This is a genomic window from Streptosporangium sp. NPDC004631 (genome assembly GCF_053601935.1).
In genome coordinates this window covers 57672-288357 of sequence record NZ_JBSGCR010000001.1, presented here as the reverse complement: position 1 = coordinate 288357, position 230686 = coordinate 57672, and the positions used below count along the sequence as shown (strand labels likewise).

Here is a 230686-nt window from a genome sequence, read left to right as displayed (position 1 = left end):
CGGCAATGCCGGCGAAGTCCGCGGGGACGCCGTTACGGCCGGTCATGGAGCGGGCCGCGAGGGCCTCGACGCGGCCGGGGACCGCCTGGGCGGGTTCGGTGAGGGGGGTCAGCACGAAGCCGGGGACGACGGTGTTGCAGCAGACACCCCGGGCGGACCAGGCTTCGGCCTGGGAGCGGGACAGGCCGGTGACGCCGGCCTTGGAGATGCCGTAGGCGCCGCTGTCACCGAAGGCGCTGATGGACTGCTGGGAGCCGACGTTGATGATGCGGCCCCAGCCGCGCCGGGCCATGCGGGGGCCGAAGTGCTGGCCCAGGAGGTAGGGGGCGGTGAGGTTGACGGCGATGGTCTGCGCGTAGTCGCCGGGGGTGAGGTCGGCCATGGGGCGGCGGATGTTGTTGGCGGCGCTGTTGACGAGGATGTCGATGTCGCCGAAGAAGGTGGGGGCCCGGCGGCAGACGCGGGTGACGTCGGCGGGGTCGGCGAGGTCGGCGCTGATGGAGTCGGCGCGTATGCCGTGGGCTCGTAGCAGCCGGACGGTGTCGGCGAGTTCGGGACGGCGGCGGGCGACGACGACCACCGCGGCTCCGGCGCGGCCGAGGGCCTCGGCCATGGCCTGGCCGATGCCGGAGCTGCCGCCGGTGACGAGGGCGACGCGGTCGTTGAGGCCGAAGAGATCCTCAAGGTATGCGGACGGCATGTCGGTGAACCTATCATCCCACCTTTTTGGGGGACGGTGCCGTCGGGTGGAGGGTGGCGGCGGCTACCTGGATCTTGCCGAGGACGGCGGAGAGGTCGCGGAGCGTGGGGGTGTCGAGGAGGCCGAGAAGCCGGCGGAAGCCGTCGAGGCCGGCGTCGGCGATGCGTTCGGTGAGGGCGTGCCCGGCGGGGGTGAGTTCGACGCGGCGGATACGGCGGTCGTTGGGGTCCTCGCGGCGGGTGACGAGACCGTGGCCGACAAGACGGTCGACGATGCCGGTGACCGTGCCGAGGCCGACGCCGAGGTGGTGGGAGAGGTCCTGGCCGGAGGCGGAGTCCTGGGAGGACAGGATCATGACGACCTTGAGCTGGCGCAGGGTGAGGTTGGAGTCGAAGAGCGGAGACGGGGGGTGATGCTGGGCGAGGAATCGCCCGAGGTCCCGCTGCGTCTCACCGATCCGGTCGATCAGCCGGTCACGTTCGTCGTCCACGCTCACCTCTCGCTTCCTGAGAAGGTTATCAGGAAGGTTCGATGACGTTAAATATTCGTATAAGGCGAAGTGTTAGTCTAAGCGAAACTTATCGTGACATCCCCCTAGGAGTCCGCCCCCATGACCGCCCTGGCCAGGTTGAGCCTTGCCAACCGCAGCCTTGTCATAATGATCGCGGTCGTGTTGAGCGCCTTCGGCGCCTTCACGATCCCCTCGCTGAAACAACAGTTGCTGCCCTCGCTCTCGTTCCCGGGGGCGTTCGTGGTCGCCCCCTATCCGGGAGCCTCCCCTGAGATCGTCGAGGATCAGGTCACCAAGCCGATCGAGGACAGCTTCCAGGGCATCGAAGGGGTCAACGAGGTGACCTCCACCTCCACGGAGGGGATGTCACAGGTCCGGGTCGCGTTCGAGTACGGCACGGACATCGACGCCGCGGTCGGCAAGATGCAGCAGGCGGTGTCGCGGATCGGCACCCGGTTGCCCGACGGGGTGGACCCGCAGGTTCTGGCCGGCGGCACCGACGACATCCCGGTGCTGGTGCTGGCGGTGGGCGCCGGTGACGACGAGCGGGCCGTGGCCGACAGGCTTGAGCGGGTCATGGTGCCGGAGCTGCAGGGAATCTCCGGCGTGCGCGAGGCCAAGGTGACCGGTGCGCGGGACGAGACCGTGGTGATCACCCCGGACCTGAAGAAGCTCGCGGCCCGGGGGCTGGCGCCGACGGCGGTGGCGGACGCGCTGCGCGCCAACGGCCGGCCGATCCCGGTGGGCGGCCTGACCGAGGACAAGACGTCGCTGACCGTGCAGGTCGGCAACCGGATCACCTCGCTGGAGGATCTCAGGAACATCTACCTGCCGCCCGCCGCGGCCCAGGCGCCGCAGCAGGCCCAGCAGCAGGCGCCGTCGCAGCCGGGCCGTACGGCCGGGGCCGCGCAGAGCCCGCAGGCACAGCAGGGGCAGGCGGCCCCGCAACCGGTCAAGCCTCCTAAGCCGGTCAAGCTCGGCGATGTCGCCAAGGTCAAGCGGTCCTTGGCCGAGAGCACCTCGCTGACCCGCACCAACGGCCGGCCGAGCCTGGGGGTGTCGGTCACCATGACCCCCGACGGCAACGCGGTGGCGATCTCCCACGCGGTACGCGAGAAGCTGCCGGAGCTGGGCCGGGCGATCGGCGACGCCTCCGAGGTGACGGTGGTCTTCGACCAGGCGCCGTATGTGGAACGTTCGATCGAGGACCTGACCACCGAGGGCCTGCTGGGCCTCGTCTTCGCGGTGCTGGTCATCCTGGTCTTCCTGCTGTCGGTCCGCTCCACCCTCGTCACGGCGGTGTCCATCCCGCTGTCGGTGGTCATCGCGTTGATCGCGCTGTGGCTGGGCGACTACTCGCTCAACATGCTGACCCTGGGGGCGCTGACGATCGCGGTCGGCCGTGTGGTGGACGACTCGATCGTGGTCCTGGAGAACATCAAGCGGCACCTGGGATACGGCGAGGCCAAGCGCGAGGCCGTGCTGGCCGGGGTGCGCGAGGTGAGCGGCGCGGTGACGGCCTCGACGCTGACGACGGTGGCGGTGTTCCTGCCGATCGCGGTGGTCGGCGGCATGGTCGGGCAGCTGTTCGCCCCGTTCGCCGTCACGGTGACGGTGGCGCTGCTGGCCTCGCTGCTGGTGTCGCTGACGGTCATCCCGGTGCTGGCCTACTGGTTCCTGAAGGCGCCGGTCCTGACCGAGGAGCAGGCGCTCCGGGTACGGGAGGAGGCCGAGGCCAAGGAGTTGCGCAGCCCGTTGCAGCGCGCCTACCTGCCGGTGCTGCGGTTCGCGACCAGGCGGCGGCTGATCACCGTGCTGATCGGCATAGTGATCTTCGTCGGGACGATGGGCCTGGCCGGGCGGCTGGAGACCAACTTCCTCGACTCCTCCGGGCAGAACACCATTTCCCTCAGCCAGAGGATGCCTCCCGGCACCGACCTGGCGACGACGGACGCGGCGGCCAAGAAGGTCGAGGAGGTGCTGGGCTCCCTGAAGGACGTGGAGTCCTACCAGGTGAACCTGGGCTCAGCCGGCGGGTTCATGGGAGCCATGGGCGGTGGCGGCGACCGGGCCTCCTACTCGGTCACGGTCGCCGAGGGGACGGACACCCCCGCGCTGGAGAACGCGCTGCGCGAGCGGCTCAAGGCGCTGCCGGACGCCGGTGAGATCACCGTCGGCGGCTCGCAGGGCGGCCCCGGCGGCGGCTCGACCAACCAGCTCCAGGTCGTCGTGCAGGCGTCGGACGCCGCGACGCTGCGGAGCGCGGCCGAGACGGTGCGCGAGGCGATGTCCGGCCTGACCGGCCTGCGGGACGTCTCCTCCAACCTGGAGGCCGGCGCCGAGCGGGTCGAGATCCAGGTGGACCGGGAGAAGGCCGCGGCCAAGGGGCTGACCGAGGCGCAGATCGGGCAGTTCGTGGCGCAGGTGTTCCGCGGCGCCACGCTGGGTCAGATCACCCTGGACGGACGTGCCGACGACCTCATCCTGCGCACCGGCGACGCGCCGGAGGATCTCGCGGAGGTCCGCAAGCTGAAGCTGCCGGCCGGGGCCAAGACGGTCGCACTGTCGGATGTGGCGAAGGTCGTCAAGGTGGACGGGCCGACGCAGGTCACCCGGATCGACGGGGAGCGCAGCGCGACGGTGTCGGGTACGGCGGTCGCGAGCGACCTGGGCGCCGTCACCGCGGAGCTGACCGCCAAGCTGGACGGCCTGTCGCTGCCGGCGGGGGCGAGCTTCACCGTCGGAGGCGTCAGCGCCGACCAGGCTGAGGCGTTCGGTCAGCTGGGACTGGCGATGCTGGCGGCCATCGCGATCGTCTTCATGATCATGGTGGCGACGTTCCGCAGCTTCGCCCAGCCCCTGGTGCTGCTGGTCTCGGTGCCGTTCGCCGCCACCGGCGCCATCGGGCTGCTGCTGGCCACCGGCACCCCGCTGGGTGTGCCGGCCCTGATCGGCATGCTGATGCTGATCGGCATCGTGGTGACCAACGCGATCGTGCTGATCGACCTGATCAACCAGTACCGGCAGCAGGGGATGGGCATCGTGGAGGCGGTGATCGAGGGGGGCCGCCGCAGGCTGCGGCCGATCCTGATGACCGCGGTGGCGACGATCTTCGCGCTGGTCCCGATGGCTCTGGGCCTGACCGGTTCCGGCGGGTTCATCTCCCAGCCGCTGGCGATCGTGGTCATCGGCGGACTGCTGTCGTCGACGCTGCTGACGCTGGTGCTGGTGCCCACGCTGTACGTGACGCTGGAGCGGGTCAAGGAGCGGTTCCGCCGCACGCCCCGTACCGGTGGGCACGAGGCGGGGGCGGCCTCCCTCGACGGCGGGAGGCCGGCTCCGGTCCGCTGACCCCGGGTGAGCCGGGGACCCGTACCGGGTCCGCCACGGCCGGCCGCCGTACCCCGTCGCCCCGCGGCGCGGTACGGCGGCCGGCCGTTCCGCCGGACGGGGGTTTCGCGGCGCGGCGGGAGGGACGGCCCGAGGGAGCCGGAGAGAGGGGCGCCGGCGGGGGAGTGGCGGCACCCCCGGCCGGTCGTGTCCGCCGGCCGCAATAGACTGAGGCAACGTGACTGCCAAGCCGCGTATCCCCAATGTCCTGGCCGCCCGCTATGCCTCGGCGGAGCTGGCCCGTCTGTGGTCTCCCGAGTACAAGGTGGTGGCCGAGCGCCGCCTGTGGCTGGCGGTGCTGGCCGCGCAGGCGCAGCTGGGCGTCGCGGTGCCGGACGGGGCCGTGGCCGACTACGAGAAGGTCGTCGAGCGGGTGGACCTGGCCTCCATCGCCGAACGCGAGCGTGTCACCCGCCACGACGTCAAGGCCCGTATCGAGGAGTTCAACGCCCTGGCCGGGCACGAGCACGTGCACAAGGGCATGACGTCGCGGGACCTGACCGAGAACGTCGAGCAGCTGCAGATCCGCGACAGCCTCCTGGTGGTCCGCGACCGGTGCGTGGCGCTGCTGGCGAGGCTGGGAGAGCTGGCCGCCGAGCATTCGGGCACCGTGATGGCCGGCCGCTCGCACAACGTGGCCGCCCAGTCGACCACCCTGGGGAAGCGGTTCGCGTCCGTGGCGGACGAGCTGCTGGTGGCCTTCGCCCGGCTGGAGGAGCTCATCGCCCGCTACCCGCTGCGGGGGGTGAAGGGGCCGGTCGGCACCGCCCAGGACATGCTGGACCTGCTGGGCGGCGACCGGGCCAAGCTGGCGCTGCTGGAGGATCGGATCGCCGGGCACCTGGGGTTCACCCACCGGCTGACCAGCGTCGGGCAGGTCTACCCCCGCTCGCTGGACTACGAGGTGGTCACCGCGCTGGTGCAGCTGGCCGCCGCCCCCTCCTCCCTGGCCAAGACCATCCGGCTGATGGCCGGGCACGAGCTGGTGACCGAGGGCTTCGCCCCGGGGCAGGTCGGCTCCTCGGCCATGCCGCACAAGATGAACACCCGCTCCTGCGAGCGCGTCAACGGCCTGACGGTGGTCCTGCGGGGATACGCCTCCATGGTGGGGGAGCTGGCCGGAGACCAGTGGAACGAGGGTGACGTGTCCTGCTCGGTGGTGCGGCGGGTGGCGCTGCCGGACGCGTTCTTCGCCTTCGACGGGCTGGTGGAGACGGTGCTGACGGTGCTGGGCGAGTTCGGCGCCTTCCCCGCGGTCATCGCCGCCGAGCTGGACCGTTACCTGCCGTTCCTGGCGACCACCAAGATGCTGATGGCCGCGGTGCGGGCCGGAATGGGCAGGGAGGGCGCCCACGAGCTGATCAAGGAGTACGCGGTCTCCTCGGCGCTGGCGATGCGCGAGCGGGGAGCCGGCAACGAGCTGGTCGCGCTGCTGGCGGCCGACCGGCGGTTCCCGCTGGACCACGCCGCGCTGCGGGAACTGCTGGACGAGCGGATCTCCTTCACCGGTGCGGCGGCCGAGCAGGTGGAGGCGGTCGTGGCGCGGATCGGCGAGGTCGTCGCCCGCCATCCGGCGGCCGCGGCGTACGCTCCCGGTGCGATTCTCTGAGCGGCGCGTGGAACTGACCTCGGCCGCGGATGTGGCCGCCGCCTGTGGTGACGACACGCTGATCATGTGGGCCGCGCAGGGGATGCGCGACGGGGTGCGGGCGTGGGCGCTGGGCGAGGCGGTGGCGGTGGCCAGCCCGGAGCTGAACCGCCGCGACCGCCTGGTGGTCCGCGGGCCCGCCGGCCAGGTGGCCGCCGTGCTCCGGCGGGCGCTGCCCGAGATCGGCCCGTCGTACCGGTTGCTGGGCGACCGGGCGCTCATCGCCGAGCTGGCCGTACAGGTGCCCGGAGCGGAGCGGGTGGGGGCGTTCGAGTGGATGGACACGGCCCGCCCGCCCGCGCCGGAGGCGCCCGGCAGGCGGAGCGCGCCCGGCGAGGTGAGCTGGCTGCGCGACGCCGACGAGGAGGTGTCCGACCTGCTGGCCGAGGCGTCCCCGTCGGCCTGGGCGGTGCCGGGCCTGCCGGGGATCCACCGGTGGGCCGGGGTCCGGGCGGCCGATGGGAGGTTGGTGGCGACGGCCGCCGACGCCTGGTCCTGCCCGCAGGTCGGGTTCGTCGCCGGGGTGGCCACCTCTCCCGGCCACCGTGGCCGGGGATACGGGGAACGGGTGTGCAGGTTCGTCTTCGGCACGCTGTCGGCCGGGCACGGCAGGGTCGCCCTGATGGTCGACACCGACAACCACCCGGCGATCGGTGTCTACGAACGGCTGGGCATGCGGGGCCGCCCGATGGCGGTCTTGACCCCGCCGTCCCACCCCTGGCCGCACTGACCACGCCGGGGCTTCCCGCCAGGGGCTCCGTCCGGAGGCCGCGCGGGCGTGTCAGTAGCCGCCGAACCAGCCCGGCACGTCGAGCCGGAAGAGGTCCGCCGGCGTCACCGCGCGCAGGTCGGCCTCCAGCGCGCGCAGGCGCTCCTCCCCCAGGGCGCGCGCCCACCGGCCCCGCAGGTCGTCGAGGACGCGGGCCGAACGCGCCAGGCTGTCGACGCCGCGCCCGGTGAGCCGTACGACCTTGCGCCTGGCGTCATAGGGGTCGGAGCCGCGTTCCACGTAGCCCAGGCGCTCCAGGGTGTCGACCGTCTTGCCGGCCGCCTGCTTGGAGACGCCCAGCCGCCGGCCGAGCTCGACGGCGGTCGTGCCGTCGGAGCCGATCGCCTGCAGCACGAAGCCGTGCATCGGCCGTAGGTCGGGGTGCCCCTGGCGGGCGAGCTCGGCGTGGAGGTCGTCGATGAGAACCCGGAAACCGAGGAAGAGCAGGAGCGGAAGCTCGAAGCCCGGAGGGTCACCCGGCACGGCCGGCCCCTTGCCCCGCTGTTTCGACAACCATGTTGCCCATCATAGGGAGAGCCGTCCCGGCTGTCATTCGCCGGGGTGAACGCCGCGGTGTGGACGCGGCGGGGGACGTCAGGGCAGGCCGATACGTTTTCTGTACTCGTTCCACGCGGTGACGCAGTAGGCGTAGCGCCAGTCGTCCGGCCGAAGGTGCCTGCAGGCGTAGGTGGCGCTGAGCCGTTCGTCGAGGGTGACGGCGGAGCCGGTGCCCGGCGGGGTGCCGCCCCCACCCGCGGTGGTGGACGGCCCGGCGCCTCCGGTGTTCCGCTCCTCCTGCGCCTCCGGCGCGGGATCGCGGTCCGCGCCGTCGGCCCTCCCCCGGGGAACGGGGACGGGACGGGGGCGCTCCGTCCTTCCGGGCCGGCCGGATCCGGCGTTTCGACGGGCTCCGCCTCCACCCCGGGATACCCGCGACCGGGGCTCGGCGGTCTCCGGCCTCCGCGACGGGGAGGACCCGGCACCCTCGGCCCCCGGCCTCCTCACGCGCTCCGGCATGGTCTCCGGCACGGCATCCGGCGTGCCGCGCCCGGCGTGCCGCTGATCGTCCCGCCCCCTGTGGGGGGCGGTCGCGGAGCGGGTACGGGGCCGCTCGGGCGCCGGGGACGGCCTCGCCGCCGGGTTGTGCGCGGGCTTCTCCGAGGGGACGGCCTTCTCCGAGGGGGCGGGCGGGACGGTGGAGGCGGCGACCGGCCCGCCCGTCGCCGGGGGAGGCGTCCCGTCGCGGTCGTCCGTCCGCGACGGTGTGGCGGGCGCCGCGGCGCCCACCCCGGACGGCCCGGACATCGGCGTCCAGCCGGACGTCCAGACGCCGACGCCGGCGGCCGCGAGGAACCCGAGGATCAACGCGGACCGCAGCAGGCGGTCGCGGGGCATCTCCGGCCACGACCACTGCGGCGGTTCCGGCGCCGGGTGCCGGGGCGGCGGTCCTGGCGGCCGGACCTCGACGTTGATCCAGGACCCGTAGGCGAAAGGGTCGTCGGCGGTGCCGTAGGCCGGATCCGAGGCGGGTGCCGGTGGCGGAGCCGGGTGACGTCCCACGGAGCCGGGGGCCCGCTCCGCCGGTTCACCGTACGGCCGCCGGCCCCGGCGGGGTGTCCCTGTGCGCCGGTCGTGAGTGGGGTCGTGCTCACCGTACATCTCGCCTCCCGCATCGCATCTAACCTGATCAGCGTGCCCGAGATCACGTAGCGTATGTTGCTCGTGACAAGACTGTCCTACTGACCTGTTATCAGAAACAGCGTCTAAATCATCGGAAACGCGCTTAAGCCGACCCGGTGTCTTCCGTGTGCCGGCGGCCGTCGCGCCATTCCGGCGACCAACCGGCGCGGCCGTGGGGCGGGGCGTGTCTCAGGTGGGGCGTACCTCCAGGCCCAGCACGGTGGCGATCACGACGGCCTGCTGAAGGTCGATGACCGCGCCCTTCAGCGTGGCGGTGAGCGGGTCAAGCGAGGACAGGTCGCTGCCGCGCAGATCGCAGCGGGACAGGTCGGCGTTGTGCAGCCAGGCGCCTGACAGGTCGATCTCGCGAAGCGTCGCCCCCGCGCAGCGGGCCCCGCTGAGGTCCGCCTCGCGCATCCGCACCCCGCGGAAGGAGGCGCGGCGCAGGTCGGCCCCGGCCAGTCCGGTGAACGACCAGTCCCCGCCGTCGACCTTCAGCAGGTCGAAGGTGCAGTCGTGGAACGCGCTGCCGACGAACTTGCACCCGGTGAGTGTGGCGTCGAAGAACGCGCACCTGGTGAAGACACAGTTCACGAACGCGGTGTCGGAGTGCGCCGACGCGTTGAACCGGACCTCGCGGAAGGTGCACTCGGAGAAGACCGCGCCCCGGCTCGACGCCTCGGTCATGTCCACGTCGACGAAGGCGACCCCGCTGTGCTCCTGCCCTGAGAGATCCTCGCTGTCCCAGTCCTCGGATCGGACGGTCGTGCGGGTCTCGGGCGCGGGCAGGCCGCGCCTGCGCTCAGCCACGGGACGTCCACGGTCCGCCCCGCGGACGCCGGTCACCCGGCGTCTCCGGTGCGCGGACGGGGCAGGGCTTGCGGCCGACTCCGGCCAGCACCCACATCTTCTCCGGGTTGATCTTCCTGGCGATACCGGGACGCCACTCGGGCGCGGTGACCAGGCCGGGGTCGACCAGGTCGAACCCGGTGAAGAACTCCATGACCTCGGCGTGGGAGCGGGCCACCCAGGGGGCGCCCGCCCGGGTGGAGACCTCGACGAGCTCGGCCGTCTCCTCGGGACGCGGGTCCGGGGTCACGTGGGAGATCGCCAGATGGCTGCCCGGCGCCATGATCTCCCGTAGCCGCGACACCGTGCCGTGCGGGCCCTCGGCGTCGGGGACGAAGTGCAGGACGGCGACCAGCAGCACGGCCACCGGCCGGTCGAAGTCGATGAGCCGCCGCAGGTCGGGATGGCCGAGGACGTCGTCGATCTCGCGGAGGTCGCCGCGGATGAAGGCCACGTTGTCCGTCGTGGCCACGAGCGCGTCACCGTGGGCGACGACGCTGGGATCGTAGTCGACGTAGACGACCCTGGCCTCCGGAGCCGCCTCCATGGCGACCTGGTGGACGTTCCGCTGGGTGGGCAGCCCGGAGCCGATGTCGAGGAACTGGCGGATGCCGGCCTCCGCGGCGAGATAGCGTACGGCGCGGCCGAGGAACTCCCGGTTCCGCCGGGCCATCACCGGCATCTCCGGGGCGAGGGCGAAGACCTTCTCCGCGACGGCACGATCGACTGCGTAGTTGTCCTTGCCGCCCAGCGCGTAGTCGTAGATGCGCGCGGAGCTGGGAACGTTCGGGTCGACTCCCGCCGGCGCCGGTTGCTGACCTGACATCGTCCCTCCTCCGCCGCGACCACCGGCTACCGGGCCGGCAGGCCGGTACGCGGGCCGATCGCCCTCTTTGGAACGATCATAGCCGCGGTTTTACCCCGTACCCGGATGCGGCGGGAGAGCGCCGGGGGCTCACTTCGACAGCATCAGGTACAGCCCCGCGCCGACCCCCGCGGCGACGATCAGGAAACACGTTCCCGCGAGGAGCAGCCCGGGCAGCCTGCGGCCGCCGGGCCGCCTCCCGGCGGCGGCCGACAGTCCCGCGAGGCCGAGCGCGTACACCGCGACCAGCCCGGCGCCGCCGGCCAGTCCGGTCACCAGGACCTTCCACAGGATGTCCAGATCGAGGTAGTCGTTCACGACGCCGGCCCCTCGGTGAAGGTCGCCTCCGTGTCGTCCGGGGAGGGCTCCGGCTCGCTCCTCCACACGGCGTTGACGTTGGAGGCGTTGACCGGTTTCAGGTCCGCGGCCACGTAGAGCTCAAGGGCGATGATCAGCGCCATCACGAACACCACCGCGACGCCCTGCACCCCGCCGATGAGCCGGGCGCCCAGCCACGCGGCCGCTCCCACCAGGGCGGCCGCCGGCAGGGTGATCAGCCATAGCGCCACCAGCCGGGCCACCATGCCCCACCTGACCCCGGCGGGCCGCCTGCCCGTCCCCGCGCCCACGATGGAGCCGCAGCACACCTGGGTGGTCGACAGCGGAAACCCGTGGTGTGAGGCGGCCAGGATCAGGGCGGCCGAGGCGCTCTCCGCGCTGAACCCCTGCGGGTTCCTGATCTCGGTCAGCCCCTTTCCCACGGTCCGGATGATCCGCCACCCGCCGACATAGGTACCCAGGGCGAGCGCGGCCGCGCTGCTCATCACGACCCAGGTCGGCGTGGAGGCCGTCTCGCCGATCGTGTGGTCGACGATCAGCGCCAGCGTGACGACCCCCATGGTCGTCTGGGCGTCGTTGGTGCCGTGGGCCAGCGACACCAGCGACGCCGAGCCGATCTGCCCGACCCGGAACCCCCGGTCACGGATGCGTCCGGGCACGTTCCTGGTGATCAGGTAGACGAGGGAGGTGCCGACGACCGCCACGAGCCCGGCCGCCAGCGGCGACAGGAGCGCCGGGATGAGGACCTTCGTCAGCAGCCCGTGCCCCTTGACGGCCGAGGCGCCCGCCGCGATGAAGGCCGCTCCCACCACCCCCCCGATGAGGGCGTGGGAGGAACTCGTGGGCATACCGAGATACCAGGTCACCAGGTTCCACACCATGCCGCCCACCAGGCCCGCGAAGATCACTGTCAGGGTGATCGCGCCGGCGTCCACGATGCCCTGGGCGATCGTGGCGGCCACCTGCAGGGACAGGAAGGCGCCCAGGAAGTTCAGAGTCGCCGCCAGTGCCACGGCCGAGTGCGGCCGCAGCGCGCCCGTCACGATGGACGTGGCCATCGCGTTGGCGGTGTCGTGAAAGCCGTTGGTGAAGGCGAAGGCGAGCGCCGTCGTGACCACGACGGACAGCAACAGCGAGCCTGTATACATACCCGTGCCAATGGTCACCTTTAGTGATACTTAATCCGTTTCACGGGTAAAATCCAGAATCAAGAACGATTCCGCCGTCCCTCTCATGTCGGCATGAGAGGGACGGCGGGACCTTCCGGATCCGGGACCGGTCCCGCCGTGATCCGGGGGCGGACGTCCGGCGCACATCCCCGGCCGTCACGGAACCCGCCGGGGCAATCCGGTCCGCCGGATCGGCCACCGCTACCTGAAGCGGCGCAGCCGCAGGCTGTTGCTGACCACGAAGACCGAGGAGAACGCCATGGCGGCGCCCGCGATCATCGGGTTGAGCAGGCCGAGCGCCGCCAGCGGCAGGGCGGCCACGTTGTAGGCGAAGGCCCAGAACAGATTGCCCTTGATGGTGCGCAGGGTACGGCGGGACAGGCGGATGGCGTCGGCGGCCACACGCAGGTCGCCACGGACCAAGGTGAGATCGGCGGCCTCGATGGCCGCGTCGGTGCCGGTCCCCATGGCCAGTCCGAGGTCGGCCTGGGCGAGGGCGGCGGCGTCGTTGACCCCGTCGCCGACCATCGCCACCGACCTGCCCTCCGACTGCAGTCGTTTGACGACGTCGACCTTGCCCGCGGGCAGCACCTCGGCGACGACCTCGTCGATACCCACCTCGGCCGCGACCGACCGGGCGACGGCCTCGTTGTCGCCGGTGAGCAGCACCGGGGTCAGCCCCAGCGCGCGCAGCTCGCGGATGGCCTGGGCGCTGGTGGGCTTGACGGTGTCGGCCACCACCAGGATCGCGCGGGCCCGGCCGTCCCAGCCGACCGCGACGGCCGTACGGCCCGCGGCCTGCGCCGTCTCCAGCGCCCGCTTCAGCTCGGACGGCAGGTGCTGGGACCACTCGGCCAGCAGCCGGGGACGGCCGACGAGCACGGCGTGCCCGTCCACGACACCCTGGACACCGAGCCCCTCGACGTTGCCGAAGTCCTCCGGCGCCGGCAACTCGCCCACACGGTCGGCCGCGCCCCGGGCGACGGCCCGGGCGATGGGGTGCTCGGAGGCGTGTTCCAGGGCGCCCGCCAGCCGCAGCACCTCCAGCTCGTCCTCGCCGCCGGCGGTGACGACCTCCACCAGGGTCATTCTGCCCTCGGTGACGGTGCCGGTCTTGTCGAGCACGACGGTGTCGACGGCCCGGGTGGACTCCAGCACCTCGGGCCCCCTGATCAGGATGCCGAGCTGGGCGCCGCGGCCGGTGCCGACCAGCAGCGCCGTCGGGGTGGCCAGGCCCAGGGCGCAGGGGCAGGCGATGATGAGCACCGACACGGCGGCGGTGAAGGCCGCCTCGGTCCCGTTGCCGGTGCCCAGCCAGAAACCGAGCGTGCCGACGGCCAGCGCGATCACAATCGGGACGAAGACGCCCGAGATCCGGTCGGCCAGCCGCTGCACCCGGGCCTTGCCGGTCTGGGCCTCCTCCACCAGGGCGGCCATCTGGGCCAGCTGGGTGTCGGAGCCGACCCGGGTCGCGCGGACGACCAGTCTGCCGCCCGCGTTCACGGTCGCGCCGACCACGGTGTCGCCGGGCCGTACCTCCACGGGCACCGACTCGCCGGTCAGCATCGAGGCGTCCACGGCCGAGGAACCCTCCTCGACCACGCCGTCGGTGGCGATCTTCTCGCCCGGGCGCACCACGAACCGCATCCCCACCGCGAGCTCGCCGGACGGGACGCGGACCTCGCGGCCGTCGCGCAGTACGGCGACGTCCTTGGCGCCCAGCTCCAGCAGGGCGCGCAGGGCGGCGCCCGCCCGGCGCTTGGAACGGACCTCGAAGTAGCGGCCGGCCAGGATGAACGCCGTCACCCCGGCCGCGGCCTCCAGGTAGATGTTGCCCGAGCCATGGGTGCGCTCGATGGTGAACGCGAACGGGTGGGTCATGCCGGGGGTGCCCGCGGTGCCGAAGAACAGCGCCCACAGCGACCAGCCCAGCGCGGCGAGGGTGCCGATGGAGACCAGGGTGTCCATCGTGGCCGTGCCGTGGCGCAGGTTGATCCACGCCGCCCGGTGGAACGGCCAGCCCGCGTAGACCACGACCGGTGCGGCCAGGGTGAGCGACAGCCACTGCCAGTTGGTGAACTGCAGCGCCGGGATCATCGCCATGGCGATGACCGGGACGGAGAGGACGAGGGCGGTGATCAGGCGCTGCCGGAGCGGGGTCAGCTCGTCTCGCGGCTCCCGGCCGTCCGTGCCCTCCGGCCCGCCGGACCGTGGCGGGGCGGGCAGGGTGGCGGTGTAGCCGGACTTCTCCACCTCGGCGATCAGGTCCCGCGGATCGACCCCCGCGCCGAAGGCGACCTTCGCCTTCTCGGTGGCGTAGTTGACCGTCGCGGTCACACCGTCGAGCCTGTTCAGCTTGCGCTCGATCCGGCTGGCGCAGGACGCGCAGGTCATGCCGCCGATCGAGAGTTCGACCTCGCCGCCGGAGGTCGGCGGCCTGTCATCGGTGAGGGGGGACATCGCCTCTCCTTTCTCGCGCCGTACCGGCGTCAGTGAGTGTGCTCGTCGTGCTGTCCCGCCCCGTGGGCGGGGGTCGCGGGAGAGGTCGGCGCGGGGGGCTCGTGCTGTCCCGCGGAGACGGTGAGGTCCGCGGTGCGTACGGTCCCGGCGTGCCGGAAGTCCAGGTAGAGCCGGTAGTCACCGCGGCTGGGCACCTCGACCTGGAAGGTGACGCCGGGGCCCGGCGCGGTCCTGCCGTCGCCCGGTCCCCCCTCGGGGTGCACGTGCAGGTAGGCGAGGTCTCCGGCGCGCAGGGCGACCAGGTGACCATAGGCGCCGAGGTGGGGCTGCAGGTCGGTGACGGGCCTGCCGTCCCGGCTGACCGTCAGGGTCAGTTTACTGGACCTGCCGGGGACCAGGTCGCCGTCGAGGGTGACGGTGTATCCGTCCACGGTCGCGGTACGGCTCGCCGGGGGCAGCGCCCTGGGCGTGTAGTCGCCCGCGGCGTACAGGTCCGTGCCCAGCGTCATCCCGCCGCCCCCCTCGGGGGTGAAGTCGGCGAAGGCCCGGTAGGCGCCCGCCTCCGGCAGCGTCAGCCGTACCGACCACTCGCCGTCCCCGGCCTCTTCCGGGTGCAGGTGCTGGAAGCCGCTCAGGTCGCGTGAGACCACCATGAAGTGCAGTCTCCTGTCGTGCTGAACCTGGTAGCCGGTGACCGGCCGGCCGTCGGGACCCGTCACGGTGAAGCGGAGGTCCGTCGCCTCACCGGGCCGGAGGGTCGTGCTCCGCGGGGTGAGCGTGTAGCCGTCCTGAGACACCTGGAGCCCTCCTGGAGCGGGGATCCCGGCCGTGGTCAGGCCGGGGGGCGATGTCGACGCCGGGGCCGTCGCCGCGGGGGTCGTGTGGGTGCCGTGCCCGCCGGCGGCGGGGAGGGGCGGGCCGGTCGGCCCGACCGCCCTGCCGGCTCCGATGGCTCCGCCGAAGAGTACGGCGACGCCGAGGAGGTAGGCCCCGAGTTTGGTGGGGGTGTTCACAACGGGTTCACCACTTCGTATCCCGCGGTCTCGACGGCGGCCCTGACCCGGTCGTCGTCGACCGGGCCGTCACCGCTCACCGTCACCAGGCCGGTGGCCAGGTCGGCCTCGACCCCGGTGACCCCCGGAACCTCGCCGACCTCTTTGGTGATCGAGCTGACGCAGTGGCCGCAGGTCATGCCCCGGACGGTGTATGCGATGGTGATCATGAAGATCGTTCCCTCCGTATTCCTTTACGTCGTTCCTGTATGTCGTTTCCGCAGGTCGAACCGCGCGCCGGCGCCGGTCGGGAAAGGGGTGGCCGACGGTGCCCGGCTGCTCCCCGACCCCGGTCTCGGCCCGCCCCTGGTGGTGGCGGCGTGTCAGGTGCCCTCCTGGGTAACATCATACCCCCCTACCGTATTCCGCTCGATTTCGGGGCTACCGCACGGCTTCCGGAATCGCCCGGAATCCGGCGGTAAGTCCAGGTGGACCACAGGGCCGGGACGGTTTCCCGGGGGGTGACGTAGATGTTCGGGCCGTCGCCTCCCGTCTGGGCTCCGGGGGCGTCCCCGGCGCCGCGCGCACCCGCCGTGCGCATGAGGTTCTCCCCTCTCCAAGTACCCTGGTGGGGTATCGAGTGTGACCGTAACATACCCCTAGGGGGTCGTCCTCTCAAGAGGGCGGCGGATCCGGTATGACGCCGCCGCGCCCCGTTCTATCGCGCCCCGTTCCGGTGCGGGCCGTCCCCGCCGTGGAATGGAACTCGTTTTCGGCGAGTCTTTGATTCCGATGTATTTCGCGCGCCAAATAGTCGGGCGCCTCCGGGATGCGTGAAAACGTAATGAGAAATTCAGGTGCTCGCCGGATCTGCCTGACCCTTGTCAAGTGGTGGGCCGATCGTCCGTGACGGCCTGGGGGAGCGCGGCATTCCGCGTCGACAATGCCCTGGTAGCAGGGTTTTATGTAGCGGAGAGTAGTGGTTCATTCTCTTTTAGTTACCGACGGGTTTGGGAGGGTAATCAGACAGGATTGAGGCTTTTGCCTCTCTGGGGTGACCTATTCAAGGTCTTTCTCACTAGCGTGGAGTTTGAGTTCCACATCATCTCGACGTCTTTTCGAGGCGCCGATTCGATGATCCGGTGGCCCAGGCACCGCCCAGGGCGCAACCATCACGACATGGAGTGATCTCATGATCAAGCAGATTCTCGCTGCCGGTGCAATGGTGGCCTCCGCCCTCATCGCCCCTGTGACGATGCCGGCCGAGTCCGCCAGCGCTTCCAGCGCACCCCAGACCGTCACCACGGCCGGCTCCACATCCTTCCTCGTGAGCTCGGGACCCTGTCGTCACAACCGGAACTGTCGGCATAGGACCGGAGGCGGCGGCGGTGGCGGCGGTGGCGGCGGCGGTGGAGGTGGCGGTGGCGGCGGTGGCGGCGGTGGCGGCGGCGGTGGTGGAGGCGGCGGTGGAGGCGGCGGTGGAGGTGGCGGTGGCGGCGGCAGCCGCTGAGCCGACCGAAACCCGCTGAGCAACCGCACCGTTCTCCCGGCCGGTTGAGAGCCGTACGGCCCTCAACCGGCGGTCCGGGAGACCTCGACCACCTCGCCGTCCGTCCCGCCGGCTGCCGGGCCTTCCGCCTCGGCCCAAGCCCCGGCGGGAGGAGACAGCCGTCGTCTTCGGAGAGGGGTGAGAAGTAAGGCGCACCTCTCACCGAAGGCGGAACGGTTCAGCCGAGGCCGCCCCTTCACGGAGGGGCGCCACAACCGGATCCCCGGGCGACCCGCCCGGGGATCCGTCCGCGTCCTGGCACGTCCCGCGGCTTGAGAGCCCGCCGGTCGCAGGACGGTGCGCCGTGGTCGGCGGGGACGCTCAGGCGCGCCCGGGCCCCGTCTCCCCGCCGGCGCCCACACCCCGGACACCGGTCTCGGGGTCGTTGGTGAGGACGTCGATCAGCCGGCCGCCCGTCTCCGGCACATGACGGCTACGGGGCCAGGGCCTCGGCGAGCACGGGGGCGAAACCCGCGGGCCGGTCCAGGACCGGCAGCGGATCGACGTAGAAGGTGCGGATGCCCACGGCCTCCGCGCCTCCGTCGGCCGAACGGTCGTCGCCGACCATAAGGGTGTGCCGGGGATGAACGGCCAGCCGCGCGCAGGCGGTGGTGAACAACACGGGATCGGGCTTGAGGCGTCCCTCCTCGTAGGAGAGCAGGACCTCCTCCAGGTGACCGGACAGTCCGTGGGCGGCCAGCACCGGGCGCGGATCCCAGCCGATGTTGCTGATCACGGCGGTGTGGACTCCCCGCTCGGCCAGGGTGGTCAGGGTGCGCGACGCGTCCGGGTAGGGGGCCCACGCCTGTGGCAGGGTCGACCGCAGGTAGAGGGCGCCGGTCAGGTCGGGCCACGGCCACCCGGCATGCGTGATCAATCCGGTGTAGGCGGCCCTGTGGGCCTCGGGATCCAGGTCTCTCCGCTCCCAGACGGCCCGGAGCCGGTCGGGGACCCGCCGGGGGGCGCGCCCCCCGGGCAGGCCGCCCGCGTCCTCCAGACGGAGCGCCCAGTCGCGGACCTGTTTCCCGGGAGGCGCGATCCCCGCCTCGGCCAGTACGGCGGCCACCCAGCGTTCGGCGGGTTCGGCCCGCATCAACGTCCCGGAGAAGTCGAACAACACCGCGTGCACTGGTTCCGGCATGACCGCGGATCCTATCGTCGGCGACGTCCGCCGGGGAGCCGCCCTCGATCCGGGGCGCGTCCGGCTCCGGTGAGGGATGCGCGGGCGCGTGGCCGGTCCGGTGTACCCGCCGGTGGCGGAGGGTGGGTAAGCGCAGGTCGGAGGCGTGGCGGAATGGGGGCGGAAGTCCCACGCCCAGGGGACCTTCCGCTCTGCCGTGCCGGGCCGCCCTCGGCCCACCATGGCGGGAGAGGGGAAGCCGGGGCCGCGCATTCCGGTACGGGCGACCCCGCGGGCCGATCAGAGCGGCATCGCGAGAAAGACAGGGGGCCGGCTATGACGCTGCAGGTGAAGGATGTCATGGGGCTGGTGGCCATCGCGGTTCACCCGGCGGCGACGTTCGCCGAACTCGTGACCACCATGCGCCGCTTCAAGGTGGGCGCCGTCGCGGTGATCGACGCGCAGGGGCGCCCGATCGGGGTGGTGTCGGAGGACGATCTCCTTCTGAAGGAGACCGGTGCCTCGTTCGGCGCGGGCGTCTTCGAGGGACGCGGGGAGCACGACAGGGCCAGGGGGACGACCGCGGGGGAGATCATGACCAGTCCGGCGCTGGTCGTCACCCGGGTGACCCCGGTACGGGAGGCGGCCCGGCTGATGCACGTGAACAGGATCAAGCAGTTGCCGGTGGTCGACCAGGTCAGCGGGAGGATCGCGGGTACCGTGCATCAGGCCGATCTGCTGAAGGTCTTCACCAGGAGGCCCTCCGACCTCCTGGCGGACGTGGCGGCGGCCATCGCGGGGCTGGGGCTGGATCCGGACATGTTCACCGTCACCGTGTACGACGGGGTGGTCCGCGTCACGGGGAGGCTGGCCGGACGCTCGCAGGCAGCCCAGATCATCGAGGCGGGGCGCCGGGTGGAGGGCGTGGTCGATCTGGAGGTCGAGGCCGCCTACGGGCACGACGATCCGGCGAGGACGCACACCGGCAGCCGGTGACCCGTCCGGCGGCGCCCATGGAGACGGGACTTTCGCCCCTGCTCGAACATGTGACGGCCTGATACGCATGATCTTCAGGAGACCTTCGGGAGAGAGGTGGAAACCGTGAGTGCTCACGCCACGGAAGAGATCACCCAGGCGGTTCACGCGGCGGTGGAGGCCGCGCTGTGGGCGCCGTCGCCGCACAACACCCAGCCGTGGTCCTTCGCCGTCTCCGGCGACGAGATCAGCGTCCGGGCCGACAGTGACAGGCAGTTGCGCACGGCCGACCCGGAGGGCCGGCAGATGCTGATCAGTTGCGGGGCGGCCCTGTTCAACGTGCGGCTCGCGCTGCGCGTGCTCGGCTACCGGCCCCGGGTGCTCGTCCTGCCGGACCCCGACCGCCCCGCGCTGCTGGCCACGGTACGGCTGGCGCCGGGATCCGGCGCCGACGAGCACAGCCGGCTGTTGCACGGGGAGATCGAGCGCAGAAGGACCCACCGGGCCGGGTTCACCGCTCTGCCCGTGCCCGAGCGACTGCTTGAGGAACTGGCCGACCAGGCGGCCACCGAGGGCGCCCGGCTGACCCCGGTCCGGTCCGAGGCCGCGGTCCGCGTCCTCTCGGCGCTCACCGGCGCGGCCCAGGACGTCCAGTCCCAGGACCGCGCATTCGGGCTGGAGGTCCTCCGCTGGGCGCGTCCGCCCGGCAGCCCGCGCCGCGACGGTGTGCCGGCCGACGGCTATCCGCGGACCGCCCGGCTCACCGACCCCCCCTTCGCCCAGCGCGACTACACCGGGGGCCGTCCGTGGGGCGCCGACGGGAGCCCGGACGGCAGCACCGGCGTGGTGGCGGTGCTCACCACGCGGGGCGACCTCCGCGACGACTGGATCATCGCCGGCCAGGCGCTGCAGCGTGTCCTGCTGCACGCCTCCGCCTACGACGTCAGCGCCGCATTCCACACCCAGGCGCTGGAGATGTATCACCTGAGGGAGTTCCTGCGGCTGGAGATGTGCTCGGGGGAGTACCCCCAGATGATCATGAGGCTGGGGTTCACCTCCGACGACAGGCCGGGAACCCGCCGCCCGCTGCCCGAGGTGCTCGACGAGCGGCCCTGAGGGGCGAAGGTCCCGGCGGAGTGGGGACCTTCGGGGCGGGCGCCGCGAGCCGTACGGCACTGCCGGAAAGTTCTGCGAAACGGTGTGATTAACCCATCACAGCCGCAGGTCGGCAGTACCGAAGGAGACAGTCATGGCGATCACCGAAGGCCGGCACCAGGGCCACCGCACAGACTCCGCGCCCGTCATGGACACCCTCCCCGCCGAGGGCTCGGCCCGGCCGGTCGACTACGTCTGGGCGATCGCCCGGATCTCGCTGGGCTGGATCTTCCTCTGGGCCTTCCTCGACAAGACCTTCGGCTGGGGCTTCGCCACCCCCGCGGAGCGCGCCTGGACCGCGGGCGGCAGCCCGACCACCGGCTTCCTCAAGGGCACCGGTGAGAACGCCCTCGGCGGCCTCTTCAGCGGCCTGGCCGGTCAGGGATGGGTCGACTGGCTGTTCATGCTCGGCCTGCTCGGCATCGGCGCCGCGCTCATCCTGGGGGCCGGCATGCGGATCGCGGCCGTCACCGGCGGCCTGCTGCTGATCCTGATGTGGGCCGCCGAGCTGCCGCTGACCACCAACCCGTTCATGGACGACCACGTCGTCTACGCCGTCGTGCTCGCCGGGCTGGCGCTGGCGGGTGCCGGTGACACCCTCGGTGTCGGCGCCTGGTGGGGGCGGACGGCCCTGGTCCGGCGCCTGCCGATCCTGAAGTAGCCCTCCCCCCGGACGTCTGAGAGCCCACCTCGCATCACGGGGTGGGCTCTCAGGCGTCCGGGTGCGAAACTTCGGTGTATGGGAAAGATCGAGCCTGGTGCGTTGATGCCGCACATGCGGCTGGACGAACTGCTGTCGGAACTGCACGTGCGGCTGGAGGCGGTGCTGGCCACCCGGGACCGGGTGCACGCGCTGCTGAGCGCGGTCGTGTCCGTCGGCAGCGACCTGGACCTGGAGACGGTACTGCGGCGGATTGTGGAGACCGCGACCACGCTGGTCGACGCCACCTACGGGGCGCTGGGGGCGATCGGCGCCGAGAACACGCTGGTCCAGTTCATTCCGGTGGGGCTGAGCGAGGAGGAGATCGCCCGCATCGAGCACTGGCCGCACGGCCTGGGTCTGCTGGGCCTGCTCATCAAGGAGCCGCGGTCGTTGCGGCTGGCGCACATCTCCGACCATCCGGAGTCCTACGGCTTCCCGCCCGGGCATCCGCCGATGGGGTCGTTCCTGGGCGTGCCGATCCGGGTCCGTGAGGCGGTGTTCGGCAACCTCTACCTCACCGAGAAGCGCGGGGGAGGGGAGTTCGACGAGGAGGACGAGGCGATCGTCACGGCGCTGGCCACCGCCGCGGGCGTGGCGATCGAGAACGCCCGGCTGTACGAGGAGAGCCGGCGGCGTGAGATGTGGCTGCAGGCGTCCTCCGACGTCACCACCAGCCTGCTGTCCGGAGCCGAGCCACAGGAGGTGCTCACGCTGATAGCGCGGCAGGCGCGGGAGATGGCCCGCGCCGACGTCGTGGCGGTCCTGCTGCCCGACCAGACCGGGTGCGTCCTTCAGGCGATCATCGCGGACGGGCCCGCCTGTGACCAGGTGGCCGACGCCGAGGCCCCGATCACCGGCTCCTTCGAGGGCAGGGCGTTCGTCAGCGGCGAACCGCTCATGGTCACCGATCCGGCCGAGACCGAGATCCCCGTCGTGATCGCCGAGTACGGGTCGCTGGGCCCCGTCGCCGCCGTGCCCATCGGTACGGCGGGGGCCGTACGCGGTGTGCTGTCACTGGGCAAGCGCTCGGGCCGCATCCCGTTCAACCAGGCCGAGCTGCGCACCCTGCACTCCTTCGCCGGCCAGGCCGCGATCGCCCTGAAACTGGCCGAGAGCCGGATGGACGCCGAGCGGCTGGGGCTGCTGGAGGACCGCGACCGGATCGCCAGGGACCTGCACGACGTGGTGATCCAGCGGCTGTTCGCCGTCGCCATGACGCTGATGAGCACGGTGCGGCTCGTCGACCGGCCGGAGACCTCCTCCCGGCTGCAGAACGCGATCGACGAGCTGGACAACACGATCCGCCAGATCCGCTCGACCATCTTCGCGCTGCAGACCCCCCACCAGGGCGGCGACTCCGGCCTGCGCGCGCAGATCGTGGGATTGGTGGAGGACGTGCGCGGTCACCTGGGATTCATGCCGGGCCTGGAGCTGGAGGGGCAACTGGACAACAGGGTGCCGCCGGAGGCCGCCCAGCATCTGCTGGCCGTTCTCCGCGAGGCGCTGTCCAACGTCGTACGGCACGCCAGGGCCTCCAAGGCCGAGGTGCGGGCCGTGGTGGAGGGCGAGCGGCTCACCCTCGTCGTGCGGGACAACGGGACGGGGCTGCCCGAGGACGGCAGGCGCAGCGGACTGCGCAACCTCCAGGAGCGGGCCCTGCAACTCGGCGGCTCCTTCGAGATCGAGTCGCCCCCCGAGGGAGGCACCCGGCTGATATGGAGCGTCCCGCTCGACTAGCCGGGGACGGCGGGGGCGGAGCGGTCCACGGCAAACCGGGAGCGGAGCGGGAACGGAGCGGGAACAGGCCGGGAACCGGGCCTAACGCCGGATGCGGCGGCCGGAGATCTGCTCGGCCCGCATCACGATGAAGTGGTCCCGGTCGCCGGGCGCCCACGCGGTCAACGGCAGCATCGACAGCCGGGCGATCTCCGTGACGTCGGAGACCGCCCGCGCGTGTCCCACCGCGGTGACCGACCAGCCGGTGCGCGCCTCGGCGTCGAAGTCGTCGATCTCGAAGGCCACCACCGTGTGGCGGGTGGCGGCGGCCAGCTTGGAGCCCGCGCCGGTGCGGATGACGATGTCCTCACCGTCCAGGTAGAAGTTGACCGGTTGCACCGCGGGAAGGGCTCGGTCGGTGAAGACGATCCGCCCGATCGGTGTCGAGGACAGCAGATCGATGCACTCCTGGCGGGAGAGTACGTGCAGCCCGGCTGAATCGACGTTCATGCCTTCATAGCCTGCCGACTGCCTGTGCCCCGGATAAGGGTCGAAGGTCCCGTCAATCAGGGCGATCGGCCTTCAAACGGGCAGCCAGGGCGGCGGCCTGGGTGCGCCGCTGCATGCTGAGTTTGGCCAGGAGGTTCGAGACGTAGTTCTTGACGGTCTTCTCGGCGAGATAGAGCCGCTCGCCGATCTGCCGGTTGGTCATGCCCTCGCCGATCAGCTCCAGGATGTGGCGCTCCTGGTCCGACAGGGCGGCGAGCGGATCCCTCCTGGTGGCCTGCTCGCGCAGGCGCGTCAGCATGGAGGCGGTGGTCTGCGGGTCCAGCAGCGACTGGCCGGCGGCCACCGTCCGCACCGCCCCGACCAGGTCCGAGCCGTGGATCTGCTTGAGCACGTATCCCGCGGCGCCCGCCATCACCGCGTTGAACAGGGCCTCGTCGTCGGCGAACGAGGTCAGCATCAGGCAGGCCAGCTCCGGCATCTTGGACCGGACCTCGCGGCACACGTCCACACCGCTGCCGTCGGGCAGTCGCACGTCCAGGACCGCCACGTCCGGCCGGAGCGCCGGAATGCGGGCCACCGCCGACTCCACGGACCCGGCCTCACCGATGATCTCGATGTCCCCCTCGGACTCCAGCAGGGCGGCGACCCCCCGGCGCACCACTTCGTGGTCGTCCACGAGGAACACGCGAATCATGCCATGAACGTTAACTCTCCCCCGCGTCTGCGGGTAGGGACCAAGGTCCCGATGGGCCACGCCCAAAGACTCTGACGCGCCATGTGGGTAGGACAGACGGTGGAGGTGTATGCGCAGTAGGAGGTGATCCGATGCGTTCTCTTGGTCAGTGGGTGATGCGTTGTCTGTGCCTTCACCGTTTTGACGGCAACCCGTTGCGCAGGCGCTCGGACCGGATTGAGACGGCGGTGGTTCTGGCAGGCCTGATGATATTCATCGCCGCGCTCTGGCCGGCGGTCACACTCGGGCGGCAGGCCTACCAGAACGGGCTGCGTGCCGAGCTCACCGGTCCCGGACACCGGCAGGCGGTGGTCGCCGAGGTCGTGGACCCGGCGCGCGGTGCGGGGTGGCAGGCGCGGACGGTGCGATGGATCACCCCGGGGGGAGGTCCCGGGACGGGCAAGGTGGTACTTCCGCCGAGTGCGCCCGCCGGTTCGCACACCGGCGTCTGGGTCGATGCGGCCGGTAGGCTCACGACCTCTCCGCAGAACCACGCGAAGACGGCCGTGGACGCGGGGCTCGCCCTGGTAGCGGTGATGAGCGGGGTCGCGATGGCGCTGCTGCTCTGCCTGACCGGTCTGCGCGGGCTGCTGAACCGGTGCCGGGACGCCGAGTGGGACAGGGCGTGGGCCCTGGCCGACGAGCGGTGGCGCCGGCCGAGGCAGCCCTGATCCCGCGGGGCCGGCCGCGGGGCCGGCCCCACGGGCGGCCGGCCGGGCACTAGCCGAACTCGCGGGCCGAGCCCGCCAGCTGGGCGACGTCCTCGGCGCCGTCCTGGATCAACTGGGCGGCCAGAACGGAGAGCGCGCGTCCGACCGCCAGCTCGTCTCCGATCTCCGGGACGGGCTGGTCGCTCGGGTTGCGCCGGGCGTGGGCGACCCCCTCGTGCCTTCTGCCGCGATCGGTGAACAGCACGGCCCTGGCGGTGGTGACGTCGTCGTTGTCGTCCTCGCTGATGAAGATCTGCACATTCCACTGCTTGGCTTCCATCGTGAACACCTCCCCCCGCAGCGTCTCTCTCCGGTACGGGCCGGTGAAAGGGTCCTTGGACCCTATTGCGCCAGGTCGTTGCGCCCTGTCCGTCCGGTGTGACGCTAACGACCAAAGTCCCGATCGAACGGGCATAACGGCTCTAAACCGGTAAGAGAGTAAAGCCGATCGTGGAACCATGAGGCCGAGTCTGCGTCTGGGAACCGTCGCGGGGATCCCCATAGGAGTGCACTGGTCCACGCTCCTCGTCGTCGCGCTGATCATGGCCGTGCTGGGAACGGCGGTGCTGCCGGTCCAGGGGGCCGGTATGTCGCGGGGGGTGTACTGGACGGTCGCCGCGGTGACCGCGCTCGCGTTCCTCGCGTCGCTGCTGGCCCACGAGCTCGCCCACGCCCTGGTCGCCCGTCACCGGGGGGTCCGGGTGGGATCCATCACCCTGTGGCTGCTGGGCGGGATCACCGAGCTCGACGACGAGGCCGGTACGCCGAGGACGGAGGCGGAGATCAGCGCGGCCGGCCCCCTGATGAGCCTGGCCCTCGCGGTGGCGGCCTACCTCGTGCTGATCGTCACCCACGGGCCGCCGCTCATCTCGTCGGCGCTGGCCTGGTTCGCCCTCGTCAACGCGGTACTCGGCGTGTTCAACCTGCTTCCCGGCGCACCCCTGGACGGCGGGAGGGTCCTGCACGCGTTCCTGTGGTGGCGCTACCGCGACCGTTCCCGCGCCGACCGGGCGGCCGTGCGGGCCGGGCAGTCGCTCGGCATGCTCCTGGTGGCCGCCGGTGTCCTGCAGACCGCCCTGTGGTCACCGGTCGGCGGGCTGTGGACGGTGCTCATCGGCTGGTTCCTGGCCGGTGCCGCCCGCAGTGAGGCGTTCGCCCACGCGGCGCGGGAGGGACTGGCCGGGCTGCGGATGCGTGACATCATGACGTCCGGCCCGGACCTCGCCCCCGCTTGGCTCACCGTCGACGATTTCGTGGCCACCGTGGCGCTCCGGTCGCGGCAGAGCGTCTTTCCCGTCGTGGACTTCTCCGGAGCGCCCGTCGGCTCCGTCTCGCTTGAGGCGCTCTCCGCCCTCACCCCCGAGCAGCGAACCGCCACCCATGTCACCCAGCTGGCCCGCCGGCTGCCCCCGGACCATCTCGCGGCCCCCGACGAACCCGCGACGCGGATCCTGAGACGGTCCGCGGAGCCGGCCACCCTGGTGGTCGAGAACGGTCACGTGACGGGCATGGTCACCTCCGCCGACCTGACCAGGATCCTGCTGCAGGCCACCCTGCGCGGCGGGCCGTGCGGCGACGCGACGTGATCCACGTCCGGGGCGCCCCCGCCCGGACGGGCGCATGGTCAGCCGATCACGCCGGCTGACCATGCCGGCCATCCCGGGTGCCATGACACCGGAACGTCCCCGGCCCCGGTGACGGCCGTGGCCTCGGAGGCCGGTGTCCCCGCCCCGCCGTGCCGTCGCCCAGGGCTCCCGCTACCTCGACCTGCCGTGGTGCGCCTCGACCGGGATGCGCTTGCTCTTCTCCTCGGGCCTGGCCAGCTTCATGCTGACTTCGAGGATGCCCTGGTCGTAGCCGGCCTTGACGTCCTTCTCGTCCACCGTCGGGGGCAGGGTGATGGACCGGGTGAACGAGCCGTAGCGGAACTCCGTCCGCTGCTGGTCCTTCTCCTCCTCCTGACGTTCGGCGTGGATCGTGAGAATGCCGTTGTTCAGGTCGATCTCGATGTTCTCGGGGTTGACGCCCGGCAACTCGGCCCGTAGAACGTACCGGCCCCCCTTGACGTAGTCCTCGAACCTCATGGCCTGCTGGCCCTGCGATCTCATGGTGGCGAAAGGAGCGTCGAGCAGGTCGAGCAGCTCGGGGAAGAGCCCCCTCTGCTCACGACGTGTCAGCATGCTCATGTATGTCCTCCCTGTCGGATCGGGACCCTGCCCACTGTCGTCCCACCGCTCCCGCGGTGCCGGCACGGCGGCCGGAGGTCCCCACTGAACAGGTCTTTCGCCCGGCGACCGCTGCGAAAAACCCTTGGAAAGGGCTGATTTCCCCATAGAGGTGTCGTTCCACGCACCGGCGCCTCGACGGCGAGGGCCGGAGACCCGGGGTTCAGGCCCGGGTGAGGACGACTTTGAGCGCGCCGGTCTCGGCGGGATGGGAGAAGACCTCGTAGGCCTCGGCGAAGTCGTCGAGCGGGAACCGGTGTGTGATCATGCTGTCGGTGTCGAACCGCCCGCTGCCGAGCATGCCGAGCAGGGTAGGGGTGGAGAAGGTGTCGACCAGGCCGGTGGTGATGGTCAGGTCGCGGATCCACAGGTCCTCCAGGTGCAGCGTGGCGGGCCGGCCGTGGACGCCGACGTTGGCCACCCTGCCGCAGGGCCGTACCAGGGTGGTGCACATCTCGAAGGTCTCCGGCAGACCGACGGCCTCGATCGCCACATCGGCCCCCAGCCCGTCGGTCACCGAGCGGATCACCTCCAGCGGATCGTCGTCGGGCCTGAGGGCGATGTCGGCGCCGAACTGCTTGGCGGCCTGCAGGCGGCTCTGCGCCGTGTCGATCGCGATGATGTGCGACGGAGAGTACAGCCGCGCGGTGAGGATCGCGGCCAGCCCGATCGGGCCCGCCCCGACGACGACCACCGTGTCACCCGGCCGGACCCGGCCGTTCAGTATCCCGACCTCGTAGGAGGTGGGCAGGATGTCGGCGAGCATGACGGCCGCCTCGTCGCCGATGCGGGCGGTGAGCCTGTGGGTGGACAGGTCGGCGAAGGGAAGCCGGGCGTACTGGGCCTGGACGCCGTCGACGAGATGGCCGAGGATCCAGCCGCCCCCGCCCAGGCACTGGCCGTATCTGCTCCGCCGGCAGTAGTGGCACATGCCGCAGGCGGAGATGCACGACGCCAGGACCCGTTCACCCGGCCGCAGTGTGCTGACGGCGTCGCCCACGTCGACCACGGTGCCCACCGCCTCGTGGCCCAGGATCCGCCCCGGCCGCACCTCGGGTACGTCTCCGCCGAGGATGTGCAGATCCGTGCCGCAGATGGTCACCGTGTCGATCTGGATGATCGCGTCGCGCGGATCGACGATCCTCGGGTCGGGCACCTCGGTCCAGCTCTTCTGCCCGGGACCGCCGTACACCAGAGCCTTCATCGCAACTCCTTGAGGTTGGAATCCCCCGGCCTCAGCCGTGGGGAGAAGGTCAGGACCGCCTCCCAAGGCCCGGCCGAAGGCCGGCGTTCCGGAAGGCGCGGGCGGAGGGTCTCGCGGCCGCGGCGGGTCGCCGGCCCCCTTTCGCGGAGGGGAGGTCAGCGCCCTCTCCAGGCGGGGAGGTCGTCCACGTTCCACTCCAGCCTGTCGATCACGTCGACGACCCCGTGCACCCGGTGGGTCATCCGCGCCGCCAGCTGGGCCTCACTCCGCCGGTGCATGCGGCCGGTCAGCGTTACGATACCGTGTGTGACGGTGACGGCTGTGTCGTGCGGCTCCGCCCAGAGGGAGTGCTCAAGGATCTCCTCGCACACCTCCTCGGCGATGCCGGAATCGCTGCGGACGAAGACTCTCAGCAGGTCATGACGGCTGATGATGCCTTCGAGCACCCCCTCGTCGTCCACCACGGGCAGCCGCTTGACCCCGTGCTCCTCCATGAGCCGCATGGCGGCCACGATCGAGGCGTTCGGCCGGGTCGTCACCGCCGGAGCGGTCATCAGCTCGGCGGCGGTGTCCCCCCGGGACTTGCTCCTGCCGTCGCCGCCCTCCTGGCTCAGGCGGTGGCGCAGCCGGGCGCGCAGCGGCGGCCGGTATCCCTCGCGGTAGTACTGCTCCTTGAACTCCTCCTTGTGCAGCAGGTCGGCTTCGGAGACGACGCCGATGACGTGTCCGTCCCCGTCCACGACGGGGACCGCGCTCACCCCGTGGGCGATGAGCACCTCGGCGACGTCCTTGAACGAGCTGCTGCCGTTGACCGACGCCACCTGTGTGCTCATGACGTCCTTGACCTTCACCCGCATCGCTGAACCCCCTTCGTGCGCGTGCGGGCCCGATCCGGCCGGGCGACTCCGCACGTCTTCGTCTTCTCCCCGGGCACGGCCTCGACGAGGACGATCTCTGCCCGGCTCCCCACATCTCCATCTCACCGCCGGAGGGGCCGGTGAGGCAGAGGCCGGAGGTCCTCAATGCCGGGGTCTTTCGGCCGCCCCGCGGCGGGCCCGGAGGGCGGTCGCGCGCAGTCCGCGCGGACCGGGTGGCCGGCCGGGTCCGGTGTTCCGTTCCGTCCGGGGCGCCGGATCGGACCGGTTCCATGAGATATCCCCGGATCGGCTCGCTTCCATCCGGAGGCGCCGGATCAGCCCGGTTCCATCCGGGGGCGCCGGAACCGCCGGGCGGCGGTGCCCGGGGGCGGATGGATCGCCGCCAGCGCCCGTTCGAGCGACTGTTCGGGGGAGGTGCCGGTGTCGATCTCGACCGCGTCGGGCCAGGGGGCCGCCCGCTCCGCCATGGTCGCGGCGATCGCCTGGTCGGCGTCCGAGATCCCGCCGGTACGGAAGGCGAGACGTTCGGCGACGACCCGAGGGGAAGCCGTACAGCGCAGGGCCACGAGATCGCTGGAGGTGTTCCGGGCGACCTCCTCCGCCGCCGCCCGGTGCCCGGCGTCGATCCAGGAGGCGTCGAGGACGACCGGCTCGCCGTGCCGTAGCAGCCTCCCGGCTCGGGACAGCAGTTCGCCGTAGGTGCGCTCGGTGTGCTCCCGGTGGTAGACGCCCTCGCCGAAGGGGGCGGGCGCGGGTTGCCCGGGTGCGATGCCGGCAAGCTCCTTGCGGACCCGGTCGCTGCTCAGCAGGGTGTGGCCGAGCCGGTCGGCGACGGCTGCGGCCAGGGTCGACTTGCCGGTCCCCGGCGTCCCGCCGACGAGGATCAGATGGACCGCGCCCGCCCGCAGATGGCGTACCGTGAGCTTGGCCAGCTCGCGGGCCTCCCACACCGCGTCGGAGTCCCCCTGGCAGTGCCGGAGGCAGGCGACCTTGGCGCGGACGAACGCCCGGTAGGCGACATAGTGATGCCACAGTGAGGGCGGGGAGGGATCGCCGGAGAACTCGGCGTACCAGTTCAGGAACATCTCGCCCGGCTGGGGCGCGCCCAGCCGTTCCAGGTCCATGGCCAGGAAGGCCGCGTCGTCCAGGCCGTCGAGGAAGCGCAGCCGTTCGTCGAACTCCAGGCAGTCCAGAATCCGCGGTCCGTCGTCCAGGCAGAAGATGTCCTCGGCGAGGAGGTCGCCGTGGCCGTCCACGATACGGCCCTCCTCGACACGGGCGGCGAACAGGTGCTCCCGGCCGTCGAGGAAGCGCAGGGTGAGCCGCTCGATCTCCTGAAGCACCTCGACGCCGAGGATCACGTCGGGAAGCGCGCGGACCTGATTGAGGCTCGCGGTCCAGCGGGACCACAGCGCCTCCCTCCCGCCCTGCTCGTCGATCTGCGGGCCGTGGCGGGCTCGGCTGTGCATGCTCGCGACCATCCGGGCGACCTGGCGCAGGTGCGCCTCCACCGGCTGCCCCGAACGGACCAGCACGGAGAGCCGTCGTTCCTCCGGCATCCGCCGCATCACCACCAGGTGCTCGCAGAGCTCTCCATCCGGGCCGAGCACGTCGGCGACCCCCTCGTAGACGTCCGGTGCCAGCCGCCGGTTGAGCTCCACCTCCTCCAGGCAGACGGCCCGCCGGGCCTCCCGCGTGGTGAAGTCCAGAAAGCCGAGGTCCACCGGTTTCTTGAGTTTGAAGGCGTGATCCCCGAGGAGGACCACGACGCCGGAGTGTGTTTCCCTGATCTGCGCCCACGGTCTCATCGCCGATGCCTCCGCGCTCGGGTCTGCCGCCCGGGTGATCCGGGAACCGGCTGAGGCGGGGGAGCCCGTGCCTCCCCGGAACGATCTCGTACGGGTGGGGCGGACGCCCCTGTCCCTGACTCTTCCCACAGCCGCGGTGTTCGACGCCGGTCGCGTGCGGAGTCGGTGTTGGAGGGCGGTGACGGGCGGGTGTGACCGGTGAGGTGCGGCCGAGGCGGAGGCCCCGGGGCCGCGCAGGGCCGTCCGTCCTGCTCTTCGGGTCTTTCGGCCCTGCCCCGCCCCCGCCGGGTGACTGAAAACTGGCGGCAGAGGCAGGGAGCCGGCAGGGAGGTCAGCTGATGATCACACGGTTTCGGCTGCGCGGCCGGCACATGACGGGTACGGCGAAGCCGGGGCCGCCGAACGAGCCCCCGCCCCCACCTGCGCCCCCGCGGCCTCCGGGCTGGCGGCACTGGCTGCTGCCGCTGGGAATGGCGATCGTCGCGCTCTGGCTGCTGCTCCCCCTCCTGTTCACCGGGACGGCGGCCAAGCCGTACTCCTACAGCGACTTCCTGGCCAAGGTGGGCGCCGGGCAGGTGAAGGAGGTGACGATCGACGACCAGGGCGCGGTGACCGGCGGCCTGAACGACGGCACGACGTTCACCACCCAGATCCCCACGGCACCCAACGCCGATCAGGTGGAGGCCCGGCTCCTGTCCCACCACGTGCGGATCAGCGCGACCCGGTCGGGCGGTTCCCTGCTGTCGATCCTGGCCGGCTTCCTGCCGCTGGCCCTGCTCATCGGCCTGTTCATGTGGACGGGACGGAAGGCGCAGCAGTCCATGGGCGGCGTCGGCGGCATCGGGGGCTTCGGCCGTTCGAAGGCGAAGATCATCGAGGCGGAGCGGCCGACCACCCGGTTCGGCGACGTCGCCGGTTACGACACCGTCAAGCAGGAGATCGGCGAGGTGATCGGCTTTCTGCGGGACCCCGGCCGATACGCGGCCGCGGGCGCGAAACCGCCCCGGGGCGTGATCATGGTCGGTCCGCCGGGGACGGGCAAGACGCTTCTCGCCCGGGCGGTGGCCGGTGAGGCGGCCGTGCCGTTCCTGTCGGTCACCGGCTCGGCGTTCGTGGAGATGTTCGTCGGAGTGGGTGCCTCACGGGTCCGTGACCTCTTCGACGAGGCACGCAAACGCGCCCCCTCGATCGTCTTCATCGACGAGATAGACGCCATCGGCGGGCGGCGGGGCGGCCCGATCTCCGGTGGCAACGACGAACGCGAGCAGACGCTCAACCAGCTGCTGGCCGAGATGGACGGCTTCGACCAGAGCAGCGGCATCGTCGTCCTGGCCGCGACGAACCGGCCGGAGACCCTCGACCCGGCTCTGCTCCGTCCCGGCCGGTTCGACCGGCAGGTCACCGTGCCCCTGCCCAACCAGGCCGAACGCGCGGCGATCCTGGCCGTTCACACAGCGGGCAAGCACCTGACCCCTGAGGCCGATCTCGGGGTGATCGCCCGGGCCACGCCGGGATTCTCCGGCGCCGACCTGGCCAACCTGGTCAACGAGGCCGCCATCAACGCGGTCCGGGCCGACCGGACGACGATCAACGCCCAGGACCTCGACGAGGCCCGTGACCGGGTGCTGCTGGGCCGCCGGGAGACCTCCAACGCCCTGCTTCCGCAGGAGCGCCACGCGGTGGCCGTCCACGAGTCCGGGCACGCCCTGCTCGCCACGCTCTGTGAGCACGCCGACCCGGTCGCGAAGGTGACCATCCTGCCCGCAGGTCTGACGCTCGGTGTCACCGAGCAGCTTCCCGAGGCCGAGAGGCACCTCTACAGCGAGAGCTACCTGGCCGACCTGCTCGCCGTACGGCTCGGCGGCCGGGCCGCCGAGCTGGTCGTCTTCGGCGAGGGTTCCACCGGTGCCGCCAACGACCTCGCGGCCGCCACCCAGATGGCCACCCGGATGGTGCGCGACTTCGGCCTGTCGCCCGCGCTCGGCCCGGTCGGCTACTCCTCCGCGGCCCCCCGGTATCTCGGTGAGCAGGCCGAGGACCTCCAGCGCAGGCCGTACTCCGAGCGGACCCAGCAGATCATCGACGAGGAGGTCGCCCGTCTGCTCGGCGAGGCCGAGAAGCGCGCGGTCGATCTGCTCCGCGCCCACCGGACCGCGCTCGACCGGCTCGCCGCGATCCTGATCGAACGCGAGACCGTCGACGGTGACGTGGTCGGCGGCGTGCTCCGGCGGCCGGCGGCCCGGCCCTTTCCGGGAGTCTTGTGCCGGGACGACGTCGCGATGAAACCCCGATGAAACCATGACGAGGCCGTGACGGGGGCCGTGACGGAGCGGGTCGAAGGCGTTTCCGCGTGGTCCTGAGCGCCCCGGCGGAGGCCGGCCCCCGCCGGCGCCCCGGCGTGTTTTGGGACCGCCCGATAACCGCCTTACCGAAACATGAAATCCGGGTTAGGTCATTGACTCTCTGTTCGGCGGTACCTACTGTTCTGCTTACGCGAACGCTGTATCGCTGATCGGAACGATTGGTGTGCAGTCGAGCCTGTCGTGTTCACCTCCCTGCGAGGCGTGAAGGGGGATCGATGACAACGTCGGGCGTGGAGGGACTTCTCTCACCCGTCACGGTGGGACCGCTGTCACTGCGCAACCGGGTGTTCGTCCCCGGCCACACCACCAACTTCGGCCTGGACAACCGCCCGACCGACCGCCACACGGCCTACCACGTGGAACGTGCCAAGGGCGGTGTCGGCCTGATCATCACCGAGGCGGTGCGGGTCCACCCGACCAGCGCGGGACGGCACATCAGTCTCGGCAGCTTCGACGACTCCTCCATCCCCGCCTACGCCGAGGTGGCCCGGGCCGTGCAGGCGGAAGGCGCGCGGATCTTCGCCCAGATCATGCACGCGGGGCGCCAGGCCGCCGGGGACGCCACCCGAACCGCCGCCTGGTCGGCGGCCGACGTGCCGTGGGCCGCCGGAGCGCACGTCCCGCACGCCATGGGACGGGGTGACATCGCCGTCGTCGTCGACGCCTTCGGCGGCGCCGCCCGGCGGATGGCCGCCGCGGGCTACGACGGCGTCGAGGTCCACCTCGGCCACGGGCACCTGCTGCAGCAGTTCCTGTCACCGGTCACCAACACCCGGGCCGACGACTACGGCGGCGACCTGAACGGCCGCCTCAGGCTCATCCGCGAGGTGCTCGAATCGGTGACGCGACAGGCGCCGGGGCTGCCGGTCGGCCTGCGGGTCAGCGCCGACGAGTTCCTGCCGGGCGGCCTCACCCCACCCGACGTGGTGGAGGTCGTCGCGCTCCTGCGGGAGGAGTTCCCCCTCGTCTACGTGCACGTCAGCCACTCGGCCTATCACGGGAGCTACTCGCTGGCGACCCAGATGGCCGACATGAGCTTCGGGCACGCCCCGTTCCGCCACCACGCCGCGCTGTTCAAGAGGGAGTTCCCCGACCTGGCCGTGCTCGCGGTCTGCCGGCTCGACAGCCTCCCCGAGGCCGCCGAACTGGTCACCGGGGGAGAGGCCGACCTGGTCGGGCTGGCCCGCCCCCACATCGCCGACCCCCACCTGGTCCGCAAGGCGATCCAGGGCCGCTCCCACGAGGCACGCTCCTGCCTGGCCTGCAACCAGGGATGCGTCGGACGGCTGGAGAACAGCCTGCCGATCTCCTGCGTGGTCAACCCGGAGGTCGGATCCGAGCGGCAGTGGGCGCGGCTCCGGTCGGCTCCGCCGCCCGCCGCCGCCCGCCGGCGCCGGGTCATGGTCGTCGGAGGCGGCCCGGCGGGCATGGAGGCGGCACTGTCGGCACACCGCGCCGGCCACGACGTGACGCTCGCCGAGGCTGGCTCCGAGCTCGGCGGCCAGGTGGCCGTCGCCGCCCGGGTGCCGGGTCGCGAGCGCCTCGGCCTGCTCACCGCCGAGCTCGCCGCCGACCTGGCCGCCTCGGGGGTCGAGATCCTGCTGGGACGGCACGTCCAGGCCGCCGACCTGCTGACCGGCGGCCGGCACGAGGGCTTCGACGACGTCGTGGTGGCGACCGGTTCACGGCCGGGGCGGCGGGAGCTGCCGGGCGGTCCCCCGGTGCTCGACCTCTGGGAGGCCGTCGCGGCCCTGGACGATCCGGCCTCCCCGCTGCGCGGCACCGTCGTCGTCCGCGACGACGAGGGCGCGTGGCCGGCGGCCTCGATCGCCGAGCACCTCGCCCGGCTGGGTACGAAGGTGCACCTGGTGTCGCCCACGGCCTCGCTCTCGGCCCGGATCACCACCTACTCCAAGCTCGCGCTCACCCACCGGCTGGGCGAGCTGGGCGTCAAGGCCCACCTGCTCCGCGTCCCGCAGGGCGCGAGCGGGCATGAGGTCGTTCTCCGCGACACCCTCTGCGGCGACGTCGAGTCGCTCCCCGGGGTGACCGCGATCGTCGACGCGGGCACGCCCGTCGCGGTGGACGAGCTCTACCGCGCGCTCGACGGGGCGGCCGGAGCCCCCCGGGTGCACGTCGTGGGCGACGCCAACGCGCCGCGGACCGCGCTGGAGGCGGTCTACGAGGGGCGGCTCGCCGGCACGTTCCTGACCGACGCCGCCGGTGGCGCGACCGCCCTGGCCGGCGACGGCTGACCCCGCCCCCTCCGGCCAGCCCCGGCCTCACAGACCCCCGCCCGTCTCCCCCGCCGAGAAGGAGAGCCATGATCGACATTGAGGACAGACTGACCTTCGACGAACGCTCAAACGTGGACTACATCCTCGCCCTGCGCAAGCGGTGGGCCGACACCGTCTACCCCGCGCTCGCGGAGGAGTACCGGACGAGCGGCGCCCCGGCCCGGACCGTTGAGGAGGCGGCCGGACGCCTGCGCGAGCTGAGCCTCTACCCCTGGTACAGCCACCTGGAGCGCGTGCAGCAGAAGATGCTCTGGAGGAGCGCGGGCGACGCGGTCGTCAGCCGCAGGGCCGACCTGATCGACCAGCTGAACGCCTCCGAGGGGGCCGGGGGCACGCTGACCCTCGACCCGGAGCTCGACCTGCCCGGCTGGTACACCGACTTCGACATCCACCTCCAGCCCGGAAGCTTCTTCTCCGACGACCTGTCCGCCTACGTCTACGAGTTCGGCGCGCGGATCGTCATGCTGCGCGACAACGACGGCTACAAGTTCCACCGGCTGTTCGCCGAGACCGCGCTGCCCGACCTGCCGTCGGCGGCCCGCGTGGTCGACATCGGCTGCGGCTTCGGCAAGAGCACCCGGCCGCTCGCGGCCCGCTACCCGGACGCCGAGATCATCGGGGTGGACCTCGCCGCGCCGGGGCTGCGCCTGGCGCACGCGGAGGCCGAGGCGGAGGGCGCGGCCATCTCCTACGTCCAGGGGGACGGCAGGGCCACCGGCCTTCAGGACGGCTCCTGCGACGTGGTCACCGGCACCATGGTGCTGCACGAGATGCCCGCGCAGGCCGTACGGGAGACCATCCGTGAGGCCGCTCGCCTGCTCAGGCCGGGCGGCGCACTGCGGTTCCTCGAATTCCAGCCGACCGGCGAACCGTTCAGGGACGCGACGATCTTCGAGCACGCCGAGCGGAACAACGAACCCTTCTTCCACGACCTGTTCGCCTCCGACCTGCTGGAGTTCTGCCGCGAGGCCGGCCTCGCCGAGCCGTCCTGGTCCCCGTTCGACGAACGGAACCACGGCGTCAGCCCCGACGGCTGGGGCGAACGACGCGAGTGGCACTTCCCGTGGGCGGTTCTGGCCGCGACCAAGCCGGAGAACTGATGAGCGACGAATTCGACTACTTCCGCGACCGTAACGTCGGCAGGCTGTTCGACCTGATCCTGCAGCTCAGCACCGACCTGCACGTCGCCGACCAGCGACTGCACGGCCTGGAGGCGCTGCTGGTGCGCCGCGGCGTCCTCGCCCCCGGCGAACTCGACTCCCTGGTGCCCGACGAGGCCGAGCGCCGGGTCCTGGACGGCAGGCGCGACGCCATGGTGGGCCGCCTGATGAGGATCATCACCGAGTCCGGCCCCGCCGAGCACCCGCTCCGCGACCAGTGGGAGGCCGTGCTGGCGAGCGGGAACGGCCGATGACCGGGGAGACCGGAGCCGAACTCGTCGACCGCTACCTGCAGTTGTGCGAGGACCGCGACCTGGAGGAGGCCGCCCGGCTGCTCGCGCCGGATGTGCGGATGGTCTTCCCCGGCGGCCGGGTCTTCGCCTCGCTGCCGGAGATGGTCGCCGGGGCCGGCGGGCGCTACCGGTGGGTCCGCAAGCGCCGCGAGCGCTACTTCGAGGGCGCCGCCGGCGACGCGACCGTCGTCACCTCCCTCGGGACCCTGTACGGCGAGGACCTGACCGGCGACCCCTTCTCCGGCGTCCGCTACGTCGACGTGTTCGTCATCCACGACGGTCTCATCACCGAGCAGAACGTCTACAACGACCTCACCGAGGCCGGGATCCCCTTCCGGCCCGCCGACGCCTCCCAACCCCCCAGCTGACAGAGGTTCGAACATGAAGCAGTTCCTGCGAATGGGCGCCGCCGCCCTCGCCGTCGCGACGCTGAGCGCCCTCACCGCGTGCGGCGGAGACGGAGACGAGGGTACGGCCGCGAGCCCGGCCGCCGACGGCGGCAAGCCCGCCCGAGGGAAGATCACCTTCGCGATCGCCTCGGCCGTCATCGGGCCGAAGGAGGAGGTCGCCACCTACGCGGTGGCCAAGGACCAGGGCTTCTACGAGGAGCAGAACCTGGAGGTGGAGACCATCAACACCGACGGATCCGTGGCCGCCATCCAGGCGGTCGCCTCCGGCAGCGCGGACATCACCGCGGCCGACGCCGGCTCGATCCTGGCCGCCGTCGAGAAGGGCGTCCCGGTCAAGGCCGTCGGCGGCCTGGTCCAGAACTGGCCGTGGGTCATGGCGGTCAAACCGGGCAGCGGGATCAAGAGCGGCGCCGACCTCAAGGGCAAGAAGATCGGCGTCATCAGCCTGGCGTCGGGCTCGGCCCCCTACGCCAGGGCCTACGTCCACGAGGCCGGGCTCGACCCGGAGAAGGACGTCGAACTGCTGCCCGTCGGCGTGGGAGCCCAGGCCGCCGGCGCGTTCAACAGCGGCGAGGTGGACGCGCTCGCGCTCTACACCCAGGCGTACACCACGATCGAGCTCTCCGGCACCGGCTTCGAGTACCTCCCCAACCCGGACATGTTCCAGGGGATCCGCTCCATCACCTTCGCGGTGCGCAAGGACACCCTCGACCAGAAGAAGGACGAGCTGACCCGCTACCTGCGGGCCGGCTACCAGGGCATGCTCTTCGCCTCGGTCAACCCCGAGGCCGCCACCCGGATCGGCTACAAGGTCTTCCCGCAGATCCTGGCCGGCAAGTCCGCGGAGGAGCGGGTCGCCAACGACACCAAGGTCCTGGGCGCGTGGATGAAGACCGCCACCCCCAAGAGCGGCGAGCCGGAGACCTTCGCCGACTGGGGAGCGATCAGCGAGCAGGAGTGGGACAAGACCGCCGCCTACACCATAGGCGCCGGTCAGATCACCAAGAAGCCCGTGATGGCCGACGTCTGGGAGCCCGGGCTGCTGCCCGGGGCCAACACGTTCGACTCCGCGGCCGTGGTCGCCAAGGCCAAGGCGTACGCCCCGAAGTGACCTGGCCGGTGACGCCCGCACCCCGGTGACCCGGTCCGACCGTCCCCCGCACGACCCGCCCGATTATCGAAGAGGAGAACCGATGGCCATCAGGACTCCCGGCCGCCGCCGGGCCGGCGCCGTCCCGGCGGCGGCGGACGAAGCCTCCTGGATCGAGGTGAACGGCCTGCGGAAGGTGTACCAGCCGCGCAGGTCGGAACCGACCCACGCGCTGGCCGACATCGACTTCACCGTCAGGCGCGGGGAGTTCATCTCGATCGTCGGTCCCTCCGGGTGCGGCAAGACCACCATGCTGAAGATCCTCGCCGGGCTGATCCCCAGGACCGAGGGGGTCGTCCGCGTCGCGGGCCGCGACGTGGACGGCCCGCTCCCGCAGGTGGGCATGGTCTTCCAGGCGGCGACCCTGCTGCCGTGGCGGACCATCCTGCAGAACGTGATGGTGCCGGTGGAGGTGCAGAGACTCGACGCCTCCGCCTACCGGAAGCGGGCCGTGGAACTGCTGGAGATGGTCGGACTGGGGGGCTTCGAGGGCAAGTACCCCCATGAGCTGAGCGGGGGCATGCAGCAGCGCGCCGGGATCTGCCGGGCCCTCGTGCACGACCCGGCCGTGCTGCTCATGGACGAGCCGTTCGGCGCCCTGGACGCCATGACCAGGGAGTACATGAACGTCGAGCTGCTGCGGATCTGGAAGGAGAGCGGTAAGACGATCGTGCTCGTCACCCACTCCATACCGGAGGCGGTCTTCCTCTCCGACCGGGTCGTCGTGCTCAGCTCCCGGCCGGGACGGATCGCGGAGATCGTCCCGGTCGAGCTGGAGCGCCCCCGCGACCTGAGCGTCATGTCCTCCGACCGCGCCGGGGTCTACGTGACGCGGATCCGCAACCACTTCAACGCCGCCGGCGTCATCGACTGACGAGGTCCGCAATGACATCGAGCAAGACCATGGACGAGTCGCAGGCCACCCCCAGGCCTCCGGCCCGTACCACGAAGAGCCGCTTCGACCTGCGGGAACGTCCGGAACTTGTCCTGGTGCCCGCGGTCTTCGTGGTTGTCGTGCTCCTGTGGGAGTTCGCGGTCCAGCCCCTGGGCATCGACGACTACGTGCTTCCCCGGCCCACCCAGATCGTCTCGGCGCTGGCCACCCAGCTCACCGGCGAGCAGTTCTGGTCGCACCTGTGGGTGACACTCCAGGAGTCGCTGCTCGGCTTCGTGATCGGCGTCGTCGCGGCGATGGTGCTGGGCACGCTGATCTCCCAGGTCCGGCTGGCCGACCGCACGCTCATGCCGTACATCGTCGCCTTCCAGACCGTGCCGAAGGTCGCGCTGGCGCCGCTGTTCGTCGTCTGGTTCGGCTTCGGGACGGCCAGCAAGATCGTCATGGCGGCGGTCATCTCGTTCTTCCCGATGCTGGTCAACGTCATCGAGGGGCTGCGCTCCGCCGACGCCGACAGGATCCAGATGCTGACCGTGTTCGGCGCCGGGAGGTTCCAGGTGTTCCGCATGGTCCGGCTGCCCAGCGCGCTGCCCTTCATCTTCGCCGGCCTCGACATCGGCATCGTGTTCGCCATCCTCGGCGCCGTCGTCGGCGAGTTCATCGGGGCCAAGGAGGGGCTCGGCTACCTGCTCCTGCAGGCCAACTACAACTTCGACATCGCGAGCATGTTCGCGGTCTTGGTGGTGCTGTCGGTGATGGGCCTCGTCGCGCACTCCCTGATCCGCTTCGCCCAGCGGCGCTTCGCCTTCTGGGCCGAGGACAACCAGGTGATCGGGGCATGATGAGCGATCCGAACCGGTTCGACGGCAAGGTGGCCCTGGTCACCGGCGCCGGGCGGGGCATCGGCGCCGTGATCGCCGCGACGCTGGCGGCCCGGGGCGCCCGGGTGGCGCGGGCCGACGTCGATCCCGTCGGCGCCTGGCAGACGCCGCTCCCGGCCGCCGGCGGCCACACCGGCCATCGGGTCGACGTCCGTTCGGCCGGCTCCTGCCGGGAACTGGTCGCCGAGGTGCTCGCCGCGCACGGCCGCCTGGACCACCTGGTGAACAACGCCGGCGTCGTACGGCGGGGCCCCGCGGCCACGATGAGCGAGCGCGACTTCGTCGACGTCCTCGACGTCAACCTCACCGGAACCTTCCGCATGTCCCAGGCCGCCTATCCCGTGCTGCGTGAGGCGGGCGCCGCGAGCGTGGTGAACATCGGCTCGACCAACGGTCACATCGCGGTCCTCGACACCCTCGGATACTGCGTCAGCAAGGCCGGGGTCATGCACATGGCCAGGGTGCTGGCCCTGGAGTGGGCCCCCGACGGCATCCGGGTGAACGCCGTCGGCCCCACCATCGTGCCCACCGACATGACCGCGGACGTGCGCGCCGACCGGGCGTACATGGCGGACAAGCTGGCCACCATCCCGCTCGGCCGGATGGCCGGAGCCGACGACGTCGCCAACGCGGTCGCCTTCCTGCTCAGTCCCGCCGCCGCCATGACGACGGGCCAGACGATCTACATCGACGGGGGCGTCACCATCTGGTGACACCCGACCGAGTGCGAGGAGTTCCCATGTCACACCCCGACGTCGCCGCGGCGCTGGCCGCCGTCGACACCCACTTCGACACCTTCGTCGAGGAGCTTCAGCAGCTGTGCCGCATCCGCAGTCTCCGCGAGGAGGCCGACCAGATGACGGCCACCGCAGAGTTCCTCGCCGGTTCGCTCGAACGCTGGGGCGGCAGCGCCGAGATCGTTCCGTGGGCCGACTCCCACCCCTACGTGCTGGGCGAGATCGGCGGCGGCCAGCGCGCCCTGCTGCACTTCAACCACTACGACGTCGCGGTGGAGCCGACCGGCGACGACGACCAGTGGGTCAGCCCGCCGTACGCGGCGGAGATCCGTGACGGGCGGCTGTACGCGCGGGGTGTCGCCGACGACAAGGGCGCCATGCTCTCCCGGGTCCACGCCGCGGCGGCCTGGCGGCTGGCCGGGCTGGAGCCGCCCGTCACCAGCCGCTACATCATGGAGGGCAAGAAGTGGCTGCACAGCCCGGGGCTCGGCTCGTTCGTCCAGGCCCACGCCGACCGGCTGGCCGCCGACGCCGCGCTCTGGGAGAACTCGTGGACGGACACGGACGGCCGCCCGCTGCTCAAGCTCAGTGAGAAGGGCGTGCTGTACCTCAAACTGACCGCCCGCACGCTGACCCGCGATCTCACCAGCCAGAACACCGTCCTGCTGCCGGCGGCGACCATCCGCCTGGCCGCCGCGCTCACCAGCCTGCAGCGCTCCGACGGCACCGTCACCGTGGCGGGCTTCGCTGACGACGCGCGGCCCCCGACGGCCGAGGAGCGCGACCTGCTGGCCCGGCTCCGGTTCGACGGCGAGTTCCTGCGCGCCAGGGCCGGGGTGGACGGCTTCATCGGCGGCCTCGACGACGTCCAGGCCGCGATCGAGATCCGGACCCGGCCCACCCTGACCGTCGCGGGCATCTCCGGCGGGGACAACCGCGACGAGGTCACCCTCGGCATCCCCTCCACCGCCAGTGCGAAGCTGGAGATCCGGCTGGTCGCGGGTCAGGACCACGAGCGCGTCCTGCGCGCCGTCCGCAAGCACCTCGACGACGCGGGCTTCGGCGACCTCACGATCGAGGTCATGGCCACCAGCAGCCCCAACCTGACCGACCACCGCCACCCGTTCGTGGCGCTGGTCGCCGACGCGGCCCGCCGCGCCTACGGCGCCGAGCCCGTCATCGAGCCCTACACGCAGTGGATCGGCAACCAGGGCGTCATGGGCGACCTCCCGATCGTCGGCGTCGGGGTCTCCCGCGCCGACGCCTGCATCGACGGACCCAACGAGCACATCCGCCTGGAGGACTACCGCATGGGCGTCAAGCACGTCGTCGAGGTCATGGCGGCGATGGCCGTGACAGGATGAACACCGGCATGCGCGGCGCCTCCGAGCGCGGCTACCTCAACCTGCCCTGGGGCCAGGTCCACTTCCGGCGGGCGGGCGACCCCGCCGGGGTGCCGCTGGTCGTCCTGCACCAGTCGCCGCTGTCGTCGGCGACCTACGAGCCCGCCCTCGCCGCGATCGCCGCGTACGGCGTGCACGTCGTCGCCCTCGACACCCCCGGCTTCGGGATGTCCGACGCCCCGGCCCGGCAGTGGTCCGTCCCGGACTACGCGGCGGCCGTCTGGTCGGCCGTCGACGCGCTCGGCCTGGGCAGGGTGCACCTGCTCGGGCAGCACACCGGCGCGGTGGTCGCCGCCGAGGCCGCGCTCACCGCCCGGGACCGGGTGAGCGGCCTGATCTTCCAGGGGCTTCCCCTGTACGGCGAGGCCGAGCGGGCCGAGAAGAAGGCGTCCTACGCGCCGGGCTACGAACCCGCCTCCGACGGCGGTCACCTGCGGACGATCTGGGAACGCGTCCACCGGCTCTACCCGAGGATCTCGGCGGAGTCGGCCAGCCGGCAGGTCGCCGAGTATCTCAGCGTCGGCCCCGACTACGCGGTCGCCTACCGCGCGGTGTTCGACCACCGCCTGGACACCTCCGCGCTCGGGGGCATCCCCACACTGCTGCTCCACGGTGACGAGGACGTGGTGAACCGGATGAACGACACCGTGCTCGCCGCCCTGCCGGGGACGCCGCTGGTCGTCATCGCCGGCGGCACCGACTTCGTCGCCGAGGAGCAGCCGGAGGTCTTCGCCAAGGCGGTGGCCGAGGAGGTCCTGCGGCACGGCGCCGCCGGGCCGCGGCCGGGGTTCACCCCCGTCTACACCGCGACGGTCGAGGTCCGGGGGGGCCGGGGCGGCGGCGCGCGTTCGCGCACCGGCCCGCTGGAGCTCGCGCTCACCCGGCCGGGCGACAGGAGGCCCGGCGACACCGGCACCGATCCGGAGGAGCTCTTCGCGGCCGGCTACGGCGCCTGCTTCGACAGCGCCCTGGCGGTGGCGGCCCGGCGCGAGCGGATCGTCACCGGCCCGGTGACCGTGACCGTGTCGGTGACCCTGGGCACCGTACCCGGCGGGAGCTACGCCATCGCCGCCGGTCTGGAGGTCGCCGCGCCGGAGTGCCACCAGGCCGACCTGGAACGGCTGGTGGAGATCGCGGACGGGCTCTGCCCCTACTCCAACGCGGTCCGGGGCAACGCCGACGTCACGATCGACGTGCGCGGAGGTGCCTGACGACGCCCCGTTCCACGACGTCCACGCAATCTCCGATCCCGCGCCGCCCGCGGCGTGCGCCGCACCAACCGAGGAAGCCATGACCACCGATGAGGCCGGAGGCGAGCAGGGGCGTCCGCGTTCCGGCATCGCCCGGGCCCTGGCCGTGATCGAGGTCATCGGCATGTCGCCGCGGAGCCTGGGCGTCTCCACGATCGCGCGGGAGACCGGGCTGCCCAAGGCCGTGACCCACCGCATCCTGCGGGAACTGGTGGGCGGCCGGTTCCTGGGCTTCGACGAGGACAGCAAGCTGTACCGCCTCGGCCCCGGCGCCCTGAACATCGGGCTGGCCGCGATGCGTGAACTCGACGTCCCCGCGCTCGCCCACCGCCACCTGGTGGCGCTGGCCGAGCGGACCGGGGAGACGGCGACGCTCTCGCTCCGGCAGGGCTGGTCGCGGATCTACGTCGACCAGGTGCTGTCCGCCCAGGAGATCCGGATGTCGGTCGCCCTCGGCACCGGCCACCCCCTGCACGCCGGGTCGTCGTCCAAGGCGATCCTCGCCGCCCTGCCCGACGCCGAGGTGGAGGACTACGTGGTCCACCACCGCCTCGACGGCCTCACCGACGCCACCATCACCTCCGCGGCCGCCCTGCGCGAGGAGATCGCCCGGATCCGGGGGCTGGGCTACGCGGTCAGCTCCGGAGAGCGGCAGTCCGGCGCGGCGAGTGTGGCGGCGGCGTTCCACGGCGCCACCGGGCAGGTCACCGGGTCGGTCTCCGTCTGCGGCCCCCTGGACATGTTCACCCTGGGCCGGACGGAGTCACTGGGCGCCTGGGTGGCCGCCGCGGCCGCGGACATCTCGGCCGACCTCGGCCACCGCGGCACCGCCCCGGCACGCGGGCCGTGAGACGGCACGTGACACGGGCGGCGTGAGGCCGCGTGAGACGGCGGGAGGACCGGCCTCCCGCCCGGCGGATACGACGTTGAACCTTTTTCTCATCTGGGGGTAAGCATGCGAGACGGGCCACTCGAAGGTCTTCGGGTCGTCGACGCCTCAACGATCCTGGCGGGGCCGCTCTGCGCCCAGATCCTCGGCGACTTCGGCGCGGACGTGGTGAAGATCGAGCATCCCACCGCCGGGGACGGCATGCGCGGCCACGGCAGGTCCAAGGACGGACACCCGCTGTGGTGGAAGGAGATCTCCCGCAACAAGCGGACGGTCGGACTGAGCCTGTCGGCCCCGGAGGGAGCCGAGATCTTCCTGCGGCTGGTGGAGGGCGCCGACGTCCTCATCGAGAACTTCCGTCCCGGAACCCTGGAGCGCTGGGGGCTGGGCCCCGACCGGCTCCACGAGGTCAACCCCGCACTGGTCGTCGTCAGGATCACCGGCTTCGGGCAGCGCGGGCCGTACGCGGCCAGGGCGGGCTTCGGAACCCTCGCCGAGGCGATGAGCGGGTTCGCCCACCTGACCGGCGAGGCGGACGCGCCGCCCACGCTCCCCGCGTTCGGGCTGGCCGACAGCATCTGCGGCATCGCGGCCTCGTCCGCGGCGATGATGGCGCTGTGGGAGCGTGAACGCCACCCCGACCGGCGCGGCCAGATCGTCGACATGAGCCTCCTGGAGCCCATCATGACGGCCGTCGGCCCGTCGCCCACCGTCTACCAGCAGCTCGGGATCGTCGAGGAGCGCCACGGCAACCGCTCGACCAACAACGCGCCGCGCAACACCTACCGCACCTCCGACGGTCACTGGGTGGCGGTGTCCACCAGCGCGCAGACGATCGCCGAACGCGTCATGCGCCTGGTCGGGCACCCCGAGGTGATCGGCGAGCCCTGGTTCGCGAGCGGCGCGGGACGCGCCGCCCACGCCGGCCCGCTGGACGGGATGGTCGGCGAGTGGATCGCCGGCCGCACCCGGGAGGAGGTCGTCGCGGAGTTCACCGCCGCGGGCGCCGCGGTCGCCCCCGTCTACAGCTCCCGGGACCTCGTCGAGGACCGGCACGTCCGCGAGACCGAGATGCTCACCGTCGCCGACGACGCCGATCTCGGCCCCCTGCTGATGCACAACGTCATGTGGCGCATGTCGCGGACGCCGGGCCGGATCCGGTTCACCGGCCGGGCGCTCGGGGCGGACACCGAGCAGGTGCTCGTCGGGGAGCTGGGCTGCGACCCGCAGGAGCTGACCGACCTGCGCGCGCGCGAGATCGTCGCCTGAACTGCGGTGATCGAGGAGACAAGCGGACATCGGGAGAGACGAGTGACCACTTATACGACCTCCGCCGCTTCCCGCGGAGAGGTAGAACACGATCCCCTGCTGAGCGCGGTGCGTGACGGCGTGACCGTCTACGACCTGGGCCGCCCCCTTTTCGCGGGGATGCCGCAGTCGCCCAACCACCCCGCCTACACCCACACCCTGCCGCGCCGCCACGGCGACCGGGTGCGTCCCGACGGCGGCTCGGCCGCCAACGACATGCTCGTCATGGGCACCCACGTGGGCACCCACATCGACGCGCTGGCGCACGTGTCCCAGGACGGCAGGCTGTACGGCGGAGCCGACGCGGACGAGGCCTGCGTCGGAGGGCTCTACCCCGACCACGGCGTGCACACCGTCGCGCCGATGGTCTGCCGCGGCGTGCTGCTGGACGTGCCCGCCACGCTCGGCGCGGACTCCTGCGAGCCCGGCTACGAGATCACCCCCGCCGACCTCGACGCGACCGTGCGGCGCCAGGGCACGGAGGTCGGCGCCGGTGACGTCGTCCTGATCCGCAGCGGCTGGGGCCGCCGCTTCACCGACCCCGACCGCGCGGTCTACATCGGCGGCGAGTCCGGTGTTCCCGGAGTGGGCGAGGCGGGGGCGCGCTGGCTGGCCGGGCGCGGCGTGCGCGCCGCGGGCGCCGACACCATCGCCTTCGAGTGCCTGGCCCCCGGGCAGGGCCACAGCGTGCTGCCCGCGCACCGGGTGCTGCTGGTGGAGTCGGGTGTCTACATCATCGAGGCGATGGCGCTGGACGAACCGGCCCGCGACGGGGTTCACGAGTTCACCTTCGTGCTGTCGCCTCTGCCGCTCTTCGGGGCCACCGGGTCACCGGTGCGCCCGCTGGCACTGGTGGGCCGCAGGCCGTCGGCCGGCGACGCGGAGGAGGGGGGCCGTCGTGGCTGAGCCGACCCTCGGCCGGCTGCTGGCCGACTTCGCGGCGGACACCTCCTGGGCCACGCTCCCCGGCGAGGTGGTCGGCAGCGTCCGCAGCCGTGTGCTCGACGTGATCGGCCTCTGCGTCGCCGCGCACCGGCTGCCGACGAGCACGGCGATCGTGGAGCACGTCCGCGACCAGGGCGGACGCCCGCAGGCGCACGTCGTCGGCGGCGGTCCGGCGGTGCCCGCCCCGCTGGCCGCCCTCGCCAACGGGGTGCTCGCGCACTCCCTCGACTACGACGACACCCACCTGCCCTCGGTGCTGCATCCGAGCGCCCCGGTCATCCCCGCGGCGCTCGCCGCCGCCGAGCTGGCCGGCGCGTCGGGCCGGGAGACGATCCACGCGATCGCCGTCGGCCTGGAGGTGTGCGTACGGCTGGGCATGGCGGGCTACGACCCGGAGAGCGGCAACTCGACCTTCTTCGAGCACGGCCAGCACGCCACGTCCATCTGCGGCACCATGGGCGGCGCCGTCGCGGCGGCCGTGCTGTTCGGCCTGTCCCGCGAGGGCGTGCTCGACGCCCTCGGCGTGGCCGCCTCCACGGCGTCGGGCATCATCGAGGCCAACCGGACCGGCGGCACGGTGAAGCGGCTGCACTGCGGGTGGGCCGCGCAGTCCGCGGTGACCGCCGCCGAGCTGGTCCGGCGGGGGTTCACCGGGCCGCCGACCGTCCTGGAGGGCCGGTTCGGCTTCTTCGAGGCGTTCCTGCACGGACGGTACGCCCCCGAGGAGATCACCGCGGGTCTCGGCACCGACTGGGCCGTCCCGGGGATCTTCTTCAAGCCCTATCCGGCGAACCACTTCACCCACGCGGCGGTGGACGCCGCGATCGGACTGCGCGAGCAGGGCCTGGACCCCTCCCGGGTGGAGAGCCTGACGCTGGGCGTCCCCGCCCCCGTCATCCGGACCATCGGGCAGCCGATCGAGGGCAAACGCGCCCCGGAGACCGGCTACCAGGCACAGTTCAGCGGGCCGTACGCGGTCGTGGCCGGTCTGCTGGGCGGCGGCGGCCTCGGGGTGGGACTGGCCGACTTCACCGACGAGCTGGCCCGCGACCCGCTCCGCCGTGCGCTCATGGCCAAGGTGGACGTGGTGCCGGACGACCGGATGACGGAGATCTTCCCCCATCAGTTCCCCGCGGTGCTGCGCGCCCGCGACCTCGACGGCCGCGAGTGGAGCCACGAGGTGCTCGCCAACCGGGGCGGACCGGCGCGCCCGCTGTCGGTGGCGGAACTGGCGCTGAAGTTCCGCGACAACACCGAGGGCCGGCTGTCCGCGACCACCGCGGGCGTGGTGACCGACAGGGTGAACCGCCTGGACGAGCTGGACCACATCGGCGACCTTCTCCGCCTGGTGGCGGAGTTCGAGGTGGAGTCCGAGACGGCAACAGGAGACAGGAGATGACCGTGGCCGAGTTTGACCTGCTGGTAAAGAACATCCGCGTCGTCACGCACGATCGCGATGAACCGGTTGAGGCGGACATCGCCGTGCGGGACGGCCGGATCGTCCAGGTGGCGCCCGGCCTGGCGGCCGAGCCGGCCCGCACGGTGGTCGACGGCGGAGGCCGTCTCGCCTTTCCCGGTGTCGTCGACGCCCACCAGCACTGGGGCATCTACAACCCGCTGGAGGAGGACACCGCCTCGGAGAGCAGGGCGAGCGCCCAGGGGGGTGTCACCACCGCGCTCACCTACATGCGGACCGGGCAGTACTACCTCAACCGCGGCGGTGACTACGCCGACTTCTTCCCGCGGGTGCTGGCCGCCTCCGCCGGCCGCTCCCACATCGACTACGGCTTCCATCTCGCCCCGATGTCGCGTGGCCACATCGGGGAGATCCCCGAGCTGGTCGAGCGGTTCGGCGTCACCTCCTTCAAGATCTTCATGTTCTACGGCGGTCACGGTCTGCACGGCCGCTCCTCCGACCAGAACTCCTTCCTGATGATTCCGGAGGGGGAGCGCTACGACTACGCGCACTTCGAGTTCGTCATGCGCGGCGTGCAGGAGGCCAGGGAGCGCTTCCCCGAGCTGGCCGACGAGATCTCCCTGTCGCTGCACTGCGAGACGGCCGAGATCATGAGCGCCTACACCAGGATGGTCGAGGAGGCCGGAGACCTCAGCGGCCTGGCCGCCTACCACGCCTCCCGGCCGCCGCACTCCGAGGGGCTCGCGGTCTCCATCGCCTCCTATCTGGCCCACGAGACGGGCCTGCCCACCGTCAACCTGCTCCACCTGTCGTCCAGGAAGGCCGTGGACGCGGCCGTGCGGATGGCCGGGGCCTTCCCGCACATCGACTTCCGGCGCGAGGTCACCGTCGGTCACCTGCTGGCCGACATCACCACCGCGCACGGCCTGGGCGGCAAGGTGAACCCGCCGCTCCGCCCCCGCGAGGATGTGGAGGCCCTCTGGGAGTACGTGCTGGACGGCACGGTCGACTGGGTGGTCAGCGACCACGCCTGCTGCCGGGAGGAGATGAAGTTCGGCGAACCCCGCGACGACGTCTTCGTGGCCAGGTCCGGGTTCGGCGGGGCCGAGTACCTGCTCCCCGGCATGATCACCGAGGGGCGCCGGCGCGGCCTGTCCTACGGCCGCATCGCGACGCTGACCGCGTGGAACCCCGCCAGGAGGTACGGCCTGCGCGCGAAGGGCGTCATCGCCGCCGGCTTCGACGCCGACTTCTGCCTGGTGGACCCCGGCGCCACCTGGACCGTGCGCGCCGAGGAGTCCGAGTCCACCCAGCAGTACACCCCCTTCGAGGGGTTCGAGCTGACCGCGCGGGTCACCGACACCTTCGTCCGGGGGCACCGGGTGCTCGAAGACGGGAAGGTCGTCGGCGGTCCGGTCGGCCGTTACGTCCACCGCCCGGCCGGCACCGACTGAGGGAAACGACACACGGTGAGATCGGCACTCTACGTCCCGGGCGACAGCCCGGAAAAGCTGGCCAAGGCGCTCGGACGGGGGGCCGACGCGCTTATCGTGGATCTTGAGGACGCGGTCCCGCCCGGGGCGAAGGCCACGGCCCGCGCGGCCGTGGCGGGATGGCTCGGCACCCTTCCGCCCCGCGCGGGCCGGGCCGGGGCCGGTCGGGCTCCCGGGGGGCGGCCCCCGGAGATCTGGATCCGGGTGAACCCCGGACCGCTCGGTCACGAGGACCTGCGCGCGGTGGCGCTGCCCGCCGTGACCGGGGTCTGCGTGGCCAAGACCGAGTCGGCCGCCGAGCTCGTCGCCGTCGACGGGCTCCTCTCGGACGCCCCGTGGATCGCGGTCTGCCCGCTGCTGGAGAGCGGTGCCGCCGTACTGGCCGCCGCCGACCTCGCCCGCGCCCCCCGGGTGGTGAGGCTCCAGCTCGGCGAGGCGGACCTCCGCGCCGACCTCGGCGTCGAGCCGGGACCCGACGAGCGGGAGATGCTCTGGGTCAGGTCCCAGATCGTGCTCGCGTCGGCGGCGGCCCGGATCGGCCCGCCTCTCGGCCCGGTCAGCACCGACTTCCGAGACCTCGGCGCCCTCCGGAACTCCACCCACGCCCTCAGACGGCTGGGGTTCCGGGGCCGGGCCTGCATCCACCCCGCCCAGATCGAGGTGGTCAACGAGGTGTTCACGCCGTCGGCGGAGGAGGTCGGTCGGGCCCGGACGCTGATCGAGCGCTTCGAGTCGTCCGGTTCCGGCGTCGTCCTCGACGACACGGGCCGGATGGTCGACGAGGCCGTCATCCGCCAGGCCCGCCGGACCCTGGACCGGGACCGGCCGGCGGGGTGAGCCATGCGGGCGTCGGCGGAGGCGGGTGCGGCGACTGCGCCCCGCCGCCCCCGGGCCCCTGCTCGGGGAGGTGGATCGGGCCGTCCGACGGCGGAGTGCTTGATCCAGGTCAATTGACGCCGGTTATTGACTTAAACATCCCCTATATATCTACTTGAGACATAAAAGATTGTTTTGCCACTAAATCTCGCCGGAAGCCCGCCGGAAGGACCGCCCTCGGTGAACCGGGCGAGGTGTCCGTCGTGCCGGTGAGGTCTCGTGTCTCCGAGCCCCGAAGTCGGCCGGGAGCCCCATATCCGGGAGTGACGGGCCGGGGAGTCCGGTGAACGGACCGATCCCCTCGCAGGCAGACCGTATCGGTGCCACAGTCCACGAAATCCGCCGGCCCGCGAGAGCGAGACCCATCGCCGGTGGGACGGCCGGAGCCACACCAGGGAGGAACGTTGACCAACCGGGTTCGCCGGCGCGGGCCACGGCTCCGCGATCTCCCGAGGTGTCCCGGTGACGCCGGGGGAGAGGTGACGGCGGCGACCGTTTCGCACGGCCGTGACCACGGTGTTCCGCTGAGGAGAAGATCCCGATCATGAAGGAAGGTCGAGGCGAGACAGTGAACGACTCCCACGAGCAGGCCGGTCACGAGAGCGCCGGCGAGGTCCCGCTGCTGGGGCTCTCCGCGGACGAACTGCTCATGACGACCCGGACGGTGCGGCGGAGACTGGACCTCACCCGGCCGGTGCCCCGGGCGGTCATCCGCAGAGCCGTCGAGATCGCCGTGCAGGCCCCGACCGGAGGCAACCGGGCGGGATGGCGGTGGATCGTCGTCGACGATCCCGCGCTACGGGCCGAGGTGGGACGGGTCTGGTCCGAGTGCGCGGAGGGCTACCTGCGCCACGTCCCGGCCGACGACAGGATGCTGCCCGGCGCGCGTCACCTGCAGCGGATCATCGGGAGTGTGCCGGCGCTGGTCATCCCCGTGATCGAGGGGCGGCCGCCGGAACGGGACCTCAGCTGGACCGCCAGCTTCTGGGGCTCGATCCTCCCCGCCATGTGGAGCTTCATGCTGGCGCTCAGGGCGCGCGGGCTGGGCGGGGCCTGGACCCAGGTTCACCTGCGGCGTGAACAGGAGATGGCCGAGCTTCTCGGCATCCCCTACGGAGAGGTGACGCAGGCCGGGCTCGTCCCCGTCGCCTGGACCGTCGGAACGACGTTCAAACCCGCTCGGCGGGAACCGGTTGAGGAGATCCTGCATTGGAACGAATGGTGACGGCGGCGGACCCCGGAACGGCCGTCCTGCTCCGCGAGGAGCCCTCGGAGGGCGTGGCGCTGCTCACACTCCACCGGCCCGAGGCGCGCAACGCCCTGAGCGTGGCGCTCAGGGAGCGGCTCCGGGTGGAGTGGGAGGCATTGGCTGGCGACGACTCGGTACGGGTGGTCGTCCTCACCGGATCCGGCCCGGCGTTCTGCGCCGGGCTGGATCTGCGCGAGATCACCACCGACGGCGGGGTTCTCGCCGGGGAGCGCCGGACGCTCCACGCGGAGCCGTTGATTCCCCCGCTGACGGTTCCCGTCATCGGAGCGGTCAACGGCCCCGCCGTCACCGGAGGATGGGAACTCGCCCTCGCGTGCACCTTCTTGGTGGCCTCGGAGCGGGCCTGGTTCAGCGACACCCACGCCCGGCTGGGCCTGCTGCCCGGCGCGGGGCTGGCGGTCTCGCTCTCCCGCAGGGTCGGGCACCGGCTCGGGGTCGAGCTCAGCCTCACGGGCCGCAGGCTTGACGCCGCCGAGGCCGCCCGCCTCGGGCTGGTGAACAGGGTGGTGCCCCACGAGCGGCTGCTGCCCACCGCCCTGGAGATGGCGTCGGACATCGCGCGCCTCGACCCGGTCCTGGTGCCGCGGCTCCTTGAGCTCTACCGGCAGCTCGCCGAGGCGGGGGGACACGCCGCGTGGGCCGTCGAGCACGCCGAGTCACGCCGGTGGCTGGCGGAGCGTGGTCCGGTGGTGAGGCGGCCGTGAAGGAGACGTCTTCCGGGCGGCTCCGCTTCGACGGTCGCGTCGCCGTCGTGACGGGCGCCGGGGCCGGACTGGGCCGGGCCCATGCTCTCGCCCTCGCCGCGCGCGGCGCACGGGTGATCGTCAACGATCTCGGTCCGGGCACGGGAGAGACCGACCGGGCGGGCGGCGTGGTCGAGGAGGTTCGCGCGCTCGGCGGCACGGCCACCGCCCACCGGGAGTCGATCGCCACCGCGGAAGGATGCCGTTCCCTGGTCGAGGCCGCGGTGGCGGCCTACGGCCGGCTCGACATCGTTGTGAACAATGCCGGAATCATTCAGGATAGAACGATCCAAAATCTCAGCCCGGAGACGCTGGAGCCCGTCCTCGCCGTACACCTGCACGGCACGGCGTATCTGATGGCGGCCGCCTGGCCGCTGTTCAAGGCGCAGTCCTACGGCCGCCTGGTGAACACCACCTCGGCGAGCGGGTTGTTCGGCAACTTCGGCCAGGCGGCCTACGCCGCGGCCAAGGCGGGGATAGTCGGCCTCACCAGGGTCGCCGCGCTTGAGGGCGCCCGCCACGGCATCAGGGCGAACGCCGTGGCACCGGTCGCGCGGACCGACATGACCGCCGGGATGCTCGGAGAACTGGCGGCGTCCGCGGACCCGGCGCTGGTCTCGCCCGCGGTGGTCTACCTGTCGCACGAACGGTGCTCCCTGAACGGCGAGGTCCTCGCCGTCGGCGCCGGGCGGGTGGCGCGGACCTTCGTCGCCGAGACCCGGGGGGTCGTCCGGGCGGACCTGACTCCGGAGACGGTCGAAGCCGATCTCCAGCGGATCTGCTCCGAGGAGGGCTACGCGACGCCGTCGAACCTCCAGGAGGAGTCCAGGCTCATCCTCTCCCTGCTGAACGGGGCGAGCGGTGCCGACCACAGGTGACGAAAGGACCGGTGCCATGGCCGAATTCGAGGCCAACCTCGCCGTCGTCCACGAGGCGATCGCGGCCACCAGACCGGCGCGCGAGTGCCTGACCCACCGCGATCGGCGTGTGACCTGGGAGGAACTGACCGACCGTACCCGCCGGCTCGCGAGCTTCCTGCTCGCGAACGGCCTGAAGGAGCCCGAGCGTCTTCCCGAGGCGGGCTGGGAGAGCACCCAGGATCATCTGGCGATCTTCCTGACCAACTGCGTGGAGTATCTGGAAAGCATGGTCGCCGCGTTCAAGGCACGGGTCGTGCCGTTCAACGTCAACCATCGTTACGTCGAGCGCGAGCTCGCCGCCGTCTTCAAGGAGGCGCGGCCGAGGGCGATCGTGGTCCACACGCGTTTCGCGGCCGTCGCCGCGTCCCTGGCCGGCTCGCTCGGCTCACGCCCGCTCGTCCTGCAGGTGGACGACGGCTCGGGCGGACCCCTCGCCGACGGGGCCGTCTGGTACGAGGAGGCGATCCGGCGGGGGGCGCCGGACCCCCTGGGGGTCGGCTACACGCCGGACGACCGCTACATGATCTACACCGGTGGGACCACCGGCGTTCCGAAGGGCGTGCTGTGGCGGCAGGCCGACATCTTCGCGGGCGCGATGGGAGGCCGGCGGGCGGACTTCCGGGAGTTCGAGTCGCTTGAGCACCTGGTGGGCGCCGCCGCGGACGGCCGGGAGGTCTACCTGCCGGCGCCGCCGTTCATGCACGCGGGCGGCCAGTGGCTGGCGTTCTACGCCTTTCACGGCGGCCACCGCATCGTCCTGCCCGACGTCACGGAGCAGTTCGACGCGGACTCGATCCTGGACACCGTCGAACGTGAGCGTGTGACCATGATGCCGATCGTCGGCAACGCCATGGGACGCCCGATCGTGGAGGCCCTGGAGAGAAGGCCACGTGACCTGTCGTCGCTGCGCATGATCCACACCGGAGGCGGGATTCTCACGCCCGACCTGAAGGACCGGCTGCTGGAGTTCCTGCCCGCCGGGCTCACGCTGGTCGATGTCTACGGCTCCAGCGAGACCGGCGGCCACATGGAGAACAGATGGTCGGCGGGCTCGGCCACACACGGCCTGTTCTCCCCGGCGGCCGGGACGCTGCTGGTGAGCGACGACCGGTCGAGAGCGCTGCCGAGGTCGTCGCGGGAGGAGGGATGGCTGGCCCGCTCCGGCCGGATACCGGCCGGCTATCTCGGTGACCGGCACAGGACGGAGGACACCTTCCGGGTGGTCGGCGGCGTCCGGGTCGGGATTCCGGGTGACAGGGCCAGGTGGGAGGAGGGCGGCCTGATCCGCCTGATCGGCAGGGCGTCCACGACCATCAACACCGGCGGGGAGAAGGTCTTCGCCGAAGAGGTGGAACAGGTGCTGGTGTCGCTGCCCGAGGTGGTCGACGCGGTCGTCGTCGGTCTCCCCGACGACCGCTGGGGGCAGCGGGTCGTCGCGGTGGTGCAGGCCGCGGCCGGAACGGTTCCGGACGCGGCCGATCTGCGGCGGCGCTGCGCCGGACAGCTCGCCCGGTACAAGGTGCCCAAGGAACTGGTCTTCGTCCCCAGGGTTCTGCGCGGCCCCCAGGGCAAGGCGGACTACCGCTGGGCGAGGGAGACGGCCCGGGGCGCGCCGGAGGGTCCGGCCGTTCAGCGGTCCGGCGGGGAGGGCGGCCCGCTTCTCCGGGTGAGTGGTCTGAGTCTCGCCTTCGGCGGGGTGCGCGCCCTCGACGAGGTGAGCCTCACCGTCGAGCGCGGCACCGTCTGCGGCCTGATCGGCCCGAACGGGGCCGGGAAGACCACCTTGTTCAACTGCGTCAGTGGAATGCACCGGCCGCAGAGCGGGGAGATGCTCTTCGACGGCGAGAACCTCGCCCACCGCCGCGCGCGGGACACCGCGGGGATCGGCATCGCGAGAACGTTCCAGAACGTCGTGCTCTTCGAGCACCTCTCGGTCGTGCAGAACGTCATGGTGGGGGGCCACGCCCGAAGCCGTGGTGGTTACCTCGCCGCCGGGCTGGGGCTTCCCTCCTCGCGCAGGGAGGAGCGCGCTCTCCGGGCGGAGGCGGGCGCGCTGCTGGCCGAGCTCGGTCTCGGTCACCTGGCGGAGGCCGAGGTCGGAACCCTGCCGTACGGCTCCCGCAAGCGGGTCGAGATCGCCCGCGCCCTGATGGCGAGACCGAAGCTGATGATGCTCGACGAGCCCGCCGCGGGCCTTCCACAGGGTGAGGTGGCCGATCTGGCGTCGGAGATCACCCGCATCCGGGACGCGTTCGGCGTCACGGTTCTCCTGGTGGAACACCACATGGGCCTGGTGATGTCGACCTGCGAGAAGGTTGTCGTGCTTGAGTCCGGGCGGGTCATCGCCGAGGGAACCGCCGACGAGGTCCGGCGGGACCGGGCGGTCGTCTCGGCCTATCTGGGGACGTGACCGATGCTTACCTGCTGTCGTCTCGGCGCCTCCTACGGCAGGGCCGAGGTGCTGCGCGGAATCGACCTCACCGTGAAACCGGGCCAGGTGACCGTGGTCCTCGGCGCGAACGGCGCGGGCAAGACCACGCTGCTGCGGGCGCTGTCCGGCATGATCCCGGTGTCGGGCGCCATCCGTTTCGCCGGGGAGGACGTCACCCGGTTGACGGCCCCGGCGATGACCCGGCGCGGGATGGCCCACGTGCCCCAGGGGCGGGGCACCTTCAGCGAGTTCACCGTGCACGAGAATCTGCTCCTGGGGGCGGCCACCCGGCGCAGGAGACGCGCCGAGGTCGCCGAGGACCTCGACCGGATGTACGCCACCTTCCCCCCGCTGCTCGAACGGCGGGAGCAGACCGCGTCGACGCTGAGCGGCGGGGAGCAGCAGATGCTCGCCGTCTGCCGCGCGCTGATGAGCCGTCCCCGGCTCCTGCTGCTCGACGAGCCCTCGCTGGGACTCGCCCCGCAGGTCACGGCCAAGCTCTTCGAAACCCTCGGCGGGCTGAACCGGGATCTCGGAATGGCGCTGCTCGTCGTCGAGCAGAACGCCGCGCTCGCCCTTGAAATCGCCCACTACGCCGTCGTGCTGGAGACCGGCCGGATCGTCCTGGAGGGCGAGGCGGACGTCGTGGCCCGTGACGACGGGCTGAGGGCCGCCTATCTCGGAGGAGGAGGATAACAGTGCTGTTCCTCCAGCAGATCACCGACGGCATCGCCACCGGCGCCATCTACGCCTCCATCGGCCTGGCGCTGGTCCTGATCTTCCGCTCCACCGGGATCGCCAACTTCGCGCAGGGCGAGATGGCGATGTTCTCCACCTTCGTCGCCTGGCAGCTGATCGCCTGGGGGCTTCCGGTACCGGTCGCGGCCCTGGTCGCCGTCGTGTTCGCGTTCGTCGTCGGAGCCGCGACCGAGCGTTTCGTGGTCCGTCCCGCCGAAGGCGGCAGTCATCTGAACACGGTGATCCTCACGTTCGGCCTGTATCTCGTCTTCAACGAGTTCGCCGCGCTGATCTGGCACTCCACCCCGCTGTCGTTTCCCACACTCGCGCCCGAGCGCGTCTGGTCCGTCGGCGGCTGGCGGATGACGTCCTCCATGGTGGTGATGGTGGGGGCGCTGGCCGTGGAGTCGCTCGCCGTCTACCTGCTGCTGCGCCGTACCACGCTGGGCCTGTGGATGCGCGCGTCCGCGGCCAACCCGGAGTCCAGCGCGCTGGTCGGGATCGACGTCAAGCGCATGCTGATGCTCGGGTGGGGGCTGGCGGGGGTGTTCGGGGCGATCGCCGGAATTCTCATCGCCCCCCGGGTCTTCCTCGAACCGAACATGATGTCCGGCATCCTGCTGTACGCCTTCGCCGCGGTGATCCTCGGTGGGCTGGACAGCGTGCTGGGCGCCGTCGTCGGCGGCGTACTGATCGGCGTGATCGAGAATCTGGTCGGCACCTACGTGACGGTGATCGGGCCGGATCTCAAGGTGGTGGTTCCCCTGGTGGTCATCGTGCTGGTGCTCATGCTCAGACCGGCCGGTCTGTTCGGCGCCGTGGAGAGGGTGCGGGTATGAACAGGATCTCCGCGGTTCTGTCGGGCCCGGTGGCCGGTAGGTCGGCGAGGTTCGCCTTCGTGGTGCTGCTTTTCGTGCTGCCGTTCGTGCAACCGCCCGACCGCAACTTCCAGCTGACCATGGTGTTCGTCTACTCCGTGGCGATCCTTGGCCTGACCGTGCTCACCGGCGCCTCCGGCCAGATCTCCCTGGCGCAGGCGACGTTCCTCGGCATCGGCGCGTACTGCGCGGGAGTGACGACCGTTGTGTGGAAATGGCCGCTCTGGGCGGGGCTCATCGCCGCGGCCGTGGTCCCGTTCGTCGTCGGCTATCTCGTCGGTGTGCTGGCGGCCAGGCTCAACGGCCTCTACCTCGCCCTGGTCACGGTCACGATCGCGATTGTGTTCATCCCGCTGGTCAAGCGGTTCGACGGCCTGACCGGGGGAGCGAACGGCCTGGTGGTGCCGCAGCCTCAACCCCCCGCCGGCCTCGGGCTCGCCACCGACCAGTGGCACTACCTGATCGTCCTGGTGCTCACGCTGGCCTGCTGGCGGATCGGCAGGGGGATCCTGGGCGGCCGGGTCGGCCGGGCGCTGTACGCCTCCCAGGACAACGCGCTCGTGGCCGTCGCCATGGGGGTCGACGTGCCGTTCGTGAAGGCCACCGCCTTCGCCTGGTGTGGCGGTCTGGCCGGTGTCGCGGGCGGCATGTACGTCATCGCGGTCGGCTTTCTCTCGCCGGAGTCGTTCAGCCTGCTGCTCTCCGTGGGCCTGCTCGCCGGAATGGCGGTCGGCGGGGTGGGGCGCGCGGCCGGCGCGGTGCTGGGCGCCGTCTACATCCAGTTCGTGCCGGTGTACACGCAGGAGATCAGCAGTTCCCTGGCGGGCATCATCTACGGCGCCTCGCTGATCCTGGTCATCCTGCTGCTCCCCGGCGGGCTCGCGAGCGTCCCCCGGCTCCTGCGGAGGGATGTCCGGGCGAGCCGCCCGGACATCCACCCGCCGGCCGGGGAACGGCCGAGGGAGGCCGCCGATGTGTGACCCGGCCCGCGGGGCACCGCGGCCCCCCACCCATCGTCCGCCGGGCGCCGCCCTTCCGGAAACCCGCCCCGAGTCCCGCCGAGAGAGGAACCCCATGCCCGAACCGGTGATCGTCGCCGCCACCCGCAGCCCGATCGGACGTGCCCGAAAGGGGTCGCTGGCCTCGGTCCGCCCGGACGACCTGGCCGCGGCCGTCGTCCGGGCGGTCGTGGAGCGGGTCCCGGAGCTCGATCCGGCCGAGGTCGCCGACGTCGTCATCGGCTGTGGACGGCCCGAGGGGGCGCACGGCAACAACATCGCCCGGGTCGTCGCGGTCCTGGCCGGCCTTGAGCACAGCCCGGGGGTGACCGTCAACCGATACTGCTCGTCGAGTCTGCAGACCATCCGCATGGCGGAGCACGCGATCCGCGCGGGAGACGGCGACGTCTATGTCGCAGGCGGTGTCGAATGCGTGTCCTGGTACGGCGTCGCCTCCTTCGACGCGCCCGACGAGCCGAACCCGAGGTTCGACACGGCCCGCGCCCGTACCGCCCGGCGGTCCGGTGGCGGCGAGCCGGCCTGGAGGGAACCGGAGGGCCTGCCCGACATGTACATCGGCATGGGGCAGACGGCGGAGAACGTCCGCGAGCTTGAGGGGATCACCCGGGAGGAACTGGACGGCTTCTCGCTCCGCAGTCATCGGCGGGCCGTCGCCGCCCAGCGGAACGGGTTCTTCGACCGGGAGATCACTCCGATCGAGCTCCCCGACGGAACGGTCGTCCGTACGGACGACGGCCCGCGCGCGGACACCACGCTTGAGAGGCTGGCGGACCTGGCCCCGGTGTTCCGGGTGGGGGGCGCCGTCACGGCCGGTAACTCCTGCGCGCTCAACGACGGCGCGGCGGCGGTCGTGGTGATGAGCGAGCGGCGCGCCTCGGAGCTCGGGATCACGCCGCTGGCCAGGATCGTGTCGTCGGCCGTGAGCGCCCTGCATCCGGAGATCATGGGTCTCGGCCCGGTCGAGGCGTCACGGAGCGCGCTCAGGAAGGCGGGGCTGTCGATCGACGAGATCGACCTGGTGGAGATCAATGAGGCGTTCGCCGCCCAGGTGATCCCCTCGGCGCGTCGTCTGGGGGTCGCCGACGAGCGGCTCAACGCGTACGGGGGGGCGATCGCACTCGGGCATCCGTTCGGCATGACCGGCGCGCGCATCATGACCACCATGATCAACGGGCTTTCCGGTTCCGGGGGCCGGTACGGGCTCGAAACGATGTGCGTCGGCGGCGGACAGGGGATGGCGATGGTCGTGGAGCGTCTCTCCTGAGCGCCCCCGTCCGTCCTGTCGGCGTTCCCCCCGTTCTCCCCGATCGGCCTGGAGCGCGGGCCGGGGCCGGTCGCGTCCCGCGGCGCCGGGGCCGAATAATCCGTCAAAAGCCGCAAAGTATTTTTTTGAGATCATATAGATATAAATCAGGCGTTAAATCCGGCTTATCATGATGTGCCGTTGGCGCCGCCGGTGCAGTGGCCGCCGGAGGTCGCGGGTCGATCGGAGGCTGCTGACATGACCGTCCACACTCCAGCCGGTACCGCGTCCGCTCATCCACTGACCGCCAGGCCGGACGCGGCGGCGATGAACTCCGTGCTGGGCAAGGTGCGCCTGATCATCGAGGCGTTCACCGTCGAGGACGACAGGCTGTCCCTCACCGAGCTGGTGGAGCGGACCGGTATCGCCAAGGCGACCGTGCACAGGCTGGCACAGGAACTGCTCGGCTGGGGAGTCCTGGAGCGGGCGGGGACCAGCTACCGGCTCGGCCTGCGCATGTTCGAGATCGGCCAGCGGGTGCCACGGCAGCGGATCCTGCGTGAGGCCGTCCTGCCGTTCATGGAGGACCTCCTGGTCACGACCCAGGAGACGATCCACTTCGCCGTGCACGACAATCTCGACGTCCTCTACGTCGAGAAGATCATCATGCACCGGGGGCTGAGCAAGCAGTCGCGTGTGGCGGGCCGGCTCCCGCTGTACTGCACGGCGACCGGCAAGGTGATTCTGGCCTTCTCCGGGGCCGACCTGCTGACCGAGGTGGTGCGGGCGGGGCTGGTGCCGCTGACCCGTCACACGGTCACCTCACCGGCCATCCTGGTGACCCAGCTGGACCGGGTGCGGGCCGGCCAGATCGCCACCGAGTACGAGGAGACCCGGCTGGGCTATGCGAGCGTGGCCGTTCCCGTCTTCAGCGGCGACGGAGCCCTGGTGGGGGCGCTGTCGGTTACCGCGCCGACGGCCCGGATGAACGTCAACCGCTTCTCCGGCAACCTGCGGGCCGCGGCCCTCGGCGTCAGGCGCAGGCTCAGAACGGCGGGGTGAACCCGGTCACCGGTCCGCTCGGCGGACCCGCCCCGTTGCCCCGTCGTCCGTGATCCCGCAGAGTCCTGGTGAGCGGGTACCGGGCCGTCACATCCGCCGGACCGGCGGACAACCCCCGCGGGACTCCGCGCCCGCGCGGGCCGGCCGGCGCGTTCCCGGACACGGCCCCGGACCCGCTCAGCCGATCCTCGGCTTCCGAGGCCCGAACCGAACCCTGTTGAGGTCGTAAAATATGGGGCACGAACTGGATCCGCTCTTCGCACCGCGCAGCGTCGCGGTGTACGGGGCCTCCGCCACCGATCCGGGCAGGCTGGGCAACACCCTCCTGGCCAACGTCACGACCGACGTCGATTCGGTCGTGTGCGTGCATCCGCGCGCGGCGACCGTCGACGGGACCCCGGCGGTGCCGAGTCTGGACCGTACGGTCGACCTCGCGCTCGTCTCCGTACCGGCCCGCGCCGCGGAGCAGGCGGTGCGGGACGCGGCGGCCGGGGGGGCCAAGGTCGTGATCGTGCTCTCGTCGGGGTTCGGCGAGGCGGGTCCCGGCGGGCAGGCGCTTCAGGACCGCCTCGTCACGGTCGCCCGCGCGCACGGCGCACGGCTCGTCGGCCCCAACTGCATGGGCGTGGTGAGCCATCTGGGAGAGGACCGCTGGTTCAACGGATCCTACTTCTGGTCGGTGCCGCGGCACCCGGGACCCCTGAGTTTCATCAGCCAGAGCGGCGCGTTCGGCGGCATGTTCCTCTCCGAGGTCCGCCGGCGCGGGATCGGCTTCGCCCGGTTCGTCAGCCTCGGCAACTCGCCCGACGTGGACGTCACCGAGGCGCTGGGCTGGCTGGCCGCCGACCCGCGGACCACGGTGATCGGGGTGTTCACCGAGGGGCTGCGCGACGGCCGCGCGTTCGTGGAGGCGGCCCGCGGGATCACCGCGGTGAAGCCGGTCGTCGTCCTCAAGGGAGGGCGCGGCACCGCCGGAGCGCGGGCCGCGGCCGGGCACACGGGGTCGCTGGCGGGAAGCGCCCGGGCGTACCGGGCGGGGTTCGACCGGGCCGGGGTCACCGCGGTGGAGGAGTCCGCGGAGTTCTTCGACGCGCTCACCGCGCTCGCCTCGGGGACCTCCACCCGGCAGGGCGGCCGGATAGCGGTGCTGACCGTCTCCGGCGGCCCCGGTGTCCTGGCCGCGGACGCCGCCGAACGCTGCGGCCTGAGCCTGCCGCCCCTGTCGGCCGACCGGCTGGCGGCCATCCGGAAGGTGGCGCCGGCGTTCGCCGCCATCGCCAACCCGGTCGACCTGACCCCGCAGTGCCCGCCGTCCGGCTTCGCCCCCGCCGTCGCGGAGGTCTACGCCGACGACGGTGTCGACGGGGTGGTGGTCGTCAACTGCGGGCTGGACGTACCCGAGTTCGGGGCCGCGGTCGCCGAGGCGTACGCGGCGACGGGAAAGGCCACGACCGCCTTCCTGCTGGACGTGCCCCGGGTGCGGGAGTCCGTGGAACGGGCGGGAATTCCGTGTTTCGACTCACCCGAGGCCGCGGTGCGCGGGTTCGCGGCGAAGGTGGTGCGATGACGGCCGGGGAGAGCCCGCGGGCGCTGTCGGAGTGGGCCAGTAAGCGACTGCTGGGCGCCGGCCTGCCGACCCCCCGTGAGCTGAGGACCGGCTCACCCGAGCAGGCGGTACGGTTCGCCGGGACGATCGACGGCCCCGTCGTCGCGAAGGCGTCCGGCATCGCCCACAAGTCGGACGCCGGACTGGTACGGCTCGGGCTGGACGCCGCAGGGCTGTCGCGCTGCTGGGCCGAGCTGGCCGGGGCCGGGGACGGCACGGTCGTGGTGGCCGAGCAGCTGAGCGGTGAGCTGGAACTGATCGTGGGCGGCAGCCGGGACCCCGGATTCGGCGAGTTGATCACCGTGGGGCTCGGAGGTGTCGCGGCCGAGGTGTTCGACGACGTGGCCGTGCTCCTGGCGCCGCCGGAACCCGGGGAACTGGAGCGGGCGCTCTCCCGGCTGCGTGCGGCGCCGCTGCTCAACGGCTATCGGGGGCTGCCCGTACTCGATGTCGGGAGGCTGGCTCTGATCGTCGACGTGGTGGCACGCCTGCTCCGCGACGATCCGGACGTCGTGGAGATCGACTGTAACCCCGTGCTCGTTCGCCGGGGACGCCCGATCGTGCTGGACGCGCTGGTGGTGAAAAGGTGATCGGCGGTGAGGCCCGTGATCGGGCCTCACCGCCGATCCCGGCGGGGGAGGCGCGCCCGGGTCGGCGCGCCTCCCCGCTATCTCTCGCCGACCGGCGTCCTGCCCTCCAGGGAGATCGGCTCCGCGCCGATGAACTCGTACTTGCCACCGTCGAAACGCTGGAGCCAGAGCGTTTCCAGCGGGAACCCGTCCGTCGGCGAGGTACGGCTCTCAAGTTTCGGAAGCAGCGCCGACGAGGTCTGACCGTTCAGGCCGTGCACCGCGTCCATGAGCGAGGACCGAGTCGGATCGACGTCTTTGAGCACGTTCGTGAAGACCTCGGCGAGTGCCCATCCGGCCACGGCGAAGGAGTCCTTCGGATTGGCCCGCGGTTCGTACTTCTGCACGCTCCGCTGGAGCGTGCTCATCGTCTCGTCGGCCGCCCACTGCGGGTCGGTGGGATCCTTGAACCATCCGACCGTGACGATGTCCTTGGCGTTCTCAAGCCCGGCCGGCTTGAGAACCGCCTCCGGCGAGCTTCCCTGGGAGGCCACCAGCTGGAGGGGCTTCCATCCCAGCTCGGCCGCCCCCTTGATCGCGAGAGCGGTGAACTTCGGCGTGGCGAAGTTCGCGAACACGTCCGCTCCGCTCGACGCCATGATCGACATCTGTGAGTCGATGGACGCGTCCGTGTTCGCATAGGTCTGCTCGGACACGATCGTCATGTCCGTCCCCTTGAGCGCCTCCTTGAATCCGTTGAGGAAGCCGGCCCCGTTGTCGTCGCCCAGGGTGAGGATCGCCACCTTCGCCTTGGGCCGTTCCCGCTGGACGTACTGGGCGAACACCGCGGCCTCGGTCGCCGCCGACGGCGATCCGGAGAGTGAGAACGGATACTTCTTGAATTCGGCACCCCATTTGGGGGAGTTTGACTGGATGAAAACCTGTGGAACGCCCTTCTGGTTCAGGTAGTCGCGCACCGCCAGGTTCGTCGCCGTGCCGAAACCCCCCGCGAGCGCGAACACCTTGTCCTTCTCGACGAGGCGTTTGACCACCTCCACGGTCTTGGCCGGCTGATAGCCGTCGTCGTAGTAGATGTAACGGACCTTTCGCTTCTTTCCATCGGCCATTGTCACACCGCCCTCGGTCTCGTTGAGATGGCCGAAGAAGGCGGAGGCGCCGTAAACGACGTTGGCGAATCCGGAACCGGGCCCGGTGAGCGGCGCGTTCGCCCCGACCACGATCTCGCCGTCCGTGATACCCGGGTCCGGATAGGAGCCCGAACCCGTGTCGCCGTCTCCACGCCCGCACGCGGCGGCGAGGGAGACAAGTGCCACCGCTGTCGCCAGACATCGCAGCACCGGTCGATTCTTCAAAGCTCCTCCTGCGGGTAATCCGGGTTTTCGGCGGCTCGGGTGGCGGCCGTTCCCGCCTCACGTCGCCGTAACTGTTCGGTCAGCCGGGTTCTCGCTCCTCTGATCGCCGGCTGAAATCGATGTCGATTCGAATGTGCGGAGACATTCGACTTTCGGTACGGGAACTGTGGCATTGATACACGGATCGGGTTAGAACACGGGTCCGCTCACCGAACCTCGTGGCCGGAGGCGTGCCGAGGGCCTCCCGGCGCCGATTTTCGTCAGGGCCGCACCGGAGCGCCGGCGGAGAGAAAGCCGAGCACGACGCGGGAGAACTCCCCGGCCGTGTGTTCCAGCGGGATCGCCCCGCCGGCGATCACCTCCGTCCGGGCGCCGGGAATGAGCTCGGCCAGACGCGACAGGCCGGGAAAGGCGAAGGGGTCGGCGTCGTGCCCCACGCACAGCGTGGGCTGCCGAATCGAGCCGATCCGATCCTCCATCCGATAGCGCTCCACGGCCCGATGCCCCTCCTCGGGGTCCTCGGTCGCCAGGGCGTCGTGGAGGTAACGGGCCAGCAGTTCCGGTTCGCCCGGCGGATAGTATCTCCGCCGTCGTTGCCACAGCTCGGTGAGGTGTGTCCCGTCAGGACGAGGCTCGACCTCGTCGATGCCGCGCCGTCCCGCCCTGTCGGCCCGTGCCGCCTCGTCGACGTACGGCGTCGAGGAGAGCACCAGCCGGTCCACGCGCTCGGGTGCCCGGGCGGCCACCTCAACGGCGATCACCCCGCCGGTGTGGTGGCCGACGAGATGGCAGCTGCCGATGCCAAGCGCGTCAAGCATGTCCAGCACCGCGCCGGCGTAGGCCACGACGCTGTGGCCCAGGGGAGAGACGTCCGACGCCCCCATGCCCGGGGTGTCGACGGCGATGGCCCGGAACCGCCGGCCGAGCATCGGCAGCACCTCTCGATACTCGTCCCAGCTTCGCGGTGTCTGGTGCAGGAGGACGACAGGCTCTCCCGAACCCGCCGTCGCGATGTGCAGCTGGCCCCAGCTCGTATCCACGTAGTCACGGCGGACGGGCACTGTCACGGGTGGCTCCTTGACGGTAGGGAACGGCCGATCCGGTCGGCCGGACGGGATGGGCGCCCTCGGCCCCGGGGAGCGCGGGCCGGATCAACCGGCCGGCCGGGGCTCCTTGGGCAGCCCGAGCACCCGCTCTCCGAGGATGTTCCTCATCACCTCGGAGCTGCCGCCCCCGATGGAGTCGCCGCGGGCGAACAGGTACCTGCGCTGGATCTCGAAGTCGTCGGGAACGTGATCTTCCGGATGGTGCATGTCGTAGCTTCCGAAGAGCATGCCCCGAGGGCCTTTCAGGTCCAGGCACAGCTCGTAGACCTGCTGCTTGAGCTGCGCGTAGACGAGCTTGGCGATCGACCCCTCGGGGCCGGGAACGTTGGTGTCGTAGTTGCGCGCCGCGCGGAGGTTGAGCAGCCGGGCCGACTCCGCCTGGATCCAGAGCCTGACCAGCCGATCTCGCATCACGTCGTCCCGGACGGCGGCGCGGTGCCACAGCTCGATCGCCTCGGCGATGGCCCCACCCCCCTCGTCGGCGACGCCGCCGCCGATCGACACGCGCTCGTTCATCAAAATGGTGAGGGCCACCTGCCAGCCCTCCCCCTCACCACCGACCCGGTCCGCGTCCGGGACGCGCAGATCGGTGAAGAAGACCTCGTTCAGATGGGCCGATCCGTCGATCTGCCGCAGCGGCCGGACCTCCACGCCGGGCGCGCCCATGTCGACGACGAACGCCGTCAGGCCGCGGTGCCTGGGCGCCTCCGGATCGGTCCGGGCCAGCAGCAGTCCGCGCCGGGCCCGATGCGCGGCGGTGGTCCAGATCTTCTGCCCGTTCACCACCCATTCCCCGCCCTCACGTACGGCCCGCGTGGTCAGGGCGGCGATGTCCGAGCCCGCCCCCGGCTCGCTGAACAGCTGGCACCAGATCTCGGCCCCGGTGAAAAGCGGTCTGAGCCATCGGTTCCACTGCTCGCGGTGGCCGTGTTCGACCAGCGCGGGTGCGATCATCCCGACGCCGAGGGCGTTACGCAGATACTCATCCTGGGTGGGGGCGCCGGCCTGTGTGAGGACGCGCCGGACGACCGCCTGCAGGGATCGGCTCGCCCCCAGGCCGCCCGATCCGACGGGGAACTGCACCCAGGCGAGCCCCAGATCGAACTGTCTCTCCAGGAAAACCGTCTCGTCGGTGGACGCGGGAGGCGTGGCCGTCAGCAGGCGCCGCAGCAGGCCGGTCACCGTCGCCTCCGTGGGAGGTCCTTCACCGCTGCCTGGTTCCGCTGGCATGGGATGTCTCCGTTCGGTGGTTCTGGGAATGGTGGCTGAGGGGACGGGCGATCGTGATCGGCGGGTGTTCAGAGCCCGAGAAGCCCGGCCAGACGCCGCCGATGACAGGCCGCCGAACCGAGCAGCAGCTCCGAGGACTTGGCCCTCTTGAGGTACAGGTGCGCGGAGAACTCCCAGGAGAACCCCATGGCACCGTGGATCTGGATGTTCTCGGCCGCCGCGCGGACGTAGGCGTCCGAGCAGTAGGACCCGGCCATGGCGGCCAGGACGGGCAGGTCGTCACCCGGCTCCGACGCCGCCCACAACGCCCGCTGGACGATCGACTGCGCCGACTCCACCTCGACCAGGACATCCGCGCACTTGTGCTTGACCGCCTGGAACGAGCCGATCGGCCGCCCGAACTGGACACGTTCCCCGGCGTGGGCGACGGACATCTCCAGGCACCTGCGGGCTCCGCCCACCTGCTCGGCGGCGAGGGCCACCGCCGCGAGGTCGAGCACGACGGGCAGCACCTCCGCCGCCGCCCCCTCGGCGCCGATCAGTCGTGCGGGAGCGTCGCGGAAGTCCAGCCGCGCCTGCTTTCGGGTCTGGTCCATGGTGGACAGCGGCTCACGGCCGACCCCGCCCGCCCGGGTGTCCACCGCGAAAAGACCGACGCCGGACGCCGTGCGCGCCGCGACCAGAACGAGATCGGCGACGTGGCCGTCCAGCACGAAGTCCTTCGTGCCGTTGAGCCTCCAGCGGCCGTTCCCGCGCACCGCCCGTGTCTCGACGCCCTCCGGATCCCAGCGGCCGGACTCCTCGGCGACCGCCAGGGTGGCGACCGTTTCCCCGGAGGCGATACCGGGAAGGTAGTCGGCCCTGGCGGAGTCGTCGTCGCATCGGAGCAGGACGCCGGTCGCCAGCACGGAGGTGGACAGATAGGGGGCGGTCAGCAGCGCGGCCCCCATCTGCTCAAGGACCACGCCCAGCTCACGGAAGGAGGCTCCGGATCCGCCGTACTCCTCGGGGATGATCAGCCCCTGCAGGCCGAGATCGGTGGCCATCCGGTGCCAGACCGTACGGTCGAACCCCTCGTCGGTCTCCATCAGCCGCCGGACCTCGGACTCGGGGGAGACCTTGGACAGGAAGTCCCTGACCACGTCCCGGAACTGCTCCTGTTCCTCGCTGTAGGCCAGAACGATCGGGTCGTTCATCGAAACTCCTTCGCTGGAGACCTCGGGCTTTAGCCTCCCGGCCGATTCCGGCTGGACCGAAACCTCTATATGCGACATTTAGTGATAATCCCCCCCATGGATGGCCGGAGCAACGGGGCAAGTCCACCCAGCGAACCGGGGGTCGCCCCTCCCGCCCCTCCCGCCCCTCCATCACCGTCCCGAGCCGTACGCCCGCCCCGTGAAACCCGCCGCGGAGCTCTCGGCCAGGAAGGCCAGGCTGAGTGCGTTGTAGCGTTCGGCCTGCTCGTGCTGAGGCCAGTGACCGCACTCCTCGAAGAGCTCCAGCCGCGAGCCGGGGATGGCCCTGTGCATCGCGGACGCCTCCGGCACCTCCCCGAACGGGTTCTGCCGTCCCCAGACGATCAGCGTCGGATGGGAGATCCTCGCCAGGTCGTCCGGACGGAGCAGGTTGCGCTGCCGTACCTCCATGTTCTGCAGGGAGAGCAGGTTGTCGATACCGGACACGAAATCGGGCCGGTGGTAGATGGTGTGCCGTATCCGCACCAGTTCCTCGGTGGCGTCGGCGGGATCCGCCATGAGCAGCCGCAGCCGCCGCCGGGTCGGTTCGACGTCGTCACAGGCCACCGCCTGCCGGGTGCTGGTGCGGATCCGGTCCATGACCTCGGGGTTGGCCACGGTGCCCCCGGCGCAGAGCAACTGCAGGCTGGCGATCCGGTCCGGGTGGTCGATCGCCGCGCGCCCCCCGACCCAGCCGCCGAGAGACTCTCCCACCACGTGGGCCCGCTCGATTCCGACCGCGTCGAAATACGCCAGCAGATGGTCGACGTAGTGGGGGATCTCGTACGGATGGTCGGGCTTTCCGGTGTAGCCGTGCCCCAGCATGTCGATGGCGTGACACGCGTACCCCGCGGCGTGCGCGGCGAGGTTGCGGCTGAACGCCTCAAGGTGACCGCTCGTCCCGTGCAGGAACACCACCGGCTCCCCGGATCCGGCGCGCAGAGTACGCGTCGGCACCCCACCCGCGTTGACGTGGGAAACGCTCAGGGCCAGCGGACTCATCTCGGTCCAGATACTCATGTCGTCACCTTTGCCGATCGGCCGGGCCGGGCTTGTTCTGATTGATCCGATGGACCTGGGTGCCGCTGCGGGCGGCGAGGGCGCGAACCGCGATCACCGTGATCACCACCAGTACGACGGCCGCCGCGGCCGCCGGTTTTCCCGTCATGGACGCGTTCCCCCATTCCCCCTGTCCGCGGCGTCCACCGTGGAGGCCGACGTGTGGTCGACGTCCACCGAGTTCAGGAATCCGGTGACGACGGCGTGGAACGCCGAAGGCCGCTCCTCCTGAAGGTGGTGGGAGACGTGATCCATCACGTGCAGATTTCCGCGCGGGACCATGCGCGCCAGCATGAGCGGATAGTCGGGCGTGAGGAAGGCGTCGTGCATTCCCCAGACGAACAGGACCGGGGCGCTGATCCGCCCGAGCTCCTCGGTCAGGTCCTGCCACTCGCCACGCGGCGAGTCCGACATCGCGGCGAGCCGCCGCTCCTCCGGATCGAGGCTCTGCCGGTAGCGCAGGTCGAGTGTGGCCTCGGGGAGGCGGTCGCCGTCGTACCACTCCAGCCGGGTGATGAGGTCGCGCATCTTCTCGCGGGTGGGTCCCGAACCGCCGTAGTAGACGTCACGGGCGTTGCGACCCCGGCGGGCGCCCTCCGGCAGTGGCGCCAGCGGTCCGTAGAAGACCGGCATGCTGCCGGTGACGACCAGCGAGCGCACCCTTTCCGGATGGCGGGCGGCCAGGCAGAGCGCGATCGTGCCCCCCCAGGAGTTGCAGACGAAGTCCGCGCGCTCGACGCCCAGCCTGTCCATCAGGGCGACGGTCTTGGCGGCGTGGAAGTCCCACATCGGCCCGCTGATCAGGCACTTCTCCGACCCGCCGTACTGCAGGAGGTCGACGATCAGGCAGCGGCGGTCCCCGGCGAACAGCGGCGCCACCGGCCCGAAGTCGCTCCACCCGGTACAGCCGGGACCGCCTCCGTGCAGGAACAGGGTGTCGCTGCCCACCCCCATGTCGAGGTAGTGATAGGTAACACCGTCCGCGTCGGCATACGACCCGATCGGTGGCTCCATGCTCGTCTCCTTGTCCGTCGTTCATGATGCGATGTCATCCGGAGGCCGGAGATCCGTCGATCCCGGCGCGGATCCTCGTGGTCGAGTCGACCGTCACACGCAGCAGCACCTCGCAGAGCCGGCGCATGGCGCGCACGTCGACCGTGTTCATCCCGCGCTCGAAGTCGACCTCGAAATCCGGCGACACGACCTTGGGCATGCCGACTCGGGCGGTCGGAACTCCGCGTGCTCTCAGGATGTTGGCGTCCGTCGCGCCGCTGTTGTCGGCGATCGGCTCGTGCGGCCGTCCGGAGACACGCCCCCAGGCCCGGATCGCGCTGCCCACGATCCAGCTCTCCGGCGGGGTGCGGGTGCCGGGAACGGCGAGGGTCATCTCGACCGCCGGCTCCGCGCCCAGCTCCCCGGACAGCCCGGTGACGAAGGCCGAGACCTCGCGCTTGACCTCCATCGGCGTGACTCCGGGGGCGATCCGCACGTCCAGCCGGATACGGCAGACCGCGGGGGTGACCGCGGGCATGCGCTCCCAGCCGCCGGTGATCGATCCGATCACCCCCTGTGGAGCGGCCGTCGCGGTACGGTGCCGCTCCGGATAGGCCGCCAGCCACCGTTCCAGCCGGGTGACGACCTCCGCGGCGGTCACGATGGGGTTGCCGTACGGCAGCCTGTGCCGGCTGCCGGCGTAGGTGTGAACGCCGGGAACGGTGATGTCGAACCAGCAGAGCCCCACCTCCTCGTACGCGACGAAGTCTCCGGGTTTGGCGATCACCGCGTGGTCGGCGTGCCAGCCGCGTTCGAGCAGGAACGAGCAGCCGACACCGTGACCGGTGTTGGACCTGCCCGAGGCGCCGCCGTCGATGGCGTCGGTCGGCATTCCGCCCGCTCCGAACGCCACCAGCAGGTCACCGGCCAGCCGGGGACGCAGCGCGGCCAGCGCCTCGGCCACCACGAGGACACACGCCGCGTGCCCCTTGGGGTTGCCCGCCCCCAGGCCGCTGACGAAAGGTCCGTCGCATCGCGCCTCGGCCCGCATGTCGGGGCGGAGCTCCGGTCCGATCCAGGGAAGGTCCTGGCCGGGATCCCCGGTCGTCAGGGTGTCGATCGGCGCGTAGAGCATCAGATCGGCGCCCGTTCCGTCCCCCCTCAGCCGTCCGGCCGCGCTGGCCTGGCCGTCGTCGATTCGCTGCACCCGGCCCTCGACGCCGGCCGCGGTCAGACGACCGGCCAGCCAGGAGGCCAGCCGGCTCTCTCCGCCGGTCGGGCTGGCGATGGAGACGACGGACACGGCCGCGTCCCGCAGGCGGTCCTCGGTGATCGACGCCATGGCCTCGGTCACGAGCCGCTCGCGCTCGACGTCGGAGTTCACCGCGCGGTCACCGGCTCGATGACCGCGACGCCCATTCCGGTCAGCCATTCGGGCATCGGCGCGTAGGCCAGTGTCCGGCCCGGACGGAAGTCCAGCGCGGCCGCCATCATCAGCCAGTTGCGCAACTCCTGCCCTCCGTTGCCGGCGGCCGCCTCGATGTCCTCGGTGGACATCTCCGCGTACCGCTGGAGGTCGCCTCTCTCCAGTGCCGCGAGGAATCCTCTGTCGAAGTCCGGGGAGAGAGCCGGCCGGGCCGCGGTGGTGATCTCCCGCCGTCGCGCGTCGTACCGCTCCCAGTCGCCCCGGCCGTTGAGCCAGGACTGGACCAGGAACCTCTCGTCCTCGTTTCCGGGCTCCTGCCAGCGGCTGGGCCAGGGCAGCCGGTGCGACAGGCCGCCCGAGGCGATGACCGCGACCCTCAGGCCGCCGGGCAGCGCGGCCACCGCGGCGGCGAGGTTGCGGCCCACCTCGACGCAGCGCGACATGAGCGGAAGCGGCGCGGCGAACGCGTTCACCACCAGCGGCACCACGGGCAGGTCGAGGTCGCGGAGGACGTACTGGACCGCGTGGCTCTGACCGTGATCGATCTGCAGCCTGGCGGAGATCGCCACCTCGGTGCCCCCCTCCACCAGGAACCGGGCGACGGACTGGGCGAAGGCCGGATCCGTCGGCTGCGGGCCCGAGGGGGTTCCCGCCTCGCCTGAGGAGATCACCTCGCCGACGCCGAGCGTGAACGAGGGGATCAGATCAAGCCAGAGTCCGCGGAAGTGGTTCGACCCGATGACGATCGCGACGTCGGGCCGGGACGCCGCGACCGCGTCACGCGCGCTCCGCAGCCCGTCGCGGAAGCGCTCCGCGCGATCCCGGTGGATCACCTGCTCCCAGTGGGTGTTCATGAGCGTCGAGTGGGAGGCGCCCACACCAAGAACGATCTCAGCCATCGGCGGGACCGGTCTCCGTCGCCGGCCGGGCCTCCGCCACGGTCAGGCCCGACTCCCGCAGCCGCGCGACCCGCTCCTCGGCGGTGTCCTCCGCCAGTCTGCGCCACTGCAGCAACGAGTCGTCGGGGCGGTAGAGGCGCTCCGGCGGGGCGTCGGTCGCCTCGACCATCCACCTGTCCTGTCCGGAGAACTGGCCGTGGAAGAGCCAGCGGATCGCGCCGAGATACTTGACGTAGAACGGCAGGGATCTGAGACCTCTCCGGAAGTCGGCCATGACGCCCACGTAGAGATGGTTCTCCGCGTCGACGGGCACGTAGAACTCGTAGTGGATGAAGGTCGGATAGGCGATCCGCAGCACACCGGGCATGCTCACCGACGCGAACCCGGGAAACTCCTGGGCGGCGATCGCCGGGTGGACCTCACGGTGCCCGCCCGTGTTGCCGATGTTCGTGACCTTGGACGGCGGTCTGAGTTTGAACCAGGCCTGGTTGTTCCACCTGCCCAGGCCGGGGAAGTCCGCGTCCCAGTGCTGGGCGTCCTGCACGCGGTAGATCCAGCGGCCCCGCCGTACGATCCGGGTCTCGTTCCACACCGGCATGGCCTTGAACAGGCGCCACAGTGAGGTGCGGTGCAGGTATTTCGCATGTCCCTCGTCGTAGCCGTTCTCGCACGCGAAGCGCCAGTTTCCCGCGCGCCTCTGGATGCGCGCGCCGATGACCGCGGGGTTGTCGCGCAGTTCCTCCGGCAACTGGTCGTCGATCGGCGTGGCCTCCTCCCCGTCTCCCACGAAGATCCACACCATCCCCAGGCGCTCCGCCACGTCGTAGGTCGGCTGGGTCACCTTGCCGCAGATGGGGGACCGCGGCCCGTCCGTGATCGCGGCCCTGAGATCGCCGGTCTCCAGGTCGAAGGTCCACCCGTGGTAGACGCAGGAGATCGTGCCGGGAAACTGCTGGCTTCCGTAGCTCAGCGGAACCCCACGGTGCGGGCACCGATCCTTGAGCGCGTACACCCTGCCCGCGTCCCGGATGACGACCATCCGTTCACCCAGCAGGGTGATCGCCTTCGGCCTGCGGGTGACGTGGGAGGAGAACGCGACCGGATACCAGTAGCCCCGGAATCCGCTGACGGCGTGCTGGTAGTGCGGCCAGGTCGACCAGGTCTGCCGTCCCGGCAGCCTTCCCCGCCGGGACGGCCGGTGTCCGGTGGTGCTTCCCGGCCTGTCGCGAGCGTCCGCCCCTGCACTCATTCGCCGCTCCATCTCCTTCACAGCGCCCGCCATGGCGCCCGACCAGGCAAGGGCAGTCCATCACCGGGACGGCCGCCCGCCCAGCGGAGCATCCCGCTCAGCGAACCGGGTCCGGCCGGGCGGCGGTCCGGTGAGCGGTCCACGGCCGGATCGAAGGAGGCGATGGATGTCGCCCGGGCGTGTGTTCCGCTCGGCCGCGGCGGAGGGGGACGGTCCGCCGCCGGGGCTCAGCGGTCGGGGAGCGGTTCGGGGCGTGCCCCCACCCGGCGGCTCAGCTCGTGCGCGGTCTGGGCGGCCTGATCGGCGATCCGCCCACGTTGCGCCGGGCCGACGTCGGAGGCGGGGAAGGTGACGGTCACCGCCGCGATCGGATGGGCCCCGTGATCCAGCACGGCGACCGCGACGGAGGAGAAGCCCGCGGTGATCTCCCCGTCCTCCGCCGCGTACCCGCGGCGCCGTACCTCGGTGAGCAGGTGCCGGAGCGCCGACGGCGAACGCGGCCCGGCGTCGTTGCGCGGGACGAGGGCCGAGGAGTCGGGGAACAGCGCCCGGACCTGGGCCCGTGACAGACGCGCCAGCATGGCCCGGCCGCTGGCGGTCAGGTGCGCGGGCAACCGCACCCCCACCTCGGTGATCAGCGGCGCGCGCCCGGGGGCCCGTTCCTCGATGACGTAGACGACCTCGCGGCCGTGGAGCACGGCCAGGTGCGCGTTGTGGCCGGTGCGGTCGACCAGCCTCGCCAGGGGAACCCGGGCCAGCCGCTGGAACGGGGCCTGCCTGCTGTAGCCGGAGGCGAGTTCGAAGGCGCTCACCCCCAGGCCGTAGCGCCGCTCCTCGGGCAGGTGTACGACGAAACCCTCGCGGATCAGCGTGTCGAGCAGGTGATAGGTCGTCGAGCGGGGCAACCGGACGTCACGGCTGATGGCCGCGGCGGCCACCGGGCCGGCCTGTCCGGCGAGATAGCGCAGGATGGCCAGCACCTGGGCCGCGGCCGGCACTGTGGACATCCGTCGACAATACCCTCGAATGTCTGGGATACCAGACAGATGACAGGTGCCCGCCCTGGTGCCGGATCTCTGGCCTGGCGTTACATGGATCCATGCCGGGTAACCGGACTGTTGTACCCACCACCCTCGACCCTAGGCAGGGAGACGCTATGGAAGGCGCACGCCCCGTCCGCGCATCTCGTGGTCCGGATCTCACCACGCAGGGCTGGCAGCAGGAGGCCGCGCTGCGAATGCTGCAGAACAACCTCGATCCGGAGGTCGCCGAACACCCCGACAAGCTCGTGGTCTACGGCGGCACGGGCAAGGCCGCCCGCGACTGGCGCTCCTACGACGCCATGGTCCGCACGCTCAAGACGCTCAAGCAGGACGAGACGATGCTGGTCCAGTCCGGCCGCCCGGTCGGCGTGATGACCACTCACGAGTGGGCCCCGCGCGTGCTCATCGCCAACTCCAACCTGGTGGGGGACTGGGCGAACTGGGAGGAGTTCCGGCGCCTGGAGCAGCTCGGCCTCACGATGTACGGGCAGATGACGGCCGGATCCTGGATCTACATCGGCACACAGGGCATCCTGCAGGGCACCTACGAGACCTTCGCCGCCGTCGCCGAGAAGAGGTTCGGCGGCTCCCTGGCCGGGACGATCACGCTCACCGCCGGACTCGGCGGCATGGGCGGCGCCCAGCCGCTCGCCGTCACCATGAACGGCGGCGTCGCCATCTGCGTCGACTGTGACCCGCGCGCCATCGACCGCCGCATCGAGCACCGCTACCTGGACGTACGCGCCGACTCCGTCGAGCACGCCCTCCAGCTCGCCGTCACGGCGCGTGACGCCCGCCGGCCGCTCTCCATCGGCCTGCTCGGCAACGCCGCCGAACTGCTGCCGCTCCTGCTCGCCGGCGGCGCGCCGATCGACGTGGTGACCGACCAGACCTCGGCCCACGACCCGCTGGCCTACCTCCCGATCGGCGTCGACTTCCACGACATGGCCTCCTACGCGGCCGAGAAACCGGCCGACTTCACCAGCCGGGCCCGCGAGTCCATGGCCCGGCATGTGGAGGCCATGGTCGGCTTCATGGACGCGGGCGCCGAGGTCTTCGACTACGGCAACTCGATCCGGGGGGAGGCGCAGCTCGCCGGCTACGAGCGGGCGTTCGCCTTCCCCGGCTTCGTCCCCGCCTACATCCGCCCCCTGTTCTGCGAGGGCAGGGGCCCGTTCCGCTGGGCGGCCCTGTCCGGGGATCCGAAGGACATCGCGGCCACCGACCGCGCGATCCTCGACCTGTTCCCGGAGAACGAGTCGCTCGCCCGCTGGATCAAGCTGGCCGGGGAGAAGGTCCACTTCCAGGGCCTGCCGGCGCGCATCTGCTGGCTGGGTTACGGCGAACGCGACAGGGCCGGTGAGCGGTTCAACGACATGGTGGCCGCCGGCGAGCTGAGCGCGCCCGTCGTCATCGGCCGCGACCATCTCGACTGCGGATCCGTCGCCTCCCCGTACCGCGAGACCGAGTCGATGCTCGACGGCTCGGACGCCATCGCCGACTGGCCGCTGCTCAACGCCATGGTCAACGTCGCCTCGGGCGCGTCCTGGGTCTCCATCCACCACGGCGGCGGCGTCGGCATCGGCCGCTCCATCCACGCCGGCCAGGTCACCGTCGCCGACGGTACGGCCCTGGCGGGTGAGAAGATCCGCCGGGTGCTCACCAACGACCCGGGCATGGGCGTCATCCGCCACGTCGACGCGGGCTACGAACGCGCCGACGAGGTCGCGAGCGAGCTCGGGGTCCGCGTGCCGATGCGGGAGAGCTGATGCCCTCCACGTTCCACCAGATGTGGGCCGAACTGCTGCCGATCGGCCGCGACCCCGGCTCGGGCGGCTACCGCCGCTTCGCCTGGACGGCGGCCGACGCGGACTGCCGCGCCTGGTTCCGCGCCCGGGCGAAGGAGCGCGGGCTCGCCTACGAGGTCGACCGGAACGGCAACCAGTGGGCCTGGCTCGGAGACCCCGCGGCCGGCGACGCGGTGGTGACCGGCTCGCACCTGGACTCGGTGCCGGACGGCGGCGCGTTCGACGGCCCGCTCGGCGTCGTGTCCTCGTTCGCCGCCCTCGACGAGCTGCGCTCGCGCGGTGTCACCCCGAGCAGGCCGCTCGCGGTCGTCAACTTCGGCGACGAGGAGGGCGCCCGCTTCGGCCTCGCCTGCGTCGGCTCGCGTCTCACCACCGGGCAGCTCACGCCCGGCAGGGCACGGGAGCTGCGGGACGGCGACGGAGTGACGCTCGCCCAGGCGATGGAGCGCGCGGGCCACGACCCCGACGCCATCGGCCCGGACACCGAACGGCTCTCCCGCGTCGGCGTGTTCGTCGAGCTCCACGTCGAGCAGGGCCGATATCTCGTGGACACCCCCTCGCCGATCGGCGTCGCCTCCGCGATCTGGCCACACGGACGCTGGCGGTTCGACTTCCGCGGCGAGGCGAACCACGCCGGCACCACCCGGATCGAGGACCGGCGCGACCCGATGCCGGTCTATGCCGGCACCGTCATCGCCGCCCGCGCGAAGGCCGGTCCGGCAGGGGCGCTGGCCACCTTCGGCAAGATGTCCGTCGAGCCCAACGGCGTCAACGCCGTCCCCGGCCTCGTCCGCGCCTGGCTCGACTCGCGCGCCCCGGACGAGCGGACCCTGGCCACCCTCGTCGCCGAGATCGAGCGCGTGGCCCTGGAACAGGGGGAACGGGACGGGATCGAGGTGGCGGTCACCCGCGAGTCGTTCACCCCCGTCGTGGAGTTCGCGCACGGGCTGCGGGACGAGGTCGTCGGGCTGCTGGCCGGCGCCCGGCCGTACGAGATACCGGTTCTGCCCACGGGCGCGGGACACGACGCGGGGATCCTGTCCGCGTCCGTCCCCACCGCCATGCTGTTCGTGCGCAACCCCACCGGTGTCTCCCACTCTCCGGCGGAGACGGCGGCGGAGGACGACTGCGTGGCCGGGGTCACCGCGCTCGCCGACGTCCTGGAAGGTCTGGCATGCGGATGATCTACTTCGCCGAGCACGCCTGGGTGGACGCCGCCGTCAGGTCCGGCGTCGTCATCGAGGTCGCCGACGGCCGGATCACCGCCGTGCGCGAGGGTGCCGCCGTGCCGCCGCCGGGCGCGGAGGTACTGCGCGGCCTGACCGTCCCCGGCCTCGCCAACGCCCACTCGCACGCGTTCCACCGCGCCCTGCGCGGCACCACGCAGGAGGGTTCCGGCACGTTCTGGACCTGGCGCGACATCATGTACGGCGTGGCGGGCCGTCTCGACCCGGACGGATATCTCGCCCTGGCCCGCGCGGTCTACGCCGAGATGGCGCTCGCCGGCATCACCTGCGTGGGGGAGTTCCACTATCTCCACCACGCACCCGGCGGCGCCCCGTACCACGACCCCAACGCGATGGGCGAGGCGCTGATCACAGCCGCTGAGCAGGCCGGCATCAGGATCACGCTCCTCGACACGTGCTATCTGTCCTCGGGCTTCGGCGCCGCGCCGGACGAGCACCAGCTCCGCTTCAGCGACGGCGACGCCGACGCCTGGGCGGCGCGCGCGTCCGCGCTCGGGGAGCGCGGGCACGCCCGCGTCGGCGCGGCGATCCACTCGGTGCGCGCCGTGCCCGCCGACCAGCTGGCCACGGTCGCCGGCTGGGCCGGTGAGCGTGGAGCCCCGCTCCACGTCCATCTCAGCGAGCAGACCGCCGAGAACGACGCCTGCCTCGAAGCCCACGGCCGCACGCCGACCCGGCTTCTGGCGGAGCACGGGGTGCTCGGTCCCCGCACCTCGGCGGTTCACGCCACGCACCTCACCGGCGAGGACATCCGCCTGCTCGGCGGATCCTCCACCACCATCTGCATGTGCCCGACCACGGAACGGGATCTCGCGGACGGAATCGGACCGGCCGCCGACCTCGCCCGAGCCGGCTCGCCGCTCAGCCTGGGCAGTGACAGCCACGCCGTCATCGACCTGTTCGAGGAGGCGCGGGCGATGGAGCTGAACGAGCGGCTGCGCACCCGCCGCCGCGGCCACTGGACCGCCGCACAGCTGCTGCGTGCCGCCACCGAGGACGGTCACGCCTCCCTCGGGTGGCACGAGGCGGGCCGCCTCGAAGCGGGCGCGCTCGCCGACTTCACCACCGTCGCCCTCGACTCGGTACGCACCGCGGGCCCGCCCCCCGGGCTCGGCGCGGAGACCGCGGTCTACGCCGCGACCGGCGCCGACGTGCGTCACGTCGTGGTCGGCGGGCGCGCCGTCGTCCGCGACGGCGTCCATCAGCTCGTCGAGGACGTCCCCGCCGCCCTGGCCGACGCGATCGCCCGGGTAACCCGCGTCTGAACGGAGATCTCGCCCATATGGCCACCGCCATCGTCAACATCGGCAGCCTGCTCACCAACGACCCCTCGCTGGGCACGATCGAGAACGCCGCGATCGTCGTCGACGGCGAGCGTATCGCCTGGGTCGGGCCGGCGGCCGCGGTCCCGGCCGTCGACGACCGGGTGGACGCCGGGGGACGGGCCGCCGTTCCCGGGTTCGTCGACTCGCACGCGCACCTCGTCTTCGCGGGTGACCGCACGTCCGAGTTCAACGCCCGCATGTCCGGCCGTCCCTACACCGCGGGCGGCATCCAGGTCACCGTCGCCGCGACGCGCGCCGCCACCGACGCCGAGCTGGACGCCAACGTCGCCCGTTACGTCGCCGAGGCCCTCCGTCAGGGCACGACGACCATCGAGTGCAAGTCCGGTTACGGCCTCACCGTCGAGGACGAGGCCCGCGCCCTGCGCATCGCCGCCTCCCACACCGAGGAGGTCACCTATCTCGGCGCGCACGTCGTCCCCCCCGAGTACGCCGCCGACCCGGACGCCTACGTGGACCTGGTGACCGGCCCGATGCTCGACGCCTGCGCCCCGCACGCCCGCTGGATCGACGTCTTCTGCGAGCGGGGGGCCTTCGACGGCGATCAGGCCCGTGCCGTTCTCACCGCGGGAGCCGGACGGGGCCTCGTCCCCCGGGTGCACGCCAACCAGCTGCGGCACGGGCCCGGCGTGCTGCTCGCCGTCGAGCTGGGCGCCGCCTCGGCCGACCACTGCACCCACCTCGACGCCGCCGACGTGGACGCCCTCGCCGGCGGTACGACCGTCGCCACCCTGCTCCCCGGCGCGGAGTTCTCCACCCGCGCCGAGTATCCCAGCGCCCGCCGCCTGCTGGACGCGGGCGCGAGGGTCGCGCTGTCCACCGACTGCAACCCCGGTTCGAGCTTCACCAGCTCGATGCCGTTCTGTATCGCCGTCGCCGTCCGCGAGATGGGCATGACCCCGGACGAGGCGGTCACGGCGGCCACCCTGGGCGGGGCGCAGGCCCTGCGCCGCGACGACATCGGCCGGATCACCCCCGGTGCCCTCGCCGACCTCGTCGTCCTCGACGCCCCGAGCCACGTCCACCTCGCCTACCGGCCGGGCGTCCCGCTGGTCTCCGCCGTCTGGCGGCGGGGCGTGCGGCACCGGGGCCGGTGACCCCGGCGGGGAGCCGTCCTCGCCTCCGGGGGCCGATGATCCCGGCTCCTCCACAGCGGGCGGGCCCTCGCCTCCAGCGGCCGAACCACGTGAAACACAACGTCACCGAAGGAGTCCCCATGTCCCACGAGGTCCTTGCCGTCGTGGCCCGCGCCAAGGGCGCGCCGGTCTCGGTCGAGACCGTCGTCGTCCCCGACCCCGGGCCCGGCGAGGTGCTGGTGAAGGTGCAGGCCTGCGGGGTCTGCCACACCGACCTGCACTATCGCGAAGGTGCGATCAACGACGAGTTCCCGTTCCTGCTCGGCCACGAGGCGGCGGGCGTCGTCGAGACCGTCGGCGAAGGCGTCACCGAGGTCGCGCCCGGAGACTTCGTGATCCTCAACTGGCGCGCGGTCTGCGGCCTGTGCCGGGCCTGCCGGCGGGGGCGCCCGTGGTACTGCTTCGCCACCCACAACGCCACCCGGAAGATGACGCTCACCGACGGCACCGCGCTCTCCGCCGCACTCGGCATCGGCGCGTTCGCCGAGAAGACACTGGTCGCGGCCGGGCAGTGCACGAAGGTGCCGCCGGCCAGGCCGGAGGCGGTCGGCCTGCTGGGCTGCGGAGTGATGGCCGGCCTCGGTGCGGTGATCAACACCGCCCAGGTGACGCGCGGCGACTCGGTCGCGGTCATCGGCTGCGGCGGAGTCGGGGACGCGGCGATCGCGGGGGCGCGGCTGGCCGGCGCCGTGAAGATCATCGCCGTCGACCTGGACGACCGGAAACTCGAATGGGCCCGCGGCTTCGGCGCGACCGACACGGTCAACGCGGGGCGCCGCGACCCGGTCGAGGCGATCCGCGAGCTCACCGGCGGCTTCGGCGCCGACGTCGTCGTCGACGCGGTCGGCCGCCCCGAGACCTGGAGGCAGGCGTTCTACGCGCGTGATCTCGCCGGCACCGCCGTGCTGGTCGGCGTGCCCACCCCGGACATGACGCTGGAGCTGCCGATGCTGGACCTCTTCGGCCGGGGCGGGTCGCTGAAGTCGTCGTGGTACGGCGACTGCCTGCCCTCCAGGGACTTCCCGATGCTGGTCGACCTCTACCGGCAGGGCCGCCTCGACCTGGACGCGTTCGTGTCGGAGACCATTCGCCTGGACGAGGTGGAGAAGGCGTTCGAGCGAATGCGCCAGGGTGAGGTGCTGCGCTCGGTGGTGGTGTTCTGACGGGGTGCCCGGATCGGGCGGCCCGCCTCCGAGCTCTCGGCCTCGAAGGCGGCTCGCGGGGCGTGGACGGCGCCGGTGACGACACGCGGCCCGTCGTGACGGCGCGGAGGCGCCTGTCGTCGACGGGCCGCGTCGCCGTGCGCGCGGCGGGGACGCCGGGGCCGGGGAGGCGCCGCACCCGGACAGCGGGTGACGGCGGCGTCGACGCAGGTCGGACGGTGTCAGGCGCGCGATCGACCGCGTCATCCCCCCGCTCGGAGCCGGGCATGGCGATGCTGGGCGGGTGACCAGAACCGACCATCCGTGTTGTGGCAGCCGCCCATCGAAAGCATCCGGCCGGGGTGCATAGTCTTCGTGCACTGGCTGCCCCTCTTCGCTAAGGCTGGTCCCCCGTGAGACGTTTCCGCCCCATCTCTCAGCCTCAGCGCGCGCTGGTCGCCTCCCTGGCCGGCGGCGCCCTCCTGGCCTCCGCCGCCTGCGGCGCCGTCAACACCACGCGAGTCGCCGACCCGGCCGCCCCCACCGGCTCGGCCGCCGCCGTGAGCGGGCCCGCCGCACTGGTCCCCGCCGACATCAGGGCCAAGGGGGAGATCGTCATGGCCACCGATCCGACGTACCCGCCGTTCGAGAAGCTTGACGCCGACCAGAAGACGATCATCGGTCTCGACCCCGACATCGCCACCGCGATCGGGGGGAAGCTGGGCCTGAAGATCACATTTGTCAAGGCGGGCTTCGAGAGCATCATCCCCGGCCTGGCCGCGAACCGTTACGACGCCGCGATCTCCGGCATGAGCGACACGCCCAAGCGCCGGGAGAAGGTCGACTTCGTCGACTACTTCGTCTTCGGCGGCGTGATCATGGTCCGTAAGGACGGGGACCTGACCGGCGCGCCGGACCTGGCAGCCCTGTGCGGGCGCAAGGTCGCCATGCAGAAGGGCACCGTGCAGGTCGACTACGCCAAGGAGGCCTCGAAGAAGTGCCTGGCCGACGGTAAGCCGGAGATGGAGGTCAACATCTTCGCGACGATCCCGGCCTCGGCGCTCGCGCTGGACACCCGGCGGGTGGAGGCCGTCCTCACCGACAACACCTCGGCCGGGGAAACGGTCAAGGCCGGCAAGGACAAGTTCGTCACCACTCCGGCGCTCTACGGCAAGGGCCCCGCCGGGATCATCCTGCCCAAGGGCAAGGAGGGGCTACGTGACGCGATCAAGGCCGGCCTGCAGGCGATCATCGACGACGGCTCCTACCTTCAGATCCTGAAAAAGTACCAACTGGAGCAGGGCGCGGTGACGTCGGCCGAGATCAACACCGGCACCTGATGCCGGTCCTTGTCATCTGACCAGGGCATTGACATCATGGCTGGTCATTCGCATAGTTCCCTTATGCCGCTGTACGTCGCCGACCTTCTCCAGGTCCAGGATCTCGGGCTTGTCCCGCTGACCAGCGCCTGCCGTACGACCGGCCGCCAGATCAGCTGGGTGTCGACCACGGAGCTGGAGGATCCGCGCCAGTTCCTGCGCGGCGACGAGGTCGTGCTGACCACCGGTCTGCACAACCAGAGCCCGGAACAGCAGCGGGCGTTCGTCGTCAACCTCGTGGCCGTGCCGGTCGCGGCCCTCGGGTTCGCGACCGGCCTGGTGAACGAGCGGGTGCCGGCGGCGGTGATCGAGGAGGCGGAGAGGGCCGGCCTGGCGCTCTTCGAGATCCCGATCACCACTCCGTTCATCGCGATCAGCCACTGGGTCGCCGAGCGGCTGTTCGCGGAGAAGTACGAGTGGGTCCGCCAGGTGACCCTTGCCCAGGACGCGCTGACCAGGGCGCTGCTCGACGGGCTCGGGCTGGGGTCGCTGGTCCGCAAGCTGCGCGGTCTGCTCGGTGTCCCTGTGGCCGTCATCGACCGTCAGGGGCGGGTGCTCGACAGCCGGCCGGCCCGGGCCGGCTGGCCCGCCCTGGCCGAGCTGCGCGTGCTGGCGGCCGGTGAGGCCGGACCCGTGACCGTCTCCTCGGTCGACATCGAGGGCGTGACGGTCGGCTACCTGTGCGCGGCCCAACCGCCGGGGAGCACCCCGATCATCCCGTTCGCGGTCGGCCTCATCGGTCTGGAGCTGGCCCGCCGGCAGGCCATTCTCACCGGCCGCCGCGAGTTGCTGGGCCAGGTCATCCAGGATCTCGTGTTTGAGCACGTGGCGGTGGAGGAGGCCACCCGGCGGCTGGCGGTGCACGGTTTCAAGGACGGTGATCGGCATCGGCTGCTGCTCGGTCAGGTCACCTGCTCCCCGGAGCGCCTGCGCCGGGTGCCGTGGAACGTCCTTGAGCTGGTTTCGGACGCGGGCGACGGCGCGGACGCCGTACTGACCGGGCTGGTGGAGGACCTGGTGGTCCTGGTGGCGCCCGATGGGCGGGATCACGCCGCGCTGGCGGCGGAGCTGCTGGCGATGCTCGCCCGGCTGGGCGCCGACGCGTCGGTCGGCGTCAGCGGTGTCCACCAGGGGGTACGCGGGCTGCGGATCGGCTTCTTCGAGGCCAGGCAGGCGGTCGGCCAGGGCCCCGGGCTGCAGGACATCGCGCCGCTCAGTCTGGCCGGGCTGCTGCTGAACAACTCCGACGCGCCGGTGCGCGACATGGCGCTGATCAGCCTGCAGCCGATCCTCGATCACGACGCGAACCGCAAGGGCGACCTGCTGGAGACGTTACGGGTCTTTCTCGACAGCGGCTGCTCGCCGGGCGAGTCGGCCAGGCGGCTCGTGATCCACCGCAACGGCCTGCAGTATCGCCTGCAGCGGATCGAGAAGCTCACCGGCCGTGACCTGTCGAGCTTCGACGACCGCATCCACCTGTGGCTGGCCCTGCGCGCGCTGGAGATGTCGTGACCTTACGCCGCCACGAGGCGGTGAGCGCAGGGGATATAAAGGCGTGTATGTGGTGGAATCTGATGATTTGCGCCATGGTTCACTGTGTATCCGCCCAGAGCCTGCCCCATATCGGTGGTTGGTCGCCCATCAGAGCGTGAGGCGGCGCGGACCTACGCTGAACCAAATCGGACACCTGGTCCGCCCAGGCCGCACGTACCCCCGCGAAGGAGTGCCCACATGACCAATCCGCTCGCCGTGACCGGTGGCAATCTCACCATCGAGGACGTGGTCGGTGTCGCGCGAGGCGGACTCGCGCTCGCACCCCTTGACGACGCCGTCCGGAAGCGGATGGACCGGCGTCGCGGTTGGCTCGACGCCGTCCTCGCCGAGGGCAGGCACACGATCTACGGCATCAACACCGGCTTCGGCGGACTCGCGCACACCCCGGTCGGCTCCGACCAGATGCGCCGCCTCTCCCGCAACTGCGTCACCTCGTGCACGGCCGGAGTCGGCGCCCCCCTGCCCGAGGAGGTCGTCCGGGCCATGATGGTGATCCGCACCAACGTCATCGCCCAGGCGGTGTCGGCCGCGCGCCCCCTGGTGGCCGAGACGTTGATCGAGATGCTCAACAGGGGCGTCGTTCCCGTCGTCCCCCGCAAGGGCTCGCTCGGCGCCAGCGGTGACCTCGCCCCCATGTCCCACATCGCGCTGGTCCTCTCGCGTGGCGTCGAGGAGCACGACACCCACTGCGGCGAGGCCTGGTACGAGGGGGAGCGCCTGCCGGGCGACCTGGCCATGGAACGTGCCGGGATCGGGCGGGTGCTGCTGGAGCCGAAGGAGGGGGTCTCCCTCACCAACGGCACGGACTTCATGGTCGGCCAGGGCGCGCTGCTGGTGCACGACGCGCGAGCCGTGCACCAGCACGCGATGATCGCCGCGGCGATGAGCATCGAGGCCGTGCGGGCCCGCGTGCAGTCGATCCACCCCGCCTACCACGCGGCCGCCGGCCAGCCCGGCCAGATGCGGGTGGCCGCCCGCATGACCCGGCTGCTCAGGGGCAGCGGCCTGGCCGGCGGCGACCCGTCCAGGGTTCAGGACGCCTACAGCCTGCGCTGCGTCCCCCAGGTGCTCGGCCCCGGGCTCGACGCGGTGGAGTACATCGCCGGAGGCGTCACCCGCGCGATCAACGCGGTCACCGACAACCCGCTCGTCGTCCCGGCCGACGACGACGCCGACGACTGGCAGATCCTCTCCGGCGGCAACTTCCACGGTGAGGGCCCGGCCTTCTGGCTCGACTACCTGGCCATCGTGATGACCTCCGTCGCCAACATCTCCGACCGGCGAATCTTCCGCCTGCTCGACCCCAAGCTCAACGAGGGACTGCCGGCCATGCTCGTCCACGGCAGCGGCGTCGACACCGGCCTGATGGTCGCGCAGTACACCTCGGCCGCGCTGGTCTCCGACTGCAAGACCCTGGCCCACCCCGACAGCGTCGACTCGATCCCGACCAGCGCCGACCAGGAGGACTACGTGAGCATGGGCGCCAACGGCGCCCGGCACGCCGCCGAGGTCCTGGAGAACGTCCGCAAGGTCGTGGCCATCGAGCTGCTGGTCGCCGCCCAGGCGATCGACATGCGGGAGGGCGGTGTGGAACGGATGGCCCCGGCCACCCGGGCGGCGTACGACCTGATCCGCGAGCGTGTCCCCGTGCAGGAGCACGACCGCCCGCTCTCACCGGGCATGGACACCGTCGACGAACTGGTCCGCTCCGGTGAGCTGCTCACCGCCGTCGAACGTGCCCTCGCCGGCTGATGTCCCCGGCCTCGCACGCTCCCATTGAAGGAACACCCATGGCAACTCACGACACGCCCGCGGGGGTCGCGCTGGGCGGCCCCCCGCCCGAACCGCCCGGCACCGAGCCGATCAAGGCGGTGCCGCTCCGCCGCCCCGGCCGGTGGGCGTCCACCGCGATCTGCCTCGTGCTCGGCGCGATGCTGGTCAACACGCTGCTCACCAACGACAGGTTCGAGTGGGGCACCGTCGGCACGTATCTCATGGCCACGCCGATCCTGGAGGGCATCCTCGTCACCCTCCAGCTCACGGTGATCTCGATGCTGCTCGGCATCGTGCTCGGCATCGTGTTCGCGGTGATGCGCCTGTCCGGCAACCCGGTCGCGCGGACCGTCGCCTGGCTCTACATCGGTTTTTTCCGGGGCACCCCGGTGCTGGTCCAGCTCATCTTCTGGTTCAACCTCTCCGCGCTGTTCCCCGAGCTGTCGATCGGCGTCCCGTTCGGGCCGGAGTTCCTGTTCCTCGACGTCAACATGCTGATCACCCCGTTCGTCGCGGCGGTCCTCGGCCTGGGCCTCAACGAGGGCGCCTACATGGCGGAGATCGTGCGGTCCGGCATCGCGTCGATCGACGAGGGCCAGAGCATGGCCTCCTCGGCGCTGGGGCTGTCGCGGATGCAGACCATGCGCCGCATCGTGCTGCCGCAGGCGATGCGGGTGATCATCCCGCCGACGGGTAACGAGACGATCGGGATGCTCAAGACCACCTCGATCGTCTCCGTCATCTCACTGGCCGAGCTGACCTACTCCGCACAGGTCATCTACACCTCGACCTACGAGACCATCCCGCTGCTCATCGTGATCAGCCTCTGGTATCTCGCGTTCACCACACTGCTCACGATCGTGCAGTACTTCATCGAGAAGCACTTCTCCCGCGGGTCCTCGCGCTCGCAGCCCACGCCGTTCCTGGATCGGCTGCGCACCAACCTGTTCCACTCCCGCCCCGCCAGGAGGCAGTCATGACCGCCACGGCGCCGCTCGATCCGGGAGCGCAGACCCGGCGGCCCATGGTCCGGGCCGAGAACGTGCACAAGTCCTTCGGCAGGCTCGACGTCCTGCGGGGCGTGTCACTGGAGGTCCAGGCCGGTGAGGTGAGCTGCCTGATCGGGCCGTCGGGTTCGGGCAAGTCGACCTTCCTGCGCTGCATCAACCACCTCGACAGGATCAACGCCGGGCGCATCTACGTCGACGGCGACCTCATGGGCTACCGCCAGAAGGGCGACAGGCTCCACGAGCTGCACGAAAGAGAGGTGCTGCGCCAGCGCTCCGAGATCGGCATGGTCTTCCAGCACTTCTATCTCTTCCCGCACAAGACGGTGCTGGAGAACATCATCGAGGCGCCGGTCCTGCTCGGGCGGAAGAAGAGGAGGGACGCCGTCGCCCACGCGGAGCAGCTGTTGCACAGGGTCGGCCTGGGGGAGAAGGCCGCGGCCTATCCCTCGCAGCTCTCCGGGGGGCAGCAGCAGCGGGTCGCGATCGCCCGCGCGCTCGCGATGGAGCCCAAGCTCATGCTCTTCGACGAGCCCACCTCGGCCCTGGACCCCGAACTGGTGGGCGAGGTGCTTGAGGTGATGAAGGAGCTGGCGCGCTCGGGCATGACCATGATCGTGGTCACTCACGAGATCGGCTTCGCCCGGGAGGTCGGCGACAGCCTGGTCTTCATGGACGGCGGGGTCGTCGTCGAACAGGGCAACCCCCGTGAGGTCGTCGCCGACCCCAGGCACCCGCGCACCAGGGCGTTCCTCTCCCAGGTGCTCTGACCCGGGTACGGCACGACGGACGGTCCCGCCCCCGGTGTGGGGAGCGGGACCGTCCGTCGTCCGCGCCTGCCGTCCAGGCGCGGACCGCGTTCAGCGCGCCTGGGCCCTGCGCAGGTTGACCAGGCGGGGGAAGCCGTGGTGCTCCAGCGCGCGGCGGAAGTTGACGCCGAGGGCGTCGAAGCGCATCTGCAGCTCCGCGGTCAGGTCCAGGGGGAGCCATTCGGGGCGCTGGCCCTCCACGATGAACCGGTCCGGGCTGAACACGGCGTTCTCGCGGGCCTCGACCTCCTCGGGCGTCGCGGCCAGGGACCTCGGTGTGCCGAACGTCCAGAACACCGTCGTTTCGGTGGTGGTTCTGGGGGAGGCGGAGATGTAGAGCATGTAGTCCTCGCCGGCGGTGAGGCCGCCGATCCACGCCGTGAACGGCAGGTCGCAGTGGTAGGCGTAGTCGGTCTGGACCGTCGCGGCCCTCTCACCGGGCGCGGGCTCGGCCCACGGGTCGCGGGCCAGGTAGGGAACCTTGGCGTCGATGCGCAGCCGGTCGGCCGAGACGGTGACCTCGTAGGGCTCGACGATCTCCACATCGGGGTTGCCGAAGGTGTCGGCGTGGACGATGCCGAAGTGCGCGACGTCGAGGAAGTTCTCCACCATGCGGGCGGTCTGGCACTCCCACTCGCTCGGGGTGCCGGTGTGGAAGAACCACTCGGGGTCGTCGTAGAACGGGCACTCGGGCACGTCGGCCTTGGCGCCCTCGGCCCCGGCCAGACAGGTCCAGATCAGGCCGGCGTGCTCTCTGGCCGGGTATGCCTGGATACGGGCGTTGCTCGGGACCGGCGTCTGCGCCGGGCGCTGGGGGATGCGGGTGCAGGCGCCGTCGGCGTCGTACTCCCAGCCGTGATAGGGGCAGGTGATGCAGCCGTTCTCGCTGACCTTGCCCGTGGAGAGCATGGTGCCGCGGTGGGCGCACAGGTTGTCCGCCACGGCCACGCGGCCGCGGGGCGTGCGCCAGACGACGAGGTCCTCCCCGAGGAGCTCGACGGCCTGAAGATCACCCGAGGTGACGTCGGCCGACCGGGCGATCGGATACCAGAACGGACGGGCCGCGTCGTAGAACGCCACTTCGTCCTGCCACGTGGCGGGGGCGATCCGCATCGTGTTTCCTCGCAATCAGCAGGGAAGGGATGAAAGGTATATAGCGCAACAGTAAGCCAGCTCAGGCCCGCACATGGGGTGTGCAACTGCCTGGAACGACCGCCCCGGCCCAGTGAAGCGCCCAGTGAAGCGACGCACGCGGACTTCTAGCCTTGTCGGAGACCCCGATGGAAGAAGGACGGATGTTCATCAAGAATGCGTGGTATGTCGCGGGCTGGGCCGCCGAGGTCGGCGGGGACGCCCCGCTGCAGCGGCTTATCTGTGGCGACTCGATCGTGCTCTTCCGTTCCGGTGGCGAAGTGGTCGCGCTGTCCGACGCGTGCGCCCACCGGCAGTACCCGCTCTCCTCGGGGCAGGTCGTCGACGGCCGGCTGCGCTGCGGCTACCACGGGTTCGAATACGACAGCGCCGGTGTGTGCCGGCGGGTGCCCGGCCAGGATGTCGTCCCCAGGCTCGCCAAGGTCCGCCGATACCCGGTTGTCGTCAAGGACGGCTGGATCTGGATCTGGCCGGGTGACACCGAGGCCGACGGCGCCGCGGACCCGGCGCGGATCCCGGACACCCACTGGCTCTCGGACGAGAACTGGGACGGGGTCACCTTCACCCACCTCTACGACTGCCGCTCCTCCCTGCTGCACGACAACCTGCTCGACCTGACCCATGAGGCGTTCATCCACCAGGCCTCGATCGGTGACGACTCGGTCTACGAGAACGGCATCACGGTCGAGGTCGCTCCCGGCTCGGTCGTCGTCGACCGGTTCATGCCCGAGTGCGACCCCTCACAGCTGTACGTGACCGCCATGGGCGTCGAGCCGCCGATGGACCGCTGGCACACGACAGACTTCAGGCTGCCCTCGCTGCATGTCATTCACTGCGGGGTGGGCGTCCCCGGCGCGCCCCGCGAGGAGGGCTTCCACCTTGAGGTGCTCAACGCGATCACGCCGGCGACGGAGAACACCACCTGGTACTTCTACGCCAACGTCCGCGACTTCGCCGTCGGCGACGAGAAGATCAACGACCTGATGCGGACCGCTCTCGGACAGGTGCTGTCCGAGGACGCCGAGGCCCTGGCCAAGCAGGAGCGAATGTTCGCCGAGGGCCGCGCCAACCCGCACGACGTCCTCGTCGCCCAGGACGCCGGCGTCGCCCGGGCTCGCCGGATGCTCCAGCAGATGCTCGCGGCCGAGACGCCCGCCGAGAGCGGGGGGTGAACCGTGCGACTGCTGTTGCGCCAGGAGGTCCACCGCCCGTGCGCGGCCGGCCATGAGATCGCGGCCGGCCCCGACAGTCCGCGCCGGGAGCGCTGGCTGTGGGATGTGCGCCTGTACACCGCGCGGCCCGGCACCGAGGAGGGGGTGAGCACGTCCGTGCGCGAGATCCCGTCCCCGGCCCTGTCCGGCCTGGAGGCCGTGCGCTACGTCGGCGTACGGCACAGAACCGGGGTGATCGAGGCCGCGGTGGAGTCCCTGAAGATCTCGGGAGACCACCGGTTCGAGCGCGCGGGACGTGAGCTGTGGGTTCTGCTCTGCCAGGCGGGGATCCTCACCGAGGGCCGCCGCACCGTCGGTCCCGGCGACGCCCTGGTCCTGGAGGGTGATGATCCGTTGACGGTGAGGGTCTCCTCAGCCGGCGGCCGTCCGGCGAGCGTGGTGCTGGTCCGGCTGAGCCGCGCGGACGGTTCGAACCTGAGGTGGGTGCCGTGAGGAACGGCGGCGAGGTGAATCTGAGCCTGAGGGTCCGGCAGGTGCGCTGGGAGGCCGAGGGCGTCGTCACGGTGCTGTTCGAGCCCGCCGACGGCGGATCCCTGCCGATGTGGTCGCCCGGTGCCCACATCGACGTTCACCTGCCCGGCGGCCCGGTACGGCAGTACTCCCTGTGCGGCGAGCCCGGCGGCGGGGCCCCCTGGCGGATCGGGGTCCTCCGCGAGCCGAACAGCCGTGGTGGCTCCGCGGCCGTGCACGAGCGGCTGCGCCCGGGAGAGATCATCGCCGCGCGCGGTCCGCGCAACAACTTCGAACTGCGCGAGGCCACCTGCTACATCCTCGTCGCCGGGGGCATCGGCATCACGCCGATCCTGACGATGGCCCGCGAGATCCAGCGCCGTGGTATCCCGTGGACCCTGCTCTACGGCGGGCGCAGAAGAGCCGGTATGGCCTTCCTGTCCGAGCTCGACTCGCTCGCCGGGTCCGCGGCCGGCCGCGGGAGCGTGGTGATCCACCCGCAGGACGAGGCCGGGTACCTGCCGCTCGCGGACGCGCTGAGGGAGCCGGCGCCGGGCACGCTGATCTACTGTTGCGGTCCCGCCCCGCTGCTCTCCGCGATCCAGGAGGCCTCGGCGCACTGGCCCGCCGGCAGTCTTGTGATGGAACGCTTCACACCGGCGCCACCGGCGGTCCCCGCCGGCGACGACTCCTTCGAGGTCGAGGCCCGGCGGTCCGGCGTCACGGTGACGGTGCCGGCCGGGACGACGATCGTCGAGGCGCTTGAGGAGGCCGGCGTCTCCGCCATGACCTCGTGCCTTGAGGGGATCTGCGGCACATGTGAGACCAAGGTGATCGACGGTGTCCCCGAGCACCGGGACTCCCTGCTGTCCGAGGCCGAGCGGGAGTCCAACAAGACCATGATGATCTGTGTGGGCCGGACGAGGTGCGCCAAACTCGTCCTGGACATCTGAGCAGGAGGTGCCATGAACGCGGAATCGACCCCCCGGAACGAGGGTACGGGGGCCGACTGGGCCGAGGACGCGGTGGGACTGTGTTCGGAGCTGATCCGGCTGGACACCCGGCTCGGCTCCGCCGACGAGCGCGCCGCGGCCGAGTTCGTCGCGGGCCTGCTCTCCGACGTCGGGATCGAGCCGACCCTCGTCGAATCGAGGCCCCGCCGCTCCAGCGTCATCGCCCGGGTGCCCGGCGCCGATCCGAGCCTGGACCCGCTGCTCATCCACACCCACCTGGACGTGGTACCCGCCGACGCCTCCGAGTGGAGCGTGCATCCGCTCTCGGGTGAGGTGAGGGACGGCTTCGTCTGGGGCCGGGGCGCCGTCGACATGAAGAACATGGTCGCGAGCGTGCTGACCGTGGTGCGGCACCGCGTGGCCGGCGGTGACCTGCCGAGGCGCCCTCTCGTTCTGGCGTTCCTCGCCGACGAGGAGAACGCCGGGGTGCTGGGCGCGGAGTGGCTCGTGCGCGAGCGGCCGGAGCTTTTCGAGGGCTGCCGTACCGCGATCGGCGAGGGCGGAGGCTGGAGCTCGTGGATCACCGACGACGTCCGCGTCTATCCCGTGCACACGGCGGAGAAGGGGTGGGCGGCCGTCCGGGTGACGGCGCACGGAACCCCCGGGCACGCCTCCCGCATCGACGACGCCAACCCCGTGCGCCTGCTCGGCGAGGCGATCGGCCGGCTCACCTCCGACCGCTTCCCGATCCACCTCACCTCCGAGGTCGAGACGCTGCTGCGAACCGCCTGTGAGGTTCACGGCCTGGTGTTCGACCCGGCCGACCCCGAGGCCGCGCTGCCGCTGCTGGGCTCTGACGCGCACACCCTGTCCTCCGGGCTGCGGAACACCGCCCACCCGACGATGCTCTCGGCCGGTTACCAGAGCAACGTCATCCCGGGCTCGGCCGGTGCCGAGCTGGACTGCCGCTATCTGCCGGGCCGCTGGGAGGAGTTCCTGGGCGAGCTGTCCGCCGCGCTCGGCGACCGCGTCGAGATCTCGGTTCTCAACCGGACCCTGGGGCTGACATCGTCACCGACCTCGGCGGAGAGCGGGGTGTGGGCGGCGGCGCGCTCGGCGCTGCGGGCTGAGGACCCCGCGGCCAGGATCACCCCGTTCATGACGTCCGGCGGCACCGACGCGACCCATCTGCAGCGTCTCGGAATCGAGTGTTTCGGGTTCAACCCCGTTCTGCTCCCCAGAGGGCTGGACTTCTGGGCGCTTTTCCACGGCATCGACGAGCGGGTGCCGGTGGAGTCGCTGAGGTTCTCCGCCCGGGTGATGGACCGTTTCCTGGGCGCCTTCTGACCTGGAGCGCGCTCACGCCGTCCGGCGTGGGCGCCGGTGAGTCGCGGAGCACCTCCGGCGGACGGGCCCCGACCCGGGTGATCACCCGGGTGTGAGAGACCGGCGGGCGCCGCCGTCCCCGGGGGCCCTGGGGAGACGACGCCCCCGGAGACGGCGCGGCTCTGACGGCTGGATCCCCGCCCTCCGTCGGCGCGACCCGGCCTATTGATCAAATTAGGGTAGCCTACCCTTATCTTTCACCGCATCCGCCGCCCTGTCAAGGTTGATCGAATCGTGATTTTTGGTCAAAAGTGACCGCTTGACATCTGTTGGCGATCCGTGGATCTTAGGTAAGGCTTGCCTAAAATTATATCGGTTCGGTAAGTCACACGATGTTCAATCACGCCCCCGGGACCGGGGGTTGCTCCGCCGTGCCCGAAAAGCCGTGCCCGAAGAGAGGAAGCGGTGTGTCATCACTGCCCGAGGAACCCCAGGATCTGATCGGGATCGGTTTCGGTCCCGCGAACCTGGCCCTGGCGATCGCCCTTCGTGACCACAACGCCCGGGGCTCCACCCAGGTCGGTCTCAGCGCCTCGTTCGTCGAGCGGCAGACGGGTTTCGGCTGGCACCGGGGGATGCTCATCGAGGGTGCCACCATGCAGGTCTCCTTCCTCAAGGACCTGGCCACGATGCGCGACCCCGTCAGCAGGTACGGCTTCCTGTCCTACCTGCACGCCCACGGCCGCCTGGCCGACTTCATCAACCACAAGACGATGTTCCCGACCCGGATCGAGTTCCACGACTACCTCGAATGGGCCGCCGCCCACTTCGCGGCCCAGGTCGCCTACGGCACCCACGTCACCGAGCTGCGGCCGGTCAAGGACGATCGCGGGGACATCGTCGCGGTGGAGGTGCTCACCGGCGACGGGAACGTCGTCGGCACCGCCCGCAGCGTCGTGCTCGGCGTCGGCCTCCAGCCCCACCTGCCGGAGAACGTGCGGGTCTCCGAGCGCGTCTGGCACAATCACGACCTGCTGACACGCCTGCGAGACCTGCCGGAGCCCGTCCACCACAGGTTCGTCGTGGTCGGCGCAGGGCAGAGCGCCGCCGAGGTCGTCGAGCACCTGCACACCTCCTACCCGCGAGCCGAGGTCTGCGCCGTCTTCGGCCGCTACGGCTACAGCCCGGCCGACGACAGCGCCTTCGCCAACCGCATCTTCGACCCCTCGGCCGTCGACGACTTCCACCGCGCCCCGGAGCCGGTGAAGAAGGCGCTGCTGGCCTACCACCGCAACACCAACTACTCCGTCGTCGACGCCGATCTCATCGAGGAGCTCTACCGGCGTTCCTACCAGGAGAAGACCCAGGGCCGGGAGCGGCTGCGCATCCTCAACGCCTCGCGGATGGCCGGGTTCGACCCGCGGCGGGACGGGGTCCGGGTCCAGGTCGAGCACCTGGTCGCCGGCGAGCGCAGCACGCTCGACTGCGACGCGCTGATCTTCGCCACCGGCTACCGGCCGCCGGACCCGGCCTCGATGCTGCACGGGCTGACCGGGTTCTGCGAGACCGACGAGCAGGGACGCCTGCGGGTCGGACGGGACTACCGCGTCGCCACCGACCCGTCCCTGCGCTGCGGGATCTACCTCCAGGGCGGCACCGAGCACACCCACGGGCTGTCGTCGTCGCTGCTGTCCAACGCGGCGATCCGGGCCGGGGAGATCGTCCGCTCCGTCGCCGCCCACCGGGAGGCCGCCTACCGGGAGAGGGTGAACGCCTGACGCCGGCGGCGCCGCGGACACCCGCGACGTGGACGTCCCGCGCGGCGAGACGCCCTCGCCGCGCGGTCCGGCCGTGATCGGCGCCATCGCCGGTCGCGCGCCGTACGAGCCGCCGGACGGCTCGCCGACCGAGGAGAACCTCGGATGACCGCCGGCGACCCCTTCGAGGACACGACGGCGCGCTGTCTGATGCCGGCCGACACCGAGGGCCGGCGCTCGCTCCGGCCGGTCTTCGCCGTGCCCCGGCGGTTAGCCGAGGAACAGGTAGTCGGACCGGTAGGGGACCTTCACGATCGGCTGCCTGGCGGGGTCACAGGCGCCGGTGGGAGCGACGCCGCCGACGGTGTTGAGGCGCAGGATCTGGGTGGCGTGGGAGAGCAACCCGGTGGGGCGGCCGGTCTGGACGGCGTCCAGGACGAGTTCGGGGATGTTCCCGTCCCCGTTGGGGATCCTGGTGACCAGCCTGCCGGTCACCGAGCTGCCGTCGGGAGCGATCCACTGGGGCGGGCCCGCGACGGGCTGGACGAAGGAGTGGGCGACGCCCCTCTCCAGTACGGCGGACACGTTGTGCTGGGTGAACGCGAAGCCGCCGAGGGGCTGCCTGCTGCAGGCGTAGATCTGGGCTCCGCCGAGCACCGGGGCGGTCACCGCACGCGGGTGGACGGCGCCGTCGCTGAGCCGGCCGCGCACGGCGCCGCCGTCGAACTCGACGGTGCGCAGGTTGGTGTAGTGGCGGCCGGGGTTCTCGGTGATCCTCTTCACGGTGTCGCGCCTGACCGGGGCCTCGCCGGCCACGCCGGTCAGGTTGGCGGGCAGGCCCGTGGCGTCGAGGAACAGGTCGGCGACCACGTCGCCGTTCCCTCCCTTGACGCCACGGTGGATGTGGCCGTTGGTCGGCCTGTCCAGGCCGGTCCAGGTGGCGGTGTAGGCCAGGCCCACCCCGCTGGGGCGGATCCACCAGGTGGCGGCGCCGTCGGCGTCGCCACGTCTCCTGCCGTCGTCGGCCTGGACCTCCTGGCTCCCGTCGGCCAGGGAGCCGATGGTGGCCCGGTTACTGCCGTGGAGGACACCGTTCAGGTCGATGGGCCTGTTGAGCCTGTGGAACTGGCCCCGCACGGCGCCCTTGGGGAACACGCCGTTGTGCAGATTGGCGTAGAAGCCGGTGGGGTTCTCGCGCAGCGCGGTGAGCAGCGCGGCGTCGTTCACGGTCACGGTGCCGGTGATGCCCAGCACGGTTCTCGGCAGCGCCTTGGCGAGGAGGTCGACCTTCACGTCGCCGTTGGTTCCCCTGCCGCCCAGATGGATGTGGGCCGCGGTCGGGGGGTCGACCCTGTTCCACCTCAGCGCGAACGTCACCTGGCTGCCCTTGATCCGGATGGCGGCGGTGGCGCGGCCGTCCCCGTCGCCCGGGACACCCACCTCGTTGGCGCCGCGCAGCCCGGCGGCGAGGTAGACCTCGTCGTCCGAGACGGCGGGCCGATCGGATCCGGCCTGGGCGGTCGCGGGCGGGAGAACCGCGACGCCGAGCAGTCCGGTGGCGAGGGCGAGACCGGGGAGAGCGATTTTACGAATGGACATGATTTAACCCTTCATGGGGGCATAGAGGGTGTTTGCCCAGTCGTACGCGAGCGGATAGTCGCCGGGTTCAACTTATGAATGTGAAAAAATACATATTTATCGGAATGTGTGAGGTGGGATGCGCGTGGCCCTTCAATCGTGACAAATCTCGAAGCCCGCCGCACCTCTGAACCGGGGTGTCCGGCTGGGAGAGCCGGCCGGCGGAAAGAGGAGCGGCCGGAAGGGCTCCGTGGAGAAGGGCTACACGGGGATCGTCAGCAGGGTCCCGCCGCCGTTGACCTTCACCTCGAACCGGGCGACCTCGGCCCGGGGGAGGGCGGTCCCGCCGTGGACGTAGAGCGGGGCGGGCGAACCGGGCACGCCGTATCCCGTGACGGGGACCGCCCAGCCGGTCACCACCCGCCGCTCACCCGAGGTGGAGACGGCGATCAGCTCGCACTCCAGCGGCCCGCGCACCCCCCTGAGCTGCAGAGCCGCGTGTGTGCCCCAGCCCTTGCCCTCCAGCGCCACGACTCCCGAGACGCCCATGGCGCCGGTTGCCCCGTGCTTCTCGCCCCGCTCGAACATCTCCTGGGCGGGGCCGTGGCCGGGATGGTCCGCCACCACCGCGGAACCGGTGTCGTTGAACGAGGCGCCCACGGTGATCCCACCGGCGACCAGGACGGCCGCGGCCACGGTGGCGATCACGTAGGTGCCCCTGCGAGCGCGGCGTTCGGCGCGCCTCCTGCGGTGCACCAGATCGATCAAGCCGACCGGCGTCGCGCCGTCCCTGTCCAGATCCGGCGTGACGCCGGCCATGCCCGGGTCCGGTACGGTGCCGGCCTCGTCCTCGACGGGCCCGACACCTGTCAGCATCCCGACGATGCCCGACATTCCGGTGAGCTCCGCCGTACAGGACGGGCAGTCCGCGAGGTGGGCCTCGAACGCCGCGTGGTCCCGCCCCTCCAGCAGGCCCAGGGCGTAGGCACCGACGTCGGTGTGCTCAACCCGATGGTTCACGCCGTCACCCCTCTCTCCTCAAGTGCCACACGCAACGCCCGGACGGCGTAGTAGACCCGGGACTTCACGGTGCCCACCGGAATGCCGAGTCGCTCGGCGGCGTCGTTCACCGACTGGTCTCGCAGGATCGTCTCGTTGAGAATTTCCCGGTGCGCGGGGGAGAGCGACTTGAGCGCCTCGGACACGATCACCTGGCGCAGGAGATCCTCCATCTCATCGGGCATCGGCACGTTCTCCAGCGGTCCCTCGCCCGCCTCCTGAGGCCGCGCCTCCTTACGTCGCCGATCGTCGATCACGATACGTCTGGCCACCGTCGCCAGCCAAGGCATCAGGGAGGTGACACCGGGGTCCAGCCGATCCGCGCTGCGCCAGGCACGGATCATGGTCTCCTGGACCACGTCCTCGGCCCACTGCCGGTCGCCGAAGGTGAGCCGCACGACGAAGGTGAGCAGCGGGCGGTGATACTCGCGGTACAGCTCGGCGACGACCAGTTCGTCGTCAAGTTCGGTCACGGGTCGCAGGCGGCGGATCCAGTGCCGCAGCCCGCCTCTCGTCGCCATGGTCGGACGTCTCCGGGGGGTCGGTTCGGTGCCGGGATGATCAATCGGCGATGGTACCGCCGTCACAACGTGTCCTGTCGTATCGCTGAGATCCTCCGAGTTCCGGATCCAGCAGGCGGTACGCGGCCGGCGGGGCGTCTGGTTCAACGGGGCCCGGTTTTTCTGCGGACCGGCGTCCGGGGAGGATCCCGTACTCGGCACACTTATTAATCTACATTGTAAAGGCGCCTGGTCGAGTTCAAGATCATCTACAGCGGACTGAAGACTCGGCCCCCAAAAACAAAGAGAAGAGCGGGCGCCTCCGTTCCGAGGGACTCCAGGGTTGACACGCGGGCCCCGGGTCGCACCGAACTCCGGTGGAGCCTCGTCCGTCCGATCCGGATGGGTCGTCGATGTGCCGCACATCGACGACAACGGCTTGCCAAATGGGTAGGTACCCCTTGCGGATTCTGGCGAAAGGAGCCGACCGTGCCTGACGACACCGTACTGATCATTCGATTTCACCTGGTGGGCGGTGAGGACGTCTCCGTGGTGAGCAGGGATTTCTCCGGGAAGACCGAGGCGTTGGAGGCGGCGGCTCGTGCTCTGGACGAACGGCGCAGCCTGGTGCTGACCCGGGCGAGATACAACCGTGAGACCGACATGGACGGCCTGGTGATCAATCTGGCCAATGTGGTGTCGGTGCGCGTGTCGAGGACCGACAGCGCCGAGGCGGGTCAGTATCTGTAATGGATCGCCGGCCCGGGGGCCGGTCGGTCGCGCCGGTGGCGTGGAGGGTGCGCGTCATGATCGCGAGGATTCGCGCTTACCGTCTGTGTCCTGGGAGTCGCGATGAGTTCGCCCGTGTGGCGCGTCCGCGGGTTTCGGCGAAAGTCGCTGAAGGCGGTTCTGGATCGTGACAGGGGCGGTGATCTCACCCGCAAGGGGGCGTTCTTGCCGGTGGAGAGGCCTGTCCCGGCGACGAGATCCGGGTGGTGTTACCGGGCGGCCCGCGCTGGCCGCTTGAGCGGGTCCGACCGTGGGATCTGCCGGCCGGCGAGTGCCGGCCGTGTCCGTCGCCTGTGTGGCGATTGGCGCCGAGGGGTGTCCGGTTGCCGTCGTGGGCGCCGAACGGCGGGCGGAGACGCCGGGGACGGTTGTCGAGTGCGGTGGGGACCGTGTCCGGGGTGTGGATCGCTCCGTTGAGGGCGCACGTTTTCCGCCGGGCTGTCTTGACGCCGAGAGGTGAGGAGGACCCCGGCCCGCGTTCCGCGTCTTCGCCGCGGTGGAGAGGTGTGGCCGTCCATCGAGGACGTCCGGGGTTTCCGTTGACCACTCCGGCCGTGGTCAGTCGAAGAACTGCTCGGCTCTGAACCTGCGTATCCGGAGCGGTGCGGAATCCCGGCCGATGACCTGGATCCTCCTGAGGCGGGTTTCCTGGTCGATCGTGACTTTCACGCACTTCATGCAGACCTGGTGGAACCCCAGGAGCGCGTAGTAGGAGATGGAGGCGCTCCGGGTTCCGAGTCCCCTGTCGGAAAGACCCAGGCCAACCTCCCGGTACAGCCTCCTCGATCCTTTGAGGGTGAAGGCGGTGGAGCCGATAATCGCGTGATTCGCCTTCTTGGGGCAGTGCGCGAATATCCGAACAATGTTCCGCTGGCGTGGCGAACGGGGCAGCACTCGGAGCGATGTGCGGGTTTTCCACTCGGAGGGGATGTGGTCGCCACCGGTCTTTCGGGTGCTCACGGACGGCGTGGTGGAGGGTGCGCGGGAAGCCTCGGCTGAGACGTTCGGACCCATCATGAGAGCGGCGGCCACTCCCATCCCTATGACAGGACGCATGTATTCCTCCTGGTGGGCGGGTGCCCGGGTGTCGGCGATCCACTCTTGCCGGGGGTGAGAGGGCGGGGCCGGTGCTGTGGAACGGTCTGGGAGGTCGTCCGGGTGACCGTGCCGACCTGGCTGCCCGTCTGATTGTGCCGACCGGATTAGGGGAAAGACGGGTGCCACGCTGGTGTGGAGCCCGGTTGTGCCCGTCGGCGATGTGCCGAAGTGTGCGGAGCGTGTTCCGTTGCGGCCAGGGTGTCGCCGGCCTGTGATCGGTGCCCGCGGCCACTGGCCTTTATGTTTGCCGGCGCCCCTTACGTTCGCTCGCCGAACGCTAACCATGTTCAAGCTTTCCTCTGGCCCGCTCCTCATCGGCCACTCATTACGGTGCGGAGAAACCCGGACCAAGGAGGCTTTCTTGGACAGCTTACTGATGAACGCGCGCACGTTCTGGCGTCGTGCCGTCGACCAGGGACAGGAGTATCGGCAGTTGGCCAACGGTCAGTGGCCGCAGGCGCTGGTCATCTCCTGCTCGGATTCGCGGGTGATTCCGGCGCTGATCACCTCGGCGCGACCGGGTGACCTGTTCGAGTTGCAGAACGCGGGCAACATCGTGCCGCCGCACGACAGGTCGGTGGCGTCGGGGGAGGTGGCGACGATCGAGTACGCGGTCGGGGTGCTGGAGGTCCGCAACATCGTGGTCTGCGGGCACTCGCACTGCGGGGCGGTGGGGGCGGTGGCGCGGGGCGAGGACCTGTCGGCGCTTCCGGGGGTGAACGGCTGGCTGGACCTGGCGCGGCCGGGCCTGGAGGGGGTGCCGGGGCCGCCGCGGGACCGGGCGCTGCTGGAGTTCGTGCAGCCGCACGTGGTCGCGCAGCTGCGGACCCTCAGCGCCTACCCGATGGTCAAGCGCGAGGTGGAGGCCGGGCGGCTGAAGCTGCACGGCTGGGTCTACCAGGTCGACACCGGCGAGCTGAAGGAGCTCGACGAACACGGCGAGTTCCGCTCGCGGAACGTGTGGTCGACTCCGGGCGAGGAGTGAGGAGTACTTGATGGCACCAGGTCGGACGTACGGCCCGCGTCACTCAAAGCGTGCGCGTCCCAAACAGGACACCTCTCTTTCCTCGTCGATCGGCCCTGACCTTCTCGCCTCGCTCGTCGTCTTCCTGGTCGCCGTTCCGCTGTGTATCGGTATCGGCGCGGCCTCCGGCGTACCGGTCGAGCTCGCCATCATCTCCGGCATCATCGGGGGGATCGTCGTCGGGCTCATGCCGGGGAGCACCATGCAGGTGAGCGGGCCGGCCGCGGGGCTGGCCACTCTGGTGCTGGAGGCCGTCGGCGCTCACGGTGTGGCGGTGCTCGGCCCGGTGGTGTTCGCCGCGGGGGTCATCCAGATCGTGCTGGGCATTCTGCGGATGGGTCGCCTGTTCCAGGCCATCTCCCTGGCCGTGGTCCAGGGCATGCTCGCCGGCATCGGTCTTCCGCTGGTGCTCAGCCAGAGTTATGCGCTGGTCGACGCCAAGCAGCTCGGCTCGGCGCTGAAGAACATCGCCGGGCTCCCGCATCTGCTCTCCTCGACTCTGGCCAATCCGCACGCGGTCGTCGCGCTTCTCCTGGGGGTCTCCACGGTCTGCCTGTGCGCACTGTGGAAGAAGCTGCCCGCGCCGGTGAGCAAGGTTCCCGCTCCGCTGGTGGCGGTCGTGCTGGGTTCTGTGATCGCGGCGCTGCCGGGTGTCGAGGTCAAGCGGGTCGTGATCGGTGACCTGCTGGGGGCCGTGCACTTCACTCCGTTGACCAGTCTGCTGGAGCTCGCGGACCCCGAGCTGATCACTCTGGCGGTCACCTTCGCGGTCATCGCCTCGGCGGAGACCCTGTTCAGCGCCGCCGCGGTGGACCGCATGCACGACGGTCAGCGGACGCAGTACAACGCGGAGCTGTTCGCCCAGGGCGTCGGCAACACCCTCTGCGGTTTCCTGGGGGCGTTGCCGATGACCGCGGTGATCGCCCGTAGTTCGGTCAACGTGCAGGCGGGCGCGAAGACGAAGGTGTCCCGCGTGATGCACGGTGTCTGGCTGCTGGCGTTCTGCCTGCTGTTCACCAAGCTGCTGGCGCTGATTCCCACGTCGGTACTGGCCGGTATCCTGCTGCACAGCGGCTGGAAGCTGTTCAGCCCGGGGCAGTTCCCGCAGATGTGGAAGCGCGACCGTGGCGAGGGTGTGGTCATGGTCATCAGCACCCTGGCGATCGTCGCCACGAACCTGCTGGAGGGTGTGCTGGCCGGACTGGCCGCGGCGATCATCCTGGCGGCGCTCCGCATGTCCCGGCTGCACATCCACACCTCTTACAAGGGGAGCGCCGGAGGGGACACCGCCCACGTCGTCATCGAGGGCAACGCGACGTTCCTGCGGCTGCCGAAGCTGAACGAGACACTGGACTCGATCGCCGGCAGGAAGCGGATCCACGTCGACATGCAGGGCGTCTCGCACCTGGACCTCGCCTTCCGCAGCCAGGTCGAGGATTGGGCGGAACAGCAACGGCGGGGCGGTAGCGAACAGGTGGTGCTGCTGCTTCCGCCGGCCGAGGTGTCCGATCCCGATCCCGATCCCGACCCTCCGGAGCCCGGCCCCATGGACGACACAAACCCTGACGTGTGGTTCGCGGAGTATCCACAGGTTCCCGGTGGCCGGGACGAGAGCCGACTCGAAAGCCACGCCGGCCGGTCCCGGTTCTAGCCCAGATCGTTTTCGGCCGGGCCGCCGCAGTGGAGGAGCGGGTACGGAAATGAAACCCGCCCGGGACGGAGTTCCGGGCGGACGCCGGGGCCCGGTGCGATCAATATGATCAGAAGAAATGCAGACGTGCGAAATACTGTAAACACAGTACACCTGGAAATATAGCCGATCCTCTCCAGGAACGAATTCCTGACATATGTTTCCCAGTGGATGGAAGCACGGATGCAGGTGCTACTCATCGAGGACAACGACATGATCACCGAACCTCTGATCGACGGGCTTACCCGGTACGGGTTCACCGTCGAACGGGTCACGACGGGCGCCGACGCGCTGCGGGCCACGCCCGGTGAAATGGTCCTCCTGGATCTCGGACTGCCCGACATGGACGGCATCGACGTGTGCCGGCAGCTCAGGCAGTCCTCGGAGGTCCCGATCATCATGCTGACCGCCCGCGGTGAGGAGGTGGACCGCATCGTCGGACTGGAGATGGGCGCGGACGACTATCTGACGAAGCCGTTCAGCCTGCGCGAGCTCGTGGCGCGGATGCGGGCGGTGGCTCGCCGTACCCGCTCGGCCCTGGTCCACTCCACGCCCGCGCCTCAGGGGCTCTCCCTGGGGGCCGCGAAGTCGGTGAACGAGCTGGTGCTGGATCGGCGGGCCCGTCAGGTTCAGGTGAACTCCCAGCTTGTCACGCTCACCCCGAAGGAGTTCGACCTGCTGGCTCTGCTCTGTCAGGATCCGGGGGCCGTGTACTCCCGGAGTCAGATTCTCCGCAGTGTGTGGGGGAGCGACTTCTTCGGGTCGACGAAGACCCTGGACTTCCACGTGGCGACTCTCCGGCGTAAGCTCGGCGACCCGACGATGATCGAAACGGTGCGTGGTGTGGGTTACCGGCTGAGCGTGTACGCCTCCGTCCCCTTTTCTTCTCCTTGAGCCCGCCTTATGGTTCTCCGCCTCGTGCTGAGCCATCTCGCCCTCATGGTCGTGGTGCTGTCCTGCCTGGAGATTCCGCTGGGATACCTCTATGTGCAGGCGGGACGGGAGCGGGGCACCGGTGTCGTCAAGCACGAGGCTCATCTGCTCGCCGGTTCCGCCAACCAGATCCTCAAGGCGGGACGGCCGGACCAGCTCCCCAGGCTCGCCTACGTGGAGAGCCAGAAAATCCGCGGCAACGTGGCCATCGTGGATCAGGCCGGTCAGCTGCTGGTCGGCTCCCGCTGGATGCTGGGTGAGGACTGGCACGACCTCCATCATCAACAGGAGATCAAGACCGCTCTCCAGGCTCGGCGATCCACCGCGATGCGCCGCTCCCGTATCGAAGGCATCGAGGTTCTCCACATCGCGGTCCCCATCGACGCGGGTGGCGCGGTGCGCATCACCATTCCCCGGGCCGCGCTTGAGACCGGTGCGGATGCGGTGTGGCTGCTTCTGGCCGCCGTGGCGCTCATGGTGATGTTCACCGTGGTCGTGGTCGTGCTCGCGCTCAGCCGGTGGATCACCAGGCCGATCCGCCGGTTGGAGAACGCGATGAATCTCCTCGCCACCGGGCATCTGCTCAAGCTGGCCTCGGCCATCTCCGGTCCCCGGGAGGTGCGGAGGCTGGCGGAGACGTTCAACGAGACGGCGCTGCGTCTGCAGCGGATGCTCGCCTCACAGGGGTCCTTCGCGGCGAACGCCTCGCATGAGCTCCGGACTCCGCTTACCGCGCTCCGGCTGCGGCTGGAGAACCTCGAACCCGATATCGCCTACCACGCTCATGGGAATCTGCATGCCGCCCTCGCCGAGACCGATCGGCTTGCGCGCATGGTCGAAAGGCTGTTGACCATGGCCAAGCTCGCCGAGCACACGACGGCGCGTGAGCCGACGCACCTGGCTCCGGTGATTCAGGAGAGAGCGCGTACCTGGGGTCCGCTGGCCGAAAACCGTGGGGTCCGGCTGCTGGTGGAGGGGGAGGGGGCGGGCAGGGTGTGGGCCGTGCCGGGTGCGGTTGAGCAGATCATCGACAATCTGCTCTCCAACGCGCTGCGGGTCTCCCCCCCGGGGGGCACCCTGACGGTCGAATGCCGTCTTCCCCGTACCGGGCGGTCGGGTGAGAACCCGACGACGGTGGCGCTTCACGTCATCGACCAGGGGCCGGGGATGAGTGAGATGCATCGGCAGCGGGCGTTCGACAGGTTTTGGCGGGCTCCCGGGGCGCCCAATGACGGTACGGGGCTGGGGTTGTCCCTGGTCCGTCAGCTCGCCCACGCCTGTGGGGGAGAGGTGACGCTGGCGGCCGCGCCCGGAGGCGGGACGGACGCCGTCGTGGTTCTCCAGTCGGCGGAGCAGCCGGCCGTTGAGCATGACAGCCGGCCGTGGTGGCCGCTGAGCCGGCTGTGGAAGGGGAGGTCCTTGTCGCGTCACAGGTCGGCGTAGGTTTTCGGGCGAGATGTCCGGCTGTTCGGCAGGGGGCGGGTCTCAGAGGCGTTTCATATTGTTGAGCGCGTCGATGACCATCCGGGTGCCGCCGTTGAACAGCAGCGTCACGGCGATGGCCACCAGCAGGATGCCGGCGATCCGTTCGAGGAGCATGCGGTTCTGCGGGGAGACGCGGCGTTCCAGGTGGCCGGCGGCGTAGAGGGTGACGCCGGTCAGGGCGGCGTAGGCGAGTCCGGCGACGGACAGGCCGATCACGGCGCCGGTGCTCGCCGCGGAGGCGCGGAAGGCGACGAGGATTCCGAAGGTGGTGCCGCCGACGGTCAGCGGAAAGGTGACGGGTGTGAGCAGCACCGATCGCCAGGAGGCGCCCTCGGCGGCCGGGGTGTCCGCGCCGTCCGAGGAGCCGGCGGGTTGCGGGGCGGGCTCCTCGACGCCGCGCATCATGGGAATCGCGGCGTACAGCAGCGCGATGCCGCCGGTGACCGTCAGCGCGGCGGTGGTGATGCCGAGCAGTTCCAGGAGCGGCTCGCCGATCCAGATGGCGGTCAGGGCGAAGACGGCGACGTAGCAGAAGAGTCCCAGGGCGAGGCGGCGCCGATCTCCCGGGGGAAGGCGGCCTACGATCGGCAGGTAGGACGACAGGGCGGCAAGTGGGCTGTACAGGGCGAACAGCGTCAGGAACAGCAGGACCGCCTCGTCGATGGACGGTGTCACGTGGCCTCCTCCGCAGAGGGGGTGAGATTCCCGCCCCTCTTTACTTACTTAAAGTATGTGATCGGTTACTTTAAGGTGAGGCTATCAAGCCGGTGAGGGCGGTGTGCTCCCGGGGACGGCGCCACCGGTTTCGGCGCGTCCGCCGGTGAGGGGCGGCCGGGGGAGGGGAGGGTGCGCCCGGGGCGCCCGGGACACGTGGGCAGCACCACATCTACGACGGAGGCATGAAATGACCACTCATCCCCTTGGCGTCCACTCCGAGGTCGGCAGGCTGCACACGGTGATCGTCCACCGGCCCGACCTGAGCCTGAAACGGCTCACTCCCACCAACAACGACGAGTTGCTCTTCGACGACATCCTGTGGGTGGAGCACGCCCAGAGGGAGCACGACGCGTTCGTCGGCATGATGCGCGGGCGCGGCATCGAGGTCCTTTACCACCAGGAGTTGCTCGCCCAGGCGCTGGATTCGGGTTTGGACGCCAAGCGGCAGGCCGTGGAGCAGGCCGTCACCCACCTGACCGTCGGGCCGGCCCTGGTGGACGCGGTCCGGGAGAAGCTGTCCACCTGGAGCGGCACGGACCTGGCCACGCACCTGATCGGCGGCTTGACCAAGGAGGAGTTCGGCGTCGCCGGCTTCGACGCCCACTCCCTGGTGGCGGCCTCGGTCGATGCGCAGGAGTTCATCCTGCCGCCGCTGCCCAACTCCCTCTACCAGCGCGATCCCGCGGCGTGGCTGTACGGCGGGGTCGCGCTGAATCCGATGTTCTGGCACGCCCGGCTGCTGGAGACCATGCACCAGAGCACGATCTACCATCATCATCCGATGTTCGCCGGGGAGGACTTCGCCTACTGGTATCCCCGGGGCGGGGACGACGCCGAGTTCAACGAGGAGGACTACGGCAAGGCGGCCGTGGAGGGTGGCGACATGATGCCCATCGGTAACAAGACCGTGGTCATCGGCCTCAGCGAGCGCAGCACCGCGCGCACGATCGAGCACATCGCGCTGGCGATGTTCGCCGCCGGTGCCGCAGAGCGCGTCATCGCGGTGAACGTGCCCAAGCGCCGCTCCTACATGCACCTGGACACCGTGTTCACCTTCCTGGATGTCGACAAGGCGACCACCTACCTGCCTTTTCTGGACACCGCCACCACCTACTCGCTGCGCCCGGGTGACAAGGAGGGCACGCTGGACGTCCACGTCGAGCGGAGTTTCATCGGCGCGGTCGAGGACGCCCTGGGCATTGCCCGGCTCGACATCATCTCCACCGGCGGGGACGACAACCAGCAGGCTCGCGAGCAGTGGGACTCCGGCAGCAACTTCTTCGCCCTGGAGCCGGGGGTCGTGGTCGGTTACCACAAGAACCAGTTCACCAACCGTAAGCTGCGCGAGCACGGCGTCGAGGTGGTTGAGATCGAGGGTTTCGAGCTGGGCAAGGGCCGGGGTGGCGCCCACTGCATGACCTGCCCCGTCTCGCGTGACGGCATCTGAGGCGGTGACCGCGGTGCCGTACCGGTCTACCGCGGTGTCGTCCGGCCGGGTGTCCGGTCGGTGGCCGATGCTGTGACCAGCCCTGTTTCGTAGGCGACGATGACGAGATGGGCGCGGTCGTGGACGGCCAGCTTTCCGAGGAGGCGCCGTATGTGCGTCTTGACGGTGGAGACGCTGAGCCGCAGATGTTGGGCGATCTCCGGGTTGGTCAGGCCACGCGCGACGAGCAGCAGCACCTCACGTTCCCGGCAGGTCACGTGGGACAGTTCACGGGCGAGTGGCGGGGTGGGGGCGGACCGCCGGGCGAACTCGGCGATGAGGCGACGTGTGACGGTGGGGGCGAGCAGTGCCTCGCCGGAGGCGATCACGCGGATCGCGGCGAGCAGTTCGGCCGGGGGGATGTCCTTGAGAAGGAAGCCGCTGGCTCCGGCGTGTAGCGCGGCGTAGACGTACTCGTCCAGGTCGAACGTGGTCAGGATGATTATCCGCGCCGCGGTTCCGCCGCATGCGGCGCGGACGCGCCGGGTGGCCTCCAGACCGTCCGTCTCGGGCATGCGCACGTCCATCAGCATCACGTCGGGTCGCAGCCGACCGGCCAGCTCCACGGCCTGCTCGCCGGTGGCCGCCTCACCGACCACGACCATGTCGGATGTGGTCTCCACCAGCATGCGGAGACCGGCGCGCAGCAGTGCCTGGTCGTCGGCGATGACCACCGTGGTCGGTTCGGTCATCGTGACTCCCCGTGTTCGAAGGGCAGGCGGGCGTGTACTCTGAAGCCGCCTTCGGAGCGCGGGCCCGCGGTGAAGGAACCGCCGTATACCATGACCCGTTCCGCCATCCCGGTGAGTCCGTGCCCTCGGGGGATGCGACCTCCTCCGGGCGTGCCCGGCCCGTCATCGGTCACCTCGACGTCGACCACTCCCGGTTCCGGTGAGGTGACCGCCACCGAGCAGCGGGCTGATCTCGCGTGTTTGACCACGTTCGTCAGTGCCTCCTGGACGATCCGGTAGACCGTCAGCTCCACGCCGTCGGGCAGCACCGCGTCCACGCCGACGTTCAGGTCGACCTGGACGCCCGCGCGGGCGCCGAGTGCCGACAGGTCCTCCAGCCGGGGAACGGGTTCCAGGGTCGGCCGGTCGGTGTCGGAGCGCAAGATGCCGAGCATGTGGCGTATCTCCGTCAGCGCCGACCTGCCGGTGGTCTCGATGAGCCGCAGCGCGGCGCGGGCCTCCTGCGGCCGTGTCTCGGCGACCAGGCCGGCGACCCCCGCCCTGAGTGTGATCAGGCTCATGCTGTGCGCGACGACGTCGTGCAGATCCCGGGCGATCCGCAGACGCTCGTCGGCCACCGCGCGGATGGCCGACTGCTCCGCCATGTGTACGGCGAGTGCCCGCTGCTCCCGTACGGCGGAGCCGACCGTCCACGACAGGCCCATCAGCAGCCAGCTGAACACGGTGGCCGACAGCGCCCGCGTCCACGACGACGGCTCCGTGGTCAGGCACAGGGCCGGCGCGATCACTGCCAGGGAGACGGCGAGGGCGGTGGCCGCCCGCCGTCGCGGCTCCAGCAGGGCGACGGTGTACAGGACGACGGCGACCACGAGGTAGGGCTCCTCCCAGCCGGTGAGCAGCGCCGCCGTCGCCGAGGCCAGTACCGCCCACAGCGTCGGCAGAGGCCACAGCCGGCGCACCGCGACGGGAAGGCAGACCGCGGCCGCCGGCACGGGTGACAGGCCCGTCACCAGGAGGGCGGCGCCGAAGCCGGTGGTGAGCAGGATCGCGGCGACGACGTCCACGGCGACCCAGCGGCCGTGGCGCGGCCGCCGCGGCACCGGGGGGCGCGGGTCGTGATCGTTCATGTTTCAACGGTATCCACACAGGTCATCGCGGGGATCCACCGAAAGGACGTCGTCCTGTGGGGTGACTCCTCCAGGGGGAGGAGCCCTTCCGTAGCGTCCTGGGCCGACCCGGGGTCCCTACTGTGGCCCGATGACGCGGCCCAGGTGGTGCGGAACCGTGGAGGACATGATCAGAACAAGAGTCATGGCCTGCGCCGCGGCGCTGCTGGCCGTCACCGCGACCACCACTGTCACCACGACCACGGGAGCCACCGCGGCGGCCGATCCCGGACCGGTGCGGCTGATCCTGCCGGAGCCGTCCGGCCCCCACCGGATCGGCACGGTCTCGCTGCATCTGGTCGACGAGTCCAGGAAGGACCCGTGGGTGGCGTCCGTACCGAAGCGGGAGCTCATGGTCGGCCTGTGGTACCCGGCGCGGGAGGTGGGCCGGTACCCGGTGGCGCCGTGGATGCCCGGCGCCGCCGCCACCCGGTATCTGCGCGACATCGGGGTGCCGCCGGGCAAGGTGCTGCTGGGGGATACCCACGCCCACGAGGGGGCGCCCGTCGACCGGCGTGCGGGCCGGCTGCCGGTCGTGCTGTACTCCCCCGGCGCCAACGCCTCGCGCTCCTTCGGTACCGGCGTGGTGGAGGAGCTGGCCAGCCGCGGGTATCTGGTGGTCACGATCGACCACACCTATGACGCGGCCGTGGTGCAGTTCCCCGGCGACAGGGTCGCGGTGAACCCGGACGGGGAGATCACCGACTTCGGCGGAGCGGTCAAGGTGCGCGTCGACGACACCCGGTTCGTGCTCGACCGGCTTGCCGCCCTCCAGGCGGGCCGCAACCCCGACGCCGGGCACAGGGCGCTGCCCAGGGGCCTGTCCGGCGGCCTGGACCTCAAGCGGATCGGCATGTTCGGTCACTCCCTCGGCGGAGCGGCCACCGCCTCGGCCATGTTCGCCGACAGGCGGATCAGGGCGGGGATGGGCCTGGACGGCGCCGCGTCCGGACCTGTCGTGGAGGCCGGGCTGGACCGGCCCTACATGGTGGTGGACACCCCGGGTAAGGGCGGGATGGCGGCCAACCCCGTCCTGCGGAGGTTCTGGTTGCATCTGCGCGGGTGGCGGCTCAACCTGACCCTGAAAGGCGCGGCGCACAACTCCTTCGGTGACGACGCGCGGCTCATACCGCTGGTCGCGCCGTTGCTGGGACTGTCGCCGAAGCAGCTTGAGGAGATGGTCGGCACCATTCCGGCCGCGCGGGCGCTGGCGTTCCAGCGCGCCTACCCCCGGGCCTTCTTCGACCTGCACCTGCGCGGCCGCGGTCACCTGCTGGACAGGTCCTCACCCCGTTTCCCCGAGGTGACCTACACCCGCTGAAGTGCCGGGTCCTGGCCGCGGGGGGGGGTGGGCCGGGCCGGAGCCCGCCCGCGGCGACCGCCCGGGCGAGGTCGGCTAGGGTGCGTTGTGAAGGCGGTGTGAAGGCGCCGCCCACGCAGTACGGCTGCTTCGCACAGGAGATTCCGCACGTTGCCCGAAAGACCCGAACACGCGGGGCCCGCCGCCGGGGGAGATCGCCGTGGCCTGCGGGCCGACTGCGAGAACTGCTTCGCGCTGTGCTGTGTCGCGCCGGCCTTCTCCGCCTCGGTGGACTTCGCGATCGACAAGCACGCCGGGCAGGCCTGTCCCAATCTGGGATCGGACTTCCGCTGCGGTATTCACGCCCGCCTCAGGCCGCGGGGCTTTCGGGGGTGCACCGTCTACGACTGCTTCGGGGCGGGGCAGAAGGTCTCCCAGGTCACCTTCGGCGGGCAGGACTGGCGGCGGGCCCCGCGCACCGCGAAACAGATGTTCGCGGTGTTCCCGATCATGCGGGACCTCCACGAGCTGCTCTGGTATCTGACCGAGGCGTTGACGCTGCGACCGGCCCGCCCGCTCCACGGCGAGCTCGGCCTCGCGCTGGAGGAGGTCGAGCGCCTCACTCGCGGCGCCCCCGGAGATCTGGGGCGCGTCGATGTGGCGGCATGCCGGCGAGAGGTCAACGCCCTGCTGCTGCGCGTGAGTGAGCTCGTGCGAGCCGAGGTCCGGCACAGGAGGAGGGACCACAGGGGGGCCGACCTCATCGGGGCCAGGCTCAGGGGCGCTGACCTCAGGGGCGCCAACCTGAGAGGGGCGTACCTCATCGGCGCCGATCTGAGGGGTGCCGATCTGAGAACGGCCGACCTCATCGGGGCCGACCTCAGGGATGCCGACCTCGGCGGCGCCGACCTCACCGGGAGCATCTTTCTCATCCAGTCCCAGCTGGACGCGGCGAGGGGTGATGCCGAGACCAGGTTGCCGCCGTCACTCACCCGCCCGGCACACTGGTAGCCCCCGCCCGCGCCGGCGCCTCTCAACCGGGCGGGCGGATCCGAGTCTCCGGCCGGCAACCGTGCCGGACGGATGTTCGTCCCCGGTGCCGCCGGACTGAACGAGACCTGCGAACAACCACGAGAAAGGCAGAGTATGCACATCGTGACCGCGGATCTGTACGACGAGCGCGGCGAGGAGCTCGACTCCTGCGACCTGCAACTACGCCGTTACGGCGGGCGGCGCGCCTTCCACGGCCTGATCGCCACCGTGCGCTGCCACCAGGACAACGTGCTGCTCAGGGCCGCCCTGTCCGAACCCGGGAAGGGGCGCGTCCTCGTCGTCGACGGCGGCGGATCGCTGCACACCGCGCTGATGGGCGACGTCATCGCGGGTATCGCCCTCGCCAACGCATGGTCGGGGGTGGTGATCAACGGCGCCGTCCGCGACGTCGCCGCGTTGTGCGACCTCGACCTCGGCATCAAGGCCCTCGGCTCCAACCCTCGTAAAAGCCGCAAGGACGGCGTCGGTGAACGCGACGTCCCCGTCACCTTCGGCGGCGCCACCTTCCACCCGGGCGCCGAACTGTTCAGCGACGACGACGGCATCCTCATCACCAGGAAACACGGTGGCCCGGGAAACTGACCACGTGCCGGCCGGTCCGTCGTCTCCCCTCCGCCAGGCCGTGCGCCGCCGAGAAACGCCGACGGTATCCATGCTCTCAACGCGGAACCGCTTCGGTTCACGGTCGGCGGTCCTCCGGTGTCCGGATCGGCGGGGATCGTTCATCCGCCGCCCCGTCACGCTGGCCCCGATCCGCTGGAAGGTGTGCCGGATGATGTCGTCGTCGGATCCGGCGGCCGGTCACGGCCGGGCGGCTGGCGTCAGGCGGGCAGCAGGCTCGCCGTCAGGGTGTCGCGCAGCCACTCCTGGTACCGTTCCCGCGACCACCCCCAGGTGTCGCGCAGCATGAGGTGGACCTCCGGCGAGGTGAGTGTCCAGACGATCGCCGCGGCGTCCTCCTGGGCGAGTTCGTCACGGAGCGGTCCGTGGGCGGCGATCCAGGCCACGACCGCCCGCACCGCCTCGCGGCGTTGCCGGACCTGCAGGTCGGTGCGCAGCTCCGCCGCCGCGGCGTCGACGGCCGCGGCGCCGCGCAGTATGTCGTCCATGGGGCGGACGCGTTCGAGCTGGCCGGTCATCCCCGCGGAGAACAGGGCGATCTGGCGCCGCTGGTCGGGTTCGGCGCGTACGGCCTGCGGGCCGGCCCGCTCCAGCAGCGCGACGTCCTCGTCGTCCCCGCCGATGACGACGTCGAGGACCTCCTTGAGGAGCGCGCTCTTCGACCCGAAGGCGTTGTAGATCGTGTCGGCGGAGACACCCGCCCGGCGTGCCACGGCGGCGATCGTCGTCGCGGGATAGCCCAGCTCAAGGAAGAGCTCCCGGGCGCTCGCCACGATGCGGCGACGGGTTTCGCGAGCCTGTGTTTCCCGCAGCGTGGAGCGGTAGGTGCGTGGAGTCTTGACGGCCGTCTCCTTTGATCCTAGTTTTACTGTATTGAATCGAGCATCACTCGACTCAATTGGGGCCTACCGGACGGCCGACGTCCCGCCCCTGCCAGGAGAGGATGCCATGAACACCGTCACCGACTCACCTCCCGCCGGCCACGGCCGATCCGAGGCCTTCACCGTGATGCGGCGCATCTTCGAGGAGGGCTTCGCCACCGGGGATGGCGGCGTGGCCGACCGGCTCTGCTCACCGGACCTGGTGGAGCACCAGTTCGGTCTGTCCGGCACCGGCGCCGAGGCGATCCAGCACGTCAAGGACGCGATCCGCGACGTCCACGGCGCCGTGCCGGACATCTCCTTCACCATTGAGGACTCCGTCGAGTGGGGGGACACCATCTGGGTGCGGGTGCGTGCCCGGGGGACGGCGACCGGCCCGTTCTTCGGGCCGCCGAGCGGTCGCGCCGTCGACTTCACCGTGCTCGACGTCGCCCGCGTCGTCGACGGCCGCATCGTGGAGCACTGGGGGGTGCCCGACCGCTTCGCCATGCTGGCCCAGACCGGCGTCCTGGACCGCCTGGCGTGAGTCGGTCGTCCGGTCGTATTCGGCGACGCGACGCGACGCGGTCCGGCCAGGTCGGCGGGCTCGGTGTGGTGGGCGTCCGGCCGGGACCGATCGACCGGATCGTGGGATCCTTGGCGGGACTCCCGGTGGATCGCCCGAGTCCGGGCGGTGCCGCCGCTGACGGGATGGGGCTTCCGCGCCGCGGCGAACTTCTCGGTCTCGAAGCCGGGAGCGGAACCGGTGACGAACATCTTTTGCGAACCGGGTTCTCCGCCCGCGTCCCCTCATGGAACAGGGTCACCCCGGATGGGGTGGCCCTGTTATAGGTAAGGCGGGTTACCGGGGTCCCGTCGACCGTTTTCCGAGACGGCCTGGCGTGGCGCTATGACGCGCCTCTGCTTGGACCCGCCGGTTTAGAGGAAGAAGTAGACGTCGATTCTTCCGTCGGAGCGATTGGAGAAGACGGCCTCTCCCGCTCCCTGGGCCGGAGCCCTGTTGACGAACGCGGTGGCGGCCGCCTGGTTGGGCTGGACGATGTGCCTCCAGATCTTGGGGGCTGCAGCGAGGCCTTCCTTGCCGATGTCCTGGATCTCGCTCACCGGGTCGCTCCTTTCCGTTGATTGGCATTCGCTAAATGCGACTCCATCCATATATTGCATGCGGCAAAAGAAATACATATGACCCCTGGGTTACATTGGACTTCGACTTCGGGTGGCCCGCCCGCTTCATTGTGAAGCAGTAAAATACTGGATATGTATTTTGTGGTGACATATTCATTTCGGGTAATTATTGCTATTTGTCCTATATATGTGTTTTATCCTGCTTTGTGCTTTCAAGGGGCCCGGACCGCCCGCCGGCGTCGCCGACGCCGCGCGGCGGGAATGTCGTGGCCGCCGGTTAGTGTCCTGTGGTGAGGTGCCGCACATGATCCCGGGGAGCGTACGGTGACCGTGCTCGCGAAGCCGCCGCCGACGGACGTGGAAGCCTCCGTCGAGCAGCTGGTGTACGTTCGCGACGACGAATACACGGTCGCGCGGATGAGTGCCGAGGGCCCGGCCGGGTTCGTCGCCTCGGGCCGGGCGCTGGCCGGGGTGCAGCCCGGGGAGAGAGTGCGGCTGGCGGGGGAGTGGGACGAGCACCCGCGCCACGGCACCCGCCTGATGGTCGGGCGGTGCGAGCGGGTGGCCCCCTCCACCGTACGCGCCATCACGCTGTACCTCGGCTCGGGCCTGATCCGCGGGATCGGGCCGAGGCTCGCCCACGCCATCGTCAGCCACTTCGGCCGGCGGACCCTCACGGTCATCGACACCGAGCCGGAGCGCCTCAGGGAGGTCGTCAACATCGGCGCGGCGCGGCAGGCGCAGATCGTTCAGGCATGGGCGGAGCAGAAGGCGGTCGCCGAGCTGATGGTCGTCCTGCAGGGCTTCGGGATCAGCCCGCTGCTCGCGGCCAAGATCTACCAGGTGTACGGCAACGACTCCCACGACGTCCTCACCCGCGATCCGTACCGGCTGATCGGCCAGGTCGGGGGGATCGCCTTCCGTACCGCCGACCGGATCGCGCTGCGATCGGGGGTGCCGGAGCACAGCCCGCAGCGGATCAAGGCGGCGGTCCTGGACAGGCTGGAGGCGGCGGCGGCCCGCGACGGGCACTGCTTCCTGCCGCTGCCCGCCCTCCTGGCCGCGGCGGCGGCCCTGGTCGAGCAGGAGGAGGATCTGATCCGCCGGGCGGTCGACGCGCTGGTCACCGAGCGCCGGGTGGTCGCCGAGGCGTCCCCGGCCGGCCCCGGTCAGGTGGTGTACGCCAAGGAGCGGCACAGCCGCGAGGTCGCGCTGGCGGCGCACCTGGCCAGACTCTGCCGGGCCCGCTCCACGCTGCCGCTGCGCGCCTTCGCCGAGGACGAGGGGCTGGACGAGGACCAGCGGGCGGCGGTGAACCTGGCGCTGACCAGCACCGTGTCCGTCCTGACCGGCGGCCCCGGCTGCGGCAAGAGCCACACGGTGAAGACGATAGCGGCAACCGTGCGGGCGATGGGCGGCACGGTGACCCTGACCGCACCGACGGGTAAAGCGGCCAAGCGGCTGTCGGAGCTCACCGGCCTGCCCGCGACGACCGTGCACCGGATGCTCGCCCAGCAGCCGGAGCCGCAGGAGGGCACGCTGTTTCAGCAGTCCCCCGCCGAGGCGGACCTGATCGTGGTGGACGAGGCGTCGATGCTGGACCTGCGGCTGGCCACCCGGCTGACGGCCGCGATTCCGGCGGGCAGCCACCTGCTGCTGGTCGGCGACAGCGATCAGCTGCCCAGCATCGGACCCGGCGGCGTGCTGGCCGACCTGCTGCGCGTGGAGGAGATCCCGCGCATCCGGCTGACCCACGTCTTCCGGCAGGCGCAAGACAGCGGAATCGTGCGGGCCGCCCACCGGATCCGGGCGGGTGAGCTGCCCGCGCTGCCCGGCGGGGGTGGCTTCTGGTTCGAGGAGCTGGACGATCCAGCCCAGGTGGCCGAGCGGGTGATCCACCTGGCGACGGAGGCGATCCCCCGAAAGCAGAACGTCGGCCGGGAGCAGGTCCAGGTGCTGTGCCCGACGCGCGGGGGCGTCACGGGGACGGTGGAGCTCGGCCGCAGACTGCAGGAGCGGCTGAACCCGGCGCGTGAGGGCACGGCCGAGCACTGGTCGGGCCCGTCGGTCTTCAGGGTGGGCGACCGCGTCATGCCGATCCGCAACAACTACGACAAGGGCGTGTTCAACGGGGAGACCGCCACGGTCACGGCGGTGAACCCGCAGGAGCGCCTGGTGGAGATCCGTACCGGCGACGGGGAGATCGTGGAGTACGCCTTCGGTGAGCTGGAGGAGCTGATCCACTCCTACGCGATCAGCGTGCACCGCTCTCAGGGCAGCGAGTACCCGTTCGTGGTGGCGCCGATCGTGGCCGAGGCCGGCGGGGTGATGCTGAGCCGCAGACTGCTGTACACACTGGTCACCAGGGCGAAGTCGTGGGTGGTGCTGGTCGGCCGGCGCGAGGCGCTGGAGCTGGCCGCACGCCGGCTCGGCCATCGGAGGAACACCGGCCTGGCCCTACGGCTCACCCTGAGCCTGGAGGGCTGACACCCTCCCGCGAGGGGATATCGGGCGACCGAACCGAACCCACGTCAAGAGAGGCGCCGGAAGCCGGACACGACCTGGTCGGCGCGGCACGCAGCCCTCAAGGTCGTCTCAACGCGGGTTTCCGGGCTTGTGGGGGCCGCCCCCCGAAGACCCGCCGAGCACCGTCGGGGCACGTCCGGCACCAGAGCGGGCACATCTGCCCTCTTTGTCGCTGCCTGACAAATGGATCACCCTCGCCCGCGGCCGGTCCGGGCGGGCCCCCGAGTCCACGAGCCGCTGCGCGGCCAAGACCACACCAGCCGCGTGTCACCTCGCCCCGACAGGCGCTTTTGTACGATCCCCACAACTCCAGCCGCGAAACACGCTTACTCCCCGCCATTCCCGTATCCGGGGGACAGCCGAGAGTATGTACCCCGGTTGGGGCGGGGACGGCCGCCGTGTTCACGGTCTTCGAAAGGCCCGCTTAGTGTTCAGTCGTGTCGCCATCGTCAACCGCGGTGAAGCCGCCATGCGGCTCATCCACGCCGTTCGGGACCTAGCCGCGGAGACGGGGACACGGATCGAGACCGTCGCCCTGTACACGGACTCCGACCGGACGGCCACCTTCGTCCGCGAGGCGGACATCGCCTACGACCTGGGGCCCGCCGCGAACCGGCCCTATCTGGACCACGCGGTCCTCAGGAAGGCCCTGGTCGAGACCGGTGCGGACGCGGCCTGGGTCGGCTGGGGCTTCGTGGCGGAGGACCCGGCGTTCGCCGACCTGTGCGCCGAGATCGGCGTGACGTTCGTCGGCCCGAGCGCCGAGGCGATGCGCAGGCTGGGCGACAAGATCGGCTCGAAGCTGATCGCAGAAGAGGTCGGGGTGCCCGTCGCGCCGTGGAGCCGCGGTCCGGTGGAGACCCTGGAGGACGCGAAGGCGGCGGCGGGCCGGATCGGCTACCCGTTGATGCTGAAGGCGACCGCGGGCGGCGGTGGCCGGGGTATCCGGATGGTCTCCAACGCCGACGAGCTGACCCGGGCCTACGAGCTGACGCGCCAGGAGGCCGCGCGCGCGTTCGGCAGTGGCGTCGTGTTCCTGGAGCGCCTGCTGACGGGCGCCCGGCACGTCGAGGTGCAGGTCATCGCGGACGGGCAGGGCAACGCGTGGGCGCTGGGCGTGCGCGACTGCTCCGTGCAGCGGCGCAACCAGAAGATCATCGAGGAGTCCGCCTCCCCGGTCCTCAACGCCAAGCAGGTCGCCGAGCTGAAGGCGTCGGCCGAGCGGCTCGTGCTCGCGGTCGACTACCAGGGCGCGGGCACCGTCGAGTTCCTCTACCACCCCGGTGAGCGGCTGTTCGCGTTCCTGGAGGTCAACACGCGCCTGCAGGTCGAGCACCCGATCACCGAGATCACCACCGGCGTCGACCTGGTGAAGGCCCAGTTGCACGTCGCGGCGGGCGGCAAGCTTGAGGGTGACGCGCCCGAGGAGTGGGGGCACGCCGTTGAGGCGCGCCTCAACGCCGAGGACCCCGACCGCGACTTCGCGCCCTCACCCGGCCGGATCGCCCGGCTGGCGCTGCCCAGCGGCCCCGGCATCCGGGTGGACACCGGGTTCGGCGAGGGCGACGTGATCCCCGCCGACTTCGACTCGATGATCGCCAAGATCATCGCGCACGGCCGTGACCGCGCGGAGGCGTTGGCCCGCCTGCGCCGCGCGATGACGCGGACGACCGTCATCATCGAGGGCGGCGTGACGAACAAGAGCTTCGTCCGCATGCTGCTCGACGAGCCCGCGGTGATCGACGGGTCCGCCGACACCGGCTGGATCGACCGCGTGCGCGCCCAGGGCGCCCTCGTGTCGCACCGGCACTCCGCGATCGCGCTGATCGCCGCCGCCATCGAGGCCTACGAGGACGAGGAGGCCGTGACACGGCAGCGCTTCCTGTCCGCCGCGCACGGCGGCCGCCCGCAGTCGCAGCACGAGAGCGGCCACGCGCTGGAGCTCAAGCTCCGCGACGTCGGCTATCGCGTCCAGGTCGCCCGCACCGGCGGCCACCGGTTCCGCATCGGCATCTCGGCGGGCGGTCCCGAGCACGCGGCCGACGTCGACATCGAGCGCTTCGACGAGCACAGCGGCCAGATCACCGTGAACGGCGTCCGCTTCAAGGTCGTCACGAGCACTCACGGCCCGATCCACCTGGTCGAGGTCGACGGCATCACGCACCGGATCAGCCGCGACGAGGGCGGCATCGTGCGCTCGCCCGTGCCCGCGCTCGTGGTGGCCACGCCGCTGCAGGCGGGCGACGAGGTCGAGGCCGGTGCGCCGCTGCTCGTGGTCGAGAGCATGAAGATGGAGACCGTGCTGCGCGCGCCGTTCCGCGGCCGCGTGCGGGAGCTCGCGGTGTCGGTCGGCACCCAGGTGGAGGCGGGCGCCCGCCTGCTCCGCCTGGAGCCGCTGGGTGACGGCGACGAGGCGGCCGGTCCCGCGGCCGCGGCGAGGAAGGTCGAGCTGGACCTGCCGTCCGAGCCGGTGGACGTGCCCGCGGCCGAGCGGGCCGCGCGTGGTCTGCAGGACCTGCGCAGCCTCCTGCTGGGCTTCGACGTCGACCCGCAGGACGAGAAGCGCCTGCTCGCCGACTACCTGGCCGCGCGCGCCGAGCTCGTCGCGGAGGGCGGGCACGAGCCGGCCGGCGAGGTCGAGCTGCTGCGCCTGTTCGCCGACCTGAGCGAACTGAGCCGCAACCGGCCCGCCGGCGAGGAGTCGAAGTCCGCCTCCTCGGTGCACAGCCCCCGCGAGTACTTCCACACCTACCTGCAGTACCTCGACTCGGAGCGGTCCGGGCTGTCGGAGAGCTTCCGGCAGCGGCTCACGCACGTGCTGTCCCGCTACGGCGTCGAGGGCCTGGACCGCACGCCGGAGCTGGAGGACGCGGTCTTCCGGATCTTCCTGGCCCAGCGGCGCGCCTCCGCCGACGTCGCCGTGGTGACGACCCTGCTGCGCCAGTGGATGAACGAGGCCCCGCCCGCCGAGGCGGACCGTGTCACCGTCGGCCTGGCGCTGGAGCACCTGGTCGCCGCCACCCAGGTCCGTTTCCCGGCCGTCGCGGACCTGGCGCGCGGTGTCGTGTTCGCCTGGTTCGCCCAGCCGCTGCTGCGCCGCACCCGCGCCAAGGTCTACACGGCCGTGCGCAAGCACCTGCGCCACCTCGACCAGTACCCGGACGCGCCCGATCGCGCCGAGCGGATCTCCGCGATGGTCGCCAGCGCCGAGCCGCTCGTCCGGCTGGTCGGCCGGCGGATCGGCCGCGAAGGCGCGGACCCCGTGCCGCTGCTGGAGGTGCTGAGCCGCCGCTACTACGGCAACCGCGCGCTTGGCGACATCCGGGTGAGCAAGGTGGCGGGCTGCACGTTCGTCGTCGCCGACCACCGCACCGCGACCGGCGACGGCCGCGTCGTGACCACCGCGGTCGACTTCCAGTCGCTGGCCGAGGCGGTCAAGGCGGTCGACGAGTTCGCCGCCGACGGCGAGCTGGTGGCGGACGTCTACCTGACCTGGCCGGACGGTCCGAGCGACCCCGACGAGATGGCCGCGCGCCTGCGCGAGGTCCTGGTCGCGCAGCAGCCGTCGAACCGGGTCGGCCGCATCGTCACGACCGTCGCGGGCAACAGCGGCGCCGTGATGCACCACCACTTCACCTTCCGGCCGTCCGCGGACGGCTTCGTGGAGGAACGGCTGCTGCGCGGCCTGCACCCGCGCATCGCCGAGCGCATGCAGCTGGAGCGGTTGCGCGACTTCGACCTCACCCGGCTGCCCTCGCCCGACGAGGAGGTCTACCTCTTCCGGGCCACGGCACGGCGGAACCCGTCCGACGAGCGCCTCGTCGCCCTGGGGCAGGTCCGCGACCTGACCCCGTTGCGCGACGACGAGGGCAGGCTCGTCGCGCTGCCCGCGGCCGAGAACATCCTGGCCACGTGTCTCGACGCGATCCGCCGGGCCAGGAAGCCCGGCGCGAAGACGTCCGCCACGAACCGGATCGTCATCTACGTCTGGCCGCCGACCGACCTCTCGCCGGAAGACCTGAACACCGTGGCGAGGCGCGTGTTGCCGACGACGGCGGGTGCGGGCCTGGAGGAGGTGCTGTTCCTCGGCAGGCGCCGCGACAGCGCCACCGGCGAGCTCGTCGACATCGCCGTCCGGATCGGCTACGACGTGGGCTCCGGCGTGCTGCTGTCCGTCGTGCCGCCGCCGACCGAGCCCATCGAGCCGCTGGACGACTACCGTCAGGAGGTGCTGCGCGCGCACAGCCGCGGCACGCACCACCCGTACGAGCTGACCGGCATGCTCGCCGGGCCGCTCGGCTCGTTCACCGAGTACGACCTGGACGAGCACTCGGAGCTGGTGCCGGTGAACCGGCCCAAGGGGCGCAACACCGCCGCGCTCGTCGCGGGTGTCGTCAGCACGCCCACGCCGCGCCACCCGGAGGGCATGACCCGCGTCGTGCTGTTGGGCGATCCGACGAAGGCGCTCGGCGCGCTGTCCGAGCCCGAGTGCGCGCGGGTGATCGCCGCGCTCGATCTGGCCGAGCGGATGCGGGTGCCGCTGGAGTGGTTCGCGCTCTCCGCGGGCGCCCGGATCTCGATGTCGTCCGGCACCGAGAACATGGACTGGGTGGCGGCCGCGCTGAAGCGGATCGTGAACTTCACCCAGGACGGCGGCGAGATCAACATCGTGGTCGCGGGCATCAACGTCGGCGCCCAGCCGTACTGGAACGCCGAGGCCACGATGCTCATGCACACCAAGGGCATCCTGGTGATGACGCCGGACTCCGCGATGGTGCTGACGGGCAAGCAGTCGCTCGACTTCTCCGGCGGTGTGTCGGCCGAGGACAACCACGGCATCGGCGGATACGACCGGATCATGGGCCCGAACGGCCAGGCCCAGTACTGGGCGCCGGACATCCGCGGTGCGCGGGAGGTCCTGATGTCGCACTACGACCACAGTTACATCGCGCCGGGGGAGAGCCGGCCGCGCAAGACGGTCACCGGCGACCCGGTGGACCGCGACGTGTCGACGTTCCCGCACGCCGCGCCGGACAGCGACTTCACGACAGTGGGCCAGATCTTCTCCGCCGAGTCCAACCCGGACCGCAAGAAGCCGTTCGACATCCGCACGGTCATGCGCGCGCTGTCCGACCAGGACCACCCGGTGCTGGAACGGTGGGCGGGCATGGCCGACGCGGACACCGCCGCGGTCCAGGACGTCCACCTCGGTGGTCGACCGGTGTGCCTGCTGGGCATCGAGTCCCGTTCCGTGCCGCGTCGCGGATTCCCTCCCACCGACGGCCCGGACACCTACACCGCGGGCACCCTGTTCCCGCGGTCGTCCAAGAAGGCCGCTCGGGCCATCAACGCCGCCAGCGGGAACCGTCCGCTGGTCGTGCTGGCCAACCTGTCGGGGTTCGACGGGTCGCCCGAGTCGATGCGCAAGCTGCAGCTGGAGTACGGCGCGGAGATCGGCCGCGCGGTGGTGAACTTCAAGGGCCCCATCGTGTTCTGCGTGATCTCGCGGTACCACGGCGGCGCGTTCGTGGTGTTCTCCAAGGCGCTCAACCCGAACATGACCGTGCTCGCGGTCGAGGGTTCGTTCGCCTCGGTGCTCGGCGGTGCTCCGGCCGCCGCGGTGGTCTTCGCCCGCGACGTCGACAAGCGGACCGGCAACGACCCCCGCGTGCTCGCGCTCGCCGCCCGTGTCGCGGAGGCGCCGGCTGCCACGCGGGCCGCGCTGGCAGCCGAGCTGGCCGAGTTGCGATCGTCCGTGCGGGCCGAGAAGCTCACCGAGGTGGCCACCGAGTTCGACCGCGTGCACAGCATCCAGCGGGCGGTCGGCGTCGGCTCGGTGGACGCGATCATCAGCTGCGCCGAGCTGCGGCCACAGATCATCGAGGCGGTCGAGAAGGGCCTCGCCCGGCAGGTCTGACCTGGCCCTGAATATCTGGACGCCCACGCCTTTTCGGTGCGGGCGTCCGGCTTTTCGTATTCCCAACGCCCGCACCGGGTTATTGCGCGGTATGCCCCACTCGCGACGGCGGCATCACACTCCGGACACCCACCCTCAGCGCCTGAATCTCAGCCGCCACGGCATCAGCGCCGACTCCAGTTGCACCCGCAGGTTCATCTTCGAGCTGCCTGCCCGGCGATCGGAGAAGTGGATGGGAATCTCAATGATCGTCATCCCCGCCCGGGTCGCCCGGTAATGCATCTCCACCTGGAAGCTGTAGCCCCCCGAGGAGATCCCGCGGAGGTCCAGCGCGGTGAGGCTTTCGGCCCGCCAGATCTTGAATCCGGCGGTCACATCCCGCAACCTGACGCGCAGGACGGTGCGGACGTAGAAGTTCGCCCACGCCGACAGGGCCCGCCGCCGCCGGCTCCACTCGGCGGCCAGCGTCCCGCCCGGCACATACCGGCTGCCGATCACGCACGCCGCCCCTGTCGCCTGCGCCGTGCCGAGCAGGCGCGGAACGGCGTCGACGGGATGTGAGAAGTCGGCGTCCATCTGCACCACGAACTCCGCTCCGGCCGAGAGCGCGGCCTCCATGCCCTCAACGTAGGCGCGCCCGAGTCCTTCCCTGCCCGGCCGATGCACCACGCCGACCCGCCCGGGATGCGCGGCGGCCAGCTCGTCGGCCACCTTCCCCGTGCCGTCCGGGGAGTCGTCGTCGACGACCAGGAGCCGCAGGTCGTCAAGGGGCAGCGCGAGCAGAGCCTCCGCGATCAGCGGAAGGTTGTCGACCTCGTTGAACGTCGGGATCACGACGGTGACGGTGGCCATGTTCGGGGTCAGGGCCTTCCGGGCTCGATGGTCGGATGTTCGTATCGCAGGACTGCGCGGCACTCCCGTCCGGTTGATCTCGAACACCGGAGGCGGCGAAGAACACCTCATGGTAGCGGCCGGTAGACCACCGGCGCCGTTGCCGGCCGCCTCGGATGTCCCCCGCCGGTATCGCCCGGCCCGGTGCCGCCCGGCGCGTCGTAATCCTCCAGCATGATGATCTCTCCGGGGAGATTCCCCGGTATCACGATCAGTTCCTCCCGGGGAAGGAGCAACACGCCAGGGGCCGTTGGAAGACTTCTCCCAGGATGTGAACCCCCTAGAAGGAGATGATCGATGTCCAGGTCCCAGGCGTGCCTCGCCGGATTGGCGGCCGCCGCCGCCGCCGTGCCCCTGATCGCCGCACCGGCGGAGGCGACCGGCCGGTTGAACCCACCGGCCATCACGATGACACTGTCGCCACCCACCGGAGGGCGGCCGATCGGCACGGTCTCCCTGCACCTGGTGGACCGGTCGCGCCCGGACCCCTGGGTGACCTCCCAGCGGCACCGCGAGCTCATGGTGAGCCTCTGGTATCCAGCCGGGAGATCGGCGAACCATCTCCTGGCGCCGCAGATGACGCCGCTCGCCGCGGCCGACTTCGACCGGACCCTGGCACCCGCGCTCTTCGGTCTCAAGCCCGGCACGGTGGACTGGGCCGCGACGGAGACCCACGCCCGTGCGGGTGCTCCGGTGAACCGGGCGGCGGGGAAACTCCCGGTCGTCCTGTTCTCGGCCGGGTTCGGCGCACCGCGGACGATCGGCGCCACCGTGGTGGAGGATCTGGCCAGCCGAGGCTATGTCGTCGTCAACGTCGACCACACCTACGAGGCGGCGCAGGTGGAGTTCCCCGGCGGCCGGGTCGAGCGAGGAAGAGTCCCGCCGAAGCCCACGCAGGACGACATGAGGAAGGCGCAGGACGTCCGGGTCGAGGACATGACGTTCGTTCTCGACCAGCTGGCCCGCCTCGGCCGCGGGCGGAACCCCGACGCCGAACGCAGGTCGCTCCCCGCCGGGCTGCGCGGTGGCCTGGACCTGTCGCGTATCGGGACGCTGGGTCACTCCATGGGGGGAGCCACGGCCGCTCAGCTCGTGCACAAGGACCGGCGCGTCGACGCGGGCGTCAACCTCGACGGCGGTTTCCGCGGATCGGTCGCGCAGACCGGGGTCGCCAAGCCGTTCCTCCAGGTGGCGGCGGAGTCGCACACCAGGGCGAGCGACCCGACCTGGAGGTCGTTCTGGGACGAGTCGAGCGGCTGGAAGCGCGAGCTGCGGTTCACCGGCGCCCAGCACTACACCTTCACCGACGCGGAGGTGATGGTCCCCCAGTTGAAGGTGCCGGCGGCCGCGCTCATCGGGACCATCGACCCCGGCCGTGCCGTCGCGGCGCAGCGCGCCTACATAGCCGCCTTCTTCGACCTGCACCTGAAGGGCGGGAACACGTCTCTTTTCGACGGCCCCAGCAGGCGCTTCCCCGAGGTGAAGCTCATCTGTAATTCGCGGCGGCTGCATTCCGTCCCGGGCCGTAGATCGCCGTCCGAAGTTCTCGACGAATGGTTCGAAAATCAGCGGGCTACATAATAAGGATAATCGTATAATCTGTTTTAGGCGTGGCCGGAAAATGCCGAGATCTTCACCTTCTGGCATACTGTGGCAACAGGTTGGTTTTCTTTGATTTACACGGAATCGTTGCAGGCGTGATCCTGGGGCGTCCAGTCCGGCTGTCGTCCAGGTCGTCCCGTCGCAGCCATGGTCGATTTTGACGTTTTAGGGGACTGTGAGGTGCGCTCCGTTGGCCGTGTCACTGGGGGAGTGGATCGAGTCGGAGGTGCGGCCGGTCTACGACAAGCCGCTGTCCTGGCTCTCGGAGACATACTTCTTCCGCGACCCGGCACGTCCGTGCTACGCCGATCCGGCGTACTTCTTCTCACCCGCCGACGGGGTCATCCTGTATCAGGAGCAGGCGCACCCACGGGACGGGCTGTTCGACATCAAGGGCAGGGGTTACTCGCTCCGTGACGCCCTGGGCGACCCCTCCTACGACAAGCCGAGTCTGGTGATCGGCATCTTCATGACGTTCTTCGACGTCCATGTCAACCGGGTGCCGTACTCCGGCCGGCTCTCCTATCAGAGGCTGGAGCCGCTGGCCACGCACAACCACCCGATGTTGGAGATGGAGGAGAACCTGCTGAGGGATCTGCGGATCGACCTGTGGTCGGCGGAGTACCTGCGGCACAACCAGCGCATGGTCAACCACGTGTACGTATCCGAGCTCGGGCAGGAGTATTACATACTCCAGGTGGCCGACTACGACGTAGACAAGATCACCCCGTTTGAGCTGCGGCAGAATTGGCCCGCCCGGCAGGGGGCGCGGTTCTCGCAGATCCGTTACGGTTCGCAGGTCGACCTGATCATCCCGCTGTCCGACCGGTTCGAGTTCGAGCCAACCCAGCCTGTGGGCCACCACGTCCAGGCCGCTGTGGACCCCCTTGTCCGGATAGGTGACAAATAAGCCGCAGGCGCGACACGTGAGGAGAGCTCAGTCAATGACGTCCCTCGCAACCCCCGGCCAGGCCGCCGTGCCCGAGCCGAGTGCGGACCCCATCAGTAAACAGGACAATCCTACTCGTTTACACCGGCCAGTATTCCTGATGAATGCCCCGTTCTCCTACGACACGGGCAACGCCAACAACGCCTGGATGTCGGATATCAAGGACTCCGAACGTGTTCCGGACGCCCAGCGGGCGATGGTGCAGTTTCTCGGGCTGTATCGATACCTGGCCGCCGAGGCGCTGGTTTACGTGCTGCCGACTCCCAGGGTGCACGGGCTGCAGGACCTGCCCTTCACGGCGAACCTCGGAATCGTGCTGGAACACCTTCCCGACAAGAACACCGTGGTCGTCTCCAACTACACGTCCGAGCCCAGGCGGGGGGAGACCCCGGTCGGGGTGCGGTTCTTCGAGTCCATGGGGTACCGGGCCGTGGTGCCGCAGTCGAGATTCGAGGGAGAGGCGGAGCTCAAGCACCTCCACGACAACGTGTACGTCGGCGGGTACGGTCTCCGGTCCGAACGGCGGACGTACGAGTGGATGGAGCGCACCTTCGACATGAAGGTGGTCATGCTTGAGCAGAGTGATCCATACATGTATCACCTGGACTGCACCATCTTCCCGCTCACCCGGAAGCAGACGCTCGTCTGCACCGAGCTCTACCGCAGAGACGAGATCAAGGAGCTCGAACGGCACACCGAGATCATCGACGTACCCGTGTCGGTGTGCTACGCGGGGATCTGCAACTCGGTGCGCCTGAACAACATCATTCTCAACGCCTCGCACCTGCACGACCTGCGGCGAGGTTCGTCGGAGTACGCCGAGGAGATCGCCAAGAACCGGTTGCTGGAGGACATCGCGAGCCTGCTGGCGTTCGAGGTGAGCTACTTCAACCTCAGCGAGTATCACAAGGCCGGCGCGCTCCTGTCCTGCATGATCATGCACCTCAACCGGTTTTCGTACTGCTTTCAGATGATCTGAACCTGGACGGCGCAGTCGGTGAGTGAGGAGACAGAGGCGACGAGGGTGAACGGCCGACGTGACGGCGCCGGTGCCGTGCGCGCGCTGTGGTCCTACACCCGTGGGATGCGCGGCACACTGACGGGGTTGTTGCTCCTGGAACTCGTGTCCAACGGCGCGGCGCTTGCCCAGCCGCTGGTGGTCCGTGCGGCGGTGGACGGCCTGGGGACGCGGGAGAGCCTGGCCGGACCGGTGATCCTGCTCGTCGGGATCTCGGTAACCGGACTGGCGCTCACCTGGCTATCCACCTACCTGCTGGAGCGTTTCGGCCAGCGGATCGTGTTGAACGTGCGGCACCGGCTGGTCCGGCGGATCCTCGGCGCCCCGGTGTCCGTCGTGGAGCACCGGCCGGTCGGAGACTTCCTGTCGAGGGTCGGCAGCGACACGACGGTGCTACGGCACACCGTCACCGGCATGTTGGTGCATGGTGCGGCCGCACCGCTGACCATCATGGCCGCGGTGCTGGTGATGGCCGGCATCGACCTGGTCCTCCTGGCGACCGTGGCCACACTGTTCGGCCTGTCGGCGGTGGCCGCGACGTGGGCGCTGGGCCGGGTCGGCGAGGCCAGCGAGGAGGCCCAGAGCCACCTCGGTGGTCTCACCAGCGTGTTGCAGCGGGCACTGGTCGCCTTCCGCACCGTCAAGGCGTCCGGTACGGAGGAGCACGAGCGGCGGCTGGCCCGCGAGGCGGCGGAATCGTCCTACCGGGCCGCGATCCGTGCCGGGCGGGCCGAGGCCACGGTCGAGGTCATCGCGGTCACGGGCATCGAGCTCTCCTTCATCGTGGTCCTGCTGGTCGGTACGGCACGTACGACCGCGGGCGCCCTGACGTTGAGCGACCTGATCGCGTTCCTGCTCTACGTGGTGTATCTGCGGGGACCGGTGGAGACGCTGGCCATGGTCGGCTCCTCGTTCGCCGAGGGGCTGGCGGCGGTACGCCGGGTGCGGGAGCTGGAGCTCCTGCCCCCCGAGGCCGGCGACCGTCCGGCGGCCACCGGCGTCCGGAACGGCCTGGACGGCCGTCGCCGGGGGGGCGTGCTCCAGTTGGAGGATGTGTGGTTCGGCTACGACGGCCGGCCGATCCTGCGGGGCGTCACCATGGACGTGCACCGTGGACTCACCGTGCTGGTCGGCCCATCGGGTACCGGGAAGACGACGGTGCTCAGTCTGGTCGAACGCTTCGCCGACGTGGAGCGCGGGCGCATCTCGCTCGACGGGGTCGACCTCCGCGAGCTTGACCGGGACGACCTGCGGCGCAGGCTCGGCTATGTCCAGCAGGACGCCCCGCTCCTCGGCGGCACCATCGGGGAGGCGGTGCGCTACGGCGTTCCCGATCCGGGCCGGGCGGACGTGGCCGGCGCGTTGCGGACCGTCGGCCTGTGGTCCTGGGTCGACGCCCTGCCGTTCGGTCTGGACACCCCGGTCGGCGAGCGCGGGGTGGCGATCTCCGGCGGTCAACGGCAACGACTCGCCGTCGCCCGCGCCCTGCTCCGCGGCCCCGAGGTGTTGTTGCTGGACGAGGCCACCAGCCAGCTCGACGCCCGGAGCGAACGGATCCTGCTGGGCGCCGTCGTCGAACAGGCCGCGCACCGGGCGGTGCTGGCGGTCACCCACCGCGTGGCGGTCGCGAGTCTGGCCGACCAGGTCGCGTTGCTCGACGAGGGGCGGATCCGTGCTCTCGGAAAACATGACGAGTTGCTGTCCTCCGACGCCATGTACCAGGAACTGCTGGCCGTTCCCCCGTCCGCCTCGGCCCACGATCGTCGGAGGTAGAAATGACCCATCGTCACCCCGGCGGATTCGCACGCCTGTACGACCCCGTACACGGCCCGGGCGCGCAGCCGTCCTGGCACGAGCCGACCGTCTCCTACAGAGAGCTGGTGAAGGGCGGGCGGCTGCTGTCCGCCTATCCGCCCGGGTGCTGGCGGGCGCTGGGCATCAGCCGGCAGGACATGTACCGGGTTCAACCCCTGCTGCTGTATTTCGCCGCGCTCGTCTACAAGGGCGACCTGGCCTACGAGGAGGCGCAGCGACGGGGATCGTGCGAGGTTTCCACCGCCCTGTTCAAAGGGGAACTGGAACGGTTGTTCCGTGGTCACGGGCTGTATGACGACACGATCAAGGAGGGGCTGGACGATCTGGAGCGCTACGGCGTGCTGGAGAGCCGTATCGTGCTGCGTCAGGTCCCCCTGACGCCTGACCTTCTGCGGACGGCCTGTCGGCTGCGATCCTCCGACGCCGTCGTGTTGATCCGCGTCCTGGCCAAGCTGGCCGAGACGGACTGCGAGGGGCTGCTCACACTGCTGCGGCCCTGGCTGGTGCTGTGGGAACTCGACGATGACCTGGTCTCCTACACGTCGGATGTCGCCGAGGGGACTTTCAACATCCTCGACCTGCACGTTCGCCTGCACGGCCCGGAGCTGGCCTCGCAACGGCTGCAGGAGCTCCAGACCAGCCTGCTGGCCGAGATGTTCGACGCGATGGACCAGGCGAGGCGGGGCGACCTGCTGCGCATGTCGATCCTGACCTCAAGGCGCGCGGCGCTCGTAACCCACCTGCTGCGGGCGTTGCCGCGGCGTGTACTGCTTCCGGCGGCCAAGCGGCTGCAACTGTGGGAGGGCAGGTTGTGCCCGGAGATCCCCGAGATCCGTGGCACGCGGTGACCGCCGGAGGGTCGTGACCGGGCACCGTTACCGGCCGGAACAACCGAGACACGATGGGAGCGACGGCGTTGGGCGGTCGGATACGGCGAATGTGGTCCCGGCTCAAGGGTGCCGGCCCTCCAACCGCGTCACCGCCGGGGGACGCGGAACCGCCGGCGGCGCCCAGGGATCGGCCACTGCCGCTGTCCATCCGGCAGGAGGCGGAATGGGTGTTCCACTGGGAGGCCGAGGGCAGCACCGGTAATCTGCCGCTCCTGCCACGGCTTACCGGCCCGCTGCGCCCCGTCGCCCTGCTCTTCGCGGTACGCGACGTGATCGCGCGACACGAGAGCCTCCGCACCCGGTTCCCGTTTGAGGCGGGGGAGCCGGTCCAGGTCTTCGAGCCACCCGGCGTCGCCGTTCCACCACTCGTCGACCTCGGTGGTCTGGATCCGGAGGCGCGGCGGGCGGAGGTGCTGCGGATCGAGGCCGAGGCGGTCGGCCACAGATTCGACCCGGCCGGCGCGCCGCCGGTGCGGGTGGCCCTGCTCCGGCTGGACCCGGCCGACCACGGGCTGCTGCTCTGCATCTCGCACTTGGCGGCCGACCTGTGGTCGATGTCCCTTCTCACCGGCGACCTGCGTACGTGCTACGAGGCGTCGTCCACGGGACGGCCGGCGAAACCGTCTCCGGCCCGGTCTCAGCAGGCCGACCACGGCGTGCAGGAGCGCGCCTACTGGACCGCGGACCGGACGTCGTCGGAGCTGCGGCGCTGGCGGCGCCGGCTGGCGGGGGTCGTCCCCGTGCCGTTGCCGGCCGACCATCCTCGCCCGGACGGGCACGACCTGGCCTGCTTCTACGTGATGACCAGGCTGGACTCCGGGCTCGGCGACCGGTTGCGGGAGTTCAGCCGCCGCCGGGGGGTGACCCTGTTCGTCACGATGCTCGCGGCCTTCCACGCCCTGCTCGCGCGCTACTGTTCGGTTGAACGCCCGGTGACCTACTCGTCGTCGGCCGCCCGCAGGTCACCCGCCGCGCAACGCGTGGTCGGCTGCTTCTCCGACTACCTTGTCGTGGTCGGGGACTGCTCCGGTGACCCCACCTTCCAGGATCTCCTGGCCAGGACGCGCGACGAGTGCTTCCGCGCCCACGACCATCAACGCCTGCCGTTCCCCTACCTGGTGGCGGGGGTGGATCCGGAGCGGGCACTGCGCCCCCATCCCCTCAAACAGGTCGGGTTCAGCATGCACAACACGCCACCGGCCGTGCTCGAACTGTCGCCCGAGATCACGGTGGGAGGCTTCGGGATAGAGGTCCCGGAGCTCGACGAGAGTGTGCTGTGGACCGCGGACCTCTTCTTCGAAGCCTATGACTACGGCTCGGGAGCGATTCAGCTTGATCTGACGCTCAGCAGCCGCCTGTTCGAGACGGCCGCCGGGCAGCGGTGGGCGGAACGGTACCGGCGGGTGCTCGAACAGGTTGTCCGTGATCCCGGCATCCGCCTCTCCCGGCTCGACATCCTGATCGACGGGGAGAGGGCGCCGGCGCGGGCGGAGGTGGAACCTCGTGCCTTTGAGGAGGGAACCGTCGCCGGGCTGCTGTCGCGGCGGCTCGCCCGCACGCCCGACGCCGTCGCGATCAGCCACGCCGGCCGTCAGCTGTCGTTCGACGGTCTGGCCCGCCGGGCCCGAGCGGTGGCGGCCCTGCTGAGCACGCGGTCACGACCGCCGGGGCGGCCGGTGCTGGTGCTGCTCGACGACTGGCAGGATCGGATTGTGGCGACGACCGCCGTGCTTCTGGCCGGTGGGGTCCCGGTCGACGGCGCCGGTCCGCGGTGGAGCCCTGGACGCTTCCAGCGGCTGGTCTCCGCGCTCGGCACGCCCACCGCGATCACCGGAGGAACGTCCGCCGGCACGTGGGGCGTCTCCGCGCGGAACACGGTTGACCTCGCGGCCGGAGCCGCGATGTCGCCGGCGACGGTCAGGGCGACGACGCACCCGGAGCTGGCCGCGGCCGTGGAACCCTCCGAAGTGGATGACCAGTGGGTTGTTCTGCCCCATCGCGCGCTGGTGGCCGAGGCCGTCGCCTTCACGGACGCGGCCCGCCTCGGGCCGGGGAGCCGGGTCGCCCTGCTGGACGATCGGGGCGGGACGGCCTCGGCCGTCGCCTTGGCGCTCCTTTCGGGCGCCACCCTGGTGTTCCCCCACGACAGGCCAGGCGATACCGGCACATGGAACACATCAGAGCAGATCACTGTGATCCAGGCCGAACCGGGGCGGTGGCGGCAGCTGCTGGCAGCCGGCATCCGTACCGAGGCCGGCATCGACGTGTGGTGCGGCCCGGCGCCGGTGCCGGCGCGTCCGGTCGCCGAGCTCGCCGCGGCCGGTTTCCGGGTGTGGGGAAAACACGGCTGGCCGGAGGTCGGCGAGACGCTGACCGTCGCCCGGCTCGACGCGGAGGCGGGGGTGGAGCGCGGGGTGGGAAATCTGGGCGTGCCCGCCGCCGGACGCGCGGTGTCCATCGTCGATCGGGCAGGCCTCCCGGTACCCACCGGCGTCGGCGGCGCGCTTACCGCACCCGTGGCCGGGCTCGGCTACCTGGGCGGTCCGAGGGCGACCGCGGAGCGGTTCGGCCCGGACCCGGCCGGGAGGGGGACCCGGCGTCATCGGAGCACCCATCGCGGGCTCCGCACGACCCAGGGTGCTCTTGAGCTTTCCGGCCCCATCGCCGGATACGTGTCTCTGGGCGGCCGCCTACTGGAGACGGAGGCGCTTGAGCGGGCGCTGGCCGAGTTGCCCGGCGTCTCGGCGGCGGTCGTCACCGCCGGATTCTGGCCCAACTCCTTCGGTATGGCGGCGCCGACGCTCGTCGCCTGGATGGCAGGGAGCCGGATGCCGACGGAGGAGGAGGTCCGGGAGCATATGAGAGACGGGCTTCCCCGCGGCCATGTGCCGCAGGTTCTGGTCTGGGTGCCGCCGGATCGGCTCGCACGGGTACGCGCCTCCCGTGACGCGGGCGGGGATCCGCCGGCATCGCTCCCCGGACCGGACGACGCCGTGCTCCTGCCTGCGGGCTCGGCTCCGCCTCACACGGCGACCGAGCGGCGGCTGGCCGCGTTGTGGGCCGGGGTGCTTGAGGTCGAGGAGGTCCATCGCGCCGACCACTTCTTCCGGGCCGGCGGCACTCCCGGGCGCGCCGTTCGGTTGCTGCACGCCGTCGCCGGGGAGTGGGGGGTAACGGTGCCGCTTGGCGACTTCCTGGCCGCGCCGCGGCTGATCGAATTGGCCGAGTTGATTGACCTGTTTAGCCGCGGGCTTTCGCGGTGAATTGCAGTACGCCATTCTGGTCCTGCCCGAAAATGTTTGGATCCCGACCTATAATGCGGGAGGCCGGGGACGGCCCGATGTCCGGGTCCGTGAGATCGCCGGTACGTTCAACCTGGGCGGTCGGCCCAAAATACGCGTTCTCGTTGGTGAGGAACGCCCCCGCTCCGGCGTGTAACCGCGCTTCACCGGTGCGGACGAGCACCGCTTTACCTGTTTCGTCCCCAAAACTCCCGGTGGGCAATCGGCCGCTCCGGCCTGCGGGATTCCGGCCTGAATGTAGATTCTTCAACTATCACATGAAGGTCACGAAATATTGAGGATGGCCGTAGTATTTTCTGGAGATCTGTTGATATGATTCTGTTGCCAATGTGAGGTTCCCGTGCCGTCAGTGCAACCTGGCGTGGGAGGAAGTTGCTATTTGAGGCGATAGTCGATCCTATCGGGGGGCGACAGCTATTCAAAGCAGCAGCCGGTTCTTACGCAAGGGTGACGGCCATTCCGGGGTGGCGGCCGTTCTTCCGGCCGGGCCTGGGCAGGAGAGCGGTTCACGGCCGCCCCGCGACCGTCCTGCAGTCGCCGACATCGCTCGACACCATTGAATCGACAAATTCTGTAGAACATCACAAAAGGGTCCTGGCGGACCACTGTGCTGGGGAGGCAGACAGTGTCTGAAATGGCGAATGCCGGGTATCGGGTCTCCCCGCTGCAGCGCCATCGATGGGCGCGTCGGCTTGATGGCCGCGAGCAGCGGTACGCGCAGCTCGGGATCCGCGTGGAAGGGCGGGTCGACGTCGCACGGCTCGCCGCCGCGGTGCGAGCCGTTGTGGCCCGGCACGAGTCTCTGCGCACCGGCTTCGTCGGTCTGGCCGGACGCGCGGCCCCGCTGCAGGTGATCAACGAGCCCGGGCCCTCGCCGTTGCGTGTCGCGGAGTCACCCGGCGTCTCCCTCGACGCGCTCTGCCACGACGAGCGCACCGGCCTCGACCCCGTCGAAGGACCGGCCTTCCGGGCCGCGATGGCGAGCGTCGCCCCGGACCGGTCGTTCCTTGTCCTCAGCGCCCACGCCCTGGTCGGTGACCGTCGCTCCCTGCGGTCGGTGCTGGCGGAGATCGCCTCCGCCTACCGGGCGGGCGACGCGGTGGACGCGGTGCCGGAGCGGGAACCCCCGATGCAGTACGCGGACTTCGCCGCCTGGCACGACGATTTGCTGAGCGCCGAGGACGGTGCGGCGGAGCGAGCGGCCTGGGCGGCGCACCTCACCCCTGAGCTGTTCGATCCGGTGCCCGGTGTGGTGGAGACGGGAACCGGCGCCGGGAGGTGGCGGTCGCACCGGGACACGGTGGACCCGGAGCTGCCGACACGGCTCACGGAGTGCGCGGCCGCCTGGTCCAGTACCCCGCAGGCCGTGCTCGCCGCCCTGTTCGAGGTCCTCACCTGGCGGTTCTGCGGGGAGCGCGACGTGCTGGTCGCCGGCGTCGCCTCCGGGCGCTCCTACCCCAGCCTGTGTGACGCGGTCGGGGCGTTCGAGCGGGAGGTTCCCGTCGCCTGCCGGTTCACCCCCGGCACCCCGTTCCGGGAGCTGCTGGCGGAGAGCGGGCGCCGGCGCGCCGAATGGACGGAGCGGATCGACCACCTCGATCCGGGGAGGCCGGTCGACCGCGCCGGGAAGCCGGCGGCTCCGTTCTTCGCGTTCGACTCCGTGGACTCACCGGAGCCGCTCGAATCCGGCGGGGTCACCTTCGTTCCGGTGCTCGAAGCCGCGACCGCCGACGCCGCGCTCCGCTTGACCTGCGTTCTCGGTGAGAACCGGCTCACCCTCGACGTCGGCTACGACGATGGGCGGGTGCACCGGGCACACGCCGCGCGCATCGCGGCGTGCTTCGTCATCCTGTTGCGGAACGTACTGACGGACCCGGACACTCCGATCGGCGAAATCGGCATGCTGTCCGGCGATGAGCGCAAGCGCGTGCTCGCGTCCGGACGGGGACCGGCCGTCGACCATCCGGAAACCCCGGTGCACCAGGCATTCGCGGCGCAGGCACGGCGGACCCCGGACGCGGTGGCCGTGGTCGCCGACGGCACCGGCACCACCTACTCGGAGCTCGACGCCCGCGCCGACCGGCTCGCGCACCGGCTGGCCGGGCTCGGGGTGCGCCCGGGGGACCGGGTCGTCGTCTCCCTCGGGCGGTCGGCGGAGCTGCTCGTCGGCATCCTCGGTGTGCTCAAGGCGGGCGCCGCGTTCGTGCCCGTGGACATCGCCTATCCGGTGCGACGGCTGAAGTTCGTACTGGAGGAGACGGCGGCCCCGGTGCTTCTCACCAGCCGTGAGTCGCGCGGCCGGTTGGGGGCGTGCGAGGCGGCCGTCCTTGCCCTTGACGAGGAGGAGGCCGGCACCGGGCGGGACGCCCCACCGGCGGTGGAGGCGGGTCCGTCCGATCTGGCTTACGTCATGTACACCTCCGGCACCACCGGGGTCCCCAACGGCGTCCGGGTGACACACCGGGGCCTGGCCAACTACCTGCGCTGGTGCGCCGAGGCCTATCGGTTGCGGGAGGGGACCGGGGCGGTGGTGCACTCCTCCATCAGCTTCGACCTCACGCTGACCGCGTTGCTGGGGCCGCTGCTGGTCGGGCAGCGGGTGATCCTGTTGCCCGAGGAGACCGGCGTGGTCGGGCTGGTGGCGGCGGTGCGCTCGTGTCGCGACCTCACCCTGGTCAAGCTGACTCCCACCCACCTGGACGTGGTCAACCAGTTGCTGGAGCCCGCCGAGATCGCGGGCGCCGTCCGCACCCTCGTCGTCGGCGGCGAGGCGCTCCGCGCCGAGAGTGTCGAGCCGTTCCGCGCGGCCGGCACACGGGTGGTGAACGAGTACGGCCCCACCGAGACGGTGGTCGGCAGCGTCGCCCATGTCGTCGACGAGAGCACCCCGCGCTCGGGGCCGGTCCCCATCGGCACTCCGATCGCCAACACTCAGGCGTACCTGCTCGACCCGAGGCGGCAGCCGGTGGCCGACGGCGTGGTCGGTGAGGTCTACCTCGGCGGGGCCGGTGTCGCCCTCGGCTACCTCGACCGCCCGGAGCCGACCGAGAGCCGTTTCCTGCCGAGCCCCTTCGGGGACGGGACGCTGTACCGCACCGGCGACCTCGCCCGCCGGCGGCCGGACGGCGCCCTCGAATACCTGGGCCGGGCCGACGACCAGGTGAAGATCCGTGGCGTCCGCATCGAGCCCGCCGAGGTCGAGAGCGTGCTGAGGCGGCACGTGACGGTGGGCAAGGCGGTGGTGGTGGCCCACCGGGACGAGGATCCGGGCCGCTCCTCGCCGCTGGCCGGCGAGCTGATGCTGGTCGCCTACGTCGTACCCGCGGACGGGGCGGCGGCGGCCGGCTCCGCCGAGTTCGCCGAGCACTGCCGGAGGCACCTGCCCGACCACCTGGTTCCGGCCGCGTTCGTGGTACTCGACGAGCTGCCGGTGACCGCCAACGGCAAGCTCGATCGTGCCGCGCTCCCCAAACCGGCCGGTCACACCGCCGTCACCGCCGACTATGTGCCGCCGCGAACCGCCACCGAGGAGATCCTGGCCGCCGCCGCGGCGACCGTGCTCGGCCTGGACCGCGTCGGCATCGACGACAACTACTTCGCGGTCGGCGGCGACTCCATCCGCAGCGTCATGATCGCCAGCCGGGCACAGGCCAGCGGCGTCGACGTCACCGTCGCCGACCTGCACCGGCTGCCCACCGTGCGACAGTGCGCGGCGTACCTGGACGCGCGGGAGGAACCCGATGCGCCGCCCCGCACCGAGCCCTTCGCGCTGGTGCGCGAGGAGGACCGGACGCGGATGCCGGCCGAGGTGGAGGACGCCTTCCCGTTGAACCTGTTACAGGAGGGCATGATCTTCCACCGCGACTTCGCGGCGAAGTCGGCGGTGTACCACGCGATCGCGTCGGTGCGGCTGCGTGCCCCGTTCGACCTGGACGTGATGCGCGTGGTGGTTCGCCAGCTCCTGGAGCGGCACCCCATGCTGCGCACCTCGTTTGACATGTCCACCTTCAGCCGCCCGCTTCAGCTCGTGCACGGCGTCTTCGAGACTCCGCTGCACCACGAGGACCTGCGCGAGATGGCGCCCGAGGAGCAGGACGCCCGTATCGGCCGGTGGATCGAGTGGGAGAAGGAGCGCGGCTTCGACCTGGACGAGTACCCGCTGATCCGGTTCACGGTGCACCGGGTCGCCGACGACGTCTTCCAGTTCACCTACGGCTTCCACCACGAGATCGTGGACGGCTGGAGCGAGGCGTTGATGATCGCCGAGCTGTTCAGCCACTACTTCTCGATCGTCTTTGACGAGCCGGTCGCGATCCGGCCGCCCACGTCGACGATGCGGGACGCGGTCGCGCTGGAGCTGGCCGCTCTGGAGGACCGGCGAAACCACGAGTTCTGGGACTCCTACCTGGCCGACGCGACGTTGATGCGGCTGCCCCGGATGGACGCGGGCCCCCGGGCGGACAAGGGCGACCGGCAGATCGTGCGGATCGAGATCCCCGTCCCGGTCGAGCTCTCGGACCGGCTCAAGGAGCTGGCCCTCGCCAACGCCGTCCCGCTCAAGACCGCTCTCATGGCCGCCCACATGGCCGTCATGTCCACCTACGGCGGCCACACCGACACGTTGACCTACACCGTCACCAACGGCCGGCCCGAGACCGCGGACGGAAGCACCGCGATCGGGCTGTTCGTCAACAGCCTGGCGTTGCGGGTGCGGATGGCCGGCGGGAGCTGGCGCGACCTCATCCTCGCCACCCTGGAGTCCGAGCGGGCCTCCCTGCCCTATCGGCGGCTGCCCATGGCCGAGCTGAAACGCCACCAGGGCAACGAACCGCTGGCCGAGGCGTTGTTCTTCTTCACCAACTACCACGTGTTCGCCGTACTGGACCGGTGGAAGGACCGCGGCGTCGAGCACGTGGCCGACGAGCTGTACGGCGAGTCGACCTTCCCGTTCTGCGGGATCTTCCGGCTGAACCGGGAGACCGGCCACCTGGAGGTCCGCATCGAGTACGACAGCCTGCAGTTCTCCGCCGAGCTGATGGACGGCGTCCGCGACTGCTACGTGCGGGTCATGGAGGCGATGGTCACCGACCCCGGCGCCCGCTACGACGCGCAGGCGCTGCTGTCGGACCGCGACCGGGAGTCGCTCGCCTCGTTCGTGTCCGGCCCCGTCGCGCGGGTCGCCGACCGCTGCCTGCACGAGCTGATCGAGGAGCAGGCCGCCACACGCCCGGACGCCGTGGCGGTGCAGCTCGACACGGCGATGCTCACCTACCGGGAGCTGAACCGGCGGGCCAACCGGCTGGCGCACATGCTCCGACGGCGCGGCGTCCGCCCGGAGACGACTGTCGGGGTGCTCGCCGAGCGCTCCGTCGAGCAGATCGTGTCCCTGCTCGCGGTGCTCAAGGCTGGCGGCGCCTACCTGCCGCTGGATCCCGGCCAACCGGACGAGCGGATCAACGCGCTCGTGACGGCCGGCGGTGTCGGGCTGGTGCTCGTCCAGCGGCGTCTGGCATCCCGTGTCCCGGACGGGCCCGGCGCGATCGTCGTGGACCCGGGGATCGGGGTCGCCGGAGACCAGCCGGACAGCGACCCGGTCAGCGGTGCCGCGCCCGCGAACCCGGCCTACGTCATGTTCACCTCGGGCTCCACGGGACAGCCGAAGGGAGTCGTGGTCGAGCACCGCAACGTCGTCGCCTCGCTCGCCGCCCGCGCCGTGGCCTACGGCGGCGAGGCCGAGCGGTTCCTGCTGCTGTCCTCCTTCGCCTTCGACAGCTCGGTCGCCGGCATCTTCTGGCCCCTCACCCGGGGCGGGACCCTGGTGCTGCCCCGGGAGGGTCTGCAGACGGAGCCCGCCGGACTCGTGGAGACCATCGCCCGGAACCGGCCCACGCACACGCTGGGCATCCCGTCGCTGCTCGCGCCCGTCATGGAACAGGCCGGCGCGGGAGAACTCTCCTCGCTGCGCGTGCTGATCGCGGCTGGAGAGCCGTGTCCCACCACTCTGCTGCGGGCCTGCGCGGCGGCGCTGCCCGACGGTGTCCTCGCCAACGAGTACGGGCCCACCGAGGCGACCGTGTGGACCACGATGTGGTCCGGCGCCCAGGCGCCGGACCGCCCGCAGCTGCCCATAGGCTCGCCGGTGGCCAACACCCGGGTCGACGTGGTCGACCCGCACGGCCGGCCGGTGCCGATCGGGGTGTCCGGAGAGCTGTACCTCGGCGGTGCCGGGGTCGCCCGCGGCTACCTGGCCCGCCCGGCCGACACCGCGGCCGGCTTCCGGCCGGACCCGAGCTCACCGGGCGCGCGCCGGTACGTCAGCGGTGACCTTGGCCGGTACCTGCCCAACGGGCAGCTGGAGTTTCTCGGCCGGGCCGACCACCAGGTCAAGGTGCGCGGGTTCCGGGTCGAACCGGGCGAGATCGAGGCGGTGCTGGAGACCCACCCCGCCCTCCGGCGCGCCGTCGTCATGGCACGCGGGGAGAACGCCTCGGACAAGGCGCTCGTGGCGTACGTGCTTCCCACACCGGGGCAACGGCCGGAGCCGGCCGAGCTCCAGCAGTACGTCCGCGACCGGTTGCCGAAGTACATGGTGCCCTCCGCATGCGTCGTGCTCGACGCCGTCCCGCTCACCGCGACGGGCAAGGTGGACCGGGCCTCGCTGCCGGAGCCGACCCACGCCGAGCTGACGGGGGTCCGCGACTACCGGCCCCCGCGCACCGAGACCGAGCACGCGCTCGCCGCCATCTGGGCCAACGTGCTCAAGCTGGACCGCGTCGGCATCGCCGACCGGTTCTTCGACCTCGGCGGTGAGTCGCTGCGCGCCATGCAGGTCACCGCGGCGACCAATCGAATGTTCGGCATCAAGCTGTCGGTGCGATGCCTGTTCCAGACACCCACCATCGCGGAGTTCGCCCCCGAGGTGGACCGGGCGCGGCTGGCCGGGGCCGGGGCCGGCCGCGCATGACGACGACGGTGAGCGGCGAGGCCGGAGACAGGGGCAGGGGAACGCCCCTGACCTCGGCTCAGCGAAGGCTGTGGTTCCTGAACCACCTTGTGCCGGGCGGCGCGGCGTACAACATCTGCACGGCCATCGAGATGACAGGACCTCTGGACGTGACCGCGCTGCGGGCTGCGGCCCTTCGCGTCGGCCGGCGGCACGAGGCCCTGCGCGCCACCTTCGACGTGGTGGACGACCAACCACGGCAGTGGTTCGACGCCCCGGCCCCACCGCTGCGCCTCGTCGACCTGTCCGGGCTCGGCGGCGCCGGCCGTTCCGAGGTTGAGCGCCGGCTGCGGGACACCGCCGCGCGGCCGTTCGAGCCGGCGGCCGGACCGCCCGTCGCGTGGCTCCTGTTCCGCCTTACGGCCGACCACCACGTCCTGGTGTTCTCCGCGCACCACATCGTGTTCGACGGGGGGTCGCTCGCGGTGGTCCGCGGCGAGCTGGAGGCCGCCTACCGGGCGGCCCGGCGGGGACGTCCGGACGGGCTGCCGGATCCCGCGCCGGGCTACGGCGAGGTGGCCGGCCGTGAGCGTGAGCTCCTCGGCGAGGACGACCTGGAGTTCTGGCGTTCCGCGTTGCGGGACGCACCGGCCCACACCGCGGTGTTCGGAACCCCCGCGCCCCCTGGAGACGGCAGGCCGGCGCTGGTCGTCGACCGGCTGGCGGTCCCCGAGCTGGACGTCGTCGACCGGCTGTGCCGGCGGGAGGGCGCGACCCACTACATGACGCTGCTGGCCGCGTTGGCCTGCCTGGTGTCCCGATACTCGGGGCAACGGGACGTCGTTCTCGGCTCACCGGTCGCGCTGCGCGGGCATGAGGCGCTGTCCGGTGTGGTCGGGATGCTCGTCAACACCCTGCCGCTACGGCTACGGCTCGACGGCGATCCCACGTTTCGCGAGGTGCTGGCACGGACCCGGGACACGCTGCTGGACACGTTGGAGCATCAGCTGACACCGTTGGAGGAGATCGTCGACGCACTCGCCGTGACGCGCGATCCCCAGGTCAGCCCGTTGTTTCAGATACTGTTCGCCTACCAGCGGCGGCCGGAGCCCCCAACCTTGCCCCTGGTGACGAGCCGGATCGTGCCGGTCCCGGCGGCCGCGGCCAAGTACGAGCTGACCGTCACCGCCACCGAGTCCGCCACAGGGCTCGAACTGGCCTTCGAGGCCGACCCGGGGTACTGCGGGGAACCGGAGCTGCGCGCGTTCGCCCGGCACTTCCGTACGCTGGCCGATGCGGCCGTGCGGCGACCGGAGACCCGGCTCAGCGGGTTGCCACTGCTGCCCGGCGCCGAACGCCGTCGCCTGACCCGGTTCACCCGGCCTTCGGGGGACGGGGCGACCGAGCCGGTCCACCGCCTGGTCGAGCGCGTGGCCGCCGAGCGGCCCGACCGGCTGGCCGTGGTGTGCGGACAGGAGCACATCAGTTACCGTTCGCTGAACTGCCGGGCCAACCGGCTGGCGCGGGAACTGCGTCGCCGCGGATGCGGTCTGGACGACGTCGTGGCCATCCGGATGCGTCGGCGGATCGACCTCGTCGTTGCGATGCTCGCGGTGCTGAAGGCGGGCGCCGCCTACCTTCCCGTCGACGTCGCGCATCCGCCCGAGCGCGTACGCGGGATGCTCGCCGACTCCGGAGCCCGCCTCGCGATCACCGAGCCGGAGTTCCGGGACGGCGTCGACCTGCCGTGGATCGCGCCGGACGACCCGGTCCCGGCCGGGCACGCCGTAACCGACCTGGGCCTCCCCGGCCACCCGGCCGCCCTGGCATACGTGCTCTACACCTCCGGCTCGACGGGACGGCCGAAGGGCGTGGCCATCCAGCACGACAGCGTCGCCGCCTTCCTGGGCTGGGCCGGTGAGACCTTCACCGCCGACGAGCTCGCCGCGGTCCTGGCCACCACCTCCGTCGGCTTCGACCTCTCGGTGTTCGAGGTGTTCTGCCCGCTCACCACCGGCGGGACCGTGGTGCTGGCCGAGAACGCCCTGCGGGTACCGGAACTTCCCTGGGCGCGCCACGCGACGCTGCTCAACACCGTCCCCTCGGCCGCCGAGGCCCTGCTCGACGCCGACGCCCTTCCTGCGTCGCTGCGCGCGGTCAACCTCGCCGGGGAGCCGCTCCCGCGCGACCTGGTCCGCGGGATCCACGGACGCCTGCCGATGGTGGTCGTCCGCAACCTCTACGGCCCCTCGGAGGCCACGACCTACGCCACGGCCACGGTGGTGTCGGCCAAGGACGAGGAGCGACCCACCATCGGCACGGCGATCGGCCCCGCCGCCGTGTGGGTTGCGGGGGAGAACGGCGAGCCCGCGCCCGCCGGCGTCGTCGGCGAACTGGTCATCGGCGGCCCCACGGTCGCGCGCGGGTACCTGCGGCGGCCGGGGCCGTCCGCCGAGGGCTTCCGGCCCGACCCGTACGGCCCCCGGCGGCTCTACCGCACCGGCGACCTCGCGCGACGCGGGAACGACGGCCGGCTGGTGTTCCTGGGCCGCACGGACGACCAGGTCAAGATGCGCGGTGTCCGCGTCGAGCCCGGCGAGGTGGAGGCCGCGCTGCGCGAGACCGGCCGGGTGCGGGCGGCCGCGGTCGTCCCGACCGGCCGGAGCGCGGCCGACCGCCGGCTCGTCGGCTTCGTGACCCCGCTCCCGGGGGTCACGGCGGTGCCCGAGGAGTTGCTGGCCGCGCTCCGGTCGCGGCTGCCCGCGGTGATGGTGCCCGCGCGGCTGGTCGTGCGGGACTCGCTGCCGTACAGCGACAACGGCAAGATCGACCGTGGTGCGCTCGCCCGGATCGCCGGTGTGGAACGGCCGTCCCCGGGCCCCGGAGTCGCGCCCCGCACCCCCCTCGAACGCGTCATCGCCGACGCCTGGTGCGAGGTCCTGGGCCTGGACGGGGTGGGCGTGCACGACGGCGTCTTCGAGATCGGCGGGACCTCGCTGGCGCTGCTGCGGCTGCATCGCACGTTGTCCACGAGGGTCCGGCCGGCACCGGCACTCGTGGACCTGTTCCGGTTCCCCACGATCGCGTCGCTCGCGGCGTTCCTCACCGGCCAGGACACCGGCCGGGGGAGGTCCGAGACCGAGGACACCGTCCGGGCGCGGTCGCGTGGCGCGCGCCGCCGCGCCGCCGCCCGCCGGACGGCACGGGGGGCGGAGGCGTGACCGGCCCAGTGACCGACCCGATCGCCGTGATCTCCCTGGCCGGTCGTTTCCCCGGCGCGGACGATGTGGCCGTCTTCTGGGAGAACCTCCGCGCCGGGCGGGAGGGCATCACCCGGTTCAGCCGCGAGGAACTGCTGGCGCGGGGCCGGGATCCGGCTCAGGTCGACGACCCCCGTTTCGTCGGCGCGGAAGGGGTGCTCAGCGACATCGCCGGGTTCGACGCCGCCTTCTTCGGCTACTCCCCGCGTGAGGCCGAGATCATGGACCCCCAGCACCGGCTCTGCCTGGAGGCGGCCTGGGCCGCGTTCGACTCGGCGGGGTACGACCCGGCGACGCTCGTCGAGCCGGTGGGCGTGTTTCTCGCCGCAGGCCTCAGCTCCTACCTGGTGCGGAACCTGTTGCCCAACACCGGCCTCACCCGGCTGGTCGGCGGCTTTCCACTGTTGATCCACAACGACAAGGACTTCGCCGCCACCACGGTCTCGCACAAGCTGGGCCTGACAGGACCGAGCTACGCGGTCGGCTCGGCCTGCTCGTCCTCGCTTGTCGCCGTCCACCTGGCCTGCCACAGCCTCCAGTCCTTCGAGTGCGACATGGCGTTGGCCGGTGGGGTCTCGCTCCAGGTGCCGCAGGGCCAGGGCTACGTCTACGCCGAGGACGGTATCTACTCGCCCGACGGCCGTTGCGCGGCCTTCGATGCCTCGGCCGGTGGCACGGTGGGCGGCAGCGGCGTCGGAGTGGTGCTGCTGAAGCGGCTGTCCGACGCGGTGCGCGAGCGGGACCGGGTGCACGCCCTCATTCTCGGTACGGCGGTCAACAACGACGGCGCGAACAAGGTCGGCTACACCGCTCCGGGCCTCGACGGACAGGCCGCCGTGATCGTCGAGGCGCACGCCGTGTCGGGGGTCGGCGCGGACAGCATCGGCTACGTCGAGGCGCACGGAACCGGCACCAGCCTCGGTGACCCCATCGAGGTGGCCGCGCTGACGAGGGCGTTTCGCGCCGGCACCGAGCGGACCGGGTTCTGCGCGCTCGGCTCGGTGAAGACCAACATCGGGCACCTGGACGCGGCCGCCGGGGTGACGGGACTGATCAAGGCCGTCCTCGCCGTCCGGGACGGGATCATCCCCGCCAGCCTGAACTATCGCACGCCCAACCCGCGGATCGACTTCGCCGCCACCCCGTTCCACGTCGCCGGTACCACGCGCCCGTGGCAGCCGGGAGACCTGCCCCGGCGGGCCGGCGTCAGCTCCTTCGGGATCGGCGGCACCAACGCCCATGTGGTGCTCGAACAGCCGCCGCCACCACCGCGTGCGGGACGTCCCCGGCCGGTTCAGCCGCTGGTGCTGTCCGCCCGTACGGAGGAGGCACTGGCCGACTCCGCCCGGAACCTCGCCGGGCACCTGCGCCGCGAGCCGGACGCGGACCTGGCCGACGTGGCGGCCACCCTTGCCGGCCGGCGGCCGTTCCCGCATCGGCGGGTGGTCGTGTGCCGGGACGTGACCGCCGCGATCGACGCCCTGGACCGGCCGGCCACGGCCGGGCCGGCGTCCCCGGACCGTGCCGTGGTGTTCCTGTTCCCCGGCCAGGGCGCCGCCTACCCCGGAATGGCGGAGGAGCTGGCCGCCGGGGACACCACGTTCCGCCGTCACCTCGACGAGTGCGCCGGACCGCTCGCCGGCCTGGGCGTCGACCTGGCGGAGGCCCTGCGGTGTCCGCCGGGTACCGCGACCGCCACCCGCCTCGGCCAGCCCGCCCTGTTCGCGGTCGAGTACGCCCTGGCCCGCACGCTCCAGGACTGGGGCCTGACCCCGGCCGCGATGCTCGGGCACAGCCTGGGGGAGTACACGGCCGCGACCCTGGCCGGTGTCTTCTCGTTGCCGGACGCGCTGCGCCTGGTGACAGTGCGCGGGCGGTTGCAGGCCGAGCTGCCGCCGGGCCGGATGCTCGTCGTGCCACTGCCCGGGGAACGTCTCCGTCCCCTGCTTTCCGGTGGGCTGTCCGTGGCCGCGGTGAACGCGCCGGATCAGTGTGTCGTCGCGGGCGAGCCGGCCGCCGTGACGGAGCTGGCGCGGACGTTGCGCGGCCGGGGGGTGTCCACCCGGATACTCGCCACCGCGCACGCCTTCCACTCCCCGGCCGTGGAACCGGTGCTGGCCCGGTTCCGCGCGGTCCTGTCCGAGATCAGGCTCAGCCCGCCGGTCCTGCGTTACGCGTCGAACCTGACGGGGGACTGGGCGCGCCCCGAGGAGGTGTGCGAACCGGACTACTGGCTGGCCCACATGCGCCGGCCGGTCCGGTTCGGCGACGGGCTCGCCCGCTGTCTCGGCCTGGGGCCGGTCGCGACGGTCGAGGTCGGGCCGTCCGCCGGCCTTACCGGCCTGGTCCGCCGGCATCCGCCGGTGGACGGCACCCACCACACCGTGCGCTGCCTTCCGCGGCCGTCCGCCGGACAGGAGTCGTCCGAGGTGGGCAGCGTGGTGGCGGCCGTGGCGGACCTGTGGGCCGTGGGGTGCCCGGTGCGGTGGGACGCCTTCCACCGCGCACAGGAGCCACGCCGGGTGAGCGTTCCGGCGTACCCGTTCCAGCGTCGGCGGCACTGGGTCGAGCCACCCGCCGCGCCCACCGGCCGCCCCGGTTTCGCCGAGCTGTCCGCGGCGCTGCGGACAGCCCTGTCCCAACCGGAACCGGACGGGACGCGTGGGGTGGACGACCACCCCGGGCTCCGGGCCGACCTGGAACTGCTGTGTGTCGTTCTCGCGGACCGCTACCTCCGGTCAGCCGGGGTGCCAGGACGTCCGGGCGACCGGTGTTCGGTGCCGGAGCTGCGCGATCGGCTGGGTCTGCTGCCCGCGTTCACCCGGTTCCTGGACTTCCTGCTCGCGGTCGCGGCATCCGGCGGCGTGCTCCGCAGGATCGGTGACGAGGTGGTGTTCCGGGACCGGGTGGAACCACCCGCCGTGCCGGAGCTGGTCTCCCGCGTCACCCGCGAGCACCCGGGTTTCACCGGCCTGGTCGAGCTGCTCGTGCACTGCGCCGAGGCCTACCCGAGTGCCCTCTCCACTCCTGGTGCGGCGCTCGGCGTGCTCTACCCGGGCGGGAGCGGCGAGCTGCTGCGCCGGATGCTGGGCGAGCGCACCGTGGAACACCGCGCCGTGACCAGGATGACGGTGCTCCTCGGGGACCTTCTGGACCGGCTGGCGGAGAACGGGACGGTCCGTGTGCTGGAGGTCGGCGCGGGCGAGGGCAACCTCACCCGGCATCTGGTGACCCGTGCCGGTGGCCGGCTCCGCTACCACGCCACCGACATCTCCCGGCTGTTTGCGGATCGGCTCGCCGCGGAGGCGGCCCGTCGCGGGTTCGACTCCGTCACCACCGGGATCCTCGACATCGGGACGGACCCGGCCGCGCAGGGCTTCGCCGGCCGTGAGTACGACCTGGTGTGTGCCCTGGACGTCGTCCACGCGACGCAGGACGTCCGGGCCGGCCTGAGGAACCTGCGCTCCCTGCTGGCGCCGGGCGGCCTGCTCGCGCTCGTCGAGACCGTCGGCGGCGACCCCTGGCTCTCGATGATCTGGGGTCTGTCGGACGGATGGTGGAGTCACCGCGACGGTCTCCGTGGGCTCGGTCCTCTGCTGGACCCGCCCCGATGGCGGGAGGCCGTCGCCGGGTGCGACTTCGCCGCCACCGAGGTGTTCACGGCCCGGACCGGCCCGCGGGACGCGGCGCTCATCCTCGCCCAGGCACCCGCCGTCACCGCCTCCGACGTCCCGGCGGCCGTTCCCGCCGACCCCGGCCGGCCGGCGAAGCGCCCGGACATCGCGGAGTGGGGCTACCGCCCAGGGTGGCGGCACGCGCCACCGGCGGCCCCGGACCCGGCGGCCGTTACCGGAAGCTGCCTCGTGTTCTCCTCGGGGCCGCTCGGTCACGCCGTCGAACGCCGGCTGGCCGCGCTTGGCGTAGACGTGGTCCGGGTCGGCGCCGGGGGCCCGGACCCGTTCGACCCCGAACGTCCCGAGCACTACCGATCCCTGGTCGAGCGGCTCTCCGCACGAGGCCGTGCCCCCCGGCTCGCGGTGCACCTGTGGGCGTTGGAGGACGCGCTCGCCCGGGGGCGTGCGGCGACCCCCGGGAACATGCCGGCCGCCCAGCGGCGGGGCCTGCACAGCCTGCTGCACCTGGCCCGCGCGCTCGGCGCCCAGGACGACCGGGAACGGGTCCGGCTCGTCGCCGTCACCGGGGGCTGCCAGGACGTGCTCGGCGACGACCTGACCCATCCCGAGCACGCCACCGTGCTCGCGGCCGTGAAGGTCGTCCCCCGGGAGTATCCGCGGATCGCCTGCGCCGCGGTGGACGTCGACCCCCGGCAGGTGGACACCCATCCGGACCGGCTGGCGGCACAGGTGGTCGACGAGCTCCTCGCCGCGCGGGAGTCCACCGTGGCCGCCTATCGCGGCCGGCGCCGCTTCCAGCCCGACCACACCCCGTGCCCGTTGCGGCCGGAGGGAGTCGGCGCGGGACCTCGGCCGGGCGGGGTGTACCTCGTCTGCGGGGGGCTCGGGGGGATCGGGCTCAGCCTGGCGGAGGACCTCGGCGCGCTCCCGGCGAAGGTGGTCCTCACCCGGCGGCGCCCGTTCCCGGCGCGTGAGGACTGGCCGGAATACCTCGCCGGCCACCCGCCCGAGGACCCGGCAGGCGTTCTCATCAAGCGGTTGCAGGGGATCGCCGCGGCCGGCGGTGAGGTCCTCGTGCTGCCGGCCGACCTCACCGACCCGGCCGCGCTCCGCGCCGCGGTCGCCGAGGCGGAGCGGCGCTTCGGTCCGCTCACCGGCGTGGTGCACGCCGCCGGCGTGCCCGACACGGAGGGCGTGATCCAGCGCCGGGCGACCGAGGACACCGACGCGGCCATGGCGGCCAAGGTGTACGGCACGGCCGTGCTCGACGAGGTGCTCGGGGACCGCGAACTCGACTTCTTCGTGCTGTGCTCGTCGATCGGCACCGTGCTGCACAAGCTGAAGTTCGGCGAGGTGGGCTACGTCGCCGGAAACGAGTACCTCAACGCGTTCGCGGCCTACCGGGCGGCCCGCCGTCCGGGCGTCACGGTCGCGATCGCCTGGACGGACTGGCTGGAGTCCGGGATGTGGGCCGCCGCGCAGGAACGCCTCGCCAGCCGCTACGACGTGGGCCGCGGCGCCGGCCCCGAGGGGAACGGCACCGCCGTGCTGCCGACCGACGACCTGCTCGGCGGTCTCACCCCCGGGGAGGGCGCCGAGGTGTTCCGGCGCGTGCTGCGCAACAACGTCGCCCCCCAGGTGGTGGTGTCCACCCAGGACCTTGACGCCCTGCTGGCCCGGCACGCCGCGTACACCACGGGGGACCACCTGGCCGTGGTGAGCCGGCTGAGCGCGGCCGGCGGACGCTCCCGCGCGGGGCTGAGCACCCGCTACACGGCGCCCGGAACCGACCTGGAGCACGCGCTCGCCACCTGGTACGCCGAGCTCCTCGGGTACGACCGGGTGGGCCGTGACGACGACTTCTTCGAACTGGGCGGTGACTCGCTGCTGGCGCTCCGGCTGTTGTCGATGGTCCGTTCCGGACATGGCGTCGAGGTGTCGGTGGCGCAGCTCTTCGACACGCCCACCGTCGCCGGCCTGGCCGCGCTCGTGGGGCGGCCGGCCGGCGGCGCCGACCGGCGGGAGGTGGTGCTGTGAACGTCGACGCGTTCCTCGCGGACCTGCGTGACCGCCGGGTCCTGGTGACCGTCGCCGGTGAGCAGATGCGGTGCAGCGCGCCGGACGGCGTCCTCACCGACGAGCTGCTCGCCGTGCTCAGGAGCCACAAGGCCGAGATCGTGGCCCACCTGCGCCGGCTGTCCGCCATCTCCCGGCACGAGGGGACGCCGCCGCTCTCCTACGCCCAGGAGCGGTTCTGGCTGCTGCACCAGTTCCACCCCGGCGACACCGCCTACAACATCCCCCTGGAGATCCGGCTGTGTGGCCCGCTCGACCCGGCGGCGTTGCGCCAGGCGATCGGCCAGGTGACGCGCCGCCATGACGTGCTGCGGACCCGGTACGTGATCCGCCGAGGTCGTCCGGAACCCGTTGTCGCCCCTTTCGCCACGCCCGATCTGCCCCTGGTCGACCTCACCGGGCTACCGGACGCGGCCCGGGACGCGGCACGGCACGAGCTCGCGTCCGCCGAGGCCCGACGCCCCTTCGATCTCGCCTCCGGGCCGGTGCTGCGCGCATGGCTGCTGCGGGAGCGCCGGGACGAGCACACGCTTCTGCTGACGCGGCACCACATCGCCAGCGACGGCTGGTCGCTCGGCGTTCTCCTCACCGAGCTGAGCACGCTGTACGGAACACACGCCGGGGGCCTGCCCTGCCCGTTGCCGGAGCCCCGGGTTCGCTATGGGGACTTCGCCGCCTGGCAGCGCGCCGGGGGCGACGCGAACGACCTCACCCGGTGGCGGCGGCTGGTGGCCGCGCCACCCACCCTGGACCTCCTGACGGACGCCGATCCCGAAGCGCCACGTGTGCCCGCCGAGGTGGTGCGCGCGACCCTGGAGGCCGCACTGGTCACCGGGGTGCGAGCGTGGGCGGCCCGCGAGCGCGTGACACTGTTCTCGGTGCTCCTGGCCGCCTACGGGCTGGTGCTGTCCAGCCTCTCGGGCCAGCACGACCTGGTGGTCGGCAGCCCGGTCGCCGGTCGCACCCGGCCCGAACTGGACCGGCTGATCGGCTGCTTCGTCAACATGCTCCCGCTCCGGCTGGACCTTTCCGGCCCGTGCACCATGAGTGAGCTGGTGCGGCGGACCCACGGCGTGGTGCAGGACGGGCTCGCCGGCCAGGATCTGCCCTTCGAACGGCTCGTGGAGATGCTGCGCCCGGAGCGCAGCCTGACCGAGAACCCGTTGTTCCAGACCGCCTTCGCCTTCCAGAACACCCCCGCCGGCGAGACACGGCTGGCGGGTATCGCGGCGTCCGTCGAGCCGCCCCCCACCGTCGCACCGAAGTTCCCGCTCACCCTCACGGCCACCGAACGGGCCGGTGGGATCGACCTGGAGCTGGAGTTCGACCCTCTCCGCCTGGTGCCCGGCCTCGCCGGGGAGATCCTGCGCCGGATGCGGGAGGTACTCCTGGCGGGGCCGGTGGATCCGAGGGCGACGACGCTGGAGCTCCAGCGTCGGCTCCCTGCGGGCGGCGCGGCCGACCCCGGGGCGACCGTCGAGGAGAGCACCCTCCCCCGGCTCGTCGCGGAGGTCACCGCCACGACGCCGGACGCGGTGGCGGTGACCCACGCCGGGCACCATCTCACCTACCGCGCCCTTCAGGAGCGGGCGGACCGGGTGGCCGCGGTGCTGCGCTCCCACGGGGTGGGCCCGGACACGCCGGTCGGCCTGTGCGTCGGTCCCACCGTCGATCTCGTGGTGGGCGCGCTGGGCATCCTCCGCGCGGGCGGGGCCTACCTCCCGCTGGACCCGGCGGACCCGCCGGAGCGGATGCGCGCGGTGGCCGAGCCCGCCGGTCTGCGTCTTGTCGTGACGCGCAGCGACGTGACCGCCCCGCCCGTCGAGCGGGTCGACCTGGACCGGCTGGACGGGACGGCGCGCCCCGGCGGGGCCCCACCACCCGTCCCGGCCAACCTCGCCTACGTCATCCCCACGTCGGGGTCAACGGGCAGGCCCAAGGGGGTCGCGGTCAGCCACGGCAACGTCACCGGCCTCCTGGCCGCCTGCCGGCGAGCCCTGCCCGCCACCCGGGAGCCGCAGGTGTGGGCGTTGGCCCACTCCGCAGCCTTCGACTTCTCCGTCTGGGAGATGTGGGGCGCGCTCACCTCGGGCGGCCGGCTGGTGATCGTGTCCCCGGACGTTCTGCGCGACCCGGGCGAGCTGTGGGAGTCGCTGCGCGCCGAGCGGGTCACCGTGCTCGCCCAGACCCCGAGCGCCTGCCGGCACCTCCTGCCCGCGGCGCTCGCCGCCGGCCCGCGCCGTGCCGCGCTCGCGCTGGTGGTGCTGGGCGGCGAGTCCTGCGAGGCCGCCACGCTCGCGCCCTGGTTCGGCGCCATGGGGGACGACGGGCCCGAGCTGGTGAACATGTACGGGATCACCGAGACCACCGTGCACGTGACCGTACGGCCGCTGCGGGCCTCCGACGTCGACGGCCGCGCGCGCAGTCCGATCGGCGGGCCACTCCCCGGACAGCGGGTGACGGCCGTCGACCAGAACGGCGACCCCGTCCCCGCCGGTGGTCAAGGCGAGCTGTTCGTCGGCGGGGTCGGGGTCGCGCGCGGCTATCTCCGCCGGCCGGGGTTGACCGCGGATCGGTTCCGGCCCGATCCGAGCCGCCCCGGCGCCCGCCGCTACCGGTCCGGCGACCTGGCCCGGGTGTTACCCGGCGGCGACCTGGACTACCTGGGACGGCTGGATAAACAGGTCAAACTGCGCGGCTACCGTATCGAGCCCGGCGAGGTGGAGGCGGCCGCGCTGGCCCACCCGGAGGTGCGGGACTGCGTCGTCGTGCTGCGGAACGACCACGGCCGGTCGTACCTGGCCGCCTACCTCGTCCGCGCCGACGGCGTACGGGACCGGCACCCGGCCGCCGCGGACGCGCGTTCCCGGCTGCGCGCGTTCTTCGCCGACCGGCTTCCACGGCACATGGTCCCGTCCGCCCTGGTGTTCCTCGACCGGATCCCGTTGACGCGTAACGGAAAGCTCGACGAGGACGCGCTGCCGGAGCCGGTCGCGAGTCACCGCCCGGAGAGCAGGCGGCCCCGCACCCCCACGGAGTGGCGGATCGCCCGGATCCTGGCCGACACGCTCGGACTCGGCTCCGGGGAGAACGTCGGCGCGCACGACAACTTCTTCGACCTGGGCGGTGACTCGCTGCTGCTCATCCGGTTCCACTCGCGCGTGGTCGAGGCGTTCGACGTCGACCTTCCCGTGCGCCGGGTCTACCAGGCCCTCGACGTCGCCACCCTCGCCGGCACCGTGGACGCCTTCCGGGCCCGCGCCGAGGAGGACGCCGTCCGTGACGCGCTGCGCGAGGTGGAGGCCATGACGGAGACGACGTTCGCGGAGGGGGACCAGTGTCACCGGCCCGAGTGAGCTCCGCGCGCACCATCGTGGACGTGGCCCGGCACCACGCCGAGACCACGCCGGACCGGCCCGCCTACGTGTTCCTCCCGGACGGCGAGACCGAGTCCGGGCGGTTCGACTTCGCGCGCGCCGACCTCCGGGCCCGCGCGATCGCCGCCGCCCTGACGGAGCGCGGGCTGGCCGGCGAACGCGTCCTGATCGCCTACCCGTCGGGTGCCGCCTACGTCCAGGCGATCCTCGGCTGCCTGTACGCGGGGGCGGTCGCGGTCCCGTGCGACGCCCCCGAGCGCGCGGCCGGCGTGGAACGGCTGACGGCCGTCGCCGAGGACGCCGACCCCGCCCTCACCCTGGCCGCCGCCGACGGGCCCCTGACGGGCCGGACGGCGCTGCTCGACGTCGACGCGGTGCCCGACGAGGCGGCCGAGCGCTGGAGCGCGCCCGCGCTCAACCCCGGCACCCCGGCCTTCCTGCAGTACACCTCGGGCTCCACCCGCGCCCCGCGCGGCGTCGTGGTCAGCCACGCCAACCTCCTGAGCAACGAGAAGGCCATCGAACGGGCCTGCGGGCACAGCCGCGACTCCACCTTCGTGGGATGGCTTCCGCTCTTCCACGACATGGGCCTGGTGGCCAACGTGTTGCAGCCGCTGTTCCTCGGCTCCCGGTCGGTGCTCATGCCGCCGGCCGCCTTCCTGCGCCACCCGGTCCGCTGGCTGCGCGCGATCAGCAGGTACCGCGCGCACACCAGCGGCGGGCCGAACTTCGGCTATGAGCTGTGTGTGGAACGCGTCCGTCCCGAGGATCGTGCCGGCCTTGACCTCTCCTCGTGGCTCGTGGCCTACAACGGCGCGGAACCGGTGCGGGCGGCCACCATGCGGCGGTTCACCCGGGCCTTCGCGGAGCACGGTTTCGCGTCCACCTCCCATTTTCCCTGCTACGGCCTGGCCGAGGCCACCCTCCTGGTGGCCGCCACCCCGAAGGGCGAGCCGCCGGCCGTGCTGACCGCCGACCGGCCGGAGCTGCGGCGGGGACGGGTGCGACCGGCGGCGGAGTCCGCGCCGGGTACGGAACTGGTGAGCTGCGGGCAGGTCGCGCTGGACACCAGGGTCCGCATCGTCGATCCGGAGACCGCGCGGCCGGTGGCCGACGGTCACGTGGGGGAGGTGTGGGTCGGCGGTCCCGGGGTGTCGGGCGGCTACTGGCGCGACCCGGACGGGTCCGCCGCGGTGATGCGCGCGCGGCTCGACGGCGAGGGCCCCTACCTGCGGACCGGGGACCTCGGATGCCTGCTGGACGGCCGGCTCTACCTCACCGGACGGCGCAAGGACCTGCTCGTGGTCCGAGGGCAGAACCACTACCCGCACGACCTGGAGTGGACCGCCGAGCAGGCCCACCCGGCGCTCCGGCCGAGCTGTGGAGCCGCCTTCGCCGTCGACGACGGCGACCGGGAACGGCTGGTGCTCTGCTACGAGCTGCGCGGACCGGCACCGGATCTCACCGCCGTGGCCGAGGCGGTGCGCCGGGAGATCTCCCGGCGCCACGGGCTTGAGCCGCATGAGCTTGTCTTCGTGGAACGCGGCGGGATCCCCAAGACCACGAGTGGGAAGGTGCGCCGGCAGACGTGCCGCCAGTCCTATGCGGACGGACGACTGCCGGTCACCGGGACGGTGACGCTCACCGGCGGGGCGGGCCGCTCCGCCACGGTCGCGCTGCCGTCACCGGCGGCCCTGGCGGAGCTGGAGCCGCCGGGCCGCGTGTCGGCCCTGGCGGCCGCGCTGCGCGACGCCGTGGTCGCCCGCGTCGGGGTCACGGGTGAGCGGCCACCTCCGCTCGGCGGGCCGCTCTCCGCGCTCGGCGCGGACTCCCTGACGCTGATGGAGCTGGGCCACCGCGTCGAGGCGCGCTACGGCGTCACCCTCGGCCCCGCCGTTCTGCTGGGGGACACCGACGTCCGCGAGGTGGCGCGACGGATCCTTTCGGCCGCACAGGGCGCTGCGGGGCGCGCCGGGCCGGCGCGGCCGGCGGCCGGGCCGGAGTGGCTTCCGCTCACCGGCGGCCAGCGCGCGTTGTGGTTCGAACAGCAGCTGGCCCCGGAATCCGCCGCCTACCACCTCGCCCGGGCCATGCGGATCGAGGGACGGCTGGACGCCGGCGCGCTCGTCCGCGCCTTCGACCGCCTCGTCCACCGGCATCCGGCGCTGCGGACGCGGTTCGCGCTCCGGGACGGCGAGCCCCTCTGCCGGGCCGATCCCGACGGGCGGCGCCTGGTCGTCACCGACGCTCCAGCGATCGGGGACGCGGAGCAGGCCGACCACCTCACCGCACTGGCCGACCGGCCGTTCGACCTGCTGGCCGGGCCGCCGGTGCGCGCCGTGCTGCTGCGCCACGGCGCCGAACGGCACGTCCTGCTCCTGGTGGTGCACCACCTCCTCGCCGACTTCTGGTCGTTCGTCGTCGTGATGCGCGAGCTGACCGCGTTGTACGGTGAGGAGACGACCGGAGTCGCCGCCGGCCTCCCGCCGCCGGGCGCCGAGCACGCCGACCTCGTCCGCGCCGAGCGGCGGCTCGCGGGCACACCCGGGGAAGACCGGATGATCCGGTTCTGGCGGGACAGCCTCGACGGAGTCCCGGCCGCGCTCGATCTCCCGGCGGACCGGCCGGGACCGGCGCATCGCACCTTCGACGGCGCCACCCACACGTTCCGCCTGCCCGCGGCGCTGACCGGTGGGCTGCGAGATCTCGCCCGCGCCGAACGATGCACGCTCTTCACCGTCCTGCTGACCGGCTACCAGCTCCTGCTGCACCGTTACAGCGCCCAGCGAGACCTCGTGGTGGGCACACCGCTGGCCCGCCGGGACCGGGCGGACCTGGCCAACCTGGTCGGCTACCTGGTGAACCCGCTGCCGATCCGGTCCCTGCTCGACGACGCCGAACCGTTCCGGGCCCTGCTGCACAGGACCCGCCGGCGGGTGCTCGACGCCGTCGGTCACGGGGAGATCCCCTTCGACCGGTTGATCGGCGAGCTGGCCCCGGCCCGCCTCGCCGACCGCCCTCCCCTGGTGCAGAGCCTCTTCGTGATGCACCGCGAATACGGGCCCGCCGACGACGGCCTCCGCGCGCTCGCGCTCGGCGTGCCCGGGCGCCTGGCGTTCGGGGACCTGTCCCTGGAGGCGGTGCCGATCCGGCGGCGCTGGTCGCAGCTGGACCTCACGCTGTCCACGGCGGAGGTCGGCGACGAGCTGGCCGGCGTCTGGGAGTACCGCACCGGCCTGTTCACGGAGGCGGCCGTCACCGCGATGACCGGCCACTTCGCCCGGCTGCTGGAGACGGCCGTCGCCGACCCCGGCCGTCCGGCCGGTGACATCGACCTGCTGACCCCGAAGGAGCGGCGTCATGTCCGCCGGGCGGCTGCGGGACCGCGCCGGCCGCGTCCGGCCCGGGCCTCCCTGCACCGCCTCGTGGCACAGGTCGCGCGTGATCGTCCCGACGCGGTCGCGGTGATCGCCGACAACGCGGACGGACGGACGAGCCTGCTCAGTTACGGCGCCCTGCAGCGTGCCGCGACCCGGATCGCCGCCCGGCTGGCGGGCCGGGGCGCAGGCCCCGCGGATCCGGTGGCCCTGCTGCTGGAACGGGGCGCCGCCCTTCCGCTCGGTTATCTCGCGGTGCTGAACGCGGGCGCCGCGGTCCTTCCGCTCAACCCGGACGACCCCGACCGGCGCCTGGCCGCCGTGCTCGCGGACAGCGGCGCCCGGACCGTGCTCACGCAGCGTCCGCTGCTCGGCCGCGCGGGCCGGCTCGGCGTGACCGCGCTGGCCGTGGAGGACCTGCTGTCGGCCCCCGGCCGCACTCGCGACGTTCACCCGGAGCAGGCCGCCTATCTCCTCTACACCTCCGGCTCGACGGGGACCCCGAAGGGTGTCCTGGTGCCGCAGCGCGGCATCGTCAACCGGATTCTGTGGATGCAGGAGGAATACCGGCTCATGCCGGGGGAACGGGTCCTGCACAAGACGCCGGTCACCTTCGACGTGTCACTGTGGGAACTGTTCTGGCCCCTGGCGGCCGGTGGCTGCCTGGTGATCGCGCGCCCCGGGGGGCACCGCGACCCCGCGTACCTCCACACGCTCATCGCACGCCACCAGGTGTCCACCGCCCACTTCGTGCCGTCGATGCTGGCGCCGTTCCTCGCCGAGCGGTCGCGCGGTCGCGCGTTGCCGTCCCTCCGCCGCGTGGTGTGCAGCGGTGAGGTGCTCCCTCCCGAACTGTGCAGGCGGTTCGCCGCACTGTTCGACGCCGAGCTGCACAACCTCTACGGGCCGACGGAGGCGTCCGTGGACGTGACCGCGTGGCACTGTGCCGCGACGGAATCCGGGACCGTGCCCATCGGCCGCCCCATCGCGAACACGACCTGCGTGGTGCTCGGCGAACGCGGGCGGGTGCTGCCGAGCCAGCTCGTGGGCGAGCTCCACGCCGGTGGGTCCGGCCTGGCCCTCGGCTATCTGAACCGGCCCGGGCCGACCGCCGCGAACTTCGTGCCGGACCCGGAGGGAACGGGGGACCGGCTCTACCGCACCGGGGACCTGGCCCGCCGCCGTCCGGACGGGGTGCTGGAGTACCGGGGCCGCCGGGACGACCAGGTCAAGATCGCCGGGAACCGGGTCGAACCGGGCGAGGTGGCGGAGGCGCTGCGCCGCCAGCCCGAGGTCGCCGACGCCGCGGTGGTGGCCCGGGACCAGCGCCTCCACGGCTACGTCGTGACGGACCGGCCGGTGTCGGCGGAGGCGCTGCGCGCCAGGCTCCGGGAACTGCTGCCCGGCTTCATGGTCCCTTCCGGCATCGTTCTTCTCGACCGGCTCCCGCTGACCGGCAGCGGCAAGCTCGACACACGCGCCCTGCCCGTACCGCCCGCCGAGCGCGGGGGCGACGCCGAACCACCCCACGGCGATACGGAGCACCGCCTGGCCGCGATCTGGCGGGAGCACCTCGGGCTGCCCGCGGCCGGCGTCACCGACGACTACTTCACGCTGGGCGGTGACTCCATCCGCGCCATCCGCGTGGTCACCGCGGCCCGGGACGCGGGACTGGAACTGACCGTCACCGACCTGCTCCGGCATCGGACCATCCGCGATCTCGCCCGCCACCTCGACCAGGGCCCCGGCCCCCGGCCGGGCGCGGCGGACACACGGGACGTGGTTCAGCCGTTCGAGCTCTGCCCGGCGGCCGCCGGGCGGGCCGGGATCGAGGACGCCTACCCGGTCTCGACGGCCCAGCGGGCGCTGCTGTTCCACCAGGAGAACACCCCGTCGTACGAGGTCTACGTCACCAGCCTCACCGTGCACGGGGCACTCGACGGAGAGCGGCTCGCCGAGGCCGTCGCCGGAGTGATGCGCCGTCACGCCTACCTGCGCTCGTTCTTCGACCTGACCGGCTACGACGAGCCGATGCAGCTCGTACGGGCCGACGTCCCCACGCCGCTGCGGATCGTCGACCTCCGCGCGATGCCGGACGACCGGCGGCGGGAGGTGTTCCAGCGCTGGCTCCACACCGAGCGCGGGCGCCGTTTCGACGTCGGCCTCGGGCCGCTGGTGCGGTTCACCGCCCACGACGCCGGCGAGGGGTTCCGGCTTACGGTCGGCAGCTTCGGGCTCGACGGCTGGTGCGTGGCGATCGTGCTCACCGAGCTGTTGCAGCGCTACCGAGCCCCCGGCGGCGACGCCCGGGGGGACGGCGGGACGCCGCACGTCGGGTACGCCGACTTCGTGGCGCTGGAACGCCGGGCGATGGCCTCCGACGAGCACCGGAGGTTCTGGGCGGCCGAACTGGCCGGGGCGGACAGGTGCGCACTGCCACGCTGGCCGGGCTTTCCCCGCGAGCGCGCCGAGGCCGGCCGTCAGCGCCGGCGTGTCGTGGAGGTGGACACCGGCGTGCACACCGGGCTCACCGAGCTGGCCGCGTCGCTGGGGGTCGGGCTGAAGCACGTCCTGCTCGGTGTCCACCTGCGCGTGGTGCGGACGCTGACCGGGCGGGCGGACACCGTCACGGGCCTGGAATGCCACGGCCGGCCGGAGCGGCGGGACGGAGACCGCGCCGTCGGGGTGTTCAACAACATCGTTCCGCTGCGGGCGGACCTGGACGGCCTGCCCAGCTGGGCGGCGCTGGCCCGCGCGGCATACGCCGCCGAGGTCCGCCTCTCGCCGTTCCGCCGCTACCCACTCGCCCGGCTCCACCGCGAGCACGGCGCCGGCCGGCTCTTCGACACCCTGTTCGTGTTCACCCACTTCCACCTCTACCAGGAGCTGGCCGGGCTGGGGGTGTCCGACCTCCAGGCTCCCGACCAGACCTACATACCGCTCACCGCGCACTTCAACCTGGACGCCTGGACCGGCCGGTTGCGCCTGCTGCTGGACTTCGATCCGGCGGAACTGGCCGAGGAGCAGGTCGAGCTCGCCGCCGGCTGCTACTCGCGCGCGCTGGCGGCGTGCGCGGCCGATCCGCACCGCCGTCCCGCCGCGACGCCGTTGCCCGCCCTCACCGCCCTCACCGGCCACGCCGACGGCGGTCCCGGCCACGACCGGCCCGAGACCGTCTCCGACCTCGTTCACCAGGTGGTCCGCCACATGCCGGATCACCTGGCGGTGGCCGAGGGCGACCGGCAGCTGAGCTACGCGGGGCTGTGGGGTCGCTCCGGGGCGCTGGCGGCCGTACTTCAGGCCGCCCGGGCCGGACCGGAGTCGGTGGTCGGGTTGCTCGCGCCACGCCGGCTCGACACCGTCGTGGCGCTGCTGGCGATCCTGCGGGCCGGTGCCGCCTACCTGCCGCTGGACCCCGGCCTCCCGCCGCGCCGGCTGCGCCGGCTACTCGTCGAGTCCGGCGCGTCCGTACTGGTGCTGCCGCCCGCCGTCGCCGAGCCGGAGTGGGCGCGCGGGCTCACCGTCGTCCGCGCCGACGCGAGCGCGGGGACACGGCCGCACGGGGTCGCCGCGCACCGGGACTCTCTGGCCTGCGTCATGCCGACCTCGGGGTCCACGGGGGCGCCGAAGCTCGTCGGGGTGCCGCACCGGGGGCTGGTCAACTACCTGCGCTGGTCCGTGGACCACTACGGGATCACCGCGCAGACCCTGGCGCCGGTGGCCTCCTCGCTCGCCTTCGATCTCACGGTGACCGCGTTGATCTCCCCGCTCGCGGGCGGAGGCGCCGTGGACCTGCTACCCGCCGAGGAACCCACGGCCCTCGGCGACGCCCTCGCGCGGGGGCGCCACACCCTGGTGAAGCTCACCCCGGCCCACCTGGCCGCCGTGGCCGAGCAACTCGCCCCGTACGGTGGCCGGTCCGGCCTCCGGACAGTGGTCGTCGGTGGCGAGCAACTGCACGCGAGCCATGTCCGCGCGTTGCGGGCGGTCGCCCCGGACGCGGCCGTGGTGAACGAGTACGGCCCGACGGAAACCGTCGTGGGCTGCTGCGCGCACAGCGTCACCACCGTCCCGGGAGAAGGGCCGATCCCCATCGGCCGCGCGATCGCGGGCGCCGCCGTCCGAGTGGTCGATGACGGCGCGGAGGCGCCGCCCGGGGTCCTCGGTGAGCTGTACGTGAGCGGATTCGGGGTCACACGCGGCTACCTGGGCCGTCCGGCCGACACCGCCGCCGCGTTCCGGCCGGACCCGCACACGTACGGCGGGCGGCGGTACCGGACCGGAGACCGTGCGCGCCGTCTCCCCGGCGGCGACCTGATGTTCGCCGGCCGGGCGGACCGCCAGGTGAAGATCCGCGGACACCGGGCCGAGCTCGGCGAGGTGGAGCATGTGCTCGCCGCGCATCCGGCCGTGCGCCAGGCCGCGGCGGAGGCGCACCCCCTGCCGGGCGGGCGGCTCCGGCTGACCGTCTACTGGGTGGCCGCGGGCGGGCAGGCCGCCACCGCGGCCGACCTCACCGCGTGGCTGGCCCGCAGGCTGCCCGGCCACCTCGTCCCGGACGCGCTGGTGCGGCTGCCCGGCCTGCCCATGACGGCCAACGGCAAGGTCGACCGCGCCCGGCTGCCGGACGGCGCGACCCGGCTGGCCGTGGTCCTGGACCGGATCGAGGATCTGTCCGATGCCGAGGTGGCGCGGCTGCTGGAGCGGGCTCGCTCCGCCGCCGGCCCGCCCATGACCGAGGGAGGCCCCCGTGGCTGACGAGCGAGCCGAGGACCGCATCGGCCGGCTTTCCGCCGCCCGCCGGGAGCTGTTGTCGTTGTGGCTGGCGGAGGAGTGGCCGGACACCCCCGCCAGCGTGCCGTACGCCGCGCCGGACACGGCGCGGGAGCACGTGCTCGCGCGGCTGTGGCAGGACGTGCTGGAAGTCGGGCGGGTCGGCGTCGACGACGACTACTTCGCGCTCGGCGGGGACTCCATCCACGCGATCGTGATCGTGGCGCGGGCGCGGGAGGCCGGGCTGCACCTCTCGGCCCAGGACCTGTTCGAGCAGCGGACGGTCCGTGCGATCGCCCGGCTGGCCGTGCCCGTCGAGGAGACGTCCCGGCACGCCGGCGAGGTGACCGACGAGTCGGAGCTTCCGCTGGGGCCGATGCAGCAGGGAATGCTCTACCACTCCGTCGGCGGCAGCTCGCCGGGGGCCTACGTGGTCCAGGTGACCTGCCGGCTGGCCGGCGAGCTCGACCGGGACGCGTTCCGCGCGGCGTGGCAGGAGGTGACGACGGCCACCCCCGCGCTGCGGACCTGCTTCCGGTTCGCTCAGGGCAACCGGCCACAGCAGGTCGTCCGGCGGGCCGCGGTGGTGCCGGTCGAGTTCGCCGACTGGAGGTCCGTGCCGGCGGAGGAGCGGGCGACCCGGCTGGCACGTCACCTGGAGGCCGACCGCGTCCGGGGGTTCACGCTCTCCGAGGCACCGCTGCTCCGGCTCGCGGTGTTCCAGGAGACCGACGACAGCCATCGGTGCGTGTGGACGCACCACCATCTGGTGCTCGACGGCTGGTCGCAGCAGCTCGTGCTGCGCGACGTACTCGACTGCTACCACGCGCTGCTCCGCGGCGAGCGGCCGGACGTGCCGGTAAGGCCGTCGTTCCCCGGCTACCTGGAGTGGATCTCCGGCCGGGATTCGGCCGCCGACGAGAGGTACTGGCGGCGGCGGCTCACCGGTCTCGGCGTCCCCACCCGGATCGCCGGTCCCGGCTGCGTCGACGGCCGGGCGGTCGCGGCGCGCCGCCGGGAGACGACGCTGCGGATACCCGCCTCGACCACGGAGCGGCTGGGCGCGTTCTGCCGGGAGCAGGGGCTCACGCTGGGCACGGTGCTCATCGGCGGCTGGGGACTGCTGCTGGCCGCCCACCACGCCGTCGAGGACGTGGTGTTCGGTGTCACCGTGTCCGGACGGCCGGCGGAACTGCCCGGCGCGACTCAGATGGTCGGCCTGTTCATCAACACCCTGCCGCTGCGCCTGCGCTGCCCCGGAGACACCCGGCTGCTGCGATGGCTGGGGGAGACCCAGCACGCCATGACCGAGCTCCGGGAGCACCAGCACCTCCCGCTGAGCCATATCGAGCGCGGTGCCGGTCGAGGGCGGGCCGGCGGCCTTTTCGACAGCATCGTCGTGGTCGAGAACTTCCCGGCCCGGGTCGGCGACGGCTACGGCTCGCCACAGCTGAGCATCGCCGAACCGGTGGTCCTCATCGACGAGGGCTACCCCCTGGTCCTGGAGATCACGCCGGGACCGGCTGTGCTGCTCAGGGCCCGCCACGACCCGAACCGGCTGGACCACGTCCGGGTGCGGGCGGCCTTGGCGGCGATCGAGACCTATGCCGAGGCCCTGCCGACCGGCCCGGAGGACACGCTCACCGAGGTGCTGGAACGGATGGCCGAACGGTCGCGGCGGCACGTCGACGAGGGGCGCAGGGCCGGCCGGGAACGCGGGGAACAGCGGCTGCGCGCCACACGGCGGAAACGGGCGACCCCGCTGGAGACCGAGGCGCCGCAGGGAGGGGATCGGTGATGCGGACCGTGGTCACCGGGGCCGGCGGGTTCATCGGCTCCCACCTGGTGCGCCTGCTCAGGCGCCGGGGATGTCACGTGCGCGGGGTGGACGTGCGCCCCCCCGAGTTCGCCGAGTCCCAGGCCGACGAGTTCGTGCTGTCGGACCTGCGCGATCCGGCCGCCGCCGAATCCGCGGTCTCCCGCGCCGACCTGGTGTTCGCCCTGGCGGCGAACATGGGCGGTATCGGGTGGACGCACGCCGCGCCCGCCGAGATCCTGCGGGACAACCTGCTGATCTCCACGAACACGGTGGAGGCGTGCCGGCGCGCCGGGGTGGGGACGACGGTGTACACGTCCTCGGCGTGCGTGTATCCCGGTTATCTGCAGCGGAGTCCGGACGACCCGCCCTTGCGGGAGGACCGGGTGTTCCCGGCTGAACCCGACATGGAGTACGGCTGGGAGAAGCTGACCACGGAGATCCTCTGCGCCAGCTACCGCAAGGTCTACGGAATGGACATCAAGATCGCCCGCCTGCACGCGATCTACGGGCCGTGGGGGGGTTACGAGGGGCTGCGCGCCAAGTCACTGGCCATGCTCTGCGGCAAGGTCGCCCGCATTCCGGGCAAGGTCGGCGAAATCGAAGTGTGGGGGGACGGCACCCAGAGCCGCTCCTACTGCTACGTCGACGACTGCGTCGAGGGACTCTGGCGGCTCGCCCGGTCCGACGCGGACACTCCGCTCAACCTCGGCTCGGAGGAACGGGTCACCATCGGCGAACTTGTGGACCGCATCGCCGCGGTGGCGGGGAAAACCGTGATCCCGCGTTACGCGGCGGACAGACCGGTCGGCCCACGCGGCCGGAGCTCGGACAACACGTTGTGCCGGCGGACGCTGGGCTGGGCGCCGGGCACGCTCCTGGACGAGGGCCTGCGCCGCACCTACGCGTGGATCGAGCAGCGGGCGGCCGCGCACGTTCCGGAGACCGGCCTCCCGAGGAGTGCCGATGGCTGATCGACGGCTGGTGAGTGCGGCGGGGGACCTGGCGAGGCTGCTTCTCGGCCACGTCTCCCGCTACCGCGACGGCGAGCTCCAGGACGTGGCCACCAGGGCGTTGCGGGACGACACCGAGGACCGCGGCTGGGTGGTCCGCGCGGTCAACACGAGCCTGCGGGTCCGGCAGCGGCTCGACTACACGCTGCGGCTGGAGCCGCGCCGAGTGCTCTCCAGCCTCCGATATCCCTTCCGCAGCCACGCGATCAGCGGTGAGCCACCGCGATCACTCTCCCTGCTCTGCCCCACCCGCGGCCGGGTGCGGAACGTGCGGGACTTCCTCAACAGCGTGCGGCGCACCGCGGTCGCCCCCGGACGGATCGAGGCGCTGTTCTACGTGGACACCGACGACCCGGACCTCAAGGAGTACCGGGACCTCTTCGGGCGCGCGCGGTGGCTGTTCGGGGAGATCGGCTCCTGCGAGCTGCACGTGGGAGAGCCGATCGGCGTACCGGCGGCGTGGAACCGGCTGGCGGAGGCGGCGACCGGCGACCTGCTGCTGATGGCCAACGACGACCAGCTCTACGTCGACCACGGCTGGGACGTGGCCGTGGACTCCCGCGTGGGCGAGCTGACGCGGCTGTACCCCGACGGCGTGCTGTGCCTGTACTTCGACGCCGGACAGTACCCCGAGGGCGGCTGTGACTTCCCCATCCTGAGCCGCACGTGGTACGAGACGGTCGGCTACTTCACGCCGACGATCTTCCAGCAGTGGGAGGTCGAGCGATGGTTGTTCGACATCGCCGACCGGCTGGGCCGGCTCTACCCGGTCCCCGGCGTCCTGGTCGAACACCGCCACTACCAGGACTACAAGGCACCGTTCGACGCCACCTACCAGCGGCACCGGACGACACGGGAGAAGTCCTTCGCCGACCACGCCCTGTTCCTGCGGACCCAGAAACTGCGTGACGCCGAGGTCCGCAAACTGCGGGCCGTCATCGACCGCGGCGCCCCCCGGCCATCGGGGCCGAAGGCCGACCCCGGGTTACCCGCCGGCGTGCGGCCGGCGGTCCGGCGGCACTACGCGGAACTCATCGACGACCTGCACGCCGCCGGACTGGCCGGACAGGCCCTCGCCTCCGCCGAACTGGCGGTACGGCAGGGCGTCTGGGCGCACCCGTTGCAGCGTCCGGTCGACTACCGGCCCGACCTGCCGCTGCGCGAGGAGTACGACCCCGCGGCCTTCTGGTTCAGCGCCTACCTCACCGAGAACCACGCCAAGCTCCTGGCGGAGCTGGACCGGTTCCTGGACGCCGACCGGCTCCGGGACGACGCCGCGCCGAGCCACGACTGGGACCGGCTCCCGCTCTTCACCGACGGCGCGTGGACCCCGGAGGCGGACCGGTCGTTCCCGGTCACCGTCAGCGTGCTGTCGGCGATCCCCGAGGCCACGCTCCCACCGCACAGCACGGTGGAGCTCGGCCTGCTCCGGTCGCACACCAGGGTTCCGGCACGGTGTGGCCGGAGCAACGCGGCCCTGCGCGTCGAGTTCGGCCTCCTGATCGGAGAGGGTGCCGGAGCCCGGCTCGGGGACAGAAGGGTCGCCTGGCCGCGGGGAGGCTGCCTGGTCTTCGATGACGGCCTGGAACGCGAGGCGTGGAACGACGGCGTGCCGCCGCATGTCGTGCTCTCCTTCCACATCCCGCATCCGGATCTCGACCCCGCGGTACGGCCGCCGGACGGAGCGTCCACTTCGGACAGCGGTCCGGCACTGCCCGGGCGGGGGGCGTAGCGTCGTGTGCGGCATCGTTGCGATCCACTCGCCGCACGGCGGCCTCGCCGAGGCGGACGCCGAGAAGGGCATGACGGCCCTTCTGGCCCGAGGCCCGGACGGAACCGGTGTCTGGTGTTCGCCGACCGGGCGCGCCGTGCTGGGACACACCAGGCTCGCGGTGATCGACCCGCGCACCGGCGGCCAGCCGATCGCCGACGAGGAGGGGCGCCGCCACCTGGTCGCCAACGGCGAGTTCTACGGCTTCCGGGAGATCCGGCGGGAACTCGCCGACGCCGGGCACCGGTTCCGGACACAGAGCGACAGCGAGATCGCGTTGCACCTCTACCGCGGGCAAGGCCCCCGGGCCCTGGAGCGGCTCCGCGGCGAGTTCGCCTTCGTCATCTGGGACGAGCGGTCGGGGGAGCTGTTCGCCGCCCGTGACCGCTTCGGCGTCAAGCCCCTGTACTACACCCGGCACGAGGGCCGGCTCCTGCTGGCCTCGGAGATCAAGGCGCTGCTGGCCTGCGGGGTGCCCGCGCGCTGGGACACGGCGGCGTTCGCCGCGCACCTCCAGGTCGCGCTGCCCACCGACCGCACGCTCTTCGCCGGCATCTTCCAGCTGCCCCCCGGCAGCTACCTCGTCGCGGGACCGGACGGCGTCACCGTGCACCGATACTGGGACCTCGACTACCCGCCGGCGGCCGAACTGGAGAGCGGGGACGGGCGCTGGGACGACCACGTGGACGAGATCCGCGCCGCCGTCGAGGACGCGGTGCGGGTCCGGATGATCGCCGACGCGCCGGTCGCCTACCACCTCAGCGGCGGCCTGGACTCGACCAGCGTGGTCGCCACCGCCGCCCGGTACGGCACGGTCACCGCCTTCACCGTCCGGTTCGACGACCCCGCCTTCGACGAGAGCGGGGTGGCCGGTCGCACCGCCCGCCACCTGGGCATCCACCACCACAAGATCGACTCCCGCCGCGCGGACTTCGGCCGGCACATACGGAAAACCGTCCGGGCGGGGGAGACCGTCCAGGAGAACGCGCACGGCATCGCCCGCTACCTGCACAGCCGGGCGATCCGGGGACACGGCTTCAAGGTCGTGCTGGGCGGGGAGGGCGGCGACGAGCTGTTCGCCGGATACCCGCAGTTCCAGAAGGACCTGGCGCTCGGCCTGTCCCCGGAGCTGCTCGCCGAGACCCGGCGCGGCTACCGCAGGCTCGCCGAGGCCGGAGCACCCGCCCACCTGCGAACCCTGCTGGACGAGCTGGGTTTCGTGCCGAGCTGGGTGCTCGACCGGTATCTGTCGGTGACATCACCGGTCGTGCCCCTCCTCCGGCCGGAGTTCGCCGAGGAACTGGCGGCCACCGACGCCTGTACCCCGCTGCTCGGCGCGGCCGGCGACCGGCTCACCGGCCGGGCACCGCTCCACCAGTCCACCTACCTCTTCGCCAAGAGCTGGCTGCCCAACTACATCCTGGCCGCCGAGCGCCTCGACGCCGCCCAGGCCGTCGAGGCGAGGCTGCCGTTCCTCGATCACCACCTGTTCGCCGTGGCCCGACGTACCCCGCTGCGTCGCTATACCCATGACGGCGCGACGAAGTACCCCCTGCGTGCCGCGATGGCCGACCGGCTGCCGCCCGAGGTGAGCGCCGGGCGCAAACGCGGGTTCTTCGCGCCGCCGGTGGTGAGCGACAACCGGATGCTCGCCGTGGTGCGGGAGCTGGCCGGCGGATCGGCCATGCGGGACAACCCGTTCTTCCGGCCGGAGGCGATCACCCGGTTGGTCCAGCGGCTCGCCGTACGGCCGTCGCACCAGCGGGCGGCGGGGGAGCGCCTGGTACAGCTCGTCGGCACGGTCGCCGTGCTGGCCGAGGAGTTCGGGCTGGCGGGAAGCCGGCGGGAAGGGGAGACGTGACCGGGACGCAGCACGGGTCCGACGAGCTCGCCCGCAGGGTCGCGGCGTTGCCCGCGGATCGCCGGGCGTTGTTCGAGGAGACACTCCGCCGCCGAGCCGGCTCCCGCGGCGGGGTGCGCCGCCTCGATCCCGGCGAGCCGGCCCCGCTGTCGTACGGGCAGCAGCGGATGTGGGTCCTGCACGGACTGGCGCCGTCGGCCTGCAACTACGCGACCGCCGTCCGGCTGCGCGGTCCGCTCAACGTCACCGCCCTGCGTGCCGCGCTGCGCCAAGTGGTCCAACGACACGAGGTGCTGCGCACCGGCTTCCGGTGGGACGGCGACGACATCACGACCACCGTGCACCCGCGGGCCGATCCGCCGTTCCGGCTTGTGGACCTGAGCGCGTCGGCCAGGCCGGAGGAGACCGCCAAGGCTCTGCTGCGGCAGGAGTCCCGCAGGCCGTTCGACCTGTCGGCCCCCCCGGTGCTGCGGGTTACCGTCTTCCGGCTCGCACCGCGCGACCACCTGGTGTTGCTCGTCCTCCACCACATCGCCACCGACGGCTGGTCCAACGGCATCCTGATCGAGGAGCTCTCCGCCCTCTACCGCGACCTCCTCCACGGCGGGCCCACCACCCTGCCCGTCCTCGGTGTCCAGTACCGCGACTACGCGGCCTGGCAACGCCGGCGGCTGCGGGGAGAGGAACTGGACGCCCTGACGGCGTTCTGGAACGACCAGGTCCACGACCTGCCCCACCTCGACCTCCCCGCCGACCTGCCGCGGCGGGCCGAACCCCGCGGCGAGGGCGCGAACCACGGCTTCGTCCTGTCCCCCTCGGTCACCCGGCGGCTGTCCGAGCTGCGCCGGCGCGAGGGCGGCTCGTTGTTCATGCTGGTGCTGGCCGCCCTCGTGGCGGTGCTGCGAACCGTGACCGGTCAGCGCGACCTCGTCGTCGGCACCCTCGTCGCGGGCCGGAACCGCCCGGAGCTGGAGAGGCTGATCGGTTATTTCGTCAACGTGGTGATGCTCCGGTTCGCGGTGGACGACCGGTCCGGCTTCCGGGAACTCTGGCGCCACGTGCGAGAGCGCGTGCTCGCCGCGCAGGCCCACCAGGAACTGCCGTACGAGCGGCTGATCCAGCTGCTGCGGACGAACGGCCGCACCGACGCCGAACCACCGATCCGCCTGGTGTGCGTGGCGCACCAGGCTCCGCCGGGGCTCGACCTGACAGGGCTCACCGCCGAGGTCGAGGACGTGGACCTCGGCGGCACGCAGTTCGACCTGACGGTCGAGGTACGGCAGGAACCGCACGGCCTGCAGGTCGCGTTCCAGTACGACCTCGACCTCTTCACCCCCGCCACGGTGCGGCTCCTCGCCGATCACCTGCGCGCCGCGCTGGAACGCGTCGCCGACGCCCCCGGCCTGCCCTGCGCCCGGCTCCTCCCCGTGACGCCCGCGCCACACCGTGAGACGGCGGTCGAAGACGGCGCCCGCCTGCACGGGTTGTTCGAGGAGCGCGCCGCGCGCGCACCGGACGCGGTGGCGGTCCTCGCGGCCGGCCGGCAGATCACCTGTCGGCGGCTCAACGCGCACGCCAACCAACTCGCCCGCCGGCTGCGCGCGATGGGGGTGCGCCCGGAGGACCGGGTGGCCCTGCTCCTGCCCCGCTCCCCGGACTCGGTGACCGCGATGCTCGGCGTGCTCAAAGCCGGCGCCGCCTACGTGCCACTCGACCCCGGCCACCCCGCCGTGCGGCTGTCGGAGATCCTCGACGACGCCGCCCCGGCCTGCCTCGTCACCATGACGGCGCTGCGAGGCCGCTGCCCCGGATACCGGGGACCTGTGCTGTGCCTGGACGGCCAGGCCGGCGATCTGGGCGCCGAGGCCACCACCGACCTTCGCCTGCCGATCCGCGCCGACGGCCTCGCGTACCTGCTGCACACCTCGGGCTCCACCGGAAGGCCCAAGGGCGTGCTCGGTCTCCACCGGGGGGCGGTCAACCGGGTGCGCTGGCTGGAGCGAACCCACCCGTTCCAGCCCGGCGAGGTCTGCGCGGCACGCACCGCCCTCGGCTTCGTCGACTCGGTGTGGGAGACGTTCGGCCCGCTGGCCGCCGGCGTGCCGCTGCTCGTGCTCTCTCCCGACGAGGCCGCCGACCCGGCCCGGTTGGTCGGCCTGCTCGCGAGGCACCGGGTCACAAGACTGGTCGGCGTACCCTCACTGGCCGGCATGCTGCTGGACGAGATACCGGACCTCGGCGACCGGCTGCCGGCGCTGCGGTTCTGGATCCTCAGCGGTGAGACCCTCACCGCCGGCCTGGCCCGGCGCCTCCACGACCGGCTGCCCGGCCGGACCCTGCTGAACCTCTACGGCTCCTCCGAGGCCTCCGCCGACGCGACCGCCGCCGAGGTTCCCGCCGGCTCACCGGGCTCCCGGGTGCCGATCGGACGATCGATCGGCGGCGTGACCGCGCAGGTGCGAGACCCCGTGCTCCGTGCGCTGCCCCCACTCGCGCGCGGCGAGCTGTACGTGGGCGGGGAGTGCCTGGCACGCGGATACCACCGGCGTCCGGCCGACACCGCCGCGGTGTTCCTGCCCGCCCCGGACGGGCCGCCCGGGGCCCGGACGTTCCGAACGGGAGACGCCGCACGCCGGCGTTCCGACGGTCAGCTCGACCACCTCGGCCGCCTTGACGGGCAGGTCCAGGTCCGCGGCCACCGCGTGGAGCCGGAAGAGGTGGAACGGGCGCTGCTGAGCCATCCCGGCGTCCGCGCGGCCGCGGTCACGGCACGTCCCGACGCCACCGGGTCGACGGCGCTCGCCGCATACGTGGTGGCGGACGGCCCGCTCGACCCCGTCGCGCTACGCGACCTCCTGCGCCGGCGGCTCCCGGACCACATGGTGCCCGGCCTGTTCACCGAGGTCCCCGCCCTGCCGTTGACCCCGAGTGGCAAAATCGACCGGCCGGCACTGCCGGACCCCGCCACCCCGGCCGCCGCCGTCGAAGCCCGGCGGGCCGCCCCGCCCCGCACCCGCCTGGAGGCCGCGGTGGCGGAGGTGTTCGCCGAGCTGCTCCCGGGGCGGCCGCGGCCCGGCCCCCACGACGACTTCTTCGTCCTCGGCGGGCATTCCGTACTGGCGGCCCGGGTGGCGGCGCGACTACGGGAGAGGTGCGGCGTCGACATCGGGCTGCGCGACCTGTTCGCCGCCCCCACCGTGGCCGCCCTGGCCGCCCGGATCGAGGGACGGGAACGAGACCTGGGCCGTCTCCCGCGCCCGCTCCGGATCGTGCCCGCACCCGAGGCGCTCACCGAGCCGTTCCCCCTGACCGATGTGCAACAGGCCTACTACGTCGGGCGGGACGACAGCCTCGACCTCGGCGAGGTCTCCACCCACGCCTATCTGGAGCTGTCCGTCGCCGACCTGGACGTCGGCCGGTTCCAGGCCGCCCTGCGCGGGGTGATCGCCCGCCACCCGATGTTGCGTGCGGTGGTGCGCTCCGACGGCCGTCAGCAGGTGCTCGCGACCGTTCCGCCGTACCAGGTCGCCGTCCAGGACCTGCGCCACGTGTCGGAGGCGGCCGAGCGGCGGCGCCTGACTGCGGTGCGGGAGGAGATGTCGCATCAGGTGCTGCCGGCCGACAGGTGGCCGCTGTTCGAGGTCCGTGTGGCGTTGCTCCGCGACGGAGGCGCGCGCGTCCAGGTCAGCGTCGACGCTCTGATCTGCGACGCCTACAGCTTCGGGCTTGTCATGGCCGAACTGGGGGCCCGCTACCGGGAGCCCGGCCGTGAGCCGCCACCGCTGGAGGTGAGCTTCCGCGACTACGTGCTCGCCGAGCGGGGGCGCCGGAAGTCCGCCGAATACGCCGCCGCGCTGGACTACTGGCGGAAACGGGTGGCCGAACTTCCCGCCGGCCCGGACCTGCCGCTGGCGAGGGCCCCGGAGACCCTGGGTAAACCCCGGTTCGAGCGGCGGTCCGGCCGGGTCGGCGCACCGGAGTGGGCGGCGCTGAAGACCCGCGCCGCGTCGGCCGGCCTCACCCCCTCCGGGCTGCTGCTGGCGGCCTTCGCCGAGACGCTGACGACCTGGAGCCGGCGCCCGCGTTACTCGTTGATGCTCACGGTGTTCCACCGGGAGCCGGCGCACCCCCGGGTCGGGGAGATCGTCGGCGACTTCACCTCGCTGACCCTGCTTGAGGTCGACCACACCGGCCCCGGCGGCTTCGTCGACCGCGCCCGCGCCCTGCAGCAACGGTTGTGGGCCGACCTCGACAGGTCGGCGGTCAGCGGCGTCACCGTGATGCGGGAGTGGACGGCACGACACGGCGGACGCCCCCGGCTGGTCACACCCGTGGTGTTCACATCCGACCTGCCGCTCGCCGGCGGCGACGAACCCGCCGGGGCCGGGGCGTGGACGCTCGGCGAGCCCGCCTACGGCATCACCCAGACGCCGCAGGTCCACCTGGACCACCAGGTCGGCGAGGAGCGGGGCGAGCTGGTGTTCAACTGGGACGCGGTCGACGAGCTGTTCGCCCCCGGTGTCCTGGACGGCATGTTCGACGCCTACCGGCGTCTGCTGTCACAACTCGCCACGGAGGCCGGCGCCTGGCGGCGGCCCCCCCGGACCCCGCTGCCGGCACCCCAGCGGGACCGGCGCGCCGCGGTCAACGCCACCGCGGCCCCGCCACCGGACCGCTGCCTCCACGACGCCGTGTTCGCGGCGGCCGACCGTCTCCCGGAACAGGTCGCCGTCGTCGACGGCGAACTCCGCATGACCTACCGCGAACTGGCCGCGCGGTCCCACCGGATCGCACGCACGCTCCGCGGACTCGGCGCCGGGCCCGGCGAGCTCGTCGCCGTCGCCGGGCGCAAGGGGTGGCAGCAGGTGGTGGCCGCGCTCGGCGTCCTGGAGTCCGGAGCGGCGTTCGTTCCGGTTGACCCGGACCTGCCCGCGGCCCGGCTCACCCACCTCATCCGGCGCGCCGAGGCGCGCATCGTGCTCACCCACCTGGCCGTCGGTGAGCTGCCGCTCCCGGACGGCGTGCGATCGCTGGCCGTCGACGACGAGAACGCCGTCGACGCCGCCGACGAGCCACTGGGGTCCGTCCAGGGGCTCGACGACCTCGCCTACGTCATCTTCACCTCCGGCTCCACGGGGGAGCCGAAGGGCGTGATGATCGACCACCGCGGCGCGGCGAACACGGTCGACTGCGTCAACCGCCACTTCGGCATCGGCCCGCGCGACCGGGTGCTCGCGGTGTCCTCACTCAGCTTCGACCTGGCCGTCTACGACCTGTTCGGCGTGCTCGCGGCCGGTGGGACCGTCGTGCTGCCGAGCCACTTCCGCCACCGTGAGCCCGCGCACTGGGCGGAGCTCGTCGCGCGCGAGCGGATCACCGTGTGGAACTCGGTTCCCGCGCTGGCCGAGGTCCTCGCGGGGTACGCCGAGGCGCTGGCGCCCCGGGCACTCCGCACCCTGCGCGTGGTCCTTCTCAGCGGCGACTGGATCCCGGTCGCGTTGCCGGACCGGATCCGGCGGCTCGCCGCCGACGCCTGCGTGACCAGCCTCGGCGGCGCCACCGAGGGCTCGATCTGGTCGGTCTGGTACCGGGTCGGCGAGGTCGGCCCGGACTGGCGCAGCATCCCCTACGGCGTGCCCATGGACAACCAGACCATGCACGTCCTGGACCACGCCCTGGCCCCGCGGCCGGACTGGGTCGCGGGCGAGCTGTACATCGGCGGCGCCGGCGTCGCCCTCGGCTACTGGCGTGACCCCGCACGGACCGCACAGAGCTTCCTGACCCATCCCCGGACAGGGGAGCGCCTCTACCGCACCGGAGACGTCGCCCGCTACCTGCCCGACGGCACGCTGGAGTTCCTCGGCAGGGAGGACAACCAGGTCAAGATCAGCGGGTTCCGGGTGGAGATCGGTGAGATCGAGGCGACCCTGGAACGGCTCCCCGCCGTACGCTCCGCCGCCGTCGTGGCCGACGGCGACCCACGCGGCGAGAAGCGGCTGGTGGGCTACGTGGCGGCCGAACCCGGGGAGCGGCTCGACCCGGCCGCGCTGCGACGGCGGCTCACCGAGCTGCTGCCGGGCTACCTCGTGCCCTCGACGCTGCACCTCGTCGACAGGCTTCCACTGACCGGCAACGGAAAGGTCGACCGGGAGGAACTCCGCCGCCACGCCGGGCGGCACCGGACGCGGGCGGAACCGCGTGTCCGGGACACCGGCCGGCTGCGCTCGCTGGTGACCGAGATGGCGGCGCTGTGGCGCGAGGTGCTGGACGTCGAGGAGGTCGGACCGGACGACGGTTTCTTCGCGCTGGGCGGCACCTCACTGCAGGCCATCCGGCTGCTCACCCTCGTCCAGCAGTCCAAGGGCGTCCGGATCCCGCTGGCCCGGCTGCTCAACGCGCCGACCGCCGTCGCACTGGCCGAAGCCGTCGCGGAGGCCGAGGACACCCCGCACGCCGACCCGGACGGGCTACCGGTCCTGCGCCCGGACCCGGACCGGCGTCACGAGCCCTTCCCGCTCACCGACATCCAGCAGGCCTACTGGCTCGGCAGGTGGACCGCCACCGGACTGGGCGGGGTGGCCACCCACAGCTACCTCGAACTCGACGTCGACGACCTGGACCCGGCGCGGCTGGAACTCGCGGTACGCCGGCTCGTCGATCGGCACGAGGCGTTGCGCACGATCGTCCGCGCGGACGGCTACCAGCAGGTGCTCCCCGAGGTGCCGCCCTACCGGGTGGCCCACGAGGACCTGCGCGGGACGCGTCCGGAGCAGGCGCTCGACCGGCTCGCCGCGGTCCGCGACGAGATGTCCCACGAGGTGCGCGACGCCGGGCGGTGGCCGCTGTTCGAACTGCGCACCCACCGGATCGACGAGGCGCGCACCCGCCTCCACCTGAGCCTGGATCTGCTGATCGCCGACGCCCACAGCACGCGTGTCCTCACCGGCGAGCTGCTGACCCTCTACCACGACCCCGCCGCGGACCTGCCCGAGCTGACCTGCTCGTTCCGCGACTACCTGCTCGCGATGGTGGAGTTCCGCGGCGGCCCCGCGCACCGGAGGGCCCACCGGTACTGGGAGCGCCGGCTGCCGGAGCTGCCGCCCGCCCCGGCGCTGCCCCTCACCGCGCGCCCGGAGGAACTGGTCCAGCCCCGGTTCGAGCGGCTGGTGACCGAGCTGGAACCAGCCGACTGGTCGGCACTGCGGACCTGGGCGGCCACCACCGGCCTCACCCCGTCGGCCGTCGTCTGCGCCGCCTTCGCCCACGTGCTCGGCGCCTGGAGCAGCTCGCCGCGGTTCACCCTCAACCTCACGACGTTCAACCGCCTCCCGCTGCATCCGCAGGTTCACGCCCTCGTCGGCGACTTCACCGCCACGACGTTGCTGGCCGTGGACTCGGCGGCGCCGTCCGTCCCGGAACTGGCCCGCCGGATACAGGCGCAGATCTGGCGGGACCTGGAACACAGGACCGTCAGCGGCGTCGAGGTGCTGCGGGCGCTGCGCCGCGATCCGGACCGGCGCGGTGACGCGCTGATGCCGGTCGTCTTCACCAGCACCCTGCTGCCCGACGGCGTGTCGCCGCCCGCACCACCCGCCCACTGGCGCGCCCGGCCGGTCTTCGCGATCAGCCAGACCCCTCAGGTGCTGCTGGACCACCAGGTCGGCGAGGCGGCCAACCGGCTGGTGTGCACGTGGGACCACGTACCGGCGGCGTTCCCCCCGGGCCTGGTCCAGGCCATGTTCGGTGCCTTCGGGCACACGCTCGCCGCCCTCGTGGCGGAGGCCAGACAGACGGAAGGTGGTCAGCCTTGATGACGGCCAGGCCCACGGCGTCGCTGCTCCCTGCGGACCAGCAGGAGCTGCTGCGCGAGATCAACGACCGGCGGGCACCGATCCCGGCCGGCACGCTCGACGAGCTGGTGGCGGCCGCCGGTGCGGGGCCGGAGGCACCGGCTGTCATCGCCCCCCGCCGCACCCTCGGCCACGCCGAGCTGATCGCCCGCGCGGACGCGGTCGCGGCCCGGCTGCACGCGCTGGACGTCGCCCCCGGCGACCGCGTGGCGTGCTCGATCGAACCCGGCTGGGAGCAGGTCGTCGCGGTGCTCGGCGTGCTGCGGGCCGGCGGCGTCCACCTCCCGGTCGCGCCCGCGCTCGGTCAAGTCGCCCGCCGGCAGCGGGTCGCCCACTCCGGGGCGAGCGCCGTTCTCACCCAGTCCTGGCTCGCCGAACGGATGACCTGGCCGGACACGGTCACCACCGTCGCCGTGGACGAGCTCGAACCGGGCCCGGCGCGAAAGGCCGTCCACCGCCCGCCCGAGGCGGCGGCATGCCTCCTTCCGGGAAGGGACGACCGGCGGCCCGCGGTCCCGGTGAGCCACCGGGCGATCGCGACGATGGCCACCGAGCTGAACCGGCGGTTCCACGTGGGGCCCGAGGACCGCATGCTCGCGCTGTCGCCACCGGAGTCGGGGCTTGGCCTGTACGAGGTCTTCGGCGCCCTTCTCGCCCGCGCGACCCTCGTGTTCGGCCAGGATCTCGACGCCCGCAGCCCCTCGGCGTGGGCGGAGTCGCTCCGGCGCGAGCAGATCAGTGTCTGGCATTCCCCGCCCACCCTGCTCGGCATGCTCGTCGACCACCTGGAGACCCTCGACGAGCGACTCCCCCACCGGCTCCGGCTGGTCCTGGTCGGCGGAGAGCGCCTCCCCCCGGACCTGGTCCGCCGCCTCCGGAGGCGGGCCGACCCCCATCTCGTGGTGGCCTCCCTCGGCGCCGCCACGGTCCCCGGACTGTGGGCGACCTGCGCCGAGCTCGACGACCCGCGCGACGAGTGGCGTTCGGTGCCGATCGGGAGGCCGCTGCCGAACCAGCGGATCTTCGTGCTGTCGGAGTCGATGACCCAGTGCCCCGTCTGGGTGACCGGACGGCTGTACTTCGGCGGCGTGGTCGCCGAACCCTGCTCCGGCCCGGAGGCGGATGAGCGGACAGGGCACCCCGAGACCGGGGAACCGCTGCTGCGCACCGGACAGTTCGGCCGGTTGCTCCCCGACGGCGTTGTCGAGGTCGTCGGCGACGAGACGGCCCAGGTGACGGTCCACGGCCGCGCGTTGAACATGCACGACACCGAGGTGGCCCTGGCCGGACACGAGGCGGTGCGGGACGCGGTCGTGGTGCCCACCGCCGCCGGCGGTTCGGAGTCGCTGGCCTACGTCCGGCTCGCGCCGGGAGAACGGATCGACGGCTCCCATCTGCTGGACCACCTCCGCCGCAAGGTGTCGCCCTATCTGCTGCCCGGGCGCGTCGATGTCGTGACCGAGTTCCCCCTCACCCCGGACGGCAGGGTGGACCGGCGCGCGCTGGCGGAGGCCCCCCGGCAGGGCGCCGGGGACGACGTGGTGGCCGAGGCGCCCACCACCACCGCCGGCGGCGGCGAGCTCATCGAGCAGGTGACGCGGATCGCACGCCGGGTACTGGGCGTCGGCGACATCGAGCCGAACATGAGCCTGCTTGACGTCGGCGCCACCTCCATCGAGCTCGTCCGGCTGGCCACGGCCGTCGAGGAGGAACTGGGCGTCACCGTGGACGTCGAGGAACTGCTGCGCTTCCCGTCGATCGGGGTGCTGGTCGGCAAGCATCTCGGCGAGTCGGAGCCCGCGTCGGCCGCTCCGGCCGCGGCACCGGCGGACCGGCCGCGGGAGCCCGCGCCGGCCCCGGTGAGCCCCCGGCCGCTCGGCGGCCTCCTGGAGCGGCAGGCGTTCAAGGACGCCGCGCACGGGATCCGGCACGAGTTCGACGAGACGGAGGGCATCGCCCTGGCGGGAGCCGGAGCCGACCGCCTCGTCGCCCGTCGCACGCACCGCAGCTTCGGGACGCGCCCGGTGGACTTCGCCGCGGTCGCCGAACTCCTCGGCGCGGTGCGGCAGATCCGGCACGGCGGGGAGCCCAAACGCCGATACCCCTCGGCCGGCGGCGCGTACCCTCTCCAGGTCTACCTGGTCGCCGAGCCGGGCCGGGTCCGGGAACTGCCGGCCGGCAGCTACTACCACCACCCGGAGCGCAACCTCCTGGTACCCGTCGCGCCAGGCGCTCTGGTCGACGTCACCGCCCACGCCGAGATCAACCGGCGGAGCTTCCGGGAGTCGGCCTTCTCGCTCTACCTGGTCGCGCGGATGGACGCGATCACCCCGCTCTACGGCGACCTCGCCGCGGACTTCGCGATGTTCGAGGCGGGCGCGGTGACACAGCTGCTGATGGAGATCGCCGCCGAACAGGGGCTGGGGCTGTGCCCGGTCGGGACGATGGAGACCGCCCCGCTCCGCGATGTCCTGCGGCTCGGCGCCGGCGACCGCCTCCTGCACGCGCTGCTCGGCGGTCACCCCGGGGAGGAGCGGTGAACCCGCGCCGGGGACCGGTCCCCCATCAGCGACACGCCGTCGCGCCGGTCACCGCGGACCGGGTCCGTCCCGACGGTACGCCCCCCGGGCTGCGGCTCCCCCTCCTGCTGCGGCCCGCTCATGACGGCGTCGACCTCGCAGAGTGGGCGGACGCGTATCAAGACCGCGTACGCGGCTGGCTGTCTCGGTACGGGGCACTGCTCTTCCGCGGCTTCGGCGTGACGCGGGAGGACCTCGGCGCCGTCGTGCGCGCGCTCGCGGGCGAACCCCAGGCCTACATGGAGCGCTCGTCACCCCGCACCGAGGTGGGCGATCGCATCTACACCGCCACCGATCACCCGGCCGACCAGCCCATCGCGCTGCACAACGAGAACTCCTACCAGCGCGACTGCGTGGCCACCCTGGTGTTCTGCTGCCTGACCGCGCCCGGGCGCGGCGGCGCGACCACGGTGGCGGACACGCGGCGGATCCTGGCACGTCTCGATCCCGGGGTGGTGCGCGCCTTCGCCCGGCACGGAGTGCGCTACGTACGCAACTACGGCGACGGCGTGGGCCTGCCCTGGCCCGAGGTGTTCCAGACCGGCAGCCGGGACGGCGTGGCCGCCTACTGCCGGGAACGGGGGATCGACCTGGAGTGGAAGCCCGGCGGAGGGCTGCGGACCAGCCAGGTGCGGCCCGCGCTCGCCGAGCACCCGGTGACCGGGGAGCGGGTCTGGTTCAACCACGCCGTCTTCTTCCACGTCACGAGCCTGCCACCGGAGGTGCGGGACGCCCTGCTCCGCCAGTTCGCCGAGGAGGACCTGCCGAACAACACCTACTACGGCGACGGCCGGCCGATCGAGCCGGCCGTACTGAGGCACCTTCGCGACGCCTACCGGGCCGAGCAGGCCGCCGTCCCCTGGCAGGAGGGCGACGTACTGCTCGTGGACAACCTTCTGGCGGCGCACGGCCGGGAGCCGTTCTCCGGGCCGCGCCGGGTGCTGGTCGGCATGGCCGGATCGGTGTGCTGGGACGACGTGCGGGCCGGGGAGGAGCCGTCATGACGGGAACCCCCCAGCGGCGCGGCCCGCGCAGGGCCTCGTTCCTCCAGCGCGGCCAGTGGCCGTGGTTGCGGGACGCCCCGCCCTCGGCCGCCTTCGCCGCCCGCGGCCTCCTCGGCAGCGGGACGGTCGACGACGACCGGCTGGCGCGGGCGGTCACCGACGTGGCCGACGCCGTTCCCCTGCTGCGCACCACCTTCGTGGAGGACGACGCCGGGCTGTGGCTTCGGGCGGACGGCGACGGCGCGGCACTGATCCGGACCGACCTGCGCGGCGATGACGAGCCACACGCCCGCTGCGTCGCGCTGCTGCGGGCCGACCGGGGCCGCCACACGGACCCCGAGCGCGGCCCGCTGGTCCGCTTCCACCTGGTGCGGCTGACCGGCCACGACGTGGTGCTGGGCGTCGTCGCCCACCGGTTGCTGCTCGACGCCCGCTCCCTCTACATGGTGCTGGGCGCGGTGTGGCAGGCCTACTTCGGCCGGTTCCGGGCCGCCCGGTACCGCGACTTCGCCGAGGTGGTGGACTTCCACCCGCTCGACAGGGAGAACGTGGTCGCGGCGCGGCGCCGCTGGTGGTCTCGCCGGCTGCCTCCGCTGCGCGACCACCCGGCCGCCGAGGCGCCGGCTCGGGAGAGCCGGACCTCACGACTGCGGATCTCCGGGGCTCGCTGGCACGCCCTCACCGAACTCGGCGGTCCCGTGGGAGGCAACGGATCGCTCGCCCTGGCGGCGCTGACCGCCTGGTGGCTTCACGCCCACGGCGCGCGGGGCGACAGGCCGCACCTCAGCACCGAGCTCGACCTGCGCGACCACCTTGAGCTGGGGCCGGTGATCGGCCCGCTGACGGATCGTCTCGTATTCGGCGTGGACCTGGCCGGCCTGCGCGATCCCTCGTTCCGCGACGTGATGCTGCGCACCCAGACCGGCTTTCTCGACGCGGTCGTGCACTACCTCCCCTATCACGATGTGGTCGACCTCGCCGTCGAGCTCGGCGTGGCGGTGCCGCCCCGGGTCGCCGCGCGATGGGACACGGCCGTCCATTTCTGCCGCAACGCGCCGAGCAGCTCGCTCACCCGAGGTGAACGCTCACTGGCCGAACTCGGGGTCTCCATCGAGCTGTTCCGGGAGGCCGACCTGCTCGGCGCCGGCAACGCCGCGCGTGCCGACGGATGGGACGGCACCAACCTCGACCTGAGCGTCGGCGAGCTGGGCGAGGACAAGGTGATCGTGTTCGACCACAGCGGGCTCCAGCCCGATCGGCCCGCGACCTCCGGCCTGCTCCCCGGGCTCGACGCCGCCGTCGAACGGGCCGTCACCGACCCGGCGGCCCCGCTGACCACGGAGGTCATCAGGACCGGGGCCGGCGGGGACGGGGAGATCACAGGCGGAGAAATCACAGACAGGGAAATCGTTCGGAGGAATGACCGGTGACTGAGACGACCCACGCGCCCGAGCCCACCTACCACGTGGTGATCAACGACGAGGAGCAGTACTCGATCTGGACGACCGAACAGGAGATCCCCGCCGGCTGGAGAGCCGTTGGCCAGAGCGGCGACAAGGAGAAGTGCCTCTCCTACATCGAGGAGGTGTGGACGGACATGCGGCCGCGCAGCCTGCGCGAGCACATGGCCGCCACCTCCGGCGCCGAGCCGGAAGAGGTGCCCGAGGACCCGACCCCGCCCCTGGTCGATCGCCTCTGCGCCGCCGAGCACCCGGTGGAGGCGAGCCTGCGGCCGGAACGCACCGTTGAGGCGCTGGGCGCGGCCATCGGCGAGGGCTACGTGTTCGTCCGGTTCACCGAGACCCGCGGCGGAACCGAACTGGGTGTCCAGCTGGACCCGGACGCGACCGACCTGACGGACGCGGACTTCGCCGCCGGCAACGGCGAGGTGCGCCTCGCCGGCACCCTCACGCTCGACTTCGAGCCGGTGCGCTGCGTCGTCCGCCTCGACCTGGAGACCCTGACCGGCAGAGGCAGGCTGGAACGGCCGGCCTAGAGCACCGCCGCGGGCGGAGGAGAGGAGGGTGTCATGACCGGCGTCCCGGGGACGGCCGACCGGATCGCGGTGTTCGCGCGGCTGCGCGGCCCGGGTCTGGGTGACCTCGTGCAGCGGAACATCCTGCTGTCGTTGCTGCGTCGCGCCCACCCGGGCGCCGAGGTCAGCCTCGTGGCCGGGACAGGGCTGGTCGACCACTTCTCCGAGCTGCTGACCGCGCACAGCTACGCCACCGATGTGATGCGCTGCCCCGACATCGGCGACTCCGATCCCCGGCGGTGGCGGGAGTTCCGGCAGACGCTGGCCGGCCGGGCCTTCCAGATGTGCGTGGTCGACCCGGACAGCAGGGACCTCGACGCGCGGGACGCCCGTGCCGCGGGGATCCCGGTCCGGGTGGCCCTGGCAACCGGCGGCCCGGCGGACGCGGCGATCACCCACCCGATCCGGCTGCCACCACCCCTGCTGGGACGGCCGGACCTCTACGACTATGCCAGGGCGGTGGCCGCCGCGATCGGGCCGGCGCCGACCCTCCGGCCGGGCGAGGTCGTCCCCCCGCTGCCGACGCGCCCGGAGCGGATACCGGAGCTGGACTCCCCGGCGCCCAGGGTCGCGGTGCACCCCGGTGGCGCGCGGCACTGGAATCGGCGCTGGCCACCGGCCCACTACGCCACGCTGTGCGTCCGGCTGGCCGACGAGCTCGGTGCGAGCATCTACCTGCTGGGCACCGACGAGGAGAAGCCGGAGCTGATGTCGTTGCGCCGGGAGGTGCTCGGCCGGCGGCCGGGCACACGCGTCCATCTCGCGGCGGGCGAGACCCTCAACCGGACGGCCACCCTCCTCGCCGGTGTCGATCTGCTGGTCGGCAACGACTCGGCGCCCGCCCACCTGGCCGCCGCGCTGCGCACACCGACGGTGGTGGTCTACGGGCCGACCGGAACAGAGTTCCTGTGGACGCGGGTCTATCCCCGGCACCGCGGGGTGTCACTGCGCTATCCGTGCCAGGACCTGCTGCACGCGGCCGAAGACGTCGCGTCCCGGCGGTGCGGGCACGGCTGCCCCGTGGCGTACCTGTCCATGGAGGGGCCGTATCCGAAATGTCTGACCGACCTTCCCGTGGACGAGGTGTGGCGAGCGGTGGCGGGCCAGCTCTCCGCCGTCTGCGGACGACCAGGCGGGAGCCCGAGATGAGTACGGAAAGCGTCCGCAACATCCTGTCCGTCAACTTCAACCACGACGGCTCCGCGGTGGTGCTGTCGGAGGGCCGGATCCGGGGCTACGTCAACACCGAACGCTTCTCCCGTGTCAAGAAACATCCCGGCCTGCGGGCCGCCGACCTCGCCGAACTGCTCGACCAGGCGGGATTGGAACTGGCCGACCTCGACCATGTCATGCTCTGCAACCTGCACAACATGGACTCGCCGGACATTGTCCGCCTGCACGGCTCCGACCTGAAGGAGTCGTGGTTCGAGTTCTGGGTCAACCAGCGCAACACCGTCGTGAACATCGACGGTCACCGCATCCCGTGCACCGTCAACCCCGAACACCATCTGATCCACGCGGCCACGGCCTACTTCACCTCGCCGTTCGAGAGCTCGGTCGCGCTGGCCGTCGACCCCACGGGGTGCAGGGCGTTTCTCGGGCGGGACAACAAGCTCTACCCGCTCCGCCGCGACTACGACAAGTGGTTCAACGCCAACATCGGCTACTGCTCGGTCTCCGAGCTGCTTTTCGGGTCGAGCATCGTCGGCGCCGGCAAGGTCATGGGCCTGGCGCCCTACGGCCGACCCGCCGCGGACGTCGAGCCACCCGACAACCTCGTCGACTTCGAACAGCTCGTCAGGTTCGCCGAGCGCGCCCCCGTCCACGTCCAGGCCGGTGGCCGATCCCTCAACGCCACCCTGGCCTACTACATCCAGCTCGGCCTGGAACGCCAGATGGCGGCCGTGTTCGCCGATCTCGCCCCGATCTGCGGCCGCAACGGGATCAACCTTGACATCTGCCTCTCCGGTGGCACGGTGCTCAACGCGATCGCCACGCAGCTCGCCTTCGCCGGATCGGACTTCGAGCGCATCCACTTCCACCCGGCCTGCGGAGACGACGGCACGGCGATCGGCGCCGCCCTGTGGTACTGGCACCACGTCCTCGGCAACCCGCGCCTCCCCCACGACAACGCCGGCCTGATGTATTCGGTCCGCACCTACGACCAGCGGGCCGTCGAACGGGCCCTGGCCGCCCACGCCGACCGGCTGGTGATCGAGTCGGTGCCCGGCTACATCGGCAAGACCGCTGAGCTGCTGGCCGGCGGCGCGGTGGTCGGATGGTGGGACGGCGCCAGCGAGGTCGGCCCGCGCGCGCTGGGCCGCCGCAGCATTCTGGCCGACCCCCGGGATCCGGCCATGCGGGACCGGCTCAACGCGCGGGTGAAGTTCCGCGAGCACTTCCGCCCGTTCGCCCCGTCGGTGCTCAACGAGCGGGCCACCGAATGGTTCGGCCTGCGAGACAGCCCCTTCATGCTCCGAGCGGTCCCCGTCCGGCGCCCGGCGCAGGTGCCGGCGATCAACCACGTGGACGGCACCGCCCGCCTCCAGACCGTGTCCCGCCAGGACAACCCGGCGTTCCACCACCTCATCGCCGCCTTCGAGGACCGTACCGGAGTACCGATGGTGCTGAACACCAGCCTCAACACCAAGGGCGAGCCGATCGTGGAGACTCCACAGGACGCGGTGCGCACCCTGCTCACCTGCGAGCTGGACTACCTCGTGCTGCCGCACACTCTGGTCAGCAGACGGGGGGCGTGATGGTCGGGGGGTGGTTACGGGCACGGCGACGCCGCCGGTTGACGGACAGGCTCACCGTGATCTGGTGCGATGTGCTCGGCCTTGAGCGCATCGGGCCGCAGGAGGAGTTCCTGGAACTGGGCGGGGACTCCGTCGCCGCGATCCGGATCATCGGCCTGACCGAGGAGATGGCCGGCACGGAGCTGTCGATCCAGCTGCTGCTGGAGACCCGCACCGTCGCTGGCATGGCCGAACGGCTGGAGCGGATCCTGGCGGGGGAGAGGCCGTGAACACGGACCTGGTCGGCGTGCTCGACGCGGTCGCGGGGCTGCGGGTGCTCGTGATCGGCGACGCGATTCTCGACCGTTACACCTACGGCCGGTCGGACCGGATGTGCCGGGAGGCGCCGGTGCCGGCCGTCGCCGTGGAATCCGATGTCGAGCAGGCCGGGGGAGCGGCCAACACCGCGGTCAACGCCCGCGCGCTCGGCGCGACGCCCACGCTGCTGTCGGTGCTCGGCGCGGACGCCGACGCCGATCGGCTGGGCACGGTGCTGAGGGCACACGGCGTCGCGATCCACGGCCTGCTCCGCGTACCCGGCAGGGCGACGCCCTTCCGCCAACGCGTGCTGGCGGATGGGCAGATGCTTCTCCGGCTGGACAGGGGGGAGGTCACGCCGATCCCGGGCGGGACGGCGGGCGAGCTGATCCGCGGGCTGGACGCCGAGCTGGCCACGGCGGACGTCCTCATCGTGTCCGACAACGCCTCGGGCGTGGTGACCCCGCCCCTGGTGGCCGAGCTCGCGGCACGCCGCGGCCGAGGGCCGGGCACCGTGGTCGTGGACTCCCGCGACCCTGCGGCGTTCCGCGGCCTGCGGGCCACCGCGATCAAACCGAACTACGCCGAGGCGTTGCGCGCGGCCGGCGTTCCGGACATCCCGTGCCGGAACCGGATCCGGCACGTCCACGGCCTCGGCGGCGACCTGCTCGCCCGCACCGGCGCGGACCTGGTCGCGTTGACCCTGGACGCCGAGGGCGCCCTGGTGTTCCAGCACGGCCGGCCCCCCACGCGCACCTACGCGCGCGGCGGTGCGGCGAGGTCCACGGTCGGGGCCGGCGACACGTTCACCGTGGCGCTCGCGCTCGCGCTGGCCGTCGGCGCCGACACCGGAGCCGCCGCGGAGTTCGCCTCGGCGGCGGCCGGCGCCGCCGTCGCCGGCCCCGGGACGGCCGTCTGCGACGCCGGCGAGCTGCGGCGCAGGCTCTCCGGCACCACCAAGATCGGCACCCTGGACGGGGTGCTCGGCTGGCGTGCCGAGGCGAGCCGCAGAGACCAGAGGGTGGTGTTCACCAACGGCTGCTTCGACATCCTGCACGGCGGCCACGTCTCGCTCCTCGGCCGGGCCAAGGAACTGGGCGACGTGCTGGTCGTGGGCGTCAACTCCGACGAGAGCGTGCGCCGGGTCAAGGGGGCGCGGCGCCCGGTGAACCCGCTGCCCGAACGGATGCGCGTGCTGGCGGCGCTGAGCTGCGTGGACCTCGTCGTCCCCTTCGGCGGGGACAGCCCGTCGGACCTGATCGAGGCGGTCAGGCCCGACGTCTACGTCAAGGGTGCCGACTACACCCTCCGGACGCTTCCCGAGGCACCGCTTGTGGAGCGGCTGGGCGGTGTGGTGCACCTGCTCCGCCTCGTCGACGACGCGTCGACCACGGGCATCATCCGGCGCATTCACGCGCTGGCCACCACAGGACCGACCGAACGAGCACCGGGAGGAAACCGGTGAACCAACCACGCACGATCAGCCCGCGGCACCTTCTCACCGCGATCGCCGAGGTGGTCGGGGACGACCCCGTCAGGCAACTCGCGGTGTACGTGCACATCCCGTTCTGCTCGTCGAAGTGCCACTTCTGCGACTGGGTCACCGACATCCAGGTGGGGAGGCTGCGCAGCGCCGCCGCCGGCAGGTCCCCCTACATCGCCGCGCTGTGCGATCAGATCCGCTTCTACGGGCCACAGCTGACCAGGCTCGGCTACCGGCCGACGGTGATGTACTGGGGCGGCGGCACCCCCACCCGGCTGGCTCCGGACGAGATGCGGGCGATCAAGGCCGCGCTGGACGACTCGTTCGACCTCTCCGGGCTCGTCCAGTGGTCGATGGAGACCACCCCCAACGACCTCGACCCGGACAAGCTCGCGGCGATGCGGGAGATGGGCGTCGACCGGGTGAGCGTGGGGCTGCAGTCGCTCAACCCCTACCAGCTCCGGAAGGCGGGCCGGGCCCACAGCCGTGAGCAGGCACTGGCCGCCGTCCCGATGCTGCGCCAGGCGGGGATCACCAACTTCAACGTCGACCTGATCTCCGGTTTCCCCGGTGAGGACCGGGAGTCCTTCCTCCGCACGCTGGAGGAGGTCCTCGAACTGGACCCGCCGCACATCTCCGTCTACCCGTACCGCGCCACGCCGAAGACGGTGATGGCCATGCAACTGGACCGCGAGTTCCTCCAAGCCCACCGGCAGCACGACATGGTCGCCGTCTACGAGATGGCGATGGAGTCGCTGGGGCGGGCCGGCTACCACGAGTACTGCCACGGATACTGGGTCCGCGACGCCGCCCACGAGGACCACGACGGCAACTACAAGTACGACCTCGCCGGCGACAAGATCGGCTTTGGCAGCGGCGCCGAGTCGATCATCGGGCACCATCTGCTGTGGAACGAGAACACCAGGTACGCGGCGTACCTGAGTGATCCCCGCACCTTCTCCCTGGCGCACCGGTTCACCCTCGACGAGCCGGAACGGCTCACCGCCCCCGTCGGCGGCGCGCTGATGACCAGGCAGGGTGTGGACTTCGCCCGGTTCCACCGGCTGACCGGGCTGTCCTTCGCCGAGCTGCGCGCGACCGGCTACTTCACCCGGTGGTTTCAGGTGCTGGAGGAGTGCGGGGCGAGGTTCCTCGAAAGCGACACCGGCGTCCGCATGGACCCCGCCGTCATGCACAAGGCGTACATCACCCATCTCGCCCACGTGACGGCAGGCGGGCTGGCCCCGCAGCGGGCATGACCCGAACAGAAGGGAGCCGCCCCATGCGAGCGGATCCGGCACCTCGCCGCTCCGACGACGTGCGCCGGCACTATTCCGAGCTCGTCGACGCCCTGCGGGCCGGCGGCGACGCCGAGGCCGCCCGCCAGGCCGCCGACCTGGCGGTGACTCAAGGGGTGTGGCGGCACGCGCTGCAACGTCCCACGCACTACGTCCCCTCTCTCGACCCGCGCCCGGTCTACGATCCGGCCGACTTCTGGTTCACCGGCTATCTGCGGGAGAACCACGAGAGGATCCGGGCGGAGCTCGACGCGGTGACCCGCCCGGCCGAGCAGGGGTTCCTGCCGGTTGAGGAGCCCCTGCTCGGCCGGGGCCGCTGGGAGCAGGTGACCTTCTACGAGACCGGGGTCCGGTTCGACGACGCCTGCGCCCGGTTCCCGGTCACCGCCGGCGTCGTCGACGGTATCCCGGAGGCCACCGCGGCCGGGCCGGGCGTGGTGACCCTGTCATGGCTCTACCCGGGAACGCACATCGTGCCGCACTGCGGCGGATCCAACGCCAGGCTGCGGGTCCATCTCGGCCTGCGCGTGCCCGAGGGGCCCAGAATCCGCGTCGGCACCGAACTGCTGACGTGGGAGGAGGGGGGATGCCTGGTGTTCGACGACTCGTTCGAGCACGAGGTCTGGCACGACGGCGACCGGCCCCGGGTGATCCTCCTGCTGGACGTCTGCCACCCGGCGCTGGACGCGGCGACACGCGAATGGATGTTGTCCGGAAGGGCGTCCTTTGCCGATCGCATGACCGCCTATATGAGAGAACGAGGAATCGAACGGGTTGAAATCCACGGTGACGGCGTAACCTTTTCACCGAATACCGGCGCGGTCAGTCTGGTGCGCCGCCACCTTCAGAAAATGGGGGCCTCCGCCGTGGAACTCCACGACGGCGAGCTGAGATATGAGAAGATCAATTGAATGAGTGCCCTGCGCTTTAGTGAGGAGGAAACAGCTGTGGCCAAGCTGACCGGTGCCGTTCCGGTGCTCGCCGCGCGTGACGTGTCCGGAACTGTCGATTTCTGGACCAGCCGGCTCGGATTCGTTCAGGATTTCGCCGAGGACGACTTCGCGGGCGTGGTCCGGGACGACGTGACCCTCTACATCAGCTGGGTGGAGGAGCAGGTGGTGTCGGACAACACCCAGGCATGGGTGAGCGTGCGCGGCCTGGACGAGGTGTACGCCGAGTGGGCCGCGGTGGTGTCCACCGACTTCGGCGACACCTCCGGCCCGGCGATGACCGGGATCGGCGAACGGCCGTGGGGGCGGGAGTTCGCCCTGCGCGACCCGGCCGGCAACTGCGTTCACTTCGTGGCCGAGGACTGACCCGGCCCGGCGGCCACCGGGCACTGCCAGGACAGGAGGAGAGCATGGCGGGGACTTCGAGGCTCGTCACGGCGGCGCGCGAGGGTGACGTGAACGCCCTGCGCACCGCCTTGAGCGGTGAGGCGGATCCGGCCGAGCGCGACGAGCACGGCTGGGCCGCGCTGGACTGGGCGGCCGGGCGCGGTGACGTCGAGGCGGTGCGGGCGCTGCTGGCGGCGGGCGCCGACCCCCGCGCGACCGGTCCCGAGAGCCGGACGCCCTACGAGATCGCCCTGGCGGCCGGGAGGACGGCCGCGGCCCGGCTGCTGCGGGAGGTCACCGGGGAGGGCGCGACCGGCTGGCGGCCGTACTGCAAGGCCTACCTCCTGGGCGCCCTCCGCTCGTTTCCAGGCTGGTCGGAGGCCCGCGACGAGGGCCTGACCGAGGAGACCGTGGTCTACCTGCACCATGACCTCACCGTGACGCGCTCCATCTGGCACGGCGAGGACGGGGTGTGGTCCGGCCCCTCCGCGGAGTGGGAGCACTTCTGCCGGCGGGAGCTGGGGTTCCGGGTGCCGGACGACCTCGACCTGGTGGCCGCCGAGGACGGGGCGGGGGAGCGGTGACGGCGGGGGAGCGGACCGTGCGGGTCGTGGTGGTCTGGCCGGACCCGAGAGACGACGGGGAGGTGGGGTTGCAGGACAGGTCGGGCGGGTTGGTCGAGGGCCGGCGCGAGCCGGACGGGTCGCTGCGGTACGAGGCCGACGTCCGGGTGCGGCCCGGCAGGGGCGGCGGGGCGCTCGACTTCACCGGGCCCCACGTGCACGGCCCGGCGGGTGAGCGCTTCCTCTACCTGAGCTTCCGGCGGCCGGACGGCTCCGGCTGGGCCCGCCGGAGCAAGATCATGCTGCCGGAGAGCGCCCCCGGCGAGGGCGCGACGTTGCGGGTGACCGTGGTGGACGCGTCGGGGAGCCGGGCCCGGCTCGACGCGGCCGGCTGGACGGTCGGGTAGCGGCGGCGAGGCCGATCGGGCACGACCTCCCGGGAGGGCACCTCTGCTCCGCGGCCACCAAAGGTCACCAACGGTGAGACTCCGACGGCTCCGCTCTTTTTCGAAAGAGGTTGTTTCCGGGAGACGGCCGTTCCACGGCGGACGGCAGATGAGAACGATGGATATCGCCCGACCTGCCCTGTCGACAGGGTGCGTACCGGGTTGTCTAATAGAATCAGAATTAATCAGGTAACGAGTATACGCAGTGGGGAAATATGTGTGATTGCCGGGATGTGGATGAATTCCGTCGGACGGGCCTTTTTGTCGCCGTCATCGGCCGACGCGGCCGGCGCCGCACGGGAAGACGGGGACGTCATGGCCGGGGAACAGGAGGTCGATGTGAACGAGAGCGCCGGGACACGCGCTTATCTCATGCAGATGGTGCGCCGGTATTACGGCAATCTGATTGACGCCTGGCACTACTCCGAACAGCCGGACAAGGCATGGGAGTGTGCCGAACAGGCCGTCCGGCAGGGGGTGTGGGATCACCCGATGCAGCGTGCCAGGGAGCACATTCCCGGATTGGCCGCGCATCCGGTGCACGACCCGGCGCAGTTCTGGTTCACCGGCTACCTGGAGGAGAACTACCCCCGCATACGGGCCGAGGTCGAGCGGGTGCTCAACGCGCCGATGGACCCGGTAAGGCCCACGGTCGAAGACCGCGCGCTCATCCGGCGGGGCACCTGGAAGCAGGCCCACCTCTTCCGCGACGGCCGATGGCAGGAACAGGTGTGCGCGCGGTTCCCGGTGACGGCGGGCATCCTGGAGCAGGTGCCCGAGGTGACCACGCTCAGCCCGGGCGTCATCACGATGTCGCGAGTGTCTCCGGGCACGCACATCATGCCGCACTGCGGCCCGACCAACGCGGTCCTGCGCATCCACCTCCCGCTCATCGTCCCGGCCGGCCTGACCCTGAGGGTCGCCGGCCGGCGGATGCGGTGGGTGGAGGGGAGGTGCCTGGTGTTCGACGACTCGTTCGAGCACGAGGTCCGGCACGAGGGAACCGAGGACCGGGTGGTGCTGATCCTCGACATCCTGCACCCCGGCCTCGACGGTGACCACCGGGAGCGCCTGCTGCAACGGCGGCGGACGTTCGAGGAGCAGATGGTGGACTTCCTCCGGGAACACGGCATGGAACGCGTGGAGACCCGCGACGGCACGGTCGTCTTCCACCCCAACGCGACCGTGCGTGAGGAACTCGCCTACTACATGGCCGTCACAGGGGTTACGGGGGCCGAGGTGCGCGGCGACGAGGTCGTCTGGCACCGGGGGGATCGACCCGCCTCACCCGCCGGCACCGCGGAGGCGTCGGCATGGGGTTGATCAACGTCTTTCAACCCACCCTCGGGGAGGAGGAGCTGGCCGCCGTCCGCGAGGTCTTCGAGAGCGGCTGGATCGGCCGCGGCCCGCGGACCAAGGCGTTCGAGGCGGACTTCGCGGCGCACCTCGGCGTCCCGCCGAACCACGTCGTCTCGGTGAGCTGCTGCACCGAGGGCCTGTTCCTCGCCATGGAGCTGCTGGGGGCCGGCCCCGGCGACGAGGTCGTGCTCCCCTCGATCAGCTTCGTCGGCGCGGCCAACGCGATCGCCTCACGGGGGGCGCGCCCCGTCTTCTGCGACGTGGACCCGCACACCCTGAACCCCACCGCCGGGCACGTCGCTGAGAAGCTCACCCCACGCACGAAGTCCGTGGTGCTACTACACTACGGCGGCTACCCCGGGCACGTCGCGGAGATCGCGGCCCTGTGCCGGGAACGTGGCGTCGCGCTCGTCGAGGACGCCGCCTGTGCCGTCGTGTCCCGGGTGGACGGCCGCGCCTGCGGGACCTTCGGCGATGTCGGGGTGTGGAGCTTCGACGCGATGAAGATCCTCGTCACCGGCGACGGCGGAATGCTGTACCTCCGGGACCCGGCACTCGCGGCCCGGGCGAGGAGCCTCATCCACCTGGGCCTGGAGCAGGACGGCGGTTACACCGGCGCCGGTGCCCGGGACCGGTGGTGGGAGTTCCAGGTGACCGCGTTCGCCCGCCGTTCCATCACCAACGACATCGCGGCCACCATCGGCAGCGTGCAGCTACGACGACTCCCGGAGTTCGTGGAACGCCGGCGGGCGATCGCCGGTTACTACGACGAGCACCTGTCCACTGTGGAGAACGTGAGGTGCCCGCCGCCGCTGCCGGAGGGGCACGCGTCCTCCGCCTACTTCTACTGGGTGCAGATGAGCCCGTCGGCTCGCGACACGGTGGCGCGGCGACTGTACGAGCGAGGGGTCTACACGACGTTCCGCTACGCGCCGCTGCACCTCGTGGCAGCCTACCGATCCCGGGAGCGACTGCCCGGCGCCGAGCGCGCGGCGGAGGAGACGCTCTGCCTCCCGCTGCACCAGGCACTGACGGACGGCGACGTCGAGACCGTCGTCACCGAAGCGCGAGCGGCGTTCAAGGCGGTTCGCTGAGCCGCTTTCCGGACCGGAGGGAACCGTTATGGGGCAGTCTTGGTGGTCGTTGAGCGGAGCGGAGGGCGTACCCTGCCTGCTCGTCGGCGACCTGCACCGCGCAGCCGAGTACTACCGGGACGTCCTCGGCTTCGACCTGGTCGAATCGATGGGAGATCCGCCGGCCATGGTCTTCGCCCGCCGGGCGGAAGGGTCGCTGCTGCTCCAGGCCGCGCCGGACGACGGGGGGAGCCTCTCGCACCGGAGGTTCGCCGACGGGTCCTGGGACGCGCTGTTCTTCGTTGACGACATCGACCGGGTCGCGGCGCGGCTACGGGCCGACCGGGCGAGCATCGAGTTCGGCATCGGGATCACCGGGGTCTCGGAGCGGACTCTGGAGGTTCGGGACGAGTGGGGGAACATCCTGGCGTTCGCCGCCACCTACGACGGCCTGCGCCAGGCGCTGCGGCACGTGGTGCGCCGGACGGTTCCGGCACGCGTGCGGGTGGCGCGGCGCGACCACCGCCTCGCCCGCCAGGAACGCCCGGAGCTGATCGCCTTCCAGCGCTTCTACCACCGGCTGGAGCGCAAGCGCGATCCGGTGTTCATGTTCTTCACGACCGGCCTGATGCACTGGATGGTCAGCGCGGAGCGGCACGTTCCCCCCGATGTCAACCTGGTCCTCCTCGGCTCCGGGCTGTCGGAGGACGAGCAGAGGTGGATCCGGGACAACCTCGACCGCCCCTTCCACAACGTGGGGCTGGAGATCGACGACAACACGGCGTGGGAGTTCCTCTTCGCCACCAACCGGTTCGACTTCGCCTACATGGACATCGACTGTTTCGTGCTGGAACCTTCACTGTTCAGCGACATGATGCGGTTCCCGGGCGACGCCGCGGTCAACGCCGTCTGGACCTACGAGGCGGCCCCCGGGATCCCCATCGGCTGCACGCACCTCGTGGCCGTCAACGTCGAGGCCGTCCGCGAGCTGCGGCGCCGTAACCGCTACATGAGCCCTACCAACTACGACTGGGAGGGCTCCATGGTGCCGACCCTGCACCATCGGACCTACTGCCGTGTGCCCACGCCCCGGCAACGCCGGATGCTGCTGCAGGTGCTGCCCGCCGACGAACGTGGCAGGCCGAGGTCGCCCGGCGCCTCGCCGTTCTTCGACACCCTCGTCGCCTACCAGCTCATGGCGGCGACCGCGGGCTACCGGACCCACCCGGTACGACCCCTGGCCCATCGAACGCAGGCGATGTTCGCCGAGCAGAGCGCGGCGGACGAGCATCGGGTGTGGCAGCAGGACATGACCGACGAGGTGGTGCACGTGGGCGGTATCTCCTACTACAGCCGCGTTTTTCACGCCTCCGACCTGCGCCGGCTCTACCTGTCCTCGGAGTACACGATCCTGAGCGGCGTCGCCGGACGGCTGCCCGGGGCCTACACCGAGCGGCTGCGCTCGATCTCCCGCCGGCTGGGGAACCTGGATGTGAAGCCGGAGGAGGCGCCGGCGCTGATCTTCCGCCATCTCGTGCGGGACCGCGGGCTCTCCGTGACAACGGCCGAACGCGTGCTGGGACGGCCCGTTCCCGGGCATCTCCCGGCCGCCGGATCCGGGAGATGATAGAAAAGGAAGGGATCTTGTTCTGGAGGACCTCCTGGTGGAAATGACGACTTCCAGGCTGCGCCTAGCCCCACTGGACCCGGACCGCGACGCCCCGGGGCTGCACGCCGCGTTCGGTGACCCCGAGGTGATGCGCTGGTGGAATCATCCGGTCTGCGCCGACGTGGCGGCCACCCGGGAGCGGCTGCGGGAGGGCGCCGGCCGCCCCGGCGCCCATCTGTGGACGATATCGCTCGCCGAGGGCGGTGAGCCCGCCGGCATGGTCGGGCTGCTGGGCGGGGTCGCCGTTCCCGGGCTGACCTGGTTGCTGCGCAGGGACGCCTGGGGCCGTGGCCTCGCCACCGAGGCGGCCGACGCCGCGGTGGGGCACGCGCTCCACCGGTTGGGCCTGGCCCATGTGGAGGCATGGGTGGAGGCCGCGAACGACCGCTCGCTGGCGGTGGCCCGCCGGATCGGGCTCGCCGAACGCGGCCGGCTGGCGCAGCGGTACCCGCACCGTGAGCGGCCACACGAGATGGTCGTGCTGGGGCGGGCGGCCGCTGGCGAACCCACCGCCGTGCTCAACGCCGAGGTGGCCCTCCCCGTGCGGGACGTGACGGCCGGGCTCACCCTGCTGGAGGCCGCACTGGGCGGCAGGACGCTCTTCACGGCGGGCGACCCGCCGTACGTGGCGGGCGTGGGCTTCGGCCCGTGGAGCGTCGGGCCGCGGCTTCGGCTCGTGGCGACGCGGCGCTGGCGGATCGCACGGGTCACGCTGTATCTCGACGCCGGGACCGAGTTCGAGGCGCTCCACCGGCGCGCGGTGGCGGCAGGGGCCCGCGTCGTCCATCCGCCCGCCGAGAAACCCTGGGGCACCCGCGAGTTCGTCCTCCGGCTCCCCGAGGGACACCACATCGTGCTGACCGCACCGGCCTGATCCGGCGCCGGGGAACCCCGGGCCGGACGCCGGCGCCGGGCGCGCGGCCGATCAGCCGGGGAGCAACGACGGATCCGGGGCGGGGGTGGTCTCCGCGGCACGCCAGGTCCACGCGTAACGGACGATCAGTGCCGTGCACAGGATCTCGACGACGCTGAAGAACAGGTAGTAACCGGCCGGAGAACCGGCGAACAGCGTCGCCAGCTGAACGACGGTCATGACCGTGCCGGCGACGATGTTGGCCCAGCGGTTCGCCCGGCGTTCCAGCAGCCGGGAGGCCAGGATCATGGCGATCGGAATCTCCATCAGCACCGAGGCGCCCAGCAGGAACCCCTGGCTGATGTCCATTCCGCCCACGCTCCCGGCCAGGTACTGCCGCAACATCCCGGAGTCCATCAGCCCCACGATGTCACAGTAGAGATAGTTGAACATCACGAAGATCCACATTAGGGAGAGCCTCGCTCGCGTGTCCTTCATTCCAACGCTCCTTGTCTTGTATGGTCCCGCCCGCTACGGGCCGGGGTGTCACCATGTGGTCACCGGGTGGCCGGGCAGGCCCGGAGCGGCCCCGAACCGCCGGGGCACGGCACGCCCCGCCCGGCGGCTCCGTGGTGCGCTCTGAGCCCGCCTTGATGTCGTGCGGCGGAAATACGGCAGCCGAGCCGTCGACATCCCGGACGACCGCCCTCATGCCGTCCCCTCCGGGGAGTCCGGGTACTGGAACACGTCGTCGAGCCGGACGCCGAACACGTGGGCGATCCGGAAGGCCATCTCCAGGCTCGGTGAGTACCGGCCCTGCTCGATGGCGATGACGGTCTGCCGCGTCACGCCGATGCGCGCGGCGAGCTCGGCCTGCGTCATCTCGTCGTTCGCGAAGCGCAGCGAGCGGATGGAGTTCGTGACGCGTGTCGGCTTCACCACTGGGGGAGGCCCCCGCGGTAGGCGACGATCTTCGTGATCGAGCCGAGGACCGCGGACAGCGCGAAGCACAGATAGATCACGTTGGCGATCCAGAACCGGTCCCACCCTGCCATCGCCATGAGCATCGCCGCGACCGCGCCGATGACGACGAACGACTGACCGGTGTACTCGCCGAGCCGCCCGATCTCCCTGTCCCGCACGTCCTTGGCCCGAGACGCCCTCGGGGTCACGACACCGATCCCGATCTCGGCCACGATCGACGCCACGATGGCCGCGCCGACGGTCCACAGCAGGGTGGCGGCGTAGGGGACGTCGGGCAGCGGCCGTCCGCCCGCGCGGCTCACGACGGTGACCAGGTACGCGGTGTACGCGACCACGGCGACGACCAGCATGATCCAGGAGCGCTTCTCTTCATGCGTCACCACGGACCTCCGATGTACATAATCTTTGACATCGTCAATGTAGTACATGCTTGACATGATGTCTAGAAAATTTGACCTCGACTTCCGGCCGGGCCCCCACGGCCGCGATGGCGAAGCCCTGCCGGGCCCGTCAGCGCGGCGGCAGGCGGGGGACGGTGAGCCGTGGCCGGTCGGCCGGGTTGGGCGTGTGCGGCGGATGGGTGATCAGGCGTTCCAGGACGACCTCGATCGCCCTGTCGAGCTGGGTGTCCACGCCCCGGGCGTAGTCCTGCGGGGTGATGTCCACCTCGATGTCGGGATCGGTGCCGTAGTTCTCCACCCGCCAGCCCACGTCGTCGAAGGCGAAGGAGAACTCCGGCTGGGTGGTGACCGTGCCGTCGGCCAGCCGGTGCCGGGGCCAGATGCCGATCACCCCGCCCCAGGTGCGCCTGCCGATCAGCGGGCCCAGGCCGAGCAGCTTGAAGGTGTGACTGAAGATGTCGCCGTCGGAACCGGCCCACTCGTTGGTGATCGCGGCCATCGGGCCGCGCGGCGACTCGTCCGGGTAGGGCTCGGGTGGGCTCCAGCGAGGGAAGTTGTAGCCGCGCCGGCGGCGGGCGAGCTTCTGCAGCAGCAGCGCCGAGACGTGGCCGCCGCCGTTGAAGCGGACGTCCACCACCAGGCCCTCGCGGTCGTACTCGGCGAGGAACCCCCGGTGAAACTCCGCGTAGCCCTCCGGGCCCATGTCGGGGATGTGCAGGTAGCCGATCCGGCCGCCGCTGCGCGCGTGGCAGTGGGCCCGGTTGGCCTCCACCCAGTCGCGGTAGCGGCCCGGCTGCTCGTCGTCGACGGCCCTGACGGTGACGGTCCGCCTGTCCCCGTCCCGGCCGAGGGTGAGCTGTACCTCCTGGTCGGCCTGGTTGACCAGCCGCTCGTCCGGGCTCGCCTCCGGGCCGACGGGCTGGCCGTTGACGGCCAGCACCGCGTCGCCGGGCCGTACGTCCACTCCCAGGCGGTTGAGCGGTGAGGTGGCCCTGGGGTCCCAGCGGTCGCCGCCGACGATCCGGGCGATCCGGTAGACGCCGTCGTCGAAGGACCAGTCGACGCCGAGTTTTCCCTGCCGGTAGTGCGGCCGGGGCCGGTAGGCGCCGCCGCTCTCGTAGGCGTGGGAGGTGCCCAGTTCGCCGTGCATCTCCCAGAGCAGGTCGGAGAACTCCCCCCGGGTGGTGACCCGGTCGACCAGCGGCAGGTAGCGCTCGTAGACGCCGTCCCAGTCGAGGCCGGCCATGTCCTCGGCCCAGAAGTTCTCCCGCTGCAGCCGCCACGCCTCACGGAACATCTGCCGCCACTCCGCCTCCGGGCGGATGGACACCTTTACCCGGGACAGGTCGATCCAGCCGCCGGCGCGGCCCGGCGTGTCGTCGTCCTCGGGCGTCTCCCCCGCCTTGATCATCCGGAGCCGCCGGTCCGACCGGTAGAGCAGGGTGACGCCGTCGACGCCGAGCCGGAACTCCGAGACCTCCCCGACCAGGGTCTCCTGCTTCTGCGCGGCGAAGTCGTAGACGTGCAGCGTGCCGTCGGGGGAGTCGGTGTAGTCGTCGCCGAGGCTGCCCTCGACGGGGAAGGTCAGGTAGACGGCCTTGCCCTTGATCCCGGCGATGCGGTCGTAGCGGCCCTCGGGGACGGGGAAAGCGACGACACGGTTCTCGATGCCGTCGAGGTCGATGACGACCTCCACCTCCTGGTCGTCGTCCTTGCCGTCGTCATCGTCCTCGTCGTCCTTGAGCGGCCGGGGCCGGGGCACGAAGGGAGAGCCGACATCGGCGCGCAGGCCGATGGCGTAGGGGCGCGAGCCGAGGGGGAAACCCAGATCGAACTGGAGCTCGTCGTAGACCGGGTTGAAGACACGCCGGCCGATGAAGTACAGGTAGTCGCCACGGGGATCGAAGGAGGGGGCGGCGTCCCACAGCACCGGGCGGGTGGCGAAGAACGTCTGACCGGTCTCGGCGCGGCACAGCTTGACGGCGGTGGTCTGCGCGGTGTCGGGGCAGGCGTAGGCCAGCCAGCGGCCGTCGGGGGACCAGGCGAGGTCCTCGATCGGGCCGAACCCGCTGGCGTCGACCACCGTGCTCCGGGCGCCGGACGCCGAGTCCCCGGTGAGGTCGACGACGTGGAGTTCGTTGCGGTGGTTGGCGACGGCGACCCTGTCGTGCTTGGGGGAGACCTCCAGCGCGGTGACGCGCCCGGTGTCCAGGTGGCCGAGCCGTACCTGCTCGGCGGCGCCGCCCGGGGTGAGCACGACCAGGATCTCGCGGTCGCCGTCGTCGCTGGCCGCGGCCACCAGCCGCTCACCGTCGTTGAGCCAGGCCAGCAGCCGGTAGCGGACGCCGTACGGCGCGCCGTGCTGGCGGACCGGGCCCTCCCAGGCGGCGAAGGAGAACGCCTTGCCCCGGGTGGTGACGGCCAGGCCGCTGCCGTCGGGGCTGAGGGCGGTGCTGTCGAGGAAGTCCTCGGCCGGGGCGAAGCCGCGGTTGCGCTGGGTGCGGGGACTGTGCAGGCGCACCTCGACCCGGTGGGACTCCCCGTCCTCGATCAGGTGGAGTTCGGCGCCGGCGTGGTAGACCAGCCGGTGGCCGTCGCCGGACAGGTTGCGGGCGTAGTAGTCGTCGTGGTCGGAGTGCCGGCGCAGGTCGCCGCCGTCGGCTGTGCAGGAGTAGACGTTGCCGACGCCCTCGTGGTCGGAGATGAAGTAGACGCGTCCGCCCGCCCAGCAGGGCGAGGCCAGGTTGCCGGGCAGTGCGATGAGCCGCCGGAACCGCTCCGCGCCGATCCACAGATCACCCGCGGTGCCGCCCCGGTAGCGCTTCCAGCGGGCCGGGTCGGCGGTGTTGCGGCCCAGCACGATCTGCGGGCCGTAGGAGATGGAGTTGGCCGGGCCGTACGGCAGGCGCTCGGGAACCCCGCCGGTGACATCGCCGGTGACGCAGTCCGGCCGGACCCGGTGCAGCCACCGGTGGCCCGGGAAGGGCTGGGAGTCGTCGCTGGCGTACACCACGGCGCCTCCGGGATCCCAGCCGGCGACGGTGGAGCGGGCCCCGTGGTAGGTGATCCGGCGGGCGGTTCCCCCCTCGGCGGGCATCACGTAGACCTCTTCCGGGCCCTCCTCACGGCCGACGAAGGCCAGCCGGTCGCCGGTGGGCGAGAACCGGGGGTAGGCCGCCTCGGCCGCCCCGGCGGTCAGCCGGAGTGCCCGCCCGCCGGTGGCGGGCACCATCCACAGGTCGTCCTCGGCGGCGAAGACGACCGTGTCACCGAAGATCGTCGGAAACCGCAGGTAGGCGGGCATCATGTCACTCCGTGCCTGGTTGAGCGGGAGTCTCACCCCGGTCGTCCGATCATGATTTCACGTCCCGGGGGCCGGGGCCGGGCCGGTCCCGGTGGTCGCCGTCCCGCTCACGGGCGGAGGGCCCGGTGCGGGCCGGGCGCGATCCCGGTTCCGGGCCGCGGCCGGCCGGGCGCGCGGTGCGCGGGGGCGCAGGTGGCGCGTGTGAAAAGAAGCGGTAAATCGCCACCCTGGAAATGGATAATGATCTTTATGATTGGGCAGGAAATCGGCACACGCCTTGCGCTCCCGGGAGGTACGGCATGGCCTGGTCGCAGGACGAGGAGCGAATGCTGCTGCAGATCGAGCGATACCTCGTCGACGAGGACCCGCGACTGGCGGCGCGGCTGGAGTCGTTCAACGAACGTGTCCAGCGCAGGGAGGGGGGCCGTCGTAAGCGCCGGGCGAAGATACCGGCGGAGGGGCCGCGCCGGGCGACGGTCGTCATCATGATCAGCTGGCTGCTGATCGTCGTCCTGATCGCCATGCTGCTCCTGCTCGTCCTGCGCCACGAGGCCGCGGCCGCGCTCCCGCTCTGAGCCCGGCCACCGGACCCTCGGTCGGCTCCAGGTCACGTCGATCTCGCGTTCGAATCCGGGCCGGGCCGGGCATCGCCTCCGGGACGGCTCGGCGTAGCGGCCCTTCGGCGGGCCGTACCCGATCAGCTCAGGGCGCGCAGGAACCTGGCGGCCACCGGAGCGGCGACCGCGCCGCCGCCCGAGCCCTCCTCGACGATCACCGCGAAGGCCAGGTCGCCCCGGAAACCGATGAACCAGGCGTGGGTCTTCAGGTCGTTCTGCGGGCCGAACTCCGCGGTGCCGGTCTTGCCCCGGGTGCCGGACGGAAGCCCGGCGTCCTTGGCGGTGCCCTTGGTGACCACCGCGGACATCATCCGATGGATCCTGGACGTGACGCCCGCGGGGAGCTCCTGCGGCCCGGACCTCTGCTCGATGGCCGGCACCAGCGTCGGGGGACGCCAGGTGCCGTCGGCCAGCGTGGCGGCGACCGAGGCCATCAGCAGCGGGCTGGCGGTGATCCGGCCCTGGCCGAAGGACTCCGCGGCCAGCTCGGCGTCGCTCTGGGCTCTGGGGAAGCTCCCCTTGGCGGCCGGGACGCCGAGGTTCAGAGGTTTGTTGAAGCCGAACAGCTCCGCGGCGCGCACCAGCTTGTCGGCGCCGAGCCGTTCCCCGGCCAGCGGGGCGAAGGTGGTGTTGCAGGAGTAGGCGAAGGCGTCGGAGAAGCTCACCGAACCGTATCCGGCGTGGTGGGCGTTGCGGATCGGCAGGCCGCCGATCGTGACGTCCTTGGGGCAGGTGACCCGCTCATCGGGAGTCATACCGCCGGCCAGCAGCCCGACGGCGGTGATCGCCTTGAAGGTCGACCCGGGCGGGTAGTTGCCGTCCAGTGCCCGGTTGAACCCGCCCTGGTTGTTCACTACGGCGAGAACCTCGCCCGAGGACGGCCTCATCGCCACCAGTGACGCGGTCTTCTTCAGCTCGCGCACCGCGTCGGCGGCGGCCCGCTGGACCCGCAGGTCCAGGCTGGTCCGTACCGCCTCACCGTCCGCTCCGTCGATCCTGCCGACCAAGGTGGCGGCCGTGGCGCCGGCGCCGGTGATCTGGATCTCGGTGGCGGGCGTGCCGGCCAGGTGCCGCTGGAAGGCCTGCTGCAACCCGCTCCTGCCGATCGCGTCGCCCACCCGGTAGGAGGAGCCGAGCTGCTTGACGTCCTTGGCGGTGGCCTTGTCGAGGTAGCCGACGAGTTGCTGCACCGAGCCGCCCACGTCCCCGTCGTCGATGCGCTCGCCTCCGGCGGCGGTGATCTCCGCCCGCTGCGGCCACCTGGTCTTCAGCGCGAATCCGGCGCCGCCGGTCAGCCGGGGGTGCACCGCGGCGGGGGACCACCTGACCCGCCAGTGATGGTCGACGACCGCCAGGTCGAGGGCGCCGGAGTAGCTCCACTCGCCGATGTTCCTCAGCTTCAGGGTCGCGGTGTAGGCGGCCCGGCCGACGCCGTCGCCGGTCTGGCCGGCCGAGTCCAGCCGCACCGTCGTCCCCTCGACCGCGAGGTTCTCGCGCATGTCCCGGTAGGCGCGGTCGAACGCCGGGTCGGTCACACCGAGCTCGGCGCGCATGCCGGCCAGGTCACCGGCCTGCCAGGCCCGGACGAACCGCTGCGCGGTCTCCTGCGGGGTGCCCCGGGTGTGCAGGAGCCACCACGCGCCCCCGCCGGCGGCTCCCGCCACCAGCACGACGGCCACCGATGTGATCGCGATCGTTCTGCCACGCGGCACCCGACCCACCCCCGCTTCTCCGTGCCCGGACGCCGCAGCCTAGCCTGAACAATGCGACATGTGACGACAGATAGTCAGATAACCAGTTAGTTAACCGGTCCCGGTACGACTGGGAGCGTAGCTCGCCACGTACTCCTGCCCGGACAGCTCCCGGATCGCGGCCATGATCTCGTCGGTCACCCGGCGCCGGTCGCGGGCACTGTTCTGCGAGCCGGTGAACGTCAGCGGCCCGCCGATCCGCACCCCCACCCGGCCGAGCGCGGGCACCGACGCCCCGATCGGCAGCACCCTGTCGGTGCCGCTCATCGCCACCGGGACCACCGGCGCCCCGGTGGCCAGGGCCAGCCAGGCGACCCCGACCTTGCCCCGGTACAGGCGCCCGTCGGGGGAGCGGGTGCCCTCGGGGTAGATGCCGAACAGCTCTCCGTCCTTGAGCACCCGGGCGGCCGCCTCCAGCATGTCCTGCGCGGCGGTGGGACTCTGCCGGTCGATGCTGATCTGGCCGGTGGCCCGCATCCACGCCGCGGTGATCGGGTTACCGGTGAAGTACTCCGCCTTGGCGACGAACCGCACCTGGCGCGGCAGCACCAGCGGCAGGAAGGTCGAGTCGAGGACGGACAGATGGTTGGAGGCCAGAATGGCCGGTCCCGACCCGGGCACGTGCTCGGCCCCGATGACCGTGGTCGGCCACAGCAGATGAAGAAAGGGGGCGCTGACGGACTTGGTCAGGCGATAGAGCACGGGCTCTCCTCATGAGACGGGCTCACCACACTAGGCGGTGGCCCGGCGGCCGACAGGTGTGCGCCCCCGCGAGGCGGGGACTCCACGGTTGTAGCCCTCCAAAGCCATGGGCCTTTTCCAGGGCGGAACCTGAAAAACGAAACGCCCCGCGAGAGCGAGAACCCTCGCGGGGCGGAACGTTTAGTGCCGATGTGGCGGTCGCCTCCTCGGCGAGAGGCACAACACGGCTCCAGCCGAACGGTATTCCGTGAAGGCGGTAATTTGCGGCCCGGGGGACACAAACCACATCGGCACGATCACTCTAACGGACGGACGCCGGTGGTTATTCCGCATCCGCGCCACCGGCGTGTCCGCGCCGGTGACGCCGGGGAGGGGCCGCGGTCACAGCGGCCTGGGCGGGGGCAGGGTGATCCTGTCGACGGCCTCGCGGCGGCGGCGCTCGGGGCGGCGGTCGTAGCGGGCGGTGGTGGCGGGGGAGGAGTGACCGACGAGCGCCTGGGCCGTCGCCAGGTCCACGCCGGCGTCGAGCAGCTCGCCGATGAAGGTGCGCCGGAAGTCGTGCGGGGTGCGCGGAGCCGCCCCCGCCTGCGCCAGCCGCCTGGTCAGCACGTCGGCGATCGCCTGCCCGGTCATGGCCGCGGGGCCGCCGCCCCCGGTTCGCAGCGAGCCGTACCGCCCGATCGGGCAGAACAGCGCCCCCGCCGGACGGCCCCGTACGGCCAGCCAGCGTTCCATCCGGCCGACGGCCTCGGCGGTGAGGTAGACCATCCGCTCCTTGTCGCGTTTGCCGCGCACCCGCAGTGAGCGTGACCCGGGGTCGTAGTCGGCCAGGGTCATCCCGGCGATCTCGGCGCGGCGGCAGCCGGTGGAGTACAGCACCGCCAGCAGGGCGGCGTCACGGATCCCGGCGGGGGAGCCGTCGCCGTCGCACGCGGCCAGCGCCGCGCCCACGACCTCGGGCGGGATGTGCTGACCGGTGGGCAGGCGGGTGTGCTCGACGGTGGGCAGGTCGGCGGCGCGCTGGTACTCCTCGGCGGTCATCTGGCCCAGCCGCCAGGCTTCGCGCAGCACTCTGCGCAGCGCGACCAGGTGCTTGTTGACGTAGGCGGGCGACCAGCCGCGCTCCATCATCAGGGCGCGGATGCGCACGGTGTGCTCATAGCGCAGCAGATGCCAGGGCCGGCCGGCGCCGGAGGAGACCTCGTCACCGGAGACGAGCGCGGCCAGGCGGTCCAGGCAGCCGCGCATGGCGCGGCGGGACTCGGGGCTGGACAGGGAGTCGAGATAGGCCCGGTAGGGGTCTCCGGCGGGCTCGACGGCGGTCCGGGGCGGTTCGGGGACGGCGGGCGCACTCACTCCGCCGACCCTACCGGGTCTTATGAATCTACATTGTAAAGGCGCTCGCCCGGTTCGAAAACGATCAAGAAAAAACACAGACATCCCCCCAGGGCGAAGCGGCGGAATGCCGTTCGAAGTTGTCGGTTTGTCGGTGGGAGACGGTAGACGTTGAGGTGACATGACCGGCGGGGCGGTCGGCCCGCTCCGCCCGAGAAGAAGAGGACACAGATGCCCGAGGTGCTCAGCAGGCGTGCGCTCAACCGGGCGACCCTGGATCGGCAACTGCTGCTGGCACGGGCCGAGATGCCGGCGTTGGAGGCGGTCCGGCATCTGTACGGCATGCAGGCCCAGGCGCCGGACCCGCCCTACGTCGGGTTGTGGGCCCGGCTGGCCGATTTCGGGCATGAGGAGCTGGCCGGGCTGCTCCGTGAGCGTCGGGTGGTGCGGCTGGTGTTGATGCGTTCGACCATTCACCTGGTCGCCGCGGAGGACTGCCTGACTCTGCGCCCGTTGCTGCGGCCGATGCTGGAGCGCAGCCTGCGGGGTGCCTACGGCAGGGGGCTGGCCGGGGTGGATCTGGAGGAGCTGGCCGCGGCGGGGCGGGCTCTGGTGGAGGAGCGGCCGCTCACCTTCGGTGAGCTCGGGCGGGGGTTGCTGGAGCGGTGGCCCGAGCGTGGCGCGGCGGATCTGGTCAACGGTGTTCGTAACACGGTGGCTCTGGTGCAGGTGCCGCCGCGGGGTGTCTGGGGGGTGGGCGGGCAGCCGGCGCACACCAGTGCGGAGGCGTGGCTGGGGCGTCCGCTGGACGGGCGGGCCCGCCTGCCGGAGATGGTCCGCCGTTATCTGGCCGCGTACGGTCCGGCGACGGTGATGGATGTTCAGCGGTGGTCGGGGCTGACCCGGCTGGGGGAGGTTGTGCGGGGGATGGGGTTGCGGTCCTTTGTGACCGAGGACGGTGCGCAGTTGGTGGATCTGCCCGATGCCTCGCGTCCCGATCCGGAGGTTCCGGCTCCGGTGCGTTATCTGTCGGAGTTCGACAACATGCTGCTGTCGTTCGGCGATCGGACCCGGGATCGGATCATGGCGGACGAGTATCGCGGGAGGGTTTTCACGGTCAACGGGATCATCAGGGCGACGGTGCTGGTGGACGGGTTCGTGCGGGGGTTGTGGCGGGTGGTCTCCGGGCGGGGTGAGGCGGTGCTGGAGGTGGAGTTGTTCGAGCCGGTGGGGGCGCGGGAGCGGGAGGCGCTGGAGGCGGAGGGGATGCGCCTGCTGGGGTTCGTCGCCGCGTCGGCGGGGGTTCACGGTGTCCGGCTGGTCTGAGCGCGGGCCTGCCGGTATGGCGGCCGCCACCAGCCGTTTTAGGAGGCGCTGCCGGGCTGGAAGCGGTAGTGCAGGACGGTGGTTCCCCTGCGGGACCAGGATGTGCTGTGTGCTGACAGCTGGGTGAACAGGCGAAGGGCCGGCGGGAACGTGGCGACTTCGGGCTCTCGTGTGAGCAGGATCTCCCTGACCAGTTTCAGGCGGGGGTCCCAGTGTTCGGGTTCGCGGGGGTCGTCGAAGCCGGGGGACTTGAGAAGGCCCGCGACGGACTGGGTGCCGCGGTAGTGTTTCGCCGCCCAGATGGCGAATCTGGTGTAGCCGTTGAAGGCTATCTCTCCGCTGGGGAAGTGGCTGGTGAGACGGTTCAGTAGGGTGATCATGTCTTCCCGGGTGAGGAAGGCGAGCAGGCCGTCGGCGACGATCACGGTCGGCCGGTCGGCGGGGATGGTGTCCAGCCAGTTCGGGTCGGTCAGGTCGGTGCCTATGCCGTGGGCGTTCGCGCGTTCTGGTATCAGTTGCCGTCGGGCGGTGATGACCTCGGGGAAGTCGACGTCGTACCAGTCGACGGTGGGGGGTGGGGCGATGCGGGACATCCGGGTGTCCAGTCCGGCTCCCAGGTCGAGTGCGATCGCGTCGGGGTGGCGGGCGATGAAGTTCTCCGCCACCTCGTCCAGTTTCTTCGCCCGGTGTGCGATGTTGATGATGGGGCTCGCGCTGAGCTTGAACTTCTCACAGTCGTAGTCGAGCTTCCTGATGATCTGGTCGGCCATCTTGTCGCCGAGGATGGGGTCGGGCCTGCGGTAGTCGAGTGCTCTGCCGCACAGCGTCAGCCACAGGGTGTCCTCTATCGGGGTGAAGGCCGGGAGGGTGATTGCCATGTGCTTGATCCTTTCTGAGGTGGATGTGGGTTCGCCGGTTACGCGTTCCGCCGGGTGAGGGGGGCCGGTGCGCGCCGTGGATGGGCATGCCGGTGTGTGACGGCACCTTTTGGGGCTGAGGTTGATCAAGTCGGTTCTGATGTGCGTTGGTAGCCGTAGATCCGTTCGCGGTAGGGCGGGATGACGGCTTCGAAGACGGCTGTGATTTCCGAGGCCGCCGCGGCCAAGGCCTGCGGATCGGGCCGGCGGGTCGGTTCGAAGGCGGTCCGGACGACGTGGGCGAGTGAGTCGGCCTTTGCCCGCACGTCCAGCTCGGCGGCTGCGGGGTCCAGGTTGCCGAGGAGGTGGAAACCGCTGTGTATCGCGCTCCACGCGTATGCCTGGTTCGGTATGTCGTCGCGGAGCAGGCCGTGGCGGGTCAGCAGGTCAAAGAACCTGGCCGTGGCGAACAGGTCGTGACTGCGCATGGCGCTGTCGGCCATGTTGGTCTGCAGTTGTTTCGCGTCACCGGTGAACATGCCCCGCAGTACGGGGCTGTCGTGAACGATCAGGAACGACGTGGCCATCAGGCGGTGGGGCAGCACCGTGGACGGGTCCGCGCGGAGTTCGTCTGTGAGCTTGTCGATGTAGGTGATGGCCTCGCGCAGGATCAGGGCTTCGAAGAGCTGTTGCTTGGTGCGCCAGTGCAGGTAGACGGTGCCCTTGCCGATTCCGGTCTGCTGGGCGATGTCCTCGATCGTGATTTTGCAGTAGCCGAGGCGTACGAGCAGGTCGGCTGCGGTGTCGAGAATGCGATCCGCGCGATTGGGGTCCTGTCGTGGTCGTTCTGGCACGGCGCGCTCTCCTGTTGACTTGTTGACTGGGTATGAAATTTGGTCAATTGGTCATACCGTACTCCGTGGCCGAGCCGCGTACAACCCGGTGGGCGTCCCTGGCGCGCCCTTGATCCTCTATGTCGGCGAGGGGGTGGGGTGCCCGGTCGGTTGCGGGGTGTGGGGGGGAGGGGTGGGGGCGGGAAAACCTGGTGCGCGTATCGGATATGCCCGGCAAAGTGGGCATAATGATGTCCGGTTTCGTGCCTGGTCTACAGCTTTCGCGTGACTTCTATCTGCGGGTTGTGCAGCCGATCGTCGCCGATGTTCCGCACAGTGCCGCGCTGGTCGGCCCCGGCTCGGAGGTGCTGGCCTTCGACACCGAACGCTCCACCGACCACGACTGGGGGCCGAGGGTGGTGCTGTTCGTCGCGCCGGAGATGGCCGGGAGGGTCCGGGCGGCCGTGGCCGGCGGCCTGCCGGAGACGTTCGGCGGCTACCGGGTGCTCTGCGGCGTCGCGGGCGGCACGGAGGTCACCGGCGCGGCGGCCTGGTTCGAGGAGCGGCTGGGGTTCGATCCGCTGGGGCCGATCACCACCCTGGACTGGCTGGCCGCGCCCTGGCAGCGGCTGGCCGAGGTGACCTGTGGGGAGGTCTTCCACGACGGCCTGGGGGTGATGGCGCGGGTGCGGGGGGCGCTGCGCTGGTATCCGGTGGATCTGGAGCGGTATGTACTGGCCTGTCAGTGGAGGCGGGTGGCCCAGCGGGAGGCTTTCGCGGGCCGGTGCGGGGAGGTGGGCGACGACCTGGGCTCGGCGCTGGTCACCGCGGACCTGGCCGGGGACCTGATGCGGCTGGTGCTGCTGATGCGCCGCCGTTACCCGCCGTACGCCAAGTGGGTGGGCAGCGCCTTCGCCCGGCTGTCGGGTACGGCCGAGCTGGGTGAGGCGCTGTCGTGCGCGGTCGCGGCCGGTGACTGGCGTGCTCGTGAGCGCCATCTGGGCCGCGTCTACGAGCGGGTGGCGGGGCTGCACAACCGGCTGGGCCTGACCGCGCCGATGGAGACCGCGACGCGGAGGTTTTACGACCGGCCGTTCCAGGTGATCGGGGCTCGGCGTTTCGCCGACGCGCTCGGCTCCGCCATCGTCGATCCGCGGATCCGCGAGTTGCCGCCGGCCGGTTCGATCGACCAGTTCGGCGACTCCACCGACCTGCTCGTCCATCCGGGGCGTTGCCGGGCGGCGGTGCGGGCCGTACTCGGGCTCCGGGCCGTCGCCTCCTAGGCGGTCACCGGCCGGCGGAGGCGGCCCAGCATCCGGCGTTCGAACCACAGCGAGGTGAAAGGCGGCACCGCGCAGGCCAGGCCCAGTGCGATGGTCGGCAGGCTCCAGCGGGCGGTGCGCGCCGCGGCGAGCACTCCGGCCACGTAGAGGACGAACAGCGCGCCGTGAATGGGGCCGAAGATCTTCACCCCGAGGTCGCCGGTGTCGGCGAGGTACTTGAAGTACATGCCGACGAGCAGTCCTGCCCACGAACACGCCTCGGCGATCGCCACGTAGCGGAACAGACGTAGTGCGCTGGGCACGGTGGGCACCTCTTCTTGCAGACGGGGAGACGGCTCCCCAGCCTAGGGCCCGTGGGGGGCGGTCCTGTTTTCAGGACCCCGCCAACGGACGAAATAGTCGAAAATCCGACAAAATGCGACGCGGCGGACGGGGCCCCGGCCCGGTGACGGACCCGTCCTCCGGCCGGCCCCCACCGGAGAACGGGGGAGGAGAACAGCCAGGGGAGAGGACGGCACGGGGGAGGGGCCATGCTGGACCATGTGAACGACGACCTACTGCCCATCGGCCGGTTCGCGCGGCTGTGCCGGCTCAGCGTCAAGCAGCTGCGCCACTACGCCGAGCTCGGCCTGCTGGTGCCCGCGTGGGTCGACCCCGACAGCGGCTACCGCTACTACCGGGCCGACCAGGCCAGAGAGGCGCTGTCCATCGGACTGCTGCGCTCACTGGACGTGCCGCTGAGCGCGATCGGCGAGGTGCTGTCGGGTACGGCTCCCGCCCAGGCGCTGGGACGGGTGCGCGACGACCTGGAGGCCGAGCTCGCCCGGCGCCACCGTACCCTGGCCACGCTGGAGCGGCTGCTGTCGCGGGGACTGCCCGAGGTGGAGGTACACCTGACCCGGGAGCGGGCCCGCCGGGTCGCGCTGGCGCGCGACGTGGCGGTCACCGAGCGGGACATCCCGCGGGCCGTCGCCGGATGCGTGGCCCGGCTGACGGCCTCGCCGACCGGCGCCCCGGGCGGACGGCGCACCCCGGGCGCCCCAGGTACCCCGGACGACGCGGACGACGTGGCCGGGGAGGTGCGGCTGACCGGCCTGTTCCCGGTGGAGCTGGGGGAGCGGATCCCCGTGGCCGTCGCCATCGAACTCGACGGCCTCGACGGCCCGGTGCTCCCGGGCAGCCGGCCGGGCGTGCTCCCCGGAGGCGTCTTCGCCTGCGCCACCCACGTGGGCCCCTACAACCAGATCAACCTCACCGCCCACGCGCTGCTGTCGTGGTGCGCCGAACGCGGCCATGCCCCCCGCGACCCGTTCCGCGAGGTCTATCTGTCCGACCCGGCGTTCACCCCGCCCGAGCGGCTGGTCACCCGGCTGATGATCGGGCTGGAGAACCCTCCCGGCCGGTAGCGCCGCCGTTCCCCGGGGTCTCCCCGCGCGTTCAGCCCGGCGGGGGCCGTCACGGCAGGGTGAGCACGCGCGGGCCGTCCTCGGTCACGGCCACCGTGTGCTCGACGTGGGCCGCGCGGCTGCCGTCGGCGCTGGACAGTGCCCAGCCGTCGGGTGCGGTCAGGTAGGCGTCCGCGCCTCCGGCGACGAACATCGGCTCGATCGCCAGTACCAGGCCGGGCCGCAGCACCATGCCCCGCCCGGGCCGGCCGTGGTTGGGCACGTGCGGGTCCTCGTGCATGGCGCGGCCGATGCCGTGGCCGCCGAAGTCGGCGAGGACGCCGTAGCCGGCCCGGCGGCCGGCCAGTGCCACCGCGTGGCCGACGTCGCCCAGCCGGCCGCCCGGCACGCACGCGGCGACGGCCGCGCCGAGTGCGGCCTCGGCCGTGGCGATCAGCTCCAGGTCCTGCGGGCGGGCCCGGCCGACGACGAGGCTGATGGCCGCGTCGCCGGCCCAGCCGTCCAGGTAGGCGCCGCAGTCGACGCTCAACAGGTCGCCGGAGCGCAGCCGGTAGCCGTCGGGGATGCCGTGCACGATCACCTCGTTCACCGACGTGCAGATCACCGCGGGGAACGGGGTCGGCGCGAAGGCCGGGCGGTAGTGCAGGAACGCGGACCGCGCGCCCGCGGCGGAGATCACCGCCGCGGCTGTCTCGTCCAGCTCCAGCAGGCTGACGCCCACCGCCGCGTGCGCGCGGACCGCCGCCAGCGCGGCGGCCACCACCCGCCCGGCCTCGCGCATCGCCTCTCGCTCCGCCGCGGTCTTGATCTCCACCATGTGCCACACTCCCGGATGCCAAATACTTATACCGGTATTGTTATCACGTTTGCTAAGCTCCGGCCCATGGTGAGACCTCCACTGACCGAACTCGACCACGAACGCGGCCACCGCCTGGGCGCGATCCTGCGCCAGGCGCGCGGCACCCGCAGCATGACCGAGGTGGCCGCCGCCGCGGGACTGTCCGCCGAGACCCTCCGTAAGATCGAAACCGGCCGGGTCCCCACCCCGGCCTTCTTCACCGTCGCCGCCCTGGCCCAGACCCTGGGCATCTCCCTGGACGTCCTGGTCGAGGTCTGCGCCGCCGAACGCGCCGCCTGACACCACGGTTGGTCAGGACACCCGAGTCACGCCCCCAGATGATCATGATGCTGTCGGCTCAGCACCAGCAGGCGCGGCGCGCTGACCAGGGCCTGGGCGAGCTCAAGGCGGCGCACCGTACCACCGGAGTACGTTCCCGCCATCCGAACGGCGCCACCCGCCTCCACCCGGGACACACCCGCCCCCCTCACCCGCCGCCGGCATCCCCTCGCAGCAGCGGATGGGACCGCATCGCCACCTCCAGCTCACCGGGCAACTCGTCACGGTAACGCCCCAGCGTCGCCAGGTCACTGTGCCCCAGCACCCGCCGCACCGCGTCCATGTCCACCGCGTCGGCCAGCAGATGGGTGGCGGTGGTATGCCGCAGGCCGTGCGGGGTGACCGAACGCCGCCGATCGGGATCCACCCACCGCTGCACCCGATCGATCACCGCCTGAACATCCCCCCGCGCCAGACGCCTGCCCCGCCACGACAGCAGCAGCGCCTTGTCCGCCACCCCCTCCCGGCCCCGGGCCAGATACGCCTCCAGCACACGGGCGACATCACCGGGCAGCGGCACATCACGGGTCTTGCCGCCCTTGCCGAAGATCCGCCAGTACCGCACCCCGTCGTTGGTGTAGAAATCCTCCACATCGGCCCGCACCAGCTCCGACACCCGCGGCCCCATCGTCGACAGCAGCAGAACGATCAGCGCGTCACGCAACTCGGTACGCTGATCACGCCGCCGCGCCCGCTGCGGAACCGCCGCCGGCACCGCACCGCCCTCACCGAGCCCGCCCCCCAGCTCACGCGCCGCACCGATCAGCCCCTGAGCCTGCTCACGTGTCAGCGCCCGCCGCTGCGGGCGCAGCCCCCCGCGCTCCCTGGCCGTCACCGTCGCCAGCGCCATCGGATTGATCTGCACCCACCCCGTCAGCGCCGCATGCTTGAACAACGCCGAGATCGACCGCCGAAACCGCGCCTGCGACGAGGCCGACTGCATCCCGCCGCCGGGCTCGGACCTGCGCCCATCAGGCTTACGCGCGAACGCCAGCAAAATCGCGTCCACATCCTCGCCGGTCAGATCGTCCAGAACCGTCTCCTCACCCGCCAGCCGCACGAACGTGGCCACGTCACGCGCGTAGACCTCCGCCGTCGACGACGACAACGCACCCGTCAGCGTCTTGGCCCGGATCAGCTCCACATAGCGATCACCCGACTCCGACACGGTGAGACGATTCAGATCAGCTGGCCGCATGACCGCACAGACACCCTTCCTCGATCAGCCCGACCGTACCGGCAGGCACCGACAACATCCCCGCCCCAGCCCCGGCGGACCCACCCGGACGCCGCACCGGACCCCGGACTCAACCGGCCCGTCCCACCCGCCGGGAGACCTACATGTAGGAGCGGGTGACCGCGACCAGCTCGGGAACGGCGTCGGCCGTCCTGACCAAAACCACCGACGGGGGAGTCCGCTCCCGCACGTCCTCGGTCCGGATGGCCATCACCGCCGGAGGACTGCCCAGATCGCCGTACCGCACGGCCACCGCCCCGCTGATCGCCCCACCCGCGTCGCACACCACGTCCTTGACCGCCCCGTGCGCACCCGACACCGACAGATAACCGATCAACGCGGCGAACCTCAGCTCATCGGCCGCCGCCGGGTCGCCCTCATCCGGCGGCGGCCGCGGCGAATCCAGCCAGAACACCCCGCCGTACAGAAACCCCGCATAAGACGCGTCGCCCCGGCCCAGCGCCCGCACCGCGTCGGCCACCACCCGCCCGAACTCCACCAGATCACCGTCCGGCGGCAGATCGGTGGTGACCAGCAACGGCACTATCAGCGAATCCGCCATCGGCAAGCGTCCCTCCGTGAGTCGGCTCATCGTAGGGCCCGCCACCGACAATTCCGCGACTTCAGCACCACCCGGCGCGCCAGTACCGCGCGAGCCGTCACACACCCCCGACCCCGATCCCGGCACCGTCACCGATCTCGCGACAACGTCCCCCCAAGCCGAAATCCCGCCCGAAACCAGGACGCCGGTGAATCACACCACATCCGCGGCCACGGGGGAGAGGCCCAGGCCAAGGCATGCGAAGATCGATCGACGGCGGCGGCACCGCAGGCGAGGAAACGTGATCATGCTGATCAGAGCGGCACGGGCAGACGAGGCCGAGATCCTGAGCGAGCTGGCGATCCGCTCCAAGGCGTACTGGGGCTACGACGAGACGTTCATGGCGACCTGCCGGCACGAACTCGTCGTCCCCGCCTCGGAGGTCGAGAACCTGCGAACCGCGGTCGCCGAACACGACGGCCGCATCCTGGGCTTCGCCACCCTGGAGGGAGAGCCACCGGAAGGCGCCCTGGGCATGCTCTTCATCGACCCGCGGGCCATCGGGGAAGGCATCGGCCGCCGCCTGTTCGAGCACGTCACCTCCACCGCCAGAGGCCTCGGCTTCGCCCGCCTCACCATCGACGCCGACCCGAACGCCGAGCCCTTCTATCTGGCCATGGGCGCCGTCCGCGTCGCCTCGACCCCCTCGGACAGCGTTCCCGGGCGGATGCTCCCGCTCCTGGTGATCACCATCGCGGAACGCGGCGCCGGAGGGGAGGGCCCGCACCCGCGGGATTAAACACGGTAAACGCTCGCGGTCGGGCAGGCCGCTTGAGACGACCGTGATGACAGACGGGTTAAATGAGACGCCGGATCCGGCCTGTGCCCGCGGAGTGGTTTTCGCCGGGCGGGGCGGGGGGTGCGCCGGGCGGGTCGTCTGACGCGGGGTGTGAGACGTCAGGTCATCCGGGGGATTTAAGGGCTTCTGTCATGAAAAGTCTTTAACCAGACAGAATTCACCTTCTGTCTGGTTAGGGATTTGATGGGGGAAACATGACCATCGGGCCGGAGGGTGACCGGACGGTTCTCCGGCCGGGACGGAGGCGATTTCCGTGGTCGGCCGGAGCCCGCCGGACGGCGCTCGGGGCGGGGTGTGCGGGGGCGCGGGTGCGGGCCGCGGAGTACGGGGCCGCCTGCCGCGCAGGTGTTCGATTCAAGATCACTTTACGTGGGTGTTTGATCATCGGAGGCGTCGCGGACGCCGGGCCCGCCGTGGGTGTCCGCCGGTGCGCGTCCTCGGCTCGGCGCGGTGTCGGTGAGGCCTCGGGATCGGCGTGCGGCTGCTCGACCGGTGTGTGTGACGGCTGTGGAGGGTTCGCGGTGCGACGCGTTTCCCTGCCCTTCCGGCGTGTTTGATGCATAATTTTACTTATGCATCATTTTGAGGCCACTCCCCGGAATCGGATGGGGACCCCGGGATGAACCGGCGCCGCATGGCCGGGCGGCCCTCGGCGCCGGCTCGTCTCCATTCCCTCTATAAAGCACTATCTGCTGTCGATGGCGACATGTCTCGACACGGCCTGGGCTGCGCAGTTCAAGAAGGCGGGCAAGCCGTTTAGCCCGCCCCGGATCCGGATCTACACCAAGCGGCGCGACTACTGCGGTAAGCACTGGGCTGAGAGCCTGATGTCGGACTACTGTCCCCGGGACAGGACCGTCGTCTTCCTGCTCACCGCCCCGCTCGTCAAAGAGCCCTCCAGGCTCTCCGGCCTCATGTCGATCGCCCATGAGTACGGTCACCACGTGCAGGAGCTGTCCGGCATTCGGGACGCGTACGCCCGCCTGCCCCGCCGCGACGCCGGCGAGCGCCACGAGCAGGCCCGGCGGTATGACCTGCAGGCGGAGTGCCTCGCCGGCGTCTTCGCCGGCAGCGCGTGGGCGTCTCTTAAGCGGCCCAGGAGCGACTGGGACACCCTGCTGCTGAAAACGGCGCAGGGCGGCGACGACTACTGGGGCACCCATGAGTACGGCGAGGGCGCCTCTATCGTCTTCTGGCTGGTCAACGGCTTCACCCACGTCTCTCCGCGTTTCTGTAACACCTGGGTGGCAGGCCCTTCGACGGTGGCGTAGCCGTCCGGGGCGGTGCCCGGCCCCGGTGAGGCGGTCCGCCGGCGCGGCCGGGCGGAACGACGGCCGTCCGCCCGGCGGGGTGTCGGTGCCCTCCCCCGCCGGATCGGGTCACCGTCCGTGCGCGGTGGGCGGGTCCGCGGTGGCCGGTGCGGTGCGTGCCGGTGCGGATGTGGTCCGCCGGGCCGGGCCGGGAAGCCGCAGGGCGGCGAGGACGGCCGCGCCGAGCAGTACGGCGGCCACCGTCAGGGCGGGCACCATGCCGCGTGTGTAGGCCTGTGGGGCGGTGGTGCCGCCCGCGGAGACGAACACGGTCGCCAGGACGGCGACGCCGAGTGCGCCGCCGGCTTCGCGGAGTGCGTTGAGCGCTCCGGACGCCTGTCCGGCCTCGTGGGGGTGTACCGCGCCGAGTACCACGCCGGCCGACGCGGGGAAGACGAGTGCCATGCCGGCGCCGCCGAGTACGGCCGGGCCGAGCAGTGTGGTGAACGGCAGGCCGGGGGTGAGGACGGCGGCGAGCCAGCCGAAGGCGGTGGCCTGCAGGCCGAGTCCGGTGGCCACCAGGGTGCGGGGGCCGATCCGGTCCCCCGCTATTCCGGCGATCGGGGAGACCAGGAGGGGCATGAGTGTCCAGGGCAGCATTCGCAGGCCCGCCTCCAGTGGTGAGTGGCCTTGGACGGTCTGCAGGAACGGGGCGATCAGGAAGATGCCGCCGAAGGTGCCGAAGTACATGGCGACGTTGGTGATGTTGATCGTGCGGAAGGCGGGGACGGTGAAGAAGCGCATCGGCAGCATCGGTTCGCGGGCCCGGTGTTCCCAGTGGACGAAGCCGGTCAGCAGTGCGGCCGCGGCGGTCAGCAGGGTGATGACGCCGGCTGACAGCCATCCTGTGGAGGGGGCGAGGAAGAGCGCCAGGAGCAGGGTGGTCAGTCCGGTGGTGACGAGTGCCGCTCCGGCCGGGTCGAGGCGGCGTGCGGGGCCTGTGCCGGTGGGCAGGATGTGGTGGGCCGCGAGGACGGTGATCGCGCCGATCGGCACGTTCAGCCAGAACACGTGCCGCCAGGACAGGGCGTTGACCACCAGGCCGCCGACGACCGGGCCGAGGGCGACGCCGAGGCCGTTGGCCGCGGCCCAGATGCCGAGGGCCAGTCCGCGGTCGCGGCCGGGGAACGCCTCTCCTGTCAGGGTGAGGCTGAGCGGGAGCAGTACGGCGGCTCCGGTTCCCTGGAGGGCTCGGGCGGCGATGAGGAGGGTGGTGTCGGGGGCGAGTGCGGCGGCCGCCGAGGCGAGGGTGAAGGTGGTGAGGCCGAGGGTGAAGACGCGGCGTCTGCCGTAGCGGTCGCCGAGTGCGGAGCCGAGGAGGAGGAGTACGGCGAATGACATGGTGTAGGCGTTGAGCACCCATTCGAGGTGTGGCAGTGAGGTGTTCAGGTCTGTTCTGATGCGTGGCAGGGCGGTGGTCACGACGAGGTTGTCCAGGGTGGTCATGAACAGCGCGGTGCAGACGAGGGTGAGGATCGGCCAGGGGCGGCCGGTCGTCTCCGGGCCGGGGCCGGGTGCCGGTTGGGGGGTCACGGGGTCTGGCCCGGGTGTTCGATCCGTACGGCGCCCCAGAGCATCGAGCGGTCCCGGATCGCCCATTCGGTGGCGGCGGGGTCGTCGGTGGCGGTGAAGCTGCGGCTGACCGCGATGGCGCCGGGGGCGGCCGCCCGGCGTAGGGCGGCGCGGAGCCGGTGGGCGTATTCGGGGCCGGTGCCGTCGAGCACGTTGGACAGGCTGAAGCCGTCGTAGGAGGCCGGGGGCACCGATTCCAGGTGGTGGGCGACGTCGGTGTGGATCAGGGTGATGCGGGCCGGGTCGATGGGTGGGGTGGGGGTGGGGGTGCCGAGCAGGAGGCGGTGCAGGAAGGGGTTGTCGCGGTTGGGGTGGCGGGCGAGTCCTCGTTCGAGGCGGGTGCGGAGCAGGATGTCGAAGCGGGGTGCGGCGCGGGAGGTGAAGGCGGAGAATCCGGCGGCGCGTATTGAGGCCGGGGAGGTGAGCAGGGCGAGGATGGCGCGTAGCCGGCGGGTGTTGAACCGGTCGTGCCACTGTCGTATTTGTTCGGTGGGGTCGTCGAGTGAGCAGAAGCGGGTGAGGGCGGTGTGCCGCCAGCCCGCGAGGGTGAGGGCCGCGCGGGTGAGGCGCTGCATGTGTTCGACCGATCCGTCTTGGGGGGGTGCGCCGGTGATGCGGTCGCGGACGTGGGCGAGCTGGGCGGGGTTGGAGTCGACCGCGGTGACGTCTGCTCCCTGTGCGGCGAGGTGCAGGGCGATGTCGCCGCCGGAGGCGATGACGAGGAGTCGTCCGGTGGCGGGGAGTACGGCTGTTTCGACCGCGTGGTCTTCGTTGACCGTTCCGTAGATCAGCCGGTGGCGCCGGGGTGGGCGGGTGGCGCGGCCGGGGGGTGCCGGGGTGGGTGGGGTGGGGTTGCGGGGGGCTGCGGTCATCTCTGTTCCTCTGGTCGTGGTCTGGCCGGGGGCTCGGAGGGGACGGCGGGCCGGGGGTCAGGGGGTGGGCCGGTGGAATCTCCATGGGGTGCGGACGAAGGCGGCTCGGTCGTGGTGCAGCAGCGGGGCCATTTCCGGGTCGCGGCCCAGGTCGGCGAGGTCGGTGCAGACGGGGGTGGCGGCTATGCCGGCCGCTCGCAGTCGTTGTGCCCAGGTGGTCGAGGAGTCGGTGCTCAGCAGTGCGGTCAGGTCGTCGGTGCCGGTGGTTCCGGTTGCCCGGTGCAGGTGGGTGGCCGTGGTGGCGGAGGGTATGGCCAGCCAGCCGTCGGCGGTGCGCAGGGGCCGGTCGAGTGCGGTCCATGTCGGGCGGCCGGCGCGGCGGCCGTGTTCCCGGCCGGTGGCCAGTGCTTCGAGGATCGGGGCCTGCAGGACGTCGGCGGCGGGCAGCAGGCCGGATTCGACGCGGCGGCCGTGGCCGTCGTGTTCGCGGGCGAGGAGTGCGGCCAGTACGCCTTCGGCGGTGAGGAGGCCGCCGAGGAAGTCCAGCAGTGTCATCAGTGACGGGGCCGGTGGTTCGCCGGGTGGGCGGAGGGTCTCCCCCAGGCCCGCGTAGGCCTGCACGATGAAGTCGGTTCCGTGTAGGGGGGCGGGTCCTGGTGTGCCGTTCCAGGCGGAGGCCTGGGCGTATATCAGGCGGGGGTTGAGGGTGGTCAGGGTGCTCTCCCCCAGTCCGAGTTCGGCGGGTTTGCCGGGGGCGAGGTTGTGGAGGAACACGTCGGCGGTGCGGACCAGGTCCATGACGGTGTCGCGGCCGTGTGGGGTGCGCAGGTCGGCGTGTGCGACGTGTTTGCCGCGGTTGAGTGCGAGGAAGGGGGCGGAGCAGTCGCCGGCCATGGGGGGGAAGCCGCGGTGGGGGTCGCCGCCGGGGGGTTCGATCCGGGTCACCGTGGCGCCCAGGCGGTGCAGCACCATGCCGGTTACCGGTCCTTGGATCCGGCGGCCCAGTTCGACGACGTGGAGCCCGGCCAGGGGGTGTTCGCCGGCGGGGGGCGGGTGCCGGTCCGTGGTGGTGGGGGGTGGCCGGTGGCCGGTGAGGGGGGTGATCGACCAGGGTGGGCCGACGCGTGCGCCGGTCCGGTGCAGTCCGAGTTCGGTGATCCGGTCCTGGTGGTCGCGTAGCCGGCTCACGGCGGCTCCCGCCTGCAGGGCCGCGGAGGTGATCTCGGTGAAGGGGTGTGTCCGGGTGGTGGTGTGCAGTTCGTCGGGGAGCAGGGCTTCGGCGCGGGGGAAGCGGATGTCGAAGGTGAGCCAGCTGCGGGCGGCGGCGCGGGCGGGGGCGCCCAGGAGGGTCCAGAGCCGGTGCCAGGAGTCGGGGGTGAGGCATTCGATCTCGAATCGGATGCCGTCGGCGGATTGGAAGGGTGGGGGTGTTCCCCGGGTGATCAGGGCGGGCAGGGGGTGTGGGTCGTCGTCCTGGGCGGTGGCGGTGGCCAGGTAGTGGGAGACGCACAGGAGTGCGGCCTCGGTGACCGAGGTGGCGACGTGGGTCGTCCGCCGGCCGCGGGTCCGGGCCAGGAGGGCGGCGAGGGTCGCGGTGGTGGCGAGTACTCCGGCGGCGGTGGTGGCGTAGTCGACGCCGATGCGCCGTGGTCCGGTGCCTTCGCGGCGGCCGTGTACGGCCATCAGGCCGCAGCGTGCCTGGGTGGTGACCTCGTCCACGGGGCCGGGCCGGAGTGGTCCGGCCCAGTCCACGCCGATGGTGAGCGGGTCGGTGTCGCCGGTGGTCAGGGTCAGGTCCCGGTGGTCGCCCGGGTGGGGTTGGGCTCCCAGGTCGGTGAGGTGGCGGTGGCACAGCCGTTCTGCGGGGGTGGCGGTTCCGCCGCTGATCCGGTGGCCGGTGAGTATGGTGGCGGCGGTGTGCCGGCTGCCGGTGGGGGGTGTGTTCACCGGGTTTTCCGGGGGGTGCCGGATGTGGGGCGGGTGGTGATGTGGGCGGCTAGCAGGGCGGCGTCGCGGCCGACGCCGGCGAGGAGGGCGGAGGCGCGGTGGGTCTGCCAGGGCAGGCCGAGCACGTAGAGGCCCGGTAGTGGGGTTCTGCCTCGGGTGTGGCGTGGCCTGCCGTCTGTGTGCAGGAGGCCGGGGTCGAGCCAGGGCAGGTGGTGGCGGTAGCCGGTGGCCCAGATCACGGTGTTGACGTCGAGGTGGGTGCCGCCGGTGAAGGTCACCCGGTGGCCGTCGGCGGCGGTGATCGGGCCGAGCCGGGTGAGGAGGCCGCGGCGGGCCGGGGTGCGCAGGTCGGTGCCGATCACGGCTTCGCGGTTGCGCATCCGCCGGCCCAGGGCCGAGTCGGTGTCGAGGGTGAGGAGTCCGAGGCGGTCGAACAGCTGGAAGAGGTCGCCGCCCAGGATGCGCTGGGGCAGGTGGGGCAGGGTTCTTCCGGACAGGAGGACGTGGCGGCCGTGCAGGGTGAGTTCGGCGGCGATCTGCGCGCCGGAGTTGCCGGATCCGACGACGAGTACGGGGCCGTCGGGCAGGGAGGCGGGGTTGCGGTAGTGGGCGCTGTGCACCGTGGTCACCTGGGGGGACAGGCCGGTGGCCGTGGCCGGGATGTGGGGGGTCTGGAAGGGGCCGGTGGCCATGACCACGTGGTGGGCGCGCAGGGTGTCGCCGGTGGTGGTGAGGGTGAGGGTTCCGTTGTCGGTGTGCAGGCCGGTGACGCGGGTGCCGAGTCGTACGGGTAGGTCGAACGTGGCGGCGTAGTGGGTGAGGTAGTCGGCGACGGCGTTTTTGCCGGGGTGGTGGCCGGGGTGGCCGGGGAAGGGCAGGCCGGGCAGGCCGTTGTGGCGTGCGGGGGTGAAGAGCCGTAGTGAGTCCCAGCGTCCGCGCCATGAGGCGCCCAGTTCCGTTGCGGCGTCCAGGAGGAGGAAGTCGCAGCCCAGCCGGGTCAGGTGGTGTCCCATGGCGAGTCCGGCCTGGCCGGCTCCGATCACGGCGACGTGTGTGTCGGTGCTCATCTCGTCGGCGGCGCGGGCCGGCTCTGTGGGACGGCCGGGGTGCCGCTCCTCCTTCCGGGCGGGGGTGTCGAGGGGGCCGGGGGTGCCGGGTGGGGGGCCGGCGGGAATTTGTCCGTGGTGAACCATCAGAGGTTGGTTGAGGGGAATTGTCGAGCCTCTGTCGTGTTCTCGACATTCTGTGGCGCGGGTCTTATTTCCGGGGATTCCATGGGGGCATGGATACGCCGCTGGATGGTCGGTACTGGCCGCCTGGTCTGCCGTTTTCGCTGGATTATCCCGATGTTCCGGTGACGGCGATTCTGGCGGGTTCGGCGGGGCGCTGGCCGGGGCGTGTCGCGTTCCGGCAGGCGGGGCGGGAAATGCGGTATGGGGAGTTGTGGAGGGAGGCGTGCCGTTTCGGTAATGGTCTGCGCGTGCGGGGAGTCGGCCGGGGTGATGTGGTGGTGTGCCGGTTGCCGAACGTGCTGGAGTTCCCGGTCGTGTATTACGGGGTGCTGCTGGCCGGGGCGGTCTTCTGCCCGGTGAATCCGCTGCTGCCCGGTGGCGACCTCGCCGTTCGGCTCGGTGAGTGCGGGGCTGTGGCGCTGGTGACGGCGGATCTGGGTCCGGCGGTGCTGGAGGCCGTGGAGGAGGCGGGGACGCGGTACGTCGTCGTGGCCGGGGACGGGGCGGGTGCCGCCGTGCCGGGTGGCCGGGCGGTGGGTCTGGCGGCCGTGGGCGTGGGGCGGGGGTGCGATCCGCCGTCGGCGGGGCTGGTCCCCCGGGCCGATCTGGCGCACATCGTCTACACCGGCGGGACCACCGGGCACCCCAAGGGCGCCATGCTGACGCACCGTAACGTGGTGGCCAACACGCTGCAGAACGCCTGCTGGTTCACCGGGACGGTGCCGAGGACCGGCGCGGGGGCGGGCGGTCATCCGGGGGTGGTGCTGGAGGCGGCCGGTCCGGCGGCGGAGTACGCCCAGCGGCCGGGTGAGACGAGCATCGTGACCGTCGCCCCGTGGTTTCACGCGCTGGGACTGATCGCCTATCTGGGGCTGCAGGTCGCGGCCGGCTCGACCGTGGTGGTCCATTCGAGGTTCGACGTCGCCGCGTTCGTCGCGGACGCGCGGCGGTTCGGGGTGACCCAGGTGGGGGGTGCGCCCGCGATGTTGCGCGCGCTGCTGGCCGATCCGTCGTGCCGGGCGGGTGGTCTGCCGTCGGTGCGCACGGTGACCTCCGGGGCGGCGCCGCTGCCCGGGGAGACCTTCGCCGGGCTGCGGGAGCGGTTTCCCGGGGCGGCGATCGTGGAGGGGTACGGCATGGCGGAGGTGACGATGGGGGTGAGTGCGAATCCGGTGAACGGTTCGGGGCCGCGTAAGGCGGGCAGCGTCGGCCTGCCGATCTTCGACACCGAGGTGAAGATCGTCGGCGCGGGTGGCGCGGCGGTGACCGGTGACACCCCCGGGGTGGGGGCCGGGCGGGAGGGGGAGATCTGTGTGCGGGGCCCGCAGGTGATGGCCGGCTACCGGAACCGTCCTGAGGAGACCGCGGCGGTGCTCAGCGCCGACGGGTGGCTGCGGACCGGCGACGTGGGGGTGGTGGACGAGGACGGTTACCTGTCCGTGGTCGGCCGGATGAAGGACCTGCTCATCTACAAGGGCTACAACGTCTATCCCCGGGAGCTGGAGGAGATTTTGCTGGCCCATCCGGCGGTGCGGAACGCCGCCGTGGTCGGCCGTCCCGACGCGGAGGCGGGTGAGGTGCCGGTGGCGTTCGTGGCCGCGGCGGCGCCGGTCGGGGCGGAGGATCTGCTGGCTCACGTCAACGGGCGGGTGGTGCCGTACAAGAGGGTTCGCGAGGTGCGTTTCGTGGACGAGATTCCGGTGTCGGCGTCGGGAAAGATTCTGAAACGTCTGCTGCGTGATCTTCTCTGATCCCGCCGCGTGTTTTCTCCGGGGGGTCGTTCACGGTGCCGGTCCGCTGGCCGGCGGGGTCCGGCGGGGGCGGTTCCCCGGCACCGTTGCCTGGTTTTTCGCCGTTGAGTTTTCCGCGTGGGACGGTTCCGTTCCCATCCGCATCAGAGGGAGTGTCCATGACGGACGATGTCAGGGTTGATGTCGCGATCGTCGGCAACGGTGTCGTCGGGTTGTCGATCGCGCTGGAGCTGGCCCGGCGCGGCCCTGGGGTCCGGGTCGCGGTCATCGGGCCGCCGGATCGCGCGGGGGCGGCCTCGGCGGCGGCGGGCGCCATGCTCAACTGTTTCGGTGAGGTCACCGGGAGGACCTCGGCGCACGAGGCGGGCCTGGCGAGGCTGCGGTTGTGCCGGGAGGCGCTCGACGCGTGGCCGGGCTGGCTGGAGGACCTGGCCGGGGAGGCGGCGGAGCCGGGGTTGCCGGGGTACTTCCGGCCGGGCACCTTCGTGGTGCTGAACACGAGGTCGGGGAGGCTGGACGAGGACAACTTCCACGCGACCAGGGCGGCGCTGGCCGGGGCGGGTGAGCCGTACGAGGAGGTGGAGCCCCGTGACATCGCCGGTCTTGATCCGGTTCCCGGCGCCCGGCCGCTCCGCGCGATGTTCCTGCGGCGGGAGGGGGCGATCGACGCGCGGCGGGTGCTCGCCGCGCTCGGCCGGGCGGCCGGGCGGTACGGCGTGCTGGACGTCCCGGTGGAGGCGGAGTCGCTGCGGGTGACGGAGGACCGGGTGACCGGTGTGCGGCTGGCGGGCGGCGGTGTGGTGTCGGCGGGTGCCGTGGTGGTCGCGGCGGGGGCGTTCAGCGGGCGTTTTCTCGATGTGCTGCCGCCCGGCGCGGTGCCTCCGCTGCTGTCGGGGGTGGGGATCTCCGTCGAGACCCGGCGGGTGCGGCCGCCGGGTTTTGAGCATGTGGTGCGCACGCCCAACCGGTCGGGGTCGTGCGGGCTGCACGTGGTGCCGCTCGGGGACGGGCTGGAGTACATCGGGGCGACCAACATCGTGAGCCGGTCGCCGGTTCACGAGCCGGGTCTGGGGATGACGCAGTTTCTGCTGCAGTGCGCCCGTGAGCAGCTTGACCATCGCCTGTTTCACTCCCTGGCCGGTCGGTGGATGGTGGGCAACCGGCCGGTCGCGCTGGATGGTTTCCCGCTGTTCGGCGGCACCTCGCTGGGCGGGTTGTCCCTGGCGGCCGGAACCTACCGGGACGGGTTTCACTGCTCGCCGGTGCTCGCCGGGCGGGTGGCCGAGCAGGTGCTGTCGGCGTCGCCGGTCGTGGAGGGGCTGGAGCTGTTCCGTCCCGAGCGTGCCCCGATCGAGACCATGTCGGTTGAGGAGTCGGTCGCGGAGTTCGCCTATCACGGTGTCTGCGGGGCTTTCGAGGGTGGGCTGGAGTTGCCGTCCTGGATCGACCCTCAGGCGCTCGAACCGGTGTACCGGCAGGCGGCGGAGGTGCTGTACGGCCGGTTGGAGGTTCCGGTGGCGTTGCCGCCGGAGATGGTCATGCATCTGTCGCTCAACGCCGCCTCGCAGGACGACGTCGAGTCCGTGGCCGGGTATCTGAAGGCGGCGGCGGCCTATCACGCCGGGCGGTGACGGGGCGCCGGGGGTGGGTGTGGCGGGTGAACGGCGGGTGGTGGGTCGTACGGCGGTTACGCCGGTATGGCGTGTTGCCGACCTGTCCGCCCCTGTTTGCTGCATGATCGCACTTATGCAGCGGCTGACAGGGGCGACGCCCTCCCCCGGAGGAGGGGGTCACGATGGATGCCCGTGATCCGCTGGTGCTCATGCGGCTGCCGGAGGCGGCCGGTGAGTTCCTGTCCTCCCTGCGGGCCAAGAAGCTCTCCCCGCACACGGTCGCCGGATACGACAGCGACCTGCGGATCGTCGCGGAGTTGGTGGCGGGGCTGGAGGGGGTGGCCGTGGCCGACCTTGAGGTGCGCGGGCTTGGCGGGCGTGTTGTCCGGGCCGCGTTCGCCGGCTTCTCCGACTCCCGGTCGGCGGCCAGCGTCAACCGGGCCTGGAGCGCGTGGAACCAGTTCCTCACCTTCTGCGTGGCCGAGGGCCTGCTGGAGGGCAACCCCATGGCGGCGGTCCCCCGGCCCAAGCAGCCGGCCAAGGCGCCCAAGCCGCTGCTGGGCGACGGGTCGGCGTCGGCGACGTTGCTGGAGCGGATCGCCGCCGGGGCCCGCAGGGCCCGTGATCCGTGGGTGGAGCGTGACCTGGTGGTGCTGGCGCTGGCGCTGGTCACCGGCATGCGGTCGGCGGAGCTGCTGGGCGTCACCCTGGGCTCGATCGGCGGCTCCGCTGGGGATCGGCGTGTCCAGGTGGTCGGCAAGGGCGGCAGGACCAGGTCGCTGCCGATCGAGCCGCCGATCGAGCGGCTCATCGAGCGGTATCTGCACAGCCGGCTCGTCCGGTTCGGGCTTACCTCGCTCCCCCGGTCGGCGGCGTTGCTGGTCGACGTCCGCAACGAGCCGTTGCAGCGGGGCGGCCTGCAGTATCTGGTGCGGCAGTGTTACCGGTACGCGGGGGTGCACGACCGGGTGCAGCGGGGCACTCTGGTGCACGCGCTGCGCCACGAGTTCGCCACCAGGCTGGCCGAGCGGGGGGCCTCGGCCCATGAGCTGATGGAGTTGCTGGGTCACTCCTCGATCGTGACCGGTCAGGCCTACGTCGCCTCGACGGCCCGTGAGGTGCGCCGGGCCGCGCAGGGAAATCCGGCCTACGGCGTGCTGGACCGGCTGGTGGAGCGCGGGCGGGCTTGAGGCGCGTCGCGTGCGGGCGGGTCAGCGGGGGCCGGGGCGGAGTTTCCTGACGAGGCGGGCGGCGGTGCGGTGGCTCACGCCGGTCTCACCGCGGACCAGGAAGACGGCCTGGTCGAACTGGCCGGTGGTTTTGAGCTGGAGGATCTGCTCGATGACCTCGGGGCCGAGGCCGCCGCCGATGAGGGTGTTGCGGGGGCGCCGGGTCAGCCGTACGGCGAGCACGATGAGGCCGATGATCGCCACCGCGAGGAGGGCGGTCAGCAGGAGGACGACGATCACGTTCGACATGGGGTGAGCGTACCTTCGCCAACCGGCCGGCGGGGGGCCGCCGGAGCGGGTTTCGCCGCCCTCCCCGGTTTTTTCCGGCCGGGGGCCTCGCCGGGGCGGGCCGGCCGGGTGCGGCGGGCCGGGAATCTGATCGAAACTGTCGCCGGGCTCTGTTACGGTCCAGGGCGTGTCTGAAGATCTTATCCGGGCGCGTGGCCTGGTCAAGCGGTTCGGTGACTTCACCGCGGTCGACGGGATCGATCTGCGGGTGGCGCGCGGTGAGGCCTTCGGCTTTCTGGGGCCGAACGGCGCCGGCAAGTCCTCGACGATGCGCATGATCAGTTGTGTGTCGATGCCGACCTCGGGCGAGTTGCGCGTCCTGGGGATGGATCCGGTGCGTGACGGGCCGAGGATCCGGGCGCGGCTGGGGGTGTGCCCGCAGCTGGACAATCTCGATCCGGATCTGAACGTGCGGGAGAACCTGGTGACCTACGCGCGCTACTTCGGGTTGTCCAGGGCGCGGGCGCGGCTGCGGGCCGATGAGCTGCTGGAGTTCGTGCAGCTGAGGGAGAGGGCCACCAGCAGGGTGGAGCCGTTGTCGGGGGGGATGAAGCGGCGGCTGACGATCGCGCGGGCGATGGTGAACGAGCCGGATCTGGTGCTGCTGGACGAGCCGACGACCGGGCTGGATCCGCAGGCCAGGCATCTGCTGTGGGAGCGGTTGTTCCGGTTGAGGCAGCGGGGCACGACGCTGGTGCTGACAACGCATTACATGGACGAGGCCGAGCAGTTGTGCGATCGGCTGGTGGTGATGGACGGCGGGCGGATCGTGGCGGAGGGGTCGCCGCGGTCGCTGATCGAGAGGTACTGCACGCCCGAGGTGGTGGAGTTGCGGTTCGCCGACGAGGTGGACTACGCGGGCAAGCTCGCGGGGATCGGGCGGGTCGATCCCCTGCCGGATCGGATCCTGCTGTACGCCGATGACGGGGACGCGGCGGTGGCCGAGGTGCGTCGGCGGGGGCTGGCGCCCTCAGGTGTGCTGGTGCGCCGTTCCTCGCTGGAGGATGTGTTCTTGCAGCTGACCGGCCGCACCCTGGTGGACTGAGATGGCGCATCCGACGGTGGCGGTGCTTGAGCGGCATCTTTTCCTGTACCGGCGGCTGTGGCGGGCGTCGGTGTTCTCCTCGTTTGTGCTGCCGGTGCTGTTTTTGGTCGGCATCGGCGTCGGGGTGGGCCGGCATGTCGGTGAGCTCGGCGGGGTGGACTACCTGGCGTGGATCGTGCCGGGGGTGATGGCCTCGACGGCGTTTCAGATGGCGGTCGGCGAGTCGACGTATTCGGTGCTGGGTGACTTCAAGTGGGTGCGCGGCTGTCACGCGATGTCCGCCACCCCGGTCCGGGTGCCGGACATGGTGTGGGGGCGGCTGCTGTACGTCCTGTTGCGGGTGGAGATCGCGGCGCTGGTGTTCTTGGGGGTCACCGCGGTGTTCGGCGCGCTGCGCTCGCCCTGGGCGGCGCTGACCCCGGTGGTCGCGGGGCTGGTGGCGCTGGCGGCGGCGGCCCCGGTGACGGCGTTCGCCGCGAGTGTCGAGCACGAAGGCCACTTCGCGCTGCTGTTTCGGTTTGTGATGATTCCTTCGACGTTGTTCGCCGGGGTGTTCTTTCCGGTGGATCAGCTGCCGCCGCAGGTGCGGCCGCTGGCGTATGTGTCGCCGCTGTGGCACGGGGTGGAGCTGAGCCGGGCGGCGACGCTGGGGGTGGCCGCGCCGTGGCCGGTGTGGGCGCATGTGGGGTGTCTGCTGGTGTGCGCCGGGGCCGGGGTGACCTGGGCGGTCGCCGCCTTCCGTAAGCGACTTCAGGACTGAGGCATGGTTTCTGCGATGCCGGCCGCGCGGGTGTCCCCGGCCCGGGTGGGTGCGGTGATCAACCGTAATGTGGGGGCGCTGAGGTCGGGGCCGTCGTACTGGCTGGTGCTGGTTTCGGGGTTCTTTGAGCCGATGCTGTATCTGCTGTCGATCGGGGTCGGGGTGGGGGCGCTCGTCGGTGATCTGAGGTTGCCGGGCGGGCGGGTGGTGGAGTACGCCGTGTTTGTGGCGCCGGCGATGCTGGCGGTCTCGGCGATGTCGGGGGCGTTGTCGGAGACGACGTTCAACTTCTTCTTCAAGATGCGCTACGCCAAGACGTTCGACGCGGTTCTGGCGACGCCGGTGAAGCCGTTCGAGATCGCGCTGGGAGAGCTGGCGTGGGCGATGGTGCGCAGTTCGGTCTACGCGGGGGCGTTCTTGGTGGTGATGGTCGTGCTGGGGCTGACGCGGGTGTGGTGGGCGCTGGCGGCGTTTCCGGCGACGTTGCTGGTGGGGCTGGCCTTCGGCGGGGCCGGGATGGCGATCAGCACGCTGATGCGGGGCTGGCAGGACTTCGACATGCTGACCACGGGGCAGTTCGCGTTGTTTCTGTTCTCCGGGACGTTCTCCCCGGTGCACGAGTATCCGCCGGTGATGGAGGTCGTGGTGGAGCTGACCCCGCTGTATCACGCGGTGGAGTTGGTGCGTGCCCTGGCGATCGGCGAGCCGGGGTGGGGGTTGCTGGGGCACGGCGGGTATCTGCTGGTGATGACGGCCGCGGGGCTGGGTTTCGCGGCGCGGCGTATTCAGCGGACGCTGTGCGAGTAGGTCCAGGGGTCTTGCCCGCGGTGCCGGTTCGGTCCGCCCGGGCCGGCACCGGGCGGACGCCGGGTGGACCGGGTGGCGTTCAGCGGTCGTCGGCGGGGATGGCGAAGGGGGTGGCGGAGACGACCGAGGTGATCGGGAGGGGGCCGTAGATGTGGGGGAAGGGTTCGGTGGAGTCGGCGGGGATCTCCAGGCGGACGTCGAGGCCGGTGGGGTCGACGGTGAGCAGGACCAGCGGGGCGATGACGTCGCGGAAGAAACGCCGGGCGACCTGCCGTAGCTGGGCCGGATCCGAGCAGGCGTGGATGAACCCCTCCTGTTCGAGGGTGCGGCCGAGGGTGGAGACGCGGTACTCCCCCGCCGCCTGGCCGGCGTCCCAGTCGGAGGCCAGCGCCAGGTGCAGGATGGCCGCCGGTACGGGGGTCGGCGCGAAGGGGCCGGAGTCGCCGGGAGGGGCGGGGAGGGAGCCGCCGGTGATCTGGGGGGTGGCGTCCGGGCGGGAGACGCGCGGCGGGTGAGGACGGGCGTGCCACTCGTGTCGCAGGATCGCGTAGACCAGTTCGTCGGTCCACTCCCCCTTGACCATCTCGTTGGCCACCAGGTGGGCCTCGCGGCGCATGCCCAGCCGTTCCAGCACCCGGGCGGAGGCGGTGTTGCGGCCGTCGAGACGGCCGACGATCCGGTGCAGGTCCAGGCCGTCGAAGCCCAGGGCGAGCAGGGCCTCGGCCGTCTCCGTGGCGTATCCCCTGCCGTGGTGGCGGGGGTGGAAGACGTAGCCGATCTCCCCGCCGCGGTGCAGGCGGCTGTGCCAGATCAGCACGCCGTCGCCGATCAGCTCTCCGGTGGCGGCCAGTTCCACCGCCAGGGCGAGTGCCTGGCCCTCGGCCGTCAGCGCCGTCTGGCCGATCTTGGTTTCCAGCGCCTCGGCGACCTGTTCCCTGTCACGGGCGGGCCAGTACAGGTAGCGGGTCACCTCGGGGAGTGAGTGGATGGCGTGCAGCGCCTCCAGGTCGCCGCGGGTGAAGGGGCGCAGGATCAGGCGGTCGGTGCGGATCGGGTGGGAAGGTCTCAGCATCCGGCCAGGGTAGATCAGCCGGCGGGTGGCGGCCCATCCGCTGTCGCCGGGGCGGGCGGCCCGGCGGGGCGTGTGCGCCCGCCGCCGTATGGGATCTCGCCCGCCCCGCGTGGTGCCCGGCGGCTGAGCGGTTCCGGTTCTCACCGCTCCGCGTTCCGGCGCCCTCGCCGTTGAGCCGCCGCCCCGGGCCTGCGGCCGGGGCGGCCCTGGGCGTCTGTGCCTTAGGCGACGCTGATGCGTCCGCCGGCGTGCACCTGCTTGAGCCCGGTGAAGCACTGGGTGCCCTGGAGCGGGGAGGTGGTGAGCTCGCCTCCGACGGTCTTGCCGTCGAACTGGCCGTCCGTGACGGTGCCCTTCAGCGTGATCGTCCACAGGACCGTGCGCTCGATCTGCACGTCGACCGTGCTGGTGAGTGTGGAGCCGTCCTCAAGCGTCCAGTCGATCTTGCCGCTGCCGGTGCCGCCGGGGACGATCCCGCCCGCCACGCAGCTGACCGTGGTGTCCTGGAAGTTGGCGGTGAACTTGAAGCTCTTGACGCCGGTGCCGCCGGTGTCGTTGCAGGCCCCGCCGGCCACGTAGGTGATGTTCTGCGACTGGGGCGCGAACGTCACTCCGGGCGCGAACTGCATCGGACCGGCGGCGGCACAGGAGACCGACCCGTCCGCGTGGGCGAACGCCGGCGCGCCGAGCGCTGCCCCGGCACCCACGGTGACCGTTGCCGCGGTGGCGACGGCGGCGACGCGCGAGAGGAACTGGACGAGCATGCTGCTTCCTTTCGGGGAGGTGGCGGTGGGCGCTGTCACTTGCGCCTCACCGCCATCAGAAGACGACTCCATCATCGTATGACTACCGAGTGTGATTTCAATATGACGAACTGTTACCAGTGTGGGAGGGGGTTCTCCCCCGCGCAGAGGTTTGAGTCTCTCGCCGGCCCGCGGGGATCACCGGTCGGCGACGCCTGCCGCATGCGCCGGGCGCCGTCCCCGATCGGCCGCGTCCGCGCGCCGCGCCGGGCGTCCGGCGTGGATCCCCTTGCGGGCGGTGTCGAAAACGTGTTCCACTGATCGGCATGCGATGGGAGGCGCCCACCCTGCTCGCCGAGCCCGCGGCCGATCTCCGGCCGCGGATCGAGCGCACCGCGGTGACCCGGGTCCACGGCGCGCTGACCTGCTACGAGGTGCGGGCCCGCACCGCGCTGGAGCGCGCCCCCGGCGGCTGGTCGGTCAATCCCTACCGCGGGTGCGCGCACGCCTGCCGCTACTGCGCGGTACGGCGGGGCCACCGCCGTCTGGGGCTGGACCCCGGCGCGGACTTCGACTCCCGGATCGTGGTGCGCACCGACGTCGCGCGGCGGCTGCGCGCCGAGCTGGCGGTCGGATGGGACGGCGGTCCCGTCGACGTCGGCGTGGCCGGCGACTGCTACCAGGGCGCCGAGGACGTCTACCGGCTGATGCCCGGCGTGGTGGCCGCCCTGCGCGGGGCCGGAGCGGCCTTCACCGTGCACACCAAGAGCACGCTGATCCTGCGTGACGCCGGGCTGCTGGCCTCGGCTCCCGGCGTGGAGGTGATGGTCTCGATCGCGTTCGTCGACGACCGGATCCGCCGGACCGTGGAGCCGGGCGCGCCCGGCGCGCAGAAGCGCCTGGAACTGGTGGCCGAGCTCAACGCGCGCGGGGTGGCCTGCGGGGTGGCGATGGCGCCCGTCCTGCCGCTGCTCACCGACTCCCCCGACCAGCTCGCCGCCACCGTGCGCCGTGTCGCGGCCGCCGGCGCCGGCGGCCTCACCGCGCGCGTGCTGCGCCTGCCGCCGGGTGCCCGGGAGTGGTACCTCGCCTGGCTCGGTGAGCATCATCCCGCGCTGACCGCCCGGTACGGCGAGCTGTACGGCGGGGGCCCCGACGCCGACCCCGGCTATGTGCGGCGTGTCACCGGGCAGGTCGCGCAGCTGGCCACCCGCTACGGCCTGCGTATGGAGCGGCCCGCGCGGCGGCCGGTGCCGCCCGGTCACCCCCAGCTCACCCTGCTGTGAGAGGGGGCGGGCCGTGCGGTCGCCCGCGCACGGCCGGGGCCCTTACCGGCCATCGGCGGGAAATGGGGGTGTGGGAGTCGGGCGGGCCGTTCACGACTTGACGGCGCTGCCCTTCCTCCACTCCTTGAAGGGCATCTGCCAAAAGCCCCAGCCGTTGTTCCACTCCAGTGGCCGGCTGGTGCCGGTGACGGTGATGACGTCGCCGCGCTGGACCTGGTCGTAGAACCATCTGGCCTGGTCGGGGCGGGCGTTGACGCAGCCGTGGCTGACGTTCTGGCGGCCCTGGGCCCAGACGTTGTTCAGCGCGTGGACGTACTCGCCGCTGTTGGAGAACCGCACCGCGTGGTTGATCATCAGGTCGTAGTAGCCGGGGTCGCCCTTCTCGCGGCCCGGGGAGATCATCCGCTCGGGGTTGGCCTTGCCCATGGCGAGGTGCACGCCGCTGGTGGTGGTGTACTCCCGGGTGTCGCCCTTGCCGGCGCTGATCAGCATGGTCTGCACGACCTTGCCGTCCCGCCTGACGACCATTCTGTGCCTGCGGGCGTCGACGGTGGCGATCTGGGCCGCGCCGATCCGGATGACCTTGGTGAAGTCCTTCACCCCGTACATGTCCTTGCCGCCTCGCACGCCGTTGAGGCGGGCGGTGAAGGTCACCTTCTGGTGGGCCTGCCAGAACTTGGCGGTCCGGTAGATCACGGTGCTGTCGTTGATCCACCGCCAGGCGCCGGGGGCCGGCTTCTCCGCCTCGATCTCCAGCGCCTTCTCCACGGTGGCCTTGTGGGTGATCCGCTGGTTGAAGGTGACGATGATCGGCGCCCCCACGCCGACCTTCTCCCCCTTGATCGCCGGGGTGACGTCCGCCACCGCCAGCTCGACCTTCGGCTTGAGCGTCCTGAAGGAGCTGCTGACGGTCGTGCCGTCCACCGCGCGCGCCGAGACGGTGTACGCGCTGGAGGACTTCAGCGGCATCGTGGACACCCATCTGGTCCGGCGGGCGTCGTAGTCGCCCTCCAGCTGTTGGCCGCCGCTCTCCACGGTGACCTGCTCAAGCGCGCCGTTCGAGGCGGTGACGACCACCTTTCTGTCCGGGCGGACGGGGGCGCTGCCCTCGGCGGGGCTGATCTTTATCACCGGTCCGGCCGGGGTGCTCGGCGCGGCGGAGCCTCCCGGGCTCCCGTCGGCGGGGTCCGTCGTGGGCGACCCGCTGGAGCAGGAGGTGACGAGCATGGCGGTAGCCAGGGTCAGCCCTGCCAGGGGTGTCCTCAAACCACGACTTTCCACGGTTAGCACAACTTTCTCCCCCATAGCCGCAAAGTGCGTTTAAAAACTTTAATAGGTGATGCGCAT

175 protein-coding genes (1 of these 175 running past the window's edge) are annotated in these 230686 nt (G+C 71.6%); 112 read left to right on the top strand and 63 right to left on the bottom strand.

Annotated elements, in window-relative coordinates; genetic code table 11:
• On the bottom strand, nt 1-700 hold the 5' portion of the coding sequence (locus tag ACWEF2_RS01105) for an SDR family NAD(P)-dependent oxidoreductase (protein ID WP_453810965.1). It extends 77 nt beyond the left edge of the window; only the first 700 of its 777 coding nucleotides appear in the window; its start codon is at nt 698-700; the stop codon falls past the left edge of the window.
• 13 nt (nt 701-713) lie between these two features.
• Nucleotides 714-1190, bottom strand: coding sequence for a MarR family winged helix-turn-helix transcriptional regulator (locus ACWEF2_RS01100; protein ID WP_453810964.1), 477 nt, complete (start codon nt 1188-1190; stop codon nt 714-716).
• Between the two features lie 120 nt (nt 1191-1310).
• Between ACWEF2_RS01100 and ACWEF2_RS01095 the strand changes: the two genes are divergently transcribed.
• From ACWEF2_RS01095 to ACWEF2_RS01085, 3 genes are all read left to right on the top strand, one after another.
• Nucleotides 1311-4562, top strand: coding sequence for an efflux RND transporter permease subunit (locus ACWEF2_RS01095; RefSeq protein WP_453810963.1), 3252 nt, complete (start codon nt 1311-1313; stop codon nt 4560-4562).
• A 217-nt stretch (nt 4563-4779) separates the two neighbouring features.
• Nucleotides 4780-6210 (top strand): adenylosuccinate lyase, encoded by a 1431-nt coding sequence (gene purB, locus ACWEF2_RS01090; RefSeq protein WP_453810962.1) that lies wholly within the window; start codon nt 4780-4782, stop codon nt 6208-6210.
• A 7-nt stretch (nt 6211-6217) separates the two neighbouring features.
• Complete coding sequence (locus ACWEF2_RS01085; protein ID WP_453810961.1) at nt 6218-6979, top strand: GNAT family N-acetyltransferase; 762 nt, start codon at nt 6218-6220, stop codon at nt 6977-6979.
• A gap of 51 nt (nt 6980-7030) precedes the next feature.
• Here ACWEF2_RS01085 and ACWEF2_RS01080 read toward each other — a convergent pair whose 3' ends face one another.
• The 9 genes from ACWEF2_RS01080 to ACWEF2_RS01040 all read right to left on the bottom strand — a co-directional run bounded on the left by ACWEF2_RS01080 (nt 7031) and on the right by ACWEF2_RS01040 (nt 15602).
• Entirely contained in the window at nt 7031-7501 is a 471-nt protein-coding gene (locus ACWEF2_RS01080) for a MarR family winged helix-turn-helix transcriptional regulator (protein WP_453810960.1), read from the bottom strand.
• A 111-nt stretch (nt 7502-7612) separates the two neighbouring features.
• Nucleotides 7613-8677, bottom strand: a complete 1065-nt coding sequence (locus ACWEF2_RS01075; protein WP_453810959.1) for a hypothetical protein — start codon at nt 8675-8677, stop codon at nt 7613-7615.
• Between the two features lie 210 nt (nt 8678-8887).
• Entirely contained in the window at nt 8888-9508 is a 621-nt protein-coding gene (locus tag ACWEF2_RS01070) for a pentapeptide repeat-containing protein (protein ID WP_453810958.1), read from the bottom strand.
• Nucleotides 9501-10373 carry an SAM-dependent methyltransferase gene (locus ACWEF2_RS01065; RefSeq protein ID WP_453810957.1) on the bottom strand — a complete coding sequence of 291 codons (873 nt, stop codon included), beginning with the start codon at nt 10371-10373 and terminating at the stop codon, nt 9501-9503. Before ACWEF2_RS01065 ends, ACWEF2_RS01070 begins: the two co-directional genes overlap by 8 nt.
• A 129-nt stretch (nt 10374-10502) precedes the next feature.
• On the bottom strand, nt 10503-10730 hold the full coding sequence (locus ACWEF2_RS01060; RefSeq protein ID WP_453810956.1) for a hypothetical protein: 228 nt from the start codon (nt 10728-10730) through the stop codon (nt 10503-10505).
• The gene (locus ACWEF2_RS01055; protein ID WP_453810955.1) at nt 10727-11917 is read right to left on the bottom strand and encodes an anion permease; all 1191 of its coding nucleotides are present in this window, start codon (nt 11915-11917) and stop codon (nt 10727-10729) included. Before ACWEF2_RS01055 ends, ACWEF2_RS01060 begins: the two co-directional genes overlap by 4 nt.
• Before the next feature lie 204 nt (nt 11918-12121).
• On the bottom strand, nt 12122-14380 hold the full coding sequence (locus tag ACWEF2_RS01050; RefSeq protein ID WP_453810954.1) for a heavy metal translocating P-type ATPase: 2259 nt from the start codon (nt 14378-14380) through the stop codon (nt 12122-12124).
• A gap of 29 nt (nt 14381-14409) precedes the next feature.
• Entirely contained in the window at nt 14410-15393 is a 984-nt protein-coding gene (locus ACWEF2_RS01045; protein WP_453810953.1) for a hypothetical protein, read from the bottom strand.
• Nucleotides 15390-15602 carry a heavy-metal-associated domain-containing protein gene (locus ACWEF2_RS01040; protein WP_453810952.1) on the bottom strand — a complete coding sequence of 71 codons (213 nt, stop codon included), beginning with the start codon at nt 15600-15602 and terminating at the stop codon, nt 15390-15392. The genes ACWEF2_RS01045 and ACWEF2_RS01040 overlap by 4 nt, the downstream gene beginning before the upstream one ends.
• A 1158-nt stretch (nt 15603-16760) precedes the next feature.
• On the opposite strand from ACWEF2_RS01040, the gene ACWEF2_RS01035 reads away from it, so the two are divergent.
• A complete protein-coding gene (locus ACWEF2_RS01035; RefSeq protein WP_453810951.1) occupies nt 16761-16901 on the top strand; it encodes a hypothetical protein in 141 nt (46 codons plus the stop codon).
• Between the two features lie 453 nt (nt 16902-17354).
• Here ACWEF2_RS01035 and ACWEF2_RS01030 read toward each other — a convergent pair whose 3' ends face one another.
• Nucleotides 17355-18062: an HAD family hydrolase gene (locus ACWEF2_RS01030; RefSeq protein ID WP_453810950.1), complete on the bottom strand. Its 708-nt coding sequence runs from the start codon at nt 18060-18062 to the stop codon at nt 17355-17357.
• A gap of 315 nt (nt 18063-18377) precedes the next feature.
• Between ACWEF2_RS01030 and ACWEF2_RS01025 the strand changes: the two genes are divergently transcribed.
• The 4 genes from ACWEF2_RS01025 (at nt 18378) to ACWEF2_RS01010 (ending at nt 22611) form a co-directional block, all read left to right on the top strand.
• Nucleotides 18378-19037 (top strand): CBS domain-containing protein, encoded by a 660-nt coding sequence (locus ACWEF2_RS01025; RefSeq protein ID WP_453810949.1) that lies wholly within the window; start codon nt 18378-18380, stop codon nt 19035-19037.
• A 96-nt stretch (nt 19038-19133) separates the two neighbouring features.
• A complete protein-coding gene (locus ACWEF2_RS01020; protein ID WP_453810948.1) occupies nt 19134-20132 on the top strand; it encodes an Acg family FMN-binding oxidoreductase in 999 nt (332 codons plus the stop codon).
• A gap of 133 nt (nt 20133-20265) precedes the next feature.
• The gene (locus tag ACWEF2_RS01015; RefSeq protein WP_453810947.1) at nt 20266-20832 is read left to right on the top strand and encodes a hypothetical protein; all 567 of its coding nucleotides are present in this window, start codon (nt 20266-20268) and stop codon (nt 20830-20832) included.
• A gap of 105 nt (nt 20833-20937) precedes the next feature.
• The gene (locus ACWEF2_RS01010) at nt 20938-22611 is read left to right on the top strand and encodes a GAF domain-containing protein (RefSeq protein WP_453810946.1); all 1674 of its coding nucleotides are present in this window, start codon (nt 20938-20940) and stop codon (nt 22609-22611) included.
• Nucleotides 22612-22692: 81 nt separating this feature from the next.
• On the opposite strand, the gene ACWEF2_RS01005 is transcribed toward ACWEF2_RS01010, so the two are convergent.
• Nucleotides 22693-23100, bottom strand: coding sequence for a pyridoxamine 5'-phosphate oxidase family protein (locus ACWEF2_RS01005; RefSeq protein ID WP_453810945.1), 408 nt, complete (start codon nt 23098-23100; stop codon nt 22693-22695).
• 52 nt (nt 23101-23152) lie between these two features.
• The gene (locus tag ACWEF2_RS01000) at nt 23153-23794 is read right to left on the bottom strand and encodes a response regulator (RefSeq protein WP_453810944.1); all 642 of its coding nucleotides are present in this window, start codon (nt 23792-23794) and stop codon (nt 23153-23155) included.
• A 131-nt stretch (nt 23795-23925) separates the two neighbouring features.
• Between ACWEF2_RS01000 and ACWEF2_RS00995 the strand changes: the two genes are divergently transcribed.
• Nucleotides 23926-24504, top strand: coding sequence for an Rv1733c family protein (locus ACWEF2_RS00995; RefSeq protein WP_453810943.1), 579 nt, complete (start codon nt 23926-23928; stop codon nt 24502-24504).
• Nucleotides 24505-24553: 49 nt separating this feature from the next.
• Here ACWEF2_RS00995 and ACWEF2_RS00990 read toward each other — a convergent pair whose 3' ends face one another.
• On the bottom strand, nt 24554-24823 hold the full coding sequence (locus ACWEF2_RS00990; protein ID WP_453810942.1) for a DUF1876 domain-containing protein: 270 nt from the start codon (nt 24821-24823) through the stop codon (nt 24554-24556).
• 178 nt (nt 24824-25001) lie between these two features.
• On the opposite strand from ACWEF2_RS00990, the gene ACWEF2_RS00985 reads away from it, so the two are divergent.
• Nucleotides 25002-26129: a site-2 protease family protein gene (locus tag ACWEF2_RS00985; protein WP_453810941.1), complete on the top strand. Its 1128-nt coding sequence runs from the start codon at nt 25002-25004 to the stop codon at nt 26127-26129.
• A 171-nt stretch (nt 26130-26300) separates the two neighbouring features.
• On the opposite strand, the gene ACWEF2_RS00980 is transcribed toward ACWEF2_RS00985, so the two are convergent.
• The 4 genes from ACWEF2_RS00980 to ACWEF2_RS00965 all read right to left on the bottom strand — a co-directional run bounded on the left by ACWEF2_RS00980 (nt 26301) and on the right by ACWEF2_RS00965 (nt 30658).
• Nucleotides 26301-26729 carry an Hsp20/alpha crystallin family protein gene (locus tag ACWEF2_RS00980; RefSeq protein ID WP_453810940.1) on the bottom strand — a complete coding sequence of 143 codons (429 nt, stop codon included), beginning with the start codon at nt 26727-26729 and terminating at the stop codon, nt 26301-26303.
• Nucleotides 26730-26931: 202 nt separating this feature from the next.
• Nucleotides 26932-27972, bottom strand: a complete 1041-nt coding sequence (locus tag ACWEF2_RS00975; RefSeq protein WP_453810939.1) for a zinc-dependent alcohol dehydrogenase family protein — start codon at nt 27970-27972, stop codon at nt 26932-26934.
• A 155-nt stretch (nt 27973-28127) separates the two neighbouring features.
• Nucleotides 28128-28805 carry a CBS domain-containing protein gene (locus ACWEF2_RS00970; RefSeq protein WP_453810938.1) on the bottom strand — a complete coding sequence of 226 codons (678 nt, stop codon included), beginning with the start codon at nt 28803-28805 and terminating at the stop codon, nt 28128-28130.
• Between the two features lie 359 nt (nt 28806-29164).
• On the bottom strand, nt 29165-30658 hold the full coding sequence (locus tag ACWEF2_RS00965) for a bifunctional aminoglycoside phosphotransferase/ATP-binding protein (protein ID WP_453810937.1): 1494 nt from the start codon (nt 30656-30658) through the stop codon (nt 29165-29167).
• 338 nt (nt 30659-30996) lie between these two features.
• Between ACWEF2_RS00965 and ftsH the strand changes: the two genes are divergently transcribed.
• The 28 genes from ftsH (at nt 30997) to ACWEF2_RS00825 (ending at nt 62925) form a co-directional block, all read left to right on the top strand.
• Entirely contained in the window at nt 30997-32952 is a 1956-nt protein-coding gene (gene ftsH / locus ACWEF2_RS00960; RefSeq protein ID WP_453810936.1) for an ATP-dependent zinc metalloprotease FtsH, read from the top strand.
• 284 nt (nt 32953-33236) lie between these two features.
• Nucleotides 33237-35276, top strand: coding sequence for an oxidoreductase (locus ACWEF2_RS00955; RefSeq protein ID WP_453810935.1), 2040 nt, complete (start codon nt 33237-33239; stop codon nt 35274-35276).
• A 68-nt stretch (nt 35277-35344) separates the two neighbouring features.
• Complete coding sequence (locus tag ACWEF2_RS00950; RefSeq protein WP_453810934.1) at nt 35345-36418, top strand: class I SAM-dependent methyltransferase; 1074 nt, start codon at nt 35345-35347, stop codon at nt 36416-36418.
• Nucleotides 36418-36732, top strand: a complete 315-nt coding sequence (locus ACWEF2_RS00945) for a hypothetical protein (RefSeq protein ID WP_453810933.1) — start codon at nt 36418-36420, stop codon at nt 36730-36732. The genes ACWEF2_RS00950 and ACWEF2_RS00945 overlap by 1 nt, the downstream gene beginning before the upstream one ends.
• Nucleotides 36729-37139, top strand: coding sequence for a nuclear transport factor 2 family protein (locus ACWEF2_RS00940; protein WP_453810932.1), 411 nt, complete (start codon nt 36729-36731; stop codon nt 37137-37139). The genes ACWEF2_RS00945 and ACWEF2_RS00940 overlap by 4 nt, the downstream gene beginning before the upstream one ends.
• Nucleotides 37140-37152: 13 nt before the next feature.
• Nucleotides 37153-38292, top strand: a complete 1140-nt coding sequence (locus ACWEF2_RS00935) for an ABC transporter substrate-binding protein (RefSeq protein ID WP_453810931.1) — start codon at nt 37153-37155, stop codon at nt 38290-38292.
• 82 nt (nt 38293-38374) lie between these two features.
• On the top strand, nt 38375-39205 hold the full coding sequence (locus ACWEF2_RS00930) for an ABC transporter ATP-binding protein (RefSeq protein WP_453810930.1): 831 nt from the start codon (nt 38375-38377) through the stop codon (nt 39203-39205).
• Nucleotides 39206-39216: 11 nt separating this feature from the next.
• A complete protein-coding gene (locus tag ACWEF2_RS00925) occupies nt 39217-40068 on the top strand; it encodes an ABC transporter permease (protein WP_453810929.1) in 852 nt (283 codons plus the stop codon).
• Complete coding sequence (locus ACWEF2_RS00920) at nt 40065-40820, top strand: SDR family NAD(P)-dependent oxidoreductase (protein WP_453810928.1); 756 nt, start codon at nt 40065-40067, stop codon at nt 40818-40820. Before ACWEF2_RS00925 ends, ACWEF2_RS00920 begins: the two co-directional genes overlap by 4 nt.
• 26 nt (nt 40821-40846) lie before the next feature.
• Entirely contained in the window at nt 40847-42208 is a 1362-nt protein-coding gene (locus tag ACWEF2_RS00915) for a M20/M25/M40 family metallo-hydrolase (protein ID WP_453810927.1), read from the top strand.
• 8 nt (nt 42209-42216) lie between these two features.
• Nucleotides 42217-43458, top strand: coding sequence for an Ohr family peroxiredoxin (locus tag ACWEF2_RS00910; RefSeq protein ID WP_453810926.1), 1242 nt, complete (start codon nt 42217-42219; stop codon nt 43456-43458).
• 79 nt (nt 43459-43537) lie between these two features.
• Entirely contained in the window at nt 43538-44347 is an 810-nt protein-coding gene (locus ACWEF2_RS00905; RefSeq protein WP_453810925.1) for an IclR family transcriptional regulator, read from the top strand.
• 105 nt (nt 44348-44452) lie between these two features.
• Complete coding sequence (locus tag ACWEF2_RS00900) at nt 44453-45655, top strand: CaiB/BaiF CoA transferase family protein (RefSeq protein WP_453810924.1); 1203 nt, start codon at nt 44453-44455, stop codon at nt 45653-45655.
• Nucleotides 45656-45697: 42 nt separating this feature from the next.
• Nucleotides 45698-46600: a cyclase family protein gene (locus tag ACWEF2_RS00895; protein ID WP_453810923.1), complete on the top strand. Its 903-nt coding sequence runs from the start codon at nt 45698-45700 to the stop codon at nt 46598-46600.
• Nucleotides 46593-48038 carry an MmgE/PrpD family protein gene (locus ACWEF2_RS00890; RefSeq protein ID WP_453810922.1) on the top strand — a complete coding sequence of 482 codons (1446 nt, stop codon included), beginning with the start codon at nt 46593-46595 and terminating at the stop codon, nt 48036-48038. Before ACWEF2_RS00895 ends, ACWEF2_RS00890 begins: the two co-directional genes overlap by 8 nt.
• Nucleotides 48035-49510 (top strand): dihydroorotase, encoded by a 1476-nt coding sequence (locus ACWEF2_RS00885; RefSeq protein ID WP_453810921.1) that lies wholly within the window; start codon nt 48035-48037, stop codon nt 49508-49510. Before ACWEF2_RS00890 ends, ACWEF2_RS00885 begins: the two co-directional genes overlap by 4 nt.
• Before the next feature lie 15 nt (nt 49511-49525).
• Nucleotides 49526-50386, top strand: coding sequence for an HpcH/HpaI aldolase/citrate lyase family protein (locus tag ACWEF2_RS00880; RefSeq protein WP_453810920.1), 861 nt, complete (start codon nt 49526-49528; stop codon nt 50384-50386).
• A gap of 583 nt (nt 50387-50969) precedes the next feature.
• On the top strand, nt 50970-51650 hold the full coding sequence (locus tag ACWEF2_RS00875; protein WP_453810919.1) for a nitroreductase family protein: 681 nt from the start codon (nt 50970-50972) through the stop codon (nt 51648-51650).
• Entirely contained in the window at nt 51644-52399 is a 756-nt protein-coding gene (locus ACWEF2_RS00870) for an enoyl-CoA hydratase (RefSeq protein WP_453811079.1), read from the top strand. The genes ACWEF2_RS00875 and ACWEF2_RS00870 overlap by 7 nt, the downstream gene beginning before the upstream one ends.
• A complete protein-coding gene (locus ACWEF2_RS00865; RefSeq protein WP_453810918.1) occupies nt 52396-53316 on the top strand; it encodes an SDR family NAD(P)-dependent oxidoreductase in 921 nt (306 codons plus the stop codon). Before ACWEF2_RS00870 ends, ACWEF2_RS00865 begins: the two co-directional genes overlap by 4 nt.
• Before the next feature lie 16 nt (nt 53317-53332).
• Nucleotides 53333-55768 (top strand): AMP-binding protein, encoded by a 2436-nt coding sequence (locus ACWEF2_RS00860; RefSeq protein WP_453810917.1) that lies wholly within the window; start codon nt 53333-53335, stop codon nt 55766-55768.
• Nucleotides 55769-55771: 3 nt separating this feature from the next.
• Nucleotides 55772-56485 carry an ABC transporter ATP-binding protein gene (locus ACWEF2_RS00855; protein WP_453810916.1) on the top strand — a complete coding sequence of 238 codons (714 nt, stop codon included), beginning with the start codon at nt 55772-55774 and terminating at the stop codon, nt 56483-56485.
• Between the two features lie 2 nt (nt 56486-56487).
• Nucleotides 56488-57366, top strand: a complete 879-nt coding sequence (locus ACWEF2_RS00850) for a branched-chain amino acid ABC transporter permease (protein ID WP_453810915.1) — start codon at nt 56488-56490, stop codon at nt 57364-57366.
• A complete protein-coding gene (locus ACWEF2_RS00845; protein ID WP_453810914.1) occupies nt 57363-58385 on the top strand; it encodes a branched-chain amino acid ABC transporter permease in 1023 nt (340 codons plus the stop codon). Before ACWEF2_RS00850 ends, ACWEF2_RS00845 begins: the two co-directional genes overlap by 4 nt.
• 94 nt (nt 58386-58479) lie before the next feature.
• Entirely contained in the window at nt 58480-59688 is a 1209-nt protein-coding gene (locus ACWEF2_RS00840; protein ID WP_453810913.1) for an acetyl-CoA C-acetyltransferase, read from the top strand.
• A 237-nt stretch (nt 59689-59925) separates the two neighbouring features.
• A complete protein-coding gene (locus ACWEF2_RS00835; protein WP_453810912.1) occupies nt 59926-60729 on the top strand; it encodes an IclR family transcriptional regulator in 804 nt (267 codons plus the stop codon).
• 232 nt (nt 60730-60961) lie between these two features.
• On the top strand, nt 60962-62296 hold the full coding sequence (locus ACWEF2_RS00830) for a CoA-binding protein (protein ID WP_453810911.1): 1335 nt from the start codon (nt 60962-60964) through the stop codon (nt 62294-62296).
• Nucleotides 62293-62925 (top strand): acetate--CoA ligase family protein, encoded by a 633-nt coding sequence (locus ACWEF2_RS00825; protein WP_453810910.1) that lies wholly within the window; start codon nt 62293-62295, stop codon nt 62923-62925. Before ACWEF2_RS00830 ends, ACWEF2_RS00825 begins: the two co-directional genes overlap by 4 nt.
• Before the next feature lie 77 nt (nt 62926-63002).
• Here ACWEF2_RS00825 and ACWEF2_RS00820 read toward each other — a convergent pair whose 3' ends face one another.
• The 11 genes from ACWEF2_RS00820 to ACWEF2_RS00770 all read right to left on the bottom strand — a co-directional run bounded on the left by ACWEF2_RS00820 (nt 63003) and on the right by ACWEF2_RS00770 (nt 74481).
• Nucleotides 63003-64277, bottom strand: coding sequence for an ABC transporter substrate-binding protein (locus ACWEF2_RS00820; protein WP_453810909.1), 1275 nt, complete (start codon nt 64275-64277; stop codon nt 63003-63005).
• A 260-nt stretch (nt 64278-64537) separates the two neighbouring features.
• A complete protein-coding gene (locus ACWEF2_RS00815) occupies nt 64538-65344 on the bottom strand; it encodes an alpha/beta fold hydrolase (RefSeq protein WP_453810908.1) in 807 nt (268 codons plus the stop codon).
• Between the two features lie 84 nt (nt 65345-65428).
• A complete protein-coding gene (locus ACWEF2_RS00810) occupies nt 65429-66613 on the bottom strand; it encodes an acyl-CoA dehydrogenase family protein (RefSeq protein ID WP_453810907.1) in 1185 nt (394 codons plus the stop codon).
• 68 nt (nt 66614-66681) lie between these two features.
• Nucleotides 66682-67809, bottom strand: a complete 1128-nt coding sequence (locus tag ACWEF2_RS00805; protein WP_453810906.1) for an acyl-CoA dehydrogenase family protein — start codon at nt 67807-67809, stop codon at nt 66682-66684.
• A 171-nt stretch (nt 67810-67980) separates the two neighbouring features.
• A complete protein-coding gene (locus ACWEF2_RS00800) occupies nt 67981-68868 on the bottom strand; it encodes an alpha/beta fold hydrolase (protein ID WP_453810905.1) in 888 nt (295 codons plus the stop codon).
• A 4-nt stretch (nt 68869-68872) separates the two neighbouring features.
• Complete coding sequence (locus ACWEF2_RS00795) at nt 68873-69016, bottom strand: hypothetical protein (RefSeq protein ID WP_453810904.1); 144 nt, start codon at nt 69014-69016, stop codon at nt 68873-68875.
• Entirely contained in the window at nt 69013-69921 is a 909-nt protein-coding gene (locus ACWEF2_RS00790; RefSeq protein WP_453810903.1) for an alpha/beta fold hydrolase, read from the bottom strand. The genes ACWEF2_RS00795 and ACWEF2_RS00790 overlap by 4 nt, the downstream gene beginning before the upstream one ends.
• 34 nt (nt 69922-69955) lie before the next feature.
• Nucleotides 69956-71284, bottom strand: coding sequence for a M20 family metallopeptidase (locus ACWEF2_RS00785; RefSeq protein ID WP_453810902.1), 1329 nt, complete (start codon nt 71282-71284; stop codon nt 69956-69958).
• Entirely contained in the window at nt 71281-72225 is a 945-nt protein-coding gene (locus ACWEF2_RS00780) for a DODA-type extradiol aromatic ring-opening family dioxygenase (protein WP_453810901.1), read from the bottom strand. Before ACWEF2_RS00780 ends, ACWEF2_RS00785 begins: the two co-directional genes overlap by 4 nt.
• The gene (locus ACWEF2_RS00775) at nt 72218-73474 is read right to left on the bottom strand and encodes a Rieske 2Fe-2S domain-containing protein (RefSeq protein ID WP_453810900.1); all 1257 of its coding nucleotides are present in this window, start codon (nt 73472-73474) and stop codon (nt 72218-72220) included. Before ACWEF2_RS00775 ends, ACWEF2_RS00780 begins: the two co-directional genes overlap by 8 nt.
• Nucleotides 73475-73701: 227 nt before the next feature.
• Nucleotides 73702-74481 (bottom strand): IclR family transcriptional regulator, encoded by a 780-nt coding sequence (locus ACWEF2_RS00770; RefSeq protein ID WP_453810899.1) that lies wholly within the window; start codon nt 74479-74481, stop codon nt 73702-73704.
• Between the two features lie 149 nt (nt 74482-74630).
• Here ACWEF2_RS00770 and hutU point away from each other — a divergent pair, with 149 nt between their 5' ends.
• From hutU to ACWEF2_RS00720, 10 genes are all read left to right on the top strand, one after another.
• The gene (hutU, locus tag ACWEF2_RS00765; RefSeq protein WP_453810898.1) at nt 74631-76286 is read left to right on the top strand and encodes a urocanate hydratase; all 1656 of its coding nucleotides are present in this window, start codon (nt 74631-74633) and stop codon (nt 76284-76286) included.
• Nucleotides 76286-77509 (top strand): allantoate amidohydrolase, encoded by a 1224-nt coding sequence (locus ACWEF2_RS00760; protein ID WP_453810897.1) that lies wholly within the window; start codon nt 76286-76288, stop codon nt 77507-77509. Before hutU ends, ACWEF2_RS00760 begins: the two co-directional genes overlap by 1 nt.
• Nucleotides 77500-78837 (top strand): formimidoylglutamate deiminase, encoded by a 1338-nt coding sequence (locus ACWEF2_RS00755; protein ID WP_453810896.1) that lies wholly within the window; start codon nt 77500-77502, stop codon nt 78835-78837. The genes ACWEF2_RS00760 and ACWEF2_RS00755 overlap by 10 nt, the downstream gene beginning before the upstream one ends.
• Nucleotides 78838-78854: 17 nt before the next feature.
• A complete protein-coding gene (gene hutI, locus ACWEF2_RS00750; protein WP_453810895.1) occupies nt 78855-80012 on the top strand; it encodes an imidazolonepropionase in 1158 nt (385 codons plus the stop codon).
• Between the two features lie 119 nt (nt 80013-80131).
• Nucleotides 80132-81214: an S-(hydroxymethyl)mycothiol dehydrogenase gene (locus ACWEF2_RS00745; protein ID WP_453810894.1), complete on the top strand. Its 1083-nt coding sequence runs from the start codon at nt 80132-80134 to the stop codon at nt 81212-81214.
• 392 nt (nt 81215-81606) lie between these two features.
• Entirely contained in the window at nt 81607-82533 is a 927-nt protein-coding gene (locus ACWEF2_RS00740; protein ID WP_453810893.1) for an ABC transporter substrate-binding protein, read from the top strand.
• 63 nt (nt 82534-82596) lie between these two features.
• Complete coding sequence (locus ACWEF2_RS00735) at nt 82597-84084, top strand: PucR family transcriptional regulator (protein ID WP_453810892.1); 1488 nt, start codon at nt 82597-82599, stop codon at nt 84082-84084.
• A 219-nt stretch (nt 84085-84303) separates the two neighbouring features.
• Nucleotides 84304-85878: a histidine ammonia-lyase gene (gene hutH, locus ACWEF2_RS00730; RefSeq protein WP_453810891.1), complete on the top strand. Its 1575-nt coding sequence runs from the start codon at nt 84304-84306 to the stop codon at nt 85876-85878.
• Between the two features lie 38 nt (nt 85879-85916).
• On the top strand, nt 85917-86879 hold the full coding sequence (locus ACWEF2_RS00725; RefSeq protein WP_453810890.1) for an amino acid ABC transporter permease: 963 nt from the start codon (nt 85917-85919) through the stop codon (nt 86877-86879).
• A complete protein-coding gene (locus tag ACWEF2_RS00720; RefSeq protein WP_453810889.1) occupies nt 86876-87676 on the top strand; it encodes an amino acid ABC transporter ATP-binding protein in 801 nt (266 codons plus the stop codon). The genes ACWEF2_RS00725 and ACWEF2_RS00720 overlap by 4 nt, the downstream gene beginning before the upstream one ends.
• 90 nt (nt 87677-87766) lie before the next feature.
• On the opposite strand, the gene ACWEF2_RS00715 is transcribed toward ACWEF2_RS00720, so the two are convergent.
• Entirely contained in the window at nt 87767-88828 is a 1062-nt protein-coding gene (locus ACWEF2_RS00715) for a Rieske 2Fe-2S domain-containing protein (protein WP_453810888.1), read from the bottom strand.
• Nucleotides 88829-89010: 182 nt separating this feature from the next.
• On the opposite strand from ACWEF2_RS00715, the gene ACWEF2_RS00710 reads away from it, so the two are divergent.
• The 5 genes from ACWEF2_RS00710 (at nt 89011) to ACWEF2_RS00690 (ending at nt 94606) form a co-directional block, all read left to right on the top strand.
• Complete coding sequence (locus ACWEF2_RS00710) at nt 89011-90039, top strand: Rieske 2Fe-2S domain-containing protein (RefSeq protein WP_453810887.1); 1029 nt, start codon at nt 89011-89013, stop codon at nt 90037-90039.
• A 3-nt stretch (nt 90040-90042) separates the two neighbouring features.
• Nucleotides 90043-90531: a hypothetical protein gene (locus ACWEF2_RS00705; RefSeq protein ID WP_453810886.1), complete on the top strand. Its 489-nt coding sequence runs from the start codon at nt 90043-90045 to the stop codon at nt 90529-90531.
• Nucleotides 90532-90545: 14 nt separating this feature from the next.
• Entirely contained in the window at nt 90546-91502 is a 957-nt protein-coding gene (locus tag ACWEF2_RS00700; protein WP_453810885.1) for a PDR/VanB family oxidoreductase, read from the top strand.
• A gap of 12 nt (nt 91503-91514) precedes the next feature.
• A complete protein-coding gene (locus ACWEF2_RS00695; RefSeq protein ID WP_453810884.1) occupies nt 91515-92849 on the top strand; it encodes a M20/M25/M40 family metallo-hydrolase in 1335 nt (444 codons plus the stop codon).
• Between the two features lie 446 nt (nt 92850-93295).
• Complete coding sequence (locus tag ACWEF2_RS00690; RefSeq protein ID WP_453810883.1) at nt 93296-94606, top strand: lysine N(6)-hydroxylase/L-ornithine N(5)-oxygenase family protein; 1311 nt, start codon at nt 93296-93298, stop codon at nt 94604-94606.
• 249 nt (nt 94607-94855) lie between these two features.
• Here ACWEF2_RS00690 and ACWEF2_RS00685 read toward each other — a convergent pair whose 3' ends face one another.
• The 3 genes from ACWEF2_RS00685 to ACWEF2_RS00675 form a co-directional block, all read right to left on the bottom strand.
• Entirely contained in the window at nt 94856-96184 is a 1329-nt protein-coding gene (locus ACWEF2_RS00685) for a CHRD domain-containing protein (protein ID WP_453810882.1), read from the bottom strand.
• 240 nt (nt 96185-96424) lie between these two features.
• Nucleotides 96425-97183, bottom strand: coding sequence for an anti-sigma factor family protein (locus ACWEF2_RS00680; protein WP_453810881.1), 759 nt, complete (start codon nt 97181-97183; stop codon nt 96425-96427).
• On the bottom strand, nt 97180-97743 hold the full coding sequence (locus ACWEF2_RS00675) for a sigma-70 family RNA polymerase sigma factor (RefSeq protein ID WP_355593376.1): 564 nt from the start codon (nt 97741-97743) through the stop codon (nt 97180-97182). Before ACWEF2_RS00675 ends, ACWEF2_RS00680 begins: the two co-directional genes overlap by 4 nt.
• Nucleotides 97744-98211: 468 nt before the next feature.
• Between ACWEF2_RS00675 and ACWEF2_RS00670 the strand changes: the two genes are divergently transcribed.
• Nucleotides 98212-98472, top strand: coding sequence for a hypothetical protein (locus ACWEF2_RS00670; RefSeq protein WP_355593374.1), 261 nt, complete (start codon nt 98212-98214; stop codon nt 98470-98472).
• 597 nt (nt 98473-99069) lie between these two features.
• Here ACWEF2_RS00670 and ACWEF2_RS00665 read toward each other — a convergent pair.
• Nucleotides 99070-99543, bottom strand: a complete 474-nt coding sequence (locus ACWEF2_RS00665) for a hypothetical protein (RefSeq protein WP_453810880.1) — start codon at nt 99541-99543, stop codon at nt 99070-99072.
• Nucleotides 99544-99970: 427 nt separating this feature from the next.
• Between ACWEF2_RS00665 and ACWEF2_RS00660 the strand changes: the two genes are divergently transcribed.
• The 4 genes from ACWEF2_RS00660 to ACWEF2_RS00645 all read left to right on the top strand — a co-directional run bounded on the left by ACWEF2_RS00660 (nt 99971) and on the right by ACWEF2_RS00645 (nt 104699).
• Nucleotides 99971-100594, top strand: coding sequence for a carbonic anhydrase (locus tag ACWEF2_RS00660; protein WP_453810879.1), 624 nt, complete (start codon nt 99971-99973; stop codon nt 100592-100594).
• 10 nt (nt 100595-100604) lie between these two features.
• Nucleotides 100605-102284: a SulP family inorganic anion transporter gene (locus ACWEF2_RS00655; RefSeq protein WP_453810878.1), complete on the top strand. Its 1680-nt coding sequence runs from the start codon at nt 100605-100607 to the stop codon at nt 102282-102284.
• Between the two features lie 222 nt (nt 102285-102506).
• The gene (locus ACWEF2_RS00650; protein ID WP_355593366.1) at nt 102507-103217 is read left to right on the top strand and encodes a response regulator transcription factor; all 711 of its coding nucleotides are present in this window, start codon (nt 102507-102509) and stop codon (nt 103215-103217) included.
• 24 nt (nt 103218-103241) lie between these two features.
• Nucleotides 103242-104699 carry a sensor histidine kinase gene (locus tag ACWEF2_RS00645; RefSeq protein WP_453810877.1) on the top strand — a complete coding sequence of 486 codons (1458 nt, stop codon included), beginning with the start codon at nt 103242-103244 and terminating at the stop codon, nt 104697-104699.
• A 42-nt stretch (nt 104700-104741) separates the two neighbouring features.
• Here the strand turns inward: ACWEF2_RS00645 and ACWEF2_RS00640 are convergent, their stop codons facing one another.
• On the bottom strand, nt 104742-105416 hold the full coding sequence (locus tag ACWEF2_RS00640; RefSeq protein ID WP_453810876.1) for a MarC family protein: 675 nt from the start codon (nt 105414-105416) through the stop codon (nt 104742-104744).
• Nucleotides 105417-105645: 229 nt separating this feature from the next.
• Between ACWEF2_RS00640 and ACWEF2_RS00635 the strand changes: the two genes are divergently transcribed.
• Nucleotides 105646-106905 carry an arginine deiminase gene (locus ACWEF2_RS00635; RefSeq protein ID WP_453810875.1) on the top strand — a complete coding sequence of 420 codons (1260 nt, stop codon included), beginning with the start codon at nt 105646-105648 and terminating at the stop codon, nt 106903-106905.
• A 26-nt stretch (nt 106906-106931) separates the two neighbouring features.
• Here ACWEF2_RS00635 and ACWEF2_RS00630 read toward each other — a convergent pair whose 3' ends face one another.
• Nucleotides 106932-107636, bottom strand: a complete 705-nt coding sequence (locus ACWEF2_RS00630) for a response regulator (RefSeq protein ID WP_453810874.1) — start codon at nt 107634-107636, stop codon at nt 106932-106934.
• On the bottom strand, nt 107633-108763 hold the full coding sequence (locus ACWEF2_RS00625) for a sensor histidine kinase (protein ID WP_453810873.1): 1131 nt from the start codon (nt 108761-108763) through the stop codon (nt 107633-107635). The genes ACWEF2_RS00630 and ACWEF2_RS00625 overlap by 4 nt, the downstream gene beginning before the upstream one ends.
• A 166-nt stretch (nt 108764-108929) precedes the next feature.
• Here ACWEF2_RS00625 and ACWEF2_RS00620 point away from each other — a divergent pair, with 166 nt between their 5' ends.
• The 3 genes from ACWEF2_RS00620 (at nt 108930) to rraA (ending at nt 111737) form a co-directional block, all read left to right on the top strand.
• Nucleotides 108930-110123, top strand: a complete 1194-nt coding sequence (locus ACWEF2_RS00620) for an alpha/beta hydrolase family protein (protein WP_453810872.1) — start codon at nt 108930-108932, stop codon at nt 110121-110123.
• A 150-nt stretch (nt 110124-110273) separates the two neighbouring features.
• Nucleotides 110274-111113 (top strand): pentapeptide repeat-containing protein, encoded by an 840-nt coding sequence (locus ACWEF2_RS00615; protein WP_453810871.1) that lies wholly within the window; start codon nt 110274-110276, stop codon nt 111111-111113.
• 135 nt (nt 111114-111248) lie between these two features.
• Nucleotides 111249-111737, top strand: coding sequence for a ribonuclease E activity regulator RraA (gene rraA / locus ACWEF2_RS00610; protein ID WP_453810870.1), 489 nt, complete (start codon nt 111249-111251; stop codon nt 111735-111737).
• Between the two features lie 239 nt (nt 111738-111976).
• Here the strand turns inward: rraA and ACWEF2_RS00605 are convergent, their stop codons facing one another.
• Nucleotides 111977-112549, bottom strand: coding sequence for a helix-turn-helix domain-containing protein (locus ACWEF2_RS00605; protein WP_453810869.1), 573 nt, complete (start codon nt 112547-112549; stop codon nt 111977-111979).
• Nucleotides 112550-112724: 175 nt separating this feature from the next.
• Between ACWEF2_RS00605 and ACWEF2_RS00600 the strand changes: the two genes are divergently transcribed.
• Nucleotides 112725-113183, top strand: a complete 459-nt coding sequence (locus ACWEF2_RS00600) for an ester cyclase (protein WP_453810868.1) — start codon at nt 112725-112727, stop codon at nt 113181-113183.
• A gap of 392 nt (nt 113184-113575) precedes the next feature.
• Here the strand turns inward: ACWEF2_RS00600 and ACWEF2_RS00595 are convergent, their stop codons facing one another.
• Nucleotides 113576-113761, bottom strand: coding sequence for a hypothetical protein (locus ACWEF2_RS00595; protein WP_355593356.1), 186 nt, complete (start codon nt 113759-113761; stop codon nt 113576-113578).
• A gap of 345 nt (nt 113762-114106) precedes the next feature.
• Between ACWEF2_RS00595 and recD2 the strand changes: the two genes are divergently transcribed.
• Nucleotides 114107-116269, top strand: a complete 2163-nt coding sequence (recD2, locus tag ACWEF2_RS00590) for an SF1B family DNA helicase RecD2 (protein ID WP_453810867.1) — start codon at nt 114107-114109, stop codon at nt 116267-116269.
• A 466-nt stretch (nt 116270-116735) separates the two neighbouring features.
• Nucleotides 116736-122225, top strand: coding sequence for an ATP-binding protein (locus tag ACWEF2_RS00585; RefSeq protein WP_453810866.1), 5490 nt, complete (start codon nt 116736-116738; stop codon nt 122223-122225).
• Between the two features lie 135 nt (nt 122226-122360).
• On the opposite strand, the gene ACWEF2_RS00580 is transcribed toward ACWEF2_RS00585, so the two are convergent.
• Nucleotides 122361-123077 carry a polyprenol monophosphomannose synthase gene (locus ACWEF2_RS00580; protein WP_453810865.1) on the bottom strand — a complete coding sequence of 239 codons (717 nt, stop codon included), beginning with the start codon at nt 123075-123077 and terminating at the stop codon, nt 122361-122363.
• A gap of 336 nt (nt 123078-123413) precedes the next feature.
• Between ACWEF2_RS00580 and ACWEF2_RS00575 the strand changes: the two genes are divergently transcribed.
• The 33 genes from ACWEF2_RS00575 (at nt 123414) to ACWEF2_RS00415 (ending at nt 193220) form a co-directional block, all read left to right on the top strand.
• Nucleotides 123414-124697, top strand: a complete 1284-nt coding sequence (locus ACWEF2_RS00575) for an alpha/beta hydrolase family protein (protein WP_453810864.1) — start codon at nt 123414-123416, stop codon at nt 124695-124697.
• Between the two features lie 217 nt (nt 124698-124914).
• Complete coding sequence (locus tag ACWEF2_RS00570) at nt 124915-125628, top strand: phosphatidylserine decarboxylase (RefSeq protein ID WP_453811078.1); 714 nt, start codon at nt 124915-124917, stop codon at nt 125626-125628.
• A gap of 139 nt (nt 125629-125767) precedes the next feature.
• On the top strand, nt 125768-126646 hold the full coding sequence (locus ACWEF2_RS00565; protein ID WP_453810863.1) for a dimethylarginine dimethylaminohydrolase family protein: 879 nt from the start codon (nt 125768-125770) through the stop codon (nt 126644-126646).
• 18 nt (nt 126647-126664) lie between these two features.
• A complete protein-coding gene (locus ACWEF2_RS00560; RefSeq protein WP_453810862.1) occupies nt 126665-128458 on the top strand; it encodes an ABC transporter ATP-binding protein in 1794 nt (597 codons plus the stop codon).
• Between the two features lie 2 nt (nt 128459-128460).
• Nucleotides 128461-129348 (top strand): hypothetical protein, encoded by an 888-nt coding sequence (locus tag ACWEF2_RS00555; RefSeq protein WP_453810861.1) that lies wholly within the window; start codon nt 128461-128463, stop codon nt 129346-129348.
• Between the two features lie 53 nt (nt 129349-129401).
• Nucleotides 129402-132653, top strand: coding sequence for a condensation domain-containing protein (locus ACWEF2_RS00550; protein WP_453810860.1), 3252 nt, complete (start codon nt 129402-129404; stop codon nt 132651-132653).
• Between the two features lie 673 nt (nt 132654-133326).
• A complete protein-coding gene (locus tag ACWEF2_RS00545) occupies nt 133327-139656 on the top strand; it encodes an amino acid adenylation domain-containing protein (protein ID WP_453811077.1) in 6330 nt (2109 codons plus the stop codon).
• Nucleotides 139653-142856, top strand: coding sequence for a non-ribosomal peptide synthetase (locus ACWEF2_RS00540; protein ID WP_453810859.1), 3204 nt, complete (start codon nt 139653-139655; stop codon nt 142854-142856). Before ACWEF2_RS00545 ends, ACWEF2_RS00540 begins: the two co-directional genes overlap by 4 nt.
• Nucleotides 142853-148567: an SDR family oxidoreductase gene (locus ACWEF2_RS00535; RefSeq protein WP_453810858.1), complete on the top strand. Its 5715-nt coding sequence runs from the start codon at nt 142853-142855 to the stop codon at nt 148565-148567. Before ACWEF2_RS00540 ends, ACWEF2_RS00535 begins: the two co-directional genes overlap by 4 nt.
• Complete coding sequence (locus ACWEF2_RS00530; RefSeq protein ID WP_453810857.1) at nt 148564-151962, top strand: amino acid adenylation domain-containing protein; 3399 nt, start codon at nt 148564-148566, stop codon at nt 151960-151962. Before ACWEF2_RS00535 ends, ACWEF2_RS00530 begins: the two co-directional genes overlap by 4 nt.
• Entirely contained in the window at nt 151944-160118 is an 8175-nt protein-coding gene (locus ACWEF2_RS00525; protein ID WP_453810856.1) for an amino acid adenylation domain-containing protein, read from the top strand. The genes ACWEF2_RS00530 and ACWEF2_RS00525 overlap by 19 nt, the downstream gene beginning before the upstream one ends.
• Complete coding sequence (locus ACWEF2_RS00520) at nt 160111-161931, top strand: condensation domain-containing protein (protein WP_453810855.1); 1821 nt, start codon at nt 160111-160113, stop codon at nt 161929-161931. Before ACWEF2_RS00525 ends, ACWEF2_RS00520 begins: the two co-directional genes overlap by 8 nt.
• On the top strand, nt 161931-162923 hold the full coding sequence (locus tag ACWEF2_RS00515; protein WP_453811076.1) for an NAD-dependent epimerase/dehydratase family protein: 993 nt from the start codon (nt 161931-161933) through the stop codon (nt 162921-162923). Before ACWEF2_RS00520 ends, ACWEF2_RS00515 begins: the two co-directional genes overlap by 1 nt.
• On the top strand, nt 162916-164694 hold the full coding sequence (locus ACWEF2_RS00510) for an aspartyl/asparaginyl beta-hydroxylase domain-containing protein (RefSeq protein WP_453810854.1): 1779 nt from the start codon (nt 162916-162918) through the stop codon (nt 164692-164694). Before ACWEF2_RS00515 ends, ACWEF2_RS00510 begins: the two co-directional genes overlap by 8 nt.
• Nucleotides 164695-164698: 4 nt before the next feature.
• Nucleotides 164699-166594, top strand: a complete 1896-nt coding sequence (asnB, locus tag ACWEF2_RS00505; RefSeq protein WP_453810853.1) for an asparagine synthase (glutamine-hydrolyzing) — start codon at nt 164699-164701, stop codon at nt 166592-166594.
• The gene (locus ACWEF2_RS00500; protein ID WP_453810852.1) at nt 166591-174405 is read left to right on the top strand and encodes an amino acid adenylation domain-containing protein; all 7815 of its coding nucleotides are present in this window, start codon (nt 166591-166593) and stop codon (nt 174403-174405) included. The genes asnB and ACWEF2_RS00500 overlap by 4 nt, the downstream gene beginning before the upstream one ends.
• Complete coding sequence (locus ACWEF2_RS00495; RefSeq protein WP_453810851.1) at nt 174405-176984, top strand: AMP-binding protein; 2580 nt, start codon at nt 174405-174407, stop codon at nt 176982-176984. The genes ACWEF2_RS00500 and ACWEF2_RS00495 overlap by 1 nt, the downstream gene beginning before the upstream one ends.
• Nucleotides 176981-178027 (top strand): TauD/TfdA family dioxygenase, encoded by a 1047-nt coding sequence (locus ACWEF2_RS00490; RefSeq protein ID WP_453810850.1) that lies wholly within the window; start codon nt 176981-176983, stop codon nt 178025-178027. Before ACWEF2_RS00495 ends, ACWEF2_RS00490 begins: the two co-directional genes overlap by 4 nt.
• Nucleotides 178024-179457, top strand: a complete 1434-nt coding sequence (locus ACWEF2_RS00485) for a condensation domain-containing protein (protein WP_453810849.1) — start codon at nt 178024-178026, stop codon at nt 179455-179457. Before ACWEF2_RS00490 ends, ACWEF2_RS00485 begins: the two co-directional genes overlap by 4 nt.
• Nucleotides 179454-180023 carry an MbtH family protein gene (locus ACWEF2_RS00480; RefSeq protein WP_453810848.1) on the top strand — a complete coding sequence of 190 codons (570 nt, stop codon included), beginning with the start codon at nt 179454-179456 and terminating at the stop codon, nt 180021-180023. The genes ACWEF2_RS00485 and ACWEF2_RS00480 overlap by 4 nt, the downstream gene beginning before the upstream one ends.
• Nucleotides 180024-180056: 33 nt before the next feature.
• Nucleotides 180057-181211 (top strand): glycosyltransferase family 9 protein, encoded by a 1155-nt coding sequence (locus ACWEF2_RS00475; protein WP_453810847.1) that lies wholly within the window; start codon nt 180057-180059, stop codon nt 181209-181211.
• Nucleotides 181208-182821, top strand: coding sequence for a carbamoyltransferase C-terminal domain-containing protein (locus ACWEF2_RS00470; RefSeq protein ID WP_453810846.1), 1614 nt, complete (start codon nt 181208-181210; stop codon nt 182819-182821). The genes ACWEF2_RS00475 and ACWEF2_RS00470 overlap by 4 nt, the downstream gene beginning before the upstream one ends.
• Nucleotides 182822-182877: 56 nt before the next feature.
• Nucleotides 182878-183090, top strand: a complete 213-nt coding sequence (locus ACWEF2_RS00465) for a phosphopantetheine-binding protein (protein ID WP_453810845.1) — start codon at nt 182878-182880, stop codon at nt 183088-183090.
• Complete coding sequence (gene rfaE2 / locus ACWEF2_RS00460; protein ID WP_453810844.1) at nt 183087-184583, top strand: D-glycero-beta-D-manno-heptose 1-phosphate adenylyltransferase; 1497 nt, start codon at nt 183087-183089, stop codon at nt 184581-184583. Before ACWEF2_RS00465 ends, rfaE2 begins: the two co-directional genes overlap by 4 nt.
• The gene (locus ACWEF2_RS00455) at nt 184580-185860 is read left to right on the top strand and encodes a coproporphyrinogen-III oxidase family protein (RefSeq protein WP_453810843.1); all 1281 of its coding nucleotides are present in this window, start codon (nt 184580-184582) and stop codon (nt 185858-185860) included. Before rfaE2 ends, ACWEF2_RS00455 begins: the two co-directional genes overlap by 4 nt.
• 23 nt (nt 185861-185883) lie before the next feature.
• Nucleotides 185884-186810, top strand: coding sequence for an aspartyl/asparaginyl beta-hydroxylase domain-containing protein (locus ACWEF2_RS00450; protein WP_453810842.1), 927 nt, complete (start codon nt 185884-185886; stop codon nt 186808-186810).
• Between the two features lie 36 nt (nt 186811-186846).
• On the top strand, nt 186847-187215 hold the full coding sequence (locus ACWEF2_RS00445) for a bleomycin resistance protein (RefSeq protein ID WP_453810841.1): 369 nt from the start codon (nt 186847-186849) through the stop codon (nt 187213-187215).
• 44 nt (nt 187216-187259) lie between these two features.
• Nucleotides 187260-187820 (top strand): ankyrin repeat domain-containing protein, encoded by a 561-nt coding sequence (locus ACWEF2_RS00440; RefSeq protein ID WP_453810840.1) that lies wholly within the window; start codon nt 187260-187262, stop codon nt 187818-187820.
• Nucleotides 187821-187837: 17 nt separating this feature from the next.
• The gene (locus tag ACWEF2_RS00435) at nt 187838-188206 is read left to right on the top strand and encodes a DUF5990 family protein (RefSeq protein ID WP_453810839.1); all 369 of its coding nucleotides are present in this window, start codon (nt 187838-187840) and stop codon (nt 188204-188206) included.
• A gap of 354 nt (nt 188207-188560) precedes the next feature.
• Complete coding sequence (locus ACWEF2_RS00430) at nt 188561-189568, top strand: aspartyl/asparaginyl beta-hydroxylase domain-containing protein (RefSeq protein ID WP_453810838.1); 1008 nt, start codon at nt 188561-188563, stop codon at nt 189566-189568.
• Entirely contained in the window at nt 189559-190698 is a 1140-nt protein-coding gene (locus tag ACWEF2_RS00425; protein ID WP_453810837.1) for a DegT/DnrJ/EryC1/StrS family aminotransferase, read from the top strand. Before ACWEF2_RS00430 ends, ACWEF2_RS00425 begins: the two co-directional genes overlap by 10 nt.
• A gap of 28 nt (nt 190699-190726) precedes the next feature.
• Nucleotides 190727-192304, top strand: a complete 1578-nt coding sequence (locus ACWEF2_RS00420; RefSeq protein WP_453810836.1) for a VOC family protein — start codon at nt 190727-190729, stop codon at nt 192302-192304.
• Between the two features lie 43 nt (nt 192305-192347).
• The gene (locus ACWEF2_RS00415) at nt 192348-193220 is read left to right on the top strand and encodes a GNAT family N-acetyltransferase (protein WP_453811075.1); all 873 of its coding nucleotides are present in this window, start codon (nt 192348-192350) and stop codon (nt 193218-193220) included.
• Between the two features lie 51 nt (nt 193221-193271).
• Here the strand turns inward: ACWEF2_RS00415 and ACWEF2_RS00410 are convergent, their stop codons facing one another.
• The 4 genes from ACWEF2_RS00410 to ACWEF2_RS00395 form a co-directional block, all read right to left on the bottom strand.
• On the bottom strand, nt 193272-193697 hold the full coding sequence (locus ACWEF2_RS00410) for a DUF6326 family protein (RefSeq protein WP_453810835.1): 426 nt from the start codon (nt 193695-193697) through the stop codon (nt 193272-193274).
• A 210-nt stretch (nt 193698-193907) separates the two neighbouring features.
• Nucleotides 193908-194141, bottom strand: a complete 234-nt coding sequence (locus tag ACWEF2_RS00405) for a helix-turn-helix transcriptional regulator (protein ID WP_453810834.1) — start codon at nt 194139-194141, stop codon at nt 193908-193910.
• On the bottom strand, nt 194135-194563 hold the full coding sequence (locus ACWEF2_RS00400; RefSeq protein ID WP_453810833.1) for a hypothetical protein: 429 nt from the start codon (nt 194561-194563) through the stop codon (nt 194135-194137). The genes ACWEF2_RS00405 and ACWEF2_RS00400 overlap by 7 nt, the downstream gene beginning before the upstream one ends.
• 130 nt (nt 194564-194693) lie before the next feature.
• Complete coding sequence (locus ACWEF2_RS00395) at nt 194694-197891, bottom strand: S41 family peptidase (RefSeq protein ID WP_453810832.1); 3198 nt, start codon at nt 197889-197891, stop codon at nt 194694-194696.
• 296 nt (nt 197892-198187) lie between these two features.
• On the opposite strand from ACWEF2_RS00395, the gene ACWEF2_RS00390 reads away from it, so the two are divergent.
• Nucleotides 198188-198463 (top strand): DUF3040 domain-containing protein, encoded by a 276-nt coding sequence (locus ACWEF2_RS00390; RefSeq protein ID WP_453810831.1) that lies wholly within the window; start codon nt 198188-198190, stop codon nt 198461-198463.
• Nucleotides 198464-198585: 122 nt separating this feature from the next.
• Here ACWEF2_RS00390 and ACWEF2_RS00385 read toward each other — a convergent pair whose 3' ends face one another.
• The 3 genes from ACWEF2_RS00385 to ACWEF2_RS00375 form a co-directional block, all read right to left on the bottom strand.
• The gene (locus ACWEF2_RS00385) at nt 198586-200217 is read right to left on the bottom strand and encodes a penicillin-binding transpeptidase domain-containing protein (protein ID WP_453810830.1); all 1632 of its coding nucleotides are present in this window, start codon (nt 200215-200217) and stop codon (nt 198586-198588) included.
• Between the two features lie 90 nt (nt 200218-200307).
• Entirely contained in the window at nt 200308-200958 is a 651-nt protein-coding gene (locus ACWEF2_RS00380) for a lysophospholipid acyltransferase family protein (protein ID WP_355593272.1), read from the bottom strand.
• Between the two features lie 381 nt (nt 200959-201339).
• Entirely contained in the window at nt 201340-202314 is a 975-nt protein-coding gene (locus tag ACWEF2_RS00375; RefSeq protein ID WP_453810829.1) for a tyrosine-type recombinase/integrase, read from the bottom strand.
• A gap of 210 nt (nt 202315-202524) precedes the next feature.
• On the opposite strand from ACWEF2_RS00375, the gene ACWEF2_RS00370 reads away from it, so the two are divergent.
• Entirely contained in the window at nt 202525-203619 is a 1095-nt protein-coding gene (locus ACWEF2_RS00370; RefSeq protein ID WP_453810828.1) for a winged helix DNA-binding domain-containing protein, read from the top strand.
• 38 nt (nt 203620-203657) lie between these two features.
• Here the strand turns inward: ACWEF2_RS00370 and ACWEF2_RS00365 are convergent, their stop codons facing one another.
• Nucleotides 203658-204497 (bottom strand): class I SAM-dependent methyltransferase, encoded by an 840-nt coding sequence (locus ACWEF2_RS00365; protein WP_453810827.1) that lies wholly within the window; start codon nt 204495-204497, stop codon nt 203658-203660.
• A 125-nt stretch (nt 204498-204622) separates the two neighbouring features.
• Entirely contained in the window at nt 204623-205330 is a 708-nt protein-coding gene (locus ACWEF2_RS00360; RefSeq protein ID WP_453810826.1) for a TetR/AcrR family transcriptional regulator, read from the bottom strand.
• A gap of 242 nt (nt 205331-205572) precedes the next feature.
• Between ACWEF2_RS00360 and ACWEF2_RS00355 the strand changes: the two genes are divergently transcribed.
• Complete coding sequence (locus ACWEF2_RS00355) at nt 205573-206592, top strand: DUF4037 domain-containing protein (RefSeq protein ID WP_453810825.1); 1020 nt, start codon at nt 205573-205575, stop codon at nt 206590-206592.
• Here the strand turns inward: ACWEF2_RS00355 and ACWEF2_RS00350 are convergent.
• Nucleotides 206589-206894: a DUF3817 domain-containing protein gene (locus ACWEF2_RS00350; RefSeq protein WP_453810824.1), complete on the bottom strand. Its 306-nt coding sequence runs from the start codon at nt 206892-206894 to the stop codon at nt 206589-206591. The genes ACWEF2_RS00355 and ACWEF2_RS00350 overlap by 4 nt on opposite strands.
• A gap of 228 nt (nt 206895-207122) precedes the next feature.
• Between ACWEF2_RS00350 and ACWEF2_RS00345 the strand changes: the two genes are divergently transcribed.
• Nucleotides 207123-207998: a MerR family transcriptional regulator gene (locus tag ACWEF2_RS00345; RefSeq protein ID WP_453810823.1), complete on the top strand. Its 876-nt coding sequence runs from the start codon at nt 207123-207125 to the stop codon at nt 207996-207998.
• A gap of 49 nt (nt 207999-208047) precedes the next feature.
• Here the strand turns inward: ACWEF2_RS00345 and map are convergent, their stop codons facing one another.
• On the bottom strand, nt 208048-208815 hold the full coding sequence (map, locus tag ACWEF2_RS00340; protein ID WP_453810822.1) for a type I methionyl aminopeptidase: 768 nt from the start codon (nt 208813-208815) through the stop codon (nt 208048-208050).
• Between the two features lie 66 nt (nt 208816-208881).
• Between map and ACWEF2_RS00335 the strand changes: the two genes are divergently transcribed.
• Nucleotides 208882-209136, top strand: coding sequence for a helix-turn-helix domain-containing protein (locus ACWEF2_RS00335; RefSeq protein ID WP_355593257.1), 255 nt, complete (start codon nt 208882-208884; stop codon nt 209134-209136).
• A 26-nt stretch (nt 209137-209162) separates the two neighbouring features.
• On the opposite strand, the gene ACWEF2_RS00330 is transcribed toward ACWEF2_RS00335, so the two are convergent.
• The 3 genes from ACWEF2_RS00330 to ACWEF2_RS00320 all read right to left on the bottom strand — a co-directional run bounded on the left by ACWEF2_RS00330 (nt 209163) and on the right by ACWEF2_RS00320 (nt 210974).
• Complete coding sequence (locus ACWEF2_RS00330) at nt 209163-209312, bottom strand: hypothetical protein (protein ID WP_453810821.1); 150 nt, start codon at nt 209310-209312, stop codon at nt 209163-209165.
• 11 nt (nt 209313-209323) lie between these two features.
• The gene (locus ACWEF2_RS00325; RefSeq protein WP_453810820.1) at nt 209324-210373 is read right to left on the bottom strand and encodes a tyrosine-type recombinase/integrase; all 1050 of its coding nucleotides are present in this window, start codon (nt 210371-210373) and stop codon (nt 209324-209326) included.
• Between the two features lie 139 nt (nt 210374-210512).
• Nucleotides 210513-210974: a hypothetical protein gene (locus ACWEF2_RS00320; protein ID WP_453810819.1), complete on the bottom strand. Its 462-nt coding sequence runs from the start codon at nt 210972-210974 to the stop codon at nt 210513-210515.
• Between the two features lie 286 nt (nt 210975-211260).
• On the opposite strand from ACWEF2_RS00320, the gene ACWEF2_RS00315 reads away from it, so the two are divergent.
• Nucleotides 211261-211752: a GNAT family N-acetyltransferase gene (locus tag ACWEF2_RS00315; protein WP_453810818.1), complete on the top strand. Its 492-nt coding sequence runs from the start codon at nt 211261-211263 to the stop codon at nt 211750-211752.
• Nucleotides 211753-212510: 758 nt separating this feature from the next.
• Nucleotides 212511-213083, top strand: coding sequence for a neutral zinc metallopeptidase (locus tag ACWEF2_RS00310; RefSeq protein ID WP_453810817.1), 573 nt, complete (start codon nt 212511-212513; stop codon nt 213081-213083).
• 108 nt (nt 213084-213191) lie between these two features.
• Here the strand turns inward: ACWEF2_RS00310 and ACWEF2_RS00305 are convergent, their stop codons facing one another.
• From ACWEF2_RS00305 to ACWEF2_RS00290, 4 genes are read right to left on the bottom strand one after another with little or no spacing between them, the layout of a single operon-like run.
• Nucleotides 213192-214655: an MFS transporter gene (locus ACWEF2_RS00305; RefSeq protein WP_453810816.1), complete on the bottom strand. Its 1464-nt coding sequence runs from the start codon at nt 214653-214655 to the stop codon at nt 213192-213194.
• Nucleotides 214652-215566: a DUF3419 family protein gene (locus ACWEF2_RS00300; RefSeq protein WP_453810815.1), complete on the bottom strand. Its 915-nt coding sequence runs from the start codon at nt 215564-215566 to the stop codon at nt 214652-214654. The genes ACWEF2_RS00305 and ACWEF2_RS00300 overlap by 4 nt, the downstream gene beginning before the upstream one ends.
• Nucleotides 215567-215623: 57 nt before the next feature.
• Nucleotides 215624-217513 carry a CoA transferase gene (locus ACWEF2_RS00295; RefSeq protein WP_453810814.1) on the bottom strand — a complete coding sequence of 630 codons (1890 nt, stop codon included), beginning with the start codon at nt 217511-217513 and terminating at the stop codon, nt 215624-215626.
• Entirely contained in the window at nt 217510-218580 is a 1071-nt protein-coding gene (locus ACWEF2_RS00290; protein WP_453810813.1) for a flavin-containing monooxygenase, read from the bottom strand. The genes ACWEF2_RS00295 and ACWEF2_RS00290 overlap by 4 nt, the downstream gene beginning before the upstream one ends.
• Before the next feature lie 215 nt (nt 218581-218795).
• On the opposite strand from ACWEF2_RS00290, the gene ACWEF2_RS00285 reads away from it, so the two are divergent.
• The 3 genes from ACWEF2_RS00285 to ACWEF2_RS00275 all read left to right on the top strand — a co-directional run bounded on the left by ACWEF2_RS00285 (nt 218796) and on the right by ACWEF2_RS00275 (nt 223299).
• Nucleotides 218796-220496 (top strand): class I adenylate-forming enzyme family protein, encoded by a 1701-nt coding sequence (locus tag ACWEF2_RS00285; protein ID WP_453810812.1) that lies wholly within the window; start codon nt 218796-218798, stop codon nt 220494-220496.
• Nucleotides 220497-220654: 158 nt separating this feature from the next.
• On the top strand, nt 220655-222127 hold the full coding sequence (locus tag ACWEF2_RS00280; RefSeq protein ID WP_453810811.1) for an NAD(P)/FAD-dependent oxidoreductase: 1473 nt from the start codon (nt 220655-220657) through the stop codon (nt 222125-222127).
• 164 nt (nt 222128-222291) lie between these two features.
• Nucleotides 222292-223299 (top strand): tyrosine-type recombinase/integrase, encoded by a 1008-nt coding sequence (locus ACWEF2_RS00275; RefSeq protein WP_453810810.1) that lies wholly within the window; start codon nt 222292-222294, stop codon nt 223297-223299.
• Nucleotides 223300-223320: 21 nt separating this feature from the next.
• On the opposite strand, the gene ACWEF2_RS00270 is transcribed toward ACWEF2_RS00275, so the two are convergent.
• A complete protein-coding gene (locus ACWEF2_RS00270) occupies nt 223321-223587 on the bottom strand; it encodes a hypothetical protein (RefSeq protein WP_453810809.1) in 267 nt (88 codons plus the stop codon).
• Between the two features lie 166 nt (nt 223588-223753).
• Here ACWEF2_RS00270 and ACWEF2_RS00265 point away from each other — a divergent pair, with 166 nt between their 5' ends.
• Genes ACWEF2_RS00265 through ACWEF2_RS00255 form a run of 3 tightly spaced genes read left to right on the top strand, consistent with a single transcriptional unit; the run spans nt 223754 to nt 226238 of the window.
• Nucleotides 223754-224671, top strand: a complete 918-nt coding sequence (locus ACWEF2_RS00265; protein ID WP_453810808.1) for an ABC transporter ATP-binding protein — start codon at nt 223754-223756, stop codon at nt 224669-224671.
• A gap of 1 nt (nt 224672) precedes the next feature.
• Entirely contained in the window at nt 224673-225431 is a 759-nt protein-coding gene (locus ACWEF2_RS00260) for an ABC transporter permease (protein ID WP_453810807.1), read from the top strand.
• Between the two features lie 54 nt (nt 225432-225485).
• On the top strand, nt 225486-226238 hold the full coding sequence (locus ACWEF2_RS00255; protein WP_453810806.1) for an ABC transporter permease: 753 nt from the start codon (nt 225486-225488) through the stop codon (nt 226236-226238).
• Between the two features lie 79 nt (nt 226239-226317).
• On the opposite strand, the gene ACWEF2_RS00250 is transcribed toward ACWEF2_RS00255, so the two are convergent.
• Both ACWEF2_RS00250 and ACWEF2_RS00245 read right to left on the bottom strand, forming a co-directional pair.
• Nucleotides 226318-227454, bottom strand: a complete 1137-nt coding sequence (locus tag ACWEF2_RS00250) for a GNAT family N-acetyltransferase (protein ID WP_453810805.1) — start codon at nt 227452-227454, stop codon at nt 226318-226320.
• 77 nt (nt 227455-227531) lie between these two features.
• Nucleotides 227532-228074: a hypothetical protein gene (locus ACWEF2_RS00245; protein ID WP_453810804.1), complete on the bottom strand. Its 543-nt coding sequence runs from the start codon at nt 228072-228074 to the stop codon at nt 227532-227534.
• A gap of 305 nt (nt 228075-228379) precedes the next feature.
• Between ACWEF2_RS00245 and ACWEF2_RS00240 the strand changes: the two genes are divergently transcribed.
• On the top strand, nt 228380-229339 hold the full coding sequence (locus ACWEF2_RS00240; RefSeq protein ID WP_453810803.1) for a radical SAM protein: 960 nt from the start codon (nt 228380-228382) through the stop codon (nt 229337-229339).
• A gap of 90 nt (nt 229340-229429) precedes the next feature.
• Here the strand turns inward: ACWEF2_RS00240 and ACWEF2_RS00235 are convergent, their stop codons facing one another.
• On the bottom strand, nt 229430-230605 hold the full coding sequence (locus tag ACWEF2_RS00235; RefSeq protein WP_453810802.1) for an Ig-like domain-containing protein: 1176 nt from the start codon (nt 230603-230605) through the stop codon (nt 229430-229432).
• Between the last annotated feature and the right edge of the window lie 81 nt (nt 230606-230686).

Excerpts from the sequence above, each read along its gene's own strand:
- ACWEF2_RS00240 (WP_453810803.1), top strand. The coding sequence starts at position 228,380 with ATGCGATGGGAGGCGCCCACCCTGCTCGCCGAGCCCGCGGCCGATCTC.
- ACWEF2_RS00450 (WP_453810842.1), top strand. The coding sequence starts at position 185,884 with ATGCGAGCGGATCCGGCACCTCGCCGCTCCGACGACGTGCGCCGGCAC.
- ACWEF2_RS00320 (WP_453810819.1), bottom strand. The coding sequence starts at position 210,974 with ATGGCGGATTCGCTGATAGTGCCGTTGCTGGTCACCACCGATCTGCCG.
- ACWEF2_RS00775 (WP_453810900.1), bottom strand. The coding sequence starts at position 73,474 with ATGAGTGCAGGGGCGGACGCTCGCGACAGGCCGGGAAGCACCACCGGA.
- ACWEF2_RS00425 (WP_453810837.1), top strand. The coding sequence starts at position 189,559 with ATGGGGTTGATCAACGTCTTTCAACCCACCCTCGGGGAGGAGGAGCTG.
- ACWEF2_RS00860 (WP_453810917.1), top strand. The coding sequence starts at position 53,333 with ATGGCCGAATTCGAGGCCAACCTCGCCGTCGTCCACGAGGCGATCGCG.
- ACWEF2_RS00720 (WP_453810889.1), top strand. The coding sequence starts at position 86,876 with ATGACCGCCACGGCGCCGCTCGATCCGGGAGCGCAGACCCGGCGGCCC.
- ACWEF2_RS00365 (WP_453810827.1), bottom strand. The coding sequence starts at position 204,497 with ATGGCAATCACCCTCCCGGCCTTCACCCCGATAGAGGACACCCTGTGG.
- ACWEF2_RS00915 (WP_453810927.1), top strand. The coding sequence starts at position 40,847 with ATGTCACACCCCGACGTCGCCGCGGCGCTGGCCGCCGTCGACACCCAC.
- ACWEF2_RS00965 (WP_453810937.1), bottom strand. The coding sequence starts at position 30,658 with ATGAGACCGTGGGCGCAGATCAGGGAAACACACTCCGGCGTCGTGGTC.
- ACWEF2_RS00710 (WP_453810887.1), top strand. The coding sequence starts at position 89,011 with ATGTTCATCAAGAATGCGTGGTATGTCGCGGGCTGGGCCGCCGAGGTC.
- rraA (WP_453810870.1), top strand. The coding sequence starts at position 111,249 with ATGCACATCGTGACCGCGGATCTGTACGACGAGCGCGGCGAGGAGCTC.
- hutH (WP_453810891.1), top strand. The coding sequence starts at position 84,304 with ATGACCAATCCGCTCGCCGTGACCGGTGGCAATCTCACCATCGAGGAC.
- ACWEF2_RS00800 (WP_453810905.1), bottom strand. The coding sequence starts at position 68,868 with ATGAGTATCTGGACCGAGATGAGTCCGCTGGCCCTGAGCGTTTCCCAC.
- ACWEF2_RS00420 (WP_453810836.1), top strand. The coding sequence starts at position 190,727 with ATGGGGCAGTCTTGGTGGTCGTTGAGCGGAGCGGAGGGCGTACCCTGC.
- ACWEF2_RS00780 (WP_453810901.1), bottom strand. The coding sequence starts at position 72,225 with ATGGCTGAGATCGTTCTTGGTGTGGGCGCCTCCCACTCGACGCTCATG.
- ACWEF2_RS00310 (WP_453810817.1), top strand. The coding sequence starts at position 212,511 with ATGGCGACATGTCTCGACACGGCCTGGGCTGCGCAGTTCAAGAAGGCG.
- ACWEF2_RS00805 (WP_453810906.1), bottom strand. The coding sequence starts at position 67,809 with ATGAACGACCCGATCGTTCTGGCCTACAGCGAGGAACAGGAGCAGTTC.
- ACWEF2_RS00430 (WP_453810838.1), top strand. The coding sequence starts at position 188,561 with ATGGCCGGGGAACAGGAGGTCGATGTGAACGAGAGCGCCGGGACACGC.
- ACWEF2_RS00475 (WP_453810847.1), top strand. The coding sequence starts at position 180,057 with ATGACCGGCGTCCCGGGGACGGCCGACCGGATCGCGGTGTTCGCGCGG.
- ACWEF2_RS00325 (WP_453810820.1), bottom strand. The coding sequence starts at position 210,373 with ATGCGGCCAGCTGATCTGAATCGTCTCACCGTGTCGGAGTCGGGTGAT.
- ACWEF2_RS00735 (WP_453810892.1), top strand. The coding sequence starts at position 82,597 with ATGCCGCTGTACGTCGCCGACCTTCTCCAGGTCCAGGATCTCGGGCTT.
- ACWEF2_RS00990 (WP_453810942.1), bottom strand. The coding sequence starts at position 24,823 with ATGGAAGCCAAGCAGTGGAATGTGCAGATCTTCATCAGCGAGGACGAC.
- ACWEF2_RS00725 (WP_453810890.1), top strand. The coding sequence starts at position 85,917 with ATGGCAACTCACGACACGCCCGCGGGGGTCGCGCTGGGCGGCCCCCCG.
- ACWEF2_RS00275 (WP_453810810.1), top strand. The coding sequence starts at position 222,292 with ATGGATGCCCGTGATCCGCTGGTGCTCATGCGGCTGCCGGAGGCGGCC.
- ACWEF2_RS00675 (WP_355593376.1), bottom strand. The coding sequence starts at position 97,743 with ATGGCGACGAGAGGCGGGCTGCGGCACTGGATCCGCCGCCTGCGACCC.
- ACWEF2_RS01000 (WP_453810944.1), bottom strand. The coding sequence starts at position 23,794 with ATGATTCGCGTGTTCCTCGTGGACGACCACGAAGTGGTGCGCCGGGGG.
- ACWEF2_RS00975 (WP_453810939.1), bottom strand. The coding sequence starts at position 27,972 with ATGAAGGCTCTGGTGTACGGCGGTCCCGGGCAGAAGAGCTGGACCGAG.
- ACWEF2_RS00930 (WP_453810930.1), top strand. The coding sequence starts at position 38,375 with ATGGCCATCAGGACTCCCGGCCGCCGCCGGGCCGGCGCCGTCCCGGCG.
- ACWEF2_RS00935 (WP_453810931.1), top strand. The coding sequence starts at position 37,153 with ATGAAGCAGTTCCTGCGAATGGGCGCCGCCGCCCTCGCCGTCGCGACG.
- ACWEF2_RS00945 (WP_453810933.1), top strand. The coding sequence starts at position 36,418 with ATGAGCGACGAATTCGACTACTTCCGCGACCGTAACGTCGGCAGGCTG.
- ACWEF2_RS00950 (WP_453810934.1), top strand. The coding sequence starts at position 35,345 with ATGATCGACATTGAGGACAGACTGACCTTCGACGAACGCTCAAACGTG.
- ACWEF2_RS01040 (WP_453810952.1), bottom strand. The coding sequence starts at position 15,602 with ATGATCACCATCGCATACACCGTCCGGGGCATGACCTGCGGCCACTGC.
- ACWEF2_RS01075 (WP_453810959.1), bottom strand. The coding sequence starts at position 8,677 with ATGTACGGTGAGCACGACCCCACTCACGACCGGCGCACAGGGACACCC.
- ACWEF2_RS01005 (WP_453810945.1), bottom strand. The coding sequence starts at position 23,100 with ATGAACGTCGATTCAGCCGGGCTGCACGTACTCTCCCGCCAGGAGTGC.
- ACWEF2_RS01025 (WP_453810949.1), top strand. The coding sequence starts at position 18,378 with ATGACGCTGCAGGTGAAGGATGTCATGGGGCTGGTGGCCATCGCGGTT.
- ACWEF2_RS00995 (WP_453810943.1), top strand. The coding sequence starts at position 23,926 with ATGCGTTCTCTTGGTCAGTGGGTGATGCGTTGTCTGTGCCTTCACCGT.
- ACWEF2_RS00885 (WP_453810921.1), top strand. The coding sequence starts at position 48,035 with ATGACCGTGGCCGAGTTTGACCTGCTGGTAAAGAACATCCGCGTCGTC.
- ACWEF2_RS00985 (WP_453810941.1), top strand. The coding sequence starts at position 25,002 with ATGAGGCCGAGTCTGCGTCTGGGAACCGTCGCGGGGATCCCCATAGGA.
- hutU (WP_453810898.1), top strand. The coding sequence starts at position 74,631 with ATGGAAGGCGCACGCCCCGTCCGCGCATCTCGTGGTCCGGATCTCACC.
- ACWEF2_RS00440 (WP_453810840.1), top strand. The coding sequence starts at position 187,260 with ATGGCGGGGACTTCGAGGCTCGTCACGGCGGCGCGCGAGGGTGACGTG.
- ACWEF2_RS00510 (WP_453810854.1), top strand. The coding sequence starts at position 162,916 with ATGGCTGATCGACGGCTGGTGAGTGCGGCGGGGGACCTGGCGAGGCTG.
- map (WP_453810822.1), bottom strand. The coding sequence starts at position 208,815 with ATGGTGGAGATCAAGACCGCGGCGGAGCGAGAGGCGATGCGCGAGGCC.
- ACWEF2_RS01010 (WP_453810946.1), top strand. The coding sequence starts at position 20,938 with ATGCCGCACATGCGGCTGGACGAACTGCTGTCGGAACTGCACGTGCGG.
- ACWEF2_RS00485 (WP_453810849.1), top strand. The coding sequence starts at position 178,024 with ATGACGGGAACCCCCCAGCGGCGCGGCCCGCGCAGGGCCTCGTTCCTC.
- ACWEF2_RS00685 (WP_453810882.1), bottom strand. The coding sequence starts at position 96,184 with ATGTCCATTCGTAAAATCGCTCTCCCCGGTCTCGCCCTCGCCACCGGA.
- ACWEF2_RS00395 (WP_453810832.1), bottom strand. The coding sequence starts at position 197,891 with ATGATGCCCGCCTACCTGCGGTTTCCGACGATCTTCGGTGACACGGTC.
- ACWEF2_RS00335 (WP_355593257.1), top strand. The coding sequence starts at position 208,882 with ATGGTGAGACCTCCACTGACCGAACTCGACCACGAACGCGGCCACCGC.
- ACWEF2_RS00635 (WP_453810875.1), top strand. The coding sequence starts at position 105,646 with ATGACCACTCATCCCCTTGGCGTCCACTCCGAGGTCGGCAGGCTGCAC.
- ACWEF2_RS00870 (WP_453811079.1), top strand. The coding sequence starts at position 51,644 with ATGGTGACGGCGGCGGACCCCGGAACGGCCGTCCTGCTCCGCGAGGAG.
- ACWEF2_RS00300 (WP_453810815.1), bottom strand. The coding sequence starts at position 215,566 with ATGACCGCAGCCCCCCGCAACCCCACCCCACCCACCCCGGCACCCCCC.
- ACWEF2_RS00580 (WP_453810865.1), bottom strand. The coding sequence starts at position 123,077 with ATGGCCACCGTCACCGTCGTGATCCCGACGTTCAACGAGGTCGACAAC.
- ACWEF2_RS01050 (WP_453810954.1), bottom strand. The coding sequence starts at position 14,380 with ATGTCCCCCCTCACCGATGACAGGCCGCCGACCTCCGGCGGCGAGGTC.
- ACWEF2_RS00840 (WP_453810913.1), top strand. The coding sequence starts at position 58,480 with ATGCCCGAACCGGTGATCGTCGCCGCCACCCGCAGCCCGATCGGACGT.
- ACWEF2_RS00620 (WP_453810872.1), top strand. The coding sequence starts at position 108,930 with ATGATCAGAACAAGAGTCATGGCCTGCGCCGCGGCGCTGCTGGCCGTC.
- ACWEF2_RS00760 (WP_453810897.1), top strand. The coding sequence starts at position 76,286 with ATGCCCTCCACGTTCCACCAGATGTGGGCCGAACTGCTGCCGATCGGC.
- ACWEF2_RS00970 (WP_453810938.1), bottom strand. The coding sequence starts at position 28,805 with ATGAGCACACAGGTGGCGTCGGTCAACGGCAGCAGCTCGTTCAAGGAC.
- ACWEF2_RS00875 (WP_453810919.1), top strand. The coding sequence starts at position 50,970 with ATGAAGGAAGGTCGAGGCGAGACAGTGAACGACTCCCACGAGCAGGCC.
- ftsH (WP_453810936.1), top strand. The coding sequence starts at position 30,997 with ATGATCACACGGTTTCGGCTGCGCGGCCGGCACATGACGGGTACGGCG.
- ACWEF2_RS00280 (WP_453810811.1), top strand. The coding sequence starts at position 220,655 with ATGACGGACGATGTCAGGGTTGATGTCGCGATCGTCGGCAACGGTGTC.
- ACWEF2_RS00345 (WP_453810823.1), top strand. The coding sequence starts at position 207,123 with ATGCTGGACCATGTGAACGACGACCTACTGCCCATCGGCCGGTTCGCG.
- ACWEF2_RS00790 (WP_453810903.1), bottom strand. The coding sequence starts at position 69,921 with ATGGAGCCACCGATCGGGTCGTATGCCGACGCGGACGGTGTTACCTAT.
- ACWEF2_RS00495 (WP_453810851.1), top strand. The coding sequence starts at position 174,405 with ATGACGGCCAGGCCCACGGCGTCGCTGCTCCCTGCGGACCAGCAGGAG.
- ACWEF2_RS00410 (WP_453810835.1), bottom strand. The coding sequence starts at position 193,697 with ATGAAGGACACGCGAGCGAGGCTCTCCCTAATGTGGATCTTCGTGATG.
- ACWEF2_RS00370 (WP_453810828.1), top strand. The coding sequence starts at position 202,525 with ATGCCCGAGGTGCTCAGCAGGCGTGCGCTCAACCGGGCGACCCTGGAT.
- ACWEF2_RS00770 (WP_453810899.1), bottom strand. The coding sequence starts at position 74,481 with ATGTCCACAGTGCCGGCCGCGGCCCAGGTGCTGGCCATCCTGCGCTAT.
- ACWEF2_RS00260 (WP_453810807.1), top strand. The coding sequence starts at position 224,673 with ATGGCGCATCCGACGGTGGCGGTGCTTGAGCGGCATCTTTTCCTGTAC.
- ACWEF2_RS00920 (WP_453810928.1), top strand. The coding sequence starts at position 40,065 with ATGATGAGCGATCCGAACCGGTTCGACGGCAAGGTGGCCCTGGTCACC.
- ACWEF2_RS00415 (WP_453811075.1), top strand. The coding sequence starts at position 192,348 with ATGACGACTTCCAGGCTGCGCCTAGCCCCACTGGACCCGGACCGCGAC.
- ACWEF2_RS00830 (WP_453810911.1), top strand. The coding sequence starts at position 60,962 with ATGGGGCACGAACTGGATCCGCTCTTCGCACCGCGCAGCGTCGCGGTG.
- ACWEF2_RS01065 (WP_453810957.1), bottom strand. The coding sequence starts at position 10,373 with ATGTCAGGTCAGCAACCGGCGCCGGCGGGAGTCGACCCGAACGTTCCC.
- ACWEF2_RS00655 (WP_453810878.1), top strand. The coding sequence starts at position 100,605 with ATGGCACCAGGTCGGACGTACGGCCCGCGTCACTCAAAGCGTGCGCGT.
- ACWEF2_RS00925 (WP_453810929.1), top strand. The coding sequence starts at position 39,217 with ATGACATCGAGCAAGACCATGGACGAGTCGCAGGCCACCCCCAGGCCT.
- ACWEF2_RS00545 (WP_453811077.1), top strand. The coding sequence starts at position 133,327 with ATGGCGAATGCCGGGTATCGGGTCTCCCCGCTGCAGCGCCATCGATGG.
- ACWEF2_RS01095 (WP_453810963.1), top strand. The coding sequence starts at position 1,311 with ATGACCGCCCTGGCCAGGTTGAGCCTTGCCAACCGCAGCCTTGTCATA.
- ACWEF2_RS00245 (WP_453810804.1), bottom strand. The coding sequence starts at position 228,074 with ATGCTCGTCCAGTTCCTCTCGCGCGTCGCCGCCGTCGCCACCGCGGCA.
- ACWEF2_RS00270 (WP_453810809.1), bottom strand. The coding sequence starts at position 223,587 with ATGTCGAACGTGATCGTCGTCCTCCTGCTGACCGCCCTCCTCGCGGTG.
- ACWEF2_RS00555 (WP_453810861.1), top strand. The coding sequence starts at position 128,461 with ATGACCCATCGTCACCCCGGCGGATTCGCACGCCTGTACGACCCCGTA.
- ACWEF2_RS00745 (WP_453810894.1), top strand. The coding sequence starts at position 80,132 with ATGTCCCACGAGGTCCTTGCCGTCGTGGCCCGCGCCAAGGGCGCGCCG.
- ACWEF2_RS00835 (WP_453810912.1), top strand. The coding sequence starts at position 59,926 with ATGACCGTCCACACTCCAGCCGGTACCGCGTCCGCTCATCCACTGACC.
- ACWEF2_RS00855 (WP_453810916.1), top strand. The coding sequence starts at position 55,772 with ATGCTTACCTGCTGTCGTCTCGGCGCCTCCTACGGCAGGGCCGAGGTG.
- ACWEF2_RS00285 (WP_453810812.1), top strand. The coding sequence starts at position 218,796 with ATGGATACGCCGCTGGATGGTCGGTACTGGCCGCCTGGTCTGCCGTTT.
- ACWEF2_RS00825 (WP_453810910.1), top strand. The coding sequence starts at position 62,293 with ATGACGGCCGGGGAGAGCCCGCGGGCGCTGTCGGAGTGGGCCAGTAAG.
- ACWEF2_RS00550 (WP_453810860.1), top strand. The coding sequence starts at position 129,402 with ATGGGAGCGACGGCGTTGGGCGGTCGGATACGGCGAATGTGGTCCCGG.
- ACWEF2_RS00625 (WP_453810873.1), bottom strand. The coding sequence starts at position 108,763 with ATGAACGATCACGACCCGCGCCCCCCGGTGCCGCGGCGGCCGCGCCAC.
- ACWEF2_RS00715 (WP_453810888.1), bottom strand. The coding sequence starts at position 88,828 with ATGCGGATCGCCCCCGCCACGTGGCAGGACGAAGTGGCGTTCTACGAC.
- ACWEF2_RS00390 (WP_453810831.1), top strand. The coding sequence starts at position 198,188 with ATGGCCTGGTCGCAGGACGAGGAGCGAATGCTGCTGCAGATCGAGCGA.
- ACWEF2_RS00910 (WP_453810926.1), top strand. The coding sequence starts at position 42,217 with ATGCGCGGCGCCTCCGAGCGCGGCTACCTCAACCTGCCCTGGGGCCAG.
- ACWEF2_RS00290 (WP_453810813.1), bottom strand. The coding sequence starts at position 218,580 with ATGAGCACCGACACACACGTCGCCGTGATCGGAGCCGGCCAGGCCGGA.
- hutI (WP_453810895.1), top strand. The coding sequence starts at position 78,855 with ATGGCCACCGCCATCGTCAACATCGGCAGCCTGCTCACCAACGACCCC.
- ACWEF2_RS00955 (WP_453810935.1), top strand. The coding sequence starts at position 33,237 with ATGACAACGTCGGGCGTGGAGGGACTTCTCTCACCCGTCACGGTGGGA.
- ACWEF2_RS00755 (WP_453810896.1), top strand. The coding sequence starts at position 77,500 with ATGCGGATGATCTACTTCGCCGAGCACGCCTGGGTGGACGCCGCCGTC.
- ACWEF2_RS00695 (WP_453810884.1), top strand. The coding sequence starts at position 91,515 with ATGAACGCGGAATCGACCCCCCGGAACGAGGGTACGGGGGCCGACTGG.
- ACWEF2_RS00565 (WP_453810863.1), top strand. The coding sequence starts at position 125,768 with ATGAATGCCCCGTTCTCCTACGACACGGGCAACGCCAACAACGCCTGG.
- ACWEF2_RS00845 (WP_453810914.1), top strand. The coding sequence starts at position 57,363 with ATGAACAGGATCTCCGCGGTTCTGTCGGGCCCGGTGGCCGGTAGGTCG.
- ACWEF2_RS01015 (WP_453810947.1), top strand. The coding sequence starts at position 20,266 with ATGGCGATCACCGAAGGCCGGCACCAGGGCCACCGCACAGACTCCGCG.
- ACWEF2_RS01030 (WP_453810950.1), bottom strand. The coding sequence starts at position 18,062 with ATGCCGGAACCAGTGCACGCGGTGTTGTTCGACTTCTCCGGGACGTTG.
- ACWEF2_RS00540 (WP_453810859.1), top strand. The coding sequence starts at position 139,653 with ATGACGACGACGGTGAGCGGCGAGGCCGGAGACAGGGGCAGGGGAACG.
- ACWEF2_RS00795 (WP_453810904.1), bottom strand. The coding sequence starts at position 69,016 with ATGACGGGAAAACCGGCGGCCGCGGCGGCCGTCGTACTGGTGGTGATC.
- ACWEF2_RS00980 (WP_453810940.1), bottom strand. The coding sequence starts at position 26,729 with ATGAGCATGCTGACACGTCGTGAGCAGAGGGGGCTCTTCCCCGAGCTG.
- ACWEF2_RS00630 (WP_453810874.1), bottom strand. The coding sequence starts at position 107,636 with ATGACCGAACCGACCACGGTGGTCATCGCCGACGACCAGGCACTGCTG.
- ACWEF2_RS00650 (WP_355593366.1), top strand. The coding sequence starts at position 102,507 with ATGCAGGTGCTACTCATCGAGGACAACGACATGATCACCGAACCTCTG.
- ACWEF2_RS00900 (WP_453810924.1), top strand. The coding sequence starts at position 44,453 with ATGCGAGACGGGCCACTCGAAGGTCTTCGGGTCGTCGACGCCTCAACG.
- ACWEF2_RS00575 (WP_453810864.1), top strand. The coding sequence starts at position 123,414 with ATGTCCAGGTCCCAGGCGTGCCTCGCCGGATTGGCGGCCGCCGCCGCC.
- ACWEF2_RS00600 (WP_453810868.1), top strand. The coding sequence starts at position 112,725 with ATGAACACCGTCACCGACTCACCTCCCGCCGGCCACGGCCGATCCGAG.
- ACWEF2_RS00905 (WP_453810925.1), top strand. The coding sequence starts at position 43,538 with ATGACCACCGATGAGGCCGGAGGCGAGCAGGGGCGTCCGCGTTCCGGC.
- ACWEF2_RS00515 (WP_453811076.1), top strand. The coding sequence starts at position 161,931 with ATGCGGACCGTGGTCACCGGGGCCGGCGGGTTCATCGGCTCCCACCTG.
- ACWEF2_RS00940 (WP_453810932.1), top strand. The coding sequence starts at position 36,729 with ATGACCGGGGAGACCGGAGCCGAACTCGTCGACCGCTACCTGCAGTTG.
- ACWEF2_RS00810 (WP_453810907.1), bottom strand. The coding sequence starts at position 66,613 with ATGCCAGCGGAACCAGGCAGCGGTGAAGGACCTCCCACGGAGGCGACG.
- ACWEF2_RS00470 (WP_453810846.1), top strand. The coding sequence starts at position 181,208 with ATGAGTACGGAAAGCGTCCGCAACATCCTGTCCGTCAACTTCAACCAC.
- ACWEF2_RS00315 (WP_453810818.1), top strand. The coding sequence starts at position 211,261 with ATGCTGATCAGAGCGGCACGGGCAGACGAGGCCGAGATCCTGAGCGAG.